Annotated in this window: 147 protein-coding genes and 2 tRNA genes; 43 read left to right on the top strand and 106 right to left on the bottom strand. The window is 45.1% G+C overall.

From position 1 onward, the window contains the following. The 7 genes from F3I09_RS34245 to F3I09_RS31355 form a co-directional block, all read right to left on the bottom strand. Nucleotides 1-446, bottom strand: a 446-nt coding sequence (locus F3I09_RS34245) for a hypothetical protein (protein WP_223233449.1), incomplete at its 3' end; no start/stop codon positions are given. Between the two features lie 9 nt (nucleotides 447-455). Further along, nucleotides 456-1,721 carry a kynureninase gene (gene kynU / locus F3I09_RS31380; RefSeq protein WP_149699008.1) on the bottom strand — a complete coding sequence of 422 codons (1,266 nt, stop codon included), beginning with the start codon at nucleotides 1,719-1,721 and terminating at the stop codon, nucleotides 456-458. A 113-nt stretch (nucleotides 1,722-1,834) separates the two neighbouring features. After that, nucleotides 1,835-2,620, bottom strand: coding sequence for a TIGR00266 family protein (locus tag F3I09_RS31375; RefSeq protein WP_149699007.1), 786 nt, complete (start codon nucleotides 2,618-2,620; stop codon nucleotides 1,835-1,837). A 174-nt stretch (nucleotides 2,621-2,794) separates the two neighbouring features. Then, nucleotides 2,795-6,358: an efflux RND transporter permease subunit gene (locus F3I09_RS31370; RefSeq protein WP_149699006.1), complete on the bottom strand. Its 3,564-nt coding sequence runs from the start codon at nucleotides 6,356-6,358 to the stop codon at nucleotides 2,795-2,797. A 17-nt stretch (nucleotides 6,359-6,375) separates the two neighbouring features. Next, nucleotides 6,376-7,482: an efflux RND transporter periplasmic adaptor subunit gene (locus F3I09_RS31365; protein ID WP_149699005.1), complete on the bottom strand. Its 1,107-nt coding sequence runs from the start codon at nucleotides 7,480-7,482 to the stop codon at nucleotides 6,376-6,378. 35 nt (nucleotides 7,483-7,517) lie between these two features. Beyond that, nucleotides 7,518-8,885 carry a TolC family protein gene (locus F3I09_RS31360; RefSeq protein ID WP_188134032.1) on the bottom strand — a complete coding sequence of 456 codons (1,368 nt, stop codon included), beginning with the start codon at nucleotides 8,883-8,885 and terminating at the stop codon, nucleotides 7,518-7,520. 13 nt (nucleotides 8,886-8,898) lie between these two features. Then, nucleotides 8,899-9,510 carry a TetR/AcrR family transcriptional regulator gene (locus F3I09_RS31355; protein ID WP_149699003.1) on the bottom strand — a complete coding sequence of 204 codons (612 nt, stop codon included), beginning with the start codon at nucleotides 9,508-9,510 and terminating at the stop codon, nucleotides 8,899-8,901. A gap of 326 nt (nucleotides 9,511-9,836) precedes the next feature. Between F3I09_RS31355 and F3I09_RS31350 the strand changes: the two genes are divergently transcribed. The 7 genes from F3I09_RS31350 (at nucleotide 9,837) to F3I09_RS31320 (ending at nucleotide 17,985) form a co-directional block, all read left to right on the top strand. After that, complete coding sequence (locus F3I09_RS31350) at nucleotides 9,837-10,475, top strand: DUF502 domain-containing protein (RefSeq protein ID WP_149699002.1); 639 nt, start codon at nucleotides 9,837-9,839, stop codon at nucleotides 10,473-10,475. Nucleotides 10,476-10,551: 76 nt separating this feature from the next. Further along, nucleotides 10,552-11,496, top strand: a complete 945-nt coding sequence (locus F3I09_RS31345) for a zinc dependent phospholipase C family protein (protein WP_149699001.1) — start codon at nucleotides 10,552-10,554, stop codon at nucleotides 11,494-11,496. 184 nt (nucleotides 11,497-11,680) lie between these two features. Next, the gene (gene serC / locus F3I09_RS31340) at nucleotides 11,681-12,751 is read left to right on the top strand and encodes a 3-phosphoserine/phosphohydroxythreonine transaminase (protein ID WP_149699000.1); all 1,071 of its coding nucleotides are present in this window, start codon (nucleotides 11,681-11,683) and stop codon (nucleotides 12,749-12,751) included. A 144-nt stretch (nucleotides 12,752-12,895) separates the two neighbouring features. Continuing rightward, on the top strand, nucleotides 12,896-14,137 hold the full coding sequence (locus F3I09_RS31335; RefSeq protein WP_149698999.1) for a DUF1015 domain-containing protein: 1,242 nt from the start codon (nucleotides 12,896-12,898) through the stop codon (nucleotides 14,135-14,137). Nucleotides 14,138-14,405: 268 nt separating this feature from the next. Then, nucleotides 14,406-15,608, top strand: coding sequence for a lipopolysaccharide assembly protein LapB (locus F3I09_RS31330; RefSeq protein WP_149698998.1), 1,203 nt, complete (start codon nucleotides 14,406-14,408; stop codon nucleotides 15,606-15,608). Between the two features lie 40 nt (nucleotides 15,609-15,648). After that, nucleotides 15,649-17,307, top strand: coding sequence for a phenylacetic acid degradation protein PaaN (gene paaN / locus F3I09_RS31325; RefSeq protein ID WP_149698997.1), 1,659 nt, complete (start codon nucleotides 15,649-15,651; stop codon nucleotides 17,305-17,307). 15 nt (nucleotides 17,308-17,322) lie between these two features. Continuing rightward, the gene (locus F3I09_RS31320) at nucleotides 17,323-17,985 is read left to right on the top strand and encodes a YceI family protein (RefSeq protein WP_149698996.1); all 663 of its coding nucleotides are present in this window, start codon (nucleotides 17,323-17,325) and stop codon (nucleotides 17,983-17,985) included. Nucleotides 17,986-18,057: 72 nt separating this feature from the next. Here F3I09_RS31320 and F3I09_RS31315 read toward each other — a convergent pair whose 3' ends face one another. Both F3I09_RS31315 and F3I09_RS31310 read right to left on the bottom strand, forming a co-directional pair. Further along, the gene (locus F3I09_RS31315) at nucleotides 18,058-19,875 is read right to left on the bottom strand and encodes a serine hydrolase (RefSeq protein ID WP_149698995.1); all 1,818 of its coding nucleotides are present in this window, start codon (nucleotides 19,873-19,875) and stop codon (nucleotides 18,058-18,060) included. Between the two features lie 76 nt (nucleotides 19,876-19,951). Next, a complete protein-coding gene (locus F3I09_RS31310; RefSeq protein ID WP_149698994.1) occupies nucleotides 19,952-20,320 on the bottom strand; it encodes a helix-turn-helix domain-containing protein in 369 nt (122 codons plus the stop codon). A 204-nt stretch (nucleotides 20,321-20,524) separates the two neighbouring features. Between F3I09_RS31310 and F3I09_RS31305 the strand changes: the two genes are divergently transcribed. The 3 genes from F3I09_RS31305 (at nucleotide 20,525) to F3I09_RS31295 (ending at nucleotide 23,334) form a co-directional block, all read left to right on the top strand. Further along, entirely contained in the window at nucleotides 20,525-21,652 is a 1,128-nt protein-coding gene (locus tag F3I09_RS31305) for an alpha/beta hydrolase (protein ID WP_149698993.1), read from the top strand. 126 nt (nucleotides 21,653-21,778) lie between these two features. Continuing rightward, nucleotides 21,779-22,528 carry a carboxypeptidase-like regulatory domain-containing protein gene (locus F3I09_RS31300; protein ID WP_149698992.1) on the top strand — a complete coding sequence of 250 codons (750 nt, stop codon included), beginning with the start codon at nucleotides 21,779-21,781 and terminating at the stop codon, nucleotides 22,526-22,528. 215 nt (nucleotides 22,529-22,743) lie between these two features. Continuing rightward, nucleotides 22,744-23,334, top strand: coding sequence for a carboxypeptidase-like regulatory domain-containing protein (locus F3I09_RS31295; protein ID WP_188134031.1), 591 nt, complete (start codon nucleotides 22,744-22,746; stop codon nucleotides 23,332-23,334). A gap of 77 nt (nucleotides 23,335-23,411) precedes the next feature. On the opposite strand, the gene F3I09_RS31290 is transcribed toward F3I09_RS31295, so the two are convergent. Continuing rightward, the gene (locus F3I09_RS31290; RefSeq protein ID WP_149698990.1) at nucleotides 23,412-23,774 is read right to left on the bottom strand and encodes a hypothetical protein; all 363 of its coding nucleotides are present in this window, start codon (nucleotides 23,772-23,774) and stop codon (nucleotides 23,412-23,414) included. A 399-nt stretch (nucleotides 23,775-24,173) separates the two neighbouring features. Here F3I09_RS31290 and F3I09_RS31285 point away from each other — a divergent pair, with 399 nt between their 5' ends. Then, entirely contained in the window at nucleotides 24,174-25,334 is a 1,161-nt protein-coding gene (locus F3I09_RS31285; protein ID WP_149698989.1) for an iron-containing alcohol dehydrogenase, read from the top strand. Between the two features lie 72 nt (nucleotides 25,335-25,406). Here the strand turns inward: F3I09_RS31285 and F3I09_RS31280 are convergent, their stop codons facing one another. The 3 genes from F3I09_RS31280 to F3I09_RS31270 are packed head-to-tail and all read right to left on the bottom strand — an operon-like array spanning nucleotide 25,407 to nucleotide 30,915. Beyond that, nucleotides 25,407-28,808 carry an ATP-binding protein gene (locus F3I09_RS31280; protein ID WP_149698988.1) on the bottom strand — a complete coding sequence of 1,134 codons (3,402 nt, stop codon included), beginning with the start codon at nucleotides 28,806-28,808 and terminating at the stop codon, nucleotides 25,407-25,409. 29 nt (nucleotides 28,809-28,837) lie between these two features. Then, nucleotides 28,838-29,431, bottom strand: coding sequence for a DUF4194 domain-containing protein (locus tag F3I09_RS31275; RefSeq protein ID WP_149698987.1), 594 nt, complete (start codon nucleotides 29,429-29,431; stop codon nucleotides 28,838-28,840). 14 nt (nucleotides 29,432-29,445) lie between these two features. Further along, complete coding sequence (locus F3I09_RS31270; protein ID WP_149698986.1) at nucleotides 29,446-30,915, bottom strand: DUF3375 domain-containing protein; 1,470 nt, start codon at nucleotides 30,913-30,915, stop codon at nucleotides 29,446-29,448. Nucleotides 30,916-31,141: 226 nt separating this feature from the next. Between F3I09_RS31270 and F3I09_RS31265 the strand changes: the two genes are divergently transcribed. From F3I09_RS31265 to F3I09_RS31250, 4 genes are all read left to right on the top strand, one after another. After that, entirely contained in the window at nucleotides 31,142-31,429 is a 288-nt protein-coding gene (locus tag F3I09_RS31265) for a hypothetical protein (protein ID WP_149698985.1), read from the top strand. 94 nt (nucleotides 31,430-31,523) lie between these two features. Continuing rightward, entirely contained in the window at nucleotides 31,524-32,063 is a 540-nt protein-coding gene (locus F3I09_RS31260) for an SRPBCC family protein (protein WP_149698984.1), read from the top strand. 185 nt (nucleotides 32,064-32,248) lie between these two features. After that, nucleotides 32,249-33,163: a glycosyltransferase family 2 protein gene (locus F3I09_RS31255; protein ID WP_149698983.1), complete on the top strand. Its 915-nt coding sequence runs from the start codon at nucleotides 32,249-32,251 to the stop codon at nucleotides 33,161-33,163. Between the two features lie 280 nt (nucleotides 33,164-33,443). Continuing rightward, nucleotides 33,444-34,406 (top strand): hypothetical protein, encoded by a 963-nt coding sequence (locus F3I09_RS31250; RefSeq protein WP_149698982.1) that lies wholly within the window; start codon nucleotides 33,444-33,446, stop codon nucleotides 34,404-34,406. A gap of 249 nt (nucleotides 34,407-34,655) precedes the next feature. On the opposite strand, the gene F3I09_RS31245 is transcribed toward F3I09_RS31250, so the two are convergent. The 3 genes from F3I09_RS31245 to F3I09_RS31235 all read right to left on the bottom strand — a co-directional run bounded on the left by F3I09_RS31245 (nucleotide 34,656) and on the right by F3I09_RS31235 (nucleotide 36,178). Then, a tRNA-Arg gene (locus F3I09_RS31245) sits at nucleotides 34,656-34,727 on the bottom strand. 84 nt (nucleotides 34,728-34,811) lie between these two features. After that, nucleotides 34,812-35,387 carry a MarC family protein gene (locus tag F3I09_RS31240; RefSeq protein WP_223233448.1) on the bottom strand — a complete coding sequence of 192 codons (576 nt, stop codon included), beginning with the start codon at nucleotides 35,385-35,387 and terminating at the stop codon, nucleotides 34,812-34,814. Between the two features lie 140 nt (nucleotides 35,388-35,527). Next, the gene (locus F3I09_RS31235; RefSeq protein WP_149698981.1) at nucleotides 35,528-36,178 is read right to left on the bottom strand and encodes a lipopolysaccharide assembly protein LapB; all 651 of its coding nucleotides are present in this window, start codon (nucleotides 36,176-36,178) and stop codon (nucleotides 35,528-35,530) included. 155 nt (nucleotides 36,179-36,333) lie between these two features. Here F3I09_RS31235 and F3I09_RS31230 point away from each other — a divergent pair, with 155 nt between their 5' ends. From F3I09_RS31230 to F3I09_RS31205, 6 genes are all read left to right on the top strand, one after another. Beyond that, the gene (locus F3I09_RS31230) at nucleotides 36,334-37,008 is read left to right on the top strand and encodes a FadR/GntR family transcriptional regulator (protein WP_149698980.1); all 675 of its coding nucleotides are present in this window, start codon (nucleotides 36,334-36,336) and stop codon (nucleotides 37,006-37,008) included. Between the two features lie 5 nt (nucleotides 37,009-37,013). Continuing rightward, a complete protein-coding gene (locus F3I09_RS31225) occupies nucleotides 37,014-38,246 on the top strand; it encodes an MFS transporter (protein ID WP_149698979.1) in 1,233 nt (410 codons plus the stop codon). Between the two features lie 368 nt (nucleotides 38,247-38,614). Next, nucleotides 38,615-38,905, top strand: a complete 291-nt coding sequence (locus tag F3I09_RS31220) for a 2TM domain-containing protein (protein ID WP_188134030.1) — start codon at nucleotides 38,615-38,617, stop codon at nucleotides 38,903-38,905. A 68-nt stretch (nucleotides 38,906-38,973) separates the two neighbouring features. Beyond that, nucleotides 38,974-40,755, top strand: a complete 1,782-nt coding sequence (locus tag F3I09_RS31215) for a long-chain fatty acid--CoA ligase (RefSeq protein ID WP_188134029.1) — start codon at nucleotides 38,974-38,976, stop codon at nucleotides 40,753-40,755. 88 nt (nucleotides 40,756-40,843) lie between these two features. Further along, nucleotides 40,844-40,915, top strand: a tRNA-Arg gene (locus F3I09_RS31210). A 142-nt stretch (nucleotides 40,916-41,057) separates the two neighbouring features. After that, the gene (locus F3I09_RS31205; protein WP_149698976.1) at nucleotides 41,058-41,711 is read left to right on the top strand and encodes an alpha/beta fold hydrolase; all 654 of its coding nucleotides are present in this window, start codon (nucleotides 41,058-41,060) and stop codon (nucleotides 41,709-41,711) included. 3 nt (nucleotides 41,712-41,714) lie between these two features. Here the strand turns inward: F3I09_RS31205 and F3I09_RS31200 are convergent, their stop codons facing one another. The 7 genes from F3I09_RS31200 to F3I09_RS31170 form a co-directional block, all read right to left on the bottom strand. Next, nucleotides 41,715-42,278 carry a cysteine hydrolase family protein gene (locus tag F3I09_RS31200; RefSeq protein WP_149698975.1) on the bottom strand — a complete coding sequence of 188 codons (564 nt, stop codon included), beginning with the start codon at nucleotides 42,276-42,278 and terminating at the stop codon, nucleotides 41,715-41,717. A gap of 29 nt (nucleotides 42,279-42,307) precedes the next feature. Further along, a complete protein-coding gene (locus tag F3I09_RS31195) occupies nucleotides 42,308-43,096 on the bottom strand; it encodes a carbon-nitrogen hydrolase family protein (protein WP_149698974.1) in 789 nt (262 codons plus the stop codon). Nucleotides 43,097-43,229: 133 nt separating this feature from the next. Continuing rightward, complete coding sequence (locus F3I09_RS31190; RefSeq protein WP_149698973.1) at nucleotides 43,230-44,021, bottom strand: ester cyclase; 792 nt, start codon at nucleotides 44,019-44,021, stop codon at nucleotides 43,230-43,232. Between the two features lie 448 nt (nucleotides 44,022-44,469). Continuing rightward, nucleotides 44,470-45,258, bottom strand: a complete 789-nt coding sequence (locus F3I09_RS31185) for a PhzF family phenazine biosynthesis protein (RefSeq protein WP_149698972.1) — start codon at nucleotides 45,256-45,258, stop codon at nucleotides 44,470-44,472. Nucleotides 45,259-45,330: 72 nt separating this feature from the next. After that, nucleotides 45,331-45,612, bottom strand: coding sequence for a hypothetical protein (locus F3I09_RS31180; protein ID WP_149698971.1), 282 nt, complete (start codon nucleotides 45,610-45,612; stop codon nucleotides 45,331-45,333). Nucleotides 45,613-45,779: 167 nt separating this feature from the next. Further along, nucleotides 45,780-46,193: a MarR family winged helix-turn-helix transcriptional regulator gene (locus tag F3I09_RS31175; RefSeq protein WP_149698970.1), complete on the bottom strand. Its 414-nt coding sequence runs from the start codon at nucleotides 46,191-46,193 to the stop codon at nucleotides 45,780-45,782. 15 nt (nucleotides 46,194-46,208) lie between these two features. Continuing rightward, nucleotides 46,209-47,204: an AraC family transcriptional regulator gene (locus tag F3I09_RS31170; RefSeq protein ID WP_149698969.1), complete on the bottom strand. Its 996-nt coding sequence runs from the start codon at nucleotides 47,202-47,204 to the stop codon at nucleotides 46,209-46,211. A 104-nt stretch (nucleotides 47,205-47,308) separates the two neighbouring features. On the opposite strand from F3I09_RS31170, the gene F3I09_RS31165 reads away from it, so the two are divergent. Both F3I09_RS31165 and F3I09_RS31160 read left to right on the top strand, forming a co-directional pair. Beyond that, nucleotides 47,309-47,707: a nuclear transport factor 2 family protein gene (locus F3I09_RS31165; RefSeq protein WP_149698968.1), complete on the top strand. Its 399-nt coding sequence runs from the start codon at nucleotides 47,309-47,311 to the stop codon at nucleotides 47,705-47,707. Nucleotides 47,708-47,749: 42 nt separating this feature from the next. Further along, complete coding sequence (locus F3I09_RS31160) at nucleotides 47,750-48,223, top strand: hypothetical protein (RefSeq protein ID WP_149698967.1); 474 nt, start codon at nucleotides 47,750-47,752, stop codon at nucleotides 48,221-48,223. A gap of 110 nt (nucleotides 48,224-48,333) precedes the next feature. Here the strand turns inward: F3I09_RS31160 and F3I09_RS31155 are convergent, their stop codons facing one another. From F3I09_RS31155 to F3I09_RS31130, 6 genes are all read right to left on the bottom strand, one after another. Beyond that, nucleotides 48,334-49,749 (bottom strand): PKD-like family lipoprotein, encoded by a 1,416-nt coding sequence (locus F3I09_RS31155; RefSeq protein WP_149698966.1) that lies wholly within the window; start codon nucleotides 49,747-49,749, stop codon nucleotides 48,334-48,336. Between the two features lie 15 nt (nucleotides 49,750-49,764). Beyond that, entirely contained in the window at nucleotides 49,765-50,595 is an 831-nt protein-coding gene (locus F3I09_RS31150) for a DUF4843 domain-containing protein (protein WP_149698965.1), read from the bottom strand. 16 nt (nucleotides 50,596-50,611) lie between these two features. Then, a complete protein-coding gene (locus F3I09_RS31145; RefSeq protein ID WP_149698964.1) occupies nucleotides 50,612-52,075 on the bottom strand; it encodes a RagB/SusD family nutrient uptake outer membrane protein in 1,464 nt (487 codons plus the stop codon). An 11-nt stretch (nucleotides 52,076-52,086) separates the two neighbouring features. Further along, nucleotides 52,087-55,503 carry a SusC/RagA family TonB-linked outer membrane protein gene (locus F3I09_RS31140; RefSeq protein WP_223233447.1) on the bottom strand — a complete coding sequence of 1,139 codons (3,417 nt, stop codon included), beginning with the start codon at nucleotides 55,501-55,503 and terminating at the stop codon, nucleotides 52,087-52,089. Between the two features lie 67 nt (nucleotides 55,504-55,570). Next, nucleotides 55,571-56,572, bottom strand: a complete 1,002-nt coding sequence (locus F3I09_RS31135; protein ID WP_149698962.1) for a FecR family protein — start codon at nucleotides 56,570-56,572, stop codon at nucleotides 55,571-55,573. 98 nt (nucleotides 56,573-56,670) lie between these two features. Beyond that, on the bottom strand, nucleotides 56,671-57,279 hold the full coding sequence (locus F3I09_RS31130; protein ID WP_149698961.1) for an RNA polymerase sigma factor: 609 nt from the start codon (nucleotides 57,277-57,279) through the stop codon (nucleotides 56,671-56,673). Between the two features lie 117 nt (nucleotides 57,280-57,396). On the opposite strand from F3I09_RS31130, the gene F3I09_RS31125 reads away from it, so the two are divergent. Then, a complete protein-coding gene (locus tag F3I09_RS31125; protein ID WP_149698960.1) occupies nucleotides 57,397-57,729 on the top strand; it encodes a hypothetical protein in 333 nt (110 codons plus the stop codon). Nucleotides 57,730-57,790: 61 nt separating this feature from the next. On the opposite strand, the gene F3I09_RS31120 is transcribed toward F3I09_RS31125, so the two are convergent. The 24 genes from F3I09_RS31120 to glf all read right to left on the bottom strand — a co-directional run bounded on the left by F3I09_RS31120 (nucleotide 57,791) and on the right by glf (nucleotide 87,035). Continuing rightward, the gene (locus F3I09_RS31120) at nucleotides 57,791-59,692 is read right to left on the bottom strand and encodes an ABC-F family ATP-binding cassette domain-containing protein (RefSeq protein WP_149698959.1); all 1,902 of its coding nucleotides are present in this window, start codon (nucleotides 59,690-59,692) and stop codon (nucleotides 57,791-57,793) included. Nucleotides 59,693-59,789: 97 nt separating this feature from the next. Beyond that, nucleotides 59,790-61,361 (bottom strand): hypothetical protein, encoded by a 1,572-nt coding sequence (locus F3I09_RS31115; RefSeq protein ID WP_149698958.1) that lies wholly within the window; start codon nucleotides 61,359-61,361, stop codon nucleotides 59,790-59,792. Between the two features lie 163 nt (nucleotides 61,362-61,524). Beyond that, a complete protein-coding gene (locus F3I09_RS31110; protein ID WP_149698957.1) occupies nucleotides 61,525-62,454 on the bottom strand; it encodes a GDP-L-fucose synthase in 930 nt (309 codons plus the stop codon). A 3-nt stretch (nucleotides 62,455-62,457) separates the two neighbouring features. Then, entirely contained in the window at nucleotides 62,458-63,570 is a 1,113-nt protein-coding gene (gmd, locus tag F3I09_RS31105) for a GDP-mannose 4,6-dehydratase (RefSeq protein WP_149698956.1), read from the bottom strand. A 34-nt stretch (nucleotides 63,571-63,604) separates the two neighbouring features. Next, nucleotides 63,605-64,933: a glycosyl hydrolase family 28-related protein gene (locus F3I09_RS31100; RefSeq protein WP_188134028.1), complete on the bottom strand. Its 1,329-nt coding sequence runs from the start codon at nucleotides 64,931-64,933 to the stop codon at nucleotides 63,605-63,607. Nucleotides 64,934-64,943: 10 nt separating this feature from the next. Further along, nucleotides 64,944-66,026 (bottom strand): DUF1972 domain-containing protein, encoded by a 1,083-nt coding sequence (locus tag F3I09_RS31095; RefSeq protein WP_149698954.1) that lies wholly within the window; start codon nucleotides 66,024-66,026, stop codon nucleotides 64,944-64,946. Nucleotides 66,027-66,051: 25 nt separating this feature from the next. Next, entirely contained in the window at nucleotides 66,052-67,191 is a 1,140-nt protein-coding gene (locus F3I09_RS31090; protein WP_149698953.1) for a glycosyltransferase family 4 protein, read from the bottom strand. 16 nt (nucleotides 67,192-67,207) lie between these two features. After that, entirely contained in the window at nucleotides 67,208-68,242 is a 1,035-nt protein-coding gene (locus F3I09_RS31085) for a glycosyltransferase family 4 protein (protein ID WP_149698952.1), read from the bottom strand. A gap of 2 nt (nucleotides 68,243-68,244) precedes the next feature. Then, a complete protein-coding gene (locus tag F3I09_RS31080; protein ID WP_149698951.1) occupies nucleotides 68,245-69,318 on the bottom strand; it encodes an EpsG family protein in 1,074 nt (357 codons plus the stop codon). Then, nucleotides 69,318-70,364 carry a glycosyltransferase family 4 protein gene (locus tag F3I09_RS31075; RefSeq protein WP_149698950.1) on the bottom strand — a complete coding sequence of 349 codons (1,047 nt, stop codon included), beginning with the start codon at nucleotides 70,362-70,364 and terminating at the stop codon, nucleotides 69,318-69,320. Before F3I09_RS31075 ends, F3I09_RS31080 begins: the two co-directional genes overlap by 1 nt. Nucleotides 70,365-70,407: 43 nt before the next feature. Continuing rightward, entirely contained in the window at nucleotides 70,408-71,559 is a 1,152-nt protein-coding gene (locus F3I09_RS31070; RefSeq protein WP_149698949.1) for a hypothetical protein, read from the bottom strand. Beyond that, the gene (locus tag F3I09_RS31065) at nucleotides 71,556-72,842 is read right to left on the bottom strand and encodes a lipopolysaccharide biosynthesis protein (protein ID WP_149698948.1); all 1,287 of its coding nucleotides are present in this window, start codon (nucleotides 72,840-72,842) and stop codon (nucleotides 71,556-71,558) included. The genes F3I09_RS31070 and F3I09_RS31065 overlap by 4 nt, the downstream gene beginning before the upstream one ends. Nucleotides 72,843-72,850: 8 nt before the next feature. After that, a complete protein-coding gene (locus F3I09_RS31060; protein WP_149698947.1) occupies nucleotides 72,851-74,053 on the bottom strand; it encodes a sialidase family protein in 1,203 nt (400 codons plus the stop codon). An 18-nt stretch (nucleotides 74,054-74,071) separates the two neighbouring features. Beyond that, entirely contained in the window at nucleotides 74,072-74,761 is a 690-nt protein-coding gene (locus F3I09_RS31055) for a cytidylyltransferase domain-containing protein (RefSeq protein WP_149698946.1), read from the bottom strand. A 10-nt stretch (nucleotides 74,762-74,771) separates the two neighbouring features. Next, complete coding sequence (locus tag F3I09_RS31050; RefSeq protein WP_149698945.1) at nucleotides 74,772-75,824, bottom strand: nucleotidyltransferase family protein; 1,053 nt, start codon at nucleotides 75,822-75,824, stop codon at nucleotides 74,772-74,774. Continuing rightward, the gene (neuC, locus tag F3I09_RS31045; protein WP_149698944.1) at nucleotides 75,825-76,982 is read right to left on the bottom strand and encodes a UDP-N-acetylglucosamine 2-epimerase; all 1,158 of its coding nucleotides are present in this window, start codon (nucleotides 76,980-76,982) and stop codon (nucleotides 75,825-75,827) included. Further along, a complete protein-coding gene (neuB, locus tag F3I09_RS31040) occupies nucleotides 76,979-77,983 on the bottom strand; it encodes an N-acetylneuraminate synthase (RefSeq protein WP_149698943.1) in 1,005 nt (334 codons plus the stop codon). The genes neuC and neuB overlap by 4 nt, the downstream gene beginning before the upstream one ends. A 28-nt stretch (nucleotides 77,984-78,011) precedes the next feature. Then, entirely contained in the window at nucleotides 78,012-78,662 is a 651-nt protein-coding gene (locus F3I09_RS31035; protein ID WP_223233446.1) for an acetyltransferase, read from the bottom strand. Between the two features lie 28 nt (nucleotides 78,663-78,690). Continuing rightward, on the bottom strand, nucleotides 78,691-79,839 hold the full coding sequence (locus F3I09_RS31030) for a LegC family aminotransferase (protein WP_149698942.1): 1,149 nt from the start codon (nucleotides 79,837-79,839) through the stop codon (nucleotides 78,691-78,693). A gap of 6 nt (nucleotides 79,840-79,845) precedes the next feature. Continuing rightward, a complete protein-coding gene (locus tag F3I09_RS31025; RefSeq protein ID WP_149698941.1) occupies nucleotides 79,846-80,844 on the bottom strand; it encodes an NAD-dependent 4,6-dehydratase LegB in 999 nt (332 codons plus the stop codon). A 56-nt stretch (nucleotides 80,845-80,900) separates the two neighbouring features. Next, nucleotides 80,901-81,977, bottom strand: a complete 1,077-nt coding sequence (locus tag F3I09_RS31020; RefSeq protein WP_149698940.1) for a lipopolysaccharide biosynthesis protein — start codon at nucleotides 81,975-81,977, stop codon at nucleotides 80,901-80,903. Between the two features lie 50 nt (nucleotides 81,978-82,027). After that, nucleotides 82,028-84,529, bottom strand: a complete 2,502-nt coding sequence (locus tag F3I09_RS31015) for an SLBB domain-containing protein (RefSeq protein WP_149698939.1) — start codon at nucleotides 84,527-84,529, stop codon at nucleotides 82,028-82,030. A gap of 382 nt (nucleotides 84,530-84,911) precedes the next feature. Next, nucleotides 84,912-85,910 (bottom strand): hypothetical protein, encoded by a 999-nt coding sequence (locus F3I09_RS31010; RefSeq protein WP_149698938.1) that lies wholly within the window; start codon nucleotides 85,908-85,910, stop codon nucleotides 84,912-84,914. A gap of 12 nt (nucleotides 85,911-85,922) precedes the next feature. Next, nucleotides 85,923-87,035, bottom strand: a complete 1,113-nt coding sequence (glf, locus tag F3I09_RS31005) for a UDP-galactopyranose mutase (protein ID WP_149698937.1) — start codon at nucleotides 87,033-87,035, stop codon at nucleotides 85,923-85,925. Nucleotides 87,036-87,443: 408 nt separating this feature from the next. Here glf and F3I09_RS31000 point away from each other — a divergent pair, with 408 nt between their 5' ends. Beyond that, complete coding sequence (locus F3I09_RS31000) at nucleotides 87,444-87,932, top strand: RNA polymerase sigma factor (RefSeq protein WP_149698936.1); 489 nt, start codon at nucleotides 87,444-87,446, stop codon at nucleotides 87,930-87,932. Here F3I09_RS31000 and F3I09_RS30995 read toward each other — a convergent pair. The 6 genes from F3I09_RS30995 to F3I09_RS30970 all read right to left on the bottom strand — a co-directional run bounded on the left by F3I09_RS30995 (nucleotide 87,929) and on the right by F3I09_RS30970 (nucleotide 96,838). Beyond that, entirely contained in the window at nucleotides 87,929-89,128 is a 1,200-nt protein-coding gene (locus tag F3I09_RS30995; protein WP_188134027.1) for a sterol desaturase family protein, read from the bottom strand. The two genes, F3I09_RS31000 and F3I09_RS30995, sit on opposite strands and share 4 nt — an antisense overlap. Before the next feature lie 183 nt (nucleotides 89,129-89,311). Beyond that, entirely contained in the window at nucleotides 89,312-90,373 is a 1,062-nt protein-coding gene (locus F3I09_RS30990) for an AAA family ATPase (protein WP_149698934.1), read from the bottom strand. Nucleotides 90,374-91,098: 725 nt separating this feature from the next. Next, nucleotides 91,099-91,728: a DinB family protein gene (locus F3I09_RS30985; RefSeq protein WP_149698933.1), complete on the bottom strand. Its 630-nt coding sequence runs from the start codon at nucleotides 91,726-91,728 to the stop codon at nucleotides 91,099-91,101. A 665-nt stretch (nucleotides 91,729-92,393) separates the two neighbouring features. Further along, a complete protein-coding gene (locus F3I09_RS30980; protein WP_149698932.1) occupies nucleotides 92,394-93,476 on the bottom strand; it encodes a PA0069 family radical SAM protein in 1,083 nt (360 codons plus the stop codon). A gap of 50 nt (nucleotides 93,477-93,526) precedes the next feature. Beyond that, nucleotides 93,527-95,308: a hypothetical protein gene (locus tag F3I09_RS30975; protein WP_149698931.1), complete on the bottom strand. Its 1,782-nt coding sequence runs from the start codon at nucleotides 95,306-95,308 to the stop codon at nucleotides 93,527-93,529. 96 nt (nucleotides 95,309-95,404) lie between these two features. Next, nucleotides 95,405-96,838 (bottom strand): glycoside hydrolase family 125 protein, encoded by a 1,434-nt coding sequence (locus F3I09_RS30970; protein ID WP_149698930.1) that lies wholly within the window; start codon nucleotides 96,836-96,838, stop codon nucleotides 95,405-95,407. A gap of 175 nt (nucleotides 96,839-97,013) precedes the next feature. On the opposite strand from F3I09_RS30970, the gene F3I09_RS30965 reads away from it, so the two are divergent. From F3I09_RS30965 to F3I09_RS30955, 3 genes are all read left to right on the top strand, one after another. Then, nucleotides 97,014-100,340, top strand: a complete 3,327-nt coding sequence (locus F3I09_RS30965; RefSeq protein WP_149698929.1) for a methylmalonyl-CoA mutase family protein — start codon at nucleotides 97,014-97,016, stop codon at nucleotides 100,338-100,340. A gap of 829 nt (nucleotides 100,341-101,169) precedes the next feature. Further along, complete coding sequence (ligA, locus tag F3I09_RS30960) at nucleotides 101,170-103,293, top strand: NAD-dependent DNA ligase LigA (protein ID WP_149698928.1); 2,124 nt, start codon at nucleotides 101,170-101,172, stop codon at nucleotides 103,291-103,293. Between the two features lie 8 nt (nucleotides 103,294-103,301). After that, entirely contained in the window at nucleotides 103,302-103,742 is a 441-nt protein-coding gene (locus F3I09_RS30955; RefSeq protein ID WP_149698927.1) for a nucleoside deaminase, read from the top strand. A 57-nt stretch (nucleotides 103,743-103,799) separates the two neighbouring features. Here the strand turns inward: F3I09_RS30955 and F3I09_RS30950 are convergent, their stop codons facing one another. The 3 genes from F3I09_RS30950 to F3I09_RS30940 form a co-directional block, all read right to left on the bottom strand. After that, complete coding sequence (locus F3I09_RS30950) at nucleotides 103,800-104,732, bottom strand: SPFH domain-containing protein (protein ID WP_149698926.1); 933 nt, start codon at nucleotides 104,730-104,732, stop codon at nucleotides 103,800-103,802. A 145-nt stretch (nucleotides 104,733-104,877) separates the two neighbouring features. Continuing rightward, the gene (locus tag F3I09_RS30945) at nucleotides 104,878-105,087 is read right to left on the bottom strand and encodes a hypothetical protein (protein WP_149698925.1); all 210 of its coding nucleotides are present in this window, start codon (nucleotides 105,085-105,087) and stop codon (nucleotides 104,878-104,880) included. 154 nt (nucleotides 105,088-105,241) lie between these two features. Beyond that, complete coding sequence (locus F3I09_RS30940; RefSeq protein ID WP_149698924.1) at nucleotides 105,242-105,946, bottom strand: LuxR C-terminal-related transcriptional regulator; 705 nt, start codon at nucleotides 105,944-105,946, stop codon at nucleotides 105,242-105,244. Nucleotides 105,947-106,291: 345 nt separating this feature from the next. On the opposite strand from F3I09_RS30940, the gene F3I09_RS30935 reads away from it, so the two are divergent. Further along, entirely contained in the window at nucleotides 106,292-106,897 is a 606-nt protein-coding gene (locus tag F3I09_RS30935; RefSeq protein WP_149698923.1) for a superoxide dismutase, read from the top strand. Between the two features lie 105 nt (nucleotides 106,898-107,002). Here the strand turns inward: F3I09_RS30935 and F3I09_RS30930 are convergent, their stop codons facing one another. The 23 genes from F3I09_RS30930 to F3I09_RS30820 all read right to left on the bottom strand — a co-directional run bounded on the left by F3I09_RS30930 (nucleotide 107,003) and on the right by F3I09_RS30820 (nucleotide 129,319). After that, nucleotides 107,003-107,791: a DUF1080 domain-containing protein gene (locus F3I09_RS30930; RefSeq protein ID WP_223233445.1), complete on the bottom strand. Its 789-nt coding sequence runs from the start codon at nucleotides 107,789-107,791 to the stop codon at nucleotides 107,003-107,005. Nucleotides 107,792-107,801: 10 nt separating this feature from the next. Continuing rightward, complete coding sequence (locus F3I09_RS30925; protein ID WP_149698922.1) at nucleotides 107,802-109,190, bottom strand: Gfo/Idh/MocA family protein; 1,389 nt, start codon at nucleotides 109,188-109,190, stop codon at nucleotides 107,802-107,804. A gap of 184 nt (nucleotides 109,191-109,374) precedes the next feature. Then, nucleotides 109,375-111,045, bottom strand: coding sequence for a S41 family peptidase (locus F3I09_RS30920; protein ID WP_149698921.1), 1,671 nt, complete (start codon nucleotides 111,043-111,045; stop codon nucleotides 109,375-109,377). A 119-nt stretch (nucleotides 111,046-111,164) separates the two neighbouring features. Beyond that, nucleotides 111,165-111,392 carry a membrane protein insertion efficiency factor YidD gene (gene yidD, locus F3I09_RS30915; RefSeq protein ID WP_149698920.1) on the bottom strand — a complete coding sequence of 76 codons (228 nt, stop codon included), beginning with the start codon at nucleotides 111,390-111,392 and terminating at the stop codon, nucleotides 111,165-111,167. Beyond that, nucleotides 111,392-111,781 (bottom strand): ribonuclease P protein component, encoded by a 390-nt coding sequence (locus F3I09_RS30910; protein ID WP_149698919.1) that lies wholly within the window; start codon nucleotides 111,779-111,781, stop codon nucleotides 111,392-111,394. The genes yidD and F3I09_RS30910 overlap by 1 nt, the downstream gene beginning before the upstream one ends. A gap of 106 nt (nucleotides 111,782-111,887) precedes the next feature. Further along, nucleotides 111,888-112,043: a 50S ribosomal protein L34 gene (gene rpmH / locus F3I09_RS30905; RefSeq protein ID WP_012788729.1), complete on the bottom strand. Its 156-nt coding sequence runs from the start codon at nucleotides 112,041-112,043 to the stop codon at nucleotides 111,888-111,890. Nucleotides 112,044-112,221: 178 nt separating this feature from the next. Then, nucleotides 112,222-112,731 (bottom strand): OmpH family outer membrane protein, encoded by a 510-nt coding sequence (locus F3I09_RS30900; protein ID WP_149698918.1) that lies wholly within the window; start codon nucleotides 112,729-112,731, stop codon nucleotides 112,222-112,224. A 64-nt stretch (nucleotides 112,732-112,795) separates the two neighbouring features. Beyond that, nucleotides 112,796-113,326, bottom strand: a complete 531-nt coding sequence (locus F3I09_RS30895) for an OmpH family outer membrane protein (protein ID WP_149698917.1) — start codon at nucleotides 113,324-113,326, stop codon at nucleotides 112,796-112,798. Nucleotides 113,327-113,521: 195 nt separating this feature from the next. Then, nucleotides 113,522-116,263: an outer membrane protein assembly factor gene (locus tag F3I09_RS30890; protein WP_149698916.1), complete on the bottom strand. Its 2,742-nt coding sequence runs from the start codon at nucleotides 116,261-116,263 to the stop codon at nucleotides 113,522-113,524. Beyond that, nucleotides 116,244-117,005 (bottom strand): isoprenyl transferase, encoded by a 762-nt coding sequence (locus F3I09_RS30885; protein WP_188134026.1) that lies wholly within the window; start codon nucleotides 117,003-117,005, stop codon nucleotides 116,244-116,246. The genes F3I09_RS30890 and F3I09_RS30885 overlap by 20 nt, the downstream gene beginning before the upstream one ends. 230 nt (nucleotides 117,006-117,235) lie before the next feature. After that, nucleotides 117,236-118,102, bottom strand: coding sequence for a DUF6089 family protein (locus F3I09_RS30880; RefSeq protein WP_149698914.1), 867 nt, complete (start codon nucleotides 118,100-118,102; stop codon nucleotides 117,236-117,238). A gap of 128 nt (nucleotides 118,103-118,230) precedes the next feature. Further along, entirely contained in the window at nucleotides 118,231-119,118 is an 888-nt protein-coding gene (locus F3I09_RS30875) for an NAD kinase (protein WP_149698913.1), read from the bottom strand. A gap of 35 nt (nucleotides 119,119-119,153) precedes the next feature. Then, nucleotides 119,154-120,509 carry a BamA/TamA family outer membrane protein gene (locus F3I09_RS30870; RefSeq protein ID WP_188134025.1) on the bottom strand — a complete coding sequence of 452 codons (1,356 nt, stop codon included), beginning with the start codon at nucleotides 120,507-120,509 and terminating at the stop codon, nucleotides 119,154-119,156. A gap of 562 nt (nucleotides 120,510-121,071) precedes the next feature. After that, nucleotides 121,072-121,734 carry a CBS domain-containing protein gene (locus F3I09_RS30865; RefSeq protein WP_149698911.1) on the bottom strand — a complete coding sequence of 221 codons (663 nt, stop codon included), beginning with the start codon at nucleotides 121,732-121,734 and terminating at the stop codon, nucleotides 121,072-121,074. A gap of 244 nt (nucleotides 121,735-121,978) precedes the next feature. After that, the gene (locus F3I09_RS30860) at nucleotides 121,979-122,746 is read right to left on the bottom strand and encodes an alpha/beta fold hydrolase (RefSeq protein WP_149698910.1); all 768 of its coding nucleotides are present in this window, start codon (nucleotides 122,744-122,746) and stop codon (nucleotides 121,979-121,981) included. 71 nt (nucleotides 122,747-122,817) lie between these two features. After that, nucleotides 122,818-123,360, bottom strand: coding sequence for a CvpA family protein (locus F3I09_RS30855; RefSeq protein WP_149698909.1), 543 nt, complete (start codon nucleotides 123,358-123,360; stop codon nucleotides 122,818-122,820). Nucleotides 123,361-123,433: 73 nt separating this feature from the next. Continuing rightward, complete coding sequence (locus F3I09_RS30850; RefSeq protein ID WP_149698908.1) at nucleotides 123,434-123,886, bottom strand: GatB/YqeY domain-containing protein; 453 nt, start codon at nucleotides 123,884-123,886, stop codon at nucleotides 123,434-123,436. A gap of 24 nt (nucleotides 123,887-123,910) precedes the next feature. Further along, entirely contained in the window at nucleotides 123,911-124,258 is a 348-nt protein-coding gene (gene gldC / locus F3I09_RS30845; RefSeq protein ID WP_149698907.1) for a gliding motility protein GldC, read from the bottom strand. A 50-nt stretch (nucleotides 124,259-124,308) separates the two neighbouring features. Further along, nucleotides 124,309-125,403: a glycosyltransferase gene (locus F3I09_RS30840; RefSeq protein ID WP_149698906.1), complete on the bottom strand. Its 1,095-nt coding sequence runs from the start codon at nucleotides 125,401-125,403 to the stop codon at nucleotides 124,309-124,311. Nucleotides 125,404-125,682: 279 nt separating this feature from the next. Beyond that, nucleotides 125,683-126,102: a hypothetical protein gene (locus tag F3I09_RS30835; protein ID WP_149698905.1), complete on the bottom strand. Its 420-nt coding sequence runs from the start codon at nucleotides 126,100-126,102 to the stop codon at nucleotides 125,683-125,685. Nucleotides 126,103-126,159: 57 nt separating this feature from the next. After that, nucleotides 126,160-127,305, bottom strand: a complete 1,146-nt coding sequence (locus tag F3I09_RS30830) for an ABC transporter permease (RefSeq protein WP_149698904.1) — start codon at nucleotides 127,303-127,305, stop codon at nucleotides 126,160-126,162. 5 nt (nucleotides 127,306-127,310) lie between these two features. Beyond that, nucleotides 127,311-128,453 (bottom strand): glycosyltransferase, encoded by a 1,143-nt coding sequence (locus F3I09_RS30825; RefSeq protein WP_188134024.1) that lies wholly within the window; start codon nucleotides 128,451-128,453, stop codon nucleotides 127,311-127,313. A gap of 62 nt (nucleotides 128,454-128,515) precedes the next feature. Further along, nucleotides 128,516-129,319 carry an alpha/beta fold hydrolase gene (locus F3I09_RS30820; RefSeq protein WP_149698902.1) on the bottom strand — a complete coding sequence of 268 codons (804 nt, stop codon included), beginning with the start codon at nucleotides 129,317-129,319 and terminating at the stop codon, nucleotides 128,516-128,518. Between the two features lie 71 nt (nucleotides 129,320-129,390). On the opposite strand from F3I09_RS30820, the gene F3I09_RS30815 reads away from it, so the two are divergent. The 3 genes from F3I09_RS30815 to F3I09_RS30805 all read left to right on the top strand — a co-directional run bounded on the left by F3I09_RS30815 (nucleotide 129,391) and on the right by F3I09_RS30805 (nucleotide 135,542). After that, on the top strand, nucleotides 129,391-131,184 hold the full coding sequence (locus F3I09_RS30815; protein WP_149698901.1) for an acyl-CoA dehydrogenase family protein: 1,794 nt from the start codon (nucleotides 129,391-129,393) through the stop codon (nucleotides 131,182-131,184). 85 nt (nucleotides 131,185-131,269) lie between these two features. After that, nucleotides 131,270-133,006, top strand: a complete 1,737-nt coding sequence (locus F3I09_RS30810) for an N-acetylmuramoyl-L-alanine amidase (protein ID WP_149698900.1) — start codon at nucleotides 131,270-131,272, stop codon at nucleotides 133,004-133,006. A gap of 106 nt (nucleotides 133,007-133,112) precedes the next feature. Further along, nucleotides 133,113-135,542, top strand: coding sequence for a TonB-dependent receptor (locus F3I09_RS30805; RefSeq protein ID WP_149698899.1), 2,430 nt, complete (start codon nucleotides 133,113-133,115; stop codon nucleotides 135,540-135,542). A 212-nt stretch (nucleotides 135,543-135,754) separates the two neighbouring features. Here F3I09_RS30805 and F3I09_RS30800 read toward each other — a convergent pair whose 3' ends face one another. The 3 genes from F3I09_RS30800 to F3I09_RS30790 form a co-directional block, all read right to left on the bottom strand. Beyond that, nucleotides 135,755-136,807 carry a phytase gene (locus F3I09_RS30800; RefSeq protein WP_149698898.1) on the bottom strand — a complete coding sequence of 351 codons (1,053 nt, stop codon included), beginning with the start codon at nucleotides 136,805-136,807 and terminating at the stop codon, nucleotides 135,755-135,757. A 36-nt stretch (nucleotides 136,808-136,843) separates the two neighbouring features. Then, on the bottom strand, nucleotides 136,844-139,660 hold the full coding sequence (locus F3I09_RS30795; RefSeq protein ID WP_149698897.1) for a TonB-dependent receptor: 2,817 nt from the start codon (nucleotides 139,658-139,660) through the stop codon (nucleotides 136,844-136,846). A gap of 526 nt (nucleotides 139,661-140,186) precedes the next feature. Further along, nucleotides 140,187-141,824: a tetratricopeptide repeat protein gene (locus F3I09_RS30790; RefSeq protein ID WP_149698896.1), complete on the bottom strand. Its 1,638-nt coding sequence runs from the start codon at nucleotides 141,822-141,824 to the stop codon at nucleotides 140,187-140,189. A 291-nt stretch (nucleotides 141,825-142,115) separates the two neighbouring features. Between F3I09_RS30790 and F3I09_RS30785 the strand changes: the two genes are divergently transcribed. Both F3I09_RS30785 and F3I09_RS30780 read left to right on the top strand, forming a co-directional pair. Beyond that, nucleotides 142,116-142,469: a carboxymuconolactone decarboxylase family protein gene (locus F3I09_RS30785; RefSeq protein WP_089834551.1), complete on the top strand. Its 354-nt coding sequence runs from the start codon at nucleotides 142,116-142,118 to the stop codon at nucleotides 142,467-142,469. Nucleotides 142,470-142,568: 99 nt separating this feature from the next. Beyond that, the gene (locus tag F3I09_RS30780; RefSeq protein ID WP_149698895.1) at nucleotides 142,569-143,603 is read left to right on the top strand and encodes a 2-oxoacid:ferredoxin oxidoreductase subunit beta; all 1,035 of its coding nucleotides are present in this window, start codon (nucleotides 142,569-142,571) and stop codon (nucleotides 143,601-143,603) included. A 78-nt stretch (nucleotides 143,604-143,681) separates the two neighbouring features. Here F3I09_RS30780 and F3I09_RS30775 read toward each other — a convergent pair whose 3' ends face one another. Continuing rightward, nucleotides 143,682-144,320 (bottom strand): LysE family translocator, encoded by a 639-nt coding sequence (locus F3I09_RS30775; RefSeq protein ID WP_149698894.1) that lies wholly within the window; start codon nucleotides 144,318-144,320, stop codon nucleotides 143,682-143,684. Between the two features lie 112 nt (nucleotides 144,321-144,432). After that, entirely contained in the window at nucleotides 144,433-145,965 is a 1,533-nt protein-coding gene (locus tag F3I09_RS30770) for a GH3 auxin-responsive promoter family protein (protein WP_149698893.1), read from the bottom strand. 122 nt (nucleotides 145,966-146,087) lie between these two features. On the opposite strand from F3I09_RS30770, the gene F3I09_RS30765 reads away from it, so the two are divergent. Both F3I09_RS30765 and thiL read left to right on the top strand, forming a co-directional pair. Beyond that, nucleotides 146,088-146,897, top strand: a complete 810-nt coding sequence (locus tag F3I09_RS30765; RefSeq protein ID WP_149698892.1) for an inositol monophosphatase family protein — start codon at nucleotides 146,088-146,090, stop codon at nucleotides 146,895-146,897. A 16-nt stretch (nucleotides 146,898-146,913) separates the two neighbouring features. Next, nucleotides 146,914-147,948, top strand: coding sequence for a thiamine-phosphate kinase (thiL, locus tag F3I09_RS30760; RefSeq protein ID WP_149698891.1), 1,035 nt, complete (start codon nucleotides 146,914-146,916; stop codon nucleotides 147,946-147,948). Between the two features lie 80 nt (nucleotides 147,949-148,028). Here thiL and F3I09_RS30755 read toward each other — a convergent pair whose 3' ends face one another. From F3I09_RS30755 to F3I09_RS30685, 15 genes are all read right to left on the bottom strand, one after another. Then, nucleotides 148,029-149,711, bottom strand: a complete 1,683-nt coding sequence (locus F3I09_RS30755; protein ID WP_149698890.1) for a glycosyltransferase family 39 protein — start codon at nucleotides 149,709-149,711, stop codon at nucleotides 148,029-148,031. A gap of 21 nt (nucleotides 149,712-149,732) precedes the next feature. Next, nucleotides 149,733-150,839: an N-acetylglucosamine-6-phosphate deacetylase gene (gene nagA / locus F3I09_RS30750; protein ID WP_149698889.1), complete on the bottom strand. Its 1,107-nt coding sequence runs from the start codon at nucleotides 150,837-150,839 to the stop codon at nucleotides 149,733-149,735. 68 nt (nucleotides 150,840-150,907) lie between these two features. Continuing rightward, a complete protein-coding gene (locus tag F3I09_RS30745) occupies nucleotides 150,908-151,291 on the bottom strand; it encodes a VOC family protein (protein WP_110053181.1) in 384 nt (127 codons plus the stop codon). Between the two features lie 3 nt (nucleotides 151,292-151,294). Beyond that, on the bottom strand, nucleotides 151,295-152,089 hold the full coding sequence (locus F3I09_RS30740) for an amidohydrolase (RefSeq protein ID WP_149698888.1): 795 nt from the start codon (nucleotides 152,087-152,089) through the stop codon (nucleotides 151,295-151,297). A gap of 71 nt (nucleotides 152,090-152,160) precedes the next feature. Beyond that, complete coding sequence (locus F3I09_RS30735; protein WP_149698887.1) at nucleotides 152,161-152,619, bottom strand: regulatory protein RecX; 459 nt, start codon at nucleotides 152,617-152,619, stop codon at nucleotides 152,161-152,163. Between the two features lie 63 nt (nucleotides 152,620-152,682). Then, nucleotides 152,683-155,034, bottom strand: a complete 2,352-nt coding sequence (locus F3I09_RS30730; RefSeq protein WP_149698886.1) for an ATP-dependent helicase — start codon at nucleotides 155,032-155,034, stop codon at nucleotides 152,683-152,685. Nucleotides 155,035-155,211: 177 nt separating this feature from the next. After that, the gene (locus tag F3I09_RS30725) at nucleotides 155,212-155,712 is read right to left on the bottom strand and encodes an RNA polymerase sigma factor (protein ID WP_106600349.1); all 501 of its coding nucleotides are present in this window, start codon (nucleotides 155,710-155,712) and stop codon (nucleotides 155,212-155,214) included. Nucleotides 155,713-156,423: 711 nt separating this feature from the next. Beyond that, nucleotides 156,424-156,885 carry a ribose 5-phosphate isomerase B gene (gene rpiB, locus F3I09_RS30720; protein ID WP_149698885.1) on the bottom strand — a complete coding sequence of 154 codons (462 nt, stop codon included), beginning with the start codon at nucleotides 156,883-156,885 and terminating at the stop codon, nucleotides 156,424-156,426. Between the two features lie 109 nt (nucleotides 156,886-156,994). Next, nucleotides 156,995-157,846 (bottom strand): twin-arginine translocase subunit TatC, encoded by an 852-nt coding sequence (gene tatC / locus F3I09_RS30715; RefSeq protein ID WP_149698884.1) that lies wholly within the window; start codon nucleotides 157,844-157,846, stop codon nucleotides 156,995-156,997. Nucleotides 157,847-158,638: 792 nt separating this feature from the next. Continuing rightward, nucleotides 158,639-159,916 (bottom strand): hemolysin family protein, encoded by a 1,278-nt coding sequence (locus F3I09_RS30710; protein WP_223233444.1) that lies wholly within the window; start codon nucleotides 159,914-159,916, stop codon nucleotides 158,639-158,641. Between the two features lie 74 nt (nucleotides 159,917-159,990). Continuing rightward, nucleotides 159,991-160,554, bottom strand: a complete 564-nt coding sequence (gene gmk, locus F3I09_RS30705) for a guanylate kinase (RefSeq protein ID WP_149698883.1) — start codon at nucleotides 160,552-160,554, stop codon at nucleotides 159,991-159,993. A 127-nt stretch (nucleotides 160,555-160,681) separates the two neighbouring features. Then, nucleotides 160,682-161,995 carry a UDP-N-acetylglucosamine 1-carboxyvinyltransferase gene (murA, locus tag F3I09_RS30700; RefSeq protein WP_149698882.1) on the bottom strand — a complete coding sequence of 438 codons (1,314 nt, stop codon included), beginning with the start codon at nucleotides 161,993-161,995 and terminating at the stop codon, nucleotides 160,682-160,684. Continuing rightward, nucleotides 161,992-162,717 (bottom strand): DUF4290 domain-containing protein, encoded by a 726-nt coding sequence (locus F3I09_RS30695; RefSeq protein WP_149698881.1) that lies wholly within the window; start codon nucleotides 162,715-162,717, stop codon nucleotides 161,992-161,994. Before F3I09_RS30695 ends, murA begins: the two co-directional genes overlap by 4 nt. A gap of 184 nt (nucleotides 162,718-162,901) precedes the next feature. Next, nucleotides 162,902-163,828, bottom strand: a complete 927-nt coding sequence (locus F3I09_RS30690; protein WP_149698880.1) for a tryptophan 2,3-dioxygenase family protein — start codon at nucleotides 163,826-163,828, stop codon at nucleotides 162,902-162,904. A gap of 94 nt (nucleotides 163,829-163,922) precedes the next feature. Further along, nucleotides 163,923-164,390: an Lrp/AsnC ligand binding domain-containing protein gene (locus tag F3I09_RS30685; protein WP_012788686.1), complete on the bottom strand. Its 468-nt coding sequence runs from the start codon at nucleotides 164,388-164,390 to the stop codon at nucleotides 163,923-163,925. Nucleotides 164,391-165,539: 1,149 nt separating this feature from the next. Here F3I09_RS30685 and trmB point away from each other — a divergent pair. From trmB to F3I09_RS30655, 6 genes are all read left to right on the top strand, one after another. Next, a complete protein-coding gene (gene trmB / locus F3I09_RS30680) occupies nucleotides 165,540-166,247 on the top strand; it encodes a tRNA (guanosine(46)-N7)-methyltransferase TrmB (protein WP_149698879.1) in 708 nt (235 codons plus the stop codon). Then, nucleotides 166,219-166,428 carry a DUF5522 domain-containing protein gene (locus F3I09_RS30675; protein WP_149698878.1) on the top strand — a complete coding sequence of 70 codons (210 nt, stop codon included), beginning with the start codon at nucleotides 166,219-166,221 and terminating at the stop codon, nucleotides 166,426-166,428. Before trmB ends, F3I09_RS30675 begins: the two co-directional genes overlap by 29 nt. 145 nt (nucleotides 166,429-166,573) lie before the next feature. Further along, nucleotides 166,574-167,017, top strand: coding sequence for an IPExxxVDY family protein (locus F3I09_RS30670; RefSeq protein WP_149698877.1), 444 nt, complete (start codon nucleotides 166,574-166,576; stop codon nucleotides 167,015-167,017). Nucleotides 167,018-167,093: 76 nt separating this feature from the next. After that, complete coding sequence (locus F3I09_RS30665; RefSeq protein WP_149698876.1) at nucleotides 167,094-167,324, top strand: 4a-hydroxytetrahydrobiopterin dehydratase; 231 nt, start codon at nucleotides 167,094-167,096, stop codon at nucleotides 167,322-167,324. Nucleotides 167,325-167,341: 17 nt separating this feature from the next. Further along, on the top strand, nucleotides 167,342-169,423 hold the full coding sequence (locus F3I09_RS30660; RefSeq protein ID WP_149698875.1) for a histidine kinase: 2,082 nt from the start codon (nucleotides 167,342-167,344) through the stop codon (nucleotides 169,421-169,423). A gap of 20 nt (nucleotides 169,424-169,443) precedes the next feature. Next, nucleotides 169,444-170,199: a LytTR family DNA-binding domain-containing protein gene (locus F3I09_RS30655; RefSeq protein WP_149698874.1), complete on the top strand. Its 756-nt coding sequence runs from the start codon at nucleotides 169,444-169,446 to the stop codon at nucleotides 170,197-170,199. A 66-nt stretch (nucleotides 170,200-170,265) separates the two neighbouring features. On the opposite strand, the gene rho is transcribed toward F3I09_RS30655, so the two are convergent. After that, nucleotides 170,266-171,957 carry a transcription termination factor Rho gene (gene rho / locus F3I09_RS30650; RefSeq protein WP_370512673.1) on the bottom strand — a complete coding sequence of 564 codons (1,692 nt, stop codon included), beginning with the start codon at nucleotides 171,955-171,957 and terminating at the stop codon, nucleotides 170,266-170,268. Nucleotides 171,958-172,455: 498 nt separating this feature from the next. On the opposite strand from rho, the gene asnS reads away from it, so the two are divergent. After that, nucleotides 172,456-173,895 (top strand): asparagine--tRNA ligase, encoded by a 1,440-nt coding sequence (gene asnS, locus F3I09_RS30645; RefSeq protein WP_149698873.1) that lies wholly within the window; start codon nucleotides 172,456-172,458, stop codon nucleotides 173,893-173,895. The last annotated feature ends 194 nt before the right edge of the window (nucleotides 173,896-174,089 follow it).

Here is a 174,089-nt window from a genome sequence, read left to right as displayed (position 1 = left end):
CCACGATTGTAGCCGCCACCACCGCCACCGCGGTCGTAACCACCACCACCGCCGCCGCCACGGTCGTAACCGCCGCCGCCGCCACGATTATAGCCACCACCACCGCCTTCACGGTTATAGCCGCCACCGCCTTCGCGATTATAGCCACCATCATTATCTCCACGGTTGTAGCCACCGCCACCACCGTAGCCTCCATTGTCGCGTGGACGATATCCACCGCCACCGCCACCATCACGATCCCCACGATTGTAACCGCCGCCGCCTTCACGGTCAGAGTTAAAAGGTCTGTCATTGTCCCGGTTATAACCGCCGGGTCTACCCTCTCTTTCACTATTAAAATCGGGTTTGAAGTAACCGCTTGGTCTCTCCTTATTGGGATCTTGGTCTTTGTCTGCACCAGGAGGAGAGTAGGGCCTGCGGGGGCGTTCGTTTCTCTCAAAAGTCATCTTACTTAATTAAGCGTTTGAATCAATATTAGCTATGATTTCATAAAAATGAAATACGTCTCCATAAGAGTTATATAAGGGCGCCGGTGAAATGCGAATTACTCCGGGTTCCCGCCAGTCGACGATTATACCGGCGTCAGTCATCTTTTGTTGGATTTCTCTCCCTTTTTCATGGAAAAGCAAAGATAATTGAGCACCGCGTTCCTTACAATTTTTTGGCGTAATTATTTCAAATTTTATGTTTTCTATATGTTTTAACAGGAATTCAAGATAATTGGTGAGTTTAATGCTCTTATCTCTTAAAGCTGCCATCCCAGCGGACTCAAAAAGTTCCAGTGAGGCTTTTAATGCTACCATGTTAAATACCTGAGCCGTGCTAATTTGCCAGCCTTCTGCACGGCTTTTGGGTTTAAAACCCTTCTCCATTTTAAAACGGGTACTTTCTTCGTTGCCCCACCAGCCACCTAGTCGTTGCCGGTTTGTATCACGGGCATGTCTTTCATGTATAAATGCTCCACCTACAGCGCCGGGGCCTCCATTTAAATACTTATAAGAGCACCAAACGGCAAAATCTACTTCCCAGTCATGTAACTTCAAAGGTACGTTTCCTACTACGTGTGCCAGGTCGAACCCAGCGACAGCCCCAACTCTATGGGCTGCTTCCGTAATGGACTGCATATTAAACAATTGGCCGGTATAATAGTTTATTCCCCCCAATAATATTATTGCTAAGCTACTACTTTCCCGCGCAATAATCTCAAAAATATCTTCCTCTCTTATTAAATATTCACCTGGCCGGGGAGCTACTTCTATTATCGCTGTTTCCGGATCAAAACCATGCATCCGTACCTGTGTTTCAACAGCATATTGGTCGCTGGGAAAAGCCCCAGCCTCCATCAATACCTTAAACCGCTGCTTCGTCGGCCGGTAAAAGCTCATCAATAACAAATGCAGATTTACTGTAAGCGTATTCATTACTGTCAGCTCTTCCTGGCTGGCTCCGACAATACCTGTTAACGGCTTGCTGCAATATTGCTGATAATAAAGCCATGGATTCTCCGCATTCCAATATCCTTCTACTGCATGATGCTGCCAATCAGTCAATTCCTGTTCTATGGCTGGTCTTACTTTTTTGGGCTGTAATCCTAAAGAGTTTCCGCAAAAATAAATCGCATCCTTTCCATGTCTCTGAGGGAAATAAAATTGTTCCCTGTGCGTCTTTAATGGGTCCGATTGGTCCTGCTCTTCAGCAAACTGCCTTGATAGTTCAAACATATTTCAAAATTCCAGGTTTCTCTTACCCGATCCCGTTTATTCCTGTACTCTACTTAAAAAAATGAGTACTTTTCCCTGCCTGGGCAAACGGAACCGCTATAACGTGTATCCAATCAATCTCCGTCCAGTAAATTGCCTAACCCGCCCAATATACTACCTTCCTCCTTGCGCTTTCCGGTACCGTAAGAAACCAGTCTCGCGGCCATTCTGCTGATAGGTAAGGATTGTATCCAGACTGTACCCGGACCTCTTAATGTGGCAAAGAACAAACCCTCGCCACCGAAAACCATATTTCTGATTCCTTTTACAAATTCAACGTCAAATTGTACACCTGAAGTATACGCTACCACACATCCCGTATCAATTTTTAATACCTGCCCGGGCAGTAACTGCTTCTCAATCACCATCCCCCCAGCATGCACAAATGCCATACCATCTCCTTCCAGCTTTTCCATAATGAAGCCTTCCCCGCCAAAAATTCCGGTTCCTAGCCTTCTCTGCCATTCTATGCCAATACTAACACCTTTCGCTGCACATAGGAACGCATCCTTCTGACAAATTACCCTGCCGCCCATCTGGGCCAGGTCCATCGGAATGATCTTACCGGGATAAGGAGCCGCAAAACTAACCTTCTGCTTGCCATTGCCCACATTGGTAAATGCAGTCATGAACAAGCTCTCCCCTGTCAATATCCGTTTACCGGCTGACATTAATTTACCTAAAAGCCCCTGATTAGATTGTGAACCATCCCCGAACATTGTTTGCATCTGAATATCCTGGTCCATCATCATAAAGCTGCCGCTTTCAGCAATAGCAGTCTCCTGTGGGTCCAGTTCTATCTCGACAATCTGTATTTCTTCGCCATAGATACGGTAATCTATTTCATGGTTGCGTCGCATAGCGTATTGATAAATTTATCAGGTTAACAATAATGGCTCTTGCACATCAAAAATAAGTAATTGGAATTGCAGTCAATTGTTAAAGTTTGTTAAGGTGTAAAAAAAAGAAACCGTCCCGTGGATACGGGACGGTACCTGTTAAACCTACAACTGTTACACTGTATATAGTGTGAACTAAACTCTTTCGTGTATCTTCTTGTCTTGATGATGCCTCTGTACATGCGGCTTTTCCACCTCATCCTCCCCATTCGGGAAGAAATGATAAGGTTTGGGCGATACATATGCCGGATCATGCATCCTGCGTACGTCTTCCTTCTTCATCGCCAGTTTCAGCCCCAGTACCAGAAAAGGCACATATTTCATGACGCGTGGCATTTTGTAATGGTCCAGTACATCAATGGAACGCTTGTTCATGGCGTACATCACCGGTACCAGGATCAGGGTCAGGAAAGTGGCAAAAACCAGTCCGTACACCATCGTCCAGGCCAACGGGCCCCAGAATGCTACGTTATCACCTCCAAAGAAGATATGTGGCTCAAATGAGGAGAATAAGCTGGCAAAGTCAATATTAAAACCTACCGCCAGCGGTATCAGACCCAGGATCGCTGCAATCGCTGTCAGCAATACCGGCGTCATACGGGTTCTTCCCGCCTCGACTACCGCTTCATATACCGGCATCTTCTGTTGCACCAGCAGGTCGGTGAACTCTACCAACACTATACCGTTACGTACCACAATACCCGCCAGCGCCATAATACCCACACCGGTCATTACTATCGAAATATCCATTCCAAAGGTGGCAAAGCCCAGGAACACACCAATGATCGAGAACAATATCTCCATGAAAATAACAAGCGGACGTCCGATAGAGTTGAACTGCGTCACCATGATCATCAGAATCAGACCAAAGGCGCCCACCATCGCCAGCCCCAGGAAGTTGGAAGTCTCCTGCTGGTCTTCCTGCTCACCCGTCATTTTCACTGTAATACCCGGCGATTTCGGGAAGTCGTTCAACGCTGTCTGGATCTGCTGTACTACCTCATTGGTATTATAGCCGGTCAGTACGTTGGAATATAATGTTACAACACGCTTCTGATCGATACGTTTGATACTCGCATAAGTATTGGAGTATTTGATATCTGCTACCGCGGATAATGGCACCTGACGAATCGCTCCCGCCATATTCATGTCGCGGTATACGATGTTCAGGTTCATCAGGGTATTGATATTGTTACGCTGATCTTCCCTGAACCTTACCATGATCTTGTAATCATCTTCCGGATCACGGAACTTGGATGCCTCCTGCCCATACAACGCCGTACGCAATGCCATACCGATAGTAGTAGTGGAAATACCTTCTCTGTTGGCACGCTCACGGTCAATATTCACCAATATCTCCGGTTTGTTGCTCTGGAAGTCTGATTTCAACTCTTCCACCCCTCCAATCTGCAGAGAGTCCAGGTAACGTTTTATCTTTTCAGAAGCTGCAGTCAGCTCTTCAAATTCGTCACCGGCAATCTCAATGTTGATCGGCTTACCGGTTGGCGGACCACCCTGCTCCTGCTCTACTGTAATATCTACACCCGGAATACCCCTCACCGCCTTACGGATCTTATCGAGGTATTGTACGGTTGAATTTCCGTTACGTTTACCAAATTCCACAAAGGCTACTGTTACCTTACCCTTGTGCGGCTGCACACTCATATCCATCTGGGAAGGATCGCCTGCACCTACTGCTACGTTGGAGATGATAGACTCCACGATCGGGTTCTTCTGACCTACTACGGCAGTGATCTTCTGTTCAATAATATGTGTGACTGAGTCTGTGTACTTCTGGTCAGTACCCATTGGTAACTCTATGTAAGTATAGATAAAGTTCGGATCTGCCTGTGGGAAGAACACTACTTTGGGACTACGGATCACAGTCAGCATGATACTGAACACCAGCAATCCGAAGGTGCCCACCAATATCCATATAGGACGCCATCCTACAAGACACCATTTAAGGATACGTTTGTATCGCTCCTGCACACGTGGCCATACGTTGCTCTGGAAACGGCGGGCTACACCACCCAGCCAGAAGCGCTCAAGTACGATCATCAGGTACAGGAATACAGTAAAGTTGCCCATACCGAAATTCCCGGCTGCATACCCCATGAGTGCGATAACCGCAAATATGATGGTAAGTATCACGAACTTCTTGTTAAACGTCGGCTTAGGATGATTCTCCCCCTCATGACGATCCATGAAGTCAACCGCAAACACAGGATTGATAATATAAGCTACGATCAGTGATGCACCGAGTGTAGTGATCAGCGTTACCGGCAGGAAGAACATAAAGCTACCGATAATGCCCGGCCAGAACAGCAACGGGAAGAACGGCGCCAATACAGTCAGCGTTCCGGAGAATACCGGCAGGAACACCTCTCCTGCAGCCACTTTCGCTGCCCTCACTATACCCAGGTCCTTTCTTTCGTAGAAGATACGATGCACGTTTTCGATCACCACGATCGCATCGTCCACCACAATACCCAATGCGAGCAGGAAGGAGAACAACACCATCATGTTCAGCGTAAATCCATATGCAGGCATCAGCAGGAAAGCGATGAACATAGAGATAGGCACTGACAATGCCACGAATATCGCATTCACTGCTCCCATGAAGAACATCAGGATCACCGTTACCAGCAGGAAGCCGATGATGATCGTATTGATCAGATCATGCAGGGTAACACGTGTTGAATTGGATTGATCTGCAGTAATAGTCACATCAAGACCTTTAGGCAGATAATCCTTCTTCATATCATCAATGATCAAACGGATCTTGTCAGAAGCATCGATCAGGTTCTTACCACTTTGTTTTATCACGTTCAGGGTGATCACATTCTTTCCATCCAGACGCGCGTAACTTTCCTGTTCCTCAAAACCATCCACCACTTCGGCGATATCTTTCAGATACACCACAGCGCCCGACATACTGCGTATAACGATATTACGGATCTTGGATGCATCTTTGTATTCACCTTTTACACTCAGGGTACGCTTCTGTCCATCCATGGATACCAGACCACCAGAGATTGTGCGGTTCTCCATTGCGATGGCATTCGCCACATCATCAAAGCTGATCCTGGCCGCATCCATTTTGTATTTGTCTACATTGATCTGGATCTCTCTTTCCAATGCACCGACAATGTCTACACGGGTGATCTCGTTCAAAGCCTCGATACGGTCCTGCATTTCGTCTGCATACTTTTTGAGTGACTGCAGGTCAAAGTCGCCGGAGAGGTTCACGTTCATGATAGGTATCTGCGATACGTCTATCTTGATGATCTGTGGCTCCTGTGTAAGGTTATTGGGCAGGTCTTTCTTCGCATCATCCACCTTCTCGCGCACTTCCTGACGGGCGGTTTCCATATTCTCACTGGCGTCAAATTCAATGGTGATGGCAGAGTAATCCTGCATGGAAGTACTCTTGATAGATTTCACACCAGAGATACCACCCAGTTGTTTTTCGATGGGTTTTGTCACCAGTGTCTCCATATCTTCAGGAGCAGTACCGCTATAAATGGTACTGATATAGAACTGGGGGAACACTACCTCCGGAAACTGTTCCTTCGGCAGGCTCTGATATGACAGGATACCTGCAAGGGCCAGGATAAAGGTGGCAACATAAATGCTCACCTTATTATCTATCGACCAGCTGGTGGGTTTAAATTCTTTATTCAGATTGTCTTGCATAAACCAGTTTTAGAGTATTAAAGCTGGATAAGGTCATTATCGTTCAAGCCCTGGTAACCGATAGTCACTATCTGTTCACCAGCCTGCAGTCCGTTCTTGATTTCAGCCTTATCATTATAAGTGCGTCCCATTTCGATCTCTCTTCTCTTAGCGATTAATTTACCGCCCTGGTTCTGGGCCAGAATCACGTAAGGTTTACCGAGGGAATACTGGATAATGTTCACAGGTACTACTACTGCTTTGGGCGCTACATAATCCACGATCTTCAGACGTACGATCATATTCGGGCGCAGTGCAGGATCATTCTGTAAAGGTATTTCCACTTTGATAGTGCGGCTTACCGGATCAATTACTTTTGAAGCAAAGCCTATTTTTGTACGGATCTGCTTATCAATATCCGGGAAGTCCAGTACCACCTGATCGCCGGTTTTCACCTTACTGGCGTAGGCTTCAGCAACATTTGCAACTACACGCAGGTTGCTGCCATTTACCACACGGAAAGCAGCGCTACCAGGAGCCGCATTATCACCCAGCTTAATGATCACCGCATCTACGGTACCATTGATAGGAGATATGATCCTTGCCTGTCCCATCTGGTCCTGCAGGGTAGCTATTCTCCTTTCGAGTGATTCTTTCTGGTTCTTTGCATTCAGGTACTGTACTTCGGAGCCGATCTTCTGATTCCAGAGGTTCTGCTGTTTCTGGAACATGGTATTGGCCAGGTCCAGCTGAGTATGCAGTTCCGCCATATTGGCCCTCAGTATCTGATCGTCTACCTGGGCCAGCGCCTGTCCTTTGCTTACAGTCTGGCCTTCTTTTACATGTATGGCAGTAACAATGCCAGGCACTTTGGAAGACACGTTCACGTTCTCTCTTGCATCTACGCTTCCCTGTACATCTATGTAGTGTTCAAATAGGATATCTTCCACGGCGGTTACTACCACTGATTTCTTTTTTTGTTCAGTAGTATCCGTTTTCTTAGTACTCTTCTCCAGTGTGGCAATCTGCTGTTTCAGATCTGCCTCCTTCTTTTTAAGTTCCGCCAGTTTGGCCTCAGGCGAAGGCTCGCCGCAAGCGGCCATAAGAGCGACGATCAACAGAGCGGGACGATATATCTTGGACATATAATAAAGAGTTAATAGTTAGTTGTAGTATTAGCTTACAGTTTTCCGTATGCTTTGAGGTAATCCACTTTCGCGATCGCAGCATTGTACAATGCGTTGAAATAATTGTTCTGTGCGGTGAGCAATTCATTTTCTGCAGTGCTCATTTCCAGACTGGATCCTACCCCTTCACGATATTTGGTCTGCGTGGTATTGTATACTTCCTGTGCCAGCTGCATGTTACTTTCCTGCGCTTCCAGTGTCAGGATATTATTCCGGAGATTGGAAGTGGATTGTGCCTGTTCCATATCAATACCGAGTTTAGTATTCTCCAGGCTGATCTCAGCTTTCTTAAGCTGCAGGAAAGCCTGATCTTCTTTGCGTCTGCGCTGTAAACCACCGAAGATGGTGAATGACAGGTTTACACCATATCCTACATATCCATACCAGGTCTGACGGTTGAAATAGTTGAACTCATCACTCGCACGGCTCATACCCGCTGTACTGAACAGCGATAGCGTAGGCAGTACTCCCAGTTTATAGCGCTTCAGATCGTATTCGTATGCTTTCCGTTGTGCCTGCAGCAACTGGTATTCGATACGCTGTGAATAATCAAACTGCTCTGCAGCCGCTGCAGATTTAATCTCTGCAGTTGTCAATGTATCTGTGAGGGTGATGGGTTGTTGAATGGGCATCCCCATCTGATATTTCAACGAAGCAACCCCCACTTCTGTTACATTACGGAGCTTTGTTTCTTCTGTACGGAGGTTGGTGAGTTGTACTACCAGCCTGTCTACATCCAGCTTTTCAACAAGACCGTTCTTATAGATCTCTTTGGTTTCACCCAGTAGTTTTTCCAGGTTGGTGATGTTATTGGTAAGGATGTCCATGGCACGGCGTGCGGAAAGCACATTATAGTATGCCTTATACACGTTCACCTTTACATCGATCTCAGATTTCTGTACACTCTTGGCAGCAAGCTGCTCCAACGTTTCCCGGGCCTGCAGGGCTACAAGCACGCTGGGATCGAACAACACCTGTTTCAGCGTTATTTCACCGATCACATTGAACTTCAGTCCGAATGAGAAAGGCACCAGTGTACCTTTGGGTACAGTGTCGCTGAAGTTGGATGCATCAATCAATTGCTTCTGTACAATCGGGTTATGCTGAAAGGTTCCTGAACCAGCCAGGTTGGGTAGGGCCAGGCCGCTTACTTCTTTGTTCTTGGCCAGCTGGATGAGCTCATCCAGTTTGGCGGTACGCACAGTGGCCTGATTGGCGAGCGCGTAGTCGACTGCCTGTTTTACAGACAGTGGGACATTGTCCTGCAGCGGTGGTTTTGCGGGCTGCTGGGCCATCCCATAGTGAAAAATCAGCAGCAGCAGTAATCCGGTCAATCCTGCGTGCTTTTTGTCAAGTTGCATAAAGGTCATTGGTTTATTTCTGTAGTTGTAGTTTGTTCTCTTCCACGCGTTTATACCCTTCAGGTGATACCAGGCCATACAGGAAATGTTCCAGCACGATGCACTGCACTTTGCTCATATCGTATTTCCCATAGGGAAAAAACTCCGGCTGAAAACATAACATGGAGGTGGCCATGCGGAACTGTGTCATAATTCCAATGTCGAAGTCTGACCGGTACAATCCTTCTCGCACCCCTCTCTCAAGATTCTGTCTTACGGTTTTCTGCATATTGGTGTTCATATATTCCTGGAACACCTGGTAGGCCTTGGTATGGTACTTCTGAAGATCGAACAGGATAATCGGGTTCATGTTACGGAAGCTCTGGTCTATCATTTTCATGACCAGGAACAGTTCGTCAATTGCGTTTGAGGCCTTCTCCTGGTTCTCATTACACTCCTTATCCATTCTGTTGAGGTAACCACTGATGGCATGTACCACCAGTTCATCCTTATCAGCAAAATGTGCATACAGGGTCTTTTTGGACACTCCCATGCGCTGGGCAATATCATCCATTGTGATCGAGCGTGTTCCGAATTGACAGAACAGACTGAATGCAGTATCCAGAATACGTTCCTGTATTTCCATTTTGTGATTGTATGTGCGTTCTTGTTTTTTTTAAATACTTGTAATAACGGCGGTTTTCCGTCCTGGCTTCATAGTTTTCTGGTGGTTCTCCAACTGATTTGCGATGCTGGAACAAAACTATGGAAACTTTTTAAACCGCAAAAGTTTCCAACGTAATTATTTTTAATATAGTTATCCAGTACATTGCCCCTTATTTGATAAAGCATTGTTTTACAGGTTTGTATAGATCCATTCTAAAGGATAAAATAAACGATGTAACTTTGACGCCGTCAGATATTCAATTTCCTGGGGTTCCCGGATTATTCAGGTATTTGCATTTAAACAATATGTCTCCTAAAAAACGTCTTAGGCTTCTGGCGGCCCGCATATTACGGTATTTCTTCCAGGGCTTATTGATATTGGCCCCCATTGGCGTTACCGCGCTGACACTATACTGGGTTTTCATCACCATTGATAATATTATTCCCAGAGACATCGTACCCCTGGAAACTCCGCTGAGATACCTCCGTTATAAGGGGGTAGGCTTTGTGCTGGTACTGGTACTGGTGATCACGGTCGGCTATCTGAGCTCATCCTTTATTGTGAGCCGCATTTTTTCGTTATTTGACCACCTGCTGGAAAGGACACCTTTCATTAAATACATATACACCTCTGTCAAGGATGTCTTTGATGCCTTTGTAGGCGAGAAAAAGAAATTCGACCATCCCGTGCTGGTGCAGATCTATGGCGTAGATGTGTGGGAAATGGGCTTCATTACCCAGGCAGATGTATCCAGTCTGGGCCTGGAAGGATATACCGCAGTATATGTACCCCATGCGTATGCCATCACCGGGAAAGTATTTATGGTGCCTGTCAGCAAGGTAAGACCGCTGACAAATGTTTCAGCCGGTGAGGCCATGAAGTTTGCCGTGAGCGGCGGTGTGACGAATATTGAGGTGCATGAGAAAAAAGAAGTACACGCTTAATATCAACATTTTTATCTAATATTATAACGGAGCCAACAGGCTCCGTTTTTTGTTAGCCATATATTCAAAAACAATCATGCACCAAATCTGCTGGACTATAAGTCTGTTAACCATCCTTTCCCTTCCCGCCCATGGCTGGGGTTTCTTTGCTCATCAGCGCATTAACCGGCTGGCGGTATTTACATTACCTCCGGATATGCTGGTATTCTACAAACCCAACCTGGAATATCTCGCCACACATGCCACAGATGCAGACAAAAGGAGATATATCATTCCGGAAGAAGGCCCGCGGCATTATATAGATATCGATCATTATGGGCAAACGCCTTTCCCCGAACTGCCGCGTTCCTGGCAGGAGGCAGTACTGCGCTTTACGGCAGATACATTGAACAGGTATGGCATCCTGCCCTGGTATATCGGACAGATGATGTCCAGGCTGACACAGGCCTTCCGGGAATGTGACGCTGACCGGATCATAAAGCTCAGCGCCGATATAGGCCATTATGTAGGCGATGCACATGTACCATTACACGCCTGCTCCAATCATAACGGGCAACTGACAGGACAACAGGGTATCCACGGTTTGTGGGAATCCCGAATCCCCGAATTGATGGCAGATAGAACATTCCGGTACTGGACAGGCAAGGCAGGTTATATAAAGGATATCAGCGCCCACACATGGCAAATGGTCTTGCAAAGCGCCATGGCAGCGGATACTGTGTTGAAGGTAGAAAAGATGTTAAGCGAAAGGCGCAGCTCCGGCAGGAAATTTGCGTACGAAAAACGCAATGGAAAACTGATACGAAATTACGCAACAGCTTACGTAAAGAATTATCACGCTATGTTGGGGGACATGGTAGAACGTCGTATGAGGGACGCAATCAGCACTACAGCCAGCTATTGGTACACCGCCTGGGTCAATGCCGGCATGCCAGCCTTAAATAAGCTACAACACTGCAACGTAGCAGATGAGCCTCTTCAGCAACAGGTAACAGACATGATCGGCAGACAGGAAGGCTAAAAACCTCTTCTCAATTAATTTCGATTTTAAAAAAATATAAATTATCTTTGTTAGTACTATCTTTTTAGCCTTATCCTACACGCGTTCAGCATCATAAGTGAAATGCCATACTTTTTTTTCCATTCCTCTGACAAAACCAAACAAAGTGGAACAAGCTAACAATTTATTTAACTTAGAACGACCTATGAAGGTGCACAATTTTAACGCAGGGCCTTCCATATTGCCGAATGAAGTGCTGTACAAGGCCAGTAAAGCTTTGATTGACTTTGAAGGTTCAGGAATGTCAATTTTAGAAATAGGGCATAGAACACCGCTGTTTCAAGCTGTACTGGATGAGGCAAAGGATCTTGTAAGAGAGCTGATGCAACTCGATGATGACTTCGAGGTGCTTTATCTTCACGGAGGTGCGAGTACGCAGTTCATGCAGATACCCATGAACCTCCTTGAAAATGATGGTACGGCTTCTTATATCGATACCGGCGTATGGAGCAATAAGGCAATCAAAGAAGCCAAACTGTATGGCTTCGTGGATATAGCTGCCAGCTCTAAAGAAAGCAGTTATAATCACATCCCCAAACAGTTTAATATTTCCCCGCAATCTTCCTATCTGCACATCACCACCAATAATACCATCTATGGTACGCAGTGGCAGAAGATCCCGGAAACAACTGTTCCACTGATAGCGGACATGAGTAGTGATATTCTGAGCCGTACAATGGACTTTAACAAGTTCTCTCTCATCTATGCAGGTGCACAGAAGAACATGGGGGCTGCCGGTACCACACTCGTTGCTGTTCGTAAAAGCATACTGGGTAAGGTAAGCCGTAAGATCCCTACCATTCTGGACTACCGCAATCATATTGAGAACGGTTCAATGTTAAACACCCCTCCCGTATTTGCTATCTACATCTCCATGCTCACACTCCGCTGGCTGAAAGACCAGGGTGGCGCGGCTGCTATGGAGAAACAGAACGAAAAGAAAGCAGCACTGCTTTATAGCGAGATCGATCAGAACCCGCTGTTCCGTGGTACCGTACAGAAGGAAGACCGGAGCCGTATGAACGTATCGTTCATTATGGATAAACCTGACCTGGAGGAAGAATTCCTGAAATTCTGCAAGAAAGAAGACATTGTAGGCATCAAAGGACACCGCCTGGTAGGTGGCTTCCGCGCCTCTCTATATAATGCCCTGCCTTATGAAAGCGTGGAAGTACTGGTGGAAGCCATGAAGTACTTCAGCCTGAAAAAGGCATAGTAATTTAGTAGATAGTAATATCATATAAACAAAGGGTCCTGTTCAGCACAGGGCCCTTTGCTTTTTTCAGCAATCTAAACACAGACAAGTACTTAGACGGGAAAAATTAATTAGTTACTTTTGCGGCCTAACAATTTTAATATCATGGCAATCATCAGACCGTTCAGAGGACTAAGACCTACTCCGGAACTTGCAGACAAAGTAGCTGCACGCCCTTACGATGTGCTTAGCGCAGCAGAGGCCAAAGCAGAAGCTGCCGGTAACCAGTACTCGTTTTACCATGTTTCCAAATCGGAAATTGACCTTCCGGAAGGTATCGATGTACACAGCCAGGCTGTATATGATAAAGCCGCAGAGAATCTGCAGAAATTCATCAAAGAAGGAACCCTGTTCCACGATAATGCTCCCGCCTATTACATCTATCGCCTTATCATGAATGGGCGTACACAGACAGGGCTGGTGTGTGCATCATCCGTATCTGATTATAACATGGGTATTATTAAAAAACATGAATTTACGCGTCCTGATAAAGAACTGGACCGTATCAACAATATTAAAACCACCCGTGCACAGACAGGCAATGTGTTCCTGGCCTATAACGACGTTCCTGAAGTGAACTCCCTCATAGAGCATTGGGTACATGCTCACGCACCAGCGTACGACTTCACCGCTGCAGACGGTATCCAGCACACCGTTTGGGTAGTGAATGAAACTGCCGCTATCAATGAGATCACTTCTCTTTTCGCTTCCAAAGTACCTCACACTTATATTGCCGACGGCCATCACCGTGCAGCGTCTGCATCCCTGGTACAGAAGGAATTTGAAGAAAAACAGATGATCTCTATGGATGACTCTGCCAATTACTTCCTGACCACCATCTTCCCTGCCAGCCAGCTGGTGATCCTGGATTATAACAGGCTGGTAAAGGACCTCAACGGATTGTCCAAAGATGCGCTGCTTTCCCGCCTGGAATATGACTTTACCGTAGAATCTATCGGTCACCTGCCACAACAGCCCTCTATGCTGCACGAGTTCAGCATGTACCTGGAAGGCACCTGGTACCGCCTGGTAGCCAAAGAAGGCACCTATACCACAGATCCTATCGGTATCCTGGATGTGACCATTCTCTCCAATAATGTCCTGGACAAGATCCTGGGTATTAAAGACCAGCGCACCGACAAGCGTATTGACTTCGTAGGCGGTATCCGTGGCTTGCACGAGCTGGTGAAAAGAGTGGACAGCGGTGAAATGAAGGTCGCTTTTGCCCTTTATCCGGTTACTATCCAGCAGTTGTTCGACATTGCAGACAGTGGCAATGTAATGCCTCCGAAAAGCACCTGGTTCGAACCTAAACTGCGCGACGGGCTTATTTCCCAGACGATTTAAATTTCTTTACCATACGTTATAACGCCTGCCGGTAAGTACCCGTACTTCCTGGCAGGCGTTCCTGTTAGTACCCTATCAATCGCCTTAAGATGGCCTTGATATTCAATAGGACCTATAGCCTATAGGCGCTTTACTATAGCTTTATAGGCACTGTTCTATAGCCAACGCTATACAAAAGCCATTGTAATGCAGGACTAGAGAGCCTATAGGCTATAGTCTCCACCGAATCGCAGGCGAAGCCCGCCCCTTTGAAGTCATTTTAACCAGAATGCCTGAGAGAACAAGCAGAGAACAAGCAGAGAAGACGCAGAGAAGAAACAGGGCTTTCTCCCAGCCCTTCTGCGTGTTTGGCACATTTTTTCTTTATTTTTACAGCAAACGTCTGACAGGCATGAATATGAGGGCATCTTTATTGAAAATGGGCTTATTTACGGCCATATTATTTTCATCCGTAATAAGTGCGTCCGCCCAGGATGCGCGGGAATTGTATACTACAGCCACAGGATTTATACGTGACGGCGACTATTCCAATGCTATCCTGGTATTGAACCAGGCATTACAACAGGAGCCGGACAACATTGAGTTCAAGAAACAACTCGGCTTTGCCTACTATCTCCAGGGAGATATGAACAAAGCCAGGAACATCATAGAACCCCTGCTGAACAAGAAAGAAGCTGACGAACAGACTTTCCAGATAGCGGGGAACATTTATCAATCCAGGCAGGAATGGAAAACAGCCCAGAAGCTGTATGAAAAGGCCTTGCGTAAATTCCCGGAAAGCGGGGAACTGTATAATGACAACGGACAGTTGCTCATGTTCCTGAAAGTATTTGAAGGAGGTATGGGCAGTTACCTGAAGGGCATAGAAAAAGCGCCTAATTTCTCCAGTAACTATTACAACGCCATCAAGGCTTATGCGTACATGAACAATCCTGTGTGGGTGATCATTTATGGGGAGATATTTGTGAACCTGGAAAGCTACACCGCCCGTACGGCAGAAGTAAGGAACCTCCTGCTGGACGCTTATAAATCTTTGTACAACGATCCTACCCTGCTGGCGAAGGCAATAGAAGAAGAGAACGATCAGAAAGGCAGAAAGAAATCAGGCCCTGACTTCATCAATTCCTACAAAGCTTCTATGGGTAAACAGGCCAGTGTGGTGATGTCAGGCATTGATCCGGAAACACTGATCATGCTGCGTACCCGTTTCCTCCTGGACTGGTACAACTTTGCCGGTGTAAAGTTCCCGTACGCACTATTTGACTTTCAGCGTAGCCTGTTGAAACAGGGTATGTTTGAAGCCTATAACCAGTGGATCTTCGGCCCGGTAGCCAATCAGCCGGCATATAGAGCCTGGACCACCATGCATAAAGCAGAATATGACACTTTTCTGCAATATCAACGTAATCACCCATTGAAACTAAGACCGGACGAATATTACAATGACAACAAGTTTTCATTGGCCAGGTGATTGGACCATTTAACAGGTAATCAATCCACAAATTCCACATATGTTTAACATCAAGCACCAAAACACAATTGAAAGCGCCGTAAAGGCGAATCATGAACGGGCTTTCTATTCGCAGTACCCGGAACACCCTAAAGCCTATGGCGAAAATGCAGCAGAGCAAGGCGAAGCCCGTTATAAGGACCTGCTGCAGAAGCCTTATAAGCAACTGCTGCAAACAGGAGAAACTACCTGGGCGGGAGAAGAAGTATCTCCTTTTACCCAGGAATCCCTGGGTATCACCTATCCCCTTTTCACCGCTGATGAGCTGGTGAGCAGGGCGATAGCCGCAGCTCCGCAATGGCGTAACACACAGGTAGACGTACGTGCCGATATCCTGGTAGAAACCCTGGAGAGTATCAAAGAGCGCTTCTTTGATATCGCTTATGCCACTATGCATACCACCGGCCAGAGTTTCATGATGAGTTTCCAGGCATCCGGCCCTCATGCCAATGACAGGGCCCTGGAAGCGATCGCCATGGGGTACTATGAAGGTAACCGCTACCCCGCTTCCCTGCTCTGGGAAAAACCCATGGGTAAGACCTCCCTGCAACTGAAAAAGAATTTCCGGGCTATTCCCAAGGGCGTAGGACTGGTGATCGGCTGTTCCACCTTCCCGGTATGGAATTCACTACCCGGCATTTATGCCGACCTGGTAACGGGCAATCCGGTGATCGTAAAGCCACACCCTAAAGCCATCCTGCCTATTGCCATAGTGGTAAGCGCTATCCAGCAGGTATTGCAGGAAAAGGGCTTTAGTCCTAATCTCTGCCAGCTGGCGCCAGATACTTCCGCTGCCCCTGTCACAAAGATGCTGTGTGAACATCCCGGCATCCAGCTGATAGACTACACTGGCAGCAGCCAGTTTGGGAATTATGTGGAATCACTGTCCAACAAGACCGTTTTCACAGAAAAGGCCGGAGTCAACTCCGTTATACTGGACAGCGTAGCAGATATTGATGCCGTAATGCAGAACCTGGCATTCTCCGTGTCTCTCTATTCCGGACAAATGTGTACCGCTCCACAGAACTTTTTCATCCCCGCAACGGGTATTACCACCGCCGGGGGTAAACTTTCCTTTGATGATGTGGTACAGAAATTCAGAGATGCTGTTGTAAGCCTCGTAAACAACCCTAAAATGGGCGCAGGTACACTTGGAGCCTTACAGAACGAAAACACGCTGGAAAGGGCCCATAATGCCGGCAAACTGGGTGCAAAAGTAATCCTCGAAGGACAACCGCTGGTGAATGAAGAGTTTACCCATGCACGTGGTTGTACGCCAGCCATACTGGAAGTAGGAAGTGCGGACAAACATATCTTCGAACAGGAATTATTTGGCCCGGTTTTGTTGCTGATAAAAACAAAGGATACCAATGAGTCTATACAGCTGGCCCGGCAGATGGCACAGCAGCATGGAGCCATTACCTGCGCTGCCTATACAACCAGCCCGGAAGTGAAAGAAAAGATAACTGAGGAGATGAATAACGTATTTACACCAGTATCATTTAACTTTACCGGATTCATCTGGGTAAACCAACACGCGGCATTCTCTGATTTTCATGTGACGGGAGGTAATCCTGCGGGAAATGCGAGCTTCACCAACCCGGAATTCATACTAAGAAGATTTGTGTGGGTAGGAAACCGGGAAGTGGCCGGTAGCTGACCGAATAATTTGTTTATGAAATATATACTTTCCATCATGCTGATCATTTTTGTGGCTGCCTGCGAACAGGCGCCCAAAGCTGATAAAGCAACCATTACAGAAGCTCATCCGGTAAAAGAGAGCGAAGGCAGCCCATACAAGGTAGATACCGTTAACAGCGAGATACAGTGGATCGGCACCAAGCCTACCGGTAAACATATTGGCCTTTTTAAGGTACAGGAAGGAAAGCTGTTGGTAAAAGACAAGGTTATTACCGGCGGAAATATCATTATAAAAATGAATTCCCTCGAAAATATAGACCTGTCTAAAACAGATACTATCCTGAAGCGTAAACTGGAAAACGAGTTGAAAGGTCCGCTGTTCTTTGATGTGACCAAATTCCCGGTAGCTACCTTCGAAATCACCAGTGTATCCGATTTTTCTCCTTCTGTAGGGAATGAAGTATTAATGAAGAACGCAAATTATACAGTACAAGGTAATCTGACCATCAAGAATATCACTAAAAATATCTCCTTCCCTGCTATCATCAAGTTTGAAAACGGCGTGATAACAGCCCTGGCCAACTTCAATATTGACCGGACCCTCTGGGGAATGACCTACAGAGCGGACAAATCCATGCAGGATAAGCTGATCAATTCTGCTGTGAATATTGAGTTCAGGCTGAAAGCAATGAAATAAGATGAAGTAGTTATAAATAGCAACGGCCGCGAAGATCTTCGCGGCCGTTGCTATTTATAACTACTTTATTTATCATTTCTTCTTCTCTGCCTTGAACCTTCCATTTGGCTGAATGGATGTCAACCCCGTCACTTCTCCTTTCTCATTTACACTGAATTCTATCGAAAAGCCGCTCACATCTTTCAGGCTGAATTTATCTTTTTCAACAGGCACCAGCGTATAGTCTGTTTGTCCTGGTACATCCAGCATCAACTGACTATCTCCTTTGATATGAACAGTTGCTTCCATGCCACCGAATATATATATACCGATGTACTTCTGTAATGTTGTTTTACCAAGCGGCAGGGCTTTCACTGTTCTGTTGAATATCACAGGATCCTTTACGTTGAGGTCTGCTTCTGCACTGGCAATATCGCCGTTGATATCGGGATTGAACTTTACCTTTGTGCCACCTTCCGTACTGTCTATACCCGTTTCTTTATCTACGGTATATGTCTGAAAAACATCGTAGGAGACGTGTTTAAGATACTCCTTGCTCTCCGGCAGTAATACAAACAATGAGTCGTTCTCCATAATCACTTCAAACTTACCAAAAGCATTACTGGTATAGTTACCGGTATAATCCTTCAGATCTTTACGGATCACATCTGCACCCTTCACCCTGGCAATAGCTGTATCTTTCTTTTTATCGTCCTTTTGTTTCGCTCTCATGTCATTCAGCTTCTTCACTGCAGTATCATTCCAGGCATAGTATTTCACCCCTAATAATCTGTCTGAGAATATGTTTCTGAGAAGGGATGGTACCCGGGAACCGCTTTGATTGCTCAGGATAATAATACCGATGCTGTCAGAAGGGTAAAAGCAGGTACTGGCGGAAAATCCATCTATATTACCGCCATGTTCCACCAGGTAATGTCCATGATAAGTAGACAACATCCACCCCAGGCCATAACTGCCTCCATGTATATCTGGCATCTCTTTACCGGGCCTGCCACCGCCGATTGGCATCTGCGCACTGGTGGCTTCTGTCACATAAACCGCAGGCAGTACCTGTTTTCCGTCTAACTTACCCCCATTGATCCAGGCCATCACCCATTTAGCCATATCATTCACACAGCTGTTGATACTGCCGGCAGGGCCTATAACGGTGATATTCTTATACGGTACCTTTTTAATCACACTATCTTTTACAACATCATATCCTAAGGATGCATCTTCCATTTTAAAGCCTGCCAGGGAGGTAGTGCTGTGGGACATACCCAGACTATCGAAGATGCGCGTCTTAATGTTCTCCTCCCAGCTTCTGCCAGTCAGCTTTTCAGCCACAACTCCCTGTGCCATGAACATAAAATTGTTGTACTGCCACTTATACCGTAATAGTTCGTTAGGCACCATATACCGGATGCGATACAAAAGGGAGTCCCTGGTGGTAGCGCCGAAATAATACCAGGACAGGTCATAGCGGGACAAGCCGGTACGGTGGCTCATCATATCACGTAGGGTGACATGCGCATTCAGATCGTCATTGTTGAATACAAGCTCCGGGAGATATTGACGTACAGGGGTTTCGAAATCCAGCTTACCTTCCTGCCTTAACACGCCGAGCAGGCCGGAAGTAAAAGCCTTGGTACAGGAGCCGATGGCAAAAACGGTGTTGGGCGTAACGGGCAGTTTTTTCTCATAATCCCGGTAACCAAACCCTTTGGAATAGATGATCTTATCCTTCTCCACGACGGCGATGGCGACACCTGCGGCGTGCCAGTCCTGTAAGACCTTCTCCACGATCTTGTCTATACCGGCAAAACGTTGTTGCTGCTGTTTATCAGTAGTTTGAGCGCTGGCGCAGAGAGAGGCCAGCAAGAGGCTTAGATACAGGCTAACTCTTTTCATTGTGGATGTTTAGTTAGCCTAAAATAACGAAAGATTACTTAAATCCGTAGTTCTTCATAACGTGGACGCCAACTGCTCAGGCAGAGAGGGCCTTGTCTTCGTAAATCAGACTTGAAAAATCACATAGTTTACTTAACAGATTACACAGTTCTACACCATGTTCGGTCAGTGCGTAGGTCACTTTGGGGGGCATGCCCGGAAACTGATGACGGGTAATTAATCCGCTTTTTTCCAGGGTTTTCAGCCTGTCTGATAAAATATGGTCGGTAATATAGGCCAGCTCTTCACGGATACCGGAAAAACGGTTATTACCTTCCTCTATGCAAAAGAGGACGTCTGTAGTCCACCGCCTGCTCATTGTAAAGAGCAACTCATTCAGCGGACATTTACTTTCCAGGTAAGACTGGTTCTGGAAATTTGATGAATTCGTTTTTCTTTCAGCCATATACACACATTTTTTTATACGATTCCCTCAATTTACTGCGATTGTCTTAGAAGTCAAAGCGGTTTTGGATGGATGGCTGGACGGCTGGAAAACGCTTCATTCGTATCTTTACGCAAAACAAACCATCTGACAATAAAGCCGCCCTTATACGCTTGTTCCGGCAGGAATGGCAGGCAGGCATTATCTGTGCAGTAAAAATTGAATATGATCCGTTTGACATTAATTTTCATCGCTTTCCTGGTATCCCTTTTAGCCGTCTTTAGAGCGCCTACCTATCATTTATGGCTGCTGGCAATTGGTGTGGCCGAATTTGCGTGGGTATTTATCACGATCACCTTTGTACTACTGGTGGCGGGGTTCATTTCCACGAAATATCAGCTGGCAGGTACCTTGCTGGGAATCATCACCCTCTTTATACTCCTTTCCCCCATTTTCAGGGCCTATGTAATGGCTAAAGAGCTGCCTGCAGCAATGGATACCGCCCTGGGAGAAAATGATCATAACAGCGGCATACCGCCATTCAGCCTCCTGACCATGCTGACAGACTATCCGCAGCAACCGGTCCCTTCGAAGACACTTACTTACCGTAAGGATGACCTGCCTTCTTCCACACTGGATTTTTATCCGGCGCAACGGCCAGGCCTGCGGCCCTGTGTAGTCGTGATACATGGGGGTTCCTGGAGCAGTGGAGACAGCAAACAATTACCAGAACTGAATAATTACCTGGCGCAGGCAGGCTACCATGTAGCATCCGTCAATTACAGGCTGGCGCCTGCTTATCGTTGTCCTACCCCGATAGAAGATGTATACACCGCCATGGACTACCTCCGCGAACATGCGGCGGTTCTTCAGATAGATACCAGCAACTTTGTGCTCCTTGGCCGCTCCGCCGGAGCACAGATCGCATTGCTGTCGGCATACCGTCAAAAGGTACCAGGACTAAAAGGCGTCATAGATTTCTATGGCCCGGCGGATATGGTGTGGGGATACTCCCTGCCGGCCAATCCCCTGGTGATGGATTCGCGTAAAGTACTGGAGAATTACCTGGGAGGTACTTACAGTGCTGTCCCGAACAATTATGCCGCCAGTTCACCAATAGAATTTGCGGATCAACATGCGGTGCCTACGCTTATTATACATGGAGAGAACGATGTACTGGTGGCTTATGAGCACAGTATACGGCTTAATAAACGATTGAGCAGCAATGGTGTTAAACATTTCTTCCTTTCCCTGCCCTGGGCCACACATGGATTTGATTATAACCTGAAAGGTCCGGGCGGACAGCTGTCTACTTATGCGGTGGATAGGTTTCTGCGGAATGTAACACGATAATGTTCAGATATTTGGGAAGTCCGGGGATAAAATCTCCGGACTTTTTTTTGCTTTCTTATGCAATTTGAAAGTTTCCTGCATCCTATAGCTGTATAGACCACTGTCCTTATCATCCAAAATATTTGTATGAAAACACAAACATCAATTTTCCTGTCAATCCCCCAACCCTGCCATGAATCATGGAATGAAATGACACCTGTTGACAAAGGCAGGTTCTGTCAGAGCTGTCAGAAAACAGTGACCGACTTCTCAACGTTAAGTGACGCACAGCTTATTGAATTATTGAAGAGTAAACAGGCAAGTGCATGTGGACGCTTTGCTGCCAGCCAGCTAAACAGAGTGATTAATGCACCAGTTACCGAGAAACGCCGCAAACCTTTTACATCAATTGCAGCTGTTGTTGCAGCACTGAGCATTACAATGCCTTCTGTGAAAGCCGAAGCTTTCACAGCTAAAGTAGAACAAACTGCAAACAAAGAGGACAAGCCAACCACATATGATGTTGCGTTGGAGGATTCAACTGGCTTCATTTCAGGTGTAGTAAAAGCAGATAGGGATAGCCTGCCGCTGTATCGCGTAACTATAAAAATAAAAGGTACGAATACAGGAACAGTGACAGATCAATCCGGAAGATTCAGGTTACAAATACCGAATGATTTTAAGAAAAAAGTGATGATGCTTGAAGTGACATATATTGGGTATGAAATGAAAACTGTTAGAGTTAATTTGAAGAAGACTATCAAGCCAATTAATATACACCTCACAGAAGAGATGATCACATTAGGCGGGGTGGGTATTCGCTTCATTACCGATGATAAAGAAAAACCCTCTTTATGGGAAAAATTCAGTGGTGCAGTGAGAGGTATTTTCAGTTAATAGTCAGCTCTTTCGTTGATGATTTTATACGGCAATCAATTCACTAATTGTTATATAAATAGTTAGCTTTACCGACCGTTACTTCTTATATGAAAAAGATCCCGCTTATTATATCTATCCCTACGCCTTGCCATGAATCATGGGAAGCAATGACACTTACGGATAAAGGCAGATTCTGCCAAAGTTGTCAGAAGACAGTAACAGATTTCTCAGGCATGAGCGATAAAGAGATCATTTCTTTCCTCAATACAACCCCAGGTAATATCTGTGGGAACTTTCGTCAGACACAGCTGAACAGAGAGATTAGCATGCCTACCAACTCACGCCGGCGGCCTTTATTATCTGTTGCAGCGATTGTGGCAGCATTGACTGTTGCTATTCCATCTGCACAGGCGAAAAGTAAAACGGAAAAAATACAAATAACACCTCACAACGATGATGCTGTTATGGTATCACAACAATCAGATACCATATCGCGTATTACAGGTATTGTAAACGATTGGACACACGAGGTTCTTATCGGGGCGGTTATCAGGATAAACACGCTGTCAATAAGTGCCGTTACAGATACTTCAGGAAGATTTGAAATACAGCTGCCATCAGGCATCACGGAAAAATCTGTTAGGCTGACAGTACATTATGTCGGCTTTATGACACAGGAATTTATTATTTCATTGACAAGTGATCGGAAGACTGCTGATGACCCGATGTTATGTATTACTATGGAGCCCACAGAGAAGGGAGGAATAAGAAGAGCTCCGTTGTGGTATCGCTTAAAATACAAAGTAAGGCACCTCTTTCGTTAATATATTTTACATGTAGGAATTCCGTATTGACTAATAAACATCTATGATCGCTTATTTGCTAGCTTGCTGTTTAAAAGCTACTGCCCATCCGGCACAAAATTAATATCCACTCCCTCCTTAAAAGCCACATACACTCTTCTCCACGGCTGATCATCGATCAGCTCCCATTTATGGCCGGTACCATAAGTATCCATAGCAATCAGCACTTCTCCCGGTCTCAGGGTAAACTGCTCCCCCAGATAGGTCTCAAACAATAAAGTACCGGATAAGGTAATGACATATTGAGTGGTTGGGGCAGGATGCCAGTCATAGGTAGAACGCGGGGCTGTTTCGTTGAACATGATAGAATCTGCTTCTTTTACGTCCCGGTGCGTTACTGTTCCTACAGTAAAATGAGAATGTCCGTCTTCGCCTGTGTATAGTTTATATGCTCTGATCATAGTCCTTGTATCCTGTTTTCATGCACAAGATAGAACTGTTAAATCTAAAGTTTTGCTAAAATCAGGAACATTCTCAGTGTATTTAAACTGCCAAAACTGCTCAATGAAAGAAAGGTCATCAACAGATGCCCATATCGACACATAATTGATTAAGTCAATATTTTATCTTATTAATAATCAAATAATAGCAAAGTAATATAGCAGCACTCCAAGACGCATAATTGACGATGTCAAACATAGACTTCTCGTCAATATGTCATATTTTGAACAGGCCCCTACCCTATTTTTCACCTGTCTTCAACTATTTATTATAGTAGCATGTTAATCATAATGCACACGGTTTTACATTTACTTTGTGTCAGGAAGAGCTATACAGATATCTTAACAAACAGCGTCCACATGTTAAATTTTGAATTCAGGAACCCAACGAAGATCTTATTCGGCAAAGGACAGATTGCCAATCTCCCAAAGGAAATCCCTGCCGGAGCAAAACTATTGATGCTATATGGCGGCGGCAGTATTAAACAGAATGGTATTTATGATCAGGTAAAAGATGCCTTACAGGGATTTACCGTACTGGAATTCAGCGGCATTCCCGCCAATCCGGAATATGAGGTATTACTGAAAGCCCTTAAGGTGATCAAAGAGGAAAAGATCGACTTTATGCTGGCAGTCGGCGGTGGATCTGTTATTGACGGCGTGAAATTCCTTTCGTCTGCCGCCCTTTATGAAGGCGACAATCCCTGGGATATACTTTCCAAAAAGATCGTTACCAAAAAAGGATTGCCATTCGGCACCGTCCTCACATTACCGGCCACAGCTTCAGAAATGAACTCCGGGGCAGTGATCAGCAGGAAGGAAACACAGGAGAAATTCTCCATGGGGGGCCCCGGTTTATTTCCGCAGTTTTCCGTTCTGGACCCACAGGTGGTGGCTTCTATTCCTAAACGTCAGCTGGCCAATGGTATTACGGATGCTTTCACACATGTACTGGAACAATACATGACCTACCCTACCGGCGCCATGCTGCAGGACAGGATCGCGGAAAGTATCATGCAGACACTCATAGAGGTAGCCCCAAGAGTCATAAAAGATCCTTCTGATTACGATGCAGCGGGCAATTTTATGTGGAGTTGCACCATGGCCCTCAATGGCCTGATACAGAAAGGAGTACCTACCGATTGGGCCATACATGCCATGGGACATGAATTGACCGCCATGTTCGGAATAGATCATGCCAGGACACTGGCTATTATTGCGCCCTCTCATTACCGCTACAACTTCAACGATAAAAAAGAGAAACTGGCCCAATATGCTGAACGCGTCTGGAATGTAACAGCCATGAGCCTGGAAGAACAGGCTACCGCCGGTATAAAGATGACGGAGGAATTCTTTCATTCCCTGGATATAAACACAAGACTGTCCGAGTACACCGGATCGTATGAAGGAACGGCTCAGATCATCTCCCGGAGATTCACAGAAAGAGGTTGGAACGGCTTAGGTGAAAGAAAGACATTAACTCCCGACGATGTTGAGAAGATCGTGGAAATGAGTTATTAATGAAAATAAAAACTCCGTCAGCACCTCTTTTGAAAAGATGGCTGACGGAGTTAAGATTTATAGTTCCGTATATCAGACTGCTACTCCGGTATCCTCCATTTTATCCTGCAACTCTTTCACCGTCATATTATACAACACACTGTGACGCCCGTTCACACGCTGCACCAGGTGTACATGTGCAATGAAATGCTGCACGATCTGGATCTTATCGCTCGGTGTTACCACCAGCAATTGCAGGTGCAACTGCTTACAGAGCTCCATCAGGTAAGTTGCTTTTTCCTCATCCTGGTTACTGAAGCTCTCATCCACTGCAATGAACCGCAGGCTACGCGCATTCTTTCCTTCCCTGGTGATGCCAAACTGGTAAGCGATGGCGCTACACAAGATGGTGTAGGTCAGCTGAGCTTTCTCACCACCTGACAACTGCCCCATCTGCCGGTATATCTTCTTCGACTCATTCGTTTCCCTGAAACGTTCATCTGCCCAGAACTCAAACCAGTTACGGGCATCCAGCACACGTGCGCGGTAAGCTTCACTCTCATCCAATGCAGCAATAAGGGGCTGTACCTTTTCGCGGAAATGTTGTGCTTTCTCTTCAAAACTGCTCTGCTGCCAGTTGGCTGCCTGAGGTAAAGCATCCAGCAAACGGCCTTTGAATTCTCTTGCTTCAGAACCGGAAGCTACCGGCTTTTTCACCAGCTGGATATATGTATCAGGAAGACGGTTGAAGTTGATACCACTCAGGGAGTGATTCAGTTTCTGGATCGTATTGGAGATATCACGCTCCCACTTCTCCATTTCCTCATTCAGCCCACCGATCTTGTAAGTGATAGTAACGTTGATATAGCTTTCGAAGTCTTTCTTGAATCCCGGTAAGTTATCGGTGGTCAGCTTATCCAGCCATTCGATATATTCCGTAGCGTGCACCCCATCATCAGAGAAGGCCTGTACATCAGCTATCCAGTCAGGGAACTTCTGTATCACTTCTGCTGAAGGGCTCTTCAGACGGTTGATACTTCTGTTCAGCATCACCTCTTCTTTATGACGGGCATCTTCTGCCAGCTTGAGATCCTGTTCCTTGTTCTCCCGGAGGGATTTATAGATGCCTGCGATATTTTCCAGTGTCACACTACCTAACAGGTGACTATGCTGTTGCTGGAAGTTCAGCAGCTCGTCCTTATCAGCTTCTGTAATGTGCTGTAACAGGTGTTGCATGGCCTGTTGCTCTTCCTCCATATCAGCGATGTTACGCTGTTCCAATGCTTCATTCCTGATGAGCATTGCCTGTGCTTCCTGGTTATCTTCCTTCTGACGTTCGATGTCCAGTAATTGCTGTTTCAGTGCATCCAGTTCCTGGTTTTCATCCGTCAGTGAACCTATCTGCTCCTGCGCCTTACGGATATTCTTCTGGATCTTAGCGACATTGATCTCCTCAAATCCTTTATGTTCCTTCAGACGTCCTATTGCATAGAACTGTTTCTGTAAGCGGCCGGATCTTGACTTGCAGGTTTGCAGGATCTCGTTAGAAGAGGTGATCGCTTCGTTCAGTTTGTTCCTTTTAGAGATCAGTGCATCTTTCTTGCGCTCGTTGTTCCATCCCATTACATAACGGGAAGCATCGTTACTGTTGCTCCTGTCATCCTTTTCATGCCTGTCACGGTTCTTGATCAGGCCTTCCACAGTAATAGCCATATCGTGACGTTGCAGCGCTTTCTCATCATTCACACACACGTAGCTGAACTGCTGGATGATCTGCTGTTGTACCCAGGGACTTAATTTATGATCGGGATGGAAATCAAGTTTATGATATACGGTATCATCTTCAGGATACAAGGTCAATGCTGATTCCTTGATCTGATAATATATCAGGCGCGTACGCAGGTTGTTATTGTTTACGTAGGAAGTTACCTTCTTATAGTGTTTCTCAGGTACCAACAGGCGCAGTGAGAAAGAATGCAGTAGTTTTTCCAGGGCAGGCTGCCATTCAATTTCCTCAGCTTTCACCTGGATCAGTTCACCGGCAAACAATATCTCGCCCACATCGATCTTCAGGTTATTGCATATCTCTTTACGTAGCGCTACCAGGTGGGAAGGAATATTGTTACGGGATTGGTGCAGCATCTCGATCTCCTTCTCCAGGGTTTCCTTTTCACTCTCCGCACGTTCTTTTACCCTTTTGGCGCTATATTCATCTTCTTCATTAAGGCGTTGTTCCGTTTCCAGTTTCAGGGAACTACGATGCACTTCCTTCAGTATCCGCTGATAGGTTGCTTCGTCGTTCATATCATTTTCCTTCAGGTGCAAAGTTTCGCACCATGCGGAAAACTCTTTCAGATTCTCTTCTGTCTCCACGCGCTTCTTTTCCAGGTCCTGGATCTCTTTTTCCAGTTGCTGTAAACGTTGTCCGGCTTTATTCTGTTCCAGCAGGTTCAGGGTAGTACGTTCCTGCTCCAGCAGATCAGCCATATTGATCTTCGCTTCTTCTATTTTCTTAAGAAGCCCTTGCACTTCCTGCCTGCGTTCAAACAGGGCCTGCGTCAACAGCTGGTTCCGCGTAAAGCTGTTCCAGATAGTAGCGGTGTTCAGCTCCTGTTTTAGCTGGGTGATAGTGGTCTGATAGGAAGAGAAGTTCTCATAGTGTTCCTTTACCGGCTCCAGCAGGCGGATCTGCTCTTCTGCCTTTTCTATGTTACGCTGGGCATCCAGCAAGGTAGTGAGGTGTTTCTTCAGTTCCTGGAACTGTTCTTCCATATTGCGGGGTTCCAGCATATTGGTACGGATGAAGTCATCCAGGTTCCCCAATACCTTGATACCTACTGTCTGGTTGAACAGCTGTAATGCCTGTATGCTTTGCATCCCCAGGGCATCCACCATACGTTGTGCATATTTACTGGCGGCATCAAACCATTCCACCTGTCTGCGGCCGCCCCTGTTGTACAACTGATCGATGCGACGTTTCCAGTTACCACCCAGGTCAAATGGGCTGAAATCATCAGCGATATGCATAGAACGATGGGCCACACCGAAGATCTTACGCATATCTCCGTTCACAAAATATCTCACCTGGAAGAGCGTCACTGCCTGGTCAGCCTCGTTCGCAAAGTTGGCCAGCAGGATGCTATAAGCATCTTCCTTATTCTCTCTCAGGTAAAGGGTTTTGGTTACGCCGGTCGCTTCGTTATTGACCATGCCATATCCGCCCAGTACGTAGGAATCCTCTGTTCTGTCGCCCTTCTTTTCACTACCACTACTCTGGTTATAGAAACGGTATTTCTTTTCCGGCACCATCAGTGTGAGCAAGGCATCAATGAAAGTGGTCTTCCCACTACCATTGGCGCCTGTCAGCAGGCTGGTATCGCCGTTAGGTTTGATACTATGTATATGTTCATCAAATGTACCCCAGTTGAATACCTCCAGGTATTGCAGGCGGAATCCACTCTTATGATTATCAGTACTAAAAACGTTTAACTGCATTGTGCTAATAAAAGGTTTTTACAGGTATGTTATTCAGCTGCTACAACGCCTCCGGCATGTGCCATCAGCTGCTGCTGAAAGTTCTCCAGCGCTTCACTGTCAACTTTTGCTTTGATGATCTTTCTGATCCTGAACTTCTGTTCGTCTATTACTTCATGGTTTTCCATTTTATGGAGGAAACCGCTTTCTTCTACTTTATCTATTAACCTGTCTATCTCTTTCAGGAATTTGATACGGCTGGCGCCTTCCTTGAAGAAAAGCTCCGCATATTCTTTTATTTCCCGGCGTTTTTTGATGAGTTCACGGGAAGCGGATTCACTGATCTCAAATTCAGCCATCATTTCCCGCAGCAGCACCAGCATAATACTCTCTTCGTAACTGAAAGAACGTCTTTGTGTCCAGCTTACATATGCTTCATCATCTTCTGAAAGTGCATGTTTCACAAAAGCGTAACCATCCTGTTCATCCAGTACCAGGAGCAATCCCAGTTGTTGCAGGAAACCTGTCAACTCAACCTTGTATTGCAGCAATTTCTCCCAGGCGCCTTTCTCCACGTATTCCACCGGGCCTTTCAGCAGTTTCACTACTACTGATGCATAAGGTAATATTTTAGATGTGCTCATAATAGTCGGCTCTGTTATTTACCAAATAATAAATAGGGAACTTCCACAAATTTTGTTTGTTCCGCATTCAGTGGGATCAGCTCTGTCGTGTTTTTCACGATATATGCACGACTGGCTTTTTCACGCAGGAAATCATAATAACTGATGATCTCTGCCAGGCCATTCTCCAGTGGAGAATGTTCCAGCACCTCTTTCAGCGTAGCCGTCTGTTTATCCTTCAGTGCATGTTCTACTTTCTCCCATAACTGTTTCCGGCTGATAAAGGAAGTATTCAGTAACCTGCTGAACCTCGTGATATCTTCTATCTGCTCAGTAGCATTTGCCGGCTGTTTTACTTCGACAGTTGTTTTCTTTTGTTCCAGCGCCAGTTTCTTTTCCATTACCATCCTGACGCCGAGACTATCATCCAACGTAATGCCACAATCAATATTGTCGTCTTCTTCGATCAGGTCGAACACAAATTCCTTGATGTTGTTGATCTGCTTACGCAGGCGTCTATGCCTGGCTATTTCTTTTTCGGAGATAATACGACTGAGCTTTTCAGCCATTTTATCGTTGGCATCATACACCGTTTTCCCCTGCTGCAGCAGCATGGACTTGATATTCTGCAGGAATTGATCATCGCCGCTGATCTTTCTTTCCGAGATGGTATGCAATAGTTGGTCTGTTAGCTCCCGCCATTCTTCCTGTCCTGCACGGGAGATCAGGAAGTCCCAGAAAGCATAGAAGCTCTTTCCCTGGTTACTATTACGCAGAGAGTCGTACGCTTCGAATGCAAACCCGATAATGGCACCTTTGCTCTGTTCCGCCTTGGTGTGCTGCTCTACAATAGTGCGGTGGATGGCTTTGAAATTGTCTTCCACCTCCCGGAAGTCGCTGATCAGCTCATAACATAGGCGAGTGAACAGTTCCAGGCGTTCTTCCACCTGGGCGTTATTGTACCTGTCAGGCACAATACCCAGTTCCAGGGCTTTGATCTCTTTATCGATCTCGGCCCGTTTATTTTTCAGTATTTCAAGTTTTTTGGCCCTGTCGTCTTCTGTATTCTCTACGATATCCCGTAAGGAGTTGAATAACAGTTTAAAACGGCTTTCCGTACCCACGTGCTGGCGTAGTTGTAAGGTCTGCATCCACTGAAATACCTTCTCTGTGTAGGCGCTGAGCTGGTACTGGGTATTTCCTTCTGCATCCGGAAGGTCCTGCAAGAGTCTTTTCTGCACCCAGTTCAGGATATATTTACGACTGCGGCTTTCCTCATCTTCTCCAAAGTTGATCTTTGCTTCTTCCAGGTCTTCGGTCCCATCGTCCTGTTGGCTCAGGGTTTCGGCCAGCAGGCGTACCAGCTGTACCTCAGAAATAGAAAATCTGTTCTCCTCTTTAAAAACACCATATAAGAAGGGTAAGATCCAGTGCGTATTACGCAGCCGCAACATCTGTATAGCTGGCGAGGTGGATATTAACCAATATAGATCGTCTTTATTCATAAAAATCCCCAAAGGCCTGTAAGTTGGAGAAAAAAAATGGATTTGAGAACGGATGTGGATAATGGAAAGTCGTAATTTGGCGTATCCGCTGACTATGAAATCATTACTTACCGCTTGCTTACTACTATTAGGAATTCAAATGGGGGCCTTCTGCCAGTCCGGGTGTGCGACTTATTATAATTTTACCGAAGTCCCTCCGAAGTATCCGGGCGAGGAAATGGGCATTATGAAGCATGCACAGGACAAGATCCTCCCGCTGGTAAGTGCTTTTTACAAAAATGTAGATCTGGATCCCGGCAACTGGATAACCAGCCTGTGGGCAACGCTGTACATAAACAAACGGGGCACTGTTGTGGATGTCGATATTCCGGATGACCGGGTCAGAGGTAGTCTCCGTCAGCACCTCTGCGATGAATTCCTGAAAATGAAGGGCTGGAAGCCGGCAAGGCAAGATAGTCAACCGGTCTGTGCCACATATCCTTATACTATCAGGTGCATAAGATGGCAGGACTAAGACTAACCGTACCAAAAACAATTCCTACTTTACGTTGTTGATACAAATCAAAAAGACCTGGAAAAACCATTTCACGTAACTTAAACCTACATACATGAAAGCATTAAAGAAAATCCTGCTGGTCATCGTCGTTCTGATCGCTATCGTACTGATCCTTGCCGCCTTTACTAAAAAACGCTATGCCGTTGAAAGGGAGATAGTGATCAATAAACCGAAACAGCAAGTTTTTGACTACATCAAATTCCTGAAAAACCAGGACAACTACAGTAAATGGGCCATGATGGACCCTGCAATGAAAAAGACCTATACAGGTACAGATGGTACTGTTGGTTTTGTTTCCGCCTGGGACAGCGACAAAAAAGACGTAGGTAAAGGCGAACAGGAGATCAAAAAGATCGCTGAGGGCGAGAGAGTTGATTTTGAATTGCGGTTCATTAAACCCTTTGAATCTACCGAACAGGCGTATATGCAGACTGAAGCCGTTTCACCTACGGAAACCAAAGTAAAATGGGGATTTGACGGGCATATGAATTATCCCATGAACCTGATGTTGTTATTCATGGATTTTGAAAAAATGATCGGGGATGATCTGCAGACCGGACTTAAAAACCTGAAATCGAACTTAGAGAAATAATTTAGCGAACTGAATAAGGGCGCCGAGGATAGCAGGATCTATCTTCAGCGCCTTTTTATTTCAAATATATGGACGAGACTGTCTAAACAGTGGTTTATCGCCGATCCTATGCAAATATGAATAATATCAATACTTTTACGCGCTGAACCGGATACCGGCTTTTTTAACAGTACTTTACTTTTTCTATGTTTGGCGAAATAAAACAGCTTCCTCTTGTATCGATCGTGATGGCTACCTATAATGGAGCGAAGTTTCTGGAAGCACAAATGGATTCGCTGCTGAAACAAACCTATCCCAATATTGAGATTGTAGCTGTAGATGACTGCAGTAAAGACAATACCGTTGAGATCCTCGAAAGATATGCTGCCAGGCATAGCCATATCCGTGTATTCCGGAATGCTTCCAATCTTGGTTATACTAAAAACTTCGAAAAAGCAGTTAGCCTCGCCACGGGGGAATTCATTTCCTTCTCCGACCAGGACGACATATGGGCGCCTGAAAAGACGACATTGTTAATGAATGCCATAGGAGATGCTCCTATGATCTATAGCGATTCCCAGCTGGTGTCTGAGGATCTTCAGCCGCTGTGGAAACATTCAGACCTTAAGAACCAGACGCCTTTTGACAGCTGCCTGTATTTTGCTACGGATAATTGTGTGGCAGGTCATTCACTCATCATGAAACGGGCTATCGCTGTTGCAGCCATGCCTTATCCAACGGAGGCGGCCTATGACCTCTGGCTGCCATTCTTTGCCACATTCTATGGCGAGATCAGATACATCAATACTGCATTTGTACAATGGAGGCAACACAACTCCAATATTACAGGCGGAAAGTTTGATCTGAAAGCAAAGCTGCAGAATACGAGGACAATATTCCGCCTGTTCCGCGATGCCTGTCCGGCGGCATTGGATAAGGAGAGAAAGATCTTCCAGGAGCTGTATGACAGCTATGAAAGTTATTCCCTTGCGAACAACTTTAAACGTATGCAGTTATTCTTCAAACATCAGCGTTATTTTCTGGGGATGAAGAAACGGAATGCGTTCAGGAAGTTCCTCTTTTGTGTAAAGATGTTCTTCAAAATGAGGCCGCATGCGTAGTTACTTCTGCGGACGGTTCATTGAATGGAAGCAGTACACAAAAAACGACTAAGCTGTCTGGCATAGGCTTATATAAAATAATGAATGGACGGTAGTAGAACTAAACCGTCCTTTTCATTTTGATAAGACGATAAGCCGGCCTAACTACTCAGGAATACTCATTTTAACTAGGGACTTTCACCCAATTCTACTTTTTACCATTGCATCATGGTTTATTTTAATTTATATTTATTCTGATAAGTTTATTAGCCCATAACTCACCAGTTAAACCCTTTTAACCATGAAAAAAGCACTATTATTCCTACTGGCCTTATCCCTATTATTTGGGTGTAGCAAAAATGAAACTTCAGTAGTCAACTCCACTCCTCAAGCATTTGATGAAGCGGCGTTCCTCAAAAAAGTAGAGGAGATTTCGGCGAATGCTATCCGGAAAAGTTCTCATCAGGGAGGCAGAGGAAGATTCTGGAAGATCATTAAGATAATTGCCTCCGATATTGGAGGAGGCATAACCGGTGCGCTGGGTGGTCTTGAATTGACTGGCGGCACTACTGCCGGTGGTATTATAGGAGGAGTGGCAGGTGCAGCTGCTGCGTCCATAAAAGCTGCTGAAGGATACGTCGCAACGGTGGATGCCACGTCTACTTTAAAAGCAAATCTTAAGCTGGCTGCTTCCCTGCATTTAAATACGCACGTCCCTCCCGTTATCAGTGAAATAAACCCCTTTCATTATTTCGGGGAGTTTCATAATGCCAAACTGGCGTTGCTAACACCTAATGTGACCATTCCCGACGGAGTGACGGGGCCGGACCAGGCAAAATACCACGATAGTTATAACCAGAGTATGCTGGCAACAGCACTCAGCAATGATGAGTATTTTAAACCGTATAACGAGGAACTCATCGCAATGGGGCGTCCTTATACCTTAAACCAATATAGGGTTGCTACGCGTTTCGTGGATATATTTGCCTATGATACGGATGAAGCCTATTATACTGCCATGATCAACAGTGTATCCAGCCATGGTCCCTTTTTATCGACATCAAAGACCGTGTATCTTAGCCTGTTTAACACAATAGAGCAATTAGAAACAATCGAAGAAGTTGAGGAGTATATTGTTATGGTTACACAGCAGGTTGCCCTGGGATTTCCGGATGACTATCCCGATAAAGATATCATGTTGCAGACCTTAGCCGTTGCTGCTTATAGTGCTGACTTCTGGTATACACTGAATCAACCTCTGTAAGTAAAGAAACGATCACACAACACCATAAAAGAAAACAGCCAGTTAACTGAAGTATTCGATCGGTAATCTGGTATGGTGGGTTCATTTCTGGCTACACTTGATAGTATCAAATGATACTATCAAGTGTAAATGTTTACATTTTATCCGGCGAAAAGAAAACTAAAAGATTTTTTACTTTGGGAATAACTGTAATCAACTGATCTGCATAAAAAAAGCCGAAATCAGCTTTATGCTAATTTCGGCTCTATGTAGCCTCGACAGGAATCGAACCTGTATCTGGAGCTTCGGAAACTCTTATACTATCCATTGTACTACGAGGCCAGAAGCCATCCTGTTTACCAGGAAAGGAAGGCAAAACTAATGTATTTAGCGATCAATTACAAAAGCCCCTCTACTTATTTTCAATCACATTTTCAGGTTGCTCTTGAAGATCTTCACAGCAATAGCCAGCAGGATCACGCCAAAGAACTTACGTACCACCATCAACCCCGCCTTACCCAGGATGCGTTCTATCCAGGCCAAAGAGCGCAGTACGATGTAGATGATCACCAGGTTCAGAAGAATGCCCGCCAGGATGTTCGTTTCTTCATAGTTGGCTTTGAGCGACATAATGGTGGTCAGCGTACCGGAGCCGGCTATCAGCGGGAAGGCAATAGGGATCAGGCTACCTGTTTTAGTATCCTGCTCGCTTTTGAAAAACTCCACCCCCAGGATCATTTCCAGACCGATTACAAAGATCACAATAGAACCGGCCACCGCAAAAGAGTGAACATCCACGCTCAGCAGGTTCAGGAATGGCTCACCGACCAGCAGGAATAATATCATCAGGAAGCCCGAGGCAATGGTGGCCTTTCCTGAGTCGATATGACCCAGCTTTTCCTTCAGGGAGATCAGTACGGGAATGGATCCCACAATATCAATGACTGCAAAAAGAGTGAAGGTAATAGCCAGAATCTGGTCAAAACTGAACAAACCGAACATAGGATGAGTGTATTTTAGACAAAAATAAGGTTTAATTGATTATTACATATTTGAATATAGTATCATAGATACGAATAATTGCAGCAATAAAAAAGGCGCCCTGCTTGAAACAGGACGCCTTTCTGGTATAAGCAGGTCCATCAACCGGGCATACGGGAGATGTATTTGTCCATTTCTTTTATCTGGCTTACTATCTGCGCGGTAGTAGGCTTTTGCGCCTTAGCCCTGCGGAAGTAATCTTTTGCTGTTTTAAAGTCCCTGCGGCTCATGGCAATGGAGGCAAGGGTAAGCAGTGCTGCAGCAGTATTTTCTTTGTCAGGCAGCCCCATTCTAACCGCTTTCTTCAGGTTCTGGTCAGCTTCCTTCATGTCGTTTTTCTGGTAAGCGATGGTACCCAGCTGAAAATATTGCATGCCTTCGTATTCCTTCATCGGACTACCGGATTTAATACTCTGGCGGATAGTCGCTTCTGCTTTATCCAGGTCTTTATTGTACATCGCCATATTACTCTGCATGAAGTAATACACAGAGCGGATCGGTTTATACAGCAGTTTAGGGAAAGCGATCTTGTTCATCATTCCCATCGCCTTATCAATATCACCGCCTTCCACCGCTTCCTGTACCAGCCTCATAGGCCCGAACATGAAGTGTGTAACGAGGCATACCACACCAATCAACAGCAGGATAGTAGCTTCCCACCAACCTATGGTAATTCCCAGTGCAACACCACCTAACAGGAAGATAATACCCAATGGCAGACGATATAGAATAAAAAAGTTAAATGCTTTCATTTGTTAGTCTTGTTTTAAAATCAGGTGGAACCCCTTACAAAGTTGCACGTTTTATAGCTTATTTCTAATAAGAGGCGCAAAGATAAATAAAAAAAGATGTGAGAAATCCGGAGATTCCTTACCTTTGAATCATCAGATGATATGATGATTAGTTTATGACATCGATAAAGAGAAATAGCCTTGCCGACGAAGTGGCCCAGCGGTTACAGGAGCAGATATCCCTCGGCACCTACAAGCCGGGCGAGAAGTTACCTACAGAACCAGCTTTAATGCAGGCATACGGCGTGGGCCGGTCATCCATACGCGAAGCAGTACGCATCCTGGCCAACAGTGGCGTACTACGCGTGCAACAGGGACTGGGCACCTTTGTGGAAGCCAGCACCGGTATTGAAGAGCCTTTCCCTCAAAGGATAAAGCGGGCAGGTGTAGATGACCTGGATGAAGTACGGCTACTCCTGGAAATGAAGATAGCGCAGAAGGCCGCAGTCAACAGAACGGCGGAAGACATTGATAAAATGGAGGCATATCTGAAGAAGAGGAAGGAAGCAGGCATCGCTGATGACACAGCCGGCGCTATTGAAGCTGATATCAGTTTCCACGTTGCCATTGCGGAGGCGTCCGGCAACAGTATCCTGACCGACCTCTATAAAACAGTGGCGCATCACCTGAAAAATCACTTTATAGCACAGTTCAAAAATGCTGAAAGCTTTAGAGATAGCCAGCATCTGCATAAGAACCTTTTAAACAGCATCATTGCCCAGGATGCCCAGAAAGCCTGGCAATGGGCCCAACGTATTACCCAACACAGTAACGACGAGCCAGCAAAGTAAACATCATGGAAAAAACATTACAGGAAACCGCAAAGGCGCAGGCACAGCAGGCCGCGCAGAATACCGTATTTTCTATTCTGATCGCGCTCAGCTTCTCCCACATGATCAATGACACCATACAGTCACTGATACCTGCCATCTATCCGATCGTTAAAGACTCACTTCGACTTTCTTTCAGCCAGATAGGGCTGATTACACTCTCCTATCAGCTCACAGCCTCACTGCTGCAGCCACTGGTAGGACTTTATACAGACAAAAATCCAAAGCCGTATTCACTTGCCATTGGTATGGGCTTTACCTTAGTGGGACTGGTCAGCCTCTCCCAGGCACACCATTTTTACCTGGTGCTGTTGTCTGTAGCATTGGTGGGCGTAGGCTCTTCCATCTTCCATCCTGAGGCTTCCCGTCTGGCGCATATGGCATCCGGTGGCAGACATGGTATGGCGCAATCGCTTTTTCAGCTGGGAGGAAATGCCGGTAGCTCTCTGGGCCCACTGCTCGCAGCAATGATCATTGTACCGAAAGGACAGTCCAGCATTAGCTGGTTCTCACTGGCCGCTCTGCTGGCCATTGTGGTGATGATCAATATCGGATCCTGGTATAAAAACAATACAAATCGCATTCGTAGTAAATCGAAAGGTATGGACGCATCAGTACATGTACAATTGCCCAGGGGAAAAGTCATTTTTGCACTGAGCATATTGCTGGTGCTGATCTTCTCCAAATACTTCTACATGGCCAGTATGACCACCTACTATACATTCTACCTCATTGATAAGTTTCATGTGTCTGTTTCAAGTGCGCAGGTGTATCTCTTTATCTTCCTGTTTGCCATTGCTGCTGGTACTTTCATCGGCGGCCCGGTAGGCGACCGTATAGGACGTAAGTATGTGATCTGGATATCCATATTGGGTGTGGCGCCGTTCTCACTCTTACTGCCACACGCTAATTTGTTGTGGACCTCCGTGCTCAGTGTATTTATTGGCGTGATCCTGTCATCTGCTTTTTCTGCTATTCTGGTTTATGCACAGGAATTGGTGCCAGGTAAGGTGGGCATGATAGCCGGACTGTTCTTCGGGCTTGCATTTGGCATGGGTGGTATCGGGTCTGCATTATTAGGGAAACTGGCCGACAGAACCAGCATAGCCCACGTATTTGACGTATGTGCTTATCTGCCCTTAATAGGTCTGCTTACTGGCCTGCTTCCCAACGTGGAACGTACAGGTAAATCAAAATAAAACCAGCTCACTGGTCCCTGTTGGCAAAACGGATCTTGTCACCAGGGACTGGTGAGTGCATTATTAGATAAAACGCTCTGGGTTTCATCAATTAAATAACCATTAAGACACAATCTTTAGTATGTATATGCAATGAAGTTTAACCAATATGTTTATGTGTGATTCGTGGAATGCCGGGAAAAATATTTTGTATCGCGTTATGCAGTCTGTCCGTCAGGTCGTTAACCAAAATTATATATTGCTGCTGAAATAGCATTGCAGTTCCAGGCTGGACAATGTTTTTACCTCTTTTTTATTGCTATCCCTCTGCCAGCTGGTACTATTCAGGAAAAATTACTACATTTAATCGGGGCTTAAATCTTATACATATGGAACCAAATTCTCAACGCGACCAACAACTTTGGAAAATCGCTCAATTGAGGGCGAAGTTCAAAACTTCGCTTATTATCTACCTCGTTACGAATGCATTTTTGTGGGCAGTCTGGCTGGCGACAAACGCCTATCAATATGGCGGTACGCCGTGGCCTGTATGGCCTGGAATTGGCTGGGGACTTGCATTGGCATTCCAGTACTTTAAAGCCTGGCATCGCGATCCATTCGGAGATGCAGCAAGAGAATATGAAAAATTGCAGGAGGAAAAGCAACGCAGGGGCATATAAAAACCCCTCCTCCCTTATAAATTCCACTACCTTGATAAAAGGTACTTAACGTAAGCCAGATCTACAATATGGAGCAGCCACGCAGATTATTTGATGTCATTGAGCACCAGCTAAAAAATTTCCCCAAGTCAGACATGCTGGTAGGAAAAGAAAACAATGTCTGGAAAAAGTACAGCACACAGGAAGTAGCCGATATTACGCTCCGTTTTAGCGCAGGGCTGTTGCAGCTTGGCATAGGCAAGGGAGACGCAACTCCTGAAGGCTCGGACAAGATTGCCATAGTATCCCCTAACCGTCCTGAATGGATGCTGACAGACCTTGCCTGTCAACAGGCTGGTGCGGTATTGGCGCCATTGTATCCAACAATCAGCGAGCATGAGACAGAGTTCATCCTGAATGATTCGGGTGCTTCTATTCTGTTCGTGAGCGGGCAGGACATGTTTGACAAGATCACACCTATACGTCATAAATTATCCCATCTCAAAGAGATCTTCTCCTTTACCAAAATAGCAGGCTGCCGCCACTGGAGTGAGATCCCTGATATGGCTAAACAGGAGGATATTGAAAAGATAAAAGCTATCAGGGAAAAGATAGATCCTGAGCAACTGGCCACTATCATCTATACTTCGGGTACTACAGGTACGCCTAAAGGTGTCATGCTGAATCACAGGAATATTATGAGCAATGTGATGGCATGTATCCCTTATCTGCCGGTAAGCCAGGAAGCCAGAGCGCTCAGTTTCCTGCCGCTCAATCACGTTTTCGAACGTATGGTGACTTATGTATACCTTACTGCAGGAGTACCTATCTACTATGCAGAAAGCATGGATACCATCGCCGACAACCTGCGCGAGGTTAAACCAAGCATCTTTACTACCGTACCGCGGCTGCTCGAAAAAGTATATGAAAAGATCATGTCCAAAGGGCTGGAGCTAAAGGGTATCAAACGTGCGCTTTTCTTCTGGTCGGTAGAACTGGGCAAGAAATATGAGATCAATAAATCATTAGGCTGGTGGTATAACTTCCAGTTGTCCATCGCCAATAAACTTGTATTCAAGAAATGGCGGGAAGCCCTGGGAGGTAATATCGCCGCGGTTGTTGTGGGTTCTGCGGCCTGTCAGGTAAGGCTATTGAAAATATTCACCGCTGCCAATATTCCCATTCTTGAGGGCTATGGTCTTACCGAAACATCTCCCGTGATCAGCGTTAACCGTGTAGATGTGAAAGACCGCATGTTTGGTACAGTAGGCCCGCTCATCAGCAATGTGGAAGTCAAATTAGCGGAAGACGGCGAGATCCTGTGCAAAGGGCCTAACATTACACTCGGATACTACAAACGCCCCGACCTGACCGCCGACGCTATTACAAACGGCTGGTTCCATACCGGCGATATCGGCGTACTCGTCAACAATCAGTTCCTGAAGATCACAGACCGCAAAAAGGAGCTCTTCAAGACCTCCGGAGGCAAGTTCGTGGCTCCGCAGCCTATAGAGAATAAATTCAAGGAATCGCCTTTCATTGAGCAGATCATGGTGGTAGGTGAAGGCCGTAAATTTACCGGCGCCCTGATCGTTCCCTCTTTCCCACAACTGGAGAGCTGGGCAGCTAAAAAAGGGCTCCATTTTTCTTCTCCTGGAGAATTACTCCAAAACAATGACATTCAACAACTTTACCAACAGGTTGTTGAGAAATATAACCAATATTTCAGCCATATAGAGCAGATCAAGAAGTTCGAACTGCTGCCGAAGGAATGGACGATCGCCAACGGAGAGCTTTCCCCTACTCTTAAAGTAAAGCGGAAAGTGATCACGCAGAAATACGATCAACAGATTGAGAAAATTTATAATTAGCAGTGTAAGAGAGGCAAATTTTGGGCTGGGTGCTCGAAATATGTAAAAAACGTTTACTTTTGCACTCCACTTTAGGGTTCTGCCCTATGGCCCGGTAGTTCAATGGATAGAATAGAAGTTTCCTAAACTTTAGATACAAGTTCGATTCTTGTCCGGGCTACGAAGAAAAGTCAGCAAATTTGCTGGCTTTTTTGTTTGTATACAAACCAGTTATTTTAGTATTACCGGACAAGTATAATTCCGCATTATGAAGACCACCAATCATCATGTATAACCTCAATATCTTTTAACTTTGTCCCACCATGAGTACACAATCATTCAAACTAGACGTATCTCCTGCTATAGGCACAGTCTCCGCCAGGTACATCGCTCCGGCCAGGCCTGAATGTATCTTCACACTGGCGCATGGAGCAGGAGCCGGTATGGACCATATCTTCATGGAAACATTGGCCAATGCTCTTTCAGAAGCAGGCATCGCCACTTTACGATTCAATTTCCCCTTTACTGAGAATAAAAAAGGCAGACCTGATTCACCAGCGGTTGCGCATGCAACAATAGAGGCTGCTATCAAGAAAGCGCATGAATTAGCGCCTAAACTACCCTTGTTCGCCTCCGGCAAATCTTTCGGTGGAAGAATGAGCTCACAATACCTGGCAGCCCATCCGGACAGTAAAGTTGCGGGGCTCGTCTTCTATGGTTTTCCGCTCCATCCGGCTGGTAAACCCTCTATAGAGCGTGCCGATCATCTGAAAGAGATAAAGATACCCATGCTTTTCCTACAGGGCTCAAAAGATACACTGGCCACCTGGGACCTGATTGAAACCGTATGCGCCTCTCTGCGGAAAGCGACGCTGGTAAAATTGGAAGGAGCAGATCATTCTTTTAAAGCGGGTAAAAAAGACGTGATGTCACTGCTGATAGATGAGACAAAGAAATGGGTCGGGAAAATGCTGTAACTATTAGCTACGGCTCCATTCCTCCAGTGTAACGACCGTTGCATTAGACTGAAACACCTTATTCACAAGCACCGTATGCACCTCCCTATCCCTGTCAGTACAACAGTCTGACAATACAGTAATACGATAATCCTTATCAGCAGCTTCACGCAAAGTGGATAATACCACTCCACTCGTTGATACACCAGTAAGCACAAGATGCTGGATACCCTGCGCACGGAGCACTACTTCAAGATCACTTCCTGTAAATGCACTGATGCGGCGTTTCTCAACAACAATTTCATCCGGCAATGGAACGACTGCTTCATCAATATTCAGCATACTTCCTCCCTTCATATTTTTCGCCCTTTCTTTACTCGCAGCAAAAAGCTTGTTGTTCATACTGACTTCAGGCATGCCAGGCCGGAAACTAACAACCGCAAACAGAACAGGAATATTTTTGGAACGGGCAAATGCAATTGCCTTTGCTACGTTACCAGTGATCTCATTGTAATCCGGCAGGGAGCTGATAACTGCCGTCTGCATATCCATTACTAACAGTGCTGTGTGCTGATTATTTGTGTCCATTTTCCTGAGCTTTTAATGATTATATACTATCAATTGTAAAGTGTATTCTTGAATCGCTTCGCCAGCAACCCCGTCGCCCGGGAAGGATCAATATCAACAACTATCACACCAGTTCTGCCATAAGCTTCATGTTTGATACAGGTTCCATCAGGCGCCACTACTGAAGACGCAGCATCAGGATAAAGAGACGCATAATTGGAGCTTGCCATATAAATGGTGTTTTCCATTGCTCTCAGCATGATTGCTTTTTCATAGTAAGGATTCTCTTTACTACCCCACACCTTAGGCAGCACACCGGCCGTATTACTTCCTCCAAAGTGAGGAAAAAATACAATCTTAGCATCCCGCTGCGCGGACCATCTGACAGATTCAGGATAACGGAACCCTTCATGACAAATGGTAATACCGAATTTCACACCATTGATTTCAAAGAGCTGCCGCCCGGTACCTGCCTCCCACATATTATCTTCTGTAGGATCTAACTGGTTCTTGGATTGGAAACCTAACACTTCCCCGCTGGCAGAAATCACAAAAGCTACATTCAGCAATTTTCCTTCATAATGCCAATCCATTGGGACTATAATAGCAATTGAATTTTCGGAAGCAATTGCACATACTTTATCCAATGCTGCCTGCAATCTTTCCTGTTTGCGATCATCGGCTTCATATCCCATGCCCGGATAACCAGGAAGATATGATTCAGGAAAGCAGATAATCTCCGCCTGCGCAACGGCTGCATCTTTTACTAATTTTTCGAGCCAGAATAGCCCGTCACTGATGGACTTTGGAAAGGGAGGGGAAGCTAAAGCAATTTTCATATGCAGGGCTTTGTAAGATGCAAAGTTAATCTTATCAGCCAAATATCACTGCCTTTACATCATCACATAGCATGTGCTGCATAACATCCTGATGTCGTAAACAGCCTATATTGCCGCCCCTCCATCTCTGCCTTTATTGGGCTAAAAGCTCCTTATAAACTCCCCTGTCAATAGTTATGTCCAGGCGCTTTAACATCTCCGGCATGTCAAATCCTTCCTTCTTATACGCTACCTGCACTGTTTCCCTCGCCTGCTCGAATGCAGCCTTATTGGCCCATACAGCTACTGTTACAAAAATCAGGTTACCTTCATTATCTGTACGAGAGTACGCAGCATCCCTGATGAAACCGGGCAGTGTTTTGATAAGATCGCGGTTAATCTTTACTCTCTCCAGGAACTCATTTGTGGCCGTAGCAGGAACAATGAATTTATCGATGAAAATCACATTGTCCGGAGTACCAATGAGCTCTTTAGGCAGTACTCCCAGTTCCTGTAAAAAACCTAAGCGATTGGTAAGTGTTTCGCTATGAATGACTTTGCCATCCTTCAATTCATATGCCACCACACCATCACTTGCTACTCTTCTTCCGGTAGCCGGGATATGTTGGAATGTACCACGGTGTGTACCCTGGAATTGCTGAAATACAACCACCTTATTACCTTCAGCAACCACATCTTTCACTACCCACTGTGCGTCCGGGAAAGCTTCAATTAATCCGGTAACCACCTGTTTAAAATTGGGGCCGTCATAAGCGGCAGATATTAACTCAGGCAGTAACGCTGTATTTCTTTTGTTCATTGCCTCGTCATAGAGTCTGCTGATTACTTCTTTGTTTTGCATATTAACCTCCTTTTTGTTTGCAACCTGGGCGATGGTCATCTGGGATAACAACATCGCTGATACCAGGTATAGTAAGCTTTTCATTGATTTTTGTTTTTACAAAGTTACCGGGGGCAGGGGCGCCGGAATTGTAAAAAATCATTGATTTAGGCCTTACATGCATTGTCATCTGGTGGTAGAAGGGTATGCACAACCGTGATTCACGGTGCAATGTTAGGAAAGATCTCAACCCGGTTTAAAACAATGTATACGAAAGCCCTTAATCCTGACATAAAGGCCCTTAATCCAGTTATAAGACCCTTTCGTGGTTATTATGGCAAAGTCAGCATGCCCATTTAAGCTGGATACAAGTTGCATATGACCAGGATATTCTTCCGTTCTTCTTCCGTTAAAAACGGAGGAAAAACGGAGGAAGAACGGAGGAAGAACGGAGGAATATCCTGGTCATATGCAACTCATATGCAAGCTTGAACCAATAAAAAAGGGGCTCAAAATATAGCCCCTTTTTTAAATCTGTTTATTTTATAAAATGTCATATCCAGCATTTTCCTGCCGAATAAGTACGCGCATTGCCAGCTATCAGCACACGTTCCCCCATATCCGTGCAATAGAGTGTTCCTACCCTTTCGGACAATTGCCGGGCGCTTAATTCCTTCTTCTGTAAACGCTCACTCCAATAAGGTATCAGTGAACAATGAGCCGATCCGGTAACAGGGTCTTCCAGTATAGAAGCCTGTGGCGTAAAATAGCGGGACACGAAATCGCAGTCGCTCCCCTGTGCAGTAACAATTACCCCTCCGGGGTCCAGGTTGATCTGGTCCAGGACCTGCCTGTCGATCCTGATATCCCGTATGTCGCTTTCAGCGCCATAGACCAGCACATAATCCCTGGCCTTTAAGACAGCCAGCGGCTGCCTGTCAAGGGCGTTGCTAATAATATCCGGCAGGACCGCTTTCACCGGTTTCCGGGAAGGGAAATCCAGCACATACAGGTCATCCTTAAAACTAACCTCCAGCTGTCCACTGGCGGAGCTAAACAGTATTTTATCCTTCTTATAACCAAGGATTGTTTTTATCACATGCGCTGTTGCCAATGTAGCATGCCCACAGAGGTCCATTTCTATTTCAGGGGTGAACCAGCGTAAAGCGAAACCCTCCCCTCCGGGAATGAAAAAAGCAGTTTCCGCTACCGCATTTTCCCTTGCCAGCAGCAACAACTGCTCATCAGGCAGCCAGGTTTCCAGGGGTACAACACAGGCCGGGTTACCACCAAAAACATGGTTTGTAAAAGCATCTACCTGGTATAAGTTAAGTTCGGTCATATCAAAAGCATGGTGTCTAAACAGCGAAAGCCAGCATATGCTGACTTTCTTAATAATTTTTTAACTGATCAGTTATTCTTCGTCTTCGTCGTCATACTCATCTTCTTCCAGCCATTCCAGATAGGAATAATACCACTCTTCCAGCTGGTCGAGCAGTTCTTCTTTCTTACCGGGAGCATTTTTGAAAAACTCATCCACATTATCAACCTCTGCCACAATATCAATATAAGCTTTCTCCTCGTCTTCTTCTACCCGTTTAGCGAAGAAACGTGGCTGCTCGGTATGAAAGATATATTCATTGTCAGGATCCGTAACTGGATCATCTGCAATCATAAACTTGGGTAACTTTGCCATATTAATATATTTTTATTGATAATAACCACGATTTAAAGACCAGACAAAAGTATAGATAAATCATTTACACCACAAAAACAGTTTTCCTTTTTATACCCCCATTTTTCCTGCAAACTTACCACAACTGCAGCGGCATTTACATCGAAACAGAGCTGGCCACCAGCCGGCTATTGATGAACAATATTTTCTATGATCCTGTTCAGTACACTGAGGGTCAGTTTATACTCATCATCACTGATTCCACGCATCATATGTGCAGCTCTTTCCTGCTGCAGTGTTGCAAGATTTTTATATGCTTCCTCCCCTGCCGCAGTAAGCGAACAGGTATCTTCTGCACCCATCACTACCCAGCCACGGTCTGCGAACGACTGTATAATTTCTCCAAATTCCTGTACGGTAACGAAGTTCTTTACTTCCTGGAAAAACTGCCAGGTGTTGATGCGTCCACGCTCTGCTATATTCCGTATCACCATCCAGTGAAAACGTGTGATAGAGAGGTCTTTGAAAACATCATTCATGTAAGATGTGATTTGCTGGTCAGCCTCTTTGAGGTACCAGCCAATAGGCTTATTAGCTTCCATAGTTATAGCGTTGTATTATTCTTTCTGAAAACTGACAGGCGTCCTGCCTGTCCATCTTTTAAATGCCCTTGTAAAAGCACTTAGCTCATTATAACCCAGCATATACGATATCTCCTTTACCGGATAACCGCCCTCTTCGAGATAATGAATAGCCAGCGATTTCCTGACCTCATCGGCTACATCCTGATAGCTGATACCTTCCTCCTTTAGCTTACGTTGTAATGTTCTGGCACTGACATTAAAATTAGCAGCAATTTCATTCAACGAAGGTATTCCAAGATAAGCATTTGTCAACAGGTAATGACGGATCTTGTCTCCTAATGCCCCTCCCGTTACATTTATACTTTCATTCACCCTTCGCAACAAGGCTTGCTGCATATCATAGTTTGCCGTAAGCAGTGGTTCCTGCTGATATTCCCTGTCAAATACAAGCGCATATTCAGCAGCACTCTTTTCTACCATACACCGAAACACTCTTTCGTATTCTTCCGCATTTTCCAGGCGGTAAGGCAAGCGTACAGCTACAGGTTTTATTTTCCGCAATAACAAACCATCCAGTTCATGCACCACAAAGACCATGAATAACTCCAGCGTCTGACGAAAGGAAAAAGCATCCGGCCTCTCCGTCTGGGGCAAGAAGCGAATGGTAAAGACCTTGCCCGAAGATTCCACCACTATCCTGAACAGATCCGTCAAAAGATGTGATAATGATGCAGCCTTCTCCACCGCCATTCCCACCGTATCACTTGTCCTGATAATTTCTCCTACTATACCAAGGGCCGACAGTTGTAAGGACTCCCCGAAGTGCAATCCGAATAAAGGATCGTCTGAGAGCTGGCTGGCCTGTTGCCATATTGCATCCAGCTGCTGCTTACTAACGGTGTAGCCGGTATCTGCTTTTAACGCAGCCAGGTCTATTCCTGACAAGCGACAAAGCTGCGTGGCGGGAATGTCACGCAAGGCGGCATAAGCTATCAGGTTCAACACAAAATGTCTCCGGCTATTCTCCATAACATGTCGTCAAATGGTAATTGTTTGTCGTATAAAGATAATAATGCCCGGGCGTACAGGAAATAGTTTTGCAATATCAAATCACTCAATTAAAAACAAACAATATGGAAAATCAGGCTAAACAAGTAGTTACCCAATTTCTGACCGCAGTACAAACAGGCGATAACCAGACACTCGCGGCATTACTGGACACCGCTATCGAATGGGACCAACCCGGCAACAACCGCTTCTCAGGAGTAAAGAGCAATGTTACGGAAGTCTTTCAGATGGTGGGTGGTATGTTTGAAGTGACCGGCAACACGCTCAGACTGGCAGAGATCAAATCAGTCACAACCAATGGCAACAGTGTGGCCTGCCTCATTCGGTGGACGGCGCAAAAACCCGGAGGACAGCAACTGGATGTGGATAACACCGACGTGTATACAGTAACAGGAGGCCGGATCGTGAAGGCCAGGATCTATTCCTCTGATATAACACAGGAAGATAATTTCTGGGGCAGGTAACTTACTGGCACGCTATTCGTTCTATAAGGCAAAACTTGTTACATGAAACCTTATTTTGTAGCTGCAGCCTTATTAACGATGTTTAGCTGCCAGCAGCCTGCCAGTAATACACCTGAAACAGAGGAGCAGGACACCAGTACTATAACTGTTACAGCGCCGGCATCGACACCTGCTCAACAGTGTTATACTAAGATCTCCGGAAAAGATACCTCCTATCTGCAATTTGAAACTGATAATAAAGTGGTAAACGGGCAGCTGGAATATCATCTCTTCGAAAAAGATAAAAACGAGGGCATTATTACAGGTACCATTGCCAATAATATTATCAAGGCTGAGTACAGCTTTATGAGCGAAGGTACTATTAGCAAAAGACCTGTAGTATTTAAGGTGGAAAACGACCAGGTATTTGAAGCGATACCTTCTTCTCTTGATGCCCAGGGAAATCCTGTATTTGACAAAGATCAGAGCAAGCTAAAGTTTGAAGATGCTCCTTTTGTAAAAGGCGCTTGCAAATAATAGCAAACGGCAGTATAACAGAGCCCCGCGAAAAGTATCGCGGGGCTTTTTGTTGTAGGGTTAATGGTTGGTTAAATAGGTTTATTCAGGATAGGATTACATAACAGGCGTCATTGTCTGACGAAAATATCAACTACATTTCCCGGCAGGCCATCCACCTGGCTGAGTATATTGCCATACTTACCGGTACTTATATCAAGTGTGTAAATACTGTTTTGTGTGCCTGCAACAAGCTTATTGCCATCCTCCTGCATCTTTATCATAGTTACCTGCTTTCCGCCGAAATTGGCGTCCAGCTGTCTCAATTCCTGGTTAATCGGGTTGTAACGGTAAATCTTGTCATTTGAAGTGAAGTAAAATGCACCGACAGGAGAAGACTGCCATTTGGTTTGAGCGGTTAGCAGGCTATCGCCTTTAAATTTCCGCTTATAACCTGTTTTGAAACGGGAATTACCATCCAGGAAATTCAGACTGAACTTCAGTTCATAAGTCTGTCCACTGCTGTCACAAAATGCATACACATCATTCTCTGTAATCTTCTCCATTTCCAATAGATCCATCTTCAGATTCTTTGGATTAAAAAGTGAATCTTCCTGGATGTAATCTGTGCCGAAATAAGTGGTCGGATCAAAACGCAGGAAACACTTTTTCACTTTATCAAAGCCGAGATAATAAGCCCCGCCATTCGTGTAAGCATAAACAAGGTCGGAGGCCAGATTGTAACTGCCTGGTATCGGACTGCTGAAATAACCATAATAGGTGCCGAAAGGAGCAGTCTCTGTGGTACCTATATACAGTTTTTCATTCATCACCGCAGTAGTAGTGCCGTTCGTTAAGCGCTGGAAATAATTCGGGAGAAGCTCACCCGGAGGATCGTAAAAGTTCTCTTTCAGGTACTTTATCCGCTTCAGATCGTCACTATTAATTTCCACTGCGGGATTTGCAACATCACCACATACGATCCAATAAGCGAAATTAACGTTCATATAACTGGTGTTCCTTAGGGGAATAATCTGCAGGGGATTTGTTCCAATGCTTTCGCCGTTGATGGAGGGATAAAGATCAGACTGTACTGTACCATCCGGTTTAATAAATGATAGTTTTGCCAGCCCGCCTTCATCTGTCAATACGAGCGTTCCCGTCGTAAATGCAGTTCTACCATTAATAACAAATTTGTAGTAATACTGCATTCCGGTACCGTTATCCCTCACGATCAGCAAAGCACTATACCTTTTTGCACCCAGGCCATAAAGTATTCTCAGTTCTAATCCTTCATGATCATCAGAACGCGCTTCTTCGGGAATGTCGATCTTCCAGTAACAGGTCAGATCAGTCCTGCCCTCAGGCAACACAATTTTAGGAGATATAACCAGGCTATCTCCTGTAAATACAGTATAAAGTGTGTCCAGATTGGATACAACCGGTTCTCCCAGTTTTATATAGTCATAGTTCCCCTTGTCTTTGAAGCAAGCAGAAAGAAAGGGAGCGAGCAAGGCTATCAGTATATATAGAAATGTTCTTTTCATTGTATAGTATTTAACTTAGACACGCTTACCATTTTCATCTCTGAAATAATATCGGCCATCATCAGGATTCTTTTCCAGGCGGTATTTTGTACCAGGATTCTTACTATTGTAGAAATAATAATACCCGTCAGCTTCCATTGTGATCACATAACCTTCTTCCGCATATTGCTCCACCCATTTAAACGGATCCAGCAAAAAAGACTTGAATCGCCTTGTATGATACAGGGCTTTAGGTATCGTGTTAAAGTCCTGGAAATTAGTGCCGAGTTCAGTAGTACCCGATACCCTGATAAATAACTCATGTTTTACCCTGGAATATTCACCCAGCTCGCCTGCCCAGGCATTCCACCAGCCCGGCTTCTCCAGCCTGTTGGAAAACTTCACAATACCTTTATTCTGCAAGGTGAACGCTACTCCGAAATCTGCTGTAGGCTTCAGGGTAAGTCCGATGGTCAGCGTTTTTGTTTTCAGCAGTGTGTCTTTGTTCAGCAGAATCAGTGGCACCATACATATGCCGGAATCTGCCGCCATAATGTATTTATCCTTTAAGGGAACATAGTGAACAGCGGCAATTGCAGTCGTACTGCTATCTACTGTTGTTAATATGAAGGTTCTTTCCCTGCTTTCGCGGAAACCGGAGATCTTCACCGGAATGAATACAGTGTCTTCACCTTTGTCAGGGAAATAGGCAAAAGAATAAAGAAGGCTATCTGTTTTATCATCGTCTTCATCGGGCATAAAATCAAAATAGACATTCTCTGTAGTATTGAATAGAGGTGTTTCTTCCTTCTTGCAGGCAAGACATACCATACAGCAAAGGACACTGAATAAAAGATATTTTTTCATCTGGCCGTAGGTTTAATTATCTGTTACCAAATTGGATTTCATCGTCTGGCAATGGCAGTACGAACATCTTGTTAGTTGCAGGATAGCTGGCGCCAGCCAATCCAACAACTGGTTTGTTCAGACGCTTGTACATGTAAAAGATCTGCCCTTCTCCATAAAATTCTTTGCGGCATTCTTTCACCAGCTCCGTCATAAATACATCCTTAGAGGCCTCGTTGGTGGCGCCGATACCAATACCCCTGTAAAACCTAACAGTGTTAAAGTACCCCCATGCCTTTGCCGGGTCATTATCAAAAGTGCATTCGGCAGCGATATAATACATCTCACTCAGGCGCAGTGCAGGAGCCATCTGGTAATGAATGTTTGCGTCACCGTCCCTGTAGTATTTCTCAAGCTGCATACGGGTTCCCAATCCACCACTTTTTTCGCTGAACCATTGCTTGTAACGAAAATCATCACCGCCAACACTGCCTGTTTCATAAAGATTCTGCCCTTCACTGGAGGTAATGAACAGTGCATTCTCTCCATCACGGAAACGGCTATTCAAGGCGCCGGATGTATTGGGAACATACCACCCAAACAACAACTCTCTGTACAGGATGCGATCCTTCTTCTCATCATCAGGATTCAGGAAATCATTCTGGCGTGTCCATGGAAATTTATTTGAGTTGATCACTTCCAATGCATTGGCAAGTGCTTTTGCTTTATCGCCTTTGTACAGATATATGCGGGCCAGTTCTCCACACACTGCATAATAATTTATACGATGGCGACGATTCTGCAGGAACAGTGGTCCTGTTTGTTCTGTACTGGAATCTTTCAGGGGATATCCTACCTTATAACCCGCGTCCAGAATAGGATCAGATACCTTTAATAACTCTTTGGCAGCAGTAAGGTCCAGGATCGCTGTGTCCAGCACACCCGCTACAGTAGACATCGGTGTTACTTTATTGGTAAAGTCCATTACATAGGGAATAGCCAGCGCACCAGGATCACTTATATAGGCAGGACCAAATAAACGCAGCAGGTCAAAATGAAGATATGCCCGCAATGCCAGCGCCTCTCCCTTTATCAGTTCATATTCCCTGCCTGTGAAAACATCCTTTTTAGCGTCTATATGATGTAGTATAAGATTGCTGTTGGCGATGGCAGCGTACAATGCTTTCCATGCATCATCCCTTCTGCTCATGAAACGTTCCTCATTATAATTATACAGCGCTGTTTGCCTGTATCCCTGCGGATCCAGGTTTGTAATAACATAATTCTGTGCCAGCACATCCAGGAAGCCACAAGTGATCTCCTTACCATAACTATCTTCCTGGGCACAACGGCTGTACACACCATTTAACGCTTCTTCGAAACCTGCCTGTGTACTGAACAGTACTCCCTGCGCTATTTCAGATTGCGGTGTTACATCCAGCCATTTCTTACATGATACCAGGCCCGCTATCAATATTATGAGTAGATAATATTTCTTCATCTTGCTTCTTTTTAGAACTGAGTAGATAATGAGAATGTGAATGTTCTCGCAAACGGATAATCAATACCTCTTTCCGCCTGGATGGTGGATGTACGCCATACGTCATTCAGATTCAGTGCGCAACGCAGATTGTTCATCCTATAACGTCTGGCTACTGTTGCAGGAATGTTGTAAGAGAGATAAACTGATCTCAGTTCTATCACATTGTCACGCTGTACAAAACGGGAAGAAGTACGGGTAGACCCATGATCTGCTATATCTTTGTATAAAGCATGATCGCCGGGATTTTTCCAGCGGGAATCCAGCACACGCTGGTCTACGTTATACCGCGGATCCGCATTCTCCACACGGTCTACCAGGGTTTGATTGTAAAGGTCTCCACCGCCCTTGCCATAGAATCTCACTTCAGCGATCCAGTTTTTGTAGTACATACCAGCGCCGAATGTTCCTTCTACTTTCGTCGTCATGTCTCCCACGGGCACCATGTCTTTCACACTGTAGGTATGTGTATAGGTCCCATCTTTTTTTACAAAAATTTCCTTCCCATTCTCCGGATCAATTCCCATTGATCTTACCGCATAAATGGTGTTGAGAGATTCTCCTTCTTTAAAACGCAGCAGCGGAACGGAATTCAGGTTAGGATCAGATTCCTGTTTGTCATCTACTTTATCGTTGTAACTCTTCAGCGCATTAGAGATCTTGGTGATCTTATTTTTATTGGTTACCAGGTTAGCAAACATGTTGAAAGACCAGTCTTTTCCGCGCAGCACAGTACTGCGGACAGTCAATTCGAAGCCCCTGTTGATCATTTCACCCAGGTTGGCTTTGTACTCTGTAAAACCAGCGGATGGAGGCACAATGATATCCGCCAGCAGGTCTTTGGTTAATTTATAGTAGTAACGTGGATTGATATAAAATCTTCCGTTAAACAGGTCCATTTCAACACTGGCGTCATAGTTCTTTGTACGCTGCCACTTCAATGCAGCGTTACCATAAGCCTTGAATATAGCGCCAACGCCTGTGGAATACCAGTCGTTACTGTAATACTGATAGGTGGTATTGGATAAATAGGACGGGAAAGACACATCGCCAGTCAAACCGGTAGTAGCCCTCAGGGTAAGCTGGGAAATCACATTATGTGGAATGAACTTTTCATTATGAACATTATAACCTACACCGTAAGACCAAAAGGTAGCCATCCTGGAATCGGTACCGAACTTGGAAGAGCCATCCAGACGAATAGTGCCATCCATCAGGATTTTGTTCTTATAGGAATAGTTGATATTAAGGAAAGAACCTACTAACCTGTCCTGGGCATATTCTCCATCGGGAGAGCCATCTATTTCATAGCGGCGCGCAAATCCTATCTGGGAAAACCTGTCGTTGGAGAACCCTTGCGCTACAAATGTTTTCCTGTCATTAGTCCTGTTCTGGATATTGGTGACCAGTGAAAGGTTAAGGAAACTGTGACGGATCTGTTTTGAATAACTCAGCGTCACGCTACCATCGGCCTGCCAGAAATCTTCATCAGAAAAAGTATACCTGCCGCGATCTTTCAGCGCGTCTCCGGTTACATTATAGAAATCGTTACTGAGGGGAGACACAAATTTATCGGCCGTAGATCTTCTTTTTGTGAGACTGATCTGTCCTCTTAATCTTAATGCGGGATCAATGGTCCACTCACCGGAAAATGCATCCATGAATTCCACATATTCAGACTTCTCCACGCTTCCTGTAGTAGCCTCATACAACGGATTTAACACAGCGTCAGTTGTGGGTGAAGCAGCAGCACCAGTCCGGTAACTCCACTTATCTACTTCACGTAACAGCCGGCCGGTAGAATCTGTCATTGGATAGTAGGGATTCATTTTTACATAGTTTGAAAACTCCCGGTAAGGAGATTCCCTTCCATCCACCTGTGATATAGAGATCTGATTCCTGAACTGGATCTTATTCTGTACATTATAAGACAGAGAAGCGGCCAGCCCGTAGCGCTTTCTGTAGGAGCCTTTCATTACACCATTGTTGGTTTGGTAACGTACATCAATACCATATTTCACAACCGGCGTTCCTCCTTCAAGATAGAGGGAATGCTTATGCCCCAGATCTACCTGCAGTGGTTGCGATAACCAATAGGTATTCACACCGCTCAGTACATTTTTCTTTTTCTGATAGTACCGCATCTCCAGATCGATTGGATTACTTACCTGATCAGCCACATACAATTCCGCCAATCGCTCATACTCCAGTTTGTCAGCTGCATTCAGTACATGATAATCAGAAAGATCAGGCGCATTTAGCGTCATTTCATAACCATAGTTCACCGTCAGCTTACCTTCTTTCGGTGTTTTGGTACGAATCACGACAACGCCATTCGCCGCTCTGGAACCATAGATAGCAGTTGCGGCAGCATCCTTTAATAAAGTAAGGGAAGCGATCCTGTTCGGATCAAGATCAAAGATGGTCTGAACATTCACTTCATAACCATCCAATATAAAAGTAGGCTGATTGGTAACTCCTGTCAGCATACTGTTCCTGGTTAACTTGGAAACATCGGCACTGGGAAGAGCCGTGGTACCTCTTACATTGATATTGGGTATCCTGTTAGGATTAGATCCGAGGATATTATTTTCTACAAGTTTAAAGGAAGGGTCATAGGCCTGGAGGCTGCTAAGTACATTCTGAGGATTCACTCTTTTCACATCATCAGCAGTTAGTACAGTGGCAATACCTGTAAAGCTCTCCTTTTTAATTTCATAGTACCCTGTTACCACCACATCTTTTACAGCCTGTACATCTGTTTTCAACCTGACGTTCAATACTGTCTGTCCCTTCAAGACTATTTCCTGCGATTTAAAACCGATGAAGCTGAAAAGTATATGTGCATTTTCCGGAACATTCTTCAGTTCATATTTACCGTCATTGCTCGTATGTACACCATTGGAAGTTCCTTTTACTACAACAGTTACGCCGGGCAGCGATACACCTGCATCATCTGTAACGGTTCCGCTAATGGTGACTGTTACCGGTTTTTGCTGTTCTTCTGCCTCTTTTTTTTCGACAGATGGCACAGGTTTGGGAGCAGGAGCTTCCTGTTTGTATATGATGTACACATTTGTTCCTGCTTCTTCTGCTTCTAATTTAAGTGGCTTCAGGAACCGGTTCAGGTACTGTACGAATTTTTCAGATGCTGCTTTCGCTGCAGGTGGTTCCGTCTGAATGCTTCCGATACTCTGACCGATATAGTTAATTCTTACTTTGTACTTAGACTCCAATGAAACAAGGACATCTTTCAGTGATTGCCGTCCGGCATCATGTTGTGTAGTACTGGTTGATGCAAACAGCTGTTGCTGTTGAGTATAATGGCTCCTATCCGCTGCATATCCCATGGCAGGCAATAGTAACAACAGGGCAGCACGACTCCCCATACACCTAAAGTAATTTCCAGGCATAAGCAAATAGATTAAGGTTGGTTGATTTATAAACTAAACTCGACTAGGTTTTTTTTCTCCTGATACTATAACTGTTATTGCCCTTTTTTTCGATAACCACATGTAAGGAACGAGACAAAGTCCTGAAAAATATTTCTACATCCGACATTGGTATGCTACCTGTAAATAATTCTTTCTGTAATTCCTGATCTTCTATATTTAAATTAATTCCCAGATTTTCCTGTAGCACTGCAGCGACTTCCGCAATAGGCGTTTCATTAAAAACAAACATGTTGTCAAGCCATGCATTGTAGTCTGCAGGATTTACATTCCTGCGGGACAGCTGCTGGGTAGTAGTAGAATAACTTACCATTTCACCCGGCTTCATTTTAATGTCCTCCTGACCATCTCCATTCAGTTTTAATTTTACAGCTCCATTATTTAATACCACACGCGTCATTATTCTTCTTGTGTTTACGTTAAATTCGGTACCTATTACCTGCACGTCTACATCTGATGTATGTACCAGGAAAGGAGCATTGTTATTGTCATGCACAACAGAGAAAAAGCCTTCCCCGTTCAGCCATATTTCACGCTTCCCATTCCTACTGATGCTACATCTGAGTGTAGAATTAGCGTTTAGCCTTACCATTGAACTATCCGGCAATACTATCTTCTTAGTCTCGCCATAAGTAGTAGCATAGGTCACTTCTACTGTTTTTCCCCGATGCAGGAAAAGCCAGCCAGCAGCTGCAACAGCAAGTACTCCGAGGAAAACTGCAGCATAGCGCCACATTGCAAAGATGGACGTTTTCTGAGGAGTTTCCCGGATAGTATAGGCGATCCTGCTCCAGACTTCTGCCTGATCTTCAGCTGTAGGTGTATATTCCTCAGTTCCTATCATCAACAGTACGTCGCGGGCCTCCTTCACTATATTACGTTGATCAGGGTTTTCACGCATCCAGGTTTCCCAGAAAAGCTCAGTATCGCGGTCCGGATGGCTGATCCATTTACGAAACAATTCATCATGCAGAAAATCCCTTACTGTGTAATCTTTGTAATCCATAATCGGGCGCTACTCAGCTAAGCTTTAAGTAGTAAAGCAACAGGATCGAAAAATCTTAGCGTCTTTTTCGATCTTTTTTTAAAAATTCTATAAAATATTTAGAAACTGTTGTGTTGATCTCCCCAGGAAATTATCAAAACCATCAATTCTCCACTATGATTTTTGAGATAATTCAATGCTTTTGATAACAATACATATGTGGAGTTAACACTTAGTGACATAATTTCGGCGGTTTCCTCGGTAGACAGTCCTTCATAATATCGGAGGTAGAGGATTTCTTTCTGGCGTTTTGGCAATTTGTCGATCACCCGGCTTAGTTTCTGTTTGCGCTCATCATGAGACTGATCGTCTATTATTTTTTGTTCATGTGAAGGCATATAGGAATGGTTATCAGTACCTAAAGTACCGAATAGCCTGAATATTCCTTCTCTCCGGCTGTGTTTTATGATATTCCTTTTAAGACTGGCGAACAGGTAAAACCTGATATTGTCTGTAACGGACAGATTAGCACGGCTATGCCACAGCGTTGCAAAGAGGTCGTGTATGCAGTCTTTTATCCGGCTGCTATCCGCATGTAACTTCATCCCATACTTATATAATGATGGGAACCATGTATTATAAATGAAGGCCAAAGCGCCCTCATCCCCATTTATCAGCCTGCTCCAAAGCTCCTGATCTGAAAGGTCGGTGTACCAGATCTCCTCCAACTATTACCTTTTAAATTATCATATATGGTGGCCTCTAAAAATATGGAAGATGTTGCTGGCATCAAAATTGAATAATAACATTCATATTGACTTTACACAACCTTAAAATCTGTTCTTATGAACTCAAAAACATTACGCCAGGGAATGTTAGCTGCCACCATTACAGCGTCAGCGCTTTTCTTTGGTCAGCAAAGTATAGCCCAGGGCATAGACAGTACAGCAAAAAAAATAGGCAAGAAGACCGCTGCAGTAGCTAATAAAACCGCCAACAAAACTGCTTCTGTGGCCGTGAAAGGGGCCATGAAGGTCACTGATAAGACATATAAAGGCAAGGAAGGCCCCAATGGGGAAACTGTCTATATCGACAAAAAAGACAGAAAATACTATGTGGATGACAAGGGCAAAAAGATCTATCTGAAGGCATCTCAGATACATGATAAGAAAGAATAGTGATAAAAATAGTAAGGGACGCCTGCAAAGACGTCCTTTACTATTTTTATTATCAGGACAATTAACTCATCTCACTAAGCTCCAACCAGCGCAGACCTTTTTCATCCAGCAGCTGGAGAATTTCCCCGACACGGCGGGATAATGGTTCCAATTGTTCATAAGGCAGCTCTCCTGCACCCATCTTTGCATCTATCTCTTTCTTTTCTGCCTCCAGCGCTGCAATGTCTTTCTCCAGCAGCTCCAGTTCACGTTTCTCCTTAAAGGACATTTTTTTTGCCTCTACGACAGGAGCAGCCACCGGTACCGGCTTCTCAGGAGCCTTATTTTCATTACGGGCCTCTTCCTTATCCTTTTCGGAACGGTCTTTCTCCCATTCCCTGTATTGTGTATAGTTTCCGGGGAAGTCGCGTATTTCTCCATCTCCTTCAAACACAAACAAGTGATCCACCAGCTTATCCATAAAGTACCTGTCGTGGCTTACGATAATGATACAGCCCTGGTAAGACAACAGGAACTCCTCGAGGATGCTCAGCGTCGGCAGGTCAAGGTCATTCGTAGGTTCATCCAATACCAGAAAGTTCGGATTGCGGAACAGGATGCTCAACAGGTGTAATCTTCTTTTCTCTCCTCCGCTCAGCTTGGAAATGTAGGTATACTGCTTCTCGGGCGTGAAGAGGAACAACTGCAGGAACTGTGCTGCGCTGACTTTTGTACCATCTGCCAGGGGGAAGTTTTCGGCAATATTCTTCACGAACTCTATTACCCGCATGTCTTCTTTAACGATCAATCCACGCTGGTCATAGTTACCAAACACGACAGTTTCACCGGTATTGATCTTACCGGAATCGGGCTGTTCCAGTCCAAGCAGCATATTCACAAAGGTAGACTTCCCTACCCCGTTCTTGCCTACCACCCCTACCCGTTCGCCTTTTTTGAACGTGTAATCAAAGCCCTTCAGGATCTTCAGGTCACCGAAGGATTTATATACTTTTTTTAGTTCAATGATCTTTCCGCCCAGACGGGTCATTTTCACATTCAGTTCCAGCTGCTGTTTTTCCAGCCGTACACTGGCCCTTTCCTTTACGTCTTCAAAAGCGTCTATGCGGGATTTGGATTTTGTAGTACGGGCCTTGGGCTGTTTCCTGATCCATTCCAGCTCTTTACGGAATACATTCCTGGCCTTCTCTACACTTGCCCTGTCCTGTTCTTCACGGGTTGCTTTCTTTTCCAGGTAATTCTCGTAGTCTCCTTTATAAATAAACAGTTGCTGCTGGTCAATTTCCATGATCTCGTTGCAGACGCTGTCCAGGAAGTAACGGTCGTGCGTTACCAGCAACAGGGTCACATTCTCCTGGTCGAGGTAATTTTCCAGCCATTCGATCATACTAACATCCAGGTGGTTGGTAGGTTCGTCCATGATCAGGAGGGTATGGCGGTGTTCAAACCCTATATCTATCAACACTTTGGCTAGCGCTACACGTTTCAGCTGTCCTCCGGAAAGGTTGCCCATTTTCTGGTCCAGGTGGTGAATATTCAGTTTCCCGAGTATCTGCTTCACTTTGGAATCAAAATGCCAGGCGTTCAGCTCATCCATACGCTCAATGGCTTGGGTCAGCTTATCGATGTCCGGCTCTCCTTCCTCGTCGTCCGTCAGTATTTCATAGTCCCTGATAGCGGCCAGTACCGGGTGGGACTGGGAGAACAAATGCTCAGAAATGGATTTTCCCGGTTCAAAAGCAGATTGCTGCTCCAGCATTACCACCGTCACCCCCTTGTGGATCCAGACTGTACCGGCATCCGGCGATTCCTGTCCACACAGGATGCGGAGTAATGTAGATTTACCGGCGCCATTGAGGGCAACCAGTGCGATCTTATCTCCTTCTTCTATATGGAAAGAAATGTCCTTAAAAAGCGGCCCTGCGCCGAAAGTTTTTGTGAGTCCTTCTACCGTAACGTAATGCATGGCGCGAAGTTAGTAAAATGTCAGGATGCCTCGCTGCCGGAAATAAAAAAGCCTCCCGGTTGACCAGGAGGCTTTAAATAATTTATTTATCAATTACTTATAGATCATAATACAATTGACGGAAGGAACTTCTCAGACCCACCTGGAAAATCAGCTCATTGTTCTTCCACTGATTATTGCTTTCCCTTCTGGCGGTAATGGAGGCCTCCACTCTCAGATTATATTTCGGGTTCAACAGGTAAGCTGCTGTTCCCTGCACATATAACAGATTGGTCTTAAGCCCCTGGCCTATGTGATTGCCAAAATCCACCGTACGGGTGGTGTAAGATTTATTAATGTCTTTACCATAGTTCACACCTGCAGTATCCAGTCCGTACTTCGCCAGCGTGATCTGTCCACGGAGGAAGAGGCGCTTATACCTATAGTCTGCAATATTCACCCACTCTATAAAGTTAGCCCCCATCGGGTGAGCCAGTGGCTGGTTATAATGACCATAGTTATTCAGCGTGGTACGCTGAGAGTATGTATATGGTCTGGCGGCGTTTACCTCTGTCAGGATGTTCAGATTACGGACCTTAAAGAGGTTGTTGGAACGGAAACCTACCTGGCCACCATATTTGTTGGCCCACCAGCCCTTACCGGCTGTGATTTCACTGAACTTGAATTCATCCAGGATAAACTGTCCGTAGAAGGTACTGTTCCGGGATGGCGCATATTTCGCATTCAGGCCTAAGACAGCGTTGTCAGGAGATCCTACAGAGAATTCTACAGGGCGGAGGAAAACGATCGGGTTGAGGTAACTGACATCAAAACCACGTTTGCCTGTGGAATCGGAATCCTGCCAGATCACCGCTTCAAATAGACCGATGGAGATCTTCTTACTTACATTCCAGTCCAGGTAATTGAATACGCCCCATTTCTTCCTGTAGCCATTATCGTAGGATGCTTTGGGATATTGCATATCTATAAATTGGGCCCACATAGTGGTATACTGTACCCGACCCAGATTAGCGATAATTTTCAGGAAAGGATAGTTGAAAGAAGCGTCAGACAGTAACATAGAGCGGTAACCGTCTCCGATGAAATTCTTGTCATATCCCAGCTGGAACACGAAATGTTTTCCGGCTTTGTAGTCAATCAGTGCGGAAGAATATGCATAGTCAAATGCCGTATTGTTGGAATAACCCTTCCATTCGCCCTGACCCGGTATGATCTTGTTTGCCCTGGCATACGCATCCAGGTAGGCTGGTAACTTTGCCTGGTTCTCATAAAACTCTGCCCGGAACGTCAGGTTCTTACCGATAGTACCACCAGCAATCACACCACGGGTATTTACCCATGTGGTACCATTATCATTGCTGTGACCTACAATAAGGTCAGGCAGGATGCTGGCGTAAAATGTGTAGTCGTCTTCGTGAACCTCCAGCAGATGCTCACGGAATAGTTTTCGGTACAGCCAGCTTTGCTTACGGGTAGTGTCTCCTGTGGGAAGATCGAAGCTTGGCTCAATAGAGTAATCTCTCAGTGACGAGTGATAACCATTGTCTGATCCGGATTGGTAGAAGCCCAGTGAATACTGGCGCCCGATGCTTTGTGCATGTGCAGTATAGCTAAAAGGGATACTTAAGCAAACCAGAACAAACACAGGGGTGATACATTTCTTGAACATAAAGGAAGAATTTGCTTGCCGCTGCAAATATAAGCGTTTAGCAGTTTTGGCCATAGTACTATATTCTATAGATCAATTCCTTTCTTTCATACTTTATAGTTAAGCTTCATATATCATTAAAGCCAAAGATGAAACCAATCATAAGAACCCAGGGGAATTAATATCAAAACACAGTGTCTTTAATATCAGCATATACCCTGGCGATACCTTCTTCCAACTTTATGGTGGCCTTCCATCCAAAACCATGCAGCTTGCCTACATCCATCAGTTTCCTGGGTGTGCCGTCTGGTTTAGTAGTATCAAATACCAGTGCTCCTTCATAACCTGTTATTTTTTTCACCAGCAATGCCAGGTCTTTGATACTGATATCTTCTCCCACACCGATGTTCACCAATCCTTCTTCATTATATTGTTGCATGAGGTAGAAACATGCATCCGCCATATCATCAGCATGCAGGAATTCACGTAAAGGCGTACCTGTACCCCAGACTACCACTTCTGCTGCATTGTTCTTCTTCGCCTCGTGAAATTTCCGCAACAATGCCGGGAGTACATGTGAGTTTTTCAAATCATAGTTATCGTTGGGGCCATACAGATTAGTAGGCATTACCGATACAAAGTTACACCCGTATTGCGCCCTGTATGCATCGCACATCTTGATACCTGCGATCTTTGCAATGGCGTATGGTTCATTTGTGGGCTCCAGTAAACCTGTCAGCAGGTATTCCTCCTTCAGTGGCTGGGGCGCCAGTTTAGGATATATGCAGGAAGATCCCAGGAACATCAGTTTCTTTACATTATTCAGATATGCATGATGGATAACGTTGTTTTGTATCATGATGTTCTCATAAATGAATTCCGCCCTGAAGGTGTTATTCGCAACGATCCCCCCGACCTTGGCCGCTGCCAGGAAAACATAGTCCGGACGTTCTTCGGCAAAGAATGCCGCTGTGGCATCCTGGTTACGCAGGTCCAGCTGTGCGGAAGTTCTGGTCACGATATTATTAAAGCCATCCTTCTGTAAGCGCCTTACAATAGCGGAGCCTACCATTCCCCTATGCCCTGCTACATAGATCTTATCCGTTTGTTTCATAGATTATTCGTATTGACTAAATATCTTAAATCCTGCTTCTTTGAGTAATTTCTCGCGGCGGAACAATTCCAGATCTGCATGCACCATCTCTTTAACCAGGGCTGGCAGATCATATTTGGGTTGCCATCCCAGCTTCGTCTGAGCCTTTGTAGGATCGCCAATTAAAAGATCCACTTCCGTCGGCCTGAAATATCTTGGATCGATAGCGACTACCTCCTGTCCTGGTTGTACAGCCGTCAGGTGTCCTTCTACACTTCTGATAATACCCTTTTCATGAACACCCTCACCTTTGAATTCCACCTCTATTCCGGCCTCCTCAAAGGCCATTCTGATGAAATCCCTTACAGGAGTAGTAATACCGGTAGCTATCACATAATCTTCCGGCTGGTCCTGTTGGAGTATACGCCACATCGCTTCTACATAGTCCTTCGCATGTCCCCAGTCACGCTGTGCATTCAGGTTTCCCATATATAATTTGTCCTGCATACCCAGGGCTATCTGCGCTACACCACGGGTGATCTTCCTGGTTACGAAAGTCTCTCCGCGCAGCGGGCTTTCGTGATTGAACAGGATCCCATTACAGGCGTACATATTATAAGCCTCACGGTAGTTGACCGTGATCCAGTATGCATACATTTTGGCAACAGCGTAAGGAGAACGTGGATAGAAGGGGGTTCTTTCAGACTGCGGAACTTCCTGTACCAAGCCATACAACTCAGAAGTAGATGCCTGGTATATCCTGGTTTTCTGGGTCAATCCCAGTAAACGTACTGCTTCAAGTATTCTCAGTGTACCTATACCATCAGCATTGGCGGTATATTCAGGTGTTTCAAAGCTCACCTGCACATGACTCATGGCGCCGAGATTGTATATTTCATCCGGCTGCACCTGCTGAATGATGCGGATCAGGTTCGTTGAGTCTGTAAGATCGCCATAATGCAATCTGAAACGCACATCCTCATCCTGGGGGTTCTGGTAGAGGTGATCGATACGGTCGGTGTTGAACAGGGAACTACGCCGTTTTATACCGTGAACGTCGTAGCCCTGAGCAAGTAACAATTCACTTAAATAAGCTCCATCCTGGCCTGTAATGCCGGTAATTAAAGCAGTCTTCATATTTGGAGTTCAGTTATCAAACAAATATAGCTATTTACAAAGCCAGATTTGCATTACTGTTCGAGAGCTTATTGTTAGATTTTATAAAATCCCCCTTTATGTTCTTATTAAAATAGAGATTGACATTCTTATATACTTCATTGGTGACTTTCTGGGGCTTCTTATCATAGTAGATACCCACTTTACTTTTCGTCAGGTTGTTGAATGTATTATCGCTAACCTGCAGATCATCTTCAAATACTCTCAGAAAAGAATTGCCGATAATACCCGAATTGGGTGTCATATTAAATGTATTGCCGGAAATAATAGAGTTCTTTCTGGTATCATTTTCTGAATAGAAGGAGATCAGTGATCTTTCGTCCTTACTTCTTACCCTTATCAATTGTGGGTTGTCAGGAATGCCTTCATTACTCAGGTAGTTATTGACGATAGATATTGGCTTTTGTGCCCCTGTATGCAGGTTTCCATACACACAGATTGAAAAATCAGATCCTATCAGTTTGTTATTTCTGATCATGTGTCCACCGAAATCGCCCTCCAGGTGAATATCTCTGTCATAACCGCTCACGGTATTCTTTTCGATAGTTGCGTTATCACAGTTATATTCGATCACAATGCCTGCACGGCCAAACTGTTTAGTGACTGCCAGGTCATTAATGATCTGGTTCCTGAGTATTGAGATATTTGTCGCGTTGTTGACATAGACACCATCTCCATATTCATCAGAAGGTCCGCCTTTTGCCGTAGGTGGATTCGCGCCCCAGCAATTAAGAATTTTATTGTCGGTTATTTTAACACTGGTAAATCTGTTATCGACCGGATTCTTCTGATAATTCCAATTACGTACATTAATCCCTTCGCCATATATATTTCTCACCGTAAGATTGCTCACAGCGACAGACCTCAGGTTAAAGCAGGCCACACCGCTTGCATACACATCATGCTTTCCAAAATAAGGATGGCTGGGCGAATAAGGAACATTGTTTCCCACCAGTTCCAGTTGGCTCAATTGCACATTACCGGCTGGCTTATTAGGATCTGATTCAAACACAAAAATACTTTCGAGCTTATCTGTAATAATTACAGGATAATTCCCTTTTGCATCCGGCTGTCCTTTAACCGACAGTAAATTATTGTCTTTTAAATAAAAATAGATGGCCTTATTGACCCTGTACTTCCCGGGCGTCAGCACGGCAACCCCGTTATTGGCGTAAGCATCCTTGATGCAACTCTGGATAGCCGCTTTATCATCCGTTACCCCGTCGCCCTTTGCCCCATAATCAGTCAGATAATATTCTTTTTTTTGCGCAGACAGCTGATAACAGCTTAACAATATGATTATCAGCGAAATAACATTCTTCATGACAAATGATTTATAAGCAGAATACATTTCTGTACTTAGCAATAATTATGCTCCATTTATAGCGCTCGTCTGCAAGTCTTTTCATGTCAAGCGCTATTTCCGCTCTTTTTTCCGCACTAACTGATTGATAAACATCTACTAATTCATGCGCTGAAGAAAAATATAAAGCTTTATTCTGGGTAGAATATATATTATAATTAACAGAATAAGCCAATACCGGCAATTCAAGGCACATAGCCTCTACGAGTGAGGGATTGGTACCTCCGGCTGAATGCCCGTGAACATACATATAACAATTCTGCCGCAGTTCATTCAATGCTTTTATATCATAGATAGGAGGAGTAAGGCGTAAATTGGGGTACTGCCTGTACTTTTCATGCAACGACCTGGAGTAAGGACTGTTGAACCAGTTCCCTACTAATATCAGCTGCCTGTCGGGCATTGTTGAAAATGCCTGAAGGATCATTTCAATATTATTCTCGGGTTCTATACGGCATACGGAAAAAGCGTATCCTTCTTCCATTGTGGGCAGCGGCCTGTTCATCTCCCCGGTTATTACATGATCACCTCCATATTCGATCAATACCCCCTCACATTGGTAACTATTTCTCAGATGATTCCCTATCTCTTCGTTATCAGCAATCACAACATCGGCAAATTTCACCCCAACGGCTTCTGAGGCTTTAAGATATTTCCTTGCCAGGCCGTTCCATTTTGCTCTTTTCCACTCAAGCCCATCAATATGCAGTATGATTTTTTTCCGGCTGAATAATTTTACTACCGGAAGGATAAATGCTCCTGAGACGCCTAATACCAGTAACACATCTGAAATGAACAATCCCCATATAACTGAAACCATATCATACAGGATACTTTGCAATCCATTTGCAGCAAGAGGAAGATATATTTTTCTTACGTTACCGGTATCTTTTTCACGCTCGGATTTCGAATACGCCTTTTTGCTGCAAAAAACAGTAAAGCTGAATTCGTGTGACAGTCTTGCGACCAGCTGTTCTGCCAATGTCTCAAATCCGCCATATCTCGCGGGGATCCCTACAGTACCAATAATTGCAATTCGTTTCTTAGATTTCAATTCCTTTATGTTTATGATGAGATAACTATACCAGCTTACTGTAAAGCGTCATGTTCTCATCAATTATTTTATACAGTTCAAAGTGCTCTTTAATGTAGTTGCAACCATTGGCGCCCATCTTCTCCCGGAGAGCCCTGTCATTGATCAGTTGCTTCGTGTATGCGGTCATTTTACTGATATCCCCAAATGGCACTACATATCCCGTTACTCCATCCACCACTACTTCACTGCATCCTGCTACATTATAAGTGATAATCGGCCTGCCTACCGCTCCTGCCTCCAATAGTGACTTGGGCAGTCCTTCTCTCCAGGATGGCAGCATTACAATATCCGCCTGTTTATAAACGTTTGCCATACTCGACTGATTACCCAGCCACTTCACCCAACCGCTTTCCTGCCATTTTTCTATTTCTTCTTTCTTTATCGCAAAAGGATGTCCTTCATCGATACCTCCACAAAGCTGAAATTCTACCTGATGGTTTATGGTCTTATCCTCCTTTATATTCTTTGCAACCTCAACAAAATCATATATACCTTTTGAAGAGAGCATCTTACCTGGCAACACAATCCTCAGTACATCACCTGCCGGTAAAGGTGTAAAATCGAAGTCGTTTAATTTAACGCCACACCCCTTAATCACATAGCCATTTGTTTCGTCTACAATTTTGTGTTGTTTAAATAATGCATAATCAGTTGTATTCTGAAAGATGGCAATAACCCGCTTGTTCTTGTAGATCCACCTTGATAGCAACAGTAGTAGCCCTCTCAGAATCTTTGTCTTATAATTATCTACCGTAAATAAATAACCTAAACCTGTGTAAGTATTGAAAATAACAGCTTTGGTCCTGAGGCCGGCTAATGTGCCTAACATAATTATCTTCAGGCCGAGCTGATGGATCACCGCCGGGGCTTCCTTTTTATAAATGTTACCGATTTGCCATATATTCTTTAACACCTGCAGAGGGCCCAAGCCAAATCTTCCCATTGGCAGGGCATGAAAAATGAAGCCCAGTTGACGAATCTCTTCCGAACGCCCTGTATCAGCAGCTAATACATGAATCTCAAATCCCTTTTCCTGCATAATTTGCGCCTGTTCCTTACGATTCGTAAGGAAAAAAACGTCTATATTAGTTACTATAAAGGCTTTAGGTCTGGTATTATTCATCTGGCAATATTAATATTTATTTGGCTTTCTCTACATATAACCGATGGTATAACGCTATTTTATCAGCCCATCTGAATCTACTCAATATGCCCTCCCTGTGTGATAAAAGTTGATGTCGGTCTGGTATATCGGTGATCTTGTCAATATCATAAGAAAATATCCTGTCCAAAAATATCTCAGGAAATGCCCCTTTCCAGGGCACAAGAGGCGCTGCACCACAAGCTAAGGCTTCCAGACAAACAAGCCCAAAAGCTTCCGTTTCGCAGGCGCTAATGAAATAATCAGCCGCTCGGTAATATTCAGGTATATCTTTAAAGTCGACCTGTTTGATCAGGATGACACTCTCAGTCAGTTTTAATGAGGCAATTTCATTTTTAACTACCTCATACAAGTCACCATCGCCAATGAAAATGAGTTTGCTGTTTGCAGACCTTTTTTTTATCTCTGCAAAAAACCTGATCACATTTAAAGGTTTTTTATAGTCGATCATTCTACCGACACTGATGTAGACAAGCTCCTTGCCCAACATTAGTTCTTCCTTCACTTTGACCGGGCCTCTGTTGGTAATGTTAAACTGTATTTCATCATAGCCGTTATGTACTACCAGCGGATTAACCTTAAAACGCCGGGATATCTCCTGCCGGCAATATTCTGAAACAGTAGTAACACAAGCCGCTCTACCCGCCACAAGTCTCAATAATCCCACCTCCAGTATATAATAGATCCAGCTCATCAAGCTGCCCTTTTTCTCTTCGGTTGAAGCAAAGTGGATTGTATAAATATATTTACATCCGAAAAAGCTCGCAACATATGCAGCTATGCCGAATTTCGCTGAGTTAACGTGAACGATGTCATAGTCCCTGACGAAAGCAACCACTGACCTGATGCGATACCAGATCGCCTGTAATACAAAGAAGGGTCCGCCTTTTTTCCTCATTGGTTTATCCAGTAGAACAAAATCAATCTCTTCCTCCTCATGGTCTGAAAAATATCTGATAAAAGCGTTGTTTATACTTTCCAGGTGTGGTTCAAAGCAGACTCTAACTCCCATAATCAGTTCAGTAAATATGTTTTATATGGATTATACGCCTCATAGGACTGTTTGGGGCCAAACAGTCTATTGATAGACACAACGGCATTGATAACAAGCAGTCCAACTACTATAAGCCGTTCCTTCCGCCTGGCCATGAGCGACAGTATACATGGTAAAATAATGGCTTCCAGTATGCGGAAATATGCGGATGTTCTCTGTGCAAACTCTGACACCGAATTAAATACCAGGTACAACATCAGGCCATAGAAATAGAGCATTATAAAAGGCTCATAAAAGGCAAATCTTTCCCTTAATGGTTTCCTGTATGCCAAAGCAAGTCCTATTGTAATTATTCTGAGTATAATAGACGAGTTAATGCCTAATTTCTTCGCAGATGCATCTGACAAAAGGATATTAGCTACTTTATCCTGGGCGCCGGAAATAGGAAGTACAGAAATGACCTTTGTAATAACGATTCCAAGATCTACAAAGGTAAAACACAATCCGAAAGCGGTAAATGCAATGATTGTGGTGGTTTTCCAGTGGTGGTTGCAAAAATAATATACAGGGAGAGTAACAATTGCAGAGTAGTGGATACAGAAGGCCAGTAAAAAAAGCAATATAAACTGTCCTTTCTTTTTTTCCATAGAAGCGGTAAATGCAAGCGTTGTTATGCCTATCGCAAGGCCCTGCCTCATTTGCCCCATTTCCTTTACTATGAAATAAGATGAGTAATAGATCAGTAATGACAGAAATACATAGGGTGAATATTTCCTGAAGAAAATTCCGTACAGAACAATGGAACAACATGCAACAAATAAGAGAAATGCATTAAACCCGATTCCGCTAAACCAATAACAAATCAAAGCCCAGCCGATCTCTATCTGCACATCTTTCAGATTGCCAGAGGATGCGTAGGAAAATATATCTTTATAAGTGTCATAATCAAATCCCATCATTCTTGTCCCTGCAAAGAAGGCAAGAAAGATCAGAATGAAAATATAAAATGCCCGCTGCAACTTCTGCAGGTCGACATGCAGACTTTCAATAAAACTGAACCCGGAAAGAGCTATCGTAATTAAGTAATAAATCATTATACAAGAATTTCAGTCCATTTCTCAACAATGCTGTTTCTTGAAAATTTGCCGGAATTAATAATCGATTGCTTGCCCATTCTTTCTCTCAAAGACTCGTCAGACATCAGCTGCTGCAATTTTTCGCCAAAGGCAGCTTTATCAAAAGCAGGAATTAAAAATCCATTATATCCATCTTCGACCACTTCTTTGGGCCCCGTCTCACAGTTAAAAGCGATCAGTGGTAAGCCTGCAGATTGTGCCTCTATTAGTACCAGTGGCAAGCCTTCATATCTTGAACTCATTGCGTATACAGAAGCGGACTCATAATACTTCGTTATTTCCTTCGTTGCTTTTACAAACTCAACACTATCCGCAATTGCCAATCTCTCTGCCTGATCTTTGAGTTGCCCTTCATCTTCCCCGTTGCCAACAATTATCAGTTTCCAGTCATGATATCTTTTATATACTTCTGCCCAGATATCGAGCATCATATCAAACCCTTTCTGATAAGTCAGACGACCTACGCCCAGCAGCACTTTATTACTATAGGTAGTGACCGGCGCCATATCAATCGTGGTCGGATTATAGATGCATACCACCTTATCTGTCTTCTTTTTATAGTCGCTGAGGTCCTTCTGGGTTAAGGTAACGATCCTGTCAGCAAACCATATGCCCAGATGTCTCGCTAAACTCACAACCGGCCCTTTTACAGCCAGATTAAAATGTTCCCATCCTATTACCCTTACCTTGTTGAACAGTTTCAGGGGAATGGTAAAAATACACAGGTCCATCCCCACCCCGATTATATAATCAAGATGTTTTGTATTCTTTATCAGAGACCGCAGCACACTGAAATAATCCTTTAATGTTCCATCAGGCTTGTTTGTAAGATATCTGACTACCACCCTGCTGTCCAGTTTGTAAAAGCTCTCTCCGCTCTTAAACATACACAGTACTTCCACCTCGTAATCAACGTCTGCCAGCGCATTTGCCAATACACTGGTTACGCGTTCCGTACCACCAGATTTCGATAATGTATTAATAAAAAAACCTATCTTCTTCATAAAAACCTAATTTCATTGCAATCAGAGATCTCCCCGGAACGGATCAGTTCAGTTGCAGGGTATCTTTAATTACATCATAGTTCTGCTTATCAGACTTGCCTCTTATATATGTCTTCTCAAAACGTTCGTAACGCGCTGTATCCACTTCACGCAACACCAGTTCCTTCTCTTCATCAATGTTTATCAGGCTGCAATCAAGTATCTGAGCATATAATTCCATCATATAATGAATGATCTGCACTGCAAAAGAGTTGGCCCCGGCAAACTTAAAGTCATTCATTGTCAATAATGCCAGTTGCTTTCTATACAGTATGGCATAAAACATTGAAATGCTTTGATGTGTAAATACAACGGTACTCCTGGCTACCAACGCATTTGTTTTCCCCTTTATAACTGTCCGGCCATTAAACTCATCCTTATAAGAGGATTTAGGATGTGCCGCTATAATGACTGGCATTCCGAGTTTTGCCTCTGCCTTATCGAAGAACTTATTCAGTTTCTGATAGTACACCTCAGCATTCAGCATATCAGAATGTAGCCGCTTAAAATCCGGATGATAAGGAAGCATTACATCTAAAAACACTGCGTACTTTTGCTCTCCAACCGCGGCATCCTGAGATAAACCGCCCTCCTGGAAAATGTCAAAATCGTGATGATTCAGGGAAATCACCCGCCGTTCACCGCCCGCCTGTTTATCGCCGGCAACAAACAAAATGGCAGGGGGGCAAATGTCGAGCCATTTCGCATAGATATTAAAAACTTTCCTGCTAACCACTCTAACACCTGCCTTATAGAGCTTCAGAAAACTAAACGTTTTGATGTCATCAAGTAACTTCTTTCGTACCGAGATAACAGGAACATTACTATACCAGTCAATGGTAAACAGTTGCTTCCTATACTGCTTCAATAACAGAAAAACAGGTATTGTATCCCAGTTAAACCACAGCTCTATACAAATCCATGCATCTTTTGCCCGCTCCTCTAATAGTCTTTTTAATTGATCTAAATGTGTAATCTCTTCAAAGTAATCTTCCCTGATTTCATTATTCAATACTGCAATGTTTGCATATTTAACCATACGCCTTACACACCAGTATTCTATCTCAATGCCATCCCCACGAAACCTTTCCAGATAGTAATTCTTTTTAATAGTATCCGTAAGCGGGTCGTGGCTTATGAAAATGATTTTCTTCATCCTTTAACTTTGTTGAAATTAAACCAGGGCATGGCATAAACATGGATGCTCAGATACCACACGACAATGAAATTTATCACGCATACCACGAAACTTGAATAGGCTGCTCCTATCGGACCAATGTATTTCACCAGCACATAAGACAATATCAGTTGCAGAATAGACAATGAAGAGGTGACTATTGCCAGCTTCGCTGTCTTCTTAGAGTAAAATATATATATCCCCACTATTAAGTACATTCCCTGGAAAGCCTGTGTAAACATGGCCCAACCTATGTATTTGGCTGACTCAAGGTAACGTACTGAGAGGAAATGATAAACAATAAAATAGGATATGAACGAGAATACTACTGCCAGCACCAGAATTACCCCCATATATATGTAGGTAAACTTAACAAGTTTACCTTTTTGCTCCGGCTGATTACCTGCCAGTAATTTATAGACGTAGGGAACGTACGCATTGTGGAATGCCATTACAAGAAATGACAGTAACAAACCAAACTGAAATCCTGTTGAGTAAAGACCGGCTTCAGCTACTCCATAAAACCTGGTAATGTATATCCTGTCAATACCCGTGCGGATCCATATTCCCAATGTATGTGGGATCATTGGTAAGCCGAAGGCCAATGCATCTTTTATATACTTCCTGTTGATTCTGAATTTTAAATAGCCACGTTTGAACAACACAAACAAGCTCACTATAAAAAACAGCACGGACGTAATAATCATTGCTCCGATACGGCCATCCGCACCCATCCGCATGGATGCCAGGAAAAAGACAGTGAGGCAAATATTAACAACACTTTGTGCTATCTGGTATCCGCCAAAAGCCAGTGGTTTCTCTTCCAGCCTCCAAAGATCCAGATTGATAGCAGTTCCACCCTGGCTCGCTGCAACAAAGACACCTATGAACAGGAAAAATGGCACTATAGACGTTAGAGAAGAGACATAGCCTGCAACGGCGGCCATTACCAATCCAACAAGGATTGTAGCACAAAAGATAACGATAAATATGCTGCTGATATATTCAGCTATTTCTTCCTTTGAGTAATGATAGAAATTTGCCGCCATCGCACCATTTAAATTCAGGCCGACAAAAATGAGCAGGATTGAAATATAGACATTGTAGTTCGATACAACACCATAGTCAGCCGGCGACAAATAATGCGTTAAAAAAGGAAGTAGTAAAAAAGGAATTGCCTTATTAATTGCGTCAGTAATCGTATAAATAATACTTTTCTGAAATAAAGGATGCTTAATTATATTCTTACTGAACAATTTCATGCACACAACTATTTTATCAGGTTCTTCAAAGACAATTTGTCAAGATAAACCATCGGTTTATAAGAATTATCTCTTATTGCATAAGTCACAAAAACAGTGTCATTACGATCATTGTATATAGTAGGATATAAATAGTTCAGGTCCCTGTTACTACGTAGATTAGTAGGATTTATCCACTCATTGCCACCTGTTACGCTGTACGCAAATGTAAGTGGATTCCTGTTATTGTAACCCGGTGTATAAACAGCATTGTTCCAGATCATGATGAGAGAGTCTGAACAGTTTAAGCTTTTTACTACCTGGGGAGACTCCGGAGTATTGATTCCGGACCTATAGAGGCCACTCCATGTAGCGCCATTATCGGTGCTTTTGGAAAAATAAATAAACCCTTGCCTGGTACGTATATTCATTTTGAGTGTTCCTTTTTTATCAATAGGAGTCACACCCGGCTCCATAAGAGCAAAATAAGTTTTTAAATATTTGGATTTCAACCAGGTCTTGCCCATATCATCCGAATAATAACAAAATATCACCTGCTGATCGTACTCTTTAGAGATATTTTTTGCATAGGCAACAGGCAGAATAATTCTCTTATTATTAAGAATAGCCCTATCATTATTTAAAATGTGATATCCCTGGGTGGTATTAATCGTTCTTGGATCGCCCCAGGTTTCGCCGTTATCCGCAGATTCCTTAACATAAAGATCAATTTTTGCATCGCTGTGCTTCACAGTAAAGATCAACAGCAGCTTCTTAGCACCGACCCTTAATAAATTAGGGTTCATCGTGTTGATTGTAGCTATATTCTCCTGCAACACAAATTCAGGAGACCATGTCTTACCATTGTCCGTACTCTTCCTTGCCACAATATCTGAATGCATAAAGTCATCAAACCCGTTGGGTTTATAGCGTGTGCATGCAATCATCAATGAGCTGTCATTCATCCTGACTACTGTCGCATATGCATATCCGCCGGATTTTACATTGTCCGGTACAAACAGCGCCTGGCTTTTAACAGGCATTTCTGTAACACCTCCAATAAGCTTAATGTCTGAATCAAACAGCGGAGAATCCTGGATATCCTCATAGAACTTTTGATTGTTCTCTTTGGCGCATGCTGTGAACAATGTCAGTACAGTTATAAATAGCAATGCCTGGCAGGTAAGAGGAATAGACCTGTTGATCGAAGGTAAAAGGCTTCTAAGTTTCATAGTATAAAAGATGGCAATTTATAGGAACGTTTTTTTGCTTAATAAAAACTCTGTGAATTCCCAATCCAATGGAGTATCTATGTCTACTGACGCCGCCTCGCTCATTATGTACTTCTTTATTTTTTTGAACTGATTGAGTGGACTGCGTTTCAATGACTCTATATTTATTACATATATTGCACCGTTATATTCCCATACCTGAGGACAATCCTGTCTTCTTATAAAATTTCCCTGTTTTGATTTAACAAGAAATCCTTCATTGTTCTCCTCAAATAAAACTGTATAGGGGTTCGATTTTGTTTCTTTTACAGAAACGACCATGTCCAGCTCCTTGCTATAAGACTGAAGAGCCTCACGTATGTTTTCTGTAGTTCTGAAAGGGCTTGTTGGCTGCAGTATAACAAGTACATCAAAAAAACGTCCCTGTTTTTCGTAAAACTCTATGGCATGAAGACATACCTCATAAGTGCCCGAATTGTCTTCTGCCAGGTAAGCCGGGCGTATAAATGGAACATTTACCCCATTAGCTTCCACTACTGCTTTAATGTCTTCCGCATCAGTAGAGACGCAGATGTTTTCTATTGCTGTTAAAGGCTTCACAGCATCTATGGCATAGTTAATGAGAGGTTTCCCCCCTAAAGATTTAATATTCTTTCCAGGCACCCCTTTAGATCCTCCTCGCGCTGGAATAAGAAATAATGTTTTCATTGGATAAACATCATAGATTTAAGTGCTTAATATCCTCCTGCGCCTTTTTATAATCATCCATTCTTCCAATGTCCAACCAATAGCCCAGAATAGGAAAGGTGATCAGTTTTTTACCCTTTTCTATCAGGCCTTCAATTAAGTCTGTCACATTGAAAAACTCATTATACGGAACATGTTCCAGCATTTCACTCTTCATCAGGTAAATACCGGCATTTGAATAATACGTATACCTTGGTTTTTCCTTTAATGAAGTGATCCTGTTGTGTTCATCTGTTTCCATAACCGCATACGGAATGTCAACATGGTAACTGACAGCGGCCACAGACATATCTGCGCCCTGCTCAACAAAGTCATTGTAAAATTCATGAAAGTCAATATCCGTCAGAATATCCGAGTTCATGATCAACAGATGCTCCTTACTATAGTTCTTAACCTTCTTTGCTGCCCCGATTGTACCCATCGGGAAGTCTTCTTCTATATAATTGATAGTAGCACCTTTAGTATCTCCATCCCCAAAATAATCCCTGATCTTATGTCCCAGGTAGTTGATACTTAGATATATACTATCAACACCATGGTTAATAAGGCGATCTATGTTGTGCTCTATTATTGGCTTCGGCCCTACTTTCAGCAATGGCTTAGGTGTATGTTCTGTCAGGGGAAGCAGTCGCTGGCCTCTCCCTCCGGCCATTAATACTGCTTCTACCGGTATTATTCTTCGCAACTGCTCCAGGTCCAGGATACCCAGCATGCTCATTCCTTCGTTCACTACCGGAATAAAACGCAGGTTACGCGCCTTGAATGCTTTCAATTCCCCGGGAGTGGGCTGAAATGAGAAAACAAACTTGCAGGGATAGTGACCTGCCTTATCGATGGAATCATTTACATTAACATCTTTCAGCAACCCTCTTCTGATATCTCCATCCGTGATAGAGCCCAATAAACAACCTTTTTCGTCAACAATGAACAACACACCGTTCACAAGGCCGAGTTGGTCCAGCTGCTTTAAGGCATCTTTGATATTAGCATTGCTATTAATGATATAACGTTCCCAATTCTTCATTTACAGATCGTAAAATTTCTTCTTAATGTTTTTGGTTTCGATAAACTGGTACAGCTTATCAATAATCTTACCAGTTGTCTGTCCATCCCCGTAAGGATTATTCACCTGCTGGCAGAACTCCCGGAATTCGGAAGACAGTGCCTTTTTCAATCCTTGTTTTATAGAAGCTTCGTCTGGCGCTACCTGGATAACACTTTCTGCTGCCATACGTCCGCCCTGTCTATCGCCTATGTTCAAAGTAGGGATTCTGAAAGAAGGCACTTCGATAATGCCACTTGAAGAATTGCCCACTACCGCCTTTACGTATGGTATCAATGACAAATAACGCTTCTGGCCGAGCGAAGGGAAAGCGTAAATACGGCCCCGGTATTGTTTCTCCAGGTCCTTTATCAGATCAATGATCACTCTTCCGTCTGTATCCGCATTGGGATATGTGATCACAATCTGAAGTCCCTCGCTTGCAATCAATGCACGGATCAGCGCAGAAAACTGCTCAGCCGCACTATTCTTCTCCAGTGTAACCGGATGATACGTTACCAGCACCGTAGGTAAGGACAGATCTATACCCAGATTTTCCTCCAGCTCCTGTTTGGTCATCCGGGGCAGATGCATGATACTGTCTATCCCGATGGCTCCAACGTTAAACACTCTTTCCGGCGCTTCCCCGAGTTGTATCACTCTCTTTCTGTAGGCTTCCGTTGCGGTGAAATGCAGATAGGACATTTTGGTGATAGCATGACGAAAAGCTTCATCCATAGCTCCTTCTGTAGTTTCCCCACCATTCAGATGAATGATAGGAATCTGTGCAATATATGCGGCGCCTGCTGCAGCGAAAGCTTCAAACCTGTCGCCAAGTATCACTACCCAATCAGGTTGCAGGGCGTTAAAGGCATCTGCAAAACCAATCATTCCCAATCCGGTTGACTTTGTAACACCTGCCGCAGTATCGCTCGATAACAGCATATCTACCTTCACATCGATGTGAAACCCATCTGCTTCGATCTGCTTATATGTAAGTCCAAATTCCGGAGAAAGATGCATCCCCGTCACCAGCAACTGCAATTGGAGATCCTCCCGTTCCCTGATGGCTTTCATCAAAGGTAACAGTAGCCCATATTCAGCGCGGGTACCCGTAACTATACAGATCTTTCTTATCATAGTTCTATCAACTCATCAGTCTGAAAATCCCTGACAGCCTTTTTGCCTAATACATCATACCATAACATCGGGCTGATACCGTTTCCAGGTCTCTTTACCGTAATATTGTCTTCTGTCAATATCTCTCCGGCTTTTATATCTCTTGCTGCCACAATGCTTTTCCTGGCAATCGTTTTATTCTTCGTTTCTGATTTTGATGGCGCCTTTTCACCGCTACCCAAGGCCTTTTCAATATTCCGGATAGCGCTTACCATTGCTTTCAATTCCTGCGGATCAAGCGACGCGGCATGGTCAGGCCCCTCCATTGTTTTATCTATTGTGTAGTGCTTCTCTATCACAGTAGCACCCAATGCCACCGCTGCTACCGGCGCTTCAATACCAGGTGTATGATCAGAATATCCTACTTTGATATTGAACTCCTTTTCAATGCTCTGCATTGCCCTGAGATTCGCATCTTCAAAAGGAGTGGGATATTCTGTGTTACAATGCAACACTACAATATTCTCCTTCTTTGCGCCATGATCCTGCAACACCTTTAATGCAGCATGAATTTCAGCCATCTCAGACATACCGGTTGAGACAATGAGCTGTTCAAAACTCTTTGCCATCTTTATCAGGTACGGCATGTTGGTCAGTTCTCCCGAAGGAATCTTGCCATGCGTCATGCCCAGGGATTTCAGAAAATCGATACTTGGAAAATCGAATGGCGTTGAAAGAAACATGATATTCTTACTGTCAGCGTAATTCCTTAACTCCTCAAACTGATCAAACTTCAGCTCCAGTTTCTTAATCATATTCAGCTGATTCTCCGCTGCATCAGTACTGACTTTTTGATATGCCGCCTTTTCTGCAAATTTCGACACCAGCTTTTCAGCTATGAATGTCTGAAACTTTACTGCATCTGCTTTTGCATCCACAGCAATATCGATCAGCTGTTTTGCAAGCGCCATATCACCATTATGATTCACCCCTGCCTCTGCTATTATGAATATTTTCTCCATGTTAGTTCCAGTTAATTTTGATCCTCTTTTATTTATCTTCCGGCGCGCCATCTGGTTCATTCATCCGGAGGATCCTTCCGGGGTTTCCCACCACCACTGCATAATCAGGTACATCTCTTATAATAACCGATCCTGCACCGATAGTCGCCCATTTTCCTATCTTAATACCCTGTATCACTGCTGTCCCAATGCCTACATGTGTTCCCTCGCCTACCTGGACATTGCCCGCCAGTGCAACATTGGGAGAAATATGTACATAGTCTGCCAACACACAATCATGGTCAACAGAACAATTGGTATTAATAATAACATGATCACCCGCCTTTACCCCACTGTTAATACTCACCCCGGCCATCACTACCGTTCCGCTACCTATGGTTGAACGGGAAGATATATTGGCCGATGGATGGATAATGGTAGCCCATTTAGCTGACAGCTTTCCCGCCAGTTTTTTGCGGACAAGATTATTCCCTACCGCAATAATCATAGCTGAGTTGGCCTCTTTATATTCACCATTCAAACTACCAGATATGGGATAGCCAAACAAATCCGTTGAAGCGCCATGCTCGTCGTAGATACCGGCACAATGCTGACCGTTTAGCTCCAGCAATTCCAGTATCACCTTTGCATGACCGCCTGCGCCGTAAAGAAATATTTTTCTGATCGTTTCGCGGGACATCTTCTGAATTTGATTACAGTTACTGTTATCACTTTCTTACGCTACTGGGTATATTCACTACCCGGTCTTCCAGCCATTCTGCATTACTGAGATCTCCGTGCTGGCAGTTGGCGTACATAGGCAACCTGTTCATTAAACGCCAGATTGGACGTGTCATTACCTTGCTATCGTTACTTTCTTTCAGAAAAGCCTGTTGCTGCTGACGATCCTGGAAAATGACCGTGTTCAGCCAGTAATTCGCTTTTGTGCCTTCCATTTCTTTCACATAAGAAACGGATGACCCCTGAAAGAAGTTACTATACATTTCCGCCAGCTCACGTTTGTTTACCAGCATACTACCCAGTTGTTCCAGCTGAGCACAGGCCAGGGCTGCATTCAGGTTAGGCATACGATAATTATATGCTATATCGTCGTGTACAAATTCGTAAGCATGCGGAATCTTCGCTGTTGTGGACAAATGTTTCGCTCTCTTTGCAGTTGCCTCGTCATCGGTGACGATAGCTCCGCCGCCCCCACATGTCACTGTCTTATTTCCATTAAAGCTAAAAATACCAACTTTCCCAAAGGTACCTGTATGCCTGTCCCCTACATAGCTCCCCAATGATTCCGCAGCGTCTTCCACAAGCGGGATATTATATTTACTGCAAACTGCAGCAATTTCCCTGATCCTTGCCGGGAAACCGAATGTATGCATAGGAACACAAGCTGCTATCCGCCGCCCGGTTGTTTTGTTTATACATTCCCCACCTGCATTGACTGTTGCATGTTCTTCCAGAAATGCCTGCAGTGCGGCAGGGGATAATCCCATAGTATCTTTATCAACATCCGTAAAAACGGGTATGGCTCCGGCATGTGCAATAGCGTTGGCAGTAGCTACGAATGTAAGCGGCTGCGTAATCACTTCCTCACCATATTTCACTCCGGCTAATACAAGTGCCAGATGTAAAGCTGTTGTACCATTTACAGTAGCAATAGCATATTTAGCGCCGGTGATCTCTGTCATCATTTCTTCAAAGCGTGTAACATAAGCGCCTACAGAAGAAACAAAGGTAGAATCGATCGTATCAGCAACGTATTCCTTTTCCTTCCCGCCAAAAAACGGTGCATGCAGCGGAATGAATCCTTCCGGATCATTAAAAGTACGTCTGATAAAGTCTAGTATATGTGAAGTTTCCATTAAGTACTAAATATTATAAATATCCGCTTTATAGCTCTTTAAGTTCTCTGCTGATCTGAACCACTCTATCGTTTCCTTTAGTCCATCCCGGAAGGTATATTGTGGTTTCCAGGAAGTATACTTACTGATTTTTTCCTTGGATCCATACAAACGGAATACTTCACTCTTTTCCGGGCGAAGCCTGGCTGCATCCTCAACAACCCTGGCCTCCAGATTGATAATATCGATCAGCAAACCGGCCAATTCGCCAATACTGATCTCTGATTCTGTCGCGATATTACAATCCTGACCAATCAATGCATCAGACTTGGCGATCTCCACGAAGCCATTTACAGTATCCTTCACATATACCAGGTCCCTGGTTGGCGTAAGATCTCCCAGCTGGATCTCCGTTTTGCCATTCAGCAACTGCGTGATCACAGTAGGAATAATAGCTCTTGCCGACTGCCTTGGACCATAAGTATTGAACGGACGGACAATGGTAACCGGTACGTTAAAGCTGCGGTAAAAAGATTCTGCAATACAATCCGCGCCTATCTTGGAAGCAGAATATGGTGATTGCGGCTGACGCGGATGTTTCTCATCAATAGGGATGTAGGTAGCGGTACCATATACCTCAGATGTTGATGTAACAAGCACTCTCTCTATACCCAGGTCTTTTGCTGCCTGTACAATGTTGAGCGTGCCTTTGATATTGGTATCAATGTACGAGTCGGGTGAATGATAACTGAAAGGAATAGCGATCAACGCTGCAAGATGAAATACCACATCAACTCCTTTCATCGCCGTTCTCACACCGTTCGGATCTCTGACATCACCGGAAAACACATCCAGTTTTCCCAGGGTGTCTTTTGAAAAAGTATCTAACCATCCCCAGCTATTGAATGAATTATAATTCACAAAAGCCCTGACATTACAGCCCTCCTGTAAAAGACGTTCTACCAGGTGGCTCCCTATAAATCCATCAGCACCGGTAATTAAAACTTTTTTATTCTTCAGTTCCATTGATGTTGTAATTATACTATGCTTTCGCTTTGAAAATTATAGATCACGTCATTAAATCAGCTGGCGAGCATTTCTCTGTATATCCTTCTGAATACCAAAATAAATACTATCAGAAAACCTCCCAGAAAGCCTCCCAGCACCAGGCCTTTCAACTTCCCAAACCGCTTCTTTTCCAGGGGTAGAATAGGCGTATCCACCACTTGCACAACGGGTGTTTCCTGCGCCATTGTCAGCTTGCTCAGTTCAAGATTTTTAATCACTTCACCGTACATCGTTTGTAATACTATCTTATCCCTCGATATCAGCTCACCTTTTACGGAAGACACTTGTCTTACCGGGTTAAGGTTCACATCCTGTACAGCTGCCAGTGTATAGGTCTTTTTGTTCAGCTGGTCCTGCAGAGAATCTGCCATGGATTGCAATTTGTCCACATTGACCTTTGATCGCTTGGTCTTCGTATAGGTATAAAAAGCCGCAGCCTCATCGACCAGGCGTTCTGTGAAAAACTTAGAGAACAATTCGTTCTCTGTTGTGGTGGTCACCTTTATAAAGCTCAGCTTCTTATCCGGTTTAGTAATTTCCAGGTCTTTCTCCAGCAGATGTTTATAGATTTTGTTTAACAAACTGTCCTGAAGCAGGGTAAATGTCTTGCGATCCTGCCCTATGGGATAGGTTATCGCCTTCATCACCGGGGTTTTGTCCAGTTTTTCCCTCCAGTCAGAAGTATTGATATACCAGGTCACCAGGGTCATTTTTTTGCCATTCGCATTAATCGGCGTTAGCAAAGTCTTCTCAATAATAAACCTTGAGCGGAGAAACTCCATGATATTATCACCTTCAAACAAGCCGCTGCCGGAGCCGCCACCGAGATCAATCCCGAACTGGCTGGCCAGGCCTGAATAAGCGGCCAGACCTCCTGGCTTATTCTCCTCCAATACAAAAGTTAATTCTCCAATGTAACGCTCTTTGCTCAACATTGAGAATACCAACCCAAGTCCGGCGCCGGCCAATCCGATGATCAAAATAATCAGCCACTTACTGAGCAGATATTTCCACCAGTCCCGTAGTTTTAATACAAGTTCCTTTAAAGATATTTCGTCGCTTTTCTTCGCGGCCTCATTCGTTATTTCCATACAGTTAAATGCATTAAGAATATATGATCCATATCAGATGCATTGATTCACTACTTTGTTGAATTGATAATTGTAACCACTATCAATGCGAGAGACGCCAATGCACTGGCCAAGCCTACAGTCGCTGCGGCTGTCAGTCCTTTCCGTTCAGGTTTGGCAGGTACATATATTTCCGCTCCTGGTTTTACTTTCGGATAGCTGTTAAAGAATAACATCTTCCTCGTGCTTTTCACTTCACCATTCGCATATACTATATAACTTCTTCTCCTCAATGCCTGGGAAGTAAATCCACCAGCGCCACGCACATAACTTCTGAAGGAAAAACTATTGTCAAACCGTACTTTCTTCGGGAAATACACTTCTCCAAATAGTTGTACTGTCTGTAATTTCTTAGGGATCCTGATTATATCTCCCTCTTCCAGGAACAGGTCGTATTTGGACCCAGGATGTTCCAGAATCTCGTCCAGCTGTATACCCAGCAACTGCTGGTTACGTTCCACTGTTGCACGGGTTCTGGCAACGTCGATGCTATCCTTCACTTTATTATTGAATACTTCCAGCTTGCTCAGCAGGAAAGTGCTGTCTTGTTCATTGATGAAAGTCCTGCGCAATAACAGCGCGCCTTCTGCGGAAGCTTCCGGACGTAAACCACCGGCTCTTTTGATGACGTCGGAAATACGTTCTTTCTTGGTATTGATAGCGTATAGACCCGGATAAACAATCTCACCATCCACCAATACATTGGCCTGCTGACTATAAGATGGTGACCTGCGCACCATTACCTCATCAAATGGCTGCAACACATAAGATGTCACTACAGGATTACCAGACAGGTCTGCATTAATATCAAACTGGTCGGTAATGGCCATCCTGATGTCAGTGGAATCGTAAATCCCCCCTGTACGGATACGACGGGCTATTTCCACATGTTTAAGACTCGCTGCATCCTTAAGCCCACCTGCCATCAGGATAAGATCTTCCAGGTGCATACTGTCGCCATAACTAAAATATCCCGGCTGATTAACTTCCCCATCAATCTTCACCAGGTAGGGTTCCCTGATGGCCAGCCTGGAAAATATCACCACGCTGTCTTCACGCTGTAATTGGGGGTTACTTTTACCTGCTATCGCATCCAGTACGTTAAAGTTGATAATGGCCGGCGTAAAATCTTCCTGTAATCTGCGTATCACACCGCGGGAGGTAGCCGCCACTTCCTGTATGCCGTCAGCACGTTTAATGAGATCTGCCACCGTCATTTTATCCTCCAGCGCGTATTCACCTGGATGGAATACTGCACCCGAAATAGTTACGCGGTTAGTATAGCGGTTTATAATTGAATCAACATAGAACCTGTCGCCCGATTTCAAACGGAAAAGCGCTACAGAATCTGCCGGTATATTCACAAATTCCCTTGCCTTGCTGGTAACACGTAATGCACGGATCACGTCGCGGAAAGAATTGTCAGTATATCCACCGGCAAAGTCGATGACCTGTTGCAGGGTTTCTTTTTCTTTTGTCTCAAAAATAGCCGGACGCTTGATTTCTCCCAAAAGCTCCACCCTCATTTTATAAGGATTTACCTTCACAATGTCCTGATCCTGTAATACCACATTATTGGTAAGATCTCCGTGCAGGAGGAAGTCATACAGGTCAAAGGTGGCAATTGCCTTTCCGTTGCGGATCACATCTATGCTTCTGAAGGAACCGTTTTCATTAGGGCCGCCAGACACATACAAGGCATTCGCCACCGTTGCCAGTGAAGGTAATGTATAAGTACCGGGACGGGTGATCTCTCCAATAAGCGTCACCTTGATACTGCGGATATTGCCCAGGGATACCTGAACAGATGTATTACCTGTTTTAATACCACCATAGATAGTACTCAGCTGCTTAGTGATACGTGTCCTTGCCTCTTCTATTGTCAAACCATTTACATAAACCGGCCCCAGGTAAGGGATCCTGATATATCCTTCAGGACTTACCTTTAGTGTATGCTGCACTTCTGAGTAGCCATAGACGTCTATGATCAGTTCATCATCGGCTGCAATCTTATAGTTGGAAGGGGTGGCCATACGTAAGTTAGGCTCGAAGGTAAGGTTCTGGTTACTAAACAATTCTGTACCGAATATCTTTCTGCGGCGTTGCTCTTTTTCAAACGCCTCTTTGTCTTTGATCTTTCTATACTTTTCCTGCCAGTAATAAATAGTGTCTGACTGATCATTGTATCGTCTGCCAGATGTATCCTGGTTGAAAATATCATTATTATTGCTCTTTGCACCAGAAAACTCCTTATCAAGATTTAACTGCATGATACGCGCCTTCAGTTTCGCCACTTCAGCATCGGGAATACCTCTTTGAGCTGCATAGTCATCTATCTGAGAATAACTGATATTATTTTGCTTCATCTGCGCCACCAGCTGTCTGATCTGATCATCTGAAAGATTATCCACCTTTATCTGGCTAATTTGCGACGGCGACACGCCTACCTGCGCACGAACACAATAACCAAAGGTCATCAGTAACAGTTGCAGCAGTAATACTTTTTTAAACATGAATTTATCGGATAACAAATATTCGGATTAATATAATATCAACCATCTCCCCTCAATTGCCGAGAATTTTCTCTTCAGAAAAATCAGGTGCAAATCTATTAAAAATAACATATAAATATTAACATAGTGGAAACCAATTAAATAATTATCATATGAAGGGAAAACATGGCTCTAAAATAGCAAATGCACCTGTTAATACCTTATATTCAATCATCAACAATTAGCAATCGTTTACATATATATGTAACGAACTTCCACTTTTAACAGTTACAACAGAGGATTTTTCAGCCCCTATGTTAATAGAAAAGGGATCTCTGTTAAAGATCCCTTCAGTTATTCAGAAACCGTGCCACGGCATCATATTCAATTTATTTACAGGCTATTATGCCTTCACAAAGATTTGTGCTATATCCTTTTCAAACGCCTCCTCCTCTTTATAGATCCACTCCCTGTAAGCAGCAAAATTATCAATATGCTTGTCAAAGTCTGTCAGGCAGGAATTGATCAGTTTCACTATCGCGGGAATATTGCTCATCCTGTCCGCTATCTTGTACTGCTCCGGCAAAGGTACGTCTTCATGATAAGCAGCGGAACCTCTTTTTCCTGTGATCACGCAACACTTGTAAATGGCGGCTTCCCTGGGGAAGCGGTCTTTACCAGGATGGTGACCAAAGTCAATGTATAACATGGACTCCTTTAAGAGATCTCCTACCTGGGCTGGTGTCAGCTTCTGTAATGGTATCCACCTGGCTTCGGGCATTGCCGCCATGATCTTTTTTGTAAAGCGGAACCCCTTCAGCGGATTATAAAGTATCTGTGGCTTTTTGGCCCTCACATCTACCTCCCGGGATGCTTTCAGAAAATCTGCATTCAGATAGTCAGACAGGTAGATGGAGTCTATTTTCCATTGCCTTAAAAAGTCAACTGCATATTCAGATTGCGCAAGGTGATAGTTAAACTTCCCTCTCACTTTACCATTGATCGTAACCGCCCTGTGCAACCATTTTATCTTCAGCTTCCGGACCATCCGGTAATGTTTCGGTGCCTCAATAGCTTTAAACAGATTGTCGACACTCAGCCACCAGGCACATTTCCGTATCTTTTTGAACTGATCGGCAAAGTAAAAATATAGCTCAGGGATGATGACCAGGTTTTCCTCCCGGTCTTCTACTTCCCTCACATACTTACAATTGTATTTAACATAGTTCTCACTAACGGGCTGCTCCACATTATTGGGGTAGTAGTACATGGCAACATCAAAGCCTCTTTTTCCCAACTTATACGCCAGCTGATGAAGTAGTTCGGGGCCTCCGGAAGCTATCCGTGGAGGGCACATTATATATATCCTGGTATTTTCATGGATCTGGATCATGTCAGACATTTCCCTTTTCGGTTATTTAGATGTTTTTAAGTACTGCCTTACCTGGCTAAGCGCCGATCCTACTACCTGGTGCATATCATAATAGCGGTATTCCGCCAGACGGCCTCCAAATATGACATTTGTCTCCTGGTCTGCCAGCATTTTGTACAGCTTGTAGACCCTGGCGTTCGTATCGTCGTTAATAGGATAGTATGGTTCCAGGCCCCGGCTCCACTCCTGCGGATACTCTCTGGTGATAACGGTATGCGACTGCTGCCCAAACTCAAAGTGTTTGTGCTCGATGATCCTGGTATAAGGCACTTCTCGTTCGGTATAGTTCACCACCGCATTTCCCTGGTAATTGTCAATAGCCAGTTGCTCATGCTCAAAACGCAGGCTCCTGTATTGCAACATACCATGCCGGTAATCGTAGAACTCGTCAAGCTGGCCGGTAAATACCACTGTTTCCGCCAGGGCTGACAGTTCCTCCCTTGCTGAGAAGAAATCAATGCCCAGTCTTACCTCTATGCCCTCCAGCAAACCTTGTGTCAGCTTGTTATATCCACCGATAGGGATACCCTGGTACTTGTCGTTGAAGTAATTATTGTTATAAGTGAACCGTAAAGGGAGGCGTTTAATAATAAATGCCGGCAATTCACTGGCTTTCCTACCCCACTGTTTCTCCGTATATCCTTTGATCAGTTTCTCATAGATGTCCACCCCTACCAGAGAAAGTGCCTGCTCTTCCAGATTCTGCGGTTCCCTGATTTTCAGCTCCGCCACCTGCCTGTCAATGATAGCCTTCGCCTCCTGTGGGGTTTTCACTTTCCACAGCTGGTGGAAAGTGTTCATGTTGAACGGCAAGTTGTACAACTCGTCCTTATATACTGCCAGTGGCGAATTAACATAATTATTGAACTCTGCGAAGGAATTGACATAATCCCAGATGGGCTTATCATTGGTATGGAAGATATGAGCGCCATACTTATGTACATTAATACCATTGACATCCTCACAGTAGACGTTGCCGCCACTATGCAGACGCCGGTCTATCACCAGCACCTTTTTTCCTGCCTTTCTGCATTCGTGCGCAAATACCGCCCCGAACAATCCACTCCCCACAATTAAAACATCAAATTCAGTCATTCATTCAGTTTTGTGTCCTGCTACTGCAATGTACAGAGGGACTATCTGTCTCTATGGAAATTTATTGTGTAAACAGCAGCCGTATAAGCGTTACATTCTACTTTGAATATCACTAAGCTGCATTAAATCTTGTTGGTATAGGCCTGGTTTGAAAAAATTTATCATCTGACGGTGCTAATGAACTACAGTCTTAAATATCCGGCTGCAAAGCTATTAAAAATAACATATAAATATTAACATAATGAAAACCAGCCATATTGATCCACAATAGTGCGAATATGCTATTTTTTTCCCCCGACTCAATCCAGTCCCGGCTGTTTCTACGTTTGTATCATTAAAATATACAGGCCCCGGGTGCCTGAGCGACAATACATCAATCCCAAATCTACAACTAACATCCCCAAGGCCATGAGCTTTCACACATTCCATGCACAATTATTAGAAAACGCCGAATTCCTCAAGCCAGTAGCAATGGCATTGACCAAAGACCCTGAGGCGGCAAAGGACCTCTACCAGGAGACCCTATATAAAGCACTGAAAAACAAAGACAAGTATCTCGAAGGGAGTAATATCAGAGCCTGGTTATATACCATTATGCGCAATCTCTTTATCAACGACTACAGGAGGGCTGCAAAATATTCCAGTTCTATAGAGCTGACTCCCAATATCACCAACAATACACTGGCTGATGTGAATGCAGAAAATATGCTTCGTACAAAAGAAATAAAGGGAACCCTGTACAAGCTCCCTTTATCCTTTAAGAAGCCGCTCCTCCTGTATTGCGACGGCTTCAAATATCATGAGATCGCAGAAATGCTGCATGAGCCTATGGGCACAGTCAAAAGCAGGATACACCTGGCCCGCAAGCTGTTATGCACTACTATGTCCCGCCACTAGCGCTTTCCTCCATATACCAGCTGCAGGTATCGCCGTTCAATACTCGACCTGTACAGGTAGAAGGGAAGCTGTACAATGGCAAAAACCAGCAGCAACAATGGATGTGGCCAGATATAGAATAGGGCTGTAAATGTGATCGCCAGCCTGGCATATTCCAGGTAAAACACCCAGCGCCGCTGTTCCATAATAGCGCCACTGTTCACCAATGTCACTAAAATGACCAGGGTAATGCATACCTGTGCAAAAACAGGCACATAGTTTTCAAATAACAGGAAGAGGAACAGTACCAGGAGGATGGCTCCCATCTGCCAGATCACGTATTGCTGTAGTTTTCTTGAAGCCCCCACAGTTGTATTACGGAACAGGAAACGCTCTTCCAGCTTCGGACGGATGTCAGGATCTATATGATCCGGCTTGCCGAACACTACTTTCCATCGGGCCCTGAAACCTTTGGTCTGTTTTAAAGTATAGAATATTTCCAGGATGAAATGAAAATGCTGCCAGAGAAAGCTATGACTGTCCAATGGCTTCGTCAGCCCATACTCCGGCTCTTCCTCTTCCAGGGCAAATGTGCCGAACAGTTTGTCCCATATAATGAAGACATCCCCATAATTCTTATCCAGGTACTTGTCATTGGATGCATGATGCACCCTGTGATGGGAAGGTGTTACAAAGATGTATTCAAGAATACCCAGTTTACCGATGGTCCTGGTATGAATAAAGAACGGATAAATGCCATGTACCAACTGTACGCTGATGATCATCACTGCAGGGAAACCGATCACCGGCAGCACAGACCAGAAGCACATTCTGAAAAAGGCCTGGAATACAGTGATACGTGCCGACACGGTATAATTGAAATCTTCACTCTGATGATGTACCACATGAGCGGCCCAGAGCAGGTTCACTTCATGCGCCAGGCGATGGTACCAGTACCAGATAAAATCTGTGAGAATAAGCAGGGCTACCCAAAGCAGGACGCTGGATCTGATGTTAAATACGCCGAAATGGTGATACAGGTAATCATAGATAAAATAGAATACACCTACTGTAAAGGTATCCAGCAACCTTTCTGCGATACCAATGTTAATGTTGCTGACGGAACTGCTGAAGCCGAAATAGTTCTTCCCGGTTTTCCGCGCCACCAGGTATTCTCCCCCCATCAATCCAAGGAATAGCGGGACGGCCCAAGCCATGTGGTTTAAATGCACGTGATATAGTTTCGAATTACGGGTAATCTCTATTGCTTGGTGGCCAATGGAGCGAAATCAAAACAATATTACAATTTTTCTCAGATATTAGTCTATCATTTTTGTGGACAAATAAAAACCAATTACAAACGTGCAAATAAATCACACGTCTGCAATTGGTATCAGGTATTAGAATTGGGCGCGAAAACCGATTGGTATTTCTTTCTTTTCGAAAGAGGGCTCATGCTGGTTCATGACCTCTGCAATGGTCATAGGGTTCTTGATAACAGTATTAAATCCTTGTTTGCCAGACAATTGCTGTGCTTTGGAAACAGACAGTTTACCAAATTCATATTTGGCGATCAGCCTGCCTTTACGCATCAAAGCTCCATCTATCTGGGAAAGATCACTGTTGAAGGTACATACTACCTGTACGTTCATACAGTCTGCCAGCAAGCCGTCCGACAGATTCAACAGGTTGGATACAGATGAATTACCTGTTGTCTTTCTGTCCATGATGATGTTCTCCGCATCTTCGATGACGAGAATCGTATTGGGATTGTCGATCAAGAGATCTATAAAGTCAGGCGACATAATATTCGCTGCCACAGCGGGCGACAGGAACAGTACGCGTTTCTTTAAGCGTCCGATCAGGTAGCGCAGGTAAGTGGTCTTACCTGTGCCCGGCAATCCGTGTAATAGCACAATACCCTTGTCATCATTCGTATTCAGCCGTTTATAGATCAGCTGATCGATGGCGGAGAAATCATCCTCATAATATAAAGCCAGGTCCAGCTTTGTTCTTTTAAATTCCATGGCTTTCAGTGTCAGTCCACGTTCTCCCATGGTGATGAGATTGATCTCATACTTCTTACGTTTCTCGCGGGTACGGTATTTACGTACCAGAGCAGTTATTTCTGCTATAAACTCCGGAGCACTTCCATTGTGCAGGATCTCACAATAGTCATCTCCGAATTCGATCACACTTTCATTATTCAGTACTATCAGGGCAAGATCATGTTTATACTCTTTGTCTTTATCTCCGATCTCTTCCCTGATGTAAATTTTTACGATACGGTCTGCGAATGCTTTTTTAAATGCGTCCAGCGACTTCTCTCCATTTATAGTATAAATAAAACTGACATTAGGTAGCGCATTAAAATAATACAGGTACAAGGATTTGCTTTCCATTAATCCGTTCCCGAAAATATTATCTCCTCCAATCACCCGCTGCTGTAAAATATTCTCCATGCTGTTCAAATAAGTATGCAAATGTACATGTTGGTTATCATATACCGGAACGCTCTCCTGGCGTCCGGCAATGACAACGTGGGGTTAATGCAAATTAAGACGAAAACAATATGTTTATGATTGATGAAGGTTCAATTTAAGCGGGGTAAGAATACCCCGCTTTACGTTAACTAATTGTACCTACTCAATCCAAAATATCATAAAAAAACCCGGTCAGTTTACACAGACCGGGTCAATAACGTCGACGTATATACTACATCGTCGCATACCTGGTCTGATTAGTCCTGGTGTTATCAGTACTATGTTCCAATCCGCAGACTGGCCCTGGTTACTATGTCTTATTATCCGTTTGCCTTTCATTCAGTTTAGCTGAAAAAAAAAGCCCCGGGGTGTTAGTCCCGGGGCGTTATATATGCTAATAAGTTATTCTCATTTAAACCTATAACATGCCCGGAACCCGCTGCAACCACCCTTCTCAAAGGATGCTGGCGTTGTGTTCATGTGAATTTGTGTATTGAGCATGTTGTTAAATAGTTTATTCGTTAATGATAGTGCAAATATATATCGATTATTGGAACTTTAACAAATTTTTTGCACTTTTTTATTTAAAGTTTTTCTATCACTATTTCGATCCGCAGCATAAAAATACCGGCGGCTGATAGCCACCGGCATTTACTTTATTCAGAAGGGTACCACAAAACAACAGACGATGAGAGGTCGACCTATTATATCAATAACATGCTTTCTGCTTCTTCATCAGCAGCATTCACTGTATTATTAACAACCGCATCATCTTCCGCTGCTGCTCCTTCATATTGCTTTGCCAAACGTTGCATCTGGCGGATGTGCCGCTCAATGTGTTTGGTAAGGAAATAGATATATTGATAGATATCCAGTTTACCTAAATGGTTTACAGACATGTTGGTCAATACCAGCATACCTTCGCCGTTCTTCAGCAAACTAAGATTATACATACACTGCGCGAACTGTTGTTTAAGCAATACCCTTACATCTCTCATATCCTGCAGTCCACTTGGTTCCAGGTGTTCAGGCCTGATCCAGCCGAATGACCGGCTACCAATCACGTCTATCTTATCGAACTTGTCCTGGTAGTCTGCCGGTAAGATAATGGCATTTGTGGAACGTTTACGTTCCAGCGCTCTGCGGGTGCTCTTATTAATAATAAGCAACAGAAAATAGTTGGTCAGGCTGATATGCTCCAGCACCTCCCGGATATTCCACTGGTTAGTATCCGGTTTAAAGTGTAACAGGTCGAAATCTTTTTCGAACCAGGTGTCTAACTCCCTGAAGTTGGTAAGCAAAGCCTCTCTTACTGATTGAATTACGTTTCTCATGATCTATCGGTTTGGGGTTATGCACCTGACCAGCTCCACTTTCTGTACGGCTCTGGCACATAACAGTATTTATTGAATATTTATAAAAAAACCCGGCTCCATCAAATGGGCCGGGTAGCATATACATAAGTTCTATGTTGGCTACATACCATACCCATTAGGTTTCCTTAAGGCGAAACCATCCTTTCGTACTATGACCGCCGGCTTTACCTGACGATATATATACCTTACAGTTATCTCACAGTTGTCTTGCTCATTCATCGTTTAGATTCTTCTAAAGCAAAAAGTCCCGCAATCTCTGCGGGACTTTTGTTATATCATTTGATAACTTGAAATTCGTTAACAATTGGTGCAACATACCCGCAACCTACTTCTGGCCTGCTTTTGCTTACAGGACACCGCCGAAATAGTATATTCTGGATTGCGTTTCATTTTTTTTATTGCTAACACAAAGGTATTTTTTATTTTTTTTATTTCCGCATTTTAACTAATAAACTTTTTCTATATCCACATCAATTTTTTGTTAACAGGCAGGTATACCCTTAAAACAGTATACTCACTGATTTCCATAAAGCTCCATTCCTGACGCTTCCTGGCAAAAAATTGATTCCATCATATATATATCCTGTGTTGCAATAAACTTTTTAGTATGTGCGAAAGGTTCCTCAGAACAATTTCAACTGCACCTGCGGACGCTCAAACAGCGACGTATTGAACTCAAAGCGCTCCTGGTTCAGTCCCAGTCTTTTCGTATGTACCTTGAACTGCTGACGGATCATATCTGCAATATTCCCCACTCCCCTCATTCTCTTGCCGAAATCACTGTCATTCACCTGGCCGCCATGCATATTCTCTATCTGATGCCATACCTTGTCAGCCCTGTCCGGAAAATTCTTATACAACCAGTCGTTGAATATGATCTTTACCGCATCATTTAGCCGAACGACCGTATACCCTGCAAACTTCGCACCATTTGCTGCAGCTGCTTCTAATAAAGCTGGCATTTCATGATCATTCAGTCCCGGTATCATCGGTGCGGTCATCACACCTACCGGAATACCCAGGTCACTCAGTTCCTTTACAATCTTCAGGCGCTGCGCGGCGGTGGTAGTGCGTGGCTCCATCTTCTGCCGCAGGTCCTCCTGCATAGTAGTAATGGATACGTAAACACATACCAGGTTATGCTGCGCCATCTGCTGCAGGATGTATTTATCTCTCAGCACCAGTGAGTTCTTTGTGATGATACCGATAGGCTGCTTATAATCCAGCGCTATGGCCAGCAGCTGGCGGGTCAGGAACATCTTCCTTTCCAGCGGCTGATAACAGTCCGTGTTGCCGGAAAGGGAAATCGGCTTGGGAACCCAGTTCTTATTATCGAGGAATTTCTTCAACAACTCCGGTGCATTCCGCTTCACCACAATCTTCCGCTCAAAATCAAGTCCGGCGCTCATACCCCAGAACTGATGCGCATTACGCGCATAGCAATAGATACAGCCATGTTCACAGCCCTGGTAAGGATTCATGGAATACCACATACCCACATCCGGGCTGTCCACTTTATTGACCAGCGTTTTTGCATGCTCTTCCAGTATCTGGGTAGGCACATCTGCCTGCCACCATTCATCGATACCTTCTACATGTTCCTGCGCATACTCATTCCGGAGATACTTGTTCTTTGGATTTAACTGGGCTCCACGTCCTTTGTAATAGGGATTCTCAGGAATCCCCTCCTGAAATGGCAAGGTCATACAGCTAATATTTTTAGTAAAAATACTAAATTAATTAGCTATCTACCAAATCATATTATTTCCATCTTTTGCATAAGGAAAGTCGCATTCTTATTACGCGCCACTCCTTCGCGGATGCGGTAATCGAAGAAGAGCTGATCGTCCTTAATAGTGCTTTCAAAACAATAGTTGCGGATACGTTGTGGATAGGTATCCTCCATATGTCCCAGCTCCAGGTCGTGCGTGGCAATCATTCCCAGGCAGTGATATTGCAGGAAATGTTCTATCAGCCGGCGGGAACCTGCCAGCTTATCTTCAGAGTTAGTGCCTTTCAGTATTTCGTCCAGCAGGATAAACACCTGTTCCCCACTCTTCAGTACCGCCACTATCTGCTGCAGGCGTAATAGTTCCGCCTGGAAATAAGATGTATGCCTGGCAATAGAATCCTTGATACGCATAGAGGTCATGATCTGCACGGGGCTGCAGCTAAAACTGACAGCACACACCGGCATACCCCGCAGGCCCAGCAGCAGGTTGCTGCCTACGCTACGCAGGAAAGTGCTCTTTCCACTCATATTAGACCCGGTAATGATCAGGAACTGTTGCGGCGCCCCGATGCCGATATCATTACGTACGCATTCCTCTGCCGGGATGAGCGGATGCCCTACACCTGTAGCTACAAGCTGGGTATCATTCTCATTAATTGAGGGATAAATATATTCCGGATGATTATAAGCAAAGGTGGCCATACTGTTCCAGACCTCCATCTTCTCAATCACATCCAGCCAGCCAGGCAATTCATTCTTATAACGTGATTTCCATTTCTCAAGGGCCATTATACAATGCAGATCATATAACACCAGTGAATTCAGGAAAACTCCTATCAGCAGATTCAGACGCTGATCCAGTGCGCTACTGATCTTCGCCAGCTGGCTAAGCGACGTTTTCGCTGCGACAGCCTGCTCATGCTGTGTTTTCCACAGCGCTACATGTTCAGCCTTTTCCACGCTTATTAGCTGCAGCAGCCATGCCAGCTTGCCAAATATCTTCTCTTTATTGGAAATCAGCTGGTGCTGTGCATTCACTTTCTTTATCTGTGAGCCCAGTATGCCCCAGTTCACACAGAGGAAGAAAGTGAACAGGTAATATTCATCTGTCACAAAATAGTATACAGCTCCTCCCAACAACAATAGCGGCATTAGCCACCGCGCAATGTTTACCCATTTACTGTTCAGGAATTCCAACGGCATAGATAACCATTTATGTAATCCGGGTATATCATCAGGCTGCTCTCCTATCAGAGAAGCATGGGCGGCAAATAACTGGCGGAATTTAAACCGGGACGCCAGCTCACGCACTACCTCCTGCTGTTGCCTGATCTGTACTGCATCCATCAGCGGCTGCTTCAACGTCTCTGCCAAAGCTTTAGCGCCCATCAGGGTACCGGTACGGTTCATATGCGCATAAAGCGATGCCTGACCGAATACATCAAGATCGCCGGTATAAGGATGCTGTTCATCCACAAAGCGGTTACCATCATCAAAACCTGATTGTCCCGTAGCCGCCAGCCGCCATTCCTTCTCGTTCAGCTCCAGCAATGTTTTAAGCAGGTTAAGTTTCTCCTGCTGTGAAAGGTAACGCACCAGCACAACGACAAATGCCGCCAGCGGAGCTAATCCCGCCAGCAACCAGATAGCATCAAAATTGTTGCGGAAGAATGCATATCCGCAGCATAAGACACCTGCAAAACATAGCAACCTTATCCAGCCCAGCATGCTCAATCGCTGCTGTACCTGTGATATTTCTGCCTTATAATCATTAATCTGCTGCTCGTAATTAGCTATAGGGGACATGGGTTATCGCATTAAGGTTAAAACGGTCCTAAAAATACTCATCCTTCGCATGAATACGAAGGATGAGCAGTAAAGTTATTATAGAAATAGAATCAATTAAGCATATTGCCTTTTCAGCAGTTCCGGATGATCTTTGCTCACTTTCATCAGCAGTTCCCCAAACAATGTGTTCGCCCACGCAAACCATTTACGGGTATATTTGGTCGGATCATCCTTATGATAAGATTCATGGATAAAACCAGTCTCACCATCGGTATTACGCAGTGTTTTCAGACACTCCGCAATTTCTTCCGGATTGCTGCTGGTCAGCGCCTTCATGATGATACTCATTGGCCAGATAAAATCAGGTCCGGTATGCGGACTACCTACACCATCGCCGTATTTACCCTTGTAGAACCAGCAATGGAAAGTGCTCCATACAAAATGACGGGCATTCTGGTATAAAGGATCATCCACTGTTGTATACCCCAGGTAAGGAATAGACAGCAGGCTTGGTACGTTGGTATCGTCCAGGAACAGGCGGTTACCATAACCATCCACTTCCAGCGGATACATATGCCCCAGCTGCGGATGCTCTACAATAGCGTATGCCTTGATTGCCCTGTCCACTTCGTCAGCCAGGTCGCGGCACTCTTTTGCAAATACAGCGTCTTTGAACACTACTTCACTGATCTCGCTCAGCTGACGCAGGGATACTACGGCAAACATATTGGAAGGGATCAGGAAAGGGAACACGGTTGCATCGTCAGAAGGACGGAAGATGGACACGATCAGTCCCACCGGCTGCATAGGTGCGCCCCATCCACTATTTGGAACAGTGTCAGACTGAACCGGCGTTTTACGCTGGAACTTGTAAGGACCCTTACCTTCCTTACGCTGTTGTTCCTTGAAGGTTTTCACGATCAGCCTAGCTGCTTTCTTATAGTTGTCGTCCAGCACGCTGGCATCACCACTTTCTTTCCAGTAGTTATAAGCCAGACGGACAGTATAACAGAGGGAGTCTATTTCCCATTTACGCTCGTGCAGCTCCGGCTTCATTTCTGTCAGGTCGGAATCCCATTCACTACCGGTAGGCCCTTCGTTAAAGGCATTCGCATAAGGGTCGATCAGGATGCATTTAGTCTGCCTGTTCACCACCCCCGCAATCAGTTGTTTCAGTTTATCGTCCTCCTTTATCAGGGACAGGTAAGGCCATACCTGTGCAGTGGAGTCACGCAGCCACATCGCGTGGATATCGCCTGTCAGCACGAAGGTGTCCGGACGACCTTTTTCCACTTTGAACTGTACCGTAGTGTCAAGTGTGTTTGGGAAACAGTTTTCAAACATCCAGGCCAGTTTGGGATCTGCGATCTCCTTTTTAATTGCAGCGATTGCATTTTCTACGGCCTGGCTGGTAAATTTACGTTTCTCCAGCGGCGGACGCTGGGACACATACCCTGTTGCCATACTCAGTACCGATTTAGGAAAACCCAGCGCCACAGCGCCTGCCAGCAAACTGCTGTTCCTGATAAAATCTCGTCTTGCCACCATTTCTGATATAGATTTTCTATTACGATTGCGTTTGTTTCTACGAAATGCAACTCATAAACGTGAATAATAGGGTGTAAAATAAAAAAATGTGTGAATATTCCACAGTTACGATTTTCGTAAATTACAGACTTATTCGGCTCCACGTTGCCTTAATACGTTCAAACACCAGAACAATATGACTGACAATTCATCTCATAAGATCCGTATCGTTACGGCGGCTTCTCTTTTTGACGGCCATGATGCAGCTATCAACATTATGCGGCGCATTATGCAGACAAAAGGAGCGGAAGTGATCCACCTGGGACATAACCGTTCGGCAGCAGAGATTGTGGACTGCGCCATCCAGGAAGATGCCCAGGGTATTGCCATCACTTCTTATCAGGGTGGCCACCTTGAATTTTTCAAGTACATGTATGATCTCCTTCACGAGAAGGGCTGCGGTCATATCAAGATATTCGGCGGAGGCGGAGGTACGATACTTCCTTCTGAGATCGAAGAATTACATCGCTACGGCATCACCCGCCTCTATTCCCCCGACGATGGCCGCCATATGGGCCTGGAAGGCATGATAGAAGATGTGATCCGCCAGTGTGATTTTCCTACCACCACTGGCCTGAACGGGCATTTGCATGAACTGCCTTCCCGTAGTGACAAACTAATCGCGCAGGCTATTACTGTTGCAGAGAATGATCATCTGGCTACCCCTCTCCCTCCTGCTGAAACAGGCAAGGGCGTGGTACTGGGCATCACCGGTACCGGTGGGGCAGGTAAAAGCAGTGTGACCGATGAAATTGTACGCCGTTTCCTGCACTATTTCGACAACAAGACGATTGCTGTCATTTCCGTCGATCCTTCCAAAAAGAAGACAGGTGGCGCCTTGCTGGGCGACCGTATCCGGATGAATGCCATCCACCATCCCCGGGCCTACATGCGCTCTCTAGCCACGCGTGAAAGCGATAAGGCCGTCAGCGCGCATGTACAGGAAGCGATCGATATCTGTAAAACCGCCGGCTTTGACCTGATCATTCTGGAAACTTCCGGCATTGGCCAGAGTGATACCGCTATTACCGACTATTGTAATGTGGCGCTCTACGTCATGACACCGGAATACGGCGCTGCCTCCCAGCTGGAAAAGATCAATATGCTGGATTATGCCGATGTCATCGCAATCAACAAATTCGACAAAGCCGGCGCACTGGATGCGCTGCATGATGTACGCAAACAATATAAACGTAACCACGGATTGTGGACTGCGGCCGATGACCAGCTGCCCGTCATCGGTACCATTGCCTCCCAGTTCAATGATCATGGCATCAACCAACTGTTCGAAAAACTGCTGGCCGTGATCGGGGAAAGGACGGGCACCCGCTTTGGCAACGTTACGCATGAAACACCTGATGCTACCACTACCAAATCCCAGATCATCCCGCCAGCCCGCACCCGCTACCTGGCAGAGATCAGCGAAACCATTGTGGACTACAGTAAATGGGTGGAAGAACAATGTGGTATCGCCTCCCGTTTATACCAGCTGCAGGGAGCCGCTGCCCTGTTAAATGAGTCGCAACAGGCGGCCCTGGCAGACATCGCTAACCAGCTGCGTCCACAACTGCATCCGGAATGCCAACAACTCGTAGACAATTGGCCAAATCTCCAAAAGCAGTACAGCGCTGAATTTTATGAGTACCAGGTAAGAGACAAAGTGATCAAACAGCCGCTTTACAGCGAGAGCCTGTCACAGTCCCCCATTCCTAAGATCAGCCTTCCGCGCTATAAGGACTGGGGCGATATCCTGCGCTGGCAGCTGACCGAAAATGTACCCGGAGAGTTCCCCTATGCGGCGGGCGTATTCCCCCTGAAACGCGAAGGAGAAGATCCAACCCGTATGTTTGCCGGAGAAGGCGGTCCTGAACGTACCAACAAACGCTTTCACTATGTATCGATAGACCAGCCGGCCAAACGCCTCAGCACTGCGTTCGACAGTGTGACCCTGTACGGGGAAGATCCTGCCCACCGGCCGGACATCTATGGTAAAGTGGGCAACTCCGGCGTAAGCATCGCCACCGTGGATGATGCAAAAAAACTATACAGCGGCTTTGATCTGTGCGATCCGAAGACATCCGTATCCATGACCATCAACGGTCCTGCACCGATACTACTGGCCTTCTTTATGAATGCCGCCATCGATCAGCAATGTGAAAAGTACATTGCGCAACATGGATTGACGGACAAGGTCAATGCCATCATCAAAGAAAAATTCAAAGACCATCCACTACCACACTATAACGGAGACTTACCGGCTGGCAACAAAGGCCTGGGCCTGCAGTTGCTGGGTATTTCCGGTGATGAAGTACTGGAACGGGACGTCTATCAAAAGATAAAGGCACATGCCCTCAGCACCGCCCGGGGCACTGTACAGGCAGATATCCTGAAAGAAGACCAGGCACAGAATACCTGTATCTTCTCCACAGAATTTGCCCTCAAACTAATGGGAGATGTACAGGAGTATTTCATCACACAGAAAGTACGCAACTTCTATTCTGTCAGCATATCCGGTTACCACATTGCGGAAGCAGGGGCCAACCCTATTACACAACTGGCCTTTACACTGGCAAATGGTTTCACTTATGTGGAATATTACCTGAGCCGGGGCATGCACATAGATGATTTTGCTCCTAACCTCTCCTTCTTCTTCAGTAACGGTATGGACCCGGAATATGCCGTTATAGGCCGTGTGGCAAGACGCATCTGGGCAAAAGCCATCAAGTACAAATACAAGGGCAATGACCGTTCTCAAAAACTGAAATACCACATTCAGACTTCAGGACGTAGTCTGCATGCCCAGGAGATAGACTTCAATGATATCCGGACTACGCTCCAGGCATTATACGCCATCTACGACAACTGTAACTCTCTGCATACCAACGCCTACGATGAGGCCATCACCACGCCTACAGAAGAAAGCGTGCGCAGGGCAATGGCTATCCAGCTGATCATCAACCGGGAACTGGGTACCGCCAAAAATGAGAACCCGGTACAAGGTTCCTTCTTCATAGAAGACCTGACCGACCTGGTGGAAGAAGCCGTACTGGCTGAGTTCAACCGGCTTACCGAAAGAGGCGGTGTATTAGGCGCGATGGAGAGGATGTATCAGCGGAACAAGATCCAGGAAGAAAGCCTCCATTACGAAATGCTGAAACATACCGGCGAATATCCCATCGTGGGTGTGAACACCTTCCTGAACAAGAAAGGCTCTCCTACCGTCATCCCGGGGGAAGTGATCCGCTCCACGCAGGAAGAGAAAGAGTTCCAGATCAATACCCTGGCGGCCTTCCACAAGCGGCACGAACACCGCAGCGCGGCAGCCCTCAGGCAACTGCAGGAAGTGGCGATCAATAACGGGAACCTGTTCGAGGCCCTGATGGAGACAGTGAAACACTGTTCCCTGGGACAAATTACCCACGCCCTGTATGAAGTCGGAGGTCAGTACAGAAGGAATATGTAAGCATTTATAGCGGGAAATTTCCCATGGTTATACCAGAACAACGCCCGTACATTGGTAATACTTTGTACGGGCTATTTTATGCGCCGTATTATACTATGCCTTTCACATGTCTTTACCATGCCTTTAAGTTGGACATGAACCAATCTTCCTGGTACTAAACAGAAACCAGGGGAGTTGATTCGCCTGAGGTTCGGTAGAGGTTTAGTAGAGCATAGTCGGATGGAAGATGAATGCTATTATAGAGGGAAAACACGGTTGGCACCGGAGACACGCAACCCCTAAAACAAAATGCCCCTGCATAAATGATTTATGCAGGGGAAGAAAATCTCACGGCTTCATTACACACTGCGAGATTTCATTGACGTGGAATTAGATAATATTTTACGTGGAATCTATAAAACGTGGAACCTATAAAGGCTAATATTCTAACATGGAATTACATAAAAGCATTAACGTAGAATTATAAAAGCTCTAACATGGAAATTTATAAAAGCATTTTTAACGTAACATGGAAATAATATAAAAGCAATACGGTCAAAAATCTACATTTCTTCGTTCTTTTGGATTTCAGTGTAGCGGGTTTTCAAATTGGCACTTGCTACCTCAGAAATTCCGATTTAAATTTTGGTCCTTTCAGATACTTTCGTTTCGTTACACAATCTTAATTAAATTTTTGTTAATAAAAAACTTTTTTAACATCTTTTTCTGAAAAAAAATAACCGTAAGAAGTACATAATTTTATTGGAATCAGCTATCACAAAGGATTTCAATCATTTTTCCCACATAACGTTCAAAGTATTTGTATTTTACATTCTGATAGTATTTTCATATGTATACGAAAGAAATAGAAATCACTTTGCTACAATTAGCAAAGGACCTGTTAAGGAAATTGCAGCAAAAAGAAACCATTCAGGATCTGGATGAAACCCTGGATGGCCTGCGCCGGGTTATTATATATAATGACTGGCGCTATTATGTGCAAAGCGAACCCGTTTTAAGTGATTACGAATATGATCAGTTGTATGCCTGGTTAAAAGAACTGGAAACCGCCAATCCGGACAAGGTCAGCGCAGACTCCCCCACCCAGCGCGTGGCACAGGGACTTACAAAGGCTTTCCCTACTGTGCAGCACCTGGTGCCTATGCTGAGCCTGGAAAACTCTTATGATGCGGACGACCTGAACGACTGGGACCGCAAAGCCAGGGAAATCAGTGGTCTGAGTGAAATAGAATATTGTATTGAGCCCAAATTTGACGGCGCCAGCATCTCCCTGATATATGAGAACGATAAACTCACAAGGGGCGCCACCCGTGGAGACGGCGTATCCGGCGAAGATATCACCACCAATATCCGGCAGATCCGCTCTATTCCTCTGGGCGCCAGCTTCGCTACCCATGGCATCCAGACCATTGAAATAAGGGGGGAAGTACTGATCAATAAAAATACCTTCAAAGCCTATAATGAACAGCGGGCGGCAGATAACCTGCCTCCACTGGCCAATCCACGTAATGCAGCCTCGGGGTCCCTCCGCATGGTGGATCCCCGCGAGGTGGCCAAACGCGGCCTGGAAGCTTTCCTGTATCATATGAGCTATCATACCATGACAGACGGGAAGGCCGAACCGGAAGAGATCAGAACACATAGCAATACGCTAAAAATGCTATCACAGGTGGGTTTCCGCTCTCCTGCAAAGGAAATGAAAGTCGTGAAAGGCATTCAGGCCGTGATCGATTATGTGCTGGAATTCGAAAAGGAAAGAGACAGCCTGCCATATGAGATAGACGGTATGGTGATCAAAGTGAATGACTATGCCCTGCAGGACCGGCTGGGTATGACCACTCACCACCCCCGCTGGGCCATGGCATACAAGTTTAAGGCAAGGCAGGCTACCGGTAAGCTCAGAAAAGTGGAATTCCAGGTGGGAAGAACGGGTTCCGTTACGCCTGTGGCCAAGATTGACCCAGTTCCTATCGGGGGAGTTACAGTTGGTTCCATTTCCCTTTTTAACGAAGATGTAGTCCGCGAAAAAGACCTCAAGATTGGAGATACAGTGCTGGTGGAAAGGGCTGGCGACGTAATTCCTTACATCGTGAAATCGCTGGCTGACATGCGGGATGGCTCAGAAGAAGATATCAAATTCCCTACTGAATGCCCTGTTTGCAACGAACCGCTGTTCAAACCGGAAGGAGAAAGTGTATGGCGCTGTATCAATCTGAACTGTGAGGCGCAGGTAGTAGAAAGAATGATCCATTTCGTCAGCAAAGACGCCATGGACATCCGCAGCCTGGGTGAAAGCAATGTACGCAAGTTCTACAGCCTGGGCCTGATGAAAGACATCCCGGGTATTTATAAGATAGATTTCAGTAAACTGGAACAACTTGAAGGTTTTGGAAAGAAATCGCTCACCAATCTGCAAACCGCCATCGAACAATCTAAAGCGCAGCCCCTGCATCGGCTGGTGTTTGGGTTGGGCATACGTTATGTGGGAGAGACTACGGCCAAAACACTGGCGAATGCAGTAAATCACTTATTGGACTTCAAAGACTGGACAGAGGAACAACTCCTGGCACTGGAAGATATTGGTCCAAAGGTAGCCGGCAGTATAAAACAGTTCTTCCAGACACCCGATAATATACATATGCTGCAGGAACTGGAAACACTGGGCGTCAACCTGAAAAGCACCCGGACAGACCATCCTACAGGCGGCAGCCTGGATGGGCAGACCTTCTTGTTCACCGGTACACTGAACAAGCTGAAACGCAGTGATGCGGAAGCTATGGTAGAAGAACAGGGGGGGAAGATACTAAGTGGCGTAAGCAGTAAACTGAACTTCCTTATAGTAGGTGACGATGCCGGCAGCAAACTGGAAAAAGCGAAAAAGATCAATACCATCAGAATACTGAGTGAAGATGATTTCCTGAACCTGATCCAAACGCCCGCTACCCCACAATAAACAGGAATATGGACGATAAATACTATATGCAGCAAGCACTCCGGGAGGCCAGGAAAGCTTTTGATGACGGAGAAGTTCCTGTTGGCGCTATCGTAGTCATGAGCGATAAAATAATAGGGAAAGGTTATAACCAGGTGGAAAGACTGAACGATTGTACTGCGCATGCGGAGATGATCGCCTTAACATCTGCCTTCAATTACCTGGGCAGCAAATACCTGATGGAGGCTACGCTGTATGTTACGCTGGAGCCCTGCCTGATGTGCGCTGGCGCCCTTTACTGGAGCAAGATAGGGCGTATCGTATATGCGGCAAGAGATGATAAACACAGCTACCGTAAAGTAGCAGGCAATACTTCTCCCTTCCATCCCAAAACAAAATTAGAACAAGGCCCCTGCGAAGAGGAAAGCCTTCAGCTTGTCAAAACATTCTTTGCACAAAGAAGACTATAAAATAAAACCGGCGTTGCCTCTTGAAGACAACGCCGGTTTCCGTTATTTATCAGAAGATCATTTATGGCTTCTGTTTTCCATCAGCTTATTCATGGCCATCATCTGCTGCATGGTATGATCCATTCCTTCAGATGAACCATCCAGGAAGATTACATTACCCTTGGAGTTTTCCGCAAAGTGTTTGATCGCTTCTGTCCACATGGAAAAGAGGATCACGGAAGTATCCAGGTTAGCCTGCTGCATTTCCTTGGCCGCCATAGTCATACCTTTAGCTACCTCTTCACGGAACAGGGCCACACCCATACCACGTAACTGCGCTGCCTGACGCTCTGCCTCGGCAGCGATCTTGATAGCGTTACCATCTGCTTCCGCAGCCTTGGTTTTGGTGATCAGCAATGCCTGACCTTCATTCTCAGCTGCCGCCTTCAGGTTGTTGGAAGCCACCACCTGCGCCATGGATTTCATGATGGCGTCATCAAAGGTGATGTCGTTCATCTGTAAATCCTGCAAGTGATATCCCCAGTCTTCCAGGGTCTTGTCAATCTGCTCTTTTACGTGCTCAGTAATATCACGACGCAGTCCCAGTACTTCCGACTGGCGTTTAGTCGCAACAAAACCGCGGATCGATCCTTCAATGGTACGGATCAATGCCTGCATAAAACTACGCTCGTCTACGAATTTGAAGGCAACGTTCTTAAGCGTCTGTTCATCCTGGTTCCACACGGAATACAGCAGCATGGCCTTGAAATAAACATTCGCCTGATCGATAGTAATAGCCTGGAATTCCAGTTCTACAGAACGGTTCTGGATAGAGATACGTTTAAATACCTTTTCGATCAGGGGAACTTTAAAATTTAGTCCGGGGAATAACACTCTGTTGTATTTTCCGAAAATTGTGGTGATGCCGATTGTACCCTGCTGTACTGTCACGAAGCTGGAAAGAATGATCAGTACAACCAATACGGCGATGATAATGTATACAGTACCCATATATTGGAGTTTATGGGTATAAATGTATGATAAAAGACGACAATATGGAAATGACTTTGGATGAGAAAGTTAATATTTGAAGAAGATACAAACAACGGACGAAAGCCGGGTCAAAAACACAACGAATGAAGAAATAATCGCTTTACTATATCCTTTGTTGTCTTCTGAAATAAATGTAGACATCATCAAGCTCAATCTGCTTCAGTTGATAGGCCAGACGGGTCTTAAGATCTCCCGTCTCGTCTTTAATCTTTTTATATTGAAATTTTAACGCCTCATATCTTGCAGTAATCTCCTCCGCTGTTGCTGAACCGTCAAGCTGCAGTATACTCAACGCATTTTCCTTTGTAATCATGGCAATAGGGGTTTCAGAAATGTCTTTCTAACGTTTTAAATCTGTTTCGGTTAATGCCACTAAATTAGTCGAGTTTGTTTTGGCTTCAAATACCCAAGCTTGGGTATTTTTGTACCACCTTCCTATGGACAGGTGGCATCAAATATTACACAAATCACTGATAACCAACCTTTCTTGCCAGGGCTATCAGTTCGGTGGTATTACGTACTTTCAGTTTGATCCTGATATTCTTCCGGTGGGTCTCAATGGTGTACCGGCTCAGGCTCAGTGCTTCGGCTATCTCTTTATTATTCAGTCCTTTAACGGTTAGTTTCAGGATCTCCTTCTCACGGGGCGTCAGTTTGATGATCAGGTCTTCATGCTTACGCCGCATAACGTCCAGCATCGCTTCTGCCAGCTGATCATTGGTATCCATGGCCATGGTCATATCCACAAAAGCACAGATCACTTCCTGCACATTTCCGTATTCATCGCGGGTATACGGAATAGCAATCCCCGCCAGCCAGCACCAGTTGTCGGTACCCCGTTTACGAAATCTTAATACTCCCCCGAAAACATTTTTATTCTCTTTGAACGACTGTTGGGCTATGACAGCCAGTTCAAAATCATCCGGATGCATGATATCCTTAAAGAAATCCAATCCCATACTATTCATCTCCGCCATAGTGTATCCTGTTACATCTTCCATATAGCGGTTACACCAGTTGACCGTCTTTGTACTGTTCTGGTGTGTATATAGCATGGCGGGTACATTGTTCAAAAGACCTTCCAGCGATTGGATCCGTGTCTTTAATAGTTCATTTTCCTTCTGCAAGGCGTTGAGGGAATAGTCGTGGCCCATGTCCGAGTCTGTCAACATACATTAAGTTTTATACAAACAATAGCTGAAACCGATAGGTCAAGAATGGCGCAATAATCCTCACCTCCCATACATCAGCGTAGGATTTGTATAGTATTGTAACTTTCACGTTTATACGAACAGGAATGTAATACGAAAATTTGTTACAACGCTTAACGTAAATATAAAATAAAAAAGCATATATCCAACACAATTGGTATGCGAATTGGGCGGAACTACCTAGTCCGTCCATGATATGTACAATAAACCCCAGATGACACATTTTGCTATTTCTGATATTAGGCAGTAAATTTGGAGACTCTTTTTTTGAGACACATATTCATTAACGCAATAAAACATTAAGTTATGGCATTCACACTTCCGAGCTTACCGTACGCACACGACGCACTGGAACCGCATATCGACAAACTGACAATGGAAATTCACCACGGTAAGCATCATCAGGCTTATGTAGACAACCTGAACAAAGCAATTGCCGGTACTGAAAATGAAAATAAATCCCTGGAAGAGCTGGTAGCAAGCGCAGGTAAAATAAGCCCTGCTGTGAGGAACAATGGTGGTGGTCACTGGAACCACAGCTTCTTCTGGAAAGTAATCGGCCCTAACGCTGGCGGCGAACCTAAAGGCAAACTGGCTGATGCTATCAAGAGCACTTTCGGTTCTTTCGCTGAATTCCAGGAGAAATTTGCAAATGCAGGAGCTACCCGTTTCGGTTCAGGTTGGGCATGGCTGATCGTTAAGGACGGTAAACTGGAAATCACTTCCACTCCTAACCAGGACAATCCGCTGATGGATGTTGCCGAAGTAAAAGGTATGCCGGTACTGGGTATTGACGTTTGGGAACACGCTTACTACCTGAAGTATCAGAACCGTCGTCCTGAGTACCTGAAAGCTTTCTGGAACGTTGTAAACTGGGATGCAGTTGCTAAGAACTACGAAGCTGCAATCTAATATAACACATTGCTATAAAGCTATAGAGGCCGCATCATACTTATGATGCGGCCTCTTTCGTATAGACTACCCGTGAAAGTAGTATTAGAAAAACTTTTGCTACAATTACAGCTGTTTGATCTTTACATTTTTGAACCATACTTCACTTCCGTGGTCCTGCAGATCAATGTGTCCTTTCTTTGTTTCTCCATAATTCTTTGCATCTTTCCACTTGCCTTCTGCTTTCGCTTTCTTCCATTCAGGTGAACCGATCTGGTAGTCTGCTGTTTTCTGACCATTCAGCCAATGCTCCACGTGTCCGTTATTCACCACAATACGTGTGTGATTCCATTCACCTATTGGTTTAGCTGCTTTTACCAAAGGTGCACCCATTGCATAGTTGGCGCCTGTTTTCTGCCACTCTTCCAGTTTCTCAGGAAAGTTCTCATCATCTATTAACTGATATTCCGGACCACTCAGGTATGCAGCATCATTGTCTTCAGATGCGAGGTAAATAATACCGCTGTTACCCTTAGGAGCCAGCTTCCAGTCTGTCCGGAATTCAAAGTTTTCATATGTATCATTACTTGTCAGGTCTGCACGTTTATCGCTCTTATCTTTCTCACTACCGAGGCAATGTAATTCTCCGTTATCTACTACCCAGCTGTTAGATTCTTTGCCTTTGTAGATGTGCCATCCGTCCAGGTTCTGACCATTGAAGAGCAGCTTCCAGCCTTCTGATTTTTCTGTGTCTGACAATACATTCTGTGCAGTATCTGTTACTGGTGCGGCCAGTGCACTGGTATCTGCAGATACAGTCGTGGAATCTTTGCTTGCAGTACTGCTTCCACCATTACATGCCATTACACTGATAGTCATTACCGACAATGCGGGAACAAATAATTTCTTCATCATGATTTCTTTTTTATTTGTTTATCAATTTGAGGGCCTTAGGATCCCAATGAATAATACGGTTCTGAAAATAGCTGTCGTTGCATAACAATGCAGGTGCAGCTGCGCGATAGCCAAATAATGCGTCTTCATTCACCTTACCACCTGTACGCATCGCGTTGAACAGGTTATAAAAATGATCAAAGTGCGCGCCTTTATATCCTTCTTCTGCTGCATATTCCAGCTTTTCCGGTGGCAACATATCCTTACGATGATAGACATATTCTTTGCCCCGGTCCGTATCTTTTTTACCCTGCGTTAATGGATCAGATGCATCTACATTGCTCTTGTTACGTAACAATGTCACCTTATCCCATTCCACTGTCATAGATCCTTCGCTACCTACCATGCGCAGATAGTTGGTACCACCGGTACCATCAACAAAGTTTACACGGAGTGACAGATTAAATGCAGGATGTACTTCCGTTTCAGGATAATCAAACATGCCTAACATAATATCAGGTACTTCACGTCCGTCTTTCCAGTAACGCAGGCCACCCGTAGCCATTACTTTCTCAGGACCAACAGAGCCTGTTACAAAGTGAAGACTGGAGAACAGGTGTACAAACAGGTCACCGGATACGCCCGTTCCATAATCCCTGTAATTACGCCAGCGGAAGAATCTTAACGGATCAAAATCCCGCTTGGGAGCATGTTCCAGATAGGCTGTCCAGTCAACCGTCTTTGGTGAAGCATCTGCCGGAATAGGATATTGCCATGCGCCAAACGGAGACATACGTGCCCAGAAACCTTCTGCATAATTGAGTTTGCCAATAGCGCCTTCCTTTAACAATTGTTTTGCCTTTTCATTTCCCAGGGAACTCATACCCTGACTGCCCACCTGGTATACTACCTTACCATTCTTCTGCTGTGCTTCTACAACAGCAGGGCCTTCAGTGATATCGTGCACCATGGGCTTCTCACAATAAACAGACTTGCCTTTATTCATGGCCGCTACAGAAATGTCTTTATGCCAGAAGTCAGGTGTAGCAATGATCACTGCATCCACATCTTTCCGCTCCAGGATCTCCCGGTAGTCGCGGGTAGTGGCAATATCATTACCCCATTTCTTCTTTGCATCTGCCAGCCGGCCGTCATACAGATCGCAGGCAGCAATCAGTTTGACACCCGGTACTGTAATGGCCGTATTGGTATCTGCTGTACCCATACCACCAGCACCAATCAATGCGATCTGTATCTGATCGTTGGCGCTGTACTTTTCGTTGGCGCGATATAGTGACTGAATGTTACGCCGCCTGTCAGCAGCAGTGATGATGTTGGGCAACAAAGACGCCCCTACGACACTCTTAGCCAGCTTAGTAATAAATCCCCGGCGTGAGTTGTTGTTAGAATTTTCAGGCATGTGCTTTAGTTTGGTTTTACAATAACGTGTGTTGAAGCGTAAGAGAAGTATAATTTATAATTAAAAAGCGGGAAATCATAATTTTCCACAGGAATATGGAGAATCTATAAATGAGAATAGTCCATAGACAAGCGCCGGGAGCGGCTGTCCATGGACTATTCAATATATTATCCAGATTGATCTGTTACTTCAATAACTGCTGATAACGTTCCGGTGTGTGCAATACAGCGATCGCTTCTTTCACTTCATTATCGCTGGATAATGATTTTTCTATACGTCCACGCTGCATATAATACCGGTTCGCAATCTCTTCTTCCAGCAAGCGTTTCACCTCCAGTTTATTTTTAAGCAGGTCCTGTTTCTTATCATGTTTCATTTTTACCTGTAATGCCTCAAATTCCTTAGCCACTGCATCGTAGTACTTTTCTTTCCTGGCGGTAGCCTGGAAGCTTTCCAGCGCTTCTTCGCTGCGTGTCTTGTAACTGTAGTTCCGGCCATCCAGGTATTTCAGAAAATCTGCAAAGTCATCTTCGCTGAGCACAAATGTATTGGCCGGCGATACTTTCGGATGGCTGTAATAATACTGGGTAGCGTAGTCGAAAATGTATTGTTTGCGCAACAGCGTAATAGCCACCTGGCTGAGCATGGTAGGTTCTACTGCATCATCCGGCTCAATACCACCTCCGTCTTTTACTTTACGGCCAGCTGTGGTGCTGAAAGAACGGCGGAGGGAGTCGGGCATGGATTCCACTTCCCCATCGCTGTTCCGATGTGAATAATCGATGGCCTGTATACAACGTCCGCTGGGGGTATAATATTTAGCAGTGGTTACCTTCAGTTTCGCGTTATAAGGCAGCGGACGGGTAGTCTGTACCAATCCCTTACCAAAAGAACGCTGACCGATAATAACGCCTCTGTCCAGGTCCTGGATAGCGCCTGCCACAATCTCGGAAGCCGATGCAGAAGAGCGGTTGGTCAGTACAACCAGTGGGATGCGCGCATCCACAGCAGGTTCTTCTGTTTTATACTCCCTGTCCCAGCTTTTCACCTTTCCTTTGGTGCTGACGATCAGTTTATTTTTATCCACGAAAATATTAGCAACGGATACGGCTTCATCCAGCAGACCACCGGGATTACCTCTCAGATCGAGGATCAGGCCTTTCATGGTCGGGTACTGTTTCTTCAGTTCCTCAAAAGCGCTCTGTACCAGCTGGCCACTGTTCTCTGTGAACTGGGTCATCCGTATATAGCCGATATCAGTGCCCGTAACACCTGAAAAGCTCACGGCTTTTACATTTATTTCTTCCCTGACGATCTTTTTATTGCTTTCAGCACCTGTAACGGGATGTTTGGTCACCATTGCCAGCGTAGAACCGGGAGCGCCTTTCAGTATACGGCTGATCTCATCCTGTTCCATGCCTTTGGTGGGCTTGCCATCCAGGGACAGGATAATGTCTCCTGGCTTTACACCAGCTTTATCCATCGGACTGCCTTCATACACGTCGGTGATGACGGTACGTTCACTGTCTGTGTTGACAGAAACCCCTACCCCTCCGTACCTGCCGGTAGCCATGAATTTCAGCTCGTCCAGGTTCTCTTCCGGAACAAAGTCTGTATAAGGATCTGTTTCTTCCAGCATGGCGTCGATGCCCTTATACATGAGTTTTTCCGGGGGCAGTTCATCCACGTAGTAGGTATTCAGCTCCCGGTAAAAGGCGGCGAAAATGTCGAGGTTCTTGGCTATTTCGAAGTATTTGTCCTTCTCGTTATAATAAGCCATGATACTCATACCGCCGGCCATCAGCAGCACCAATACCAACACTATTCCTCTTTTTCTGCGAAAAAATGCACGCATAGGTCATTCAGTTAGAGTGAGAATAATCTTCTGGTGTGAAATTTACTTAATCTATTACACATAAACTGTTAAACATTGGGATCTATCTTAATAAATGACGGTATTCCATCTCGCGGCCCTTAAGGTACGGGATCGTGTCCGTGTCCGCCCCAGGGGTGGCAGGACAATATCCGTTTAATGGTCAGGTAGCCACCTTTGATGAGCCCATGTTTCTGCAGAGCTTCCACACCATATTGTGAGCAGGTGGGGGTATAGCGGCATTTAGCGCCCAGCAGCGGGGAGATACCCCATTGGTAGATCCTGATGATCCAGATAAACGGGTAACTTAAATATTGGAAGACTTTCATTATTCAACAACCTCTTTTTCCAGCTTCTTTAAAATTACCGAAATTTTGTGGTGCAGGGTAGCATAGGGAGCTATTTTCTTATCGGTATAGATAAAGAAGAGGACCAGCTGTTTGGAGTGTTGCTGGAGAACATCATATAGCCCCTGCTTTTGCAGACGCCAGCATTCGCGTGTAAGACGTTTCACACGATTGCGGTCCACCGCATGGGGGAATCGCCTGGTAGAGGCGCTAAAACCAGCCTGTACGGGGTATTTATTCAAGGACTGGTCTACCGGCATATAAAGTACCCGGTAGGGAAAAACAGAAAACGCTTTTCCTTCCCGAAAAAGCGTTTCAATGAGTTTTCTGCTTTTTAACCTTTCTTCCTTGTTAAAAGAATAAGTTTTTATGGCAAGTCTGATTTATCATCCCAATAGCGATACAATTCTGTTCTATCAAGAACCAGCCTTAAAGCCTGCGAGCACAGATGCTATGCAGTTACGCAGCGGCTAACTCTTATTTCAGCTTCCGCTCGTCAGAAACAGTTAATTTCTTACGGCCTTTGGCTCTGCGGGAAGCTAATACTTTACGGCCGTTAGCAGTTTCCATTCTCTTTCTGAAGCCATGAACGCTCTTTCTGCGTCTGTTATGCGGTTGAAAAGTACGTTTCATTTTAATATTTTGTTTTTACCTGTACTATACTAAACACTCTCCCGGATTGCGGAATCCTGTTTTTTAAAACGGAAGGCAAAGGTAGGGAAAAATATCAAATAGTAAAATGTTTTCTAAAAAAATCTGCCCCGGAGCTTCCGGGGCAGACGTATTAACTTAATACCGTGGTATAATTCAATTATTTGATACCCAGTTTGGTCTTAACAGCTGGCGCCAGGTCATCACTTGCAGGTGATACCAGCAATACGCCTGCTGAGCTGTCCAGTACGTAGCCGTAACCTTTTTCTTTTGCTACATCTTCGATTGCCTTACGTGCTTTATCGTAGATTGGTTTCAGGATTTCAGCACGTTTTGCTTCGATCTTCTGCTGTGCAGATTCCTGGTAGTCCTGGATATTTTTCTGTGCAGTCTGGATCTCTTTAGTTTTGATCTCCTTGATGTTATCGGTCATTGTTGCCGCACCTTTATCAAATTCAGTCAGTTTCTTCTGGTATTCTTCAATCAGCCCTTTACCATCTTTATCCAGTTCCTCTGCAAACTGCTGCAGTGTTTTCTGTGCAGTCTGCGCTTCCGGCATAGCCTCGATCAGCGCTTGTGCGTTAATATGTCCAACTTTGGACTGAGCCATTGCATTTACGCTGAACAATCCTGAAACTGCCACGAAAGCAATAATTACATACTTCTTCATGATGTTGTCTGTGTTTAAAAAACTTTTGTTACTAAAACTAAGGTTATAAAATGGTTTAAAAGATTTACTCACCTGTTGTGCCCTTCTTTATACCCAGGGAACGTAAAATGTCATCGCTCTTATCCAGTTTAGGATCAGAGAAAATTACGGTAATACCTCCCGACTTATCCAGCACAAAATCATACATTCTTGATGCAGCCAGTTTTTGTACTGCATTATAGACTTTATCCTGAATGGGTTTTACCAGTTCCTCTCTCTTCTTGAAAAGATCCCCTTCATATCCGAACCTTTTCTTCTGAAGGTCCTTTGCTTCCTTCTCCTTTGCCACTATTTCGTCTTCACGTTTGTGCTTCAGCTCTTCTGTCAGCATCACCTGTTCCGCCTGGTAAGACTTGTACATCTTATCCACTTCCAGGAACTTAGCATCTATTTCTTTCTGCCATTGTTCTGCTACTGCATCCAGTTTAGTCTGGGCCTCCTTGTAGTCAGGCACATTGTCCAGAATGTATTTCGTATCTATTACACAGTAACGCTGTGCAAAAGCCGTGATTGTACTACAGAACAGAACGGCGGCTATGAGGGATATTTTTTTCATATGTCTCGTTTTTCAAATTACCTGCCAATTTGGAACCAATGTTCGAATTTGCAATATATAATTTAAAATTTATTCAAACACTATTCCCGGCTACTACTTTATGTCCATATATCTGCACTTCTCATCCTCTTCTTACGCATTGACTACCAATTATTCATCAACACGCGGCAGTAATACCGGCTGACCTGGTATCTATTATTCCGGTTCGAAGCCAAGCATGAAGGTGAACTTCGCAGCATCTTTCAGACCATTGCCAGACCTGATACGGTCGAAACCGATACCGTAGTCAAATCCAAGCAGACCAAACATCGGCAGGTAGAAACGCATACCCAGACCTGCAGAGCGGCGTAACCTGAATGGGTTGTAGTCTTTTACATCCCTGTAGCCGTTAGCCGCTTCCAGGAACGCCAGACCAAAGATGGTAGAGCTTGGGTTCAGGCTGAAAGGATAACGCAACTCCATCACATACTTGTTGAAAACAGTGAAGCCTTCGTAACCTGTTGGCTGACCTGATTCCTGGTTCTGCTTGGGATCGGATGTATAATATACCGGATAACCTCTCTGGGAGATGATATCACGATCGTAGATAGCAAAGTTACTCAGACCATCGCCACCCAGCTCAAAACGGCCGAACGGTGATAATGTTGTACGATTGTCATAACGGCCGATATAACCGAATTTAGCCGCCACCTTCATTACGAATACCTTGTTGTCAGAACCTTTCGGCCTGCTCAATGGTACATACCATTCTGCATTGAAGCGGTATTTCTGGTATTCAATGAAATTGAACTGGTTGCTGATAGCCTCCAGTTTGTAATCTCTGGACGGATTGAACACAGAGTAAGGAGGTGTGAACTGTCCGGACACCATGAAGTTGGAACCACTGCTCGGATAGATCTGCTGGTTTACAGATGAACGGGCCAGTGTCAGTTTTATGTTGACGTTGTTGGAAGTACCGTTGCTGAAACCAGGGATATTGAAGTAGTTATAATTCTTCAGTTTGTACTGCTGATAGTTCAGCGAGTAGATCAGGGTGAAATAGTCATCCGGCCATTTCAGCTGTTTACCCAGGGATACGGATCCTCCCAATACTTTAAAATAAGCATTGTTGGAAAGGGTGCTACCATATATATATGCTGAGTAAGCGTTCGGGTTCTGGTAGCTGCTATAGAAGCTTACAGAAAACTGGTTACGCTTTTTACCGCCCAGCCATGGTTCCGTGAAGGAGAAGTTATAAGAGCGGTATGCCTTACCATTGGAAGACACACGTACTGATAATTTCTGACCATCACCACTCGGTAATGGATCCCATGTTTCTTTTCTAAAAATGTTACGCAGGGAGAAGTTGTTGAACGTTACACCCAGTGTACCGGTCAGACCGATGTAACCACCCCAGCCCGCAGAAAGTTCCAGCTGGTCGTTTGCTTTTTCTTCTACGGTATAGTTGATATCCACGGTACCATCCTGGATGTTAGGCACAGGGTCCATACCTATCTTCTCAGGATTGAAGAAACCGAGGTTCGCGATTTCCCTGTTGGAACGGATCAGGTCTGTACGGCTGAATTTCTCGCCGGGCAGGGTACGCAGCTCACGACGGATTACGTGCTCATTGGTCTTTTCGTTACCGGCAATGCGTACTTCCTTGATAGTTGCCTGCGGACCTTCAGAAATTCTAATCTCGTAGTCGATGGTATCACCATGGATACCGATCTCCACAGGGTCAGCACGGAAGAACAGGTAACCGAAGTCCATATACATACCGCCGATGTCGCCACCTTCGGAAGATAATAGACGTTTCGACAGCATCTCCTGGTTGTAGACATCTCCTTTCTTGATACCCAATACGCGGGTCAACAGGGAGTCGTTGTAACGGGAGTTACCTTTCCAGGTAATGTTGCCGAAGTAATATTTTTTACCTTCATTGATCTCCATGCTCACGTTCACACCACCATTGCGGGACGTGTAGGTAGTATCTCTTACCATCACAGCGTCACGATAACCCTGTGTATTATAATAAGCAATTACTTTCTCTTTGTCTTCTGTATACTTTCCTTCGTTGAATTTCGCGGAAGAGAACAGTTTGAAACGGAAATAAGGATCTAACTGATCGAGTGTACGGGAAGGGTACAGGAAACCAAATGTTTTCCAGTAATTCTCCTGCAGGTCGCTTGAATCGCTCCATACAGGTTCAGAATCCGGATAAAGCGTGATGCGGGTACGCTCTTTGGTACCTTTCATCTTCTTCTTCACTTTTGAATCGGCGATATTATTATTCCCTATGATGAAGATATCATTCACTTTCGCCTTACCGCCCTTTACCACGGTGATCACGAGATCAGCAGCATTCACCTGAGCGGTGTCCACTCTTTCGGTAATGGTCACCACAGCATTGCGGAAACCTTTATCAGCGTAGTGTTTGGAGATCACGCCGATGGCGTTCTGCTTCATACTTTCAGTTACAACGGAACCTTTACGCAGGGATGCTTTTTTTATCAGCTCTTCTGTTTCGGATTTCTTAACGCCTCTGAAGATGAAGTTATTCAGACGGGGACGCTCCTGCAGGTCTATTTCCAGCCAGATCTTTCCGTCTTCTATTTTAGTAACATAAATGGCTACGTTAGCAAACAAACGCTGCCCCCAGAGTGCCTGGATGGCTTTTGCAAACTGGTCACCGCCGGGATAAACGATCTTGTCACCAACGTTCAGACCAGACAGGGACACCAGCAACGACTTATCCAGGTATTGGGTACCGGTGATGGAGATGTCAGCTATTTCATATGGCTGTGGTTGCGAATTTCCCAATGGTAAACTTAATCCCGCCGCCGGTTGCTGGTCAGGCGCAGGGGCAATGGTGTCCTTGTTTTGAGCGGACACACGAATGCCGGCACTGCAACATAATACTATGGCCAGTAGGCTCTTAGGAAATAATTTCTTCATTCTGCTGTATTTGTTCGCTTGTTTTGCCAAAGCGCCTTTCTCTGTTCTGATAATTTAGGATGGCTTCGTAAAGATGTTCTTTGCGGAAATCCGGCCAACGAGTGTCCGTAAAATAGAGCTCCGCATAGGCCAGCTGGTATAATAGGAAGTTACTGATCCTGCATTCTCCGCTGGTCCTGATCATTAATTCCGGGTCAGGCAGTGCGGCAGTGCACAGATATTGCTGCCACATTTCTGGGGTTACCGCCTCCGGTGCAAGTTTGCCGTCTTTTACATCCTGAGCAATATTCTTTGCCGCATTCACAATTTCCCAGCGGGCGCTGTAACTGAGCGCCATGACAAGATTCAGCCCTGTATTCTGGGCTGTCATGGTCATTGCCTCCTCCATTTCTGTTTTACAGTTACCCGGCAGCATGTTCATGTCCCCGATCACATGCAGCCTGATATTATTCTTCATGAGTGTAGCTACCTCACTGCGAATCGTATTTACGAGTAATTCCATGATCCCGTTCACCTCGTAAACGGGCCGGTCCCAGTTCTCTGTAGAAAAAGCATACAAGGTAAGATACCCAATACCTAATTCAGCACAGGCCTCGGTAATATTACGGACACTTTCGACCCCCTCATGGTGTCCGAAAAGTCTGTCCTGGCCACGCTCTTTCGCCCACCGGCCATTTCCATCCATAATGATGGCAATATGTCGTGGTAACCGTTGCAAGTCTAATTTGTCCTTCAAACTCATGAGTATCTCCGGCGGATTATATATCGATACAGATTTTTAGTAAAGTTTGCAAAGATACAAAAATAGAATTATGCCTTTCCCGGCAAAGGGGGATGGGGGGTTTTAACGTAGTTTTAACAGCGAAATCCTTTACTGATCGCAGTTTGACGCTAAAAACCTGTTATAGAAAATTCACAAAATAGGCAAATTGCCGTTATTGAACTGCAAACAGGCTGTCCATGACTGCGAAACTAGAATTTACATCTGTAAGAGGTGAATAAAATAGCGATGGTTAATTCTGCGGTAACAAACTGGTCCTTATCACGGCTGTTTCCCCGTTGCCTGCCGGCTACCCCGATACGATCGCCGGTAGCATAAGAACGGTCCTGCAACAGGTAGGCCACAGTACTATGTCCCTGAGCATCAGGCGGAAAGACGGCCGAACCTGCATAAGTGGTGCTCACATCATCCAGGTAGTCTGTTTGTGTAAAGCGGTACAGTACCTCCAGACCCAGGTTCACCTTGCGGGACAGATTGTACTTAAAACCACCTCCCAGCGTAAATGCAAAAGAGGTCAGGCTGTAAGGTTTCCTGTCCGGGTACATAGCGCTACCCTGCCCTTCTGTACGAAGCGGTTGCAAACGGTATTTCTGGCCGTTCAGATAAGCGTAAGGGTTAAAGTAGAAGAGAGACCCTCCGCCGGTGAAGTAAGGCGTAAAACGGTAATATTGAGATCCCGGCTCAAACCGGAAAAAGTTGAAATCACCCTGTACTCCCAGCTCAAACAGGTTAGTATTGAAACTCAGGTTCCTCCTGCGCTGAAAGTCATTGTTATTGTAAATATCAGAATATCCCAGCTGCATGAAACGACCGTGGACCCTTATACCCACATAGTCATTCATGTACTTCCGGTAATAGACGCCAATGGATGGCTTTGGAGCATTAAGGGCGCCTCTGGTATTGAGATCACCAAAATAATGAGCCGCGCCTACTGAAAAACCCAGTTCCCCGGTATATGTCAGCTCATTCTGTGCAAAAGCGGGCGTCAGGAACAGGGATATCACTGCTACGAGGCCGGACTTTAAGAAACACTTGAAAAAAAGGTAAGGTTTGCCCATAGATCGGTACTGCTTAACGCGACGATAATTCCTTAAACGCGATTATCCCTGCTTTTGGTATTAAATAAATCAAACAAATGTAATGAAAAAACTTAATGTGCTAATTAACAATAAACTGAGCAGATTGTTTATTTTAATCTGTTCCTTGTGTCAATACCCCATAGTAACTTGTTTCGCAAGGTATGCAGAAAATTGCTATCATCAAGACGTAAAAGACTGATAGTGAACTCTTCTTTCTTAATGGCCAGTTGTACGGTATTGTCAATCGTTTCCATCCTGGAGTCCAGGGTACACAGGAACTGGTCGCTACGCCCCTCCACTTCGAACGAAATCACATGATTATCAGGCACTATGATAGGCCTTACATTGAGGTTGTGTGGCGCCACAGGGGTGATCACCAAACTGCCTGCGTCCGGGAATACCACTGGCCCGCCGCAACTGAGCGAATACCCGGTGGAGCCGGTAGGAGTAGCTACTATCAGGCCATCTGCCCAGTAAGTGTTCAGGAATTCCCCATTCAGGTAAGTATGGATCTTCACCATGTTGGAGGTATCCTTTTTGTGTATGGTAAAGTCATTGAGCGCATAAGGTACTTCCCCGAAAAGCCCCACATTGGAGTCCAGGTGCAGCAAGGCACGTTTATCCACCACATAGGTACGTTCCTTTAATGCCTGCACCACTGCGTTGATCGCATCTTTGCCGATGCTGGCCAGGAATCCCAGTCTTCCGAAATTGATACCAAGCACCGGTACATTCGTATCCCGCACATAACATACGGTATCCAGCAGGGTACCATCACCTCCCAGACTTACCAGGATATCTGCCTGCCCGTGCAGATCTTCTGCACAACAAAATGTAGCAGGTGGCTTGCTGTACCGGATGTGTGGTTGCAGCGCTTCGCAGAAAGGTTGATAAATGACAGGCTCCATTTCCTCCCGCGCTAACTCATCCAGCAATAGCTGAATGATGGGCAGGTCTTCAGGTACAAATCCTCGGCTGTAAATAGCAATTTGCATAATCGTTCTTAATAGCGCTGCAGGTAAAGCAGCTATTACATGTCCAGTTTAGTGTGCAAAAATAGCCCTTTTTGCCCTAACTGGTTTATACTGTACTCTACACGCAGACAGGAATCATAAAAAGAAACAATATCCATCCCAACTCCCCCGGTATACAACAACCGATTGTTAAGCATACCATGCCCATACTGCCTGCTGTAGGAATAACCGGCATCCCCATACACTTTCAGCATGACACGGAAAGGTACAGAACTGAATTTGGCAGGGACCAGTGGCAGATGTACATTAAAATTCATGACCTCTCTTTTCACCGTAGACCTGACAATCAAAAAACTGGTGCCATCTACTACAAAATATTCCAGTCCCCGGAGATAATCTTCCTGGTATCCCATTGCTTTCTGGTCCAGGTAAGGCTGATCTGCAGGCAGTTTTGCCTGTGTACGCAGTCCCAGCGAGCCATATGTTTTGTAGAAAAGATGCCAGTAACGCGCTATCCTCAACCGCAGTCTCACATGGTCAATATCATTCAGCGGGCCTATGCCCATTTTCTCTGCTTCCGCCTGCAGCAGCACTCCTTTCAGGGGATATGTCCAGCTATCAGCTTTTGTATAGCTCAATCTGTACATCAGATTAAGATACCTTACTTCCGTACGTCCATGGCCCAGATAAGCAGGATTCAGAATGGCAACGGAATCGCCTACCTTTTCAGCATTGAAGGTCAGGAACACCTGATGCCGGGTATTGATCGCTTTCCGGTAACTGTAGCTTAATCCGGCGGTATAGACCTGCCTCAGAAATTTATCCTGCCGGAAGAAGTGTTGTTTATTCGCTGCTGTGCTATCATTGATTTCACGATTACGACTATAGGAGAAGACCAGTCCTACGCCGTGTCTGAAAGCCTTGTCAATATAGGGCAGGTCATAATTCAGGGCCACCCTTTGTGTGTATCCCAGCTGGAATTCTGCCCGGACTTCGTCATTACGGCCAGTGAGATTATCCTGGAACAAACGGACGCCCAGATTCACCCTGTTCAGGCTACGCCGCTGCTCCACCCACCACTGGTTGAAATTCCTGTCTGCCAGTCTGAAAATGGGAATAGGGAACGTATACCACCGTTCTGTCACTGTGATCACTATATCTGCATAATCGGCCTGCCAGTTCATCACATTTACACTGACACTCAGGAAGAGTGAGGTATTTATCAGTTGTTTCCGTCTGGCCTCCAGTTCCGTCGATAAACTCCGGAGGCGGATCGTATCTCCCGGTGCAAGCCCGAGTTCACGCAGGATGACATTTGTGCGGGTTCTGTTGTTTCCCTGCACCGCCACCTGGCGGATCACCAGATAAGCGCTGTCCAGCGATTTGGTAACCATTACAGGCTCCTGTCCCATACAGGAGAGCGTTGTGGTGAGAATGATAACGGTGAATATTAAACAATATCGGATAAACTTCATTGAGAACAGCAGAAACAGTTGTCGGTTACAGGGAGTCAATGTAATGGTAATATGTGATAGAACAAAATTAAGGTCAACCCCGGGATCCGGTGTTTACAACAAATCCCATTAACAAAACACAATACGACTCCGGCAGGAGTCCCGTGTTTGTAGCCCGGGGCTTTAGCCCCGGGGAACCCGTGTTTGTTGCGCGGGGTGCAACCCACGGCAACCCGTGTTTGTAGCGCGCGATGCAACCCACGGAAACCCGCGTTTGTGGCGCGGGTTGCCCCCACGGGGAACCCGTGTTTGTAGCGCGGGTTGCCCCCACGGAAACCCGCGTTTGTTTCCCGCGATGCAACCCCGGGATATTAAATCATCCCCCGGGGATTTATGCACGTTTTATGCCCGGGGTGTTTGCATATATATTAACCCCAGGCGTTCATGCGCGTTTTTCCCCAAAAAACAAAAAAGCGAAACACGCATGTGTTTCGCTTCTCTCATCTAACCTGACTAACTATTACATACTGATGTAATTCATCAACAGGTCATAATTCTTTTTCAGCAGTTCTTCTTCCTGCTCTTCAGTAATGGTATATTTAATAATATAATTAAAGCGTTCAAAAGTAGCCACCAATCCCTGCAATTCCTGCCTGTTGGTCTTCAGGAGCACTTCGAATCTACCGGACGCTGGGTTAGTAAGCGTATTCACGCTTAGCAGCGTTACATCGTTCGATTCTGCGATACGGGCAATCTCACTGAGGCTATAATCACGCGGATCGAGGTCCAGCACGAGTATACCTCCATGTTCCTTTACACCGTTGTATTGTGCCAGGGCAGCCAGCAGACTGTCTTTGGTAAGAACGCCGATATATTCTTTTTCATGGCTGATAACAGGCAGTACGGTAAGTTTCATTTCATGGAAGAGACGTATTGCTTCAAAGAAATGCGCATTCTCTGCAATAGCCGGTTTAGGGCCATTATATTCCATATTCTCCAGCGCTATTTCCGGATCTTCCAGGTCCAGTATATCATCTTCCTCCACTAGTGCCAGGTACTTGTTTTCCAATACCAGCGGCAATTGCGTAAGATGATATTCATTCATCAGGCGCAGCGCCCTAGATCCTGGATCCAGAGGATGCAGAATAGGAACAACCGTTGATATTAGATCTCTTGCCAGCATTGTGTATTGCGCTATTATGATACAATAATAAGAAAAGAATCGCGAACAGTGCCTTTACGCGAAAGATTTATGATAAGCGGGTACACTGTTTATATATACGAAACGCCGGTATATTATGGTTTGTTACATGAGAGACCGGGAATCTTTTTATCAAACAAAGAGGCTGCCTCCGTTACGGAAACAGCCTCTCTAAAATCTTTATTCGCCAAGGTTTATAACGTCTGTTGTATAGTTATCCGGCCTTTTATTGCTGTTTCAACTTGTCAAGAAAAGGATGCAGGATTTTGTTAAATTCTTCCGGCCGCTCCATCATCGGTGCATGGCCGCACTTATCAATGAAATGCAGTTCCGAATTAGGTATGAGCTTCTTGAACTCCTCGCCTACCATTGGTGGCGTAACAGTATCATTTAGTCCCCAAACAAGCAGCGTAGGTATTTTAATATCACGCAGTTCTTCGCCCAGGTTGTGGCGAATAGCGGATTTTGCCAGGGTGATGATCTTAATCACCTTGAGGCGGTTGGTGGTAATATCGAACACTTCGTCTACCAGTTCTTTGGTAGCCATTGCCGGATCGTAGAAGGTAAGTTCTGTTTTCTTACGGATGTAGTCGTAATCTCCCCGCTTAGGGTAAGTCTCTCCCATTCCATTCTCAAAAAGGCCTGAACTACCTGTGAGTATCAATGATTTAACAGGCGCTTCAGGATGTTTCAGCAGGTATACAAGGCCCACGTGCCCTCCCAGGGAATTACCCAGGATGTGCACGTTGGTATATCCCATCGTTTCGATAAACTTATGTACGTATTTTGCCAGTCCAGAGACAGATGTATCCAGTATATTCAGATCAAACAGAGGTAAAAGCGGAACCACCACTTTGTTATATTGACGGAAATGTTCAATCAAACCACCGAAGTTGCTCATCGCACCGAATAACCCATGCAACAGTACTAATGGCTCCCCCTCTCCTTCCTCAATAAATTTAAACTTTCCCTGTGTTTTAATTTCGTAAACCATTGCCAAAGCTTGAAAGTCAATTTTGCGCTAAAATAATTCTTTTTATTAATTCAAATAATCTTTGAAGCGAGCTAAGTAGATTGTATTTGTTTCGCTGCGTTGTCAAAAAATGACTGTAGATTTTCAAACATATCCTTAAAAACAGGAACTATTTTACCCCATAAATTCATAACTACCGGTCCCAGATGTTCTATGTAGGGATAGACTACCGACTGCATCTTGAGTTCCGGACTTAACCAGTACAGTTGATTGGCGATCCATAAAAGGACGCTGTAAACAGTGATAAAGATAGCACTATATAATATAATTCCACCTAATTTGTTTAACCAGCCCAGCATTGCAGCCTCCACCATCTTCTGGATAAGGGTAGCCCCGAACCTGACGGCAAATACCACTCCTACAAAAAGCGCAATAAAGCTTAATACTGGTAACCAACGGGTATGAATCCCCCAGTGCTCCTGTGCATACAGGGCAGTCACTGTGGATAGTTTCAACGCGGCTGCGAGTCCAAGGGTGACTGCAATAAAGGAGAAAACGGCTACGATAAACCCCCGGCTGTATCCTTTATATATGGCTAATACGATCAGGATGGCGAAAACTATATCTATGCCCATGATTTCAATAGGATAAAAGGGAGATACCGGATAACCGGCAGATGCAACATCTGTTCAGTTATCCGGTAGCAGATTATTTAGCCAACAGCTCTTTTACCAGTCCGGAAATAGCCTTACCATCGGCCTTGCCAGCCAATTGTTTGGTAGCTACACCCATTACCTTACCCATATCGGCAGGAGAACTGGCGCCTGTTGCAGCAATGATTTCAGTAATAGCAGCTCTCAGTTCCGCCTCATCCATCTGTTTTGGCAGATATTTTTCAATTACTACCAGTTCCTCTTCTTCTTTTACGGCGAGGTCTTCACGATTCTGTTTACGGAATATCTCCAGGGAGTCTTTCCTTTGTTTAGCCAGCTTCTGCAGGAGTTTTGTTTCATCATCCTCAGTCAGCTCTGCTCCACCACCTTCTGCTGTTTTGGCCAGCAATACAGCAGCTTTGATAGCGCGCAGGGCACGCAGTTCAGCTTCTTTTTTTGCCAGCATCGCTGCTTTGATAGCGGCGTTAACATTTAATTCTAATGACATATGTGGTTGTTTTAAGGTTATGGCTTATTGTTCCTGCTTCTGCTTTTCTTCGAATTTCTTGTAGAAATCTTTAGCAAAAGCGCGGAGATCATCCGCCTGGTCCTTGTATGGCGTAGCACGCTGATAAGTATCAGCCATGGTCATTAATGTCTGGAAAAAGAAATCAGCCATTTCATCCACCATCATTTGTTTCGTCCATAAATCTATACGCAGGGCGGTTTTGTCTCCACCATCCCAAAAGGCGATCAGCATGGCTTTTGCCTGCTGGAAACGATCTGATTCAGAGCTATCGGTAGCCCTCCACTCTATCTTCTCAGGTATCCTGTCGCTATCCAGTCCCACCTGAATTTGTATAGTAGATGTCTTTTCCATGATATTGTTTGTTCCCAATTTTTAAGAACCGCAAATTTAGTATTAATTGGCTAATCTATAATCAGTGCATCAAACGCCCCAGTCCGGCCCGCTTTCTTTATCTTACCCAGCAAGCGGCTTCTCAGGTCCTCGTCTTTGTACAGCAGGCACATTTTATCTGCCAGATCTTCCAGGTTTTCCGGATCGGCATACAATACCGCATCTTCTCCTGCTTCCTTCGCAGCGGCGCTTTCCAGGGCAATGACCGGTACATCGCACTGCATAGCGGCATACACCGGCGTGGCAACTCCTGCAAAACGGGTTGTATACACCAATGCATAAGCCCCGGCAACTATCCCCGCCAGAGTTGCCTGATCGGCATCCGGTATCAACACAACATCATTCCGGTATTTATAGGACGGTAAAGACCCGGTAATTTCCGCTCCCTCTGCTGTTTCCGAGCCCACCAGCAACAATTTCATATTGGAATGCAACCTGCGCTTCAATGCAGAAAATGCCTTGAGCAGTGGCATCAGGTTATTCGTTCGGTGGATACTGCCTACTGCTACAAAATACTCCACGCTACCGGCAAAAGTGCTCTTCACTTCTTCCCGGTCCTCCCATTGCAAAGGCTGATAACTACTGTCAATAGCAGGCAGCAATACACGCAGTTTGCCAGCTGCATCAGGAACATACTGCAATACATCCCCCTCCAATGTATGCGACAGCACAATCACCTTTTTTGCCTGTCCGATATACCTGACCAGGTTCTTTTTCAACAACCGTTGCCTGGATGCAGAAATACCGGCTACTCCATGCAGAAAGCCCAAATCACCGATCACCAGGTGAGCAGGCACCTTACTGCGTAAAGGTATTTGTCCATCCATCCCCAGGAAAAGGTCCAGCTGTTGCTTTTTGATGGCGCTGACCAGCTTCCATTCCAGCCACAGATACTGTTGCCAGTTACGATGCCCGTTACGCGGCACCACTACTGTCGTTACATTCTCCGGCCATTGCAAAGCTGCCGGCGGCGCCTGATCAAAAAAGAAAATGAATTGGTGCTCCGGGTGTGACCGGCTTAATCCTGCCAGTAGATCGCTGATGATATTACCTGTATCCGCAGGCGTATCCTGCAATACACAGGAGGCATTCACTCCTATACGCATAGTTTAGCTGCTTATTCTGCAGATGCAAAGCTATGGAGAAATAAGAATTACGGGGGATGATTTAGCAGAATACACGGTTAAAATACTATTAAAAAAGCCTGTCTCCCATGTTATTGTTTCTTCAATGCTTCTTCGTCGCTTCTTCTCTGCTTGTTCTATGCCTGGTCTCTCTCAGTTCTCCCTTACCCCCATAAAAAAAGCCAAACCCTTACTGATAAAGGATCTGGCTTTAAAATATGATTGAAGGCAATATCACAAAGTGATACTATTTTACCTTTATTATTCTGATTTATTTGTGATCCAGAAAGTCTTCGTGATCGTGTTATTCTCGTTACCGGCGGAAGTAATGGTGATCGTCACCTTTACAGTACGGGGTGCTTCCAGTCCCACCAGGGTGACATTAATAACACTGTCTTTGGAAGGCGCCACCGGGTTCTGGGGGAATACGATACCACCCGGATCAGTGATAGCGTCCACTTTTATGTTTACACCTTCAGCTGGCATAACAGAATTGATCTTCACCTGGAATGTATAGCTGCTGCCGGGGGAGGCGGTATATTGTCCTTCCGTTACATTTTCTAAGGTCACCTTCAGGCCTTCCTCTTCGGGTTTAGGCTCAATAGCGCCTTTCTTTTTGCAGGCGGAAAATGTGAGTGCGAGAAGGGCTAAGGTTGTAAAAAGATATGATTTCAAAGGCATAGTAAAGAATTATGGATAAGAGTAAAATTAGTCGTTTTTTTAATGCGATCCAAGTGTTTACTGCCGCACATCCATGGCATCCCGCAGCCCGTTTCCTAACAGATTAAAGGCCAATACCATCACCATAATAGCCAATCCCGGGATTAACGCTAACATCGGATTGTGAGTAATGATAAAATTATAGTTCTCCTTGATCATCAGGCCCCAGGAAGGCTGTGGAGGTTGCACGCCTACCCCCAGGAAACTCAGACCGGCCTCCACCACAATAGCGGTGGCAAAATTACCAGCAGCTACCACCATCACCGGTCCCAGGATATTGGGCAGTATATGCCTGAATATCGTACGCGTATGACCAAAGCCCAGGGCCCTGGTAGCTTCTATAAAAGGCAGTTCCCGCAATGCCAGTACCTGTCCCCGGATAATCCTGGCCACATTCACCCACATGGTCAGTCCCACAGCGATGAATACCTGCCAGAAACCCTTACCCAGCGCCAGCGTAATGGCAAAAACCAGTAGTAAGGTAGGCACAGACCAGATCACATTCACCAGCCACATGATCATATCATCTGTCACTCCCCGGAAATAACCGGCCACTGCTCCCAGCAGAATACCAATGGTCAGGGAAATGATCACCGCAATGCAACCCACACTCAGGCTTACCCTCGTTCCTACCAGCAGACGACTCAGAATATCCCTTCCGAATTTATCTGTTCCCAGCCAGTAGCTGCGTTCTTTGAGCCTGTTAGTGGTAATCTCCTGCTGCCATTGCTTTAACCTGCCACCAGGAGCTATTTCCTGTGCAAACAATACTTTACTCAGGCTATACCGCTCTGTCACTGTTTCTTCTTCATCCAGGTATCTTGCGATGATAATGTCGGTGCCGGCAAAGCGCCAGTTACGGACAGGGATATAGGTAACCGTATCGGGTTGTCCACTTATCAACCGGGAGAAAAAGCCTACCCGGCCCACCTGCCGCTCCTGCTGCATGGCCAGTACATGAATGCGGAATCCCGGCTTTTGTCCTCCGGTCTCCAGCATCATCCTGTTGGCATAGGGTGTACCGTCGGGCGCCAGCAGGTAAGCCAGTATACTGACAATCACCGCCACAATAATCAACAACATGCCCGCTACAGCGCCTGTATTACGCCGCAACCTTTTCCAGGCATTGCTGCCAAATGAGGACCTGCTGTTGTTGTCAGACATTATGTTTATTTGACTTTTCGTCCTTTCCACTGGTAAGAACCAAACTTACCCAACCAACCTGCCACTACAATGTAAGGAATATGGAAGAACTGTCCGGGAATAAACCTTGATAATAAAGCGGTTTTATCAAAGAAACGCGCGACGGGTACCATAAAATAAAACTCCACCAGGATCTTATAGATCAGCAACCCAACGAACCATATCCGCCATGCCGGTAGGAACAGGGCCGCTATCCCGGCCAGCAGCATGCCTGCATTCCAGAAATATACCAGCGCCAGCACCGAGGTCAGTCGTTTATCATCGTATTTATCTGCTTTGGAAGACCAGCGGATACGCTGATGCATAAATGCTTTAAACGTATCTACCGGCAATGTGCGTACAATCGCCTCTTCGCTTTTCATGTACAAAACACCAGCGGGATAGGCGCGGTAGATCTTGAACATCAGCAACATATCATCGCCGGAGGCAATATTGTCTATTCCTTTAAAACCACCTACTTCATAAAACACTTTACGTTCATAAGCCAGGTTGGCGCCATTGCACATAGTACCCGACTTCAATGCTGCCAGTGCGCCCGTAATACCCTGCATCGTCATAAAATCCAGTGACTGCAAGACTTTGAAGAAGTTGTGCTCCTGGTAAAAACTAACCGGCGCGGCAATGAATTTCGGTTGATAGGTTTCATAGAATTGCACCATCCGCGTGATCCATTCAGGGCCCATTACACAATCAGCGTCAGTGGTCATGATAATATGGCCGGTAGCCCGTTCTACGGCTATTTCTATCGCTTTCTTTTTGTAGGAGTTCAACCGCTGTTCTGCGCTCAGATGTTGACTCAGCTGTAACAGCTGCACATTGGATGCAGGAAAGTTCCTTACTACATCTGCAGTAGCATCCGTAGAAAAATCATCGATCACAATCACCTCGAATAAATGTGCGGGATAGGTCTGCGCCTTTAATGCCTGCAAAAGCGGAGGCAGATTCGCTTCTTCATCTCTGGCGGGAATGATCACCGTCACCTTCGTATGGCCACTTATTGGTTTTACAGGTTTGAAAGCGGGCAAACTTTTCCATCCCTGTCCATAACGAAACATTAAATAACCGTAAACAAGACCTAAGCTGAACAGGATCGATAGAATAATATACATAGCCAAGACGATAGTCTGCAGAATCATGTATCTGCAGATGATTGTATGTTGTTGTTAATTTCTTAAAAACTATGGTTTATAATAGCTTCTGCTGCATCGTCACCAATCAGGTGATGTCCCTTTTCCAGTACCAGCATTTCACAAGGGAAGCTACCATCCATAAAACGTACGCCCAGCACTGGAGGTATGACGCGGTCATACTTCCCGAACAGCAGGAGTGTCTGTATCTTATACTTCTTCAACAGCTGCTTGCAGAGCTTTCTGTCCGGCATCATTTTACCCATACAGGTCCACACGAAATACACCCGTTCCCGCTTCTCTAAAGTGTTCATACTGTTGAAAGTGAATTTGTGCAGTCCCCTGCTGATAAAACGCAGTCCGCGCCAGGTGTGCAGCAATCCGAAAAACAACTGCGGATGGTAGGTGCAGTATTTGAACAGTTTATTGCCGGTACGTGTCTGTGTGGCAAACATATGCCAGCCATTATCTTTCAGCCCATCCGGCGCCAGCAGGTATAGACGGTCAACCTTCTCTGCCAGCAGCTGTACAATGCATAAAGACACCCGGCCTCCCATACTGTACCCCATCAGGGAAAAAGTGGAAAAACCGTAATGCTCCAGAATGAGTAATATTACTGCTTTCAGGTCTTCCATTTCGAATGCCCGTTCTTCATTCCACTCCGTTAGTCCGTGCAGGGGCATATCCAGCGCTACAATAGTGAAATGTTGTCCCAGCATGTAATGCAGGCGACTAAAGCTGCCGGCATTTTCGCCAAAACCATGCAAACAGATGAGCAATTCCTCCCCTGTTCCATCGCTGACGGCATGGAAAAGGCTTTTCCGATATGGGAAAAAAAAGGAGGACATGACACAAATGTATCAACTTTTGCCGTTTGGCCTAAACTAAGTAAATTACAATAGGACCAAAAAAATTCAGGATGGACGCTACAGTTGATAACAAACACGCACTGAAAGGCGTGGAATTCCTCGTTAAAGAAACCCCTGCCAACGAAGTCTTTACACCCGAAGATTTCAACGAAGAGCAACGTATGATCAGAGAAATGGCGGAGCAGTTTGTAACCAAAGAAGTTACCCCGGTACTTGACCGTATTGACAAACTGGAAGAAGGCCTGATGCCCTCCCTGCTGAACAAGGCAGGTGAACTGGGGCTGCTGGGCGCTGCTTTTCCGGAAGAATACGGCGGACTCGGAAAAGATTTTGTTACCGCTACACTGATCAATGAAGCACTCGGCGCCGGCCACTCTTTCTCCGTTGCCATGGCCGCGCATACCGGTATCGGTTCCTTACCTATCCTGTACTTCGGTACAGAGGCACAGAAACAAAAATACATCCCTTCCCTTGCCAGTGGAGCAATGAAAGGCGCCTATGCGCTGACGGAGCCAAACTCCGGTTCAGATGCGCTGAGCGCTAAAACCACTGCGAAACTGTCGGACGACGGCAAGTTCTACCTGCTGAACGGGCAGAAATGCTGGATCACCAATTCCGGTTTTGCGGATGTATTTACTGTATTCGCCAAAATTGACGGTGAACATTTCACCGCGTTCATCGTAGATAAAGACACTCCGGGCTTCACACTGGGAGCGGAAGAGCATAAAATGGGGATCAAAGGATCCTCCACCAGGCAGATCTATTTCCAGGATGCCAAAGTACCTGTGGAAAATGTGCTGGGAGAGATCGGCAAAGGTCATCTCATTGCCTTCAACATCCTCAACATTGGCCGTCTGAAACTGTGTGCAGCCGCTATTGGTGCAGCGAAGGCCGTCACCACCATCACGGTACAGTATGCCAATACCCGCGAACAGTTCAAACAACCTATCGCCAATTTCGGCGCTATCAAACATAAACTGGGTGAAATGGTGATCCGGAACTGGGTATGTGAATCAGCCCTGTACCGCACCGCCCAGCTCATTGACGAAAAAGAAAAAGAACTGGTTGCAGCCGGCAAACCATTTGCAGAAGCCCTGCTGGGCGCTGCAGAGGAATATGCCGTGGAATGCGCCATCCTGAAAGTGAACGGTTCTGAAGCACTGGATTTCTCCGTGGATGAAGGCGTACAGATACATGGTGGGAATGGCTTCAGTGATGAATACGTTATCTCCAAATCTTACCGCGACAGCCGCATCAACCGCATATTTGAAGGTACCAATGAGATCAACCGTCTGCTGGCCCTGGATATGACACTGAAACGTGCATTGAAAGGCCGCCTGGACCTCATGACGCCTGCCATGAATGTGATGAAAGAGCTGATGAGTATTCCTGATTTCGGCAATGACGACGAAACACCTTTCAGCGCTGAGAAAAAAGCTGTCGGCAACTTCAAGAAAGCTATTCTGCTGGTGGCAGGTGGCGCTGTTCAGAAACTGATGCAGGAACTGCAGAACGAGCAGGAAATCCTCATGAACATTGCTGATATGGCCATCGAAACATTCACCGCCGAAAGTGCACTCCTGCGTCTGCTGAAAAGAATAGAACTGGAAGGTGAAAGTGCCAATGCTATTCAGGCAGATATTGTTCGTACTTATATCAACGATACTGCTGACCGTATCAACAAGTACGCTAAAGATGCTATCAATTCATTCGCCAGCGGTGATGATCAACGTATGATGCTACTCGGTATCAAACGCTTCACCAAAACCGCACCTTTTAACACCAGGGATGCACGCAGACGCATCGCTGATAAACTGATCGCAGAAAATAAATACGCCTGGTAAGCTTCGCCATCGCAATTTTTCAATATTTTCGAGTGCCATCCGTAAGAGCGGGTGGCATTTTTTTTGTTTACTTTGTCGTGGGACTATGAGGAGATTCGCACTATTAATACTGATACAAACAGCGTATACAGGTCTACAACTGCATGCACAGGCATTCCTGAAAATGGCACAGCCACTCAGGACTGAGATCAATACCAGCAGCGCCAGACAATATTTCTCAGGCCGCACGTGTGAGGGCTGTAAGGTATTGCTGAACAATGACAGCATTTACGTATACCCCAACGGTGTATTTGCGCTGAAGCGTGACCTGAAACCAGGAAAAACGACGATGGTGCTTTCGGCTACGGACAGCTTGGGGAAATTCGTATCGCGCACTTACCATTTCTACTATAATCCGCCACCACCATTGCGGGTGACACCTTCTTTCCGTATCGACTATGTAACAATATCGCCTAAATCCAATACGACCCTTTCCGTAGGCGACACCTTACGGGTACGTATGAAGGGCTATCCCGGAGGACAGGCCAGCTGGTTTGACGGTACACCTATCCCGGAACTACCCGCCGCACAGACCAGTGGGATCGCAGGCTTCTACCAGGGGTATTATGTGCTGACAGAGGAAGATTCCCTGCTGGATGGCAAGATCAATGTATACCTGAAATATAAGGGACAAACAGCGGTATTGCCCGGCACATTCCGTTATACCTTTCAACGCAGTACACAACTGACAGCCCGCACCATTGACGACCAGACCTACCTGACCATCTCCCCCGAGGGAGACAGGTTAGGCCCTGAAAAAATGGGCTACCTGGATGGGGATGTACGGCTGCATGTGACTGGCAGGGAAGGCAGTCACTATCGGGTAAAACTCAGCGCCAACCAGTTTGCCTATATTCCGGAAAGCCTGGTAGATACGATGACCGAAACAGAACCTGCTCCCCAGAGCATTGTGAATGAGGCCCGGGTATGGAGTGATAAACAATTCGACTATATCTCCGTGGGGCTGGCCGACAAACTACCTTATCTTTCCACACAGGAAATCAATCCAGGTAAGCTCATCGTAGACATCCACGGCGCTATATCAGAACCGGGCTTTCTGCCGGAGACGCAAAGTACCGGAGAAATCAGCCGGATAGACTGGAAACAGGTTGGCCCAGACGTATTCCGCATAGCAGTTTCACTGACACACAACCAGCCCTGGGGCTATAAGATATTTTATACCGATAGCAACCGGCTCACCATCCGTATCAAACACCAGCCCGCCAGCCTTCAGTTAAAAGACCTGACTATCGCGGTAGATGCCGGTCATGGAGGTGGTAATATTGGCACTGCCGGCGCTATGGGCGTAGCTGAAAAACAGTTGACCCTGATCATGGCCATGCTGGTAAAGGTAGCCCTCGAGAAAGAAGGCGCCCACGTCATTACCACAAGGGTAAGCGATGTATTTGTCGACAACCAGGACCGTTTGTATAACTATCGCCAGCTGGCGCCCGACCTGCTACTGAGCATTCACATGAATTCATCCATCAACCCGGTAGATGTGAAAGGCACCGCCAACTACTACAAATATCCCTTCTGTGAACCACTGAACCGGAACCTTCACAACCGGCTCCTCGAAACGGGACTGGCGGACTTTAAAAACAACGCCAATTTCAACTTCATACTGAACATGCCCACAGAGATGCCAACAGCCCTCATAGAAACACTTTTCCTCAGCTACCCGGAAGACGAGATCCGGATACTGGATGAGAACTTCCGGCTGGTACTGGCAGACAAGATCGTGCAGGGTATCAAAGACTTCCTCCAGGAAGCAGGCAGGTAACAACAGGTAATTTTTCCCTTTTGAGTAAAAACTTTTCCCGATGCGACATCACAAGTAAAGCTGACTACGTCAAATTTGCGCCTGATTTTCAACTACAGCAAACACTATGATGAAGTTTACAGGCCATTATACAAGAGCAGCTTTACTATTTTTTGTCGTTTTGCTCTCTTTCTTTACCGCAGCCAATGCGGCTTCTTTTAATGAAGACAACAACGGTATCATAAAAGGGAAGGTAATAACTTCAGATGGGAAACCAGCTGCAGATGTGCCAGTGGTCCTCCAGGGCACTACCCATGCTACCACTACTGACGGGGCAGGTAGCTTTACTTTCCGGGGTATTCCGGCAGGCAATTACCAGATCGTTATTTCCCAGCCAGGCTTCAGCAACGTTATAAAAGATATTACGGTAGCATCAGGACAGATTGTTACTGCAGATTTTCAGCTGGATATCTCCCGCAAAGAACTGAACGAGGTGGTGATCACCGGTACACAGAATAAGCTGGTGAAACGCAGTAGTGAGTATGTATCCAAACTGCCACTGGCCAATATCGAAAACCCGCAGGTATATACTACGATCACCAAAGACCTGATGGCTAACCAGCTGGTATATTCTGTAGATGATGCGATGAGGAATGCTACTGGTATTGCCAGGCTGTGGGAATCTACCGGCCGTAGCGGTGATGGCGGATCCTATTACAGCTCCCGCGGTTTTATTGTACAGAGCCAGTTGCGCAATGGTGTAGCAGGTAATGTGGCTACCAAGATCGATGCTGCCAACCTGGAAAGACTTGAGGTGATCAAAGGCCCTTCCGCTACACTCTTCGGTAGCACACTCACTTCTTATGGTGGTCTGATCAACCGTGTAACAAAAAAGCCATATGATCATTTTGGTGGAGAGATCACCTACGCCGGCGGTAGTTTTTCCTACAATCGTCTGCAGGCAGATATCAACACTCCCCTTGACTCCACCGGCAAAGTAGCCCTGCGCCTCAATACTGCATACACTTACGAAAACAGCTGGCAGGACAATGGTTTCAATAAAACCATTGCTTTCGCGCCAAGCGTTTCCTATAAAGTAAATGACAAACTCTCTTTCCAGTTCGATGCTGAATACTATAGCGGAGAAGGAACAGGTAATACCATCTTCTTCTTCCCATGGGGGCTGAACATGTCCAGGTTGAGTGCGCAGAGCGCCGATAAGCTGAACATCGACTATAAACGCTCTTTCTTCAATGAAGATCTTATACAGAAGTCCAGGAATATGAACTTCTTTGCTACCATGAACTATAAGCTCTCTGATCAGTGGACATCTCAGACAATCTTTACCAATACTAACAGTTACTCCGATGGCGCAGGCCCTTATTTCTACCTGCTGCCTGGCGACTCCATTTCCCGTAATGATCAGTTCACCGATAACAGCAAAGTAGGAGTAACCGAAATACAGCAGAACTTCAGCGGCGACTTCAGGATCGGTAAAATGAGGAATCGCTTTGTAGGCGGTCTGGATTTCTTCTTCCTGAATGAAGATGAATACTACTCCGGTGGTACTTATGACATCGTTCCTTCTCATGGTGTTGTTTCCGATTACAATGGTTTCAACCGCGCCAATATGGACAAGATCTATCAGAATGGCGGTTACACCTTTACATATCCTGTCATCTACAAAGCTTATACTTACAGTGCTTATGCATCTGATGTACTGAACATCACAGACAAACTGGCGGTACAGGCAGCATTACGTGTCGATTATTTCGATCGTAAGGGGACTTATGATAATACCTCAGGTAAGACAGGAGCCGATGGTTATACACAGACAGCTTTATCTCCGAAATTTGGTATTGTTTACCAGATCATAAAAGATAAGTTCTCCGTATTCGGCAACTATCAGAACGGCTTCAAAAACGTAGCAGGATACGATTCCAGCAAGCAAAAGGCTTTTACGCCTGAACAGGCTAACCAGATTGAAGGTGGTGTGAAAATGGACCTCTTCGATGGCAGACTGACCGGTACATTCAGCTACTACGACATCAAGGTAAAAGATATCGTACGTACAGATCCTGAGCATCCACTCCGCAGTATCCAGGATGGTACACAGCTCAGTAAAGGATTTGAAGCGCAGATCATAGCGAACCCAATCCAGGGACTGAACATCATAGCGGGCTTCGCGTATAATGATTCCAAATATGAAAAGTCATCTTCAGATGTGGAAGGCCGTCGTCCGACTACAGCAGGATCTCCGGTTCTTGCGAACCTATGGTTGAGCTATCACCTGCCTATCAGCGCTACACGTGGTCTGAACTTCGGCTTCGGTGGTAACTACGCCAGCGAAACCAAAGTAGTTAATTCTGCTTCCACCGGCATTTTTACGCTGCCTGAATACACAGTGCTGAATGCAAGTATCTCTTACGATACTAATAAATTCCGCATTGGCGCCAAAGTAGATAACCTGACGGATAAACATTACTGGATCGGTTATTCTACCATGAATCCTCAGAAGACAAGAAGCATTACCGGAAGCATCGCTTTCAAATTCTAATTCCCTCACCAGGTATATAAACCAAAACGCCGTCTCAACATGATTGAGGCGGCGTTTTCTTTTAGACGATATTCTTTCGACCCTAAACTGGCGAATGCATCTTTGTTCAAAAAATCTGATTGTTCATGAATCATGAACATTGATAAATTATGAACAAAATAAAAGCCGCCTCAAATTTGTTGAGACGGCTCTTCGTTTATATTTCCCCCTATCTATTTCTTCTCCATCTTCCCGGCAATATCTTCCCAGGAATAATAATGAAAAACCTTCCCATTACTCATCGCAACAAACAATCCTTTTGAAAATTTATTCCCAAGCGGCACTGCCGTCACATCTGAGCCATCGCTTTCTAATGTAGATACCGGTACTTCAGCGACAAGGATATGTTCATTCGCATGACCATTCTCCCCCTCTCTTCTATACACCATAAAAGAGTTATCCTGCTGATTGGACACCAGTATATAACCAGTGGAATCGGTAGCCGGATAAATAGAAATGCCTTCATGATCTGAAACGAACCCTTCCTTTGCAAACAGCGCCAACTCCCTGTTATCCCATTTGGAAGGATCGGCTACATACTTGCGTACACCAACTGTTTCATCAGAATAATAGATATATCCCAGCTTATTATCCACTGCAATAGACTCTATTTCCTTCTTACCGCTATAAGCGCCAAACTTGCGGACAAGGCGGCCTTTCACTACACCACCTTCATCTACCAACCGGTATTGCCAGAGATAACCATCTGCAGGACCATTTTTACGACCTACTACGGCAAAAATGGCGGCATCTTCAGGACGAGTATACAGGGCTATGCCCATAGGCGCTCTTTCCTTCTCTCCCAGGAATACAGGTATACCACCATTATCCAGCGGTGTAAGGTCAGGAAGACGAAACACCCGAATGCTGTTTGTTTCTCTTTCTGTCAGCACGGCAATATCCACCGGCTGACCATTTAATTTGAACCCATAAGCGATGTCCACATTATTCGGGCGTTTTAAACCCAATACTTTGTTGACGATCTTTCCTTCCAGGTCAAAAGCATACAATCCACCTTCACTATCCTTATCAGTACCAATGACCAGACTTTTTAAGGTATCTGCTTTATTGATCCAGATGGCAGGATCATCCGTATCGTGCCCTGTTTCCTGTGTAACGATCACAGGCTTTAAGCCATCCTGCCTTGCTACAGTCTTTGCCGAATTTACCTGACAGGCCCCGAGTAACATCAGACCACTTAAAGGCGCCAATATATTTTTTAACATGTATTTATCCTTTTATAAACAACAAACCACTGACGATTACAAATCGAACTTCAAACCAAAGTTATATCTCGGACGATAGTATTCTGCCTGCATCGTTCTTGAAGAAATACCCTGATAATAACGTAGTGGCTGGTTAGTCAGATTATTTGCTTCACCGAATACCCTTAACTGTTTTGTCAGCTTAAAGGAAGCATTCAGGTCCAGGAAGAATTGCTTATCATAAAAGCGGTCGTCGAAATCATCGCCACCCAGTTCATCGAGGTAAGACGCGGTATAGTTACCAGACAATCTTGCAGTGAAACGGCTGCTTTCATAAGAAAGAGATGCGTTAAACATATGAGGTGCTGTTCCGGGCAAGGTTACGTCAGTACGTTTGTCGCCATCAGCATTGTAAATACCATCTGCTTTAGATTTGGTATAAGTGTAGTTCACATATACACCGAAGCCTTTCAGAAAGCCTGGCAGGAAATCCAGCTGACGTTGCAGGGCTACTTCAAACCCATATACTTTTACGTTATCTCCATTACGGGCCTGTTTGTAGGTCCATTTTTCTCCTGCAGGAATAGGATTAGTCGCTACATCTTTATAATCTGCTGCGAATTTTTCCATAGTATAAGCATTGTCTCTGTAAGTGTAGATAAAGTCGCTGATGCTCTTATAGAACACACCACCCGACAGGATACCTACTGACTTAAAGTACTGTTCTGCCATCAGGTCAAAGTTCAGCGCACGTGCAGCTTTCAGATCCGGATTACCAGCGCTCAGTTCTGCATCATCAGCGACGCTGCTCACATATGGAGCGATGTCATAGTAGTTAGGACGGGCAATAGAAGTAGTAACAGCAGCACGCAGTACCAGGTCATTGTTCACGTTGTATTTGAAAGTGATACCAGGCAATACATTGGTATAACTGTTCTTTACTTTACGCGTTCCTTCCAGGTCTTCTTCTTCCGCTACAATGTTACCTTCATAATCGATATGTGTATTCTCTATACGCACACCGGCAATCACTGACAACTGTTTTGTCAGGTCCTGATCCCAGCGGATATATCCTGCGGTGATCCTTTCCTTAGCATTGAAGTTAACGGCCAGGTATTCAGCCGGGTTATCGCTCTTTTCAAATTTGGTAGCATCATCCAGTTGCTGACCGCCCAGGAAGGTATTGATCACGAAGGTACCAGGAGTATATTTTTCGCCCGGCTGATATCCCTTCCCACTGATCTTGATATTGGAGATCTCTGCCAGATTACCGAATTCAGTGATCGGCTCATATTCGAAGAAGTTATTTACCCGCTCCTTGTCTTTCAGACGCAGTCTTCCACCTACACGCAGACGGCCTTTCTGGCCGGGTATTACGCTGAAAGGGAAACGCAGGTTCAGTTTCAGGCCCAGTTCATTTTCACGGGTATAGTCATGATTCTCTGACAGTGATTTAAAACCGAAATCCTGGTCAGTCAGTGAGCTAGCAGTCACCAGGGGAACGCGGGTATCTGACAGGTCCAGGCTTACCGGGCCATCATCAGCCCTGTATTCAATATAACGCTCATGAGGTCTGTCTTCGCTGGCGGTAGAGAAGCTTGCCGACCAATCCAGGTCTACTTTACTACCCAGCAGGTGTTCGCCACGCAGGGAGTAGTTCTGTACACGCTGATCTTCCAGCCTGCGGCTTTTGTTACGGCTGTTGTCGATACCACCTTTGGTTTCGCGCCGTACGGAGCCCACATATCCCGTAATAGCGTCATTATCATCGTACTCAGGTTCTATATCTGTAATACGCAGGCGGTAACGGTTTTCCCTGTCATCGCGCCAGTTGTACATGGCATTTGCATAGAGGGTATTCTTTGCATTGATCTTATAATCCAATGCAGCAGATGCACTCCTGCGGATACGCTGTACATTATATTTACGTACCTCTGATTCAGAAGTATAGATATGTCCGAAATCGTCTTTGCTCCAGGTAGCCTCCATATCATCGGAACCATAGTCATTATTATTATAGGAAGCACTCAGTACCGCTCCCAGTTTGCTATCAAAGAAACGGTTCGCAAGTACCAGGCTGCCGGTATACAATGCTTTATTACGGATAGGGTTCACTCCACCAGAGAGGGTAGCGGAAACACGAGGACCATTCGGAGCGGCACGTGTTACCAGGTTTACAGATCCGCCGATAGCATCTGCATCCATATCGGGTGTCAGGGTTTTATTCACCTCGATGGTCTGCACCATGTCTGAAGGGATGAGGTCCATCTGTACACGACGGTTGTCCCCTTCTGCAGAAGGGATGCGGTCACCGTTCAGGCTTACGGAGTTCAGCTCAGGGGCCAGGCCGCGGATAATAATATTACGGGCTTCACCCTGATCGTTCTGCATAGTGATGCCAGGTATACGCTTGATCGCGTCTCCCACGTTCGCATCCGGAAAACGACCAATCTGATCAGCCGATACGATATTGGTAATATTAGGATTGTTCCGCTGCTGGTTCAGGGCTTTTGCTTGTCCGCGGAGGCGGTCTCCGATTACCAGCACTTCTTTTCCGGCTACGCCGCCGGCTTCCATCTTCAGCTTCAGGTCAGTTGCTTTACCTGGCGCAACGGTCACCTCCTGAGTGAAGGTCTGGTAACCGATGTAAGTTACTTCCAGGGTATAAGTACCAGCGGGTACACTCAGGAATTCGAACTTACCCTGTTGATTGGAGACAGTGTAATGGTTGCCGGGTTTTAATTTAAGTGTCGCACCCGGCAGCGATAATTGCTGATTTTTGTCCACGATGTTTCCGGTCACCAGTCCGGGAGCCTGTCCGAAGCCCAGGATGCTTAAACAGGAAAATAATACAGTGAATAACAGTGTTCGCATATTGGTTGAGAGTTAATCCGTTTGTTCAGCAAAGGTGCATTGGGGAGTTGCTGAGGCCAAATTAAGGGGGTATACAAAAAGGATACATCGTTACAATGGGCGTGAACAGCAAGGCAACATGTGAAACAAATAGCAGATAACAATATGATTATCAATAGTGATTGACGTAACAGAATGTCAGTTAAGAAAATATTACCGTAACATTAAGGGAATGTTAAGTGATTGCTGGTTAGTTGTTCTCCTCATGTTGGTGCGCTCGTTGAATCCTGCATATAAGCAGGTACAAGCTTCGTTTCTCCTATGTCCATCTTACGTTCATCCTAGGTCTTTGAACGTAAGATGAACGTAAGTTGGACATAGGAGAAACGAAGTTGTATGCTTGTCATATGCAAGATCAACCGGCGCCATTTAGTCCTGGTTTTAGCCTCATTCAAAAGATATAACCTGATATTTTAATATCTGACTTAGTCAAACGCATAGTTGACAGAGTCATTCTACACAATCTATTTACCAGTATATCAATAACTTACAAACTCTGAATAAACGCAGTCAAACTCTCCCCCTGCTGAAGATTCAGCTTCTTCCGAAGCCGATATCGCACCACACGCAAACTATCCTGTGAAATCCCCAGCAAGGTGGCTATATCATTAGATTCCATATTCATTTTCAGGAGCGCAACTAAGCGGAGGTCATTAGAAGTAAGCGTATCACAATACTTTTTCAGGTTGTCAAAGAAAGCCTGATGCACCTGCTCGAAGATATTCCGGAAATCGACCCAGTACTGGTCATGATTGAAACTATGATTAATCTGTCCCAGCAGTTGCTTCAGCTGTTTCTTCTGATCACGTTTATCATCCTTTACCATTTCATCCAGCCTGACACGCAGCTCTTCCAGCAACTGGTTTTTCTGAATAAGATGCAAGGTATGTGTGGTCAGTTCCCTGGAACGAACCTCTAATTCTTCTTTCAGCTTTCCCTCCTGCAACTGCTTATTTTGCAAAGCCGCCTCCATCAGTTCCTTCTCGGTTTCAAATATCTGGCGGTGCTGATGCCGGAGTATCTGCTCATTACGCAGCTTCAGGCGCTGGCGACTAATGATCAGAACACCCATAGCAACTAATAACAGGATAACAATCACGATGGCAGCAGTAATAATCCGGTTCGTCTTGCGAGCGTTCTGCAAGCGCTCTATCTCGTTGTTCTTCTTTTCAATGTCATAGACCGTCTGTAGCAACGCCACCTGTTTGCTGTTCTCATCAGAGTATGTCCCAAGCAGGTATTGCCGGCCAAGCTCGAGATAATAAAAGGCACTGTCATTATTCCCTGCCAGGTGATGCGCTTTAGCAAGATCACGGTAAGCACCGCTTAGTTGCCGCTGTTCATGCAGCGCCAGCGCCAGCAGCAGAGCTCTGCGGGTTTGGACCAGGGCTTCAGCGTACTGCCCGGTCTTACGACACACATCCCCCAGGTTGTTCAGGATCTCAATCCGGGCGATCTTATCCTCACCCTGCATACTCAGATCCAGGGCCCTGTTGAAATAGAAAGATGCTGAATCATACCGGGCGAGGTCTTCATAAATACTGCCAATATTCTCATAGATCTTAGACATGCCTGGTTTATCATCTACTGAGAGGTAGGCCGCCAGAGCACGGCGCTGGTATAGAAAGGCGCTGTCGTATCGTTGTTGCTTTTCGTATAGGTGGCCGATCTTTCCATAAGTCAACGCTACTCCTGTATTGTTGTTCAGCTGGTGGAAGATAGCGAGCGCTTCTTCATATTGCCGGCGGGATAGTTCTGGTTGTTTGTTATAATAATATAACATCCCAATATCGTTCAGATTACCAGCCAGCTGTTGTTGTGCGCCTTCTTTCCGGAAGATGTCGCTGGCCTGCAGGTGATAGTCCAGCGCCTGGGGAAAATGCCCCAGGTGGAAACAGATCTGTCCCATCCGGGCGAGACATCTGGCAGCTGCCAGGGGCTCTTTCTTCTCCACCGCCCGGTTGTAGGCATCTTTTAAAGCCAGGAATGTAGAATCCGGCGTTATCTGCTCGTAATCATCCTGGTCAGGCAACTGTAATCTGGTCAGTTTGTCGTTTTGCGCAAACAGCCCACCGGACAACAGCCCGCTTAGTATCAGCAGTAAAAAGAAACGCATTACAAACATAATCAGCAGGTAAAGCGCAAAGGAACGGGTTTAATGTTATCTTATTGTTAACCGGAGCCAGCAATCCGAACGTCCCGGTAGGCCCTCAAATCCTACCATAGACCCGCAATTCTCATCACTTCTTGTTATGAGCAATAACCCAGGGTTATCCCATACTACGTAACTCATTAATATACAGACACTAAATAAATCACCACTTTAGCCTCCCCGGGCCATAGTCTACTAAACGAGTAGATTGATTTATATTTGGGAATCGTTTCATAGCTTTAAGGTGTGTAAACAAACAATAAAATGGCAGACGAGATACAAGCTTTTAATGATTACCGGGCCAAAATGAACGAAGTAATCCTGGGTAAACAGAACAAGGTCATTAACCGTTTATTTAATCTTGATACAAACACCTACGCAGAAGGCGCATTAAGTACCAAAGTAAAGGAAATGCTGGGATTGGTTTCATCGATGGTACTTCGTTGCGATGACTGTATCAAATACCACCTTGGAAAATGCCATGAACAGGGGATTACCACTGAAGAAATGTATGAGATCTTTGCTGTAGCCAACATTGTTGGCGGTACTATAGTGATCCCACATACCAGGAGAGCAGCCGAATACTGGGAGGCGTTACTACAACAGGAACAGGCATAAAAGGGAATAGTTAGAAGTATTCCTTATTGCGTAAACCGCAGAGGATAAACAATTCGTAACTTTGCCAACCGTTTTTCACTTTTTCTTTAAAACATTCAGATGTCAACAGCTACTATAGCTCCGCAGGCGTTAACGGCGAAGGATTTTGCAACGGACCAGGAAGTACGCTGGTGCCCGGGTTGCGGAGATTATTCGATCTTAAAACAAGTACAAACTATCATGCCCGGTCTGGGCATTCCAAAGGAAAATATCGTGATCGTATCCGGTATCGGTTGCTCATCGCGTTTTCCTTACTATATGAACACCTACGGTATGCACTCGATCCATGGCCGTGCTACCGCTATTGCTTCCGGATTGAAAGCCGTACGCCCTGAACTCAGCGTTTGGGTAGTAACCGGCGACGGTGACGGGCTCTCCATTGGTGGTAACCATACCATCCATTTGCTGCGCCGTAACTTCGACATCAATATCATGCTGTTCAATAACCAGATCTATGGTTTGACGAAGGGTCAGTACTCTCCTACTTCGGAAGAGAACAAAGTGACCAAGTCCACTCCTTTCGGCAGCATCGACCATCCTTTTAATCCGCTGGCGCTGGCATTAGGTGCAGATGCTACCTTCATTGCCCGCAGTATGGACCGCGATCCGAAACACCTGCAGGAACTGCTGAAACGCAGCCATGCACATAAAGGAGCTTCCTTCCTGGAAATATACCAGAACTGTAACATCTTCAACGATGGAGCATTCGAGATCTTTACCGAGAAAGGCAGCAAAATGGAAGAAACCCTGTTCCTGGAACAAGGTCAGCCACTGATATTCGGCGCCCAGAAGAACAAAGGTATCCGCCTGGACGGCTTAAAGCCGGTAGTAGTGGAACTGGGTGGAGAATACAGTGCCAGCGACCTCTGGATCCATGACGAGAAAGACTTCTATAAAGCGCAGATCCTGACCCGCATGTTCGACGATCCTCGTATAGAAGGTCACCTTCCCCGTCCTTTCGGCGTGTTCTACCAGGCCTTCCGTCCTACTTATGAAGAGCAGCTGAACTTCCAGGTAGAGAGCGCCATCTCTCAGAAAGGTCCCGGCGATCTGGACAAACTGCTGGCAGGTAGAGAGACCTGGACTATCAAATAGGAAATTTATCACCACCAATAAAAAGAAAAAGCCATTCGCGATGAATGGCTTTTCTTTTTATGGCAATTGCTTTATTTATTAGTGTGTGATGCTCCCCGGGTCCAGCAGCACCTTATACAACAGGATCACCCCAAACAGGATCAGGCTTGCGCCTGCAATCTTATTCAGCCATACTACATTGCTTAAGGTCAGCTTGTGCCTGATCTTATCAGCTACAAATACCTTCAGAATATCCGTAGATAATACCCAGATCAAAGCGGTTGTGTACATCATTATACGATGCCCTACCGTAGTAGAACTGGAAGATACACAAACTCCCAGCCAGAAGATGATCACACCCGGGTTGAGTGTATTCATCAGGAAGCCGGCCAGCCAGATCTTCAGATAGTCGTGAGTGCGGAACATTTCCGGTCGTTCATCGCCGGTACTGATCATTACCTTCTTAAAGAATAGTCCGTATATGCCCATACATACGAGCATGATACCGCCAATGATGCCAATGTACTTTTTATATTCTTCCAGACCGGTAATGAAAGCTGTTGCCAGGTTTCCCGTCAATACAAAAAATATATCACTGAATGATACCCCTAAAGCGAAGCTGACGCCTGCCTTAAATCCATTGTTGATGCTGTACTTTATGATGGCGAAGATAACGGGACCTACAGAAATTGATAGAAATAAGCCCAACGCCATACCCTGTGCCAGTGCTGTTATCATGCGCTACAAAATTCCATTGCCGTCGCTGCTACGGCTATCTTTATGTAAAAAATAAAGGGTAACCTAATTGCTGAAGTTACCCCTCTTTTTATTTATAGAATCGTTAAATTTCTCAGACTGATTTTACACTCAGGAACTGTTCCCAGTCTTTTAGCTTGTCGCCTTTTAATACACGTGGGAATTTGTTCATGGCGCCTTCTTTTCCTTTCGCTCTCATGTAATCAATGAACACCTCATTAGGCAATACTTCCACAAACAATTCTTTCAGGGCTGAAGTCCTTTCCACTGCGTAGTCATCGTTCACATCGGCCAATGTCTGATCGATGATCTCACGGACACGGTTAGCGTCTACATTCACATCGTCAGTACCAATATACCAGCGGTGTGCAAACAGGCTTTCATAAGGGAAACCGGCTACGGTGAACTCCTTGATGGTGATGCCCATCTTCTTCTGCACCATATCGATGGCCTTGTTCATATTGTCGATACTCATGTGTTCCCCGCAAAGGCTCAGAAACTGCTTGGTACGACCAACGATCACGATCTCATGTTCCTTTACAGAGGTGAACTTCACCACATCCCCGATCAGGTAACGCCATGCCCCTGCACAGGTGGAAAGCATCACAGCATATTCCACATCTTCCACCACTTCATGGATCATATACGCTTTCGGATTAGGCTTCACCTCTCCGTCTGCTGTAAAGTTTTCTTCATTGAACGGAATGAACTCATAGAAGATGCCGGTGTTCAGCACCAGCTTGATGCCCCTTACGCCAGGTCTTGCCTGGAAGCCGAAAGAGCCTTCGGAAGCCATGTAAGTTTCAATGAAATTGATCGGTTTGCCCAGTAATTTCTGGAAACTTTCCCGGTAAGGTTCGAAAGACACCCCACCATGGATATATACGGCCAGGTTAGGCCAGATCTCATGAATATTTTTAACCCCGTGGTATTTGATGATCTCGGCCAATACGATCTGTACCCAGGCAGGCACACCACATACGGTACCTACGTCCCACTGTGGCGCCTTACGGACAATCAGCCTGATACGCTGTTCCCAGTTTGGCTTTTTGGAGATATTACCGCCGGGTTTGTAGAAACGTCTGAACCAGCGGGGAATGTTCTTCGCCTGGATACCACTCATATCACCCTCATAGTAGTCTCCTTTCTCATAGAGGGCAGTAGTGCCACCCAGCATCAGGATACCTTTGGTAAAGGACTTGGGGGGAATATTGAAGTTAGCCATGGAATACAGCTGCTTTACGCCCACTTTCTTGACGTTTTTCAGCATATCCCGGGTAACAGGTATGTGTTTACTGGCCGACTCCGATGTACCGGAGCTAAGCGCGAAGTATTTTATCTTTTCAGGCCAGCTGACATTCGCCTGCCCTTCCAGACACTTATGCCACCATTCCGCATGCATCTTATTGTAATTGTGCACAGGTACAGTTGAACGGTACTGTGCCATTACATTGGGACTATTCAGGAGCTCTTGAAATTTATAATGCTGTCCAAATTGAGTGTCCTTGGCCTTCGCCAGCAGTCTGTGTAATACCTGGAGCTGATATTGGCGAGGTGTCCCTAACTTAAATGTAAATTTCTTCCTGATGCGCAGTGACCTGGATATAAGATTTCCTAAAATGGCCATTAATTTACCTTCTCATTTATTAACTGCAAAAATACGCCGAATTTCGGATTGCTACGGTTTGATTTTGAATTACAGGTATCTTACCTCTGGCAATCTTACACAAACATATTACTAAAAACGATATGGCTAGAAAAAAAATTCCCGCGTACCTTTGCCCCATGTTAAAAGCTACCCTACTCAACGCAACAAAAGCCGGCGGAGATGTTCTAAAGCAATACTTTAACGGCTCTTTCGAGATATCCAGCAAAAGTTCCGTGAATGATCTGGTAACAGAAGCTGATAAGAATGCAGAAACTGCCATTTTCAGTGTGATCAGGGAAACATTCCCCCACCACTTTATACTCAGTGAAGAGTCTGGCGAGATCACTTCAGATTCCAACATCAAGTGGATCATTGATCCCCTGGATGGTACGGTGAACTTCGCCCATGGTATCCCGATCTGTTGTGTTTCCATTGGTATTGAGCAGGATGGAGAGATGATCATGGGGGCTGTATACAATCCTTTTCTGAACGAGTTCTTCTTTGCAGAAAAGGGACAGGGCGCTACCCTCAATGACAAACGCATCAGGGTATCTACCAAAGATGAAATGAAAAAGGCCTGCATGGTAACAGGCTTCCCATATACCTGGAAGGAGTATACTCACAGCCCGATTGATGTGTTTGAGTACTTCGTAAAACAGGGACAACCGGTACGCAGGCTGGGTTCCGCTGCTATCGATCTCTGCTGGGTAGCTGCCGGCCGCTTTGATGGATATTATGAGCATAGCCTCAATGCCTGGGACGCTGCTGCGGGATTCCTTATCGTAGAGGAAGCAGGGGGCAAGGTTACCGACTTCAAAGGTCACCGCTACTCTCCTTACCAGCGTACGCTGATTGCTACCAATGGTCTTATTCATGAGCCATTGATCAACATTGTAAACGGAAAATACTGATCTAATATCATACACCATGAGTGACGAAAGAACAGAGATAAACTCGCTCGGCGAGTTCGGACTAATAGAATTGCTTACGAAGAATATAGAGATCCAGCAGGCCAGTACCATTCTGGGGGTAGGTGATGATGCTGCTGTTATTGATCATTTTGGCCGTCAGACGGTTATATCCACTGATATGCTGGTAGAAGGCATCCACTTTGACCTGATGTATACACCCCTGAAACACCTGGGCTATAAATCAGTCGTAGTTAACCTTTCCGACATATATGCCATGAACGCTACCCCTACTCAGATCACCATGAGTATTGCGTTCAGCAACCGCTTCTCTGTAGATGCGCTCAATGAATTTTATGAAGGCGTATATGCTGCCTGCGAAAAATATGGTGTAGACCTGATAGGTGGAGACACCTCCTCTTCCCAGAAAGGCTTCGTGATCAGCGTAACGGCTATCGGTGAAGTAGCGCCCGACAAATTCGTAAAACGCTCCACAGCCCAGAAAGGAGACCTGCTCTGTGTATCCGGCGACCTGGGTGCGGCTTACCTCGGACTCACACTCCTGGAAAGAGAGAAACAGATCTACCTGGAAAGTCCGCAGCTGCAACCCGACCTGGAAGACCAGACTTACATTATCGGGCGTCAGCTGAAACCGGAGGCCCGTCGTGATATCATCGATTTCCTGCAGGAACAGGATATCCAGCCTACCGCAATGATGGATGTAAGTGATGGCCTCAGCTCAGAGATCCTGCATATCTGTAAGCAGAGTAACCTTGGAGTAGTGTTATATGAAGAGAAGATCCCTATCGCCAACGAAACAAAGGAAATGGCACTGAAATTCTCTCTCGATCCTACAGCGGCAGCGCTTAGCGGAGGAGAGGATTATGAACTGCTCTTTACAATGAAACAAGAGGATTATGATAAGATCGTCTTATCTGAGCAGATCAGTGTGATCGGGTATATGACAGACATCAGTGAAGGCGCCCATATCCTGACTAAAGGCGGTAATAAATTCAAACTGGTAGCACAAGGCTGGAATGCTTTCCAGCAGTAAAGCATAAAAAGAAAAAGGATCAGGGATTGCATGCTGCGATATTCGCGTTCATGTAATCCCTGATCCTTTTTTTTATTGTCTTATTCGACTACTACTGTTACTGTCTGGCTATTATGTGTCGGGAAAAATATTCCTGCAAATACACAGAACTTCAATTGATAGGTTCCCGGCTGATCCGGCATGATCACTTCCATACGGATGATACGCCGCTCAATTGCCCGGCTTAAAGTCAGGTCTGATTTCACTCCTCCCAAAACTTCTTCCTTCCTGGCAAACGCATATCCTATTACAGCCTCATGCTCCTTATCCACTGGTACCGGTACATTGTAGCCATTCTTTAGCTGCAGGATGAAAGGCATACGTTCACCCCGTTTCACCTTCACATATTTCAAGGCAGGCACCAGTGTGATCAGCGAATAGGAATAATGGTGATCCTCATCGTAAGCGCTCCAGGGGCCTTTAACTGTATTGAAACTATCTGTTACCGGCAATTTGTTGTCAGGCGTAAAAACAATCATCACAGGCTTGCCCCACAGCTGTTTTTCAGTATCCCAATAGTTATACTGGTTCCGGCGGGTATAGCGGTTGTTGACTACATACGCCTGCTCACCACTGTAGAACATATACTTTGAAGGCCATTGATAACTGTTGATGAACACTACCGGACGACCGGCAGCATGCTGCCTGATCTCTTCTGCCCAGGGTTTATTGTGATGTATCTCCGGACGTATCTCCACACCTGGCATAAAGTCCCATATCATATAGACCCTGGTAGCCAATACCAGGATCAGCGTGAATATAGCCAGGTATGGCAATATCCTGAGAGACCATTTCAATGAGCGTTTACGGCGTACCGACTGATGCGCCAGTACCATTGCCGGAGTAAACAACATTACCGTCCAGTTGGATTCTACCCTACCCTTAAAAGTACTTAACAGGAAGAAACCCAGCACACCTACCAAACAAAACTTCAATGCTCTTTCAAACGCGCTCTGGATAGGACAGACAAAGGCATAGTATAACACCAGCCATCCGGCAACAGGACCGAATAAAGCCAACTGACCCAGAATATACTCGATGGTAAAACCAAACTGATAAGTGCTGGCATTCCTTTCCACCAGGTGGTATTGCAATGAGGGGAAATCGTGTGTATACTGCCAGTAAAGATGTGGCAGGAATAGTATAGCGGTAATGATACAGGCAATGTAAAACTTAAATACCCGCAGCAGGTTCAGGTTGGAGATAACTGTGAAGGCTACAAGCAGAATACCATGGTATTTGCTATAGAACATCAGGGCCATACTCAATGCCAGCAACAGGGTATTCTTCCAGCTCTGCCGTTCCAGGAAATTGCGGTAGAAGAGAAAATAGAGGGAGGCAAAAAAGACCAGCGGTACATCCGGTACTGCCAGCATACCACCCAATTGCATGGCCGCCATGACACAGAGTAACAGGTAGAACAACCGGTTGTCTCGGCGGGGTATCAGTTTGTCGGTAATAATCAGCGTCAGAAGACTAAGGATCACCATGCATAAACGAACACCAAACTCATTATGGAACAGTCCATATCCAATTTTGATCAGCAAAGCCACCATGGGTGGATGATCAAAATAGCCCCAGTCAAGGTGACGGGAGTATACCCAATAATAGGCCTCATCATCCATCAACTCGGTAAACCCAGCCTGTATCAGTCCAAGTAAAAGCCATACCAGGAGAAACAAGTTCTTGTACTGGTCTTTCTTAAAGTAGTGTATGATGCCCATGAAAATTACAGGTTGAAACCGCTAAGATAACCCAATTAAATGTTTCAACTCCCAGTCTGTGTCCAAAACTACCATAGTGTCCAGATAACCGGGGGCTATTTTGCCCAGCTCATGGGATACGCCGGCAACAATAGCCGGGTAGGTAGAAGCCATACGCAGTGCTTCTTCAGGCAAGATCCCCACCTTGGTAATACAGTTCTTTACGGCCTTATGCATGGTAAGCCTGGAGCCTGCCAGTACTCCCTGGGCATTCACATAACGGTCCGGCTCTTCCACATATATATAGTCTCCTTCAGCGCAGGCCACTACAGCATCTGTTATCAGGAACAGACGTTCGCCCATCACTTTTTTACTGATACGTACTGCATTAAAGTCTACGTGTATGCCATCAGCTACGATGCTGGCATGTACGGAAGGATGATCATAGATAGCGCCTACCATGCCAGGGGCACGGCTCTGCAAGGGAGACATGGCATTGAAAAGATGTGTGGTGGTCGTGATGCCATCTTCAAATGATTTGTAGGCAGTGGCATAATCGGCATTGCTATGCCCGGCGGAAACCACCACACCGGCATCCTGTAACTGCTTTACCAGGGCAGGATCGCAGCGTTCAGGCGCGAGGGTCATCATTTTAATGACGCCCTTCCCGAGAGCCAGCAATTCATTGATATCGGCAGCAGTAGGTTGTTTGATATATTGGGTAAGGTGTGCTCCTTTTTTCTCCGGATTAATGAACGGTCCTTCCAGGTGAAGACCCAATACGCCTTTTCCGCCTTCCTCCCAGTATTGTCTTACGGCTTCAATAGACTTCCTTATCACTTCAGAAGAATGTGTAGGAATGGTAGGCAGAAAGAAAGCGGCGCCACCGGCACTACAATATTCATAGGTAGCTTTTAAAGTAGCGCTATCCGGGGTAAAAGGGAATAGCTTGCCGTTACCACCATAGATCTGCAGATCAATGAAACCCGGCGCCAGAATAGCCCCTTTCAGATCGGTCAGCTCAGCATCTGCAGGTATCTGCGCCTGTGGCAATACCTGCTGTATGCGTCCCTGGCCAGTAACAACGGCATAGCCATCCAGCCATAAATCTCCTGTGAAAATCCGCGTATTAATGTAGGCCCTAAGCATTGACAATGTTTTTAGTATCTATGATAACAGTCATAGTCAATACCAGCCGGCAAATTCTATGAACTGCGTTACACTTCGTATAATTCCAATGGCAGGCCGTCAGGGTCCGTAAAAAAGGTGAACCGCCTGCCGGTGTAAGGATCTGTGCGTATAGGCTCGGGAGTTACATTATGGGTTTTAAGATGGGCTACCACCTGTTCAATATTATTCACTGAAAAGGCCAGGTGCCTCAATCCAACGGCTTCCGGCCCGCTTACTCTTGGCGGCGGGTCAGGAAAGGAAAACAATTCTATCACATAGTGCCCGTTCAGAGCCAGGTCCAGCTTGTATGACCGGCGTTCCAGCCGGTATACTTCGCGGATGATCTTCAGTCCGAGCACTTCTGTATAAAAACGCTTACTTCGCTCATAGTCAGCGCAAATGATAGCAATATGATGTATAGCCTTCAACATTAATTAAAATACCTGGAATTTATCTGCATCCTTCAGGAAAGGAAAGTTCTTCCTTACCTCGTCCAGGCGGGAGCGTTCTAGTGTAGTAGTAAAAATATCCTCATCGTGCGATTTCCTGTAAAGGATCTCTCCCAGTGGATCGATCAGGCTGGAATCGCCGCTGTGGTAAATATTGTTGCCGTCGTTACCCACCCTGTTTACACCAATGGCATAACATTGATTCTCAATAGCGCGGGCATGGATCAGTGTTTTCCATGGGGTACTTCTCCGCTCGGGCCAGTTGGCCACATTGATCAGTACATCGTAAGCCGGAGCACCGGTTTCTGGAACGATCGCATTCCTGGACCATACCGGGAAGCGCAGGTCATAACAAACATTCAGGCAGATCTTCCAACCCTTTACCTGGGCAATCAGGCGTTTGTCCCCCGGCTGGTAATGCTCATGCTCTCCGCCATAGCCAAACAGATGACGTTTATCGTAGGTGCCGTATACACCATTAGGCTGCATCCAGAGCAGGCGGTTCCAGTAATGTCCGTTCTCTTCAATGATCAGGCTTCCGGTCAGAATAATATTCTTCTCAGCAGCCTTCTTCTTCATCCACTGTACGGCACTGCCGTCCATGGTCTGTGCCAGCCTTTCAGGAGCCATACTAAAGCCTGTACTGAACATTTCCGGCAGTACCACTATCTCCGTCCGTTCCTGAATAGCATTGATCTTGTCATCGAACATGCGAAGATTTTCCTCTATATTTTCCCAGTGCAGGTTGGTCTGTATAAGCGTTACCTTCAGATCTGACATAATTTTTCTGTTAAATTCCTTCTTGCAAATTACGATGACTTCGTTTAAAAACTATGAAAATTATCCGCTATCTATCCGGGTTCTTTTGCGATTTGTTCAACGATGTCCTGGATCAGCTCCGGTTCGTACCCTTTCTGGAGCAGGTATTGCATGGTTTTATACTTCCTTTTGAGATACTGTTCTCCCTTCAGAGAAGCATATTTCTTAGCTGCCAGGCTGCTTAAGGTCTTGTCATAGTCTGCATCATCGATCTCCTCCATGCCCTTCCTGATACAATATTCAGATACCTGCCGCTGCTTCAGCTCTACCACTATCTTCTTCCGGCCCCACTGTTTTGTACGGAATTTTCCCCCGGCAAAGGCGCGGGCAAAGCGCTCTTCGTTCAGGAAATTCTCCGAGATCAGGTCAGCAATAGCTACATCGATCTCTTCACCACGCAGCCCCAGCTCGATGCACTTGTATTTTACCTCGCTGTGGCAGCGCTCCTGGTAAGCACAATAATGACGCAGTTTCAGTATGGCGGAGGACATATCGGTATAAATAAAAGCTGCAAGAGACGGAGCTTCCTTCTCTTGCAGCCAGTTATAGTACGGTTATTTTTTAACGATCATCAGGCGGGCGTAGTTCAGCATGATCTTCTTTTCGCCGCCACCCTTAGGGAAGTTCACCGTAGCAATACGGTTGTTCATCGGTCCTTCGAGGGTATGGATGGTGCCAAAACCAAACTTCTGGTGTTCCACTTCCATGCCTGGCTCCATAATAGCCGGATCATCCGGGGTAAAGTTGGGAGAAGGTACATGGTTGCCGGGGGCCGCGTTTGGAACAGGTCTTGGCGCAGGACGGGGACCTGCTGGCTGCTGTGCTGCCTGGGGCGATTTCTTCTGCATGCGGTCAAACATGTTGCCACCGCCACTGTTGCCCCATAAGCCGTTGCCGCTATTGATTGGGCTACGGTTCACATTTCCGCCGCCGGCATAACTGCGGTCGATGTATTTTTCAGGCATCTCTTCCAGGAAACGGCTGGACTCATTGTTTACCAGCTGTCCGAAACGATACCTGCTATTCGCATAAGTCAGGAACAGGCGGGCTTTCGCACGGGTGATCACTACATAGAACAGACGGCGCTCTTCCTCCAGTTCTTCCCTGGAGTTGATAGACAGGCCGCTTGGGAAGAGGTTTTCTTCCAGCCCTACAGAGAATACCACCGGGAATTCCAGCCCCTTCGCTGCGTGGATGGTCATCAGTTTCACTACATCGCTATCCTCATCATTCCCTTTATCTGCATCTGTCAGCAGGGTGATCTGCTGCAGGTAGCTACCCAGGGATTTCTCTGATTCCACCAGCTCACCGTCTTCCGTAGGTGTTTCGGTAAATTCCTTGATGGAGTTCAGCAATTCCTGGATGTTCTCGTAACGGGCCAGGCCTTCTGTCGTTTTATCGTTGAACAGTTCCTTTACAATGTTGGTAGATTTACCAACCTGTAAAGCAATGTCATAAGCATTATGTTTCCCCAGCATCGCCTGGAAGCTGCGAACCATGATCACGAAACTCTCTATGGCTTCCAGTGTACCGGATTTAAACCCGAACTCCTGCGCCCTTTCCAGTACATTCCAGAAAGTGATATTCTGATCATTGGCCAGAACAGATACCTTATCTACCGTGGTTTTACCGATGCCACGCACCGGGTAGTTAATGATACGTTTCAGGCTTTCCTCTTCCTGCGGATTGGTAACGATACGCAGGTAAGCAATAAAGTCCTTGATCTCCTTACGCTGATAGAAGGACAGGCCTCCGAAAATGCGGTAAGGGATCGCTTTACGGCGCAGGTTTTCCTCAAAGGCACGGCTCTGGGCATTCGTACGGTACAGGATGGCAAAGTCCCTGTTGGCGTAATGATTGCGCAGTTTCTGCTCGGCGATGGTATCTGCCACGAACTTACCTTCCTCATTGTCGGTCATGGTGCGCACCAGTTTGATCTTTTCCCCGTCGGCATTGTCTGTCCAGAGGTTCTTTTCAATCTGGCCCTTGTTATTGGCGATCACCTCGTTGGCTACATTGAGGATGGATTTGGTACTACGGTAGTTCTGTTCCAGTTTCACCACCTTTGCATCCCCATAGTCCTTTTCAAACTGGAGGATATTCTGGATGGTAGCACCGCGGAAGGAATAGATACTCTGGGCATCGTCTCCCACCACACAAATATTTTCATGGGCAGCGCCTAACAGCTTGATGATCTCGTACTGGGCAGGGTTGGTATCCTGGTACTCATCGATCATGATATATTTGAACTTGTGCTGGTATTTATGTAGTACTTCCGGGAAGCTTTTCAGCAACACATACATTTTGAACAGCAGGTCGTCAAAGTCCATGGCGCCGTTCTTAAAGCAACGTTTGGCGTACATATCGTACAGCTTTCCGGTAAGCGGTCTGTTGGCCCGCATATCTTCCTGCTGAACGGCATAGTCATGCTGGTACTCCTCAGGCCCCATAAGGCTGTTTTTAGCCGCAGAAATGCGGTTATATACTAAGGCAGGCTTATAGTGCTTATCGTCCAGATTCTGCTCGTTTATGATGGTTTTAAGCACGCTTTTGGCATCATCTGAATCATAGATGGTAAAGTCGTTCGGATAACCGAGACGATGTGCCTCCGCTCTCAGCAGGCGGGCAAATACCGAGTGGAAAGTACCGATGTAGAGGTTACGGGCTTCCGTACCTCCCAGGATCTTTTCCACACGCTCTTTCATTTCGCGGGCGGCCTTATTCGTAAATGTAAGCGACAGGATATTAAACGCGTCTACCCCGTTGCGCAACAGGTGTGCGATACGGGTAGTCAGCACTTTGGTTTTACCAGAGCCGGCGCCAGCCACAATCATCAGCGGTCCATTGATATGTTCTGCTGCTTCGCGTTGCCGCTCATTCAATTCATCTAAATAATTTGCCTTCATTCGATTTATTAAAAATCCCTGTCTTTCACCCGGGAAATGATGTTTGAATATTTAAAAGGGAAGGCATAAAATTACGAAAGAATGCATAAAGGGAGAAAAGGAAAAAGGAGAAAGGACACAGACCTGCTGCCACGCGTGATTTCCGCGGGCATATCCTTTCCCCTTTTCCGGAAGGGGTCAATATCTTGCAATACGTGATTTTAACATTTTACGGGCAAAATGAATGCGGCTTTTTACTGTCCCAAGAGGCTCATTTAACATAGCTGCTATTTCGTAATACTTATACCCTTCAAAATAAAGCATGAAAGGCTGTTTAAATATTATGGGGAGGTTATAAACCGCCATATGTACATCTTTGATGCGCAGATTGGTCTCTGCAGAATTACCGATGCAGGGTTGTTGCTGATGCAGCAGATATTCTCCGGCGGAATTATCCAGCAAGCGGAACTGCCTGTTCCCACGCCGGTAATTGTTGATGAAGATATTGCGCATAATTGTATACAGCCATGCCCTGATATTGGTCCCTGCCAGGTATTTATCCCGATTGGCCAGCGCCCGGAACAGCGTTTCCTGGTAGAGGTCTTTCGCAGATTCCGAATCTTTCGTCAAGGTAACTGCATACGGTCTGAGAAAATCGGCATTTCCCAGCAGCAACGTATTAAATTCTGTGGATGACATAATGGTGATAGTTTAAGCATCTGAAATAATTGTTGATTCAGCTGATAAACCTGCTTTAAGGGAAACAGTTATTGTTGTAAATGTCAATTATCATATGTAAGGGTGTTAAATTGTACAAACAGTTTATCAATTCATGTGCGCAGAAATGAACATTCGAATGATACTTGGGGGAATAATAACTGACGGCTGCTTTCTCAAACTAATAGTACACTTTGCTACATTGTCCACATGTTATGTAATACAGAAAATAGATTGTAACTGCGTTCGGGCATGACCTGCCTGAGACTTTCCGGAAAAGTCAGGACTACGCCACCTAATTACTAGAGGTGCTTCCATAAAATTTTATTTTTTTGGTTAGTGTACTGGGGGAATACTGTGACTCTCTCTTACGGTTCCTGAATTGTTTTCTTATTTTTTCTTAACTGATTTCCTTTTCCCGATTTTCAAGTATCTGATTTGTTAGGTGCAAAAAATGATCTCTTAGTTTACTTTATTGGGTCTATCAAATACTTAAACACACACATTGAATATGCTAATGCAATACGAACTAAAAACATCCAACTGACTGACTCTTAACACAATTTAATGAAAGCAATTGTATTTACCAAAAAAAGGCGGGGTTATAATATATAAATAATAAACGCCGATTATCGCTTTTTCTATATAGCGGTAATCAGCGTTTGTTATCATGTAAGGCTGACCTTGTTATGCTTACAAACAGGCTATTTTTCTCACTCTGTTTTCATGACGACCACCTTCAAATTGTGTATCAATGAATACATCTACAATTTGTTTTGCAACACTATCATCTACAAAACGTGCAGGAATACACAGTACGTTCGCATTGTTGTGAGCACGCGCCAGGCGCGACAATTCCTCTCCCCAGCAGATAGCGGCCCGTATGCCCTGATGTTTGTTTGCCGTGATGGCAACACCGTTACCACTACCACATACCAGGATACCAAAAGCTGCCTGCTCCCTTTCTACCAACGTGGCTACCGGATGTGCAAAATCAGGATAATCTGCAGCATCGCTTGAATGTGCACCCACATCCTTTACTTTCAGTCCCTTGCCTTCCAGGTAAGAGATAATCTCTTCTTTATATTCAAATCCTGCATGGTCAGAGCCTACGGCTACCGGCAGCGTAAGATTAAATAATGGTTGTGATGACATAAAACAAAAATTTAAAAAGTGAAGCAAAGACTTAGAAAGCCCAACGCGGAATATCCTATGTGATTTCACAAGGGACATTCCGCGTTATGCCTTATTAACACGCGTCAGATTAAGACCATTCTTCTACTTCGTTCTCTGCCTTCTCCATTCCTTTCAACGCTCTACCTGAAATATAAATACTTATTTCGTATAAAAGATACAATGGCGTAAATACTATCAGCTGATCTATCACATCCGGAGGTGTGATAACGGCTGCCAGTACCAGTATCACTACTATCGCATGCCTTCTGTAAGTACGCAGGAAAGCCGGAGTGATGAAACCGATCTTTGTCAGGAAGAAAACCAGGATCGGTAACTCAAATAACACCCCCATCCCTAATACGATCTGGGTCATCAATCCAAAATAATCGTCAATGAAAAACTGGTTGACCGCCTTATCTGTAACAGTATATCCCGCCAGGAAGTTGATGGTAAAAGGCGCCATCAGGAAATAACTGAAGGCAATACCCAGGAAGAACTGGAACGATACCCAGAAAATGATACCCCGTGCACCTTTTAATTCACGCTCCTTCAGGGCTGGTTTAATGAAGCTCCAGAACTCCCAGAAAATATAGGGGAACGCCACTACCAGGCCGAATATAAATGCGAGTTTGAACTGCAACATCACCTGACCTACCAGGATGTGGTTCTGAAAGACGATGGGCACAGGTGTGATACATAATTTATCACCTAATCCAACCAGGTGGCCCAGCTTACATAAGGCCACATATGAAGGGAAATTAGCGTTTGTTGGGCCAAAGATCACATCGTCCAGTATTTCTTTGGTATACACAAATCCGAAAATGCTCACTACTATCAGCGCAATGATCGAACGCACTATATGCCAGCGCAGGTCTTCCAGGTGGTCAAAGAAAGACATCTCTGCTTTCTCCTCATTATTTGCAAAAATTTTCTTGAACATATCTTAAGTCGGGCTGTGAATGTTTTATCCTAAGGAGCACAAATATAGCTGTTGCTTCCAAGAAAACAGAGCAACTACCCCTATTAGTACAAAGTTTTAAGGGAAATTAAAGGTAAGCGGTAGCTAAGGAAGATCAGTGAGAAAATGCAGGGGATAAAGGGAATCAGGTTAAATTCCTGGGGGGAAGCTCGCGTAGACTAATTTAGCCACCAGGCGAATTGTGCATTTGTAGCCCCGGTGCCAACCAGGGGATAATAGCAGACGATAATTATGTATTAAGGAACAATCTGTTTGAGGTAGGGCAAAAAAAAGAGCCAGCCCGAGAAGAATCAAGAGCCGGCCTTTCATCCATTGTTTGTTAACCCCAAAAAAGTTGAATTCGAGAATGTCTTTAGTTTCCAGATTCACATTGCATCCGATTGATGGCAAGCTTTCAAGATGTTTGTGTTTCTGGTTACTTTTAAATTTCTATCACAAAAATAGAAAGAAATATGTTATTATCAATGTTGTAACAATTTTTTTTACATCCTTTTAACAAAAATCAAATCATTGTGTTACATCATCTGCAGCAAATGTATAAAATTCGTGTTAATTACCTACTACTTTTTTTAAATCGTTTTAGCAGGCTCGATGCTTAATCACACTGCAAATATATTAAAAAAATAATAACAATATCAATTCTTGATTTCTTTTCTTTTATAAAAAAGTAGTAAGTTCTCCTAAATAGTTGACATTTAAGCAACTAAAAAACTTGATACAAAGATGAAAAAAATCAATTTATCCTGAAATTCCTTAGAGGACCTTCATTTTCACCATTTCTATCCTCGTTTCCGTCACATTCAGCACATCGAACTCATAATCGTCGATGATTATTCTTTCTTTCAGACGGGGGATTTTTTCATGGTGATTGATTACGTAACCGGATAAAGTCTCGCTTTCATCTTCCGGAAAATCAAATCCATATTTTTCATTCAGGTAATCCAGCTCCAGCCTGCCGGAGAAAATATATTCCTTCTCTGCGATCTGTTTTTCCACGAATTCTTCCACATCATGCTCATCCTTAATCTCTCCAAAGATCTCCTCCAATACGTCCTCAATAGTCACAATACCAGCCGTTCCACCGAATTCATCCACCACCCAGGCAATGCTCCTGCGCTCTTTGTTGAATTTGCCCAGGAGGTCGATAGCGCTCATTGTTTCAGGCACCGCCAGGATCGGGTGAAGAATAGTGGAAATTTCCGCAGGACTTTTGAACATATCCAGCTGATGAATATATCCCAGGATATTATCTATCGTGTTTTCGTAAATAATAATCTTGGAGAGTTTCGTCTCCATAAATTTTCGCTGTGCCTCTGAAATCGGCCTACTGATCTCCAGCGCTTCAATTTCCTTACGGGGTATCAGACAACCCCGGATCTTCACATGCGCAAGTGACAACGCATTTTCAAACAACTCGGTATTCAGCTCCTGGTTCTCCGTTACATGTTGTTGTGACTGACGGATGAAATGCTCCACATCCACCCGGGGGAAAGTAGTAGCAGTTTCCACTATACGCACATTGAACAGATATTTCAGGATCCACTCGGAAATAGACACAAGCAGGCTGCCTATCACATACAGTGGTTTGGAGATCACGGAAACGGGTAAGGCAAAAAAGCTTAGTAATCCTTCCGGACGGGAACGGAAAATAGCACGGGGAATAAAAAAGCCAAAGGTCAGCAGGATCAGCGTACCGAATATAACGTCAATGAACAGAAATATCGGCTGCTGGATAGTGTTCTGCTGGGGGGGCAACATGAGGTTCCATATGGGCTGCAGGAAGCTATGGAACATGATCCCAAATATCACCACAACAATAGTTAATCCCAACAAACTGGTTGCCAGAAAGCGGGAGGGGTTGTCATTAAAGCTGGCCAGTATTTTACCGGTAGCCCGCCCCTGCTTCTTTTTCAGCTCAATGCTCAACTTGTTCACATTGGCGAAAGCCGTTTCCAACCCGGCGAAGAAACCCGCCAGCAATACCAGTATGGCCAGGATCAGGAGTGTATAAGTATCCATAATATAGTTCAAAAGTAAGGAATTATAGATTCCACATAATAAGTACGGTCATTCCTTATACAAAGATTGCACCGGAACATCATGTGTCACTGCAGGAATCCGGTCACCAGCTCCTTTACTGCTGCATATGCCGTTTCCAGATCATCGTTCACTACAATTTCATCAAATTCATGGGAGAATGACAGCTCATACCGGGCCTTCCCCAGCCTTTCCTCAAGGGAGGCCTGTGTTTCCGTACCGCGTTCGCTGAGACGTACCCGTAGGGTCTCCAACGTTGGTGGTGCAATGAAAATAGTGAGTACACCGGTATGATATTTCGCTTTTATGGACAGCGCGCCTTTCACATCAATATCCACCATCGGCACTTTTCCGTCGTCCCATATGCGTTGCAACTCACTTTTCAGGGTACCATAATATTTCCCCGCATATACCATTTCATATTCCGCGAAAGCGTTATCATCTATTTTCTGATGGAAATCGTCCAGGGATAGGAAATAATAATCTTTCCCGTGCACCTCTGTTTCCCTGGCCGTACGGGTAGTAGCTGAAATAGAAAATGCAAGCTGTGGCATTTCAGACAACAGCTTCTTTACAATGGTGGTTTTACCTGCTCCGGAGGGGGCGGTGATAATGATGATCTTATTGGTCATGTTCTACTGCTAATTATCATGGTTCCGCTATAAATCACAAGCTGCAAGCGACTGGTGCGGGCATCGTACCATATGAAATATGATCGTTCGCGCCAATCTCTTGCAGCTTGCAATATTCCTTATAATATCAGACTCTTTTGATATCCGCACCGAGTTTTCTCAATCGTTCATCGATGTATTGATAACCGCGGTCTATCTGTTCAATGTTCTGAATAGTGCTCTTTCCTTCTGCGCTCAGTGCGGCGATCAGCAAAGATACACCCGCACGGATATCCGGTGATGACATGGTGATGCCCCTCAGTGCATGCTGTCTTCCCAGACCTATCACCACGGCACGATGCGGATCGCACAATACGATCTGTGCTCCCATATCTATCAGTTTGTCCACGAAGAACAACCTGCTTTCAAACATCTTCTGGTGGATCATCACGCTGCCTTTTGCCTGTGTGGCCACTACCAGCACAATACTCAGCAGGTCAGGTGTGAATCCGGGCCATGGATGGTCGGATATGGTGAGAATGGATCCATCCAGGAAAGTCTGGATCTCATATTTGTCCTGTGCAGGGATGTAAATATCATTATCCCTGATCTCCAGCTCAATACCCAGCTGACGGAATTTCTCAGGAATAATGCCCAGGTGTTGCACTCCGGCGTTCTTGATGGTGATCTCGGACTGTGTCATAGCAGCCAGTCCGATGAAGGAACCGATCTCGATCATATCCGGCAGCATGGCATGGCTGCATCCTTTCAGGGAAGGTACGCCCTGAATGGTCAGCAGGTTGGAACCTACTCCTGCAATGTTGGCGCCCATGCTGTTCAGCATTTTACACAACTGCTGCAGGTAAGGCTCGCATGCCGCATTATAAATAGTGGTCACTCCGCTGGCCATCACTGCCGCCATTACAATGTTGGCAGTTCCTGTTACTGAAGGCTCGTCCAGGAGCATATAAGCACCTTTCAGCCCACCATCTCCGGCTTCGAGGCGGAAGTAATTATCATCATTATCGTATACAAATTTGACACCCAGCTTCTCAAAACCGATAATATGGGTATCCAGTCTGCGACGTCCTATCTTATCGCCGCCCGGTTTGGGAATATATGCTTTCCCAAAGCGTGCCAGCAAAGGGCCGGCTATCATTACCGAACCTCTCAGCCTGCCTGATTTCTTTTTGAATTCTGCACTCTCCAGGTAAGGAAGATTGATCTGGTCAGCCTGGAACTCGCACGTATCACGGCTGATCCTGTTGATTTTCACTCCCATGTCTCCCAGCAACTCGATGAGCAGATTCACGTCAAGTATATCGGGAATGTTGCTGATGGTCACTTTTTCGGCTGTCAGGAGGACAGCGCTTATGATCTGTAAAGCTTCGTTTTTGGCACCCTGGGGCACAATTTCCCCTTTCAGACGGTTGCCGCCTCTGACTTCAAAAGCACTACTCACTTGTTCCTATTTTTATTGTATTTGTTGTTACTGTGCTTGTTACTGCTTTTCCCGCTGTTGTTCTTGAACTTGTTCTGCTGGAAGTTCTTACGTTTGTTACTTCCACTGCCGCTACTGCTGCCACTTGTACGTGGGAGGAACTCAGCGCTTGTATTGAAGTTAGGTGCGTTGGCAATTGCAGCTGCACTTGGAGGAGGCGTATAACCCGGCTGGAATTCCAGCTTGCCATCCGTGATGCTGTTTAACTCTGCCTTGATAGCATCATCATGCACACTTTCCTTGTGCCAGTTGCTATAAGCCAGTTTCATGTAGTTGCCTATACATTGGGTGAACCCTTCTTTCTTTTCAGGATTATCCTCACTGATCGCTTTGTCGATCACCATCTCCAGGTTTTTACCAAAGTGACGGTTACGTGGATACTTCTTAGGGTATGTTAAACGTTCCGGTTTCGCCCTCAGAGTCTCTCTTGTAGGAATCGGATATGGAGATTCCACGTCCAGTCTGAAGTCGGATATTAAAAACAAATGGTCCCATAGTTTATGCCTGAAGTCCTCCACATTACGCAGATGAGGATTCAGCGTACCCATCAGCTCAATCAATGACATAGCATTCCTCTGACGGTGCTCTGCATCCTCGATATTCAGCACATATTCTATCATCTTCTGGATATTCCTTCCGTACTCCTTCATTATCAAATGGTTACGGGTTGTATTATATTCCATATGGCTAATTAAAAAATAATCTTAGTGTAAATTTTGAAAGGTAAGATCTGCTTGCGCATTCACAAAGCAACAAAAAGCTGATTGGAGAACATCTTTGTACCTGGTCTTCTGCCAGGACGGAATGACTTTTAATGTGAAAGCTACCGTTCTATGCAAACATACCAAAAATAATACTAATTAAGAATTATTCGAACGCCAGTTTCCCCCAGTTTTCGAGCTCTTCTTCTGTCCAGATCTCAGGGAAGAAGACAATTCGCTTATGACGGGGAGGCAGGTACTGTTGCCAGTTGGTACCACCGGTCGCTGCAATATCCTCCGGCTTGCGGTTCAGGTATCTCACAGCGGACTTATAATGCATGAGCGGCCACTTCACGTTAATATTCAGGTCGTACTCCTTCAGCAGCGGCATTACCTCCTGCTGTACTTCCGGAGGTAACTGTTTATATCGCAGCTGCATGTTATTCTCCCGGTAGCGCTCTGCCAGGAACAGGAATTCATGCATATACTTCTGCTCGAACTGTCGCAGGGTCAGCGTTTTCTTACCGGTAGCCAGCTCCGTAGCCCCGCTGCGCCAATAGATATTATCCAGTACTTCGGATAGTTCTTTCCCTTTCAATCCCTCCCGCTGCTGTTCATACACGAGGTTTACCAGGCCTGTGGAACAGATCTCTATCTTACGGAATTGCCCGCTCTGGAAGCCACTGGCTGGCAACAGCGCCATCCTGAACTGCAGGAACTGCTGTTTGTCCATTCCTTCTACCATGATCTCAAAAGAGTTGATCAGGTTGCGGAAGTAGTTATTAATACGCTTCAGCTGCGTCTTAAACAGGTCTGCCGTTAGTACAGGCGCCTGACATACCTGCTCAATAGCCTGTAATGTCAGCTTGAAGTATAGCTCAGTGATCTGATGGTAAATAATAAAAATGTTCTCATCGGGTATAGGCGTGCGGGGATGCTGCAGGTTTAATAAAACATCCAGTTGAATATAATCCCAATAGGTAAGGTAATCCGCGTACAGGAGCCCGTCAAGATAAGAAGAAAGATCCTGACCCATAGCGGCATACTTCTCTTCCAGCCGCTTTATTTTATCGGCAATTTCTGTTGTAACCATAATAAATAAAATTAGTGATCCCTTCCCGGCTGCCAGATCATTCAGATGCTACACTACAAGATAAGCAGACAGGAAGGGGTGGCGGGGGTCCCCCTTATTCCACAACGTTGATAGTGCGGTAAAAGCTTTCTTCCAGTGAAATCAGTGTCTCAGTCCTCTCTATACCCTTTATTTTCTGTAGTTCATCATGTAATATCCTTCTCAGCTGGGTTATGTCCTTACAAATGATCTCTGCAAACATACTATAACTACCAGTGGTGTAGTTCAGACGAACCATTTCAGGAATCTTACGCAATTCTTTGGCCACAGTGTCATACATGGAACTTTTTTCGAGGTAGATTCCAATGAAGGCAATGACATCATAACCAATCATTTTTAAATCTACATGCAATTTTGTACCTTTAACGATACCCAGTTCTTGCAATTTCTTCATTCTAACGTGGATCGTGCCACCGGAAACGAAAAGCTTCTTCCCGAGGTCAGCGTAGGAGATTTCTGCATTATGCATCATTTCACTGATGATCTGCAAATCTAGTTTGTCAATATTCAAATTGTGGCTCATTTTTACAATTTGTTTTGGAATGTTTTAAACCTATATGCAAATATTTGAAAAATTTCGAAAATTCAAAAATTTTTCTTAAAAAATTTGCAAGAAAAGGGTTATGTCTTTAGATTTGCATCATAATAGTTCTTCAAACGGCGGTTTTCAACAAATAGTCAGCCTAAAAAACTGAATATAATTAAAAAAACACTGCAAATTATTGAATAACTAGCTCTTTAAATTGTGGGGTGATGAAACTGGCAGACATGCCCTCTTGTCTCGGGGGTGGGGATCACAGGATAAACACAACATAATGGGTTGACCACTAATCTTATTTGTGTTGCGGCTAACTGCCTCGTGGAGGTTCGACTCCTTCCCCTACAGCGATTTAAAAAAGCCTGTTCCGTTTAAAAGCGGAGCAGGCTTTTTTGTTTTTGGCCCCTGGGTTGTCACCCTCGCGCTACAAACACGCAGCCGCGCCTGGCAGGCTGATCTACGCGACCTTCCCCCCAGATTTTCAATTTGATCTCCTTTTTATTCCCGGCTATTCATCAACCTGGTTCAAAATATCCAGGTAAATTCCTGATATAATATATTTATCCACTATAAATATCCTTCTTCTATAAAACAGTACATAATAAGGTATTTATACAGTCTCTGTAAAGCTGCTACTATAGCGTGTTTCCTGAGATAACCCATATATAACCCATATATAAGCCATATATGACCCATATATAACCCATATTTAAGAGATATGGGTTATATATGGGTTATATATGGTTGGATAATGGTTTATAGATGAGTTATAGTAAAGAAAACGCCGATATATAACCAAACTTAGAAGCATATTAAAGCGAAGTCGGAGGAACCTGGGAACAACAAAACATAATAGGCTCCGGCAGGAGCCTCGTGTTTGTAGCCCGGGGTGATAACCCCGGGGGACCAGGAGAACAATAACGCATTCAACAAAACGTAATAGGCTCCGGCAGGAGCCTCGTGTTTGTAGCCCGGGGTGATAACCCCGGGGACCAGGAGAACAATAACGCATTCAACAAAACATAATAGGCTCCGGCAGGAGCCTCGTGTTTGTAGCCCGGGGTGATAACCCCGGGGCGGGTGGTACACCCCGGGGATTTTAGGGCGTCCCGGGAAAACATTATTTTTGCAGCGATGGGACAAAAGAAATTACAACGCTTTGCAGAAATTGAGACGTTTCCGAATGTATTAATATACCCGGAAGGCATGCCTGGAAAATGGCATACGTTCTACAAGAATAACCATCCACTGACACTGGAACTGGCCTGTGGTAAAGGAGATTATACACTGGGACTTGCCCGCCGCTACCCTGAAAGGAACTTCCTCGGAGTGGACCTGAAAGGCAACCGCATCTGGCGTGGCGCCAAGACCGCCCTGGAGGAACCATTACCCAATGCCGGCTTCCTTCGTACCCAGATAGATAAACTGGCCAACTATTTCGCCCCCGGCGAGATAAATGAGATCTGGATCACCTTTCCCGATCCGTTCCTGCGCAATTCCAAATCTAAAAAGCGCCTGACGCACCCAAAGTTCCTACAGCTGTACCAACCACTGCTGGCTAAGGATGGGACCATCAACCTGAAAACAGACTCGGCTGAATTATATGCCTTCACTCAGGAGGTGATCGCAGCGAGTGGCTGTATCTTAGTGGAGGATATTCCGGACATTTATGCCATGACGGAAGTGCCGCCGCTATTACAGATAAAGACGTTCTACGAAGGCATGCATCTGGAAGACGGCCGTACCATCAGGTACCTGAAATTCAGGCTGCCTGAAGCTCCGCTTGACTGGCGCGCCATAAAATTACCATCCGATGCCGAAGCCGTTGAAGGAGGGGATTGATTTCTATTACAATGAACACGGCTACATGGTGTTCACTGAACATTTCCTCCTTGAACGAGGCTATTGTTGTGGTAATGGCTGCATGCACTGCCCATACGCATATGAGAAAGTACCAGAACCTGCACGTACCGCCCTCCTTGCCAGCCGGCAGGCCAGAGACAAGGAAAAGCGGGATATCTGATGCAGGAATTGACGGTACGGAGGCACTAAAAATAAAGGATGACGGAATATTAAATTTTAAAGCCGTACTTTGGCTTCCAGGAAAGCAACAGGTAAAACAGACTAAAAACTAGGCCCCTGGCGCATACTGTATTAGAAATTATTATATGTCGGTATTAAAGTTAAAGCTGGACCAGGATCAACTGCTGGAAGATTTCTTTGAATCAACCCACGTTATTGGTATTGTGTCTTCCGCCCGCGACTATCAACTGTGCTGGCAGATTAATAACTTCATGCACCTTGATTTCCGGGTAAATAATTCCCTGGAAATTAACCTGGCCAAAAATAACAGGGCATTCTATTTCAGCGTTTTTGAGTTTGAGGAACCGACAAAATCGTCTGTTCATTATTTCTATAACAATCACTGTCAGGCAGAGTTTCTGCTGCCTGAACTGAAGAATGTAGACTACCTGTGGATGGTCAAAGGAGATTATTATCAGTTAGATGACGTTAAGAAACTAATAGATCAATTACGCCACGTAGAGCTTGTACAATTAGTATCTTTATTGGATATTAGAGAGATTAAAAATAAGATGAACCTCATCTTCTGACCGGTAACACCCCGGTCGTTCCTTCACCGAATTGCACCCGTGAACAAGGCTTGTTTCATGATTAAATTCTTTTGTTATGTGGGAAGAAAAAAAGAACCAACTGTATCGTTCCTTCGAATTTAAAAACTTCAGAGAAGCGTTTGCCTTTATGACAAAAGTAGCCCTTGTTGCTGAAAAGATGGACCATCACCCTAACTGGACAAATGTTTATAATAAGGTAGAAATATACCTATGTACACATGATGCGGGAGATGTGATCACCGAAAGAGACCATAAGCTGGCGAAAGCCATAGATGGCTTGTTGTAAAAATATATTAGCAGACAGTGATTCGTATTTATTTACTTTTCCTGTTGTTTTGTTACTCCATCAATGCTTCGGCGAATACACCCGCAAAAGATACCCTGGTAGCAGATTTCGATCATCTGCCTTCAGCTATTGATTTGCGGCCGTACGTTATGAGCCAGGAGGATAAAGGGGGATTACTAACACCACAACAGATTGTTTCGGCATCATTTAACCACAACTATCACCTATTCCATGTAGAGAAAAAGCATATTGGAAAAGGCAATAATTGCTGGCTGAAACTGCATGTGAAAAATGCAGGCAGCCATGATTCTTCACTGACACTCTTCACCGGCTGGCATGATGACATGAGCTGGTATGTGCAGGATACCACAGGAAGTCGTCCTCGCATGCTGATGCAGACCGGTCTGATGAAAGATCGCGGCGACGTGCGTCGCTGGGAGCATTACGGATTCAATGTGGTGGTGCCTCCCGGACAAACCCGTACTTTCTTCCTTCATATCAGTAACAAATATTATAACGAGAACGGGTTGATGCCCGTGCTTTTTAATGCCCTTCAGTACAGCCAGTTCCGCAGCAGTCAATTTGAATATTTCCGGGGAGAGAGTATCCTGATACATGTATTACTGGGCATGCTGCTGGTATGTCTTGCTATTGCAGTCATCAACTATATACAGCTGCCCGATAAATCATACATGTATTTTGCAGCATACATGCTGGGCCTGATCTTTTTCTTTACCCTGCGACTGGAAAGTCAGCCATACCAGCTGTCCGTCTTCTATCGCTGGCCCATGCTTAAGTATTATTGGGATGTTCCGGCTCTGTTGTTCTGCTTTTATCTCATGTACCTGGCATTCGGAAATACCTTCCTGAACCTGCAGGAGCGGTATCCTTTCATGGAGAAACTATTTACATCAGTAGCTGCCATCATTGGTGGTATCATCATCATCTGTTTCTATTGTATTGCCCAGGAACAATACCAGGTACCGGTAATGATCTACAGCTATGTATATATTTCTACTTTGCTCCCGTTCCTGGTGGTTTTCATAGCGCTGGCCAAACGTTCCCGGCATCATCCGCTGGTGCGCTTTTTCCTGTTTGGCTCCCTCTGCTTTTACATGGCGAGTTTTGGTTCCTTCCTGATGCTTATCCGTCCACTGGGGCTGATCAATGCATTAGGAGAAATGTCGGCCCCGTCCCTACTCATAGTAGCAGGTGTATTACTGCAATCCATGTTTTTCCTGGCAGGTCTTAGCTACCGGAATAAACTGGTACACCATGAAAGGACCCGTACGCAGGAACTACTCATCAAACAGCTGAATAAGAATAAAGAGCTGCAACACAAGCTGAATGAGCAACTGGAAGAACTGGTGAAAGAGCAGACCACAGAAATATTACGCAAAAAACAGGAGCTGGAAGAGCAACGCAAAATGCACCTGGAGACTGAATACGATAAAAAGCTGACAGAGATAGAACTGAAAGCTATCCGAGCACAGATCAATCCCCACTTTATTTTCAACTGTCTGAATTCCATTCAGCTCTTTGTGATGCAGCGGGATTTTGAATATGCGCAGAAATATCTGTCCGACTTTTCTTACCTGATCCGTAAAACACTGGACTTCTCCCGGCGCAATTTTATTTCCCTGGCAGATGAAATTGCCTATCTGAATACTTATCTTGGGTTGGAGAAGATGCGGTTTGAGCATAAGATGGAATACGAGATTATTGTCGATCCGGCCATTGCCACTTCAGAGCTGGAAGTACCTGCCATGTTACTGCAACCTTATGTGGAAAATGCAGTCAAATATGGGATGACCAACAGTAATCATCCGATCGGCAAGCTGTTGATACAGTTCAATCAGACAGATCCGGATATGCTGGAATGCCTGATAGAAGACAATGGTATCGGTATTATCCGCTCCAAAACATTGCGTACCCTGCCCAAACATCATCAGTCATCCGGTATGGAGATCAGCTTTAACCGGGCCGAACTGCTGAACAAAATGTACAATACAGGCATACATATCGACATCATAGACAAATCGGAAAATAATAATACAGAAAGTGGTACTATTGTAAGGATCCTGATTCCCCAACTCTAGCCATACAAGCATATTGGACTATGATAAAAGCTGTTATTATAGATGACGAGCGCAATAGCCGGGACATCATATCCCTGATGCTGGAGAAATATTGCCCCGATGTACAGATCGCAGCTACTGCATCTGACTGCGCAGATGGCATTGCCACCATTCACGAACATCAGCCCCAACTGGTATTCCTTGATCTTGAAATGCCGGATGGAACCGGCTTTGACGTGCTACTTGGTACTAAAGACGCGCCCCCCTTTGAAGCAGTGTTTGTGACTGCTTTCGAAAAGAAATTCCTCCACACTATCCGTTTCAGCGAAGTGGAGATCATTCTGAAGCCCATTGACAGGGAAAGCCTGATGATGGCCGTCAACAAGATCACCAGCCGTATTCATGCGCATGCCAGCACTACCCGCTATAAAGTGCTCCTTGAGAATTTTAACAGCGGCAAAAATATCAATATGGATCTGGTGATCCCGCTTACACAGCAAGAGGATATGATCATCCCGCTGAATATGATCGCTTATCTGGAGGCGAATACCGAAAAGTGTACTATCCACCTGGTGGATAAGGAACAGCTGCAGGCGGAGCGTTCATTCCGTTATTATACAGATCTGTTTGGCGTGCTGCGTTTTTATCAGATCAACAATCACCAGATGGTGCAACTTTCGCAGATCAGTAATATTGAGAATGATGGTAACAAGGTGTTGCTGAAAAACGGTGTAAAGCTGGAGGTTGCCGATCGAAGGAAAAAGGATCTTGTCAGTCACTGGAAACAGTACAGATAGCAATATAGATAAAAGAAAAGGCCATGTCAGTGACATGGCCTTTTCTTTTATCTGTGGATGGAGATATTATCCATTCATGGAGATCAGGAACTCCTCATTGTTTTTGGTTCCTCTCATGTGTTGCAGCATGAAGTGCATAGATTCTTCTGTATTCATGTCTGCCAGGTGATTGCGCAGGATGTGGATGCGCTTCAGGATATCTTTTTCCAGTAACAAGTCGTCACGACGAGTAGAGGAAGCAGATACGTCAATAGCAGGGAAGATACGTCTGTTGGCCAGTTTACGGTCCAGTTGCAGTTCCATGTTACCGGTACCTTTGAACTCTTCAAAGATCACCTCATCCATTTTGGAACCTGTATCGATCAATGCTGTAGCAAGTATTGTTAAAGAGCCACCGTTTTCGATTTTACGGGCGGCGCCAAAGAACTGTTTAGGTTTCTGCATAGCGTTTGCTTCCACACCACCGCTCAATACTTTACCAGAAGCAGGAGCTACGGTGTTATGCGCACGGGCGAGACGGGTAATGGAATCCAGCAGGATCACTACATCGTGTCCACACTCTACCAGGCGTTTTGCCTTCTGCAGTGCTATGGCAGATACTTTTACGTGTTTTTCAGCTGGTTCGTCAAATGTAGAAGCAATCACTTCTGCCTTTACACTACGTTCCATATCGGTTACCTCTTCCGGACGTTCATCGATCAGTACTACCATGAGGTATACCTCAGGATGGTTTGTCGCGATAGCGTTTGCTACTTCTTTCAGCAACATCGTTTTACCGACTTTTGGCTGTGCTACGATCAAGCCACGCTGACCTTTACCGATAGGGGTAAACAGGTCCATGATACGGGTTGAGTAGTTATTTGAAGTAGTAGTAAGGCGTAATTTTTCGAAAGGGAATAACGGCGTCAGATAGTCAAACGGAACACGGTCGCGAACTTCTTCAGGAGATTTACCATTGATAGTCTCAACTTTCAGCAGGGCAAAGTATTTCTCGCCTTCTTTCGGAGGGCGTACAGAACCTTTAACAGTATCACCTGTTTTCAGTCCAAACAATTTGATCTGGGAAGGAGAAACGTAGATATCATCTGGTGAACTGAGGTAGTTATAATCGGAGGAGCGCAGGAAGCCGTAGCCATCAGGCATCATTTCGAGTACACCTTCGCTGATAATTATACCGTCAAATTCTATATTAAAAGCAGGTTCTTTCTTATTTGTCGGAAAGCGCTGTTTCTGCGCCAGTACCGGTTCTTCCGGTATCACGAAATCGTCTTCGTCTTCTTCTTCCTCCTCTTCTTCTTCTTCAGCCACTGGTAAAGATGTAATTACATCTTCCTCTTCTTCTTCTTCTTCAGCATCTTCTGTGAATTGTGGAATGATCACATCATCATCATCGTCGAAAGTAAGAGAGGGGATGTCAAGGTCTATATCGAAGTTCTTTTTCTTTGGTTTGGTTTCCTGTGCTTTAGGTTCTTCGAGTTCAGATTCTTTTGTTTTTACGCCGCTGGCAGCTGGTTTCCTGCCGCGTTTCGGTTTTTCATCTGCAGCTGTGGTTTCTGCTACATGTGCTTCTTCAGCTTCTTCGTCTTTCTTTGATTTCCGCTTACGTGTTTTCTTTTCTTCTCCATTTGCCGGGTTACCTTCAGAGGCCATTACTGCCTGCTTATCGAGTATTTTGTAGATAAGATCCTGTTTGCTCAGTTTTTTGGCGTTTGGCACATCAAGTTTCTCTGCAATGTCAAGCAGCTCAGGAACGAGCATGTCGTTCAATTGTAAGATGTCGTACATCATCGTGTGTTGTCAAATTTAAAAGTGTTGTGAGGTGGGTACCACTACATACCAACATACACCAATTACAAATAATTGTTTTTTGAGTCCAATAAATTTAATCTGGTTATTAAATCTGATAGGGAATGTTGAGTTTAGGACTGCCGATGAAGATGGAAATTAGAACTTAATCAGGCAGATTATAACGCAAGATTAAAACAAGTTTCGCTATTATCCAAAAAAAATGCACTGCTCCAACCCCTTACAACAGCAGCCAGATAAGCTTCCATGCAGTACTTCCCCTTATAGAACCCTGTCCCATAGCCTGTCTATGGTATTGACGCTGTATATCTATCAACATTCCTGCCAAACAGCGCCTAACAGGTGGCTATTTAATTTAACATTTTATTGGCTCCCGGGCCCGGTGCCTCAATTCTCCCTATGCAGTCTGCTCTATATCTCTTAAATTTGCACACCAAAATTTATATTAATATGAGCCAAAGAGTGAAAGTCAAGCAGATACTGCAGGACGAAAAAACAGATTATCCTGTTGTGGTAAAGGGTTGGATACGGTCTTTCCGTAACAATCAGTTTATAGCGTTGAACGATGGCTCTACCAATAATAATATTCAGGTAGTACTGGACATGGATTCCGTTACACCGGAACTATTAAAACGTCTGACCACCGGGGCCGCTATCAGCGTATCCGGACAGGTGATTCCTTCTCTGGGTAAGGGCCAGCGCGTGGAAGTAAAAGCAATAGAACTGGAAATACTGGGAGACTGCGATCCGGAAAAATATCCGCTGCAGCTGAAAAACCGCCCCAGTCTGGAATATCTGCGTGAAATAGCGCATCTCCGTTTCCGCACCAATACTTTTGGCGCTATCTTCCGTCTCCGCCATTCCCTGGCCTTTGCAGTACATAAGTTCTTCAATGAGAGAGGCTTTGTATATCTGCATACGCCTATCATCACGGCTTCTGATGCAGAAGGCGCGGGAGAAATGTTCCATGTAACTTCCTTTGATATCAAAAATCCGCCACTGACAGAAAGCGGTGAAATTGATTATAAAGAAGACTTCTTCGGCCGTGCCACCAACCTGACCGTATCTGGTCAGCTGGAAGGAGAACTCGGCGCTATGGCCTTTGGTGATATTTATACCTTCGGCCCTACCTTCCGTGCAGAGAACTCCAACACAGCCCGTCACCTGGCGGAATTCTGGATGATAGAGCCGGAAATGGCATTTTATGATCTGGAAGACAACATGAACCTGGCAGAGGCTTTCATTAAATCCGTTATCGGCTATGTACTGGAAAACAACAAGGAAGACCTTGAATTCCTGGCGCAACGCCTGGCGGAAGAAGAAAAACAGAAGCCACAACAGGAACGCAGTGAAATGGGACTGATCGAAAAGCTCGAATTCGTACTGAACAATGAATTCATGCGCCTTACCTATACCGAAGCCATCGACATCCTGAAGAACAGCAAACCTAACAAAACCAAGAAATTCAACTACCTGATAGAAGAATGGGGCGCTGACCTCCAGAGCGAACACGAACGTTACCTGGTAGAGAAACATTTCAAGAAACCAGTGATCCTGACGGATTATCCAAAGGCTATCAAAGCGTTCTATATGAAACAGAACGAGGACGGTAAAACCGTAAGGGCAATGGATATTCTCTTCCCTGGCATCGGTGAGATCGTAGGTGGTTCACAGCGTGAAGAGAACTACGATAAACTCGTTACCCGCATGCAGGAAATGCAGCTGCCTGTTGAAGAAATGAGCTGGTACCTGGATACCCGCCGCTTCGGTACTGCACCTCACGCAGGTTTCGGTCTTGGTTTTGAAAGACTCGTGTTGTTCGTAACCGGCATGGGTAACATCAGAGATGTAATTCCATTCCCAAGAACACCGAAGAGTGCTGAATTCTAAATAAATTCTGAATTCATTGAGCAAGATATAAAGCGCCGTCTCTATAGGGACGGCGTTTGTGTTTTATAAACATCGTGGCGTATCATCCCACATTGATGTGCACTGATATGCGAGATATCATTACAGATTAAATGTATCGTTAGGCACCATATGCAATAGTTACATTGATACACCGATACGCCCTGGGGTTTTGT

This window comes from Chitinophaga sp. CF418, from assembly GCF_900142925.1.
Classification (GTDB): domain Bacteria; phylum Bacteroidota; class Bacteroidia; order Chitinophagales; family Chitinophagaceae; genus Chitinophaga.
Note: the sequence above shows the minus strand (reverse complement) of the source record. Positions and strands in the feature narration are given on the sequence as shown.

Excerpts from the sequence above, each read along its gene's own strand:
- kynU (WP_149699008.1), bottom strand. The coding sequence starts at position 1,721 with ATGTTTGAACTATCAAGGCAGTTTGCTGAAGAGCAGGACCAATCGGAC.
- F3I09_RS31375 (WP_149699007.1), bottom strand. The coding sequence starts at position 2,620 with ATGCGACGCAACCATGAAATAGATTACCGTATCTATGGCGAAGAAATA.
- F3I09_RS31370 (WP_149699006.1), bottom strand. The coding sequence starts at position 6,358 with ATGCAAGACAATCTGAATAAAGAATTTAAACCCACCAGCTGGTCGATA.
- F3I09_RS31365 (WP_149699005.1), bottom strand. The coding sequence starts at position 7,482 with ATGTCCAAGATATATCGTCCCGCTCTGTTGATCGTCGCTCTTATGGCC.
- F3I09_RS31360 (WP_188134032.1), bottom strand. The coding sequence starts at position 8,885 with ATGCAACTTGACAAAAAGCACGCAGGATTGACCGGATTACTGCTGCTG.
- F3I09_RS31355 (WP_149699003.1), bottom strand. The coding sequence starts at position 9,510 with ATGGAAATACAGGAACGTATTCTGGATACTGCATTCAGTCTGTTCTGT.
- F3I09_RS31350 (WP_149699002.1), top strand. The coding sequence starts at position 9,837 with ATGTCTCCTAAAAAACGTCTTAGGCTTCTGGCGGCCCGCATATTACGG.
- F3I09_RS31345 (WP_149699001.1), top strand. The coding sequence starts at position 10,552 with ATGCACCAAATCTGCTGGACTATAAGTCTGTTAACCATCCTTTCCCTT.
- serC (WP_149699000.1), top strand. The coding sequence starts at position 11,681 with ATGAAGGTGCACAATTTTAACGCAGGGCCTTCCATATTGCCGAATGAA.
- F3I09_RS31335 (WP_149698999.1), top strand. The coding sequence starts at position 12,896 with ATGGCAATCATCAGACCGTTCAGAGGACTAAGACCTACTCCGGAACTT.
- F3I09_RS31330 (WP_149698998.1), top strand. The coding sequence starts at position 14,406 with ATGCCTGAGAGAACAAGCAGAGAACAAGCAGAGAAGACGCAGAGAAGA.
- paaN (WP_149698997.1), top strand. The coding sequence starts at position 15,649 with ATGTTTAACATCAAGCACCAAAACACAATTGAAAGCGCCGTAAAGGCG.
- F3I09_RS31320 (WP_149698996.1), top strand. The coding sequence starts at position 17,323 with ATGAAATATATACTTTCCATCATGCTGATCATTTTTGTGGCTGCCTGC.
- F3I09_RS31315 (WP_149698995.1), bottom strand. The coding sequence starts at position 19,875 with ATGAAAAGAGTTAGCCTGTATCTAAGCCTCTTGCTGGCCTCTCTCTGC.
- F3I09_RS31310 (WP_149698994.1), bottom strand. The coding sequence starts at position 20,320 with ATGGCTGAAAGAAAAACGAATTCATCAAATTTCCAGAACCAGTCTTAC.
- F3I09_RS31305 (WP_149698993.1), top strand. The coding sequence starts at position 20,525 with ATGATCCGTTTGACATTAATTTTCATCGCTTTCCTGGTATCCCTTTTA.
- F3I09_RS31300 (WP_149698992.1), top strand. The coding sequence starts at position 21,779 with ATGAAAACACAAACATCAATTTTCCTGTCAATCCCCCAACCCTGCCAT.
- F3I09_RS31295 (WP_188134031.1), top strand. The coding sequence starts at position 22,744 with ATGAGCGATAAAGAGATCATTTCTTTCCTCAATACAACCCCAGGTAAT.
- F3I09_RS31290 (WP_149698990.1), bottom strand. The coding sequence starts at position 23,774 with ATGATCAGAGCATATAAACTATACACAGGCGAAGACGGACATTCTCAT.
- F3I09_RS31285 (WP_149698989.1), top strand. The coding sequence starts at position 24,174 with ATGTTAAATTTTGAATTCAGGAACCCAACGAAGATCTTATTCGGCAAA.
- F3I09_RS31280 (WP_149698988.1), bottom strand. The coding sequence starts at position 28,808 with ATGCAGTTAAACGTTTTTAGTACTGATAATCATAAGAGTGGATTCCGC.
- F3I09_RS31275 (WP_149698987.1), bottom strand. The coding sequence starts at position 29,431 with ATGAGCACATCTAAAATATTACCTTATGCATCAGTAGTAGTGAAACTG.
- F3I09_RS31270 (WP_149698986.1), bottom strand. The coding sequence starts at position 30,915 with ATGAATAAAGACGATCTATATTGGTTAATATCCACCTCGCCAGCTATA.
- F3I09_RS31265 (WP_149698985.1), top strand. The coding sequence starts at position 31,142 with ATGAAGCATGCACAGGACAAGATCCTCCCGCTGGTAAGTGCTTTTTAC.
- F3I09_RS31260 (WP_149698984.1), top strand. The coding sequence starts at position 31,524 with ATGAAAGCATTAAAGAAAATCCTGCTGGTCATCGTCGTTCTGATCGCT.
- F3I09_RS31255 (WP_149698983.1), top strand. The coding sequence starts at position 32,249 with ATGTTTGGCGAAATAAAACAGCTTCCTCTTGTATCGATCGTGATGGCT.
- F3I09_RS31250 (WP_149698982.1), top strand. The coding sequence starts at position 33,444 with ATGAAAAAAGCACTATTATTCCTACTGGCCTTATCCCTATTATTTGGG.
- F3I09_RS31240 (WP_223233448.1), bottom strand. The coding sequence starts at position 35,387 with ATGTTCGGTTTGTTCAGTTTTGACCAGATTCTGGCTATTACCTTCACT.
- F3I09_RS31235 (WP_149698981.1), bottom strand. The coding sequence starts at position 36,178 with ATGAAAGCATTTAACTTTTTTATTCTATATCGTCTGCCATTGGGTATT.
- F3I09_RS31230 (WP_149698980.1), top strand. The coding sequence starts at position 36,334 with ATGACATCGATAAAGAGAAATAGCCTTGCCGACGAAGTGGCCCAGCGG.
- F3I09_RS31225 (WP_149698979.1), top strand. The coding sequence starts at position 37,014 with ATGGAAAAAACATTACAGGAAACCGCAAAGGCGCAGGCACAGCAGGCC.
- F3I09_RS31220 (WP_188134030.1), top strand. The coding sequence starts at position 38,615 with ATGGAACCAAATTCTCAACGCGACCAACAACTTTGGAAAATCGCTCAA.
- F3I09_RS31215 (WP_188134029.1), top strand. The coding sequence starts at position 38,974 with ATGGAGCAGCCACGCAGATTATTTGATGTCATTGAGCACCAGCTAAAA.
- F3I09_RS31205 (WP_149698976.1), top strand. The coding sequence starts at position 41,058 with ATGAGTACACAATCATTCAAACTAGACGTATCTCCTGCTATAGGCACA.
- F3I09_RS31200 (WP_149698975.1), bottom strand. The coding sequence starts at position 42,278 with ATGGACACAAATAATCAGCACACAGCACTGTTAGTAATGGATATGCAG.
- F3I09_RS31195 (WP_149698974.1), bottom strand. The coding sequence starts at position 43,096 with ATGAAAATTGCTTTAGCTTCCCCTCCCTTTCCAAAGTCCATCAGTGAC.
- F3I09_RS31190 (WP_149698973.1), bottom strand. The coding sequence starts at position 44,021 with ATGAAAAGCTTACTATACCTGGTATCAGCGATGTTGTTATCCCAGATG.
- F3I09_RS31185 (WP_149698972.1), bottom strand. The coding sequence starts at position 45,258 with ATGACCGAACTTAACTTATACCAGGTAGATGCTTTTACAAACCATGTT.
- F3I09_RS31180 (WP_149698971.1), bottom strand. The coding sequence starts at position 45,612 with ATGGCAAAGTTACCCAAGTTTATGATTGCAGATGATCCAGTTACGGAT.
- F3I09_RS31175 (WP_149698970.1), bottom strand. The coding sequence starts at position 46,193 with ATGGAAGCTAATAAGCCTATTGGCTGGTACCTCAAAGAGGCTGACCAG.
- F3I09_RS31170 (WP_149698969.1), bottom strand. The coding sequence starts at position 47,204 with ATGGAGAATAGCCGGAGACATTTTGTGTTGAACCTGATAGCTTATGCC.
- F3I09_RS31165 (WP_149698968.1), top strand. The coding sequence starts at position 47,309 with ATGGAAAATCAGGCTAAACAAGTAGTTACCCAATTTCTGACCGCAGTA.
- F3I09_RS31160 (WP_149698967.1), top strand. The coding sequence starts at position 47,750 with ATGAAACCTTATTTTGTAGCTGCAGCCTTATTAACGATGTTTAGCTGC.
- F3I09_RS31155 (WP_149698966.1), bottom strand. The coding sequence starts at position 49,749 with ATGAAAAGAACATTTCTATATATACTGATAGCCTTGCTCGCTCCCTTT.
- F3I09_RS31150 (WP_149698965.1), bottom strand. The coding sequence starts at position 50,595 with ATGAAAAAATATCTTTTATTCAGTGTCCTTTGCTGTATGGTATGTCTT.
- F3I09_RS31145 (WP_149698964.1), bottom strand. The coding sequence starts at position 52,075 with ATGAAGAAATATTATCTACTCATAATATTGATAGCGGGCCTGGTATCA.
- F3I09_RS31140 (WP_223233447.1), bottom strand. The coding sequence starts at position 55,503 with ATGGGGAGTCGTGCTGCCCTGTTGTTACTATTGCCTGCCATGGGATAT.
- F3I09_RS31135 (WP_149698962.1), bottom strand. The coding sequence starts at position 56,572 with ATGGATTACAAAGATTACACAGTAAGGGATTTTCTGCATGATGAATTG.
- F3I09_RS31125 (WP_149698960.1), top strand. The coding sequence starts at position 57,397 with ATGAACTCAAAAACATTACGCCAGGGAATGTTAGCTGCCACCATTACA.
- F3I09_RS31120 (WP_149698959.1), bottom strand. The coding sequence starts at position 59,692 with ATGCATTACGTTACGGTAGAAGGACTCACAAAAACTTTCGGCGCAGGG.
- F3I09_RS31115 (WP_149698958.1), bottom strand. The coding sequence starts at position 61,361 with ATGTTCAAGAAATGTATCACCCCTGTGTTTGTTCTGGTTTGCTTAAGT.
- F3I09_RS31110 (WP_149698957.1), bottom strand. The coding sequence starts at position 62,454 with ATGAAACAAACGGATAAGATCTATGTAGCAGGGCATAGGGGAATGGTA.
- gmd (WP_149698956.1), bottom strand. The coding sequence starts at position 63,570 with ATGAAGACTGCTTTAATTACCGGCATTACAGGCCAGGATGGAGCTTAT.
- F3I09_RS31100 (WP_188134028.1), bottom strand. The coding sequence starts at position 64,933 with ATGAAGAATGTTATTTCGCTGATAATCATATTGTTAAGCTGTTATCAG.
- F3I09_RS31090 (WP_149698953.1), bottom strand. The coding sequence starts at position 67,191 with ATGAATAATACCAGACCTAAAGCCTTTATAGTAACTAATATAGACGTT.
- F3I09_RS31085 (WP_149698952.1), bottom strand. The coding sequence starts at position 68,242 with ATGGGAGTTAGAGTCTGCTTTGAACCACACCTGGAAAGTATAAACAAC.
- F3I09_RS31080 (WP_149698951.1), bottom strand. The coding sequence starts at position 69,318 with ATGATTTATTACTTAATTACGATAGCTCTTTCCGGGTTCAGTTTTATT.
- F3I09_RS31075 (WP_149698950.1), bottom strand. The coding sequence starts at position 70,364 with ATGAAGAAGATAGGTTTTTTTATTAATACATTATCGAAATCTGGTGGT.
- F3I09_RS31070 (WP_149698949.1), bottom strand. The coding sequence starts at position 71,559 with ATGAAGAAAATCATTTTCATAAGCCACGACCCGCTTACGGATACTATT.
- F3I09_RS31065 (WP_149698948.1), bottom strand. The coding sequence starts at position 72,842 with ATGAAATTGTTCAGTAAGAATATAATTAAGCATCCTTTATTTCAGAAA.
- F3I09_RS31060 (WP_149698947.1), bottom strand. The coding sequence starts at position 74,053 with ATGAAACTTAGAAGCCTTTTACCTTCGATCAACAGGTCTATTCCTCTT.
- F3I09_RS31055 (WP_149698946.1), bottom strand. The coding sequence starts at position 74,761 with ATGAAAACATTATTTCTTATTCCAGCGCGAGGAGGATCTAAAGGGGTG.
- F3I09_RS31050 (WP_149698945.1), bottom strand. The coding sequence starts at position 75,824 with ATGAAGAATTGGGAACGTTATATCATTAATAGCAATGCTAATATCAAA.
- neuC (WP_149698944.1), bottom strand. The coding sequence starts at position 76,982 with ATGATAAGAAAGATCTGTATAGTTACGGGTACCCGCGCTGAATATGGG.
- neuB (WP_149698943.1), bottom strand. The coding sequence starts at position 77,983 with ATGGAGAAAATATTCATAATAGCAGAGGCAGGGGTGAATCATAATGGT.
- F3I09_RS31035 (WP_223233446.1), bottom strand. The coding sequence starts at position 78,662 with ATGTCCCGCGAAACGATCAGAAAAATATTTCTTTACGGCGCAGGCGGT.
- F3I09_RS31030 (WP_149698942.1), bottom strand. The coding sequence starts at position 79,839 with ATGGAAACTTCACATATACTAGACTTTATCAGACGTACTTTTAATGAT.
- F3I09_RS31025 (WP_149698941.1), bottom strand. The coding sequence starts at position 80,844 with ATGGAACTGAAGAATAAAAAAGTTTTAATTACCGGTGCTGATGGATTT.
- F3I09_RS31020 (WP_149698940.1), bottom strand. The coding sequence starts at position 81,977 with ATGGAAATAACGAATGAGGCCGCGAAGAAAAGCGACGAAATATCTTTA.
- F3I09_RS31015 (WP_149698939.1), bottom strand. The coding sequence starts at position 84,529 with ATGTTTAAAAAAGTATTACTGCTGCAACTGTTACTGATGACCTTTGGT.
- F3I09_RS31010 (WP_149698938.1), bottom strand. The coding sequence starts at position 85,910 with ATGTCTGACATGATCCAGATCCATGAAAATACCAGGATATATATAATG.
- glf (WP_149698937.1), bottom strand. The coding sequence starts at position 87,035 with ATGACTGAATTTGATGTTTTAATTGTGGGGAGTGGATTGTTCGGGGCG.
- F3I09_RS31000 (WP_149698936.1), top strand. The coding sequence starts at position 87,444 with ATGAGCTTTCACACATTCCATGCACAATTATTAGAAAACGCCGAATTC.
- F3I09_RS30995 (WP_188134027.1), bottom strand. The coding sequence starts at position 89,128 with ATGGCTTGGGCCGTCCCGCTATTCCTTGGATTGATGGGGGGAGAATAC.
- F3I09_RS30990 (WP_149698934.1), bottom strand. The coding sequence starts at position 90,373 with ATGGAGAATATTTTACAGCAGCGGGTGATTGGAGGAGATAATATTTTC.
- F3I09_RS30985 (WP_149698933.1), bottom strand. The coding sequence starts at position 91,728 with ATGAGAAACGTAATTCAATCAGTAAGAGAGGCTTTGCTTACCAACTTC.
- F3I09_RS30980 (WP_149698932.1), bottom strand. The coding sequence starts at position 93,476 with ATGACCTTGCCATTTCAGGAGGGGATTCCTGAGAATCCCTATTACAAA.
- F3I09_RS30975 (WP_149698931.1), bottom strand. The coding sequence starts at position 95,308 with ATGTCCCCTATAGCTAATTACGAGCAGCAGATTAATGATTATAAGGCA.
- F3I09_RS30970 (WP_149698930.1), bottom strand. The coding sequence starts at position 96,838 with ATGGTGGCAAGACGAGATTTTATCAGGAACAGCAGTTTGCTGGCAGGC.
- F3I09_RS30965 (WP_149698929.1), top strand. The coding sequence starts at position 97,014 with ATGACTGACAATTCATCTCATAAGATCCGTATCGTTACGGCGGCTTCT.
- ligA (WP_149698928.1), top strand. The coding sequence starts at position 101,170 with ATGTATACGAAAGAAATAGAAATCACTTTGCTACAATTAGCAAAGGAC.
- F3I09_RS30955 (WP_149698927.1), top strand. The coding sequence starts at position 103,302 with ATGGACGATAAATACTATATGCAGCAAGCACTCCGGGAGGCCAGGAAA.
- F3I09_RS30950 (WP_149698926.1), bottom strand. The coding sequence starts at position 104,732 with ATGGGTACTGTATACATTATCATCGCCGTATTGGTTGTACTGATCATT.
- F3I09_RS30945 (WP_149698925.1), bottom strand. The coding sequence starts at position 105,087 with ATGATTACAAAGGAAAATGCGTTGAGTATACTGCAGCTTGACGGTTCA.
- F3I09_RS30940 (WP_149698924.1), bottom strand. The coding sequence starts at position 105,946 with ATGTTGACAGACTCGGACATGGGCCACGACTATTCCCTCAACGCCTTG.
- F3I09_RS30935 (WP_149698923.1), top strand. The coding sequence starts at position 106,292 with ATGGCATTCACACTTCCGAGCTTACCGTACGCACACGACGCACTGGAA.
- F3I09_RS30930 (WP_223233445.1), bottom strand. The coding sequence starts at position 107,791 with ATGATGAAGAAATTATTTGTTCCCGCATTGTCGGTAATGACTATCAGT.
- F3I09_RS30925 (WP_149698922.1), bottom strand. The coding sequence starts at position 109,190 with ATGCCTGAAAATTCTAACAACAACTCACGCCGGGGATTTATTACTAAG.
- F3I09_RS30920 (WP_149698921.1), bottom strand. The coding sequence starts at position 111,045 with ATGCGTGCATTTTTTCGCAGAAAAAGAGGAATAGTGTTGGTATTGGTG.
- yidD (WP_149698920.1), bottom strand. The coding sequence starts at position 111,392 with ATGAAAGTCTTCCAATATTTAAGTTACCCGTTTATCTGGATCATCAGG.
- rpmH (WP_012788729.1), bottom strand. The coding sequence starts at position 112,043 with ATGAAACGTACTTTTCAACCGCATAACAGACGCAGAAAGAGCGTTCAT.
- F3I09_RS30900 (WP_149698918.1), bottom strand. The coding sequence starts at position 112,731 with ATGAAGAAGTATGTAATTATTGCTTTCGTGGCAGTTTCAGGATTGTTC.
- F3I09_RS30895 (WP_149698917.1), bottom strand. The coding sequence starts at position 113,326 with ATGAAAAAAATATCCCTCATAGCCGCCGTTCTGTTCTGTAGTACAATC.
- F3I09_RS30890 (WP_149698916.1), bottom strand. The coding sequence starts at position 116,263 with ATGAAGAAATTATTTCCTAAGAGCCTACTGGCCATAGTATTATGTTGC.
- F3I09_RS30885 (WP_188134026.1), bottom strand. The coding sequence starts at position 117,005 with ATGAGTTTGAAGGACAAATTAGACTTGCAACGGTTACCACGACATATT.
- F3I09_RS30880 (WP_149698914.1), bottom strand. The coding sequence starts at position 118,102 with ATGGGCAAACCTTACCTTTTTTTCAAGTGTTTCTTAAAGTCCGGCCTC.
- F3I09_RS30875 (WP_149698913.1), bottom strand. The coding sequence starts at position 119,118 with ATGCAAATTGCTATTTACAGCCGAGGATTTGTACCTGAAGACCTGCCC.
- F3I09_RS30870 (WP_188134025.1), bottom strand. The coding sequence starts at position 120,509 with ATGGGACAGGAGCCTGTAATGGTTACCAAATCGCTGGACAGCGCTTAT.
- F3I09_RS30865 (WP_149698911.1), bottom strand. The coding sequence starts at position 121,734 with ATGCTGGCAAGAGATCTAATATCAACGGTTGTTCCTATTCTGCATCCT.
- F3I09_RS30860 (WP_149698910.1), bottom strand. The coding sequence starts at position 122,746 with ATGGTTTACGAAATTAAAACACAGGGAAAGTTTAAATTTATTGAGGAA.
- F3I09_RS30855 (WP_149698909.1), bottom strand. The coding sequence starts at position 123,360 with ATGGGCATAGATATAGTTTTCGCCATCCTGATCGTATTAGCCATATAT.
- F3I09_RS30850 (WP_149698908.1), bottom strand. The coding sequence starts at position 123,886 with ATGTCATTAGAATTAAATGTTAACGCCGCTATCAAAGCAGCGATGCTG.
- gldC (WP_149698907.1), bottom strand. The coding sequence starts at position 124,258 with ATGGAAAAGACATCTACTATACAAATTCAGGTGGGACTGGATAGCGAC.
- F3I09_RS30840 (WP_149698906.1), bottom strand. The coding sequence starts at position 125,403 with ATGCGTATAGGAGTGAATGCCTCCTGTGTATTGCAGGATACGCCTGCG.
- F3I09_RS30835 (WP_149698905.1), bottom strand. The coding sequence starts at position 126,102 with ATGCCTTTGAAATCATATCTTTTTACAACCTTAGCCCTTCTCGCACTC.
- F3I09_RS30830 (WP_149698904.1), bottom strand. The coding sequence starts at position 127,305 with ATGTCTGACAACAACAGCAGGTCCTCATTTGGCAGCAATGCCTGGAAA.
- F3I09_RS30825 (WP_188134024.1), bottom strand. The coding sequence starts at position 128,453 with ATGTATATTATTCTATCGATCCTGTTCAGCTTAGGTCTTGTTTACGGT.
- F3I09_RS30820 (WP_149698902.1), bottom strand. The coding sequence starts at position 129,319 with ATGTCCTCCTTTTTTTTCCCATATCGGAAAAGCCTTTTCCATGCCGTC.
- F3I09_RS30815 (WP_149698901.1), top strand. The coding sequence starts at position 129,391 with ATGGACGCTACAGTTGATAACAAACACGCACTGAAAGGCGTGGAATTC.
- F3I09_RS30810 (WP_149698900.1), top strand. The coding sequence starts at position 131,270 with ATGAGGAGATTCGCACTATTAATACTGATACAAACAGCGTATACAGGT.
- F3I09_RS30805 (WP_149698899.1), top strand. The coding sequence starts at position 133,113 with ATGATGAAGTTTACAGGCCATTATACAAGAGCAGCTTTACTATTTTTT.
- F3I09_RS30800 (WP_149698898.1), bottom strand. The coding sequence starts at position 136,807 with ATGTTAAAAAATATATTGGCGCCTTTAAGTGGTCTGATGTTACTCGGG.
- F3I09_RS30795 (WP_149698897.1), bottom strand. The coding sequence starts at position 139,660 with ATGCGAACACTGTTATTCACTGTATTATTTTCCTGTTTAAGCATCCTG.
- F3I09_RS30790 (WP_149698896.1), bottom strand. The coding sequence starts at position 141,824 with ATGTTTGTAATGCGTTTCTTTTTACTGCTGATACTAAGCGGGCTGTTG.
- F3I09_RS30785 (WP_089834551.1), top strand. The coding sequence starts at position 142,116 with ATGGCAGACGAGATACAAGCTTTTAATGATTACCGGGCCAAAATGAAC.
- F3I09_RS30780 (WP_149698895.1), top strand. The coding sequence starts at position 142,569 with ATGTCAACAGCTACTATAGCTCCGCAGGCGTTAACGGCGAAGGATTTT.
- F3I09_RS30775 (WP_149698894.1), bottom strand. The coding sequence starts at position 144,320 with ATGATAACAGCACTGGCACAGGGTATGGCGTTGGGCTTATTTCTATCA.
- F3I09_RS30770 (WP_149698893.1), bottom strand. The coding sequence starts at position 145,965 with ATGGCCATTTTAGGAAATCTTATATCCAGGTCACTGCGCATCAGGAAG.
- F3I09_RS30765 (WP_149698892.1), top strand. The coding sequence starts at position 146,088 with ATGGCTAGAAAAAAAATTCCCGCGTACCTTTGCCCCATGTTAAAAGCT.
- thiL (WP_149698891.1), top strand. The coding sequence starts at position 146,914 with ATGAGTGACGAAAGAACAGAGATAAACTCGCTCGGCGAGTTCGGACTA.
- F3I09_RS30755 (WP_149698890.1), bottom strand. The coding sequence starts at position 149,711 with ATGGGCATCATACACTACTTTAAGAAAGACCAGTACAAGAACTTGTTT.
- nagA (WP_149698889.1), bottom strand. The coding sequence starts at position 150,839 with ATGCTTAGGGCCTACATTAATACGCGGATTTTCACAGGAGATTTATGG.
- F3I09_RS30745 (WP_110053181.1), bottom strand. The coding sequence starts at position 151,291 with ATGTTGAAGGCTATACATCATATTGCTATCATTTGCGCTGACTATGAG.
- F3I09_RS30740 (WP_149698888.1), bottom strand. The coding sequence starts at position 152,089 with ATGTCAGATCTGAAGGTAACGCTTATACAGACCAACCTGCACTGGGAA.
- F3I09_RS30735 (WP_149698887.1), bottom strand. The coding sequence starts at position 152,619 with ATGTCCTCCGCCATACTGAAACTGCGTCATTATTGTGCTTACCAGGAG.
- F3I09_RS30730 (WP_149698886.1), bottom strand. The coding sequence starts at position 155,034 with ATGAAGGCAAATTATTTAGATGAATTGAATGAGCGGCAACGCGAAGCA.
- F3I09_RS30725 (WP_106600349.1), bottom strand. The coding sequence starts at position 155,712 with ATGTCATCCACAGAATTTAATACGTTGCTGCTGGGAAATGCCGATTTT.
- rpiB (WP_149698885.1), bottom strand. The coding sequence starts at position 156,885 with ATGTCATCACAACCATTATTTAATCTTACGCTGCCGGTAGCCGTAGGC.
- tatC (WP_149698884.1), bottom strand. The coding sequence starts at position 157,846 with ATGTTCAAGAAAATTTTTGCAAATAATGAGGAGAAAGCAGAGATGTCT.
- gmk (WP_149698883.1), bottom strand. The coding sequence starts at position 160,554 with ATGACCAATAAGATCATCATTATCACCGCCCCCTCCGGAGCAGGTAAA.
- F3I09_RS30695 (WP_149698881.1), bottom strand. The coding sequence starts at position 162,717 with ATGGAATATAATACAACCCGTAACCATTTGATAATGAAGGAGTACGGA.
- F3I09_RS30690 (WP_149698880.1), bottom strand. The coding sequence starts at position 163,828 with ATGGTTACAACAGAAATTGCCGATAAAATAAAGCGGCTGGAAGAGAAG.
- F3I09_RS30685 (WP_012788686.1), bottom strand. The coding sequence starts at position 164,390 with ATGAGCCACAATTTGAATATTGACAAACTAGATTTGCAGATCATCAGT.
- trmB (WP_149698879.1), top strand. The coding sequence starts at position 165,540 with ATGGGACAAAAGAAATTACAACGCTTTGCAGAAATTGAGACGTTTCCG.
- F3I09_RS30675 (WP_149698878.1), top strand. The coding sequence starts at position 166,219 with ATGCCGAAGCCGTTGAAGGAGGGGATTGATTTCTATTACAATGAACAC.
- F3I09_RS30670 (WP_149698877.1), top strand. The coding sequence starts at position 166,574 with ATGTCGGTATTAAAGTTAAAGCTGGACCAGGATCAACTGCTGGAAGAT.
- F3I09_RS30665 (WP_149698876.1), top strand. The coding sequence starts at position 167,094 with ATGTGGGAAGAAAAAAAGAACCAACTGTATCGTTCCTTCGAATTTAAA.
- F3I09_RS30655 (WP_149698874.1), top strand. The coding sequence starts at position 169,444 with ATGATAAAAGCTGTTATTATAGATGACGAGCGCAATAGCCGGGACATC.
- rho (WP_370512673.1), bottom strand. The coding sequence starts at position 171,957 with ATGCTCGTTCCTGAGCTGCTTGACATTGCAGAGAAACTTGATGTGCCA.
- asnS (WP_149698873.1), top strand. The coding sequence starts at position 172,456 with ATGAGCCAAAGAGTGAAAGTCAAGCAGATACTGCAGGACGAAAAAACA.